Here is a 230686-nt window from a genome sequence, read left to right as displayed (position 1 = left end):
TTAAGCGATAGTAAAGTTCATTCTTTTCAAATGCTTCACCATTTTTAACTCTAAATTCCGATTGACTAATTGTTCTTCCTAAAAATGATATACACGTATCAATCGCTAGTCGCTTCATGTGGACTCTGTTCGCTGTATCGATGAACATATCTACATCAAACATAAACGCAATTTCTTTGTTTTTGTTTAATACATCACTAATCCATCCAATGATTATCACCCCCTTTATTAGAACTTAATATCACCTATCATAAACTCAACTTCTTCTTCCAGAATGTTATCCGCTTGCCATAATGCATGGATAAAAGCTTGAAATCCATCTGTTTTTCGTCTGAATTCATCTTTTTTCAAATATTCTTTATTGCCATCTTTTTTAATATGAACATAGACGTTATTTGTGTACCAACGCATTAACGGATTATCGCCAAAGATAATACGGTTGTTCGCAAATAATGTTTCGACCCTTGGCGCTAATAATGAATGAATAGCTTTTGGATTACGAATATACAACAATGTAAACCCTTCTGCTTCAAGTGCTGTTTTAACAAGATCTAAACGGAATGTATCTGCAACAATCGTATTCACACCATACAATTCACGCATTCTTACGAACCAATCCACAATGTGAGAGATATTAATTACAGGTTCATCCACAATTGTTAATAATCCATTTTCAGCCCACTCAAAAATAGGTGCTTTTAATTTCACCTTGTCCAAGAAACCTTTACGTACAAATGAATGACCTTTCCAAATATAATCTTCACCATGTTTAAATAGTAAACCAACAGCCGCGAAGTCCTTAATACTGGCGAAATCGAGTCCTCCCACAGCTACTTTATGTTTTAAATCAGGAATCTTTCTGAGAGTTTCTCCATCTTCTTCAAAACCAGTACGCATTATTTCTTCCCAAGTAGCAACAGACTTTGTTAAATCTACTTCTGGTAAATTCATTCTTTTAGTCATGAAGTTTTCTCTGTTAGATGGATCATTTTCAAGGTTTTTATATTGTCGCATAACCTTTTTGAACAATCCTCTAGCATATTGACTCATAGGCTTACTAAACATTGGATTTGCTTTTTCCCACATCTCTGGATCGTCTACTTCTTCAGCGTTATCAAGCTTACAAATAAAAGGGAACAACCTATCTTCTTTTTCTTTACCTTTCAAGATGTTCATTGCTCGTTCTTTCATCTTGTCAAGGTAACCTTCACGAACAAAACCATCTGTGGTAATAAAAAATTCCCTAGAGTTAGGAACTTTACCTAAACCACTAGAGAATACTTCTACAACATCGCTATTTTCATATCTGTGTATCTCATCATAAATGACACATCCATCTCTTAATGAGTCTTTACTTCCTGCATTTGATGTATGAAATTCAAACGTCGAACGAGTCGCTTTATTCGTTATCAATTGTTTAGTTGATACAAATAGCTCGTCTAATATTTCATGCTTTTTATTCTTTTCATAAACATCTATAAAAGAAGTTTTAGCCTGCCTTTCTGTATTAGCAACTACTGATACATTATAATGCTCAATGCCATGTAATTCGCTAATAAAGAAGTGTGTCAATGCACTAATCAAACCGTTTTTACCAGCACCCCTTGCCATCATCCAAAAATGCTGATCAAAATAAACATCCTCATATTCATCAAACAAAAACACAAATGCTATTAAAAATTTTTGAAAGGAATTTAATTTAAAATGCCACTTTTCTATGAAAGTTACACATTTATGAATTAAATCCACATCAAAATGCAAATCATTACGGGTTAATATATCTTGCTTTAAGTAATTAATAAGCATGATGCGTTCCTTATTTAATATTACTGTTCCCGTTTCATATAATTCTATATATTCACTTACATACTTATGTGAAATCATATTAAATCACTTGCCGAATACTTCTTAATTTCTTTTTTATTACTTCCTTCTGGCAATAAATCTGTTAGTTGTTTAATGACTCTTTGATATGATTGATCGCGGGTATTATATAATCGGGCAACAGGTCGCTCTCTTTCATACGGCTCTGTTTTATCAGATTGTGAGAACATTTCATAGTCACCATTCTCAGATATATCTATCCACATCTCATTTAATAAAACTCGTAGTCTTGCTGCCTGAATAATTAACCCCTCAACCACTTTCAACTTACTAGGTGGGATGTCTTTAAATAATCTTTTTAAACGATTTTTTTCTTTGTTAACTAGCACCTCACGTTCATCTATGTCCCCCATAATATCACCTCGATTCAATCATATTTTTATGTTGGGTAGGGGTCCTATGCGATACTGCTCAAAAATCTGGAAAAACGACCCCCTCCTCCGGTGCCCCTTAGAGCAATTTTTGATGAATTTTTTAAGGGGGGGGTATTATTTTTGATTCCTTTTTACCACTTTTCATCGTTTTCCCATTTATTCGGTTTCTTTTCAAAGAATCTACCATGTTCTTTATTATGGCAATCCACACAGACTGTTTCTAGATTTTCCATTTCTAATGCAAGTTCCGGATGATGTTCTAGTTCTTTTTTATGATGGACAACGAGTTGAATCTTCTTGCGCTTTGCACTCTCACTGTATTCATTTGTGTCCACACGAACACTACCATTACGTTTACACTCCTGGCATTCATAGTTGTCTCGCTTCTTTACTTGCTCGCGTATACTCTTCCACTCACCACTGTCATAGAACTTACGCTTCTGTTGTTTGGTTTTATATTCTTTCATTGTTACTTCCTAAATTAATTGTTGTTTCTTTATATTTAAAATCAAGACACTTCTCACAATAGAAAGTAGTTGATACTTTCCGAACGCATTGTTTATCATCCGAATAAAAAGAAGTAGTCTCACTATCTAACACTTGATACTTATGCTCACACATCTATCTTCACTCCTCTTCCACAATAGGATTATTATGTTGAATGATTTCAGTATTACAACGCTTATTATCAAATGGTACATGTTCAATATGAATGTATGTGCGATTAATCTTATCAATCGATTGTGACTCCCAATCAAATGCAACTCGTAACTTTCTATCAATCTGTTTACCTTTGTAATGAACTATTGGTTTAGCATCTATATCTGTTAATGTAATTACTAATAACGGTTGTTTCTCATCCACCTATCCTCACCCCATTTGAAAGAATATTCCAATTATACTTTTACAAATAAATACAAATTGATATAATGAAATTAACATTGCCGTCAGTGTGGTATAAAGAAAAAGCACTCCATAAGGAATGCTTCCAATTAATATACTACTTTTTATGATATTGGTAACACTTTCTGTTCTTCAACACTTAGAATATAAACCCCTTCGAAACTCCTTAAATAACTTCTAACCCGCGCCAAGTCACGATTACTGCGTGTAGTGATTACATTTACAAACCCCACATCACTACCATCAAATTCAAAATTCACTTGACATGAATCTTCAGTCCCTGCATATGTTCCCGGAAACTCATTAATTATATTTGCAAACTTGTCCATATCCATTTTTCTTTCATCAATTTTAATTGGAATTTGATGACTTCTTGCTTTCTTCCTAATTTGTACATTACCTATATTACTGTAGGATTTGTTAATACTTAGAGTACCGATAAGATCTGATAAGTTTTTCTCTAATGAATCTATACGATTCAACATATATCTTGATGGATCAGTTTCATCAACATTTTTCATTATTGAATTACTTTCAACCACTCTATAAATAGGATTATCCGGTTCTTCATCACAGATAGCTTCCACTACCATATCTTTAAAATTATTATTTAATTCTATTACACCAGCCATATCATTAGTATAGAAGATAGTACGTTCTTCCGTGATATCAAATGGTAGTCTTGTGCCCTTTTGACAAATTTGAATTACTGGTTTTCTAGCAGCATGTCTAATGGCAAGTTCATACATTACATTTGGATTTAAATTTGTAAGATTTGCTACAGCCAAATCACATTCTAAAACACTTGAAATGACTTGTTTATTTATTGAACCAGGACTTGGCATCCTATGAGCTACTTTAATATTTTCTTCATCAAACCCCATCTCACATAATGCCGGGACAATTACAGCATCTATTACCCCATCGGCCGCTCTTCTTGTATCAGATTGATCATCACCTATTGGTGTAATAATAAAACAGGTTTTATCTTTATTTGGATTATCCATCATTTATCCTCCATATTGTTTTAATACAATTTTATCATCTACTTTCAAATTAAAACAATACAAAACATTAATAATCATACAAAAGAGCAACCATGCATCAGTTGCCCTTTCGTCAATTTCTTATATTATTAATCAAAATTCGGTACATGAAGTTTTACTAGTTAAAATTAAAGACGTTACCGAAGCGGATAACACCTTTGCAAAATAAGCGAATCATGTTGTGTATTTCATATTTACTTTAGTTTGGTTTAGAGGTTTTATTCTTCTCTCAGCTAACAACCGCGACTGACACTATCGGCAAACTTATCAGGTTCCCCTCATTCCATCTACCTAGGATGTTGTTAGCTCACAGAAGAGCAAAAGCTCTCCTCATTTACGGTATCATCTAATCAGTTCCATCTGCTGGTTTCGGATTTTATGTGCCGTCATTATGAACCGTTTAGAAATTTAGAAACAACATAGTGAGTTATGTTTTCCGCCACTTCTCACAATACAAATATATCACGTTGATTCCAAAACAACCGGCACATTTACTGCCAAAAAACGGTCACGACTCTGCCACTTTTTTTAATATAAAACAGGATGTAAAGTCACAATTCCACCAATATTTTTTAAAATATCTTCTGGAGTTTTATTTACAAATTCATCATACGAACTTTGTTTTGTTAGAAGAATTGTAGCTTTTTTTAAATCGAATTCAAAATCACCTTTTACTCTCCATTCTCTTTCGTGAGTCCAATCAATAATATTGTCATCGTCCTCCAAATTAAAATTGACTATTCGCCACCACTCTTCTGGAGGCAACATCCCCCTAGCAACATCTTTCTTTTCATATATTACTGGTCTACCACCTTTTTTATACACATACTGCTTTGGAAAAGCTATGCCTATAGGTGAATATCTTTTATGCGCCTCATCTCTATTACGTAATTGTTCAAATAGAACGTTCTGACACACACCACTTAATGGCATATCTTGAAAACATACTGCTGTATTTGCACCATTAATAAATCCTTTAGAACCACTCCCTTTTAACACTTGTGATTCTAGAATCTCCATCAAAACACTATAACCGCTTTTAATTGCATTCCCATTTTCATCAAATTTCATCTTGGTTAAATGAACTAGATAGCTGCTCAGATCGGTTCTATGACGATACCGATTTTCCCATTCCTTTATTGTATATCCCAATCCCCACACCTCTTTATATATTAGTTTATTACTAATTTAATATACCACACTAGTTACCCATATCTTATATTGTGTGTAACTAATCTAAACGCTACAGCCCTTGATATCAATAGCTTCATAGCACTTTCTCTTTTGAGTTACACAACACAATAAAAATGAGTAACTGTATAGAATAGGGTAGCACCACACATCCATCAACTTAAGGAGAATAAACGCTACCAAAACAAAAAAAGCCCCAAATTTTTCTTGAAAATAAGTTGGGGCTTTTGAAACAGAAAAGTATATTTTTAACTATGAAAAATACGATAAATTTTTCCTTTTTTCCTACTTGCTAAATTCAGCAAGTAAAATTTTTTTAAAAGGATTAGGACTGTCAGTTCTACCCAAACTATTCCAATTGACAACCAACGTATGCTTGCCTCCAAGTTTACCTCCAACAAGAGTTGTAAACCCTAGAATGCCACCTGTGTGTCCCCATATCGAGACACCGCTTGGAAGCTTAGTTTCATAGATTCCAAGACCATATCCATCGATTCCTTCTTTTCCTGTAGGAACTGTAGTAAGCATTTGTTTTAGTTGCTGTTCTTTCAGTAATTTGCCACCGAGCAAGTAAGAGAAAAATTTGTTTAAGTCGTCAGCAGTAGAAATCATATCTCCAGCAGAACTACCTGCACTTGGGTTATAATAAGTAACGTCTTTTAGCTCACTTGCTCCGTCTGGTTGGACATATCCACGTGCATGGTTAGTGCCTGGAATAACGCTTGAATTGCCTGGTAGGAATGTATTCGACAATTCAAGTGGTTCAATAATTCGATTTTCAACTTCTTCCGCATAGCTGTTTCCAGTTACTTTTTCAATAAGGATACCCAGTAATACGTATCCTGTGTTTGAATAAGACCAGCCCTTTCCTGGAGCAAAGTCTGGGGGAAAAGAAATCCCCATCTTCACTAACTCTTCAGCCGTATACGATTTTTTTGTATCCGTAAAATCAACGTCTTTTGACCTTGAGTATTCAGCGATACCACTTGTATGGTTCAATATCTCCCGGATAGTAATCTTGTTACCATCATATCCATTTCCTTGAATGACACCAGGCAACCAGTCTTCGATGTGGTCGTCTAGCTTCAGGCGATTCTCTCCAACTAATTGAAGTACAACTGTTGCGGTGAACGTCTTCGTCACACTCCCAATGCGAAAGCGAAAATCTGTTTTCATTGGTTTCTTGGTTCTCAGATCCGCTATTCCAGCGGCATACCCCCACGTTTTTCCACCCTCAGAAGTTTTAGCAAGTATCCCCGGGTATCCAAATTGCAATGTATCTCGCATTGCTTGCTTGACGGAAGTACGATCTCGTTGAGTATTTGTTTGTAACGAACTAGATACATTTTGAGTGGGCTCTGCTTTTACAATTGAGGTTGGTGTTGTATATAACAGGGAACTTCCAGCTATTAAAAGGGCCAGACTTGCACATGTAATTTGACTACGTATTTTCATATGGCATTCCTCTCCTCTATTCATATTGTATAAGTGTTTGCTTACTGTTCCTTACTTCCTGACAAGACTTAGGGAAAGGCCCTCACGCATATAGATTAAAGCCCCAGTACAAAGGTATCTATTAATACCAACAATTTGAGCCAGTTAAATCTCCATCCCTTCTATAACAAAATTATTCAAAGGTATGAAAGCATATTATGTACCCTTAGTTATTGTTAGGATTAACACAACATGAGACATAGCCCCAACCCATATTTTACTTTATTTATCCATGATATGTATTGAGAAAGAATGTAAATTCGAATCCTTTCCGTATCCCAACTATTAATCGTTTTTTTCATCTATTATAATTAGTTATTTTGAATTTCATAATAAAAAACTGTAAAAAAATAACGAGTCCCTTAACGTACAGGAAGCGGTTGAAAAATATGTCTAAACGCACAATTTTCTTTTTTGATATGGTGACCCCATCGCAATCAAGCTAAGGTTTTGAAGTACCCACTAAATGAAATTTCTCTTTCTCTATAGTTAGTTATTTTGAGAAGTCAGCTCATTTTTTGTTTTTTGGGTGTTTACTTTTCTTAAGTTGATGGATGTGGGGGAGCACCACATCCATCAACTTAAAGTTTTAATATACCAGAAATCAGGAATATTTTATTCTGTTAGCTTGATAGCGATAGGGTACAGCCAACATTTCGGAAGCTATGTATGTTAGACGAATTTTAACCTAAAAAAGTCGAATTCTTGTACGTGAAGTGCAGTGATATTTCATTCATATAATCCGTATTATCTGAAGTTAATAAAGTCTTTTACACTCTCTTCTTTAAGAACGTTTCCATAATATCCTTCCTGAATCTTTCATAATCAAACTGAAAAGCTACATTATGCGTTTTATAACCTGGATTAGTAACAAAACGAAAGTCTGCAATGCTTTGACCAAACCCTTCCCCTTGATCAGGAATTACTTTAATGGGTACTCTCGAAAGGCTAACAGCCTCTCTATTTAGCAAATACCACACTGTTACAAAATCATGCATAGGACTTCCACTTATACCTGGATTAGACTTGGAGTAAAAATTATAATAATAATCTAACATAGGTTTAATGATGAGTCCTGCAAGATCCTGTGTATTCCGATGAAATGCATCGATTTGCTCGACCATTTCGGTTGTAACAATCGCATGTTGGGTCACATTTAAAGGGATAATTGTCAAGTTCTTTGCATGTTGCAGAATTAAGTTTGCTGCATAAGGGTCTGCGTGAAAATTAGCTTCAGCCACAGCAGTTACGTTACCTGGATAGAAAAAAGCTCCCCCCATGCAAATGCATTCTCTTACATTTCGCATTGTTTCTAAATTTAATACAAAAGTCGTAGCTAGCGAAGAAAGTCTTCCTAAATTAATAATGGTAAGATCTTCTAAATTCGATTCTATAATTTGATAAATATCATTTAAAGGATAAACTGGATATGAAATTTCAGGTGGAATAATAGGTCCTAATCCAACTTTTCCATGTACCTCAGGGAAATACTGAATTAATATACCTGTCAACGGTACAGAAGCACCAAGGAATACAGGTATTTCTTCTCTTCCCGCAATGTACTTTAAATAGTTAATATTTCTTATTACATTTTCTCTTGATACATTTCCATAATCGGCCACAATTCCTACAAGTTGAATGTCTTTACGAAAAAAGGTGTACAGTATAGCAAACGCATCATCAATCCCCAAATCTGTAAACAGGAGAACCTTTTTTTGCATATCTCTTCCTCCAAAATTTATAGAATTCTACTTTCGCCAATGATGTAGTGATTAGACTACGCTTGTATATATATTTTTTATGTATTCTTAAAGAGTGGATTCTATTCACTTGAAATAGCTTTGCTCATCTAAATTTGATTTTATGTTCAAACGTAAGTTTCAGTTCTTAAGTCGATAAGCATGTGTTGCTATCCTTGAACAAAAAAGCAATGATTAGATTTTAAACCTAGTCATTGCTTTATCCATTGCATCTTGGTTTACTCCTATATATCTTAACGTTACTCGCTCACTTGAATGATTGAATATCTCCATCAGCAAAGCTATGTTCTTTGTTTGCATGTACATATGATATCCAAATGTCTTACGTAATGTATGTGTCCCAATCTCCTCTAAACCAAACTTTGCTGCTGTGGTACTAAGTATTTTATATGCCATGCTTCTTCCGATTGGTCGATTCTTTCCTTGTCTGCTCTTAATTATATACTCATAGTCTTCCATATCTTCAATGTACCACTTTAACTCTCTTCTTAATGCTGCAGTAATGTGAATACGTTTCTGCTTACCTGTCTTCATTTCACGCATTGATATATGGCTGCCATTTAAATCTCCAACCTTCAGTTTTAAAATATCACTAATACGTAGCCCTGTATTAATTCCTATTACAAACAAAATATAATTGCGTTCATTCTTTTCTTTTAGATATTCTTTAATTTGTTGTATTTGCTCTGAATCACGTATCGGTTGAACAAAATTCATTATTTATTACCTCCAGTTTCTTCTGTCTCATAAACTTCTAATCCTAGTGCAAAAGCAAGTTTATAAAACGCTTTAGACTTCCAACGTCGATAAGTGCGCTCTGACATCCCTATCTCGTTATAAACCATGTAGTCACACACATCCTCTTCTTCTAAATAACGTTTATAAATAATATCTCTTTGAATACTTCCTGCACGTCCGTTTCCTAATCGATTTAGAAACTGATCAATACTTAATGACATTTTTTCAAGCCACTCTTCTCGTTTACTTTGTTGAATATTTGCTATAGCAACATCTTCCAATGGTTTTCCAACTGTATGTGTAGGACCATGCTCACGTATTTCATAAGAAGGAGTGACTTTCATTTCTTTACGCATCATCCCAAATTGTCTATGTATACGTACACTTTCCAACACACGTTCTAATTCCTCTTGTGTTGCTGTTCTATCGATTTTTGGTAAGAAAGATAATTGTTTAGTCATGTAAGACCACTCCTTTTTATTTTTAAATTACTTTTGTCTTATTGCTCCACGTCTTCGTTCATAGCAAGGTCTATGCATCCCCATTAAATCTTCAATATCACGAGTGCTTAATTTCTCTTTTTGTTTTTTCTTGTTTTTCTTCTTTCCTTGCTTGGATTTCTTTTTCCATTCAAGTAATTGATCCTTTAACACCTTCATTTCCCCATCTCCCTTTTCAAAATAAAAAGGACACCTATTCGTAAAACAGCCTTAATTGCTGCTTTAATGAATTGGTGTCCTCTAGTTTTCTAGCCGGACTATATTTGTTTGCTTTTAGCTTTTTTGCTTCCCTTATAAAATCCATATCTATGATCAACTTCCGCAATCAAGATTACAAGTACCATAATAATTCCAGCTTCTATGAAACTTTTCGCATTACTAAAGGTCACAAACATGGTGATTAAGTAAAGAGCCAAATACATTCCAAAAAACTGTTTACTATTCATTTTCTATCCCTCCAGTACTGTTATTTTATTATTCCGGCTTTCACAAAAATATTTCTCCAAGCGTTATCAACTTGATATTTCTCTACTGCCTTTGTGCGACGCGCGATAGCTTTACTAATTTTTCTTTAAATTAGTCATTCTCCTAACCTCTCTTTCTATTAAAAGGATTATTTTGTTGAGTTTTCTTTCCAACTTTCGCCTTTACGAAAATGAATATTCCAGGCTTGTCTTTCTGTAAAACCTACTTCTTTTAACTCTTTTATATTTTGTGGTTCTTCAAAAGTGCACAGCACACTTATTTCTCTACTAAAATCAAAACCAGATTCATTCGTTTCACCAGAAGGAACATCAGCCCAATCAACACTGCCCCTTATTTCCACACTTTCTCCATCAGGTGTTTCTATAAAAAATTTTGCATCGTGTAAGTTCAAATTCATTTCCCTCTACCTCCTGAATAAAAATCAACATTCGGTCAATACTGTAGACAACCCATTAAGTTACTTTCTCCTAGTTCCCCCTTGGAGAACCAGCCGAGCAGTTAGCTTTTGCTAGCTGCTCTTTTAATTGCACGTTTTTGTCTTAATACTCATATATTATCGAGAATCAAAATATGATTTTGTATTAAAGGAAAAGTATTCTTTTTCATTACTCTACACCCATTGCCTTGGGCCGAGCAGTTAGCTTTTGCTAGCTGCTCTTTATTTGTAAAAAGCACTCAATTAACTAGACTTACATATAATATTTTGAGTTCCTTTCTTTATAAAATAGTCGTTATAAAATGAGGCTCGTCACAAGAGCACTTTACTAAGTGATCTTTTTGTGTTCCGAATTAATATAAAATGAAATTTTTATTTAATTTATAAAATAAAACTGCTTGTCCACTTCGATACATTCTTTAATCCCCCTTAACAACCTTTGCACTTCCATATAATTACATTCCAACTTCATGATTTGCTTTTTGCAACCATTACCTCCTATGGCGAGCAATCATAGAAGGTAATGGTATGAATGAAGAAAATATTGTTTTACATGGAGTTGCTGTTGAATCAAGTTTAATCGATTCAACTCTCCTATCTATTCTTCGTCATTCACTTTACCAACAGAGCAACAGGAGCAACAGGTTCAACGATATTGATTTAGGAAGCGGACTCTCTTATATATATTAAAAGCTTTTTGAAGTGAACCCATGTTCCTTATATATTATGGAATGGGTTTATATTTGTGACATAAGGGCTTATTTTTTTATTTATTTTAATTTTCAAGGGCCTTTTTCTTATACTTGTTTGTTAACCAATTCATAAGTTGTAGTGTGTAAGTGGGTGAATGATAAGGATGGTGTAAAAATGAGTGAATTTAAAAAGAAATTTCATATTCCATGTGAGTGTTTCCTCCCCCCTGTACCCCCACCTCAAGTTGGACCAACCGGGCCGACTGGACCAACTGGGCCGACTGGGCCGACTGGACCGACTGGGCCGACTGGGCCGACTGGGCCGACTGGGCCGACTGGGCCGACTGGACCAACCGGGGCTACAGGAGTTACAGGACCTACGGGACCAGCTGCTACGGCATGTTGCCCATGTACGAATGTTCTTGATAACCCTGGATTTGATGAACCTGCAACACCAGGTACTCCAGTTCCAGGATGGATTGTAACGGGAAATGTTTCAGAAGTAGGATTTCCAAATGCTCACAGCGGTCGTTTTCTTCCAAATGGATCCTTGAGTGCTTTAGCTGTTTCTATTGGACCTGGTGGAATTATGACCCAATCTGTTGATGTGGGCGAAGGTTGTTGCTTTACCCTTTCTTTTGCTGGGGATATAAGAGATGGAGCACTTCTTGTTGCTTCTGTATCGTTTCCAGAACTTGGTCAAGGATGTCCTCCTAACCCTACAACACTTGGACCATTAAACATTCCGCACATTGTACCTGTTGCAAATCAACAACAAGCTGGCTTCCAACATTATACCCTTGTTGTGTGTATACCTGCTGATGTAACTACAGCATGTATTAGTTTCCAAAACTTAGCTACAGGTGGAGAAGGCGCAACAGCTTTTGTTGATAATGTTGTATTCCAACCTACTGGTGGACCTTGCACTTCATGTTCACAAAATTTTTAATATATTAAGGTATTTAAAGATTTTCGTTTACTGGCAAATTCAATAACTATTAAAGAGAGCATTCTAGCTCTCTTTTCATATTAGAAATCACCATAATCTGTCCCCCTCAACCTTGACTCCACTCACTATATATTCATTAATAAATTATTGGTTACTCTTCATTTCATTCCAATTACTATTTTATTTTAAATCTGCACTCCCCTTAGAAGCATACATAAGATATCAAGTGGTATTCTTTTTCAATATTATTTTTTATCCGAGAGCGCCTTGAATGGCGCTCTTTAATTTTTAAATAATTACGAGAGCGGATTTTATTATGTTGTACAAGCACTACTTCGCTTTATTAAATAGTCTATATAGACATTTAAAAGAAGGGAGCTTTAAATTCATATGGCTGATTACTTTTATAAAGATGGTAAAAAGTATTATAAAAACCAAGCGCATTCGGACCATCAAAAAAATAACTGTTTTGTTGAGACTCATACAATTGGTGGTTCGGGAGAAAATTTAAATGGAAATATACCTACATCTATCGACCTCCTAGATACCACTCCACAAACAGTATTTGAAGATTTCACTAACAATCACAATAAAACATTAATTCAGTTATTTGTTGTCGGTATGAGTGCCCCCGTTCAAGTAACTATTCTAACAAGAAAATCTAGCGTACCAATTACTACTACATTACAACCCGTTCAAACAAAAATATTTCAAGTTGAAGATTTTCAAAGTCTTACTTTTACAAAGCAGGAAGGTCCTGCTAGTGTAGTTAGTTTATTTATTCAAAAAACATTTTGTATATGCTGTAACGATAATAACGATTCATGTGATGAATATTACTACGAATGTAATTGATAGATTAAATCACCAGAAGAACCCTTTATATAAAGGGTTCTTCTCCTTTCTCTCCCCTCATTTCCCCGTTTTTTATTAAAATAACTATTTTGTTTAAAGTGTATTCACTCTTTATTTTCAACTTTCATATACTTATACAGACTTTAAAAAAATACACAATATAGTTCTTGGTCAAAGAGCTCCATACGCCCTAATGGTGCTCTTTTCTATTCAAATAAGGATTTTATTTAAATTTCATTAACCTAGTTACCTTGAATTTCTTGCAAACCTTGTAAGAAGAATCCGTTTATAACAAACGGGTTCTTTTATTACATTTTTCAATTCAAATATCCTTCTCATCAAGGTATGAAGAAGATCACTTTTTCTTTAAGTATCCTTATGAACAAAATTTATAACCTTTACTCCACTTGGATCTATATTAAAAGTAATAGTTTCTATGCCATTCGGAGGATTATGAGCTCCTATATAAGTTTTATATTGAACTGTAACAATAAAATTAAAGTTTTCTTCTGGAAAACGTTCAATCTTTATAATTTTTGTGTCCGTTAAACTATACTGATGATCTGGTCCAAGCTTACTTCTGATAACTTGACTTGCATATGGTGCTAATAAAGTATTATAAGAATCATAAAACTCTTGATCATTACTATTAACCGCTTTGATATCTAAGGGATATAAAAATGAAACTGCCATTACAATTCCAAAAAACAAACTAATCACTTTACCTTTTAACACATAATCACCCTTATTTAATTTGGATATCCGTTAACCTCCCCAGCATAAGAGATGACTATTCTTCATTCTTATCTAACTTCTTTTATTCAAATAGCGTTTTGGTTATAAACTCATCTTTTTAATTGCCTTACATTGAAACTCTTGTATATGGTAAAATATAGTAGATTCATATTTTAAGGAGGTTTTATAATATGCCACACGAAGTTTGGCTGCCTATTCTCCTAGCAATATTCGTTGTATTTTTCCTTGATAAAGAGGAAAAACACAAACAATAACTTTATTTCTTTTTTCCAGCTTAAATATATGTACGCAGTATTTAAGCTGGTATTTTTTCAAATAACGATTTTGTCTTACTCCTCAACCAAATAAAACCGTGTTAAAATTAACCCATAATTTGTAAGGAGGTATATAAAATGCTCTCACCGTATACATGTGTATCTTGTGATCAACCTCTCATACAACACGACGAACATTCATTTATCCATTACTGCATTAATCCAAATTGTGAAGAAGCAAAACTACACTTATCTCTGTTGGAAGAGATGGGGTTGTGAACCCTATCTCTTTTTCTTTCCAATAAGGATTTTGTTTAAATTTCATTAACCTTATTGATTCCTTTGCATACAGTATTATCACAAGGGATTCCATAGGTGGCTCTGGTCAAGTTACCTTGAATTCCTTGCACACCTTGTGGGAAGAATCCGTTTATAACAAACGGGTTCTTTTATTTTTGCTCGTATAATACGAATTTTGTTTAGTTATCATTTGATTAATCATATTTAGATTTTATTAACATACCTTAATATTAATCAGGAATTACACTACCCTCCAGTAGATTTGTAGTTCCTATAATTGAGCCTATGGCTCTGATCAGAACCTGTTTGTTATAAACAACAGGTTCTTTTTAATCCCTCTTTACGAATATTCTTTTCCACATTACACATACTATCTACGAGTCAGCTACACTCTTTCAAAACGGAGCTTTACCCCTCCGGACTGTTTAGGCACTTGGCAGGTGATTTGGTCAATCATCTGCCATTCCGATTAAAATAACGCTTTGGTTAAAATTTTTGATTCTGCCATTCAATAATACAAGCTGGTTCAATTTCTTCAAATTCTTGTGTTTCTACATCAAGATCAATGACAGAATAGCTAGGTACTACTAAAAATTCTTTTCCGCAAACGTTACAAGTAGGATCATCAAGTGCATAAACTCCTTTAATTGTGTCAGGATTTTGCAAATCAAAATCAGCATTTTCGAAAACTACAAGACCATTACACCCTTTAACGTTACATCTATGTGCTTCAATAGCCATTTCTCATTCTCCATTTCTTAATAAAGCTCAAATTTTATACCAATTAATTGACTGAAATTGAATTTTTTGGGATTATATGATAATATTTATATATAAAATCATTACCCTTATAAAAAAGAGCTATGAGCCTTTCCACTCACGGCTCTTTTTTATTACAATTTTCATTTCATATCTACACGATTTTGACTAGCTTCTCGGCTAAATCCGTCTGGGTATCTCGTTGCTAATTTAGATATATTCATTTGAGCACTATCTTCTAGGGTATATCCCATTTCATGAGACATGATTGAAATGTAGTACAGGATGTCCCCTAGCTCTAAAGCGATTTTATGTGTATTTCCTTCTTCTTCTCCTGGACAATGAGCTGGATCAAATCCATAACCATGAAAAATTGCTTTTTTTTACAACATCAGCAACCTCACCAGCTTCTCCCGTAAGACCTAATGCTGCATTTAAAACACGTCCACCAAAATCGTTATTTGTATTCCATGTACGTAATGCCGCTTCTTGATATTGATCTAATTCACAAATATGATTGATATTCATTACAGCTTGTCCTTCCTTTGATTCACTAACTAATTTAGTTGTTTCATATACACCGTTTTCCATAACGTTCATTTTATTTTCCCCTTCCTATTTAGCAAATTCCTAATCCTAACGGACGATTTTCAATTAAATACTTATCAGCCTGATCTATTACAAGGAGTGCAACTTCCACTTGATGCCTTCTTAACGTTTTTGCCATCTTTGGCAAGCTCATGCCCTGATTCCACATTTCACGAAAACGAATTACATCTCTTTCATCCCAAATGAAGTTAGCTTCTTCTAAAGCGATGTATACCTTCAACCGTGATTCTTTCATCACTTCATGGTTTCTCGCTACACTCATAAGCGAACCTACTTTCTAGTAAAAAATTATTTTATCTTTTCAGTAAACTTAGTATCTACACGATCAACTTTACCGTTTACCCAAACCGCAACTTGCTCACCGAATCCACTCATTGGCGGATTTACTGCTGTTACATTTCCGTCCTTCACTATTAAAAGTTTGTTGCTACTAACATCAATTTCTATTTTTTTCATATGTCCATCTCCTTTTTACTACCGCATGTACTCGACAACATCAGGTTTAAAACCACTTCCTAAATAAACCCGTACCGGAATTATTTCTTTTTTATCCCTTGCTGCCTTACACAATTCTTCAGCTGTATCCCAATTAAAAAACTTATCTACAGCTCTTTGAAATCTCCATATTGCCATTACATACTGTTCAAAAATATCATAGCGATCATCTTGTTTAGTTGTGCGTGGTAATTCATCCGTACACTTTGCATTCGTTGGAACTTGGACGCGTACGTCAGCGTATGTAGTGCGTCCAGTTCCTCTCTTCACATTTGCCTTCATTGCATCGAACTCACAAATTGCTGGCTCTACATCAAAAATATTTAGTTGCTTAGGCATGTGCCAGCCCACTCTTCTGAATAAGATCCAGTAATTCAATTGCCCCTTCCTTGCTTAAAAACATTCGGCCACCTAGCAACTTTGTGTTGGTTTCGGAAACTTCACCCGTTACAAAGCAGGACTTTTCATATTTTCTTAGAACAATGTTTTCACCCTCGACATAAAAATCTAGTACTGTTCCTTCGGCAATACCTAAAGTTCTGCGTAACTCTATTGGAATTACTACACGACCTAGCTCGTCCACTTTTCTTGTAACGCCTGTATTTTTCATTACTTGCTCCCCCTTGTTAGCTTACTTTTTGTTGTTGGTTCCGATGTAACTCTTTTTTCATTGATTCAAATTTTATTAACCATGCTTGCCAACGCTTATCGTTTTCTTCTTGCTGCTGGATTGCTACTTCGCAATTACAACCGCTCGTTTCAATTACACCTGGGTAAGTTTCTTTACGAATAATCCCTGTATTACGGCATAATGCACACATGCTTATTCCTCCTTATTAGAAACCTAAATTTGTAAGCCTTTGATCAGCTGTTGTAAATTTCAAAACCCTTGAATCCCCTAATAAACGACTAACTGTTTTAGCATCGTATTTATTAAAAAGTTGTTTTCCAGTAAAGTTTGTTGTGGTAAATGTACTCATTCCTTGTCTAGCGTTTGATACCGCATATAAAAGGCGTTGAATGAAATCCGATGCCTGTCTATTCGAATTAGTTGACCCGCTTTCTGCGCCAAGATCATCTAACACAACAAAATCAGCTTGTCCAATTAATTGAACGAAATATTGAAGTGTATATTTACTGCTCTTATCATCAAAAGAATCCATAATCATTCTTGTTATTGCTTCTAATTCAACGTACAAGCAACTTTTCATAAGATGATAATTTTCTTCTTCTTGACTGATATCCCAAAAATATTGATTTAATTCATGAAGCATACTGTATGATAGGAAACTTTTTGCCGTCCCTTGATTTCCTGTAAATACAACTTTTCTAATTTCTCCTTTCTTTAAATCCTCCAAGGTTTCTTCAACAGCTTTCTTGTGACTAATCGTTTCATTACACACGGTTCTGTAATCAGATAATCTTGAAAGAGGAATTTTCTTATTTGTAATAACACTAGCCTTTTCCAGCATGTTGAATTTCTGTAAACGGCTAATCTTCTTATAATGAGCGTTAGCTTGTTCTTCCAAAACCTTATTGTTTTGCTCAACAACACATCTTGGACAAACAGGCTTACCTTGATAAATAATCATTTGAACTGGCTTAATGATTGTTTGTCCACCTATTACATAGGAGTGATTCATACATTGATCAGAATGGTAATTCACCTTCGATTCCAGGGATTCCGCCAGTTTTTTCATTGGTGTTGCCATTTCTATTCGCTCCTTTTTCACCTTTGTTCTTAAACTCTATTTCTGCTGCATTTACATCAGCTAAAGTACGAATGTTTTTGTTAACCCACTGTTTTAAAATCCCTTCAGCATAATTCCATTTCTTCTGCTGTTTCAAAGCACGCTCCATAGCTGCTTGTACAAGCTCTTCGCTTGTATCGTTTACCCATTGCGAAATACTTTCGGCTATGAATGAATTTAAAATACCAAAATTATTTTCATAGAAAGAGAAGATGCTACTACTACTTTGTATATTAGTATTTTGTTTATTAGTACTTAGTTCTTTAGTACTTAGTAGCTTGGGATTTTCCATAAATGGAACTTCCATTTGTGATTTTTCCACAAGTGGATTTTCCATATCTGGATTTTCCACTTGTGGGACTTCATAAATAATTGTCTCCCAGTTAGTAATCTTTCCCTTTTCGTTTTTTACAGGAAACCTTCTAACATAACCGAATCTTTTTAGTTCTTTCATTCCTACTCTTAAACTATCAATTCCATCTTTCGCATGAGTAGATATTTCCTCCATGTAAAACACCCAATCATCTGGTAACGATAAAATGTAAGCCAATATTCCTTTTGCTTTCCAACTTAAACGTTCATCTCGAAGACCTGTATTATTAATGGTTGTGTAATTTTTACTTTTACTAACTCGAAATGTTGCCATTTATTTACCTCCTTGTACAAACCGCCACATATACTTGTCCACTTTTGATAATTCGTTGAATTTCATAATGCGGATAACCAGCCTTGAAATACTGTTCAATCATTTGCTTTAATTCATCCCTGCTCTTTGCTAAGATCCAAAACTTATTAGGTAATAGTACTTGATATTCAGTTAGACGCATCTACTATTTCCTTGCTTTTCGTGATATACTTATAACAACTGTTTTTTCTTAAAGGACCCACTGCCATGGGTCTTTTTATTTTGTTTTACGTCACTCCAAGCCCACTGTTTTATTGGTTCATAAGTAATGTAAAGTAACAATGCGCTGCACGCGATAAACATTGCGAATATAACTAACGATGTTGTATCTTCCACTAAATCACCTCCTTTTGTGTTTCAAGCCAAGCTTCTAAATCCTTTTGTAGGAAAAGTAATTTGCGCCCTTCCCTAATCACTGGAAACTGTGGATGACTTGCTAATTCATACATTCTACAAACAGCGATATTGAGATATTCTGCTGCTTCTTTCACCCTCATTACTTTGTTTGGTTGTGATTGTTGTTGAAACTGCGCTAAAGCAGCTTGTATCTCCTCTCGAACAACTTCGCGGATTGATTCTTTAATGATTTGATCTAATCCCATTTCTTTTTTCTCCTTCCAAAATTATATTAACGATGGATAATCATACTAACCTTGGCCGTCATGCTTTTATGTATGATATCTCTTCATTGAAATCTTTCTGTAAAATGTTGCAATAACTATTTACTGCAAGCGCTGATTTTACGTCTCTCCAATTTGCTGCGAAAAGTTTTTTTCCACCATCATGAACAACTTAATTCCCTTCCATAAAAACAAACTCATTTACTGGATGTTGCAAAACTTGTAATTGGCTCATTTTTTTCACCTCCTTTAGTTTCATTCAATGAAACTTCATATTCAAAATTTTTTTCCTGCTCATTAAATAGAATGTCCGTTTCTTTACCTAAAACATTTGATATTTTTACAGCTACATCATAATAAACTCTTAGATTATAATTTATAATTTTATAGCAGTAAGACTTTGATATACCAACCATATTAGCTAATTCATGATATTTAAGACCAGAATCTTCAAAAGCTTTTTGAAGTGCCGTTAGTTGTTTTTGATTTTGCATCTGATCACTCCCTTCTGATGCTTACAAACTCATTATAAGTTTCATAACGTGAAACTTCAAGTATTTTTAACAAAAAAATTTCAGAGAAGGAAACTTTTTTACTCTTTACGTTTCTTGCTAGGAAACTTTATAATGTAATTAACGTAATTTACGATATATCGTAAAAAGGGGAGTATTTAAATATGGAAATGAAGGATAGAATTAAACAAATTCGAATAGATAACAAAATGAATCAAGAACAATTCGGAAAAGAAGTGGATTTAACTAAAGGGACTGTTTCAAAGTTTGAAAATGGAAAAGCATTCCCAAGTCGTGAAACCATAGAAAAGATAGCGAAGAGATTTAATGTACCTGTAAATTATTTGTACGGAGAAAATAAAGATGACGACTCTAGTGATGATAAATATAAAAAATTCAAAGAAATCATGGAATGGCTAGAACCGCTGCCAAAGGATAAAGAAGATATGGCGTTAGAACAAATGTTAGCTATCGCTCAAGCTCTTAGCAAACACCATAATAAAACAGAAAAATAGCCCCTTAATTAGGAATGGCTATTTTTTTAATTTCTGCTATATATTCTTCTAATTGATCTGGTGCATATTCTTTCACAGTATCTAAAAATAGGATTACAATTTCCTCTTTCGTCATCCTTAATTCTCCCCTTACATCCTGTTTTATATATTAACCGTCTTAAAGTGGAAAGTTTTTGTCGTTTCAGTCAAAATGTTTCCATTCCCTATAAAGCAGAAATGACACTATCAATTTGATAGTGTCATTTCTAATATTATATTAATTACCCGCCTCCTGGGCCTGGATCAATCATATATAAAGTTGTTTTTTGTTCTTTAGCACTTTGCACCTTATCTTTTTCTGTCACCTGAAAAGCTGTGATAGAAAGACAAGCTACAGTAGCAATAGTGAAAACTATTTTCAAAAGCTTATTTTTCAAGCGTTTCACCACCCTTTTTGTATAATTCAATTATAACATTTCAATGCTGTCTTTGGTAGGAATATATAGAAATAATCACCTGATTTAGAAAAACTTTCTATAGACATTTCTAGGTATTTCTTCCCTTCTTCTCCTCCCACCGCAAGCCCCATATAGTACAATTGAAAACTACTAAGATATCCATTTGTATTTTGTAAAGCTTGTAAAATTTTAATCGCTTTTTGATTTTCACCTAGCTTTACATATAAGAATGCTTTTTCAGCATCATCTAGATTTTCTGGGTTAATGGTATGTAAATCTTTTTCATGATATATTCTTAAAAATAATAGTGTATTAAGTACTTTTTCTCTTCTTACTTCTAATTTTTTATTCACTGGAACACCAATTATATTTAATGATTTCTCCATGTACTCTTTAGCATTTTGATAATTAGAGAAAACATAACTTTCTCCAATTTTGCAATATGCTACTGCCTTTGTGCTGACATAGCAATTACTTTGATCATTTATTATTTCAAAACATAATTCACGTGATTCGTCTAAATTATTTTCGTGAAGTGCAACGAAAACTTCCATTTCTTTTATTCTTAATAAAAGAGAATCTCTTAATGTATGACATTTAATTCCCAAGATGTCCGGTAATAATTGCTGAATATGTTCATTGACCATCTTATAATTACCTAAATCAAAAAAAGAGTAAATTGTATTTAAAACAGATATTATTACCAGCTCTTTATCTGAGTATTTTTGATTTTTTCTCATTTTATCAACTTTCTCAAAGAACCTCTTAGGAGTAGTTGTATTTTCACTTCTTTCTCTTAATGTTTTGTATAATGGAACCAAATTTAAATTTATCCTTACAGTTTTTGAATTGCCTTTTTTCTTTTCTTCTTCGCTTTTATTTTTATTAGTTTTAAAACTCATTATTCGTTGAATTACTAGGTCTTGAAGATCATATTCTCCAAACATATCTAACACTTCTAATGCTAATTTCAAATTTTTATGTGATAGTGTAGGTATACACTCTTTGATGCATTCCCTTCTAAAATCAACATTTTTAGGCTTATATAGCTTTAGCGCATCAACCAAGTGCATAAAATCAAATTTACCTTGCTTCTTAAAATAACTATTTACTGTTGTATGCGTTACTTTAAAACGTGTTGCCAATTTACGATTTGTATAACCATTTGATTTTAGACACTCCTGCATGTCATTTAAATCCAATAAAACTTGCACAATCCTTGTCCTCCTTATGGACAAAAAAGACAACGTTACCCTAGATGTCTTATATTTACAGGAAAACGTGCCATTATATCTAGGCTATGTGTTATAATTATGTTTGAGACTTATGACAAGTGTTTTCCCTAGCGCGTTTAGGGAGGACGGTGTAAGGGTGTTGCGAGCACCACTTGCACAGTCGTAGGTCTTTTTCACGTCCGTTTATTTTATTATTTTCATAATATCACATTTTTCCCAAAATTCAGTCGTGTAGTTATCTGATTCTTATTGAGAAAGTTTTAAAATCGTTATATATCAACGTTTCTCAAGGGAGCCTAACGGCTCTTTTTTCTACAATAAAAAAAGAGCCGTTAAGCTCCACCTATGTACTATATGCCTGTTCCAAGGTCTAAACTTATATCCCATCCACCGCCGCCTGGATCAGAAATCATTTTCCAGCCTGTACCAGGTTCTTGATTGTGTTTCCAACCACCACCCGGTTCATTATGCCACCCTACACCAGGATTAGTTACTTTATGTCCGCCTGGATCATTTGTGAATTTTCTCATAGTCTTACATCCTCCTTTATCTAATTCTATTAATATTTTACTATTATTTAACATTGGATGACAATCATATCCTATAACTGAATTTGTTTATATATGGTAGAATATATCCATCGCTGATATGTCCAAACATGTAATTTTCATAGCAGCAAAATTACAACTAGACTTATACAACATGATTCAAAACAAATGAAGGAGTGTTTTAAGTGAAAGGACATATTCGAAAAAGAGGAAATAAGTATTGTATTGTTATTGATATCGGACCTGATCCAGAGACAGGAAAAAGAAGACAAAAGTGGTTTTCTGGGTATAAGACAAAAAAAGAAGCACAGGCTGATGTGGCAAAGAAAATTACAGAGTTAAATGAAGGAACTTTTATAGAGCCATCTAAAGTTACGCTAAAAGATTACCTAAATCATTGGCTAGAAATTAAAAGTATGAGCATAGAAAAGAGTACCTTTGCTGGCTATAAGGCATTTATCAACCAACATGTTATACCTAGTATAGGAATGGTCGCGCTCCATAAATTAAATGTTATGCACATTCAAAAATGCTATAAGACTGCGATAGATAAAGGGATTGCAAACAATTCTATTCTGCTTATGCATAGAATTTTAAAGAGCGCTTTAAACCTAGCCGTAAAACAAAATATTATCTCTCGAAATCCAGCAGATTTTGCTGAGATACCTAAAAAAGAAAAAACCCCTATCCAGACTTGGACAGAGGAAGAAGTAAAAAAGTTTTTAGCTCATTCACAAGAATCACGATATCACATTGGGTATCTACTTGCAATAACTACAGGTATGCGTCTGGGAGAAGTTCTAGGTTTACGATGGCAGGACATTGATTTTGAAAAACATACTGTTACAATAAATCAAACATCTGGTCATGACAATAAAATCAAAACAACTGCAAAAACAAATTCATCAAAACGCACAATTCCTGTACCTAATGAAACAATAGCAGCCTTAAAAAGGCATAAAATTTTAATCAATAAAGAGAAATTAAGGTTTGGTTCTGCTTATCTAGATCAAGATTTAATAAATTGTAATGAGTTTGGAAGAATCATAAAAAGAGCACATTTCAGAAAAAGCTTCATTAGGATGACACACAAAGTAGGTATAAAAGAAATTAAATTCCATGATTTAAGACATACACACGCAACTCTACTATTGAAACAAGGAGTTAACCCTAAAATCATCAGTGAGCGATTAGGTCATACAGATATTTCAATGACATTAAGTGTCTATTCTCATGTTTTACCGAATATGCAGGAAGAAGCAGTTAAAAACTTCAGTAAAAGTATCTTTGGATAACCTATGTTTGCAAAATGTTTGCATTTCATCAAAATAAGTCAAACAGACGTTGTCATATCAGGGTTTGTTTGACCTATCATCTTATATTCTTGATAAAATCTCCGAATTCCTATTGAAATATTTAATAATGGAGCGTTCTCACCACCGCGGGTTATGCATTCGAATCGATATACATAGGAGAAAAAATCTTGTGTTTTTTCATCTTTTATCGGCCCAGACATCGCCTCACAAATATTTTGTGATCTAAGAGGGGAAAAATAGATTTCTTCTTCATTTGTATTTTCTAAATATATAGGACGCTCACAAAAAATATGTGAGATTAAAGCGGGCACCCACTTAGAATACGTTTCATTATCATGTAGTACTGGCAAATTAGAAATCAAATCGGATTGCCATTCATATTTTGGTGGTTCTACTAATCTATTTGGTTTCCAATCATGAATAATCTCATACCAACTTTGAAAAATATAATCGAGCTGCTCTTGTCTAATAGGTTCTTTCGATACAATCCATGGTGTATTTTCATTTAATACGTACGGGTTATGCTGAATAAACAATATATCCGAAAACATATCATACAATCTTTCATTCAAACGTTTCAACTTACTCGTTAATAAAAATGTCTTATAATGTATCTCTACGATGTCCAGCCATTCAATAGGAAAGTATATAAATGATACCTTTTCATTTAAAAGGGGTTCTACTATATTTTCAAATGTTAGCAGCCTTAATTTTTTCATAAAATGATTCCTTCCTTTCTTCAGTTGTCTTGATTATCAAAAAGCTAGAACAATAGTTACTTAATCTAATCCATTTAAACCAAGTATTTAAAAGAAACGTAAAAACTGTTTATCTACATAAACTATTATCAAACCGACTCTTTTAAAAATTCAAAGTAATTATCATGTATAACACCTCTATAATATTTGTATTTCAATACATTCGAATTATACATTACACCTAATGCATTGTACTTATCATTTACAATAACTTTACAAAAAAACCAAAAAAGAACACCTTAATTCGGTGCCCTTTTTACAAATATCAACCTTTATGTAATTGAACATATAGATAACAGTAATCCCCCAAATGAAATTGCTCCTAGTAAACCTACTACAACTCCTGTTAAACAAATACAATCAGCAAGACAAATAGAAGACTGCGATAATGGAACGAATGACCTACTTGTACCCGAACCATATTGTTTTATCTTCTCATAATTCATATCTAACATTAAATGTAGACATGTTACACCCTCCTCAATAGTATGTAGAGATTCTTTTTCTAATCGCTCCAATAATTTACTATCAAAAGCAACTGCTAGAGGGTACTGCTTATCCGATTTCATATTTTGATAAATTAGTTGCAAACGAGATAATATATTATTTTTCTTCTTTTCAGATGTTACTGTACATTTCATATTATTAAATTCATTTAATAACAGTGATAATTCATCTCTTTTTCCGTATAAATCTTTAGCTATTTTTCTCTTTAGTTTATACGAATGGAAAATAGATTTTAGTTCAACCATATTCATACACTTCCTAATTACATAGTATTTACCCTATTATTTTGTAGATAAACAGTACTTTTTAATCTTATTTAAAATACACTTAAGCAACTTATTTTACTATCGATTAACATTACATTAACCTTACACGGTTGTAATAAAATCATTAGCTAGAAGGAAGCAATGCCCAAACTAGACAGATATTTAATGATAAAACCATAAGAAAAAAACAATGATTAGATTTTAAATCTAGTCATTGCTTTATCCATCACATCTTGATTACATCTATATATCTTATTGTTACTTTTTCACTTGAATGATTGAATATATCCATTAATAATGGCTATATTCTTTGTCGGCACGTACATATAACTAATGTTTTTTAATTGCTAAAGTGAAACTTTAATCAGCTCTCACCAATCGGGCTTTTATGGGCAGTCCGCCACCTAACTTCTCTTTGCTCTCGCTGAATTTTTTTGGGGATGTTACTGCCCGCAACTAGCAAGATAGATGTTATCAATATTCATACGTTACAATAGTACCGGTAGTATCAGTAAAACCATCAAAACAGTTAGAGCAACCACCACAGCCGCCACAACCGCCACAGCCTCCGCAACCAAAACAACCGAAGCAACCAATACAACGGAAGCCACCACAACGGAAGCCGCCACAACGACCTCCACCACAACCGCCACAACGACCACAACCGCCACAGCGACGAGCAGCATCTTCAATACAGTAATATGGATATTGGTTTTGCTGGTCCCAATAGACAATATTTCCAGACCGGTAATCATTAAGGCTTAACGCTTGTAGTTCTTGTTGAAACTGATTCATTTTCATAACCTCCGTTTATAAAATACAACCTCATCGATACTTCCCTATATTCCTGTTCGTTACATCTAAGTAGAAATAGCGCTATAAACTAAGTTCAATACGTACACCAACAAAGTATGACTTATCACTAGATGATGCACCTTGTTCATATACCTATTTTTACTATGGGCTCATTTTTATAAAGTGAAACTTTAATCAGTGGGGTTTTGTTCATCCCCTACCTAACTTCTTTGCTTCCGCTGAATTTTGAGGGGGGGGGGCTTACTGCCCGGCAAATAGCGGGATAAATAAAAATTAAAAAATATGAATTCTAGCGTCATATCTTCATACTTACTAAGTTCAATTAATTTCTCAATAATTATAATGCCATATCCTATATATTTCCGTCTGCTGCTTAGATTTTTCTGTACTGTAAATGGCTTTCGCTATAACACCTCCAAGTGACCGGTTTCTATGACGGATAAGAAATTCCAACAAAAAAAGCCCTAATTAGGGCTTTTCATTCTATTTCTCCAGTAAAACTCTCTATGAAATTCCTAATAGAAAAAAGACACACTTAGATTGATGCGTCTTTTTGTGATGCCTCTTTTGTGAAATCATATAAAGCAATTGCGCCTAAAAGAACAAGTATCCCTTGAGGAACATCTAGCAAAATGGTTTTCCAAATTTCTGGAATTATCCATTTAATATCTGCTGCTGTTTCAAGATATGTTTGGAAATAGCTGATTGTAAAATTAATTATCCCTAAAAATACAAATAACGATAAACCAAATCGAATTAATTTCTTATTTGTAAACATATAACACCTCTCAAAATTCATTGGATATTCCTGCTTTTGCTTCTTTATATTTCCATATCTCTATATCTGATTTTAACACATAAAGAGCTCAAAAAAAATACGATATGCATATTTGCATATCGTATTAACAACACTCCATGATAATTTAGAAATTCCTGCAAAGAAAAAACAACTCCGTTACAGCTAACAGCTCGGGTTTCTTTTCTTATTTAACTTCATACCACCAACATTTACGTTCTTTGATTGTAAAATAAATGTGACAGAAGTTTATCCAGTTAATGCGTAGACAAGTAAATGAGCTAAATTATCGATATTCTATTTCGCCATATCCGTAGCACTAATGACTTTACGCAAATTTGACAAGAAAAAATATATAGATAGGTATGATCCATACCTATCTATAACATTACTTCTATTCTTTATCCAATTACGTCTTTTACGTCTGTATCCACTGGCCACTTTTCTAATGTATAAGCCATTTCCCAAAATGAATATTCATATTGACTGCTAATAATAAAATGCTGTTTCATACGTTTGCGGTCTGCCTCTGTTACTTTTTCAGCGATAGTATCTAAACGTGTAATTTGCTCTTCAACTAGCGTACGGAACCAATCAGATCCATAAGCAGAAATCCATTCGTTATAAATTTGCTCTTCCGGCTGGCACTCTTTTAAGCGTTCGCCAATTTCATAATACAACCAATAGCAAGGTAAAATTGCTGCAATGATATCGCCTAAATGTCCTTCGTACGCAGCACGATACATATGTGAAGTATATGCGTATGCAGTTGGAGCAGGGATAAAATTATCTTTTTCTTCTTTTGTTATCCCTAATTTCTTCGCAAAATTCTCATGTAATGATAATTCCGCCTCATATGTATTTTGGGCATGGTGTGCCATACGAGCTGTCGTTTCTAATTCAAGAGCTTTTGCAGCTCCTAATGTTTGTACTCTAGCAAAATGACTCAAATAATATGAATCTTGAAGCACATAATAGCGAAAACTAGCTAAATCTAACGTTCCTTCACCAAGTTTTTTTACAAAAGGATGGTTAAAACTCGCTTCCCAAATTGAATCTACTTCTTTACGTAATGATTGTGAAAAAGTCATTTAAATCCCTCCAATAATGTATAAAATATAAGTATTTATCCACAATTATTAAAGCTGTAAAATAAAAAAACTTTCTTTACAGGCGTAAAGAAAGTGAAATCGACAGTATTTATTTACTCATTAAATAGCAACGTCTTTCCCACTTCCCTACGCTGGCATTAACCAGATCAGGTACTAAGAGTCTCAAAATCACATTTGATCTCAGCCTATAAGAGGCCCCCCTAGTGGATAAATATTTTGTTTTTATAATGTATTCATCATAGCATACTTCGTGAAACTGTCAAAAAAATTCGTTATATAATTCCCTTAAAACCCTTCTTCTTTTCTAACTTTTAATGATGTTTCAATAATCATATCTAATAGTTTGCTATAACTAATCCCCGCTGCTTCTGCACTTTTTGGCAATAAACTTGATTGTGTCATCCCTGGTAATGTATTAATTTCCATTACATATGGAATTCCGTCCTTCACCATCATATCAACTCTTGCATAAACACTACATTTTAATGCTTTATAACAAGCAAGTGACGCTTTATTTACACGTTCCTTAATTTCTGCTGGAAGTTCGATAACTTCCTCAACTGTACTAGTATCATCATATTTTGCATTGTAGTCAAAGAACTCGGCTGCATGTCGAATTGAAACTATAGGTAACTGTTTTCCATTCAGAATTGAACATGTAATTTCATCACCTTTTATATACTTCTCAATTACTACTTCAGAATCCCATTCGAATACAGTTTCTAGCATTGAGATCAATTCATTTTTATTATAAACGATTTTCACTCCGACACTCGATCCGCCAGAGTTTGGTTTTACTACTAATGGAAATCCTAACTTATCTAACTCATCAAGATTTAGATCCTCCATTTTTGTAAGTTCAATCCAATCTGGTGTTTCTACACCTTCATAACGTAAAATCTTTTTCGAAATATTTTTATCCATACATATACTGCTAGATAACATATTACTTCCGCTATAAGGAATCCCTAAACTCTCCAGTGTTCCTTGAACTGTCCCATCTTCTCCGTATTTTCCGTGTAATGCGAGCAACGCAAAGTCAATGTCTTTCGCTTTTTCAATTAAATCCACTTTTTCATTTAATGTAATTGGAACTATTTCATACTTATTTTTATCTAAATGAGCAATCATTTCATTCCCCGTCATAATTGAAACTTGTTTTTCAGACGATACCCCGCCCATAATAACACCGATTTTCATTTTCTCAACTCCAAATTTCATTTTTTAATGTATCACCAATTATTTTAATTCCCCGAACTATTTCTTCTTCTTTCAAGCGCGAAAACCCTAATCGGAAAGTGTTCGCTCCTTCTCCATCAGAGTAAAAAACATCTCCAGGTGAAAACGTAACGCCTTTCTCATAACACTTTTGTAAAAGTGTGCGGGCATTCATATGCTCTTCTAGCTCTATAAATAAATGCAGTCCACCATCTCCAGTCATTCTTTTAAAAGGAATGTACTGGTTACATGCCCCGACAGCTAACTCATATTTTTTCTTATAAACAGATCTTGCCTTTTTTAAATATTTCTCAAAATATCCCTCATGTAAATATTGAAACAGAACAGCTTGATCTAACGTAGATGTGTGGATCGTTCTTGCTCTTTTTACGCTTTCTAAATAATGAATCAGCTCTTTATCTGCAATAATCCAGCCTACACGTAAACCAGGGAAAAGTACCTTTGAAAAGCTACTAATATAAATCACATTATTGCCAGCTCCAGCAAAAGTTAATAATGGAGCTAAATGTGAACCTGAATAACGTAATTCTTCATTAAATCCGTCCTCTATAATAGGAACCTTGTATTTTGAGAATAACCTCATCAATTCCGTTCTTTTCTCTGAACTCGTAACAATACCGGTTGGATTATGATAAGAAGGAATTAAATAAGCAAAATCAAAATCTTTTTCACGCAAACTTTTTTCAACTTCATTCGTATCAATACCATCCTCATGCATATCAATCCCATGAACTTCAAGTCCATGTAAACGGAAAAGCTTAAGTGCAGCGTGGTGAGTTGGATTCTCACAAATGACACGCCCGGATTTTTTTGATAAAGAAGAGAGTACAATATCCAATCCTTCTGTAAATCCATTTGTAATTAGAATATCTTTATTCGAAATGTCTACACCTTTCATTTCCATGTAATGAAGTAAATAATTCATTAACGGTCTATATCCCTTTGCATATCCGTAGTTCAATACGATGTCTCCTTCAATGGACATACGAGTAAGAAAAGCTCTTTTGAAATTTTCAACATCAAATAGCTTCTCATCCGGGGCTATACTATTAAAAACAATCATTCCCTTTTCCCAACGAACACCATGTTTCATTAAATCTAATTCATCCGCTAATGCGGTCACTGTATTAAGTTTCTTTTTCCAATCTATTTCAACAGACGAAGTGTTAGATATATCCACCTTCGCAACAAAGTTCCCTTTTCCTTTAACTGCATAAATGAGTCCTTCTTGCTCTAAATCTGCATAAGCAGCGAGTACAGTGTTTCTACTCACACTTAATAATTCACTTAGTTCCCTTGTTGATGGGATTTTTTGATCCCCGAGCAAATGCCCTTTCATAATCATCTTCTTCAAATAATCTTTCAACTGAATATAAACGGGACGATCTTTAACAACTTTAAAATCCTTAAACACTTCCTTACCCCCTGCAATCATTTTTGCATATTTATTTCATTCTCAAAAGGTCCACGACATATGTATTTTTTATAAAGGGCGGTACGGTCTTACAAATCTTTTCGATATAAGTTAATTACATCTTTTAAAGCTGCAGCTGCAGCGCCTCGTGGATTAGAAGCCCCACCAATTGTAGTAACTTGTCCCATCGTATCTGTAAAGAACGTAATTCCTTTTTCGGTTCCATTTACTTTTGCTAACGGATGATTTTTTTCTATTTGGCACGGTTCAACATTTAAATTCACATTGCCTCCCTCATCCTTATATGTTGATGCTATTAATTTAATAATTTTATGTTGTTCCTTAGCATTTCGAATTTGCTGTTTTGTAACGTGCTCGATTCCTTTTATATGTATATCAGTAAGTGTTTTCTCTGTTTCCATTAAGCTGTTTGTCAAAAGTAACAATTTACACGCACTATCTGAACCACTTATATCTAATATAGGGTTCGTCTCAGCAATTCCTTTATTTTGTGCTTCTTTCAGTGCTTCTTCAAATGTCATATCTTCCTCATACATTTTCGTAAGAATATAATTAGTTGTTCCATTTAATATTCCTTCTATTTTTTCAATACTGCAACCGGCTAAACTAAATTGTCCGATATCTAGTGTCGGTAGTGCAGCGGCTGTTGCACCGCTATATCGAATTCGTATATTTGCGCCTTTTGCTGCTTCATTTATTTCTCTCCAGTTTGTAACGAGCGCACCTTTAGAAATTGCTACTATATCCATCTGTTTCTCAATCGCTTGTTTCATATATTGTTTCCCTGGATTTCCATCTTTAAGATTTGTAACTGTTGATTCTACCAATACAGTACCACTTATGCTAGTTGTTGCACGTTCCTTCGGATGATACTCTAAATATTTTTCAATTGCAGCGGTACCGCCACCATACATCAATAAATGATGAAGTGATAAGCCGTCTTCATTATGTATTGCAATATTTCTCCCTAATACGCCACTTACAACTAATTGAATCCCATATGTTTCATATATATATGAATATTTTTCATTTAATAATTTTATAAACTCTCTGCCTACTGTTCCGTATCCTGATAATACAACTTGAATTTTCATAATATCCCCCCATATTTTTCTACCAAATCCCTCTTTCAATATAATATAAAGCGCTCTCGAATTCCATCGAGAGCGCTTTATTATTACCTATTTCGGTAAAAGTGATAGCTTTTCAGCAATTGTTCTATAAAACTCTTGAATGCTAGAAAAACCTAATGAGTCTGAAACACTTAATCCTACCATATCGAGATGATCCCAATTCGCTTTCGTTTCGATATGATTCCATTTTCCAATCTGTAATGACCCATTATTATTTACAGCAACATTAGAAGATGGTGCAATCATAGAATTCGTATTTACTACACCATCATTTTGCCACCAAGAAGTATCAACTAACGGACGGTTTTCTTCATATCTCGCATAAGAACCTAAGAAAAATGCATTCCCCATCAACACTTTATTCATCGTTATATGAGGCAAATGTAAACCTGTTATAGGTGCTGCTTGTGATGCATGTCCACTATAGGATAAATAATACACATCTGGTTGCGTCTTTACCCAATTATTTAACTCCTTTGCACCATCTGTACTTAAGTCCCATTGACTTATATCTTTTGTATTTGTCCAAAGTGAACTATTTAGAATACGATTACTATATTGGAAAAAGGACTCTCCAGCATTCTTCTTTATACCCCATTGATCCAATTTAAAATCATATAATGATAAATTATTGTTTCCTCCAAAGCTTGCAGCTGTAATGAGTAAATCTTTAACGAACGGCAGTAGAAGACTACCATCCGCAAGTGTTGTACCGTTGTGAGGGGTTGCTAATGTTGTAACACTATGAACGTATGATTTTCCGCCTTCAAATAGTGGTGATATTTTGGTGTCTGGGTGATTTTTCACATAATTCTTTTCTTCAAAACTACCTTCTTTTAATAGCTGTACTAATGTTCTAATCGTTTGTCCACCCATGCTATGTCCAACTAAATGAACTTTATTTGTTTCACTCCAATTCGGCGCAAAACCACTATAAGTTCTGCCAAAACGATTATGTCCATGTTTCTCAGCATGGACTGCACCATAGTCTACTGTCCCACCGCTAATTTGTGCATACAATTCACATGCACGATCCCAGTTACTAGAAACAGGTCCAACAGCTGCGGTATGTACCGTATAACCATTTCGTTTCAAATCTTCCTGTATATCATGAACACCACCCCAATATTTTACGCCAAGCATTTCTTCTCTACCCCATCCAGCAAATCCATTCACCAATATGATAGGATAATTATTTTGTTGCCTCTCTTCAGCGTATGATATTTTCGCTGCGAATGAACATACGGTCACTAATGCAAAAAAACATATTTTTAAAAATAACTTCCCCATACTTTCTCCCCCTAATAAAACGTTTACATTTTTCTTTTCAAAAAAATAACAGAATAATTTAATAACTTAAACATAATGTAAAGTATTTTATATACGTTGTATATATAGAAAACATATACAAATGTTGATAAATATTAATTCAAGTAAATATTTACTTTTTACAATACAACTTGTAAATCTATTTATTTAGATTTATAATTAGATATAGTTTCCTCATGTTAAAAAGATTTAAAAACCATAAGAAAACTAATCTCATTGCTTGAAAAGGAGGAAAAATCATGCAAATCGGATCAAATATTCATACATTGTCTCAACCTACTAAAATAACTCCATCTAATCTTGAGCATAATACTATCTCTTCTACTAAACTTGAAAGTAAGAAAATAAATGATCCTATCAAGTTTAATATTCGTTTATCTGAAAAAGAAATGAAACAGCCTGAGCATAAATTTAATGAATTAGATTTATGGAAGATGTTAAAGGATAAAGGTGTTCCCTTATGGATCATCCTTGAAATGCTACAAAAGGCTCGTAAAGAAAAAGAAGCCCAAAATAATTCAGTTCAAAATTCAAATGGGATTGAGGAAACAAACGAGACTCGATTAAATGAAGTAATGTAAAGCATAATAATTGATTTGTCTATAAACTAAAAAGAGTTCGAAGCTGATGAAATTTTTATCAACTCCGAACTCTTTTTTAAGGTTTTTCGCCAATCGTTACAAATTGAAAAGATACTTCTCCTTCCAAACCTTTAATTAGCTTTTTTACTTTGACATTTTCATTAACCATTGTATTATCTGTCGACATTTTAGGTCTTTCATCACCTAGAGATTTCTTTAATTGAAGAAGGTGCATTTTCGTTTCATTTGCTTTTATTTCCTTATATACGCTATTTTTTGCTACAATCACATACGATTGCGTTGGATATTTACGAGTTTTTCCTATCCAAGTGTCACTATCGTATGTAACAGGAATCTCATTTCCTTCTATTTTAATACTTTTCATAGTCTTTTCGTCTTCATTTGTAAACAATAGTGATCCTTCTTTTGGGAATTTTGGTAACGTATCTAAAATATAATTTGAGCCATTACCTCGTTTATGAAAAATTTTTTCTTTAATCAGTGCTAGTGCTGTAGATTCATTTAAAATTAATACATGTCCATTTCCAACTTCACCTTTTTTCACAGAAAACACTTCATTTTCTTTCGTAATTTCCTGATAACGATTAATAATTGGTGAAATATTATTTTCATCTCCAATAATTAATACACCGTTTGCAGGAAATGATTTATCCTTTTTAGAGCATGAACTAAAGCTTATTAAAAGTATTATAGTTAACATAAAAATAGTTAAAGTTCTTTTCATCACGGTTCCTTTCATAATTCATATCATTTTTTACATGCTTTTCTGTAATTTTATTAGTTGATATCCTTTATTGCTCCATAGTCTTATAAAGCTTTTGTAGGTAACGCCAACGAGTAATAAAGAAATATAAAACTTGTATACATATAAATGAAATTAAAATAAAAATCGAGCTATTTAAAATAGAAAAACTAACTAATTGTTGCAGTGCCGTATACGCTACTACAGTATGAATCACCGCAACAGCAATCGGTAAGAAGAACATTAGTAATAACTGTCTCGTTACAACTTTCTTTAGCTCCCGTTTACTTAACCCCATTTTCGAAATCATTTTATACTGCTGTTGATCACGATTCAAATCAGTATATAATCGAAAATAAATAAAACTAGCAGCAAATGTAAAGAAAACGATTCCGACTAAAACACTTGCCATAAGTAATAAACCATTCTTTTGCTTTGCCTCCAACAAGTTTAATGTTAAAGCTTCAAAGTAGAAATCTCTGTCCCTAAGATCTTTATTGAATATACTCTTTAATTGATTGGAAATCTCTTTCGTTTTTATCCAATCATCTACAACAAATCCGTAAGTACGATGTTGAATATCTTCATCCTCTGGATTACTCGTCAGAGGAATTTCATCATACACATGATCTTGAACAGCAATATAAATACTACTAGAATCATGTGGTAAAACTAAATTCTCTACAGTTTTCTTCACACGAAATGTCTTTGTCCAATCTCCTTGAATGACTTCAATATTTTTTTTATAGTCACCATTTTTAAATTCTTGCTTTTGTGACACCCTCCCAGGGATTAGTAAAATTTCATCTTCTTTTTCAATCGTTTCATGTTGGTACCCGAGTGCTCTCGTAAGTTCGTTATATTCACTTAATTTCAATACATTTACGTTACTTTCTGTAAATTTACTTGAAGATGAAGCCATTCGATACGGAATATTTGCATCCAAGAGATGTTTTTTTATAATAGAGAGATGTTTATCTACCAATTTGTTGTTTTCAGAGCTTTCATACAGAAATGTATATGGGTTTGTCATCCACACTAAATTTCTATTACCAATAGCAGCTGTTGTACCAATAGCTGTAAATGCAACTGCTGAAATAATAGATACAATAAAAAACATCGTTGCATTATCTTTCATACGGTAAATTAATTCAGAAAACGTTAATATATTTGTTCTTTTTAAAAAGAAAGATTCTCTCCTTTTAGCAAGATGTAATATATAAACGCTACACTGTGTATATAAAAAGTACGTTCCTATAATTACTAGTAAGACACCCATTCCAAGTGTAGTAAAACTGGAACTTGAAATAAAGCGAAATACTGAGAAATATCCATATCCTATACTAATTAAAGAAAGCAGTGATAATAAAATTGAAGATTTCGGTTCAGGTTTTGGTTTTTCCTCTGCTCGAATAAGTTCGACAAGTTCCGTTATTTTTACCATTTTAAATGTAAATAGTGAAACAATGAAAAATAAGAAAAGAAAAGTGATAACTGTTAATAATACAGCCTTCACTGGTGTATAAAAAGGCAAACCATTATTAATCATTAATACACTTGCGCTTATCAATAAAACTAGTTTAGAAAATATGAGTCCAATGAAAATCCCTATACAAATTGAACCAAGTCCAATCAACATATTTTCAATTAATAATAATTTCTTAAACTGTCTCATTGACATACCTTGCATCATTAATATGCCAAATTCTTTCTTACGAGTTTTTAAAAATGAACTAACTGAATATAAAATAAAGAAAAATGAAAATACAAAAATCAAACCTTGCGAAATTGTAAATCCCATCGTACCATATGCACTCATTGTTGCACTTGTTGATTTTAATTCCCCTTGTAAATCAGGATGAAATAATAAAAGAGCATACGTAAAGAAAACCATAATAGAAAATGTACTACTTAAAAAATGGGCAGCATATGTACGCTTATTACGAAAAATATTATTAAATGCGAACTGACGAAAAGTCATGCCTTTTCCCTCCTAACAAAGAAAGAACATCCATAATCTTTTGATAAAAGGCTTGTCTGCTTTCACCACAATAAATTTCGTTATATAGTTGACCATCTTTAATAAAGATTACTCGGCTGCAAAAGCTCGCTGCATACGGATCATGTGTAACTAACATCATCGTTGCTTTTTCTTCTTTATTAAGAGTATCAAGCATCTCCATTACATCATTTGAAGATTTAGAGTCCAAGTTCCCTGTTGGTTCATCTGCAAGTAATAATTGCGGCTTATGAACGATCGCACGAGCGATTGCTGTTCTTTGAGCTTGTCCCCCTGATATTTCAAATGTTCTTTTATTCAAGATATCTGTAATATTTAACTTCTCTGCAATCTCTTCCAATCGCTTGTTCATTTCTTGCACGGAAACACCATCTAAAGTCATCGGCAATACGATGTTTTCTTTTACAGTAAGTGTGCTAAGAAGATTAAATGATTGAAAAACAAATCCTAATTGTTTTCTGCGGAATAACGCTAAATCTTCTGATGATAATTGGAAAGGATTTGTGCCATTTATTAAAATTTCTCCCGATGATGGAGAATCAATAGTAGATACCATATTTAATAACGTTGTTTTTCCACTACCAGATGGCCCCATAATCCCTACAAATTCACCTTCTTGAATTGATAAATCAATATCAACTAATGCTTTATAAGGTACTTTCCCTTTATATACTTTACTAATACTTTTTGCATGTAAAATTTCCATGTATATTCTCCCTTCATTTGCACGTCTCATAACAGAGTGTAAATGAATTGTCTTACAGCTCATATTGATTCGCCTTTCATTTATCTTACACGCTTGTAAGATTTCTAAAAAAACTGATAATAAAACTTTTTTTAAACTGAAATTAACGCATAACTATCTTATAATAATTGTATAGTAGCAGGAAATACAAAGTATATGAAACCTTTATTATATAAATGAGAAAAGACCGATTGCTTTATCGGTCTTTTACTACCCAACGTTATATTTTTATCCACTCAGATCTTCTCAATATATAATGATTATATATTTGATTTTCTATCCTCTGTTGGCTCTTATAAATAAACCCACATTTTTCAATAACTTTATTTGATGCTACATTGTTAATTAAAGCAATTGCGTTAAGGACATTTAAATTTGTTTCTTTAAACAAAAAGTCAATTAAACCTTTAGTCGCTTTTGTAGCATAGCCATGATTTTGATGTTCATTTGAGATAGCATACATTATCTCTCTGTTTGGTGAAGGGAGTTCTTCTTTCATACCTGTGCAGCACCATCCAATAAATTCATTTGTGGTTTTCTTAAATATTCCTAGTCTTAATATGTGATCATCTATGTTAGTCGTAGTTCTCACTGCATGAAGAAACGCTTTATTTTCTGGTATTTCATAATTTACAACCCAATTAACCCTTTGTTCTTTCGTCGATTTCCAGTCCGGTAAAAACTTTTCTATTTCCGGTTGATTGGATATGTTATAAATACTCTCTGCATCTTTAGTGGAAAACTCTTGTAAGTAAATTTCACCACAATCTAGCCTAAATAACTTAGCGGAATTTTCTATTTCCATGACCATCCCCCATTGCCATCAACCTAAGCTTTTGAGATACCCCCATACCGAAATTTTCACCTTTTTACAGTTATTTATGAGAATTCAGCTCATTTTTTCGTTTTCGGGAACAATCAATTTCTTAAGTTGATGGGTATGTGATAATGCATCCATTTGAACAAATTTTCCTTTTCCATACCGATCACACACCTTTTGTAGAGTAATAGTATCAGCATATCCCAGTTTAAGAAGCTGATTACGAAATATTTAGAATTTTTTCGCGAGAATCCTCCGAAATGTAATACGGACTTTAAATATTTTCATTTATAATTCTCTATTTGTCTATACTTTTCATACCGCTGTTGTATAAGCTCTTCCGAGGATAATAGTATCAATTTTTTCAGAGATGATTCGATTACAGATTCAATCACTTTTGCCTGTGATTTTATATCATTTTGTGCTCCACCTTTAATTTCAGGAATGATTTCATCAATAATTCCTAAATGTTTTAAATCTTTTGCTGAAATTTTCATATGTTCAGCAGCTTCTGGAGCATACTTAGCGTCCTTCCATAGGATAGATGCTGCTCCTTCTGGCGAAATTACCGAGTACCATGAATACTCTAACATATGGATATGGTTACCGACACTAATGCCAAGAGCTCCACCACTTGATGCCTCTCCAATTACAATACAAACAATTGGCACTTTAAGTGTAGCCATTTCAAATAGATTTCGAGCTATCGCTTCAGAAATTCCACGTTCTTCAGACCCTTTCCCTGGATAGGCGCCTATTGTATCAATAAATGTAATAATAGGGCGATTAAATTTATCAGCTTGTTTCATAAGTCTTAGCGCTTTTCTATAACCTTCTGGATGTGCCATTCCAAAATTTCTTTCTATATTTTCCTTTGTATTTCTACCTCTTTGATGACCAATAACCGTAACGGGCATCCCTTTAAATTTTGCAATACCACCTATCATTGCTTTATCATCACCATATAATCGATCACCATGAAGTTCGAGAAAGTTTGTAAACAATAAAGGTATATAGTCCAATGTCGTGGGCCGGTTACGTAGCCTTGCAATTTGAACTCGTTGAAAAGGTGTAATATTAGAATGAATTTTATCTTGCATTTTATTTAAACGTTTTTCTAATACATGAATTTCTGGCGATAAATCTACATTATTTTCTTTCATAATTTTCTTTAATTCATCAAATTTCTCTTTTAATTCAATAATAGGACGTTCAAAATCCAAACTCATTTTACCCTCCAAATGTTATGATTTACCTCACTCTAATCAAAAGACTTAGAAATAGAATCAATAAATAATTCAAAACCATCCACAACTATTTTTTGTTCTGATTCTGATAAATTATTGAGAATATTTTGATAAAATGTAATGGATTGCTCTCTTAAGCAATTAACAGTTATGTGACCTTTTTCTGTGAGGTGCAGAAAAAGTTCTCTTCTATTTTTTTCATTTACTTCACGATAAATAAGCCCCTTTTTTACTAACTTATCTACCAATCTACTTACAGTTGAAGTCTCTAATCTAAGTTTATTGGATAGTTGCCAAACAGTTAATTTTTCCACCTCTAGTTCCTCTAACGCCATCATTTGAGAAGTTGGTAAAGGTTTTTCAAATGACCCATTGGGCAAATTTTGAGATTCAAAAACCCCAGTTATTATAATCATTTTCTTAATATCTGTTCTTAGTTTTAAGGCATCTTCTCTTTTCAAATAGGTCACCCTCCTACAACTAATGTATCATACATCAATTGTATTATACATGAATATATTTTTTTCACAAGCTTAACGTAAGCCAATATTACAATAATGGTACGTTAAAAAAGCAAACGGAATACATCCAGCTTGATATGACACAAATGCTGTCTGGTCTAATCCCTGGTGAAACGATGGAAATCCCCGAGGCATACATTGGTCAAAATCAGAAACTTCCAGCACGTGTTATTATCCATCGTTTAACCGATGATCAAACGCAAATACGTCTGAAAAACCAAGAAATACGTTAAAAGAAGAAAGGCATTGTCATGAAGGATAAAAGTAAACGTTTAATGAGCATGCATGAATGTATATATCACGAACACGTCGCTAGAAGAAGTACCGACGAACTACGTGCATTCATTATATTCACTTCGTTGGCAGATTGAAATTTTGTTTAAAACGCGGAAGTCATTCTTTGAAATTGATGAATGTAAAAATATAAAAAGAGAACACCTAGAGTGTCATTTATATGGGCAACTCATAGGCATTCTCCTTTGTTCTTCTACAATGTTTCAAATGCGACAGTTTCTGCTTGAAAAGAAAAAGCAGGAACTGAGTGAATACAAAGCGATTTATATGATTAAAGATTACTTTCCTTTACTGTTTCAAGCGATAGCGGTTGGCACAGAAGAACTTTTAAAAATTCTGCATCGCCTTTATCAACTGCTCAAAAAGAACGGTCGTAAATGTCATAGACATAAGAATATGACCGTCTTTGATATTCTAGGGATTGTGTATAACACGACGGTGAAGCATAGACAAGCTGCCTAGCGAAAAATCACTTTTTAATAGGCTTCTTTAGCATGCCTACTTTTTTATCACTTACTAGTTTTGAAACAAGAAGCATTTCGTATCTAGTAATTTACTTGATTAGCTTGATGGGAATGTAACCATCCCCCTTAATCACGCTTACAAATACATTATAGTGCCTTAATCTGCTTCGTAAGTTCCATAAACCGTTCATCCAGTGCTTTATATTCTTTGTCGTTAGAAGTTAAAAAGCTTAATTTCCCTAATACTTCTTGTCTCTCTGTTTCTAACGTTAAACGTAGCTCTTCAATATCATCTCTTGTTTTCGTAGGTTCTTCTAGCTGCTTTTGTATCGTATTGTTTGAAAACACGAGTTTTGTGTTAGTTGTTTTCTCCAAAAAATATCGATCGTGAGATACAATTACTAATGTTCCGTTATACTCAGCTAATGTATTTTCAAGTTGTTCACGTGAAGGTAGATCCAAGTGATTCGTCGGTTCGTCTAAAATGAGTACATCTTTTTCATCTAAAATATAAGCCATTAGCTTACATTTTACTCTTTCTCCCATACTCATATGCTCAATCGGCTCTTTCCATTGAGAAGCTTGGAACCCTAAATGTTTCATTAAATTTTGGACTTTTCCTCTTTCTTCAAACGTCTCTTTAAAAAATAAATTTTCTGGTGTTTTATCAAGCGGTAAATCAAAAACTTCTTGTGTTAAATAGCCGATGTTCGCAGATGGTGAAATCCATATTTCTCCTTCAGCAGTTTCCGTTCCCATAATCATCTTCAGTAATGTTGTTTTCCCACTACCGTTTGGTCCAACAATCGCAACTTTCTCACCGTGCTGAATTGTAAAATTAACGTTTTCAAATAATACTTTCCCATGAAAGTCTTTTTTTAATTGCTTCACTTCTAAAAAACGTTTTCCTACTTTTTTGTTCGCTTGAATAGAAAACTCAACTGAATACTCTTCTTTCACACGTTCTACTTTCGCTTTCTCCAGCTCTTTTTCAAGTCGTTTTCGTTTTGACTTCACTTGTGCATCCATTCGCTTCGCTTTTACACGATAGAATTCTTTCACACCTTCTTGTTTTGTAGACTGCGCGTGTGCCTTTTGTGACCATGAACTCAATTCTTTTATATGTGTTTCTACTTGTTCTATCTTTTTTTGCTGCTTTTCATATTCACGCTGCTGCGACTTTCTTTTTTTCTCACGTGCTTTCATGTAGCTCGTATAATTACCACTATGCTCAATTAATTTTTTGTCCTCAATTGACCATATTTTTGTTGCGACAACATCTAAAAAATATCGATCATGCGATACAACGATAACTGTACCTTTCATGTTTTTTATTTGTTTAATGAGAAATCCCGTACTGATCTCATCTAAATGATTTGTCGGTTCGTCTAATATTAAGACATTAGGATTTTCAGCAAATCCTTTTGCTAATCGAATTTTCAGCTTTTCACCACCACTTAAAGTATGAAAATCGTTCGTTGGCACACCCCATTTCGCAAGAAGTTCTGCTTCTTTTGCAATTACATCATTACTAATAAAAGATTCTATTTCTTGCTCAACATATGCTGTTGTCATATTCATTTGCATCCATTCAACAGTACCTTTTGAAGGTTCAATCTTCCCATTTATTAATTGAAGTAACGTTGATTTACCAGCACCATTTTTACCGATTAATCCGATAACATCCCCTTGTTTTACTGTCACATTCATTTTCTCTAACAACATATTTTCTTTTATTTCAACATAAACATCATTTAATTTTAATAGTTCTTTCATAAATACCGATCCCTTTCATTAAGGGAGAATAAAAAATCCTCCCAAATAAATTTGGCAGGATTAGTCATTACATTATTTATACCCAAATAAGCTATTGCGCAATATAAATAGCAATACCGTTGTATGGAAATTGGGCAGACTAATCCTATTTTTTAGAAATTGAAATTTATTGAATTTCAACATTTAAAAATAAGATTAGTTAATCATCGTCCACCCATCATTCCTTTCCGTCGTTAATAACCATATTGTACCATACTAGTACTGTATGAGTAAATGCAATTATATGTGCTGTTAAAAAGATTGCTTTCTTTTAGGTTTATTTATCATTCCTTAACTTCATGTTGAATAAGCACAAGTAACATTGATTGTAATACGTCCTTTAGATTTCCCCAGTAGTAAACTTCTAAGCACTCTCTATTATATAAAGTGAAACTTTAATCAGTGGGGGTTTTCTTCATCCCCACTGATTATTAGTTGAACCAATCGGACTTTAATGGGCAGCCCGACCCCCACCTAATTTCTTTGCTTTCGCTGAATTTTGAGGTGGGGGTCTTACTGCCCATTAAAGCGGGATAAATTTTGTATAAAAACAAAATGTTATTCATTATCCAATAACAACTTATTGTTTTTCGATAAATTTTTATTGATTACTCCCTTGTAATAAGCTATTATATCTTTACAGAAAATATTAATGTAAGGATTGAATTTATGGACAGGACATTAAAAATCACAAAGTTAAATATGTTTTTAAGGATTTTTCTCGTCCCGATTATAGTAGGGATAATTGTTGGTATACTAACTAAATTGGGGCAAGGTATACTTCCTGGACATTGGAATTCATTAGCTAATCTAGGAAGCGTTTGGTTAGTTCCATCCTTTTTTGTGGCTAGCTTTAGTTATTCTAAGCGTACAGCTATACTTTCTGGTATCCTTGCACTACTCGGTATGGTATTAGGCTACTATGGTTATGCAATAGTTATTAAAAATGTAGCTCACTCTATTTATTTTATATCCGTATGGATTGTATGTGCATGTATAGGAGGAACTATCTTTGGAGTTGCAGGTTTTCTATGGAAAGATACTACGGATCCACTTCATAAATTCGGAAGCGCGCTTATTAGTGGCGTTTTTGTAACGGATGGACTTCACATTCTTTTAAATTTTGAAGACTATAGTCACATGTTACCTGTTGGATATACCGAAGTCATAGTCGGGATTATCTTGATTCTTGTATTAGAACGCTCTAATGCTAATCGAATTTCTTCTTTCTTAATGATGGTTCCTATCACTATTTTAGGATTAATTGGATATAAATTATTAAGTTTGTTTACTTAATTAAAATTCATGAAGCTAGCTCTTTCAAAGGGCGAGCTTTTTTCTTACAAAAAACTATTTAAATATTAATAAATTATTAAAAACCTCTCATTTAACAGCCTTATTTATTATTATGTCATTACACATACTTACACGACCTTTTATTAGGATCATACCAGTCTTTTATATCATTTTATTTAATCCATATAAAGTAAGGCTAAAAAACTTATTTCAAAAGTTCTTTAGCCTGAGTCATTTTTACACATTTAAAATTTAATACGTACAACGGTACCTTTACCAACTTCTGAATGGATTTCTACACTATGTCCTAATTGCTTCGTAATTTCATGTACGAGATATAGCCCCATTCCAGTTGATTCTTTAAAATCTCTACCATTTTCTCCTGTAAAGAAAGGTTTAAACACTCTTGGTAAATCTTGCTTCGGTATTCCTACACCATTATCAGCAATTTCAAGTATAACATTATTACCTTCCTTACAAGCTTTCACTTTAATCTTCTCTCTACTACCAGATGAATATTTAATCGCATTCGATAGTATTTGTCCAATTAAAAATTGTAACCATTTCGCATCACTTTCTACTGTAATGTCCTTATCAATTTCAAGCTCTGGATATACAAAATTCCGGATAAAGAACCGTTTATGCTCATGTACCGAATCATTCACTATTTTATATAGTTGTACTCTTTCTACATAAAAATCTTGTGTAAATGCTTCTAAACGTGCGACATACAGAGCCATTTCTAATCCCTTTTTTAATCGATCAGTTTCCTCATTTATACTTTCAAAACGTGAATCTACTTCATCCTGTGTAATTAATTCTATTACAGATAAAGGTGTTTTCATTTGATGAATCCACTGATTCATAAAGGTTAAATGGTCATTATTTTTTCTCTCTTGCATTTGCAGCTGATTTTGATAATGTCGATATTGCACCTCAAGTAGTTCTTGAAGAGCAGCCGATACAGCTGCAAAATCAGATTTTTGAACAGATTCATCCAAAGATTGCATCGGGTTTGCTAAGCGCTCATAAAAAGAACGATGTGTAAAATAACGAAACACTAAATAACTTCCCATAAAGAAAACACCTAGAAACATTGCATATAACGCCGTTGTAATATGATTATGCCCATCAAACCAATATACGAGAAATATAGCTAGTAGTTGAATTATAGTAAAGCAAATAAGTGGTATATGATCACGTATAAACAACCTTATCATTTTTCTATGCCAGTATCCCAAGTAATATGCAATCTATATCCAACACTACGAATCGTTTCAATCGCACCTTCTATATGTAACGTTTGTAACTTTTTACGCACACGTGTTGTATTTACACTTAATGTATTATCATCAACATAAGATTCGCTATCCCATAATTTATTTAACAACACTTCCCTACTCACAACACGCGGATAATTTTTCATTAATGTCTCTAATAAAATAGCTTCGTTTCTCGTTATATCAATCTCTTCGTTTCTAAGTTTCAATACAAGTCTTTCAGGATATAAACAAAGGCCTTGTTGCTCAATCATTCGCTCTTCTAGTTTCGGTGCATAATCTCCATATGCACGTCTTAAATGACTACGAATTTTCGCCACTACAACTTCATAATGAAAAGGCTTCGGAATAAAATCATCGCCACCGTTTTCTAACGCCATAACTTGATCCATCGTACCTTCACGAGCCGAAATGAATAGTATCGGACATGTAGAAACACCACGAATTTGACGACACCAAAAGTAACCATCAAAACTCGGTAAATTAATATCTAATAAAACTAACTCTGGTTGTTCATCTAAAAAAATGTCTAATACATTTTGAAAGTCCGATACAATAACTCCTTGATAACCATATTTCGCAACATATGTTGATAATAGTTCTGCAATTTTCATATCGTCTTCTACAATCATAATTTTGACCATTATTGAACTCCTTTTTAATCCACAATCTCAAATATACTTATATAAAATAAATACTACCTCTTTTCACAAAATCCGTAAATTAAAAAAAGGATGCTTTTATACAAAAGTATCCTTTTTCGTCCCTTATCTATTTAATATGAAATTTACTAAAAGTAAATCCTAGTTTCTCCACATAATCCATCCCTAATTCCATACGCGCCGTTTTCAACGGATCCACAACTTGGCAAACTTTTAAATTACCTGCTGCCGATAATAAAAGAGTTGCATCAGCTTTAGACACTGCTAATTCTTCATGTAAAAATGTTACCATATTATGTACAGCACGACTTGCTGCATCATCTAACAATTTCTCTGAAGCAATCGTCATCATTTTTCCTTTTTGAATAGCCATTGGTAACGGCCATTTCTTTTCTTTTATAATTTGAACTGTCACCGTTACCTCACCAGCAACCTCTACACCACTAACACCAATTTCACCATCACCCATCGCTGCGTGTAAATCACCTAACGCTAATAGTGCTCCTGGGACATTAACTGGTAGTAGTAATGTTGTTCCTTCTTTAATCTCTTTACAGTCCATATTCCCGCCGTGATCATGCGGTGTGCCACATGAAATGCTCTCTTCTTTCGGTGCAGTACCAATTACCCCAATCATTGGATTAATCGGGATTTGTAGTTCACTTGAAAACAAAACATGTTCATTATGTATTGGGACAATTTTCACTGTATTTTCATTTAACTCATCACCTATTACACCAAGGTTTGCACCTGTAGTCAAAACGCCCTGCTCTGCAATTTTAATCTTTTCAATCGTTACGGCTAATATATCGCCAGGTTCTGCTCCTTTAACATATACAGGTCCAGTGGCTGGATTAATTCGGTTCCAATCTAATTCTTGAAACACAACATCTTCAGAATCGATTTGATTTTCAAAGCAATCATATGTTTCAAATACAAGACTGCTCCCAATTTCCACTTCCATACAAGGCTTATTTTCTGGTGACATTGAGTAAATAATATGGTCTTTATGAATTCGATACATAATACCTCTCCCTTTTATATTTATCTACTATTACTAATTAGCTCTTTTTATACAAGCTCCTCTTAAAATTAAATGTTATTTTTATGTAAAAAAGCACGCAGATTGTTTTATAACATACACTCTTTACTATAACAGAAAGGTGGTATCACTATGCCCCTTATTCCATACAACGAAAGTGATGTTGATTTACTAGCTCGTTTAATTCGTGCTGAAGCTGAAGGCGAAGGTCGCCAAGGTGAGGAGTTAGTTGGATGCGTTGTAGTAAACCGTGTATTTTGTGATTGCTTAGATTTTAAACAACTCCGTACCGTACGCGACGCTGTATATCAAAGCCCCGGCGGATTTGAAGCAGTACAATATGGATATTTTTACCAACGAGCTCGTGAATCAGAAAAAGAAATCGCACGAAAAGTTTTACAAGGTGAATGGCGCTGGCCTGCACGATGGGCTCTTTGGTATTTCCGTCCAGTCGGAGCTTGTCCACCTGAATGGTATAATCAGCCATTTGTAGGACAGTTTAAAAGCCATTGTTTTTATGAGCCAAGTGGTGATGAATGTCCAAAAATGTATTCACGATAGTAAAAAAGAAAACACCGAAAGTACCTGCTTTTATATATACTTTCGGTGTTTTCTTTTTATTCAAGTAATCTAATAGTAAGATAAAATATTTAACTCCTATAACATTTTATTAATCGAATATTCAACATGTACTGAAGTTTCTTAGACTAATAGAAACCAAATGCTATATAAGAGATTATCACTAAATAACAACTTTTAGTTTTAATGTATATATTTGTTTATAAAAAAATGATAAACTAATTTACGCATTGGAAAAATTTTATAATGATAAAAAGGGGATCACTATGAAATTACTACGTTTATTTCTCATTCTAACTCTTGTTGTATTATTAAGCGCATGTGGTAATACAGCAGTAAAAGTCACCAAGGTTCAAAAAAACGGCGAAACAACTTTAAACATTGGCTCCCTGAAAGGGTATTACGATGTACAAACGATCAAAACTGAACAAGGAAATGTACAATTTCCTTTTGATGCAACCGTTGAAGAGGGTACAATTTTATTACAAATCACTAAAGACGATAAGGTCATTTACGAAGAAGAAGTCACTTCTCAAAAAGAAGGTTTACTTTCTTTTGAAGCACCAAAATCTGGATCTTATAATTTAATTGTACGCGTAAAGAACGAAAAAGAAAAAGCAAAAGGTATACAAATACATACAAAACTATAAAAAAAACGGCAAGCGAATTCTAGCTTGCCGTTTTTATTTCTAACTCAATTTTCATAATATATACTTATCGATTAAACGAATTGTTTTGTGTATACTTCATCTTTATTTACATTCTATATTTAGACATTATTCTTAAAAAATCTTCTAAAATAAAAATTAAGTTATGATTTCCGGAATTTTAGTTTAATTATCTAAAAAAATTCTTTATCGCTTCTAATTGAATTTTATGACTACACTCATCACAACAATATACCCCGTTTGGTTTCTCTTTAAATCGCTTATATTTTTCACTGCCTTCGTAAACACGAAATATATTCTTACAAGAAAAGCAAACAATCTCATAAAACATCATATGCATTTTCCTCTCCTTGTTTATACACTTTTTTAATCACTTGTGAGAAGGTCATTTTTCTACAGTATAAATTTTAATATCCTTTGACTAAAAGGTTTACCTCTATTCTTATCGAATTATATTAATATCTTATAACGCGAGGTGAACATCTTGTTCAGTAATATAGAATTAGTTTTAGATGCTAAAGCAAGTTTAGCTGAAGGACCATGTTGGGATGGAAAAAAGCAACTTTTATATTGGGTTGATATTATAGAGAGAAAATTATGCATATACAATCCTACCGCTAATACGAACCGAGTAATTGCTCTCAATCAACAAATTGGCTGTGTTGTTCCATATTTAGAGGATGTACTACTCTTAGCTATGGAAAAAGGCTTTTATTCTATTAATGTAAATACCGAGAAACTGACACATATTTTTGACCCTGAACCACATTTAATAGAAAATCGTTTCAATGATGGAAAATGTGATCCAGCTGGTCGTTTCTGGGCAGGTTCTACAGATACATACGGTATGAATGCTGCAGGTTCCTTGTATTGTTTACATCATAATTTAAGTGTAGAGAAAAAAGTTTCACATGTAAATACATCAAATGGAATTGCTTGGTCACCTGATCATACATACTTTTACTTTATAGATACACCTACTAAAAAAGTGGTTCGCTATCAATATAATATACGTACTGGAGAAATTCATAATCCAAGTGATGTAATCATTTTCTCTGAAAATGATGGTCTACCTGATGGTATGACAATTGACGAAGAAGGTTGTTTATGGATTGCACATTGGGGAGGTTCAAAAATAACTAGATGGAATCCATCTACTGGAGAACAAATATTAAATATTCCAATTCCAGCTTTATATGTAACATCATGTACATTTGGAGGACCTAATTTAACAGATTTATATGTTACAACAGCCAGAACAAGAATGACGGATGACGAATTAAAAGAGTATCCATATGCTGGTGGTATTTTTCGAATTCAAACAAATATAAAAGGTTGTCCTACATATGAATTTTGCAATAAAAATATTGGAGTTGAAACAATGTGAACCGTATCGATTACATAAGACAAGAAGAAAAGAAATATCACGACCTTTGCTATGAACAATATAAACTATTTGAAATTGGCTCTTGGCTGTACAAACCGGTTAAAACAGTTATGGACTTGATGGATCACTTTGAAGGACAAAACAACTTGCAAGTACTTGATCTTGGCTCTGGCGTCGGTAGAAATAGCATTCCAATTGCACAAAAGTTAAGAAATACTAGCGGCACTGTTACATGTGTTGATTTACTTAATTCCGCTTTAACAAAGCTACAAACTTATAGCAAAGAACATGATGTATTCGAGGTTATAAAAACAGAACAAGCAGCAATTGAAAACTATCATATTGACTCTAACGCTTATGATTATATCGTTGCAGTATCAAGTTTAGAACATGTCAAATCAGAAGAAAATTTTAAAAACGTGCTTCATTCTATGAAAAAAGGGACAAAAAACGGCGGTATTAATTGTTTGATTATTAACTCTAACATACAAGAAATTGATTTAAAAACGAATGAAGAATTAGAAGCTTTAATTGAAATTAATCTCCCAACCGAAGAAATAATACGTCTATTAAAAAGCATTTATAAAGGATGGAAAGAAGTAAAAGTTGAAATAAAAGAATTAGCTTATAATATAGTTCGTGATGAAAGACACATTCAATTAAAAACAAATGCTATAACGTTTGTAGTTCAAAAATAATCGTATAATAAAGATATGATTATTTCTCTCAGATTTATTTTTATTGCACGAAATTTGCAACTATAAATATTTATGAAACAAAAAATAAAAGAGCACTTGTTTCCGCAAGTGCTCTTTTTGGGGATTTTGAGATATCCTATTAAAGAAAGTTAAGGTTACTTAAAGTTAATAGGTACTTCTATTATATGCTTGTCCTTTTTATTTGTGCATAATCAATATATAAACATCTTTAATCATTCTTAATAACTTTTAATTATAGTTCTCTCTTACATTTTATCGTAAAAAAATTGATTGAAGGTTTATTTACCACGTTCTTATTTGGTTCATCAATTTCCGAAACTTGTACTAATCCATATTGATTAAAATCTCGTTTTATAGATTCAGAATCATAGAAGAACATTTTTACGCCTTCCATTATTTCATAATAGTCTTGCTCCAGCTGTTTTCCTTTTCCGTACATTGGGGCTTTTTGAGAAACAGTTGTAAAAACCATATATCCGCCTGGTTTTAACTGATTATAACAATCTTCAATAAATTCCTCTCTTTCCTGTTCATTCAACAAATGAAGAAGTGCATGACTAAATATCCCATCATACAGTTTGTTATTAAAAGGCATCTCATTTACCGAACCGTGATAGATACTAATATCTTCTAGTCCATTTTGCTTTGCTAAATCAATGGCTGTTTTTGAAATTTCAATACCTGTTACATTTATACCATTATCGATAAAAACCTTTGCATTTCTTCCATATCCAATACCCGGAATTAATATGTCTTTAACGTTCTTTTCAAGAAAAAAATCTTTTGTCAAAATTGCAGATTCTGTAGATTCAAATCCCCACATCGTTTGTTTTTCGATAAAACTTGATTCCCAAAATTCCATTATGTATCTATCTCCTTATTTTCAATCCATTTTTAGTATCACATTAAAAACTTATAAATTTTAACGCTGCGTCTACCTATGCCAAATTAATTTTTTACCACATTCACTATAAGTCCATTGAATATAGCACAATTATAAGCCTATATCTATTATAATGATTGGTTTAAAATCCACCCTATTTTATTAATCCTTACATTTGTAGAAAAATAAAAAAGCCAATACTTCCGTTATAGTATTGGCTTTTTCTCACGAGAAATTATCTTTTTATATTGTACCGATCTAATACTTTTTCTAACATTTCTAAAGTTATTGGTTGTGCTTCTTTTATTAATTGATAACCAATACGACCATTCGGTTCCGCTGTAACTTGCTGTAAACTCTTTACATCATGGATTCCTTTTTCTCTTAATTGCATATATAGTTGTTGCTCCGACATTTTTGCCTGCATCAAATTCTCTTTTACAATCTCTCCGTTTTCAACAATTATAATGCTACTTCCATTTAGAAATTGTTCCACCTTCCTTGATTTCAATTCAAAGAAATGAATGATAAGTAGTATGCTTGCAAATATGATAGCCGCAAATATAGATGGGACTACTTTTCTACTTAATACAGGTTCCACAATAATACGGCCGATTGATACAACTATAATGATTTCAGCTCTTGTCATTTGGCTGACAGATGCACTACCTGTCATTTTCAAAACAATTATTCCAGTAAAAGTTAATATAATACTTTCCAAAATTATATTCATAATAACCCAATCCTTTAATGGTGTATTTTACTATCATTCCCATTAAAGTTGTGTTTTACTTACCTATTAAGTTGTTAAACCCTTCAGACCATGATGGAAATAAAGGTATCCAACCATACTCTTTACGCGCCTTATTATTGGAAGCTCCTCTTTCCCAACTATCTTTCCCATCTTGAACTTTAGGCTTAGGTGCCCCTATCGCTGCTGCATATATTGGTAACCATTCTTTACTAGTTGCTGGATAATTATCTACAATATTTACGATTCCTGAAGGCCAATTAAGGGCTAGCATAGTAGCTCTTGCAGCATCTTCGACATGTATAAACGAGATTATCCCATCTGATGCAATAATCTCATTATTACGAACTTGATTTGCTATTAATCCGTTTTCCGCATACCATGTTCCTGGTCCGTATAATGTGCCATAACGAAGTATTACCGATTCAGGTAACTCAGTAACAGCTTCTTCTAATTTCAATATGCCATTAACAGTGACTTGTCGAGGCATGGAAGCAGTAATATGTAGTGAATCTTTTTCAGTCGCAAATGTATCCCCTGGTTCATACGCCCATGAAATACTTTGAGCGATTATTTTCTGTACCCCTACATTTTTAGCTGCATCGACAAGGTTACGAGTGCCTTTTGTTCTAATTTTTGCATTATCCTCAAAATCCCATGAAGATAATGACGTTAATTGATGAATAACTACATCGGGATTTGTTTCTTCTAATACAGAAAATACAGCCTTTCTATTAAATACATCAGCTATTACTGGTATGGCACCAACCTTTTTCATTGCTTCTACTTGCGAAGTATTACGGATCATCGCAAAAACTGTATGCCCATTTTTTATTAACATTGGCAATAAAGAACGTCCTATTACACCCGTTGCACCTGCTACAAATATTTTCATATATGTTCCTCCTCATTTAGTAATCATAAATGTGACGAAACATTTGTAAGGTATGTGACAAATATTTGCTCATTTTTTTCGTTATTCATATGAAACATATACTTTTAATGGTTTAATTATCCCTAAACTCAATTCATCAAAGCATTGTATGAGTGAAGTATAATGTATTTCATGTTGAAAGATCTCTTCTATAAATGGTGTTTTTCCTATTTCTTCAAAAAACCAATCTGCATGCTTTTGATAATCGTATCCATCACTTGATCCAATGATTTGCAATTCTTTCTGATAAAAGTTAGCAGTTAATGTTAGTTCTTCTATATTACCATACAGATAGTATACATATTTTACCATTAGTTTTAAGAGCTTTTTGCAAAGTATGGAACCCACTATTTGTAGCAGAACATTCGAAACCATAATTATATGTTTCTATTATTTTCTCTTCTGAATCATATATGTTTTTCGGACCAAACTTCTTTGCAAAATCTCTTCTATTTTTATTAGGCTCAACAACATCCACGTGCTCAATGCCTACATAGTATTTTAAGAAATAACAAGCGAACAAACCAATAACTCCCATTCCAGTTATAAGTACTTTTTCATCATGTCGCGGGTTTAGTTTCAATACTCCTTTAGCAGCATCACATGAAAGAATGGATAATAAAGCAACTTTAGGTTGTATAGAACTAGGCACTCGAATTACTTTATGTACCTTAACTATCCCTATCGTTTCATGTCCATAAAAAGAAACTACTTTATCACCTACGTTTACATGTGTTACTTGATTACCAATTTGAATTACTTCACCATAACTTTCATATCCAGTTTTTCTTGGATAAGAAGGATTCGTTTCCGTAATATCGGATCCATTATACTGTGGTAACTCGGCCCCAATGCTTATCGCTCCTGCGATTGTTTTAACGATAATTTCATCGTCCTGTATGTCCTTAATTTCATTTGTTTCCCACTCAAGTTGTTTAGGCCCTTTTACAATTAACTTATATTGTTCCATTTATATCCTCTCTTTTTATAAAGATGTTATAAGTAATATTGTTATCCATCTAGATTTCGACTAAATTTATTTACCTAATAGATGATAAATTACCCTTGCCCACGTTTATACCTTTAATGCTCCTGTACCTTTCTGTTCAGCGTCTAATACTTTAAGATTACTATTCTGATAACATTTTAAGAAAAGTCGTTGCCGCCCAAATGAAATACGCAAGTTGCGTCACGATATACATCGTAATTTCAAAACCTGTAAGCTTTCTTTCCCTTTTTATTTTCTTTAAATATCTATAAAAACAAAATGAACATAAGATCAGTAAAACAATAGACATTTGATATAGATTATCCACTAAAAGAACTGCCATTTATTTCATCACCTTTCCAATAGAAAGCGGGCTATAGTTCAAGCATACCATAAAAAAAGGAATTAATTACCATGTAGTCTAGAGCAAATATTACCCAATTAAAACCAGTCACCTTTTTGAATTTATTCAATACAATGTTATGTAATCGACTACACACGATATAATAGGAGATTACTTTCTTTCACTGCAAATGCTTAGGAGGAAGTTGTACATGCAATTGATTCATAACATAAGAAAGGCATTTAATAACCTATGTAACTACGATACGTTCAATTTAATACACACTATTCAATCATTAAATATTTCACTTCATAAAATAGCTCCTTTTATTACTTCACCAGTTAATCTTGAATACGGAAGGAACATTATCTATCAATCTGAATTTGTAGAGATTTTAGTATTAAATTTCCCCAGCAAAGCAAAGACCTTTGTGCACGATCATGGAATATCTGTAGGATGTATACTAATAGTCAATGGTACGTTACAAAATATAACGTACGAAAATAATAGCGAGCGGATTGAAGAGTTTACAGAGGGAAATATTTTCACAGTAAAAAAAGATACTGTGCATAAAATGTATAATGCTACAGATTCAGCAGTAATAACTTTCCACGTATATTCCCCACCATTAAAAGATGTCCAAATATATGAATAGTCTTTAGAAGGAGGAAATATGCAAAATTTGAAAGATTACTATATAAAGAGCTTACAAGATGGTCGTAACGTTTGGCTCTATGGTCAAAAAGTAGATGTAACTACAGACAAACATTTTGCAGGAACATTAAGTACCATTTCTAATTTATTTACATTGTTTGATGATCCAATACGAAGAGATTCTGTTGGATATGTTAGTCCAAAAACGAAAGAATTTGTTCATACAGCCTTTTTAGTTCCGAATTCCTATAACGAATTATTAATGAGGAGAACCGCTTTTGAAACGTGGAGTTATGCTACAGACGGTGTAATGAGTAGACTATCTGATTACGCAAGATCGAGACTTACTGGCTGGTACGTATCAAAATATTTTTATAAAAAATTCGATGCACAGTTTCCAAATAAAATTACATCTTATTATGAAGAAGCGAGAGATAATCACTTATTCTTAAGCGTAGTTCAACGTGATCCACAAATAAATCGATCTACAGAATCAATGTTGAATACAAACGACTTAGGATTACTAAGAGTTACGAAAAAAACTTCTGATGGAATTTATTTAAGTGGTGCTAAAATGATTGGTACTGCTTCTCCTTATTCAAATGATTTATTAATCTATCCATTAGCAAAACTGACTGATACGCAAAAAGATTTAGCTCACTTTCTCATTGTGGCAGCCAATTCCCCTGGATTACATATGGTTTGTAGAGAACCATTTGCGAATACACATTCAATTACAGTTGATTCCCCTCTTAGCTCACAGTACGATGAAATGGATGCACTATTAATCTTTGATAATGTATTTGTACCATGGGAACGAGTCTTACTATATAACAACCCTGAAGCGTTATGGGCAATAAAGTCAGATGTAGCTTCTAGTAGTTTAGCTTATCACCAAGCAATTGTACGATTAGTAGTAAAGCTAGAATTTATAACTGCAATTGCTTGTGAAATTGCTGAAGCGATCGGTGCTACTACTTATTTGTATGTTCAAGAGAAGCTTGGGGAATTAATTATGCAAATCGAAACAATTCGCGCACTTTTAATTGCTGCAGAAGTTGAAGGTACTACAAATGAAACGAAAACTTATTTGCCGAATTTTAAATATATCGAAACTGCAAGGAATCTTGGTTCCAAATATTATCCCCGTGCAATAGAAATTTTACAATTAATTGGAGCAGGTGGGTTCATTCAACTTCCTTCGAGCTCGAATGACTTCCAAAGTCCGATAGCTGATTTATTGAAAAAGTACTTTAAAGGAACGAATATAGATGCCGAACAACGCACAAAATTATTTAAGTTGGCCTGGGATATCATTGGAAGTCCATTAGGATCTAGACACGAATTGTATGAAAGATTTTATGCCGGAGATCCAATACGAAATACAGCTACGCAATATGTAAATTATGATAAAAATCATTTTAAAAAGATGCTAAGTAAATATTTACATTAATGAAAAAGAGCACTCTTTTCTAAGAGCGCTCTTAAAAAACATATAGTTATTCAGTTACATATATAGTTGCTCCGTCCACAACTGCTACTTTTCTCTGTAATGGTTTCATTTTATTCACCTTTAGTTTTCTTCTTATACATGATCCTTATCATATTTTCTCGTATAGGCTTCCCCATTCTGAGTAACTAATTTTAATGCAATTTCACCACAAACTCCATGTGGTATTTCAAATTCACCTTGTGCATTTGAAATACTACGCATCTTACTTTCAATTGAATCTTCATAAATTTTCACATTAGTTATAGGTTCGTTATTTTGATCTACGATAATACCTCTTGAATACTTTGCAACTGCTATGCATTGATCTCTTTTTTTATATTTAGCCACAGCCATTACACCAACTACTATAGCGCTACATACAAACAAGAGAATGATTTTTCGCCTCAAAACCAAACAAACCCCTAATTCAAATTATTCTTTTCTAAACTGAAAATTAAACTGTCTTAATTGCTTGATTTCCCCAATTACTTTACGAATACCTTCTTCAATCTTATCTTCTTTTACATTCGAAACATTTAATTTTAATAGTTTTTCTTTAGGGAAATTCCTCATATAATTCTTATCAATAGTATCGACACTTATTTGCATGTCACCTAATTTTTGTATAAGTGTTTCTGTAACTATGTTTTTCTGCATTTCTAAACAGGTGTGTATTCCAAATGTGTTTTGTCTATTATATGTAAATAATGATGGATCTTCATTTTGCACTTTTTCTAATGTTTCTGCTAGTTTTATTGATCTATTATAGTAGGAAGAATTAATTTTACTTTTATGACGTTCAAACATACCGCTCTTTATATAAATTTCTAAAGCCGCTTGAGAAATCATCGGACTATCAATATCTAGTATCTTTTTGTATGTATAGAACGCATTTGCAATGGATGGTGGAATGACCGCAACTCCAACCCGTAAACCTGGAAAAATAATCTTCGAATAACTTTTCAAATATATGACATGACTACAATTATCCAAGCTATATAATGGATCTGCTTTTGAATCAGTTTCTAAATCTGCTAAATAATCATCTTCCACTATAAATACATTGTATTTCTTAGCCAATAGTGTGATTTTTTCTTTATCATCTTTAGAATAAGACGTTCCAAGCGGATGATGATATCTCGGTATCGTATAGAAGAATTTTATTTTTCCGGTTTGAAATATTTGCTCCAATTCATTCAAATCGATACCTTCATTCGTACGTTTAATACCGATTACAGGAACTTTATTTATTTCTAGATAATCAATATATAGATGATATGTTGGTTGTTCAATTAATACAGTTTCATTTCCATTCGGAAATGGTATAGAAGTTAATATAGCAAGTGCCTGCTGAACACCTGATGTTATAAAAATATTTTCTTCTTTTGTAAAGACTTGATAATTTGCTAGTTGTTTTTGAATAACTGGTATTAAAGATGGTAAGCCTTTCGGCGTTCCATATACAAACAAATCATTTTTATACGTATCAATAGCCTTATTAATACAATGTTGAAAATCTAAATACGGAAAAACATCTGGATCTGGTGCTGAGGAGGCAAAATCAATTATCTCGTTATTTTCTATAGTACTCTCTGATTTTTTAACAACGTAGTATCCACTTTGAGGGACAGAATATATAATGTGACGCTTTTCTAATTCATGAAGAGCACGTATAACTGTTGCCTTATTACATTCATATTGCGTAACGAGTGACCGTATAGATGGTAATTTCTTTCCTTCTCTTATTTCTCCATTTTGAATCATATTTTCTATGTCGTTTAAAATATGTAAATACTTATACATCTTACACCTCCTTCAGTAATTCTACATTTAATTATATCGATTTTTCATTCATATAGCATTCATTCCTCAATTAGTTAATTTTCCGATCATCTATATCGTAAATCCCAATAGCATATGAATCATTTTCAATCCATTTCTTTACTTCTTCTGTTTTAAGTACCCCTTCAACTTCTTTTTCTATTTTCTGTCCAAGTTCTCTCGCCCCTACTTCATCATCACTAATCTTAGTTTTTATATCAATGGTAACAGGTTGATTCTTTTTATAATTTATTTGCTGAATACCAAATCCTTCATATCCATTCTTTCTCAATACGTCATCAAATATCTGTCCAAAAACTAACTGCCATCTTTGTTCTGCATTTACAATCTCCTTGTTTCTTTGAGATATATTTACTTTATAGGACATAATGCCTTGAATTTGCAATCTTTTATTAATTTCTTTTTTTATTTCGTTAGCATTTTCGCTATCAGCAATCTCTAAATCTACTATTCTTGCTTTTTCATCCCATATAGCAGCACTAAAAAAAGATTCCTGCTTGACTGTCGCTGTAGCAATACCCATAACTATAGAATCTTCACTTTTAGATTCTTCCATTTCAGGCTCACAAGCACACAATAAAGCAAGTGGAAATAAAAACACAAGTAACTTCTTTCTCTTTCTCATGTAGCACCCCTCCATATATTTTCATTTACGATAAACTTTTTACTTTGACATATAAATACCTTCTTTAATTATTAAATTTAACATTATTTCACATTTCCCCCACTTAACAAGGAAATTACAATTAATAAATAGAATATCTCTATGAATAAATAAAAAGTGAGGGATATATAATGCAACGTGTAAATACGATTGATATTAGTAATGTACTACAATTGGAAAAAACTCTTTCGACTTTATTAAATAAAATGATTTCTTCAAAACTAGACCTTGAAAATTGGTTAAAAGAGCAGTCAAAAGTAATTTGGGACATCGAAGAACAATTAAGATCACATTACATCGCCTTTCAATGTAATACGGATGATGAAGAAATAAAGGATACTTTTGAACATGATCAACAATTTGTAAAGCCACTTTTAAAGCGGTACCAAAATTTATTGGATAATAAATATTTAGAGTCACCTTTTCGAATGGAATTAGATTCTAACGTATATGGTTTATTAGATACAAAAATAAAAAATGCTCAAAAGTTATTTTGTGAGGAAAATATCGAATTAGAAATACAGGAAGACAAATTAGTCACAGAGTACTTTGAAATCACTGGAGGATTAAGTGGAATTTGGGACGGAGAAGAAAAAACGATAACAGAATTACAATCCTATTTACAAGATTCGAATCGTGACACCCGTAAAAAGGCAAAAACCATTATTTCTGAACAATTTTTATCTGTTGAAAAAGAACTCCAAAACATATTAAATCAATTAATTGAAATTCGCCATCAAAAAGCAAAAAATATTCAACTAGAGAATTATCGCGATTATATGTTCAAAAAATACGAGCGTTTTGATTATTCAGCGATAGATTGCTATGAACTAGCTGAATCGATACGTAAGTATGTTGTGCCGCTTAAAGATAAAATATTGCTAGAGCAAAAAGATAAACTGCAAGTTGATACACTTCGCCCGTGGGATGTATCAGCTGTAACTCCAGATCAAAAAGTACTTAAACCTATTACAAATGAAAATGATTTAATTGAAAAGAGCACTCATATCTTTAATAAACTAGATGTTGAATTTTCAGCACTTTTAAACCGAATGTATAAACACAATTGTCTTGATTTAACAAGCCGCAAAGGAAAAGCAGCTGGTGGCTTTTGTGAGTACTTACCAGCTTCACAATTATCTTATATTTTTATGAACTTAAATTATACACAAGATGATATTGTCACTTTTATACATGAAATGGGTCATAGCATTCATAACGAACTCATAAAACCATTAAAATTACGACAGTATATAGAAATTCCAGCTGAAACAGCTGAGCTAGCCAGTATGACAATGGAGTTATTCTCGCTTAATTATTGGGATACCTTCTATACAGACAAAAAAGATTTAAAACAAGCAAAAATTAACTTCTTTAAAGATGTTATTTCATATTTACCTATTATGCTTATTGTCGATCAATTTCAACACTGGCTGTATGAAAATCCAAGTCATACTTCTGAAGAAAGAAATGAAAAATACTTACAACTTCAAAAACATTATCAGTCTAGCGTCATACATATTGATGGCTACGAAAACTGGATAGCAACGAGTTGGTTACCTGTACTCCATATTTTTGAAGTACCATTTTATTATATTGAATATGCGATCGCCCAACTTGGTGCATTACAAATGTATAAACAATATAAAGAGGATCCTAAGCAAGCGCTAGAAAATTATAAAAAGGCATTATCACTAGGAAGCTCGCAATCTATAAAAGAAGTGTATGATGCAGCCGGTATTCGTTTTGATTTTTCTGGTGAAACAATTAAAGAACTAATGCTATTTGTAGAAAAAGAATTAGAATTACTTGAGCAATTATAAGAAGAAAGCTGCACCTATATTTTGGGTGTAGCTTTCTTCTTTATTTTATTAATCAGCTCTATGTACTGAGTATCTCCATATCCGATTGTTGGAAAAAGATAAAACAACTTTATTAATAATTCACGAGTTGATAAATCTTTATTTTTAGAGATGAATTTCATTACTGCATTATCTTCTGTTAACATTTCTAAAAATAAGTCTATAGCCTGATACATTACAGGTGGTACTTTATGAGAGGTCTTTTTATGGTTTACTAATACTTCATTGTATATAGAAGAATAATTCCCCAATTCAAGTTCAATTTGATTTACTTTAAATTCATCCTCTCTAAAGCTATTTAAGTATACCTTCCCTTCATAAGCAGACTGTTCAAGGTGAGAAAGTATGGTAAGTAGGTTCACTTGGCAAAACATATCTTCACCAAACCATAGAACAATACATTTATACTTTTTCGTAAAAAGGTTTTCTAACGGATCTATAACCTTTTTTATATAACTTTCTACTGAACTGTTATGTCCTTTCGCTCTTGTTTTAATAAACTCTTCATTAAAAACTTGAGTAGTAGCCGAGTTCACACACATTGCCTCATTAAATGGGGCATAATCAGAATCACCCATTAGCTTTTCGTTTTTAAATTCTTCATACATAACTTGACCATTTAATATGTTAAGTACCTCTTTATCAAATAGCTCACTCTTCCTATCTCGTAACTGTTCAACCTCTATTTTTCTAGAAATATTCATTTTAAACGCCCCTTCTTTATTTAAATTTAGTTTAACAAATGATTGACTAGGCATTTTGTTAAGTTGATATTCTCTTGGATTCATTCCAAAAACATTTTTACATATTCGATTTAGCCGTTCCTATTTATAGTGCGATAGAATATTCATTTGCTGGAAATGGGAATATCGTTGACTATGAGTATTCTATTACAAAAGCACTATTTGAAGGCTACCAAGAGGAAAATGAACTACCAAAAGAGATGATAGACAAGTTTCCATTATTTATTAAATTAAAAGAGATTTTTGAATATAGCTTAATGCATATGTATTGGGATAAAGAAGAATTAACGGAGGAACAAGTACGGATTATGAACCTTTATAGGATGAAGATCGAAAATAATAATACCTATATCAATATTTAAGAATGCTGTTGTTTAACTGCAAGGAAACTTTGGTTAAACAACAGCATTTATTAATTAGCTGACAACCTTTTTTATGACTTATAAGTACTGATTCAATAATCTTTTCAAATACACTTCATTTTGCGGTGATACTTTTTCAGAAAATCTAGCTGTAATAATAATAGGAGCCCATTGAAAAACTTCATCTCTTGATATGCCGGTACGACTGCAATATATATGTAAATACATCTCAGCTAATTCTACCGAAGATTGTGAGTACAACAAGTATGTTCGAAATACATCTGCGCGAATATCACCTGAACTAGCATCTACCCAATCTATAACTTTCACTTTCTCTTCCTTATTCAAAATCAAATTAAATGGATGAAAATCTCCATGACATAGCCTAAAATCAAATGTAATAAAATCTAATTTTTGTAATATATCCTTCTTTTTGCGTTCATCCAATTTATGCACAGATTTAATTTGACGCTCTAACCTTTCCCTCATTAACTCCATTTCATCTGTATTCACATGTATAGCATGGATTTTTTTTTGCTCATTAACACAAAGTCCGATATAACGCTCTGCCTCATTTAAATTATTAAGTAGGAGATAACCAACACTGTCCCCTTTTACGTATTCCATAATAATTGCCTGTCTATCGTGTATCTTTGTCACTTCAAATACGTTTGGAACTGGCAGTCCGCATGAATACGCATATTTTTGTTTTTTTGCTTCCTTTATAGACTCTGTATCTGGGAGGTAATCTTTAAATAATTTTACAACCTTATCATCAGTTAAATAAATTTCTGCAGTATTCCCTTTTGCAATTGGATTACCTAAAACCACTTCATTTCTCCCCTTAACATAAATTAAAATAACACCTTGTACTTCTCTTTAAATTCACTGTAACCCTAGCTAAAACCTTCTTCACGAATATACAAAAAACTTACCGCTTTTCATCCTTAAATAGAAAGCGGTAAGTTTAATTGTTTAGGAATATCAGAATGAAACTCTGATGTATGCACAATTGAAAATGTATATCCTTGCTCAATAAATGATACTTCATTACGTTTACATTCAAATGATACACTATTTTTCTTAAAGTTATTTTGGATTCGCTGTAAAAATGCGACGTCTGGTGTTCCGAAAGAAACGTGTACTTTCGGTGATAGGGCTTTCATCGCGATTGGAATCCAAGGTCGCTGCCACCAAGTCGCGACGATATATGCAGTGCCACCTATAACAAAGTTAAAAATATCCCCATCTTCCATCGTTTTCATATTTAGATTTGATTTTAACCATTCCGTAAAAACAGGTACACTTTTAACAGGAAGACCAATTTCCCTTACGTATAAAATGTTTAAAGGTGAGTGTGGTACTAATACATCCTCTTTAACATAACTATGTGCGATAATTTCGAGTAGATTTCCATCTCCGTCTTTAAAGTATAAATTGAATAGACCATTCTCTTCACCAATTACATTTCCATTTTGCCATTTTACAATGAGTAATCCAGAGTCCTTTAACCATTTTGCTGTTTCATGGAATTTTGAATATGGGATTTCAAAAGCAAAATGTGCAGGTGCGATTGGTTCATACACTTCTTGAAAACTAATTGTTGTATAAGGTGTTACTTCAAATTGAATGAAGGATGCTGTTTCTTTTTTTATTGGAAAAGATAATATGTCCTTATAAACTTGTTTTACCCCTTCTATAGAAACCGTTTGTAGTTTTATATCTGATATATGTGTAATCACTTTACATTCCCCCTCATTTCTTATTATCTATTCGTATTGTATTACACTTATAAATAGATAAAATCAAACGGAAGGATGGATTTTTCATATAGAAACTACAACTTTAGTATGAATATGTTAGCTCCAATTATTTTTTATTTCCACTATAACAATTTCTGGTTTATCCCAGTGCAACATGTGTGTAGTATCAGGAATTACTTTTACTATACTGTCCGTTTTCTCTTTAAAAACATGTACTGTCTTATCTCTATAATCCGCCCAAACTTGTGGGACTGTAGCTCGAAGTAATACAATATTAGCCGGTAGCTTCTCATATATATCTATCGTTTCATCTTTATGCATACCTCTTATTATATTACTAGCTGTATTCCCCCTGGCATGCCACCATACTTTATTATCCATTTCGATCCCTAGATCCTTTACAGCAACTTCTAACAATGAAGACCACCTAGTATAAGCTTCTTTTTCACTTTTGAAAAATTCGTCCCAATTATTAAAAACGTATTCATCAAAGTCCTTTTCATAATAAGCAATTTCTTCTTCCAACGCTTCTTCTTGAAGCCTTTTTGTTTGATATCCACCATCAATAAGAATACTTCCTTGTACTTTTTCTGGATGATTTAACAAATAAAATAACGCTACAAAACTTCCCCATGAATGTGATAGAAAATAGAAGTGTTCGATTCTCAATTCATTTATTATTTCATTTAACTACTTTGCTAAATTGTGCATCTCATAATCTTCTGTTCTTTCAAATGGCGGGGTTTTACCGTGTCCAGGTGCATCAACGGAGATAAATCTATACTCTTCTTTTAATTCTTCAGCAATTTCTATAAAACTTAAACTCGTACTACCTAATCCATGTAAACAAAAGATAACGGGCTTGTCATTATTCCCCCATTCAGTAATATGTACATTTATTTTTTCATTGCTAATATAGTAACGTTTCAAAACATTTATCCTCCATATTTTGATTTTTTAATTTATACTTTATTTATTTCTATTATTTTCAAGTATTTCCTGTATTCTTTTCCACACAAAAGGCTGCTTTTCATTTAAAGAAAAGCAGCTTTTACACTAAAATATATTATAATTTAACAGCGATAATCATAAATCTTTTTGAATTCGTACGAATCCCTTTTTCAGAACTATTCGTTTCAATGAACTTTTGTAAAATAATAAAATCTTCTTCCTCTTCTCCAAATCTAGGAATAATAGGCGTATGTTTTAATAAGAAAATGAGATCTTCAGACGTACTGTAATAATCAGTAACATCATATTCACGTACTTGCACGAGATCAAATCCTGCACTAATAAGTTCATCCATATACTTTTCTTTTAAAGTGCCATCTCGTTCATCTAAGCATTGTCCTCTGCCAAATGCTTCTTTCAGGTTTAATTTATCATTCTCACTTACTTGTTGCGTTAAGAAAAAAGCACCTCGTTTCATTACTTTCGCTAACTCAGATGCTATAAACGGTGCGTGACAACTTGAAGCGATATCAAAATGGGCATTCTGAAACGTTAACGCTTCAGAACCCATTTGAAGAAACTCAACATTTTGTACACCTGATTTTTTCAAGTTGGAATGTGCCGTTTCAATCATGCCGTTAGAATTATCAATTCCAATCAACAATTTAGCTGATGATGCTATGTTAAGTACATTTTCTCCTCCGCCTGTACCAACATCAAGTAAAATATGTGATGGTTTACACCTTTCTTTTACCTCACTATAAAAGTCCCATGTATCTCCTACAGTTTCACATTTTATTTTACTAAAATCCCATCCATTTAATCTTCCTACTTTATCATAGAAGCTTTTATACTCTAATTCGTTCATCTTATTACTTCCCCTTTGTAAAAATAAATTAAATATGTATAATAACCTACGACACTCCTTAATTATATATTATAAAATACAAATTATTAAAACAACATTTCCCTTCAAACTACAATAAGTTTACATAATATTTTTATGGTTTATCTTTATCTATATATTCTAAATGCCCTCTTCCCCAACTACACATACTATCCAAAACAGTACTGACTGTTTTTCCATGTTCAGTTAAGCTATATTCTACTTTAGGTGGTATTTCTTGATAAATTTCGCGTTTTATTAGTTGATCTTGCTCTAATTCACGTAATTGCTTTGCTAACGTCCCTTGAGATATATCTGGTATTAATCTCTTTAATTCACCAAAACGTTTCGTTCCATCTGTTAGCAAAATAAACAAAATGAGTGGCTTCCATTTCCCACCGATTATTTGTAATGTTGCTATTACCCCTTTTAACTTCGGTTCTTGTAAATCCATTTTTCTCACCTCTCCTCAGATATCATAAAGTGAAACTTTAATCAGTGGGGGTTTTGTTCATCCCACACTGATTATTAGTTGAACCAATCGGGCTTTTACGGGCAGTTGATCTCTTACCTAACTTCCTTGCATTTTCCTAACTTTGAGGTGAGAGTTTTACTGCCCGTTAATGCGGGATAAACAATATGTAGAAATTTTTCGTATTACTTATCCGCATAAATAGCAATTAGTACGAAATTTGCGACTATGTACATATAAAGTGCGTACTTTTCACTTGCTCCCTTTTAGCGAATAATAAAAGCATAGCACAGTTATATTCTAAAGTTTTTTATTAAAGGAGTGGCTAAAATATGTCTATTACTACATTAGAAAATAGCCGTATTGTTATCATTGGCGGGAGTTCTGGTATTGGATTAGCAACAGCAACTCAAGCAATTAAACAAGGCGCACATGTTATTATTGCCGGACGCTCGGAAGAAAAATTAAAAGTTGCTCGAGAAGTAATAAATAACAATCATCTTCAAACTTATATATTGGATAATCAAAATAAAGAGCAATTACAAAATTTTTTCAAGACAGTTGGGAACTTTGATCATTTATTCACACCGGGAGCCTCTTATACACTTGGACCAATTACCTCTACAGAGGAAATTGCTGAAAGTAGCTTCATCGGAAAGTTTTGGCCTCAATATTATACCGTAAAATATGCAATTCCTTTTCTTTCAAACTCTGGATCGATCGTGTTAATGTCCGGTGCCTTTAGTCAAAGACCACTTAAAGGTGCGCCTGCTTATGGAGCTTGCAATGGTGCTATTGAAAGTTTAGGGAAGGCCTTAGCTGTGGAATTAGCTCCTATTAGAGTTAATGTGGTTTCTCCTGGAACAATACAAAGAGAAAATGAACAAAATGAAAATAGACTAGTTGCTTACGAAGCTTATAAATCTCTTTCACTTGTACAACGAGCTGGATATAATGATGAAATTGCACATACTGTCCTATATTTAATGCAAAATAGTTTTACTACGGGTAATGTATTATTTCCTGATGGAGGGTACACATATCATTAATTATTAAAAATTTAATGCCTCCTTGTATTAACTAGTATTAAGGAGGCTATTATTAACTAAAAAAGGGATATATTAATGTAGGATCTTCTTTCAAAAGTTCTGCTAACAACAATAATTGCGGAAAAGGTCATAAGATTAACTCTTTATCCAGCAACCCCTTTTGTTCTCGAATCATACCGCCTCATCCAATAAAAGCCGCCCTAATTTCTATTCCCTACACTTTTATATAAAATTAACCTTATAAAGGTAGGATTCAACAACTTCTTACAGAATTCTATATTTAATACGTATTGGACGGATTATTTTCAAATTCCTCTTTACTAAAGGTGGTTCATACAATTGTGAAATTTGTACAAGAACGAAGATTAACTGTCAAGACAATTTTTTCAAAAGAATACAAGATTTTTATTTTTGGTTTACTCATTTCACGAATCGGGGATTCATTATATACTTTTGCACTGCCTTGGATTGCCTATCAATTAACTGGTTCAGCTGTAATTATGAGTTCTTTATTTGCTGTAAACGTATTGCCAATCGTTTTATTTGGCCCTTTAGTTGGTGTACTAGTTGATCGATATGATCGAAAAAAGTTACTTTGGATGGCGGATATTACCAATATTATTTTAGTAAGTCTCGTACCAATTTTACATGCATTACATATATTAGAAGTCTGGCATTTATACGTAATTACTTTTATCTTAGCAGTTATGTCCATGCTTTTTGATGTAACAACAGTTACAGTCATTCCACACATCGCAGGTGCATCATTAACGAAGGCTAATTCTTTATATCAAATGGTTAATCAATTGGCTAGTTTGTTTGGTCCAATCATAGCTGGGCTTTTCATATCTTTTATTGGCGGCTTTCAAGTACTTTGGATTAATGCTCTTTCATTTATTGCTACATTAATTGCTGTGATTATATTACCTTCTATAAAAAACTTAAATAAAAAGAATACTGATAAAAAAATATTGCAAAATGTACTAAATGATTTGTTTGATGGATTTAAATGGCTCAAAAATGATCGGTTAAATATAGCTTTGTCACTTCAAGCTATGGTAGGTAACTTTGGAGCAAGTGCTGTTTTAGGTGTACTTATGTATTATTTATTATCGACATTAAATCTTACCTCCGCACAAAGTGGTTATAATTATACTTTAATAGGAATAGGTGGGCTTTTAGGAAGCTTAATTGCCGTTCCTTTAGAAAAGAAATTTCGACGTGGTATACTTATTCCTTTACTCCTATTTTGTGGAGCGCTTGGATTAACATTTGCTTTATGGAGTACATATTGGCTTGCTCCCGGAATTGCTTTCGGTATCGCGATGACATGTAATATCACATGGAATACGATTGTTACATCAATTCGGCAGGAAACTGTTCCATCCAATTTGCAAGGACGTGTTTTAGGTTTTTCTCGTGTACTTACACGATTATCTATGCCATTGGGGGCATTAGTAGGTGGAATTATTTCAGCCTACAATCCTGTATTTATATTTGCTTTAGCTGCTTTTACTAAAATAATTGAAGTCTTTATTGCCTTATGTAGTCCGATACGAAAACTGTAAAGAGGAAAAAATTATATATTTTGAGATATTAATAAAATAAAAAAAGGCATAAAACATGCCTTTTTTTATTACTTATTTGTTTATTGGATAACAAACTTCTGTAACCCACTTATTAGGATCGGATTCCATCGCTGGGCTCACATGATAAATATTAAACATCGGGCCTGCTAATTTGTAACCCTCTGTCTCAATCCATTTTGCCGCAGCCTCATTTACAGCTGTCATCTGTCCATAACTTCCATTAACTGTTATAGAAGCTACATTAGTCGATTCCATATTTTTAAATGTAACGTCTTTTGTATTTTCGTGCTTACCTAGAATACTTAGCTGTATTTCTATATCTACATCATTTTCTTTGTATTCACGATCATGGAAAACCGCAATACTATAACTCGGTTGGGCAATACTAATATTTTTCATTTGAATTTCTTGCATTAATACACTCCATAAATCACCTTCGCAATTATACGATGGAATAATCTTTCTAACACTAGCTACAGTTCTTTCTGGAATTTCTTTTATTGAAACATGATAATTCATCTCAACAACATCCTCTCTCATCGTTTTCATTGAGTCTTCAAGGAGACGTAATTGTTTTTGGAGGTTATTCATGTCTTCTTTAATTTGAGCACTACGATTTAAAAATTGCTCTTTTATGGTATCTATATTATCGCATTCTATTATTTCTTTGATGGTAGCAATATTAAACCCCATAGCTTTTAACGTTTGAATTTGATTTACTTTTTTTAATTGGTCTGCTGAATAAAATCGATATCCACTCTGCTCATCGACTTTTACTGGTTGTAGTAATTCCACTTTATCGTAGTGTCTCAACATTCGTATACTAATGGAAGATAGTTTTGAAAAATCCCCTATTTTAAACATGATTTCCTCCTATAAGTTACATCTACTTTGAAGCTCAACTTTATCTTAAACAATGACATTGTGTGAGGGTCAATCGTTTTTTTGACGATTTAAACGATAATTTAACATGTTATATTTACATAATTAAAAATCTATATTCCTATTTTATGACTACTACAATTGACAAATCCATCATTAGTTATTTTTCTCTAAACATTCATAAACCGCCATCATATCTCGTTTATCCAACTCACGTATGCGATTAAAAATTGGTATTTTTCCAACAGCTTCTGTTAATAAGCTTTCATTCACAACATCACTTGCTTTTCCAGTTAACCACGTTTGTACATCCACGCCCTCGACAACTTCTTTTAACCCTTCGTCATTAATACCACTTGCATTACAAGTTACACATGGAATTGTTAGTTTAAAGACACCATCATGTAGATTATCTTCGGTTATCACTTTCTTACCTTTACAAAATGGACATGGATTACTTTTTTTAATTTTATTAATTTGGGTAACTAATTTTTTGTATCCAAATGCTTCGTATACATACGTAAGTTTTTTATATTTACCATTTGTGAAATACTTATCTATAATGGTTTCTCTCGTTTCATAAACATTAGGGAAATCACAAACAGTTACTTGATTATTAACACTAATGGATTCGATATTTCCTTTTATTTCGCCCCAGAATGGTAAGACATTTTGTAACACCATTTCATAGTTTGAAAAGCTTGCTTGTTCTAATTCAAACATTTTCAATGCAACTTGTGCTTTTCTTGGCAATAAAGAAACATCTTCCGTCAATACCATATCGCCACCAACAATAGACTTCAATTTAACAAGTGCCGGTAAATCACCAACTGTTTTCAATACTTTATTAATAGGCTGATTGATTATTTCACGAATATCTACGTTACCAAATTTAAGTGGTTTATGATGATTTAAAACCGTCCCCTCACAAATTGGACATTTCATCATTTTTTTTGAACTCTTAATTTCTTCTTTAATAGGTGCTTTTGAAATAACAATATATCCACCAATAATTGTATTAAACCCTACCCATGTTCTACGTGTCTTTCCTTTTTTATCATAAAATGATTTTTCAAAATATCCGTACCAAAACGTATGCTTTTCTTCTTCTGACATATCATTATAGCTCTTTGACAAATCGTGACCAAGCTCATTTTTTATTTCTTCGAATAGAAATTCTATTTTTTCATGCTGATAAAACTTTAATACCTTCATGATTTCTGGATCGAATAGCCCATCCCAAAATGGAACACTTTTATCTTGAATGGCAATATCTTTATCAAAAACTTCAATTTGAAGACGTCCAGAACAAGATGGACAATGATTGTCCTGTGAATAGAAATCAAAACTTCTCGTATCTTTATTAATTGGATAAGAAGCTACAATATGATTAATTAATCCACCAATCTCATATAAGAAACTATATTGACTATATAAATGTCTTTCAAGATCAATAGCAATAACAGGTGCGATTGTATCAGATTCATATTCACCATAAATTAACCTAGCCATTGATGATAAACTTTTTAAAATACCGCCCTTATAAACATTTTCGGCATTTTTAAAATAGTTAATATGATTTTCTTCTAAATAGTGAACTCCTTTTTTCTGCTTAAGCATTGAAGAGATATTTATTTTCTCTGTGCTATTCACATTACTTTTTTGACGATAGTAATCCTCATGATTAACAACATCCAAATGCTCTACAGATTCATTCTGCCTTTTTCCAAAATCAACTATATAATCAGAGCTTTCTAACATGTAACGATTATGCTCAATCATAATGATAGAAACTGATTCATCTTGCAGAATACCTCTAATACTATCGATAAATTGATTTAAAATATTTTGTGATAAACCTTTTGAAGGCTCATCAAAAATGAATAATGTATGTGGATTTCTAGTGTTTGCAAATAATTCCGAAACTAAATGAACACATTGAAACTCACCTGTCGATAATGTTTGTGTTTTTCTCTCTAATGTTAAATAGCCAAGTCCTAATTTAATTAGTAGGCTCAAACGTTTATAAGCGATATCTTCATTTGGAAGTTCATCAATAATATCCTCAATCGAGCGCTCAAAAATATCATCAATGTCTTCACTATACTTTGTTAGTTTCTTTTTAATATCTAGGAAAGTTGCTACAGTTGATCGACTTGTAATTGATTGATTTCGGTCTTGTCCCACCATAACTAATTTATCTTTTGGATATCTTTTCAAGAAATCTGTAGCTAGACATTCATTGACAAGTGTAGATTTCCCACATCCTGATTCTCCTGTAACCGTTACAAGCCTGTTTTTAGGAATTTGAAACTCCTCCATTTGGATATTACGGCAATATAAATCATAGAATGTATAATATTCTGTTGGTATTTCTTTATTTCGATCCCACAGTATTGACTTTGGTCTTGGTGATTCTTTCACAATTTTCCCGCCATATTTTCCGCTACCAGGTCCAAAGAACAATTGCTCATCAGTTGTATCTAGTACCGTATCTGAATGATCAATAAGCCAAATTTGATTTTTACACCCTAATCGTTTTATCTCTTCTAAAATTTGTAATAATGTTTCATGATCAAGTCCAACTGAAATCTCATCAATAATAATTACAGCATTTTCACTTACTGCCATGAATTCAGCCAAATAAAGTCGTGTTAACTCTCCACCTGACAACGTACCCATAATTCGATTTAATGTTAAATAACCAATGTTCATATTAATAATATTTTGCAGTATATGCTGTTTTTCTTCACTAATATTTAATTCTTTTGCTAGTGAAAGAATAGATTCAACACTTAAATCATTAATATTTGAAATTGAATGTGGCTTGGCCAACAAATCAATTTCATGTTGTTCAATTTCTTCACTATAACGTTTTCCCTTACATTTTTTACACTCAACATTTTTTGTAGTACCACGGCCTTTACAACCAGTACACCAGCCTAATTGATTATTAAATGAAAAGACCTCTGGAGAAAGATTAAATACTTCAGCAAGTTTTTCCCGAACCTCTGTAAAAACACCAGTATGAGTACCAATCGTTGAACGCGGATTAGACGAAATCGATGATTTTCCTAGAAAAAGTACTAAAGGCATTTCTTCCATCTTAATGGCACTAAAATTTGTTTCCATAATGTTAGGAAATAAATATTGATATTCAGCCTTTGGTAATAAAGAAACTAATCGTTTTTTTGATTCTTCACCAATTGTTTGGCAAAACGTTGTTTTACCCGATCCAGATAAACCAGCAATTCCAAACGATTTATTAAACGGTATAGTTGCATCTAATTTATTTATGTTATTAGCAATTAATTGATTTACTTTCATATTAACCTCTATTCTTATTTATTCACAAAAGCATTTTTACAATATAATAATTACATAATGAATATTACCTATTATGCAATTATCTTCTTACTTCATGAATCTTATCCTTGTATATTTCAAACCATTGTTGCCATTCATCTTTAGAAAATTCTTTCTCTTCTCCTTCTAAAACGCAAGAAAAAAGATTTAAACAAATATGCCAACCAGCTATATCTCTCGGTGTATGATCTGTTAATTCATGAATGTACTCTTTAAGAAGTAACAAAGTACCATTCTCCTCTTTATGTATTTCAAATCGGACACGGTCTTTATCCCAAGTAAATTCAAGTACTGAGTTTAGTTTACACTCTAAAATATCAATGTTTATGAATGAACCGTCCATCATGTCGAACTTTATTATTCCACCAGTTTTAAGGCTTTCAATCTGTAAATTGGACATCCATTTTTTCAGCTTACTGTTTTCTGTTAATACAGACCAAACTTCCTCTACCGTATATGGAAATTCGCGTTCAAATTTTACAATATATCCATCAGTTAGTTTCCCAATTTCAGCTATCATTTTGATTGCCTCCTTATATAGAATGTATGTTCTCACTTCATTTTACACGAATATAAATATAAAATAAATATTTATAACAACGAAGTGTTAATTTAAAGTGAATGGTGCTGAGAAAAACTTAAATATTTTCTAAATCGAGTTATATAATATTGAAAATTAAATATAGATTTACGTACAAATAAAAAAAGCCGCATTTGCGACTTATGAAATCATAGGATTAACTCCTGTTTTTGTGGAATGATTAATGATTAACGCTTAATTGCATCGACAATTAGCGATGGAAAACCAAGTTTATCGCCTTTATTTCTAGAATCATACCTTTTCGAACGGAAAATAACACCGTCGTTTGCATCCCATTCGTTGTAATAAAACCGACCATTTTCATCACAATATTCAAGTAAAACTACCTCGAATCCAGCAGTTTCAAACATTTTCGTTAATGTTATATAATTATGAACGATTTTATGACTTGCTGCTGGATGATCTTTCGGACCGGGGCCCCCTATTTGAACTATATTTTGATATGCCTCATCCTGAAAGAATGCATCAGGGACTCCGCACCGAATATGACCAGATGGTTTTAAAAATTCATAACAAATTTCAGCTGCTCTTACACCTTCTTCAAAAGTAAGATGTTCCCATACATGCTCAGCTAAAATAGCTGAAATAGAGTTGTATTCAAATCTTTCTTCCCACGTAGCTTTATCTAGTAAGTTAAGTTCATCTTCTTGCGTTTGAATCCAACCTGGATTATTATTAAACACTCCAGCTCCGACAACTACCTTAATTTCGTCTTGTTTTATTGCCACCATGTTCACCTCTTAAATATTTTAATTCATTAATATATTCTATGTTTACTATTATCCTTCCTCCTTTAACAAATTTAGTACCATGAGTCCAGTACAATACCGAACTCATGTCCTAAAAACTCTCTAACGTAACGATCTGTCTAACTCTATAAAATTAGTTCATAATATACGATTTTTCTTACAGAAATATAGCACAGCAAACATTAGCATAATACCAATTACGTAAAAAATTGTTGTTCCGCTCCCACCAGTATTAGGAATTACCCAGTTATTCTTCGCATTTTTCACTGTTATTTTTTGTGTCTTTACTGCTTCTGTAATTTCTATTTCTATTGAATCTCTAAGTAACATGTATCCGTTCGGTGCTTTTATTTCTTTAATCGTATACTTTCCAATTGCTAATTGGTTGGAAATCACCTTTCCTTTTTCATCCGTTATTAATCTACTAACTTCTTTCCCTTCTTTATCTAACACTTGAAATACAGCGCCTTTTAGCTTTAATTCACTATCCATATCATCAACTTTTTCAATTTCAAATTGCCCAGTCGGATCTGGCAATTTCTTATTTCCTATTTTAATTTCTACTACTGTATCTTTTTCTATTTTTACAGCTATTTTATCTTTTAATAATTCATAACCTTTAGGCGCCTCTATTTCCACTACGGTATAGTTTCCTATTGGTAAGTCTTTTGATATCACTTCTCCTTCTTCATTTGTTACTAGTTCTCCAACTACTTTTTTATTTGAATCTTCTATATGAAACTTTGCCCTTGCTAGTTTTTTATTTTTATCACTTATGTCTACTTTCACAAGCTTCATTTTCCCCATTGGATCTGGCAATTTCTTATTTCCTATTTTAATTTCTACTACTGCATCTTTTTCTATTTTTACAGTTATGTTATCTTTTAATAATTCGTAACCTTTAGGTGCTTCTTTTTCCACTAAAGTATAATTTCCTATTGGTAAGTCTTTTGATATCGCTTCTCCTTCTTCATTTGTTACTAGTTCTCCAACTATTTTTCCTTTTGAATCTTCAATTTTAAACTTTGCTCCCTCCAATTTTTTATTATCATTATTACTATCAACCTTTTTTATTTTTACTTTTCCTGTACTAGGCTTGTTCCAATGTTTCCAGTTAAATTTGAAATTGTGAAACTCAAATCCACCAGTTTGTTGTACCGCACCGACAAATGCTTGTCCATTAATCGAACCGCCTTTTGTTTCTAATACAGCATTGGGAGCAAACACACTCCCAACAACACCATATCCTTCTGTTGTGATCTTCTTCGCATTAGGAAAAACCCAAATCATTTTACTGTATAGCTCAGTAAATGGTGAATTAGGAGAATAGGGTTGTGATGTGGGAATTATATCCGTAGCCCTTCCAATATTGTTCTTGTCATATAGAATAGCCCCATTTTTAAATGTAACCTCTATCGCATCCGAATACATTACAATAAAATCTTTGTCCTTAGCATTTGGTAAAAATACATCTCTTATATCTAAATTAATTTTCCCTGTCAATTCTGATGAAACATAAATATTAGGATTGTTTATATCTTTTCCGATTCCATGACTCATATTTGGAATTGGGGTATTCGTTTTATATTGACCTGCATTTTTACTGACTTGGTTCACTATATTGCGAAATTCATTAAATTTCGCGTCAATTTCTAGTTTTTCTTTATAAACGATACGATCATAAGAGGAGTGTATGATGCGATCTGGATCACTCTCTTTTGTCATTACGACTATTCCGTTTTGAATGATAAAAGATTCTTCTCTTGATTTCTTAAATTTTCCAGACAATAACAAGGACGGATATCCCTCATCACCCCATTTTTCACCTACTATATTAGATGTTCCCGCTGCAGCACCTACAATCGTATACCCCGATGCATCCATATCACCTTGAACTGCAATTGCTCCTTCAATGTCGCCACCTATTGCTTTATGGTTACCAAAGACAACAGCATTATAACGCGATATATCTCCTAGACCTTCTAAGTTAGTCGTGGATCCATATGCTTCTTTTGGTACATATACGACAAAACTTACACTTAACATTAACAAAACAATAAAATGAATACTTACCAGCTTTAATCGTAGCCTCAATTCCTTTGTTCCCACCTTTACCGTATTTTTTCTATAGTCGAATAAAATGAAATTTTTATTAATGATGATTTACTTCATCTCCTATATACCTTCTTTACTTATCTTTGAATTTCCGGTCCCACTTCCCATTAATGCAGGATAAATAAATACATTCTATCAAGTAAACCTTTTCTTATAAATTTCGACTAGAAACACACATAACAATAGGATTGTAACTATTACAGTCCACTTATTAAATATAACTATCTCTGTACTCACTTTTTGTTTTTCTTTCTCGTTTAACTCCACACGCTCACCTCGAACTAGCAATCTATTGGTGTTTACTCCATAAGGCGTACACGTAATTAAAGTTGTATAATCTTTATTTTGTACAATTTGTAGATCGTCCGTTTCGTGTGGTAACACTACTTTAATTTGATCTACTTTATAAGCAAGAACTTTGTCTAAAGAATGAATATAAAAAAGATCTCCTTTTCTCAACTTATCTAAATCTGTAAATAATTTTGCTGATGGTAAACCACGATGCCCTGTTAAAATAGTGTGCGTATTTTCTCCACCTACCGGGAGCGAAGAAAAATCTAAATGACCTATCCCGCGACTCAATACTTCCTCAGAGGTCCCTTGATAGATTGGCAGTTTTATATTAATTTTCGATATTTCAATATACCCCATTACATCTCCTAAATTTAACGCATCAGCATACGCTTGATGATTACTTTTTTTTTCAGAAAATGGATCTGTAAATGTTTTCGCAGAAGTTTGAACTTGTTTATTATATTCGGCTGCTTCTTTTTCCCTACGTTCGACTTCTTTCTTTTGTAATGCTTTAATCTTCTTATCGTAAGAGCTAATCTCAGAATAATGTGCACGGGTCGCCAACCAATTACTAATAGTAGGATATAAAAAAATACCTAATCCAAATAAAAAAATACCTCCCAAAACAAGATTTCGTTTCATATTTCCACCTCTGTATATGCTTAAATATCGAAAAGAGGGAAGCATTTTGCTTCTCCCCTTTTCCCATAGTTACATGTTCCTAAAATCTTAATTTCTAGCAAACTTTTTTCTAAAGAAAACAAATGCCGCTGTAAGCATTAAAGTAAGGCCTATTACAGTAAAAAGAGTCGTTCCTATACCACCCGTTACCGGAAGAATCCATCCACTTTTATTATTTTCTATCGTTAATTTAACCGTTTGATTATTTTCGCTAATCTTTACATCAATGGGGTCTTTTAATAATTGATAAGAAGCTTTTGTACCATCTTCTTTTGTATATGTCGGTGCTTTCGTTTCAAAAATTTGATAATCTCCATATGGAATGTTAGACCATTTAATAACACCATTTTCATCTGATACACCTGTTACTTCTTTTCCTGCTACGACAACTATTTTTCCATTATTATCTTTAAGTACAAACTCTGCACCTTTTAATTTATTCTTATTAGCACTATCAATTTTTGTTAACTCAATTATTCCAGTTGTCGGAATAACAACTACAGGTTTAGATTCCTTTTCTCCAATTACATCATTTTTATTTGTAAAATGTATTTTTGCTGTATTTAAAATTTCCGAACCAGATGGTACTCCTTCTTTTACTTGGGATTTAATTTGCAAATGAAATTCTTTTTTACCATCTAATTTTGTGAAATCTTTTACTGTAGCTGTTACTTTTTGACCTTCTATAGCTACCTCAACAACGTTTGCATTTACTTCTGCTCCATCAATTTTCACGATTGGCTTTCCTTGAATCACTAAACGATTATCCAAAGTATCTGTTACCACATATTTTTTGTATTCCTTAATGTCTTCTGGAATTAATGTTTTAATATCATAATTATAATTAGTTAACGGATTTATTGGTAACGCTTCCAATTTTCCGTTAATTTTTTTATCAATTGTTGGTTCTTCATAGTTTTTCACTTCTATTTTAACTACTGTACCAGAAGTAATAGTTCCATCTTCATTAATTGTTCCGGAGTTCTTAACAAAAAACTCACGTTTAGTTGGATCTATTACATAGCCTTTCGGAGCTTTTGTTTCTTGGAAATAGTATTCTCCATACTCCAATCCTTGCACTCGGATATGGCCATTAGCATCTGTTGCTAACTCTTTTTTCACTTCTGTACCGTCTTTTTTAAATAAAGAGAATACTGCACCTGCTAATGCTTTTTCATTTACACCAGTTTTTATTAAATCCACTGCACCACGTTTAATCTCATTTTTGGGATACATGTGAACATCATAGTTTAGCACCTTACCCTCTTTATTCGTTAATGGGATATCCACTGTATACGTATTGGGATTTAGATTCACATGTGGAGGTCCTGCCACTTCTTTCACCTCATAACGTCCTAGCGGAAGATCTTTTAATACAGCTTGTCCGTTATCATCTGTTACTACTTGATTTGGAGTGGCTCCCATTACAGGTTTCACGTCTTCTTTTACGATTTTCCCATCGTTTGAAATTTTTTCAAAAGAAGCAACCCTTTTCACTTCAAACGTTACACCTTTTAATGGTTTCACATCTTTTGGCACCTCTTGATTTGCAGAACCGTCACCTTCTAGTCCCTGCGCTCCATCTTTTTCTTGTTCATACTTATGAATCGTTAAAGTACCTTTAGATGGTGAATCTGCCTTTACTAATACACTAAACCATGTAGAAAATGTTAAGAATAACACTAAAAGCACACTAAATATTTTTTTCATTTCTCTTATCCCCTTTACTACTTCTATCATTTTAAAAATTTCTTTATTACTATTACCTTCTTAAAAGCAATAGTGTGCCAAGTATCAGATTTAAACGAATAACATAAAACATAGTCGTCCAACAATCCATTGTTTACAATCACTTATTCACTTTTCTTATCTTCTATTATTACGTTGTCTCTCCACATGATATATGTAATTTTCTCCCCTAAATTACACGTATATCCCTATTTCAAGAATCATTACATTTGTTACATAATAGCTTTCACTGCTAATTTCGACTAGTCACTTACTGTCAATCTATTCATTTCTCACTTCCTATCCCTATTTAAAATCCAATCTTAATCATTTTTTAATACATATAAGTAATAACCAACAAATAAGTGTGACGATTCATATTTTACGTTACTGTCCAAAACTATTACCTGTATATTCAAATAATATGTGCTATTCATGTTAAATTATGGTATTATTCTTAGAAGTTTATAACTTTTATTTATATTTTTTATTGATAAAGGTTTTCCGTATCTACTTATGAAAAAGGAATATATGTTTATTTAACTATTACGCATAACTGTAAGGAGGAAGAATATGACTAAAAAACTCAGTCTAGTTGAGATAGAGTACATTTGCAATATGTTTTTTCAATCTTTCGAAATTCCAGTTTGTTTTTTAGATTGTAACAAAAATATTCTTTTAGAATTTAAATCAAAAAATGATTCACATTCGTTATATACATCAAAAATAGAACAGTTACATATGCTTTTTCAGAGAAATGATACATATAATTCCCCCATCTTCAGAACTCACGAATATCTAGGGCACTTTATTTTAATTCACATAAAGAGCGATTATATGGTGAACGGTACTGTTATTATTGGGCCCTTGACACATGTAAATTTTTCTACAAGTAAAGCGGATAGTAACCTTAATTTTATTCCAAATTATAAAAGAACAAGAGACCATTATTTTTCATTGTCAGTCAAAGATCAAAATTTTTTTGTAAATATAGCGATATTGTTCTATAACATTCTCTATAAAAAAAATTCAGATGTAAGCACCTTTTCAAATAACAGTGACTCACTTCATATAAGTCATAGCAGCATCTTAAACGAAGATGTATATATTTCAATGCAAAAAGACGAATCTATTTATCATAATTTATATATAGAGCAGCAACTACTTAGTTCTATAGAAGAAGGGGATAAAGAAACCGTACTCAAATATTATTACGAATTCCAACAAGAGACTCTTTCATCTTTATCTTCATTCCATCAATTAAGACGTCATAAAAACATTTGTATTTCATCCATCACGCTCGCTACTAGATATGCGATAAAAGGGGGACTTCCATCTGGGATTGCTTACAAAATTTATGATTTACATATTCAAAGAACAGAAGATTCAAAAGACAAAGAATCTGTTTGGGATTTATTAAAAAATGCTTTTTGTACCTTTGCAGACCGTGTAAAGGCACAAAAAACACAGCAATATTCACAGACTATTGCTATTTGTAAAAACTACATTTTTAAAAATATTTACAATCCAATATCTGTTAAACAACTTGCTAAATTTGCAAATGTGAATTCAGATTATTTATCTATATTATTTAAAAAAGAAGTCGGTATTTCATTAATTGAGTACATTCAACGTGAACGAATCGAAGAAGCAAAGAAATTATTAACTTTCACCACCTATCCTTTATCAGACATATGCGCTTCGCTTAATTTTAGCGATCAAAGTTATTTCACTAAAATTTTTAAAAAATTCACCAATGAAACACCTGGTAAATATCGAAAATCTCATGTTGTCATTTAGAGTGAAACTTCCATTAAAACAAAATGTTTTCAGTAACTCATCAATGGCAGATTAGAAGCACTCCCAGATTCATGAACTATAGGATTTATGCTTTTTCCAAACCAAAAAACACGTTACTATTCTTTTATTTTAATGAGAATAGTAACGTGTTTTTTATGTAATGTAGTTTTGTAGACAGAACATGATCCAACTACAAATTTTTATAGAAGCCAAATGCACCGCTTAACTACTAAAATCTTATTAAGTAAAAAATCCATATTTTGTTTTACTTACTTTCTATTTTATTTCTTTTGAATAATGAACTCTTTTCTTCAAACGAATGATCCCTACTATTATTTTTGTATCTTTCTAAATTTGCGAACAAAAGTGAGTACTGTGCCTGTAATAATCATCAATATGCCGATTGCTGCACTGTTAGTTGTACTTACACCCGTCTTTGGAAGCTCCTTATATGTATATTCTTTTTTATCGCTATTACTGTTGTTTGAGATATTACTCTTATTTTCCTTATTAGCAAGGCCATTAGCTTTGCTAGTTTCTTTATCTTTCACTAATACTTTTTGTATTGCATTTACCTCATTACCCACGGAATCTCTAACACTATATATTATTTCATAAGTACCAGCTTTAGTTGTATCTATAGTTCCTTCATACGCTACTTTAGAAATAAGGTCACCGTCCTCTTTATCAGTAGCTGATACCCCTACCAATGGATCAAATTGATCACCCTCAGTAATTGAAGTTGTAGCAGGTACTTTTAGTATTGGTTTATCATTTTTAACTTCTTCTCTAACTTTGACCGTTACAGTTTGCTTCGCCGTTACTTCATGACCTTTAGAATCTGTAACCGTGTACGTTAATACGTAAGTACCGGCTTTAGTTGTATCTACTTCACCATCAACTTTGATTTTAGAAGTGAGATCACCGTCTTCTTTATCGATAGCTAATACTTCTGCCATTGGAACAAATGAATCTCCTACATGAATTGTCGCTCCAACAGGCACTGTTAATTTAGGTTCTAAATCTGATGTTTCTCCATTTCCCTCTACAATTACAGTCTGTCTAGCCGTTGTATTTCTCCCTTGGGAATCAACGACCAAGTATTCCACAATGTATGTACCTGGTTTTGAAGTATCTACATCGCCTTTATGCTTTACTTTATTTGTTAAATCACCCTCTTCTTTATCAACAGCTTTTACATTTCTCATTGGATCAAACGTATCACCTACACGTAGTGTAATCGTAAACGGTACAGTTAACTCTGGAGCTTGGTTTTCTGCTGTTTTTTCGTTTTCTTTCACCGTTCCTGTAATTTTTGCCGCATCAAAAGCATTTTGGACTGCTTGAACTTCAATTGAGTTCGCTCCATATTTATTAGTTGCCACTTTAAGGCATGCCAATTTCAATTCAGAGAAATTAGAAGTCATATTTAATTCATCAGTATTTGCATAATAGAAAATATCAAACATTCTATCTTCACCAATACCATTTACATTTACACCGTTATGAGTACCACCTTGTGCAATTAAATACGCAACTTTATTAATAATACTTGAGTTAAAATGAACGCCTCCATAATCCTCTCCATTTAAATCATTATATTTACTATAATCATCAGGATACGGTAGTCCTTCTGAAAAATTAATTGCAGTTGGATTTTTCATATTACGAAAAGTCGATCCAGTTTGTTCTCCTATTGTCCAGTTAAATTCCCCATTATTTATGTATTTCTCTATAGCCGTTCCCATAATATCCGATAATGCCTCGTTAATTGCCCCAGATTCTCCTGAAAATTCAAGGTTAGATTCACTTGATGTAACTGCATGTGTAAATTCATGACCCGCTATATCGAATGCTTTTACCATAGGATCTCCATATAAAAGCATACTAATGTTATTAATATTAGTACTAAATGCATTCTCCCAATTTTCAGGATCATTTGTTCCTCCAGAATCCCATGCATGTACAACTGAAACTACTTTTTTTCCTTTATTATCAAAACTATTACGCTTATATTTTTCTTTATAAAAATCGTATACCTTTGTTGCTAAGAAATGAGCGCTTACCGCCTTTGGATCATTAAATGTTGTTGAAACACTAGTTGCTAGTATACCAGGATAATAACTTTCTTCATTTGTAATATCTCTATAATTTACATCATATGTCTCAATTCCTTGTCCTCTTGTGTAATCAGCAAGTGCATAATTCCCACTGGTCTGTTTAGAAATACCAAATGTACGAGTTACGCCTAAATCATCTTTTCCTGTTCCAGTTAATGATGTGAAATTGCTAGTTTTATTTTCCTTAACGGATTCAACATACTCTTCACTTATTTTCAAACTTGATTCTTGTACCATATCTTTTAACATTTCACCATTATGAGCATTCACTAAATAAGTTCCAGATACATAATTTGGTGTTGTAGCAGCAAATGTAACTTGATATGCATTGCTAGCCTCCCCATGATTTTCATCAACAAAAATAACTGCCTTAACTTCTGGCTCAGAAATAAATTTAGTATCGTTTCCGTACTTTTTATAAATATATTGTTTTGCTTCTTCTTTTGATAAATTAATAGGTTTCTTTAAATCTTCTTGTGTTAAATTTTGTGCGCTAGCTCCTGAAATGCTTTTAATAATACCTTTTTTATCTACGTGAGCAGTCAACTGGTGGCCATATACTTCTTTTCCTTCATATATTTGTTGCATGCGCACAAGTGTAGTTCCATCATAAGAACCACGTTTTTGAAGAACTTTGTAATCTACTCCTGTTTCTGCACTAACTTGTTTTGGAGACAAAGCATGCTCCGTATTTTCCTTAAGTGCATCTTTCACTACATTCTCTGGTGCCTTTTTTGATGGTTGTGTCAGATTACCTGTACGGAACGAATCCTCTTGAATTTCAACTTGCATTTGACCAGGTTCCTCTGCATGACCTACTCCATATAGTGTTACACTTGTTAAAACGAATCCTGTAGTTAATGCAACTATAGCTATTTCTTTTTTATTTCCCATGATATTTACCTCGTATAAATTTCTATTATTTATATAAAACTGCTAAAATGTATACAATCTATTCCTAACATAAAAAGATGACTTTTGTAATCAACAAAAGCCACCTCTTTAATATGTAATATCCCTAAAATGTTTTTAATACATAATTTCTATACAAAAAAGAAAAAAGCATTCATTAACGAGCATTTTGCAATACTTTTATTAGGTCATTTATATTTTCAACTTTCTGTTGAAACTGATCAAGTCTGCTATGTAGCAATGAAGGATTTTTATCTTCAGTTGAAATAACTTGTTTTAATTCGTTTTCTAATTTATCATACATATCAAAGAAATTATCAAATTCTACACTTACAAGCTCTTCATTTTCGCGATAGAATCTTTTTGCTTCTATATAAGTCATATATGATTTATTTAAAAATCCTAATGAAATTAAATATTTAGAAGTGTTTTCTTGATAAATAGCAATATTACACGCTATTTTAATATCAGAATAAGTCTTTTGAACGAGACAATGCAATTCAAAAATCTTAAACTTTAATCCATTATTCATTTCATCCCCTCCCATCGTATCTATTCTACATAAAATTAGAATATTATACAAAGAAAATTATTAGCATGAAATTGACAATTTAAAAAATAACTTAAGGATAAACAAAATCCCTCTCATTATAAATTATAGTTGCGGAGCATTTACCAACATAACAGCAAAATAAAAAGCGAAAAGAATAAATCTTTCCGCTCTTAGAGTAATAAATACATTTCATATTGCGCTAAAGAATTCTTTTCAAATCCACATTTCTTAAGAAAACCTTCCAGTAAATTATTGTTAGGAAACCCAATTGATAAACTTGATAAATTTAATTCTTCTCTTGCTACTTGTAATAATTTCATCCCAACACCAATATTTCTATAATCTTTGTCTACGAAAATAAAACTAATTTTACCTTGTTTATTTACACATAGAGAGCCTTTTAAGTCATTATCGACATATGCACCATAAAATACATTATTTGTTTTTTTGATATAATCAATATCATTTTGCCAATTTATATGGAAGTTTAACCATTTCTGAATTTCATCTTTAAAAATTGGAAATTCTAATTGTTTTACTTCACTATCCTTACAATCTTTATTCATTATTTTAGTCAAATCATTTAAATTATAATAAGAAAGTTCGTACACTTTTTCATAGCCCAACTTATTATAAAAATGAATCGCTCGGTCATTTCCTACAATGACTTCGAGAAAAAGTTGCTTACATCCATGTTGAATCGCCTCTTCTTTATGCAGTTCAAATAATTTTTGACTTACACCAATACCGCGGTAATTAGGATGAACCGCTAATGTTCCACAGCGCATAGTCTTTATACTTTCATAATCCTTTATACCACCTAGTATTACGCCAACAGGTTTGCCTTCTTCTAAAGCAAGAAAAGAATGTTCTAGCAAATTACCTTCTGGTCCCAAAAAACGTTGTATAAAATCCTCTTTTGAAACCTCCATCTTAATAATGTAATCTGAAAATCCATCTTTAAAAGCTTCATATACTAAATCAATATTTACTTCACTACACCTTTTATATTGAATCATATAAAATTGCCCTCCAACTGCTTATATTAAACTCAACGTGTACCCATATAATATATTCCATCTATTATAAATTTCAGCTCTTAATTTGAAATAAGCGGACATTTCCCTACATATAACTCACTATTGATTTGTTTTATAACAAACTATCTATTATTTACTACATTAACCTCATAAACACGTAAAAAAGCAATTAAATGCTCACATGCTCTTTCACATGCTAGCATTTTAAAGATTTTTTGTTCTTCTTTCGTTTTATCATTTGCTTGATCTGAAGCAGCTTTTAAACAGAGAAATGGTTTTTTATTTATTTGGCATACATAGGCGAAAGCTGCTACTTCTTGATCAACTGCCAATGCTCCATATACAGTATGGAGTAAATATCTCATTTCCGAACTACGAATACGTTGATCTCCTGATAAAAATGTACCGAAATGTATCGGATCATACGATCGTATTTTTTTTATTCTTCTTACAAGTGATTTTGTTGTTTCAATAGGTGCTGTTCTACCGTTATATAAATTAAAAACATCTTCCCCTGAACCAGCAGCAGTAACATCATGTTGTATTGCGTTTAGTGCGACTACAATATGACCGTTTTTCACCTTGTTTGATAAACTTCCGCATATTCCTGTCATAAACAACTCATCTGGCTGAAACTCACTAATTAACAATTGTACACAACTAGCGCAGCTTACTTTACCGACACCAGTAACAACTGATATAATTTCCAGCTCATTAATAGTATGAAAATGAAATTCCCAAGCTGCTCTTTTTTCAACACGTTCACTCGGATAATGTTGATGCAAATACGTCAGTTCTGGTTCCCATGCAGATACTATTGCAATACGTTTCATTACACGCTTCACTTCCCCTATTGTCATTTAAATATGTTATCTATACTTTCTCGTTCATAATCTGGAATCCATTCTTTGTATTTCTTATATAAATCTCGTATTATTTCTTTATTCTTCGCAATTACTTCACATCCTCTATCATCATACATAAACATGACAATATCTTTCGTTGCATTAATGAGAAATACATCTGGATAAAAAATTTCTTTTTTTCGTCCAAATCGAGGATACAAATCAGAAAAATCCTCATGATTAGCAGCTTGTATAAGCGATTCATACTTAATATCTTCTACGAGACATTTTAAAGAAAATTGATATGTACAATATAAATCTGCTTCTTCATCTTCAAATAGAAACGGTAATGTTTCTTGTCTTATATGAAATCTTAAATCTCTTTTCTTAATATATTTATTGTATACATTTATTTTCTGTGGAGTTTTTATGTTTTCCTTTTTAAATCTATAAACATTTGTCACTACAAACACTACATCTTCTTTTGAAAATATGTCTTCAAATAAGAATTTATTATATGTATATAGTTGAGAAAAGTATTCCATATTTAAATCGTTGGTTCCTTCTACAATTTGATATTTATCTTTTCCGAAATCAAAATGCAAATGATTTTCCCACTGAGATAATAAGTAGGGTCCTAATGTAACTTCTGGAAATGTTTGATTCATATATTCTTTTAATTGCATTTCCTTGTCCTTTCTACTGTACAATTCTTTTTAAATCCCAATATGCTTCTTCTAGCCACGGGTGTATAACTTTCAATGTATCTTTCCTTTCCCACAAATATGAAATATATACAAAAGCTGCTTTTTCCAAAGATTTTCCCAATCCTTTTTTTATTTCTATTAAATATGGTGGTGTCCCTTTTTGATCCCATTCTATTTTATCTGCAACAAATAATACTAAATCCATCTTCGTTGCATGTTTACGCAACGTTGTATGGCAACAAATTGCATTTAAAATCTCTTCATCTTCGACTTTAAATATTTCTTTTGCGATTACCCTCGATAATTTTTGATGAATAATCATAGGAAACTTTCTTTCCGCTTCCACTATTTCTACACCAAATTCTTCAGCAACTGCAATCCGCTCCTCGTTTGGAAAAATGCCACTAATATCATGTAAATATCCTGCAATTGCTGCTTTTTCTTTATCTACGTGAAACTTTTCTGCAATCTTTTTTGCCTCATTTGCCACACGAATTGAATGTTTATATGTAAACTCTTTATTATATTTTAGTAGAAAAGCTTTAATATCATTTTCTATTTTTCCAGTTGGAGTAAATGAATATTTATCATTACATAACATAGAAAATCCCCCTTATAACTACCTTTCATTATAATGTAGAATCTAAATATCTTTGTTATTTTATATTCGATATTAATCTTTTTACTCCTTTTTAATACGTTACATGAAATTTTATACAGAATCATCGCTACAAGTACATAAATGTTTGATATTATAGTAATGTTGATGATTTGTAAGGAAAGGAACTACACAATGAATAAAAACATATTAATTATTGATGATGATAAAGAAATTGTTGAATTACTTGCTGTTTATTTGCGAAATGAAGGCTATAACATTTATAAAGCTTATGATGGCGATGAAGCATTGCAAAAGGTTTCTACATATGAAGTTGACCTTATGATTTTGGATATTATGATGCCAAAACGAAACGGATTAGAAGTTTGTCAGGAAGTGCGTGAAAATAATACTGTACCAATTCTAATGCTTAGTGCAAAAGCAGAAGATATGGATAAAATATTAGGCCTTATGACAGGTGCCGATGATTATATGATCAAACCATTCAATCCATTAGAATTAGTAGCTAGAGTGAAAGCTTTATTACGAAGATCCTCTTTCCAAAATGCTACTTCGCAAAAGAATGAAGATGGTATTATTCGTATTCGCTCTGTTGAAATACACAAACATAATCATACAGTTAAAGTAAATGGAGAGTACATTAAACTAACCTCTATTGAATTCGATATTTTATATTTACTTGCGAGTAATACAGGAAGAGTATTTAGTTCAGAAGAAATTTTCGAACGCGTTTGGAATGAAGATGGTTATGGTTCAAATAAGACGGTAATGGTCCATATTAGCAACTTACGAGATAAACTTGAAACAGTAATAAATGGAGAAAAATTTATTCATACTGTTTGGGGAGTTGGCTATAAAATTGAGAAATGAAGCATTTGATATATTAAAAGATATTCCTAAATGGAAACTTATTTTTTGGCTTTTATTAGCTATCACACTCACTCCTATTACTGAATTAATTATTTATCGCCTCGTTACGAGTGTAATTGAAAGTTCACTTACTCTAACCGAACTCGGTAAAGAATTCATTCGAATTTTTGGTTATGAAAAGTATAAAGGGATTAAAGAGTCTTTATGGATGATGATTGTATCTTATTTGTTTTTATTTTCTATTTTTTCATCCTATCTTTACATTTTTTATCGTCACGAGAAAAAACTTTATTATGAAACTTGTATAAAAAAAATGATAGAAGAAATTCGTTATATTGCAAATGGAAACTTCAATCATAAAGTTTCTATTGTAAATCATAATTATCTAGAAGAATTAGCAATCGGGGTCAATGAAATTGTTGAACAATTAAAAGTCTCCATTGATGAAGAAAGACAAGCTGAACAAGCAAAAAGTGAACTTATTACAAATGTATCACATGACTTACGCACTCCCCTTACCTCTATAGTTGGATACGTAAATTTAATCCATCATGATAATTATAGAGATGAAGTGGAATTGCGATACTATATTCAAGTCATTTACGATAAGGTAACTCGTCTTAATGCATTAATGAATGACTTGTTCGAATATACACGTGTTCAAAATAAAGAATTAAGCTTGTATTCTGTTCCTATTGATATTGTAGAGTTACTTGGACAATTAACTGTTCAATTCCGTATACAATTTCAAGAAGCTAATATAGAATGTCGGCCTTCTTTCCCGTCTCAAAAGCTCATGGTATTAGCTGATGGTGACAAATTAGTGCGTGTGTTTGAAAATCTTATTATAAACGCTATCGCTTATGGAAGCGAAGGTCGCTATATTGACCTTACTGCTTATGAAAGCAATAATATGATTACAATTGATATAACAAATTACGGACAACCTATTCCTAGTACGGATTTACCTCATATTTTTGAACGTTTTTATCGCGTTGAGAAATCTCGCTCTACAAACACTGGTGGATCTGGACTTGGATTAGCAATTGCAAAAAGTATAGTCGAATTGCATAAAGGAACAATTGAAGTATATAGTGATGACGAAAAAACAACATTCACTGTAAAACTACTCCCATACAAATGTTAATATTACAAATAAAAAGTTCAATTTCTTACCATATAAGAAATTGAACTTTTTCCATAATTACCCTAAATTTAATAATCCTTTATAATTCTTTAGAAATTCTTTACCTTTTCTTTCTTCCTAATTAAGCATTCCTTTTTACAATACTATTATTGATGTCATAATAGGAGGATCGCTTATGCAATTCTTAAAGAAATTCGCTATTTTATTATTATCTTTTTTTATTACTGCACTTATCGTTTTATATTTTTATCTTTATGTAAATGGTCCGATTATTCAAGCTAAATCAGCTATTTTAATAAATGCTAATTCAGGTGAAATTGTTTATAAAAAAAATGAAGAAACTCCAGTACAATCAGCTGCTTTATCTAAATTAATGACAGAATATATCGTATTGGAGCAACTAAATGATAGAAAAATACAGTTAGATGACTTCGTACAAATAAGTAACGAAGTTTTCCGAGTAGAAACAAGCCCTATACAAGTAACATCGAATGATAAAACAACGGTTCGTGATTTACTTCATGCATTGCTACTGGCAGGGAATAATCGTTCTGCACTCGCCCTAGCAGAACACATTGCTGGAAATGAAGATAACTTTACAGTATTAATGAATAAAAAAGCAAAAGAACTAAAGTTATTACAACCATCTCCATTTCTAAACTCTACTGGAATTAATAATAATACAAATAAACAATCAACTACAACAGCGATAGACGCAGCTAAACTAGCAGCACGATTAGTAAAAGATTTTCCAGATGTATTGAATATTACGAAACTAACCTCTTACCAATTTACCTTCAAAGATTCCCAGGTTTTCAATACGAATAAAATGATATATTCCCTTAATGAAAACATTAAACTTCAAGGTGTTGATGGCTTACAAACTAGTTTTTCAACTAACGGTAATTATAGTTTTGTCAGTACAGCAAAACTTGGAGATACTAGACTAATTTCAGTAATATTAGATGCAGATGAAGAAAACATTTCATTTATTGAAACAAAAAAGTTGCTCCAGTATGGTTTTGATCCTTCCTCGTACTCTGCACTCCAAGCTTTTAAAGACGCCCTTACATCTTGGACAATATTGCTTCAGTTTAAAAATTTAATTATACAAACTATAATGATTTTTTTAATCATTACCACCTTAATGTTTTTACATATACGTCAGAAAAAATCCGAGGATTTCAATTAAGAAATCTTCTTATATATATAAAACCGACTTGCGCTTGAGATGCAAGTCGGTTTTTAATTCTATCATCCTCTTCCAAGCAAATTTGCTGAAACTGGTTGCAAGCTTAACTCTCTCGCCCATATAGATAGCTGACCAATATGATAAATTTAATATCCCATTACATGTCTTAAAACCTATGTTTTTTGAGGCATACATCCATCTCTGTTTCCTTTCGTTGTGTTCGTTTGTTTAGTTTAAATGGGTTAATCTATTAATTCTATTAAATCCAACAATTGAACTATTACACTTTAAAGTTCTACTCATATACTATAGTAGATTACTAGAAAGGAGGCTTAACTATGGATAGTTGCGTTGTATTTGTAAACGGACAACCTTTTTTAGTTCTTTCAGTAGCTGGTATTGAAATTGCTAGATTAGAGATTTCCCTTCAAGTAGCATTAGCTCTAAGAGTGCTTGGGATACCAATCTGTGATTAATTACCAAATTAAAAGAAAAAGAGGGCATTAGCCCTCTTTTTTTATTTTCCTCATATATTTTCTTAACAACAAATAAAATTTTAATTTTTATATTGTAAGGAAATTCCGAAAAATAAACTCATTTTATTCAATAAAAAGAGCACCACCCATACCTCATTATCCGTTTCTAAAAAATTAGAATTCGATTAATTACAAAAAAATTTAAATATACGAACGTTACATAAAATACTTGTTAGAATAGCTGTCCTTCACACTATTTATTTCGCAGACGTTATATAATCAAAGCACCAATGATTAACTTTTTATACGGCTTATTTTAAGTGTGCTAGCATTCTAGGCTAGATGATCATGACTGCAAAAAAAACTTCAAGTTCTCGTTTATATAAATCAGATAACGCTTTCACTTTTTGAATCGATTGATAATCTTTAAATTGCGGTTCGCTATCTTCTTCTCCTTGAAGAGCACTAATCCAACTATACTTGAAATCATGTTTCTAACATACCCCCAGTTTGCAAAGTAAATCTTCCTCTCAAAGTTGTTCACACCACTTAAACCAATCATCTCTTACTTGCCAATTATATTGAAATAAAGTGTACACATTTCTCTCTCCCTTACTTCAATTATCCACCTAACAGCATCTGTTATACATTTAACCATTGACAATCACTTCTCTTCGGCCAAGTTCCTCTACAGCGTGATTAATTATTTCACTTACAGATAAAGAACCATCCAATATGATATCTGAATTCGGCTTAACAGTATGAATTGCCTCTAAATAAGCTTTTCTCGCATATGTCATGTAATGTTCCAAATCATTATGTATTTCATCTATTGTACCTTCCTTAAAATCTCGCAAAATCCTTCTAGCCATCGCAATATCTAAAGGCGTATCAATAAATATAGTTACATCAATAAATTTTCGCATCTCACTATTTAAGTATGCAAAAGGATAATCTACAATAATATAGTCTAAGGTATTATTTTGTATAAGTTGCTCAATATCATGAATTAATGGTGTTAATACCCACTCGTCGTAATTCGCCCCATCATCAATCCATTTACAAATATCAGCAGGAGAGTTATCAAATGTGTAACTATCAAAATATAGAGCTTTTGAGTTTTTAAACTTATGCTTTAATCTTTCTGTAATTGTAGTTTTACCTCCCCCCGAAACAGCTGCAATTGAAATTATTTTTGTTTTATTATCCACTATACCCACCAAACCCCTTTTGTTAACATAATATAATTATAAATTACTATCGTTGCTACTTCTTCCATTCATATTCTAACATACTCATTTCCCATAAATTCCAATACGTTTCTCCTACTCTTTTTGACTCTCTTAATAAGCCTTCTTTTACAAACCCTATTTTTTCGTAACATGAAATGGCCGATGTATTAAAATCATACACACCAAGAGTTACTCTATGTAGTTTTAATTCGTCAAAAGCAATATGAAGTACTGCTTTCATCATATGTTTTCCTATAGAACGTCCTCTCATCTTCGTATTACCAACTAATACTTTTCCAATTCTAGCGGACTTATTAATATTATCTATTTGCCCAAGCGAAATATGTCCAATAACGTCTGAAGTCTCTTCATCTACCACTTTGAAAGCGAGTGTATTTGCACTTTCTATATACTTCTCTAATTGCTGTTCGTCTAAAGGAAATGTGAACGCATTTCCTGACCACTGTATTAGAAATTCTTCTGAATTAATCCAATTTATTAATTGTTTAAAATCAGATTTCTTAAAGCTTTCTAGTTTAATCACTTCCTTGCTCCTTTCGTACATCATGCTTTATAACCTCAAACTTATTTCTATATAAAGAATATATTCTCCTTTTATATAAAATTAAAATAAAGCCATTCATGTGAATGGCTTTACAAAAAAGCAGCATAATTATGCTTTGTTTGCTACATCAATACCATTAAAATCAAAGTCAGCAGTAACCGTTGTAACCGGTGGGAAAATTGCTTCAATTTTGCAAATGGAAATAATTACTCCAACCGATCCAGGAATAGCCGCAAGCCTAACTACATCACAACTTACAGACGAAACAGTACCTACATAAGTACGTCCCTCTGTATTAATTTGAACTGTTCGATTAATTAATTTCTTAAGTTCATCTCTAATTCCTTGTACACAAGAATTATCACATTTCTCATGCTGTTCTTTTTTACACTCTTCGAATACTTCCCAACAATCATCTTGTTTACATGTACACTTCTTTTTACAATTATTAAATCGAGAACCCAATACCTCACCCCCTAATCCTTTCTATTAGTAAAGTATGTCCACTAGCTTAAAAGGGTACGAGGCAAACACATAAAAAGAAAAAAACAAACAATTGTACCAAACTTTCTTTTCATTATTCATTATAAAAACAGACTTCTCCTAATTAAAAGCTTTTTAATGAGCAGCCGTGAATTTAGTCCTACTCCATTTAATGTTTAGACACCACTTTCTAAAACAAACCTTTTTTCTTTTAAATAAGACGCCCCTTAAAAACACACTAGATTTTCCCATTAACTCACATATACATAGACTTTATTTGTGGATTTCCCATTTTTCATTGTGAAATATACATTTAAAAAGCGTACTTGAAAATAAGATATTATTTGTAATCAGAACATTTTCTTCAACAAGTGTTTATTGAAAAATACCATAACTAGTAGTAGTTCTCTCCACTTTCTCTTAAAAATTAGCATAGTTTGTATGAATTCTATATCGAGTAGAAGACACTCTATCATATAAAGATAAAATAGTAGGTTAATAAACAAGCCATTTTTTTATTAAAACATAGAATAATATGAACACTATTGAAAGGAGGTAGAAATAAATGTCCTGGAAAAATGATTGCTGGAGTTCTCAGAAAAAGCATTGTTGTGATGATTGGTGGAAATCTAAAGAAAAGCATCATTGTGATGATAATTGGAGTTCTCAGAAAAAGCATTGTAATGATGATTGGTGGAAATCTAAAGAAAAGTGTCATTGTGATGACGATTGGAGTTCTCAGGAAAAACATTGTAATGATGATTGGTGGAAATCTAAAGAAAAGTGTCATCGTGATGATGATTGGAGTTCTAAACGAAATAAGTGTCGTTGTAAATGTTTCTTTATTTGTTGCCATTGTAAAAGAAAAAATTGGTAATATTTTTAATGTCAACGTAAAGGAAAGAATATGCCTTTTGGAACCAATCGGGCTTTTCCGGAAAGTTGATCCCTCATCTACTTCCTTGCTTTCGCTGAATTTTTAGGTGGGGGCACTACTGCCCGGCAAATAGCGAGATAAATACTAGAATGTAATATATAAAAAGCTGACTGCTTATAGTCAGCTTTTTATATATTAACACGTAAAGGTTTAAACAGACATATAAGCAGTCACGCTTTGTCATCACCTTGTTGTTGTAAATTAGTATTTCTCCATTGAATAGACATTCCATAATATCGTATTTTGATAAAAACTAAAAAACATACTTAACACTAATAGTAGAATTTTTCTTCTTCATCAACTTCACTTCTTCTCTTTTTATAAACATAAAAAAAGAGCTCTATTTATATAGAGCTCCTTTCTAATTTTATAATTTACTAGACTGTAACCCCTGAATAAACGGAACTACTTCAGGATTTACAAGCGATGATAAATCACCTAATTCTTTTCCTAAGTAAGCTGCTTTAATAACACGGCGCATTACTTTAGAATTACGTGTTTTCGGTAAATCTTCTACAACGTGGATGTCTTTAGGACACAACGCTTTTCCAATATGAGAGTTTACTAAACTCATTAATTCTTTCTTTAATTCTCCTGTGAATGTTACATGGTCTCTTAACACTACAAAACAATGACAAACTTCACCTTTTACTTCGTCAGGTACACCAATTGCAGCAGCTTCGATTACATCGTTATGTTTCACAAGAATAGATTCATATTCAGCAGGTCCAATACGTTTACCTGCAATATTTAACGTATCGTCTGAACGCCCTGTGATGATATATTGTTCACCATCGTAAATGACCCAGTCACCGTGGACCCATTTATTTTCAAAACGCGACCAATATGTGTTTACGTAACGTTCATCATCTTCCCAGAAGCTTTTCGTCATACCTACCCAAGGTTTCTCTAAGCATAATTCTCCGACTTCATCTCGAATTGGTTTACCTTGATCATCCAGTACGACAGCTGCCATTCCTGGTAAAGATGCGTTAAAACTAATCGGTGCTATTGGCTTAATAAGAACATTACCGAAAATCCCACCAGAGATTTCAGTTCCACCTGAGTAGTTACAGATTGGGACATTTCCTTTTCCAACTGTTTCAAACAGCCACATCCATGGATCAGGATTCCAAGGTTCTCCTGTTGATGCGAATACTTCCAAACTCTTTAAAGAATGTTTATTGACATACTCATCACCTTTTGCCATCAATGCTCGGATTAACGTTGGCGAAATACCTAGATGAGTAATCTCATATTTATCAACTGTCTCCCATAACCGGTCTGCTTCTGGGAAGTCTGGAACACCTTCGTACATAACCATCGTTGCTCCATTAATGAGTGAACCGAATAATAGAAACGGCCCCATCATCCAGCCCATATCAGTTACCCATAATACACGATCACCTTGTTTAATATTCATTCCAAATCCTGCATCAAAAGCTGCTTTCAAAGGAAATCCTGCATGCGTGTGTACTGTTCCTTTCGGCTTACCAGTCGTTCCTGATGTATAAATGAGCATTAATGGATCATCACTTTGCATTTCCTCGGCATGTATGAATGGTTTTTCTTTTTCTAGCGTACTCCACGAAAAGTCATAGTTATGTGGTGTAAAATCATTTCCTGCATGACGAACGATAACAACTTTTTCAACAGTTGGGCAATGTTCACAAGCTTTATCTACTTCATCTTTTAAAGAAACAATTTTACCTCGGCGTGAAAATCCATCTGCGGTAATAATCATTTTTGAACCTGCCGCTTGCACACGTGTCATGACTGCATCAGACGCAAAGCCTGAGAATATTGGTGAAATAATTGCTCCGATTTTCATTACAGCTAGCATCGCAACAACTGTTTCTGGAATCATCGGCATATAAATTGTTACACGATCACCTTTTTCAATACCCGCGTGTTTCAAACCATTCGCAACACGGCTTACCCAGTTGTCAAGCTCTTCATATGTAAATGATTTTGAAGTTCCATTTTCCCCTTCGTACTGAAGTGCTGGCTGTATTCTCGTCTCTTCATCCGCAAGCCAGCGGGATAAAGCTGATTCTACAACGTTACATGTTCCGCCATTATACCACTGTGCAAACGGTGTACCATTTTCTAAGTCTAACACTTCTGTATAAGGTTTCATCCATTGATAGCCTACTGCTTTTTCTGCCTCTCCCCAAAACCAAGCTGTTTCCTCAATAGATTTATTATAAAAAGTTTCATAGTCTTCATATCCCAATGATTTCATCCAACCATATAAACGTGTTTTTTCCTTGTACTCTTCTGTTGGAAACCAAACTGCTTGTTTCAATGTTTTCCCCTCCTTAACTTTTTGAGCAAGAAAGCCCTAAATAGGGCTTTTAAACTGGATATACAGGATGTTTACGATCTGTGAATACTTGATATTTACTCATATACATTTCGAAACGTCCTTTTAACTCTTCACGTAAATTGTTTGGATGAACAATACCATCAATCACCATCTCTGATGCTAAATGATAAATATCAATATCTTTCTTATACTCTTCACGTTTTTCAGCAATGAAGCTAGCACGCTCTTCTTCTGGTAAAGCTGCAATTTTATTTGCATATACAGCATTAACCGCAGCTTCTGGACCCATTACCGCAATAGAGGCTGTCGGTAATGCCAGACAGCAATCTGGTTCAAATGCTGGACCTGCCATCGCATATAAACCAGCGCCATATGCTTTACGAACAACGATAGAAATCTTCGGTACAGTTGCTTCACTCATTGCAGAAATCATTTTTGCACCGTGGCGAATAATACCGGCACGCTCTACTTTTGTACCAATCATAAATCCTGGTACATCCGCAAGGAATAATAATGGAATATGATATGCATCGCATAAATTAATAAACTTAGCAGCTTTATCAGCTGAATCGTGGAATAATACGCCGCCCTTCATACGCGGCTGATTTGCAATAATACCAACTGGCTTACCATCAATACGTGCTAAGCCTGTAATTAGCTCTTGAGCAAATAATTTTTTCACTTCATAGAATGAACCTTCATCAATAACTCTATTAATGAGATCTTTCATATTGAAAGGAGCATTTTGATTTTCTGGAATGATTTGTTCTAACGTTTTATCGAATTGTTTCGGTTCTTGAGGTGTAACCAATGGAGTCTTTTCTAAGTAGTTGTTTGGAAAATATGAAATGTATTGTCTTGCTTGTGTAATCGCATCTTCTTCTGTCTTACATAAAACATCTCCGCATCCTGATACAGAGCAATGCATACGAGCTCCGCCCATCTCTTCTAAAGTTACCTTCTCACCGATAACCATCTCAGCCATACGAGGAGATCCTAAATACATAGATGCATTTCCTTCTACCATCATTACAACGTCGCAAAAGGCTGGAATATAGGCACCACCAGCTGCAGAAGGTCCAAATAATAAGCATACTTGAGGAACTTTACCTGATAATTTCACTTGATTATAGAAGATTCTTCCTGCACCACGGCGTCCTGGGAACATTTCTACTTGATCTGTAATACGCGCTCCAGCAGAGTCAACTAAATAAAATAACGGAACACGTAGTTTTTCAGCTGTTTCTTGAATACGTAAAATCTTTTCAACTGTGCGTGATCCCCATGATCCAGCTTTTACAGTAGAATCATTGGCCATTACACACGCAGTACGACCATGTATTTTACCCGTTGCCGTTACAACGCCGTCCGCAGGTAAGCCTGTTTGTTCACAGTTAGCAAATAATGCATCTTCTACATATTCGCCATTATCAAATAGAAGCGCTAAACGATCTCGAACAAATAATTTTCCTTTTGCTTTATTTTGTTCATGATACTTTGGTGCGCCGCCTTGTTTAATCGTTTCAACTCGTTCTTCAAATGAATTAGATTGTTGTTTTTGATCTAACATATTTACTCCCCCTTATACGTTGGTGTGCGTTTTTCCTTGAATGCTTGTAATCCTTCCAATCTATCTTTCGTATGGATTACACCTTCATACGCTTGTTTTTCCATTTGTAATCCGGTATGTAAATCAACTTGAATACCATTTGAAATTGCCTCTTTTGCTAATCGAACAGCAATAGGTCCATTACTAGCAATTTTCTCTGCTATTTCAATCGCTTTCTCTTCAAGTAAATTAGCTGGTACAACAAATTCTACTAAACCATATTCTTTTGCTTCTTGCGCTGAAATACGTCTACCTGTATAAATTAATTCTTTCGCTCTACCAACACCAATTAATCTCGGTAAGCGCTGTGTACCACCCGCTCCTGGTATAATTGCAAGTGTCGTTTCAGTAAGACCAAGACTTGCAGATTCAGCAGCAATTCTAAAATCACAAGCTAAACTTAATTCCGTACCACCACCAAGTGCGATTCCATTTATAGCAGCAATAACTGGCTGTGGTAATTGTTCAACCATCTCCATAGTCGTGCGAATCATACTAACAGCATGGCGAACTTGTTCCTCATTCATACCAGCACGTTCTTTTAAATCAGCACCAGCACAAAATGCTTTTTCACCAGCACCTGTTAGAATAACTACACGCGTATTGGACTCTTCACTTATTTGAGTTAATATGTTTTGTAACTCTTCTAATAACGCTAAAGATAATGAGTTTGCTTGTCTTTCACGATATAACGAAATCTTTACAACGTGAGGTGTTACATAATCAACTGAAATGTTTTGTAATTGTAGCATCTTCTCACCTACTTATCGTTTTATGTTGAAGCGCTCTATACACATGACTCGGTAATTGGATATTTAGCTTACTTTGAATAAATTGACTAGCTCGCAATAACTTTTCTTCGTCTATATTCGTTTGAACTCCTAATTTATGGAGCATATGTACTAGGTCATCAGTAGCAACATTACCTGATGCTCCTGGTGCATAAGGGCAGCCCCCGAGTCCACCACAAGAACTATCAAATGTTGTAATACCGTATTCTAATGATTTAACTACATTTGCTAGAGCCATTCCATACGTATTATGAAAATGCATGGCAAACTGCGAAGCATCATACTTCTTTAATAGATGTTCTAATACTTGTTCTACTTGTAATGGATTCGCTACACCGATTGTATCCCCAAGAGAAACTTCATAAATGCCGTATGAAAATAGTTGATTACATAATTCGTCAACTGCTGTGACACTTATATCCCCTTCATAAGGACATCCAAATACAGTAGAAACATAGCCTCTTACCTTTTTCCCTTCGAATAATGCCTGTTTTGTTATATCTGCGATTACAACTAACGCTTCTTTAATCGATTTATTAATATTACTTTTATTATGAGATTCACTTGCTGATAAAAAAACATTCACCTCATCTACATTTTGCAAAAAAGCTCGTTCCAAACCATTTTGATTCGGAACAAGCGCAGCATATGTAACATTTGGATCCCTTTTCAGCTCAGAAAATACATCATTTGCATCTGCTAATGCAGGGACCCATTTTGGGTGAACGAATGAGGAAACTTCAACATACGACAATCCTGCTTCTGTAAGTAGTTGAATCCATTTTACTTTATCTTTTGTGCCAACAATCTTTTTTTCATTTTGTAAGCCATCACGTGGCCCGACTTCTTTAATGACAGCAAAATTAGGTAGTTTCAATTCGCTTCCCCCTATATCTCCCTATTCAATTTCTAATAATACATCTCCTTCATTTACAAAATCGCCTTCTTGCACATTAATTTTCATAACTGTGCCAGCTTCTTCTGAAATGATTGGAATTTCCATTTTCATAGATTCTAAAATGACGACATCCTGCTCTTCCTCTACTGTATCTCCTACTCCTACAACAATCTTCCAAACGTTTCCTGCCATCGATGCGTATACTTTCGTCATCATTTTTCCCCCTTAATATTGTTAAATCTTATTTTTTAACGAGTTGTTTCGTTACAAAACCCGTTGTATAAATACCCTCTTTGAACACCTCGTCTTCCAAAACTTGCAGTAGCATTGGCGTGTTCGTTTTAATACCTTCTACTTTTAATTCTTCTAGAGCATCATGTAATTTCGAAATTGCTTCTTCACGAGTCTCGCCATGTGCAATGACTTTCGCAATCATTGGATCATAGAAAGGTGTAATCGTTACATGATTTTCTAAGAAGTGATCAATCCGTACATTTGACGGTAATGTTAAATCTGTAATTTTCCCAGGTGATGGGAAGAATGTTTTCGGATCCTCTGCATAAATACGAGCTTCAATGGCATGACCACTACGTTTTACATCATCCTGAGTAAATGATAGTTTCTCTCCACTTGCGATAAGGAGTTGCTGTTCTACAAGGTCTAATCCCGTAATTTCTTCTGTCACTGGATGCTCTACTTGTAATCTCGTATTCATTTCTAAGAAATAGAAATTTTTCTGATCATCTACAAGAAACTCAACTGTACCTGCATTTGTATAGCCAAGTGCTTTGGCAGCTTGTACAGCAACTTCTCCCATCGCCTTTCGTGTACCTTCATCTAAAAATGGTGAAGGTGCTTCTTCGATTACTTTTTGATTTCGGCGCTGTACCGAACATTCACGCTCCCATAAATACACTGTGTTACCATGTGTATCTGCTAAAAGCTGAATTTCAATATGATGCGCATCTGCTATATATCGCTCTAAATACATTTCTCCGTTACCGAAGAAGTTTTGCGCTCTTGTTTTATTACTTTCAAACGCTTTGGTGAGCGTTTGCTCAGTTTCCATCAACTGCATACCAATGCCTCCGCCGCCTGCGGATGCCTTAAGCATTAATGGATAACCAATTTGTTTTGCAATTTCAATTGCTTCTTCAGCAGTTTCAATATTTGTAGTAATACCTGGGACTACTGGGACATCTGCTGCTTGCATTGCGATACGTGATTCGATTTTACTTCCCATCTTCGTAATGATTTCTTCTGAAGGACCGATAAATACGATTCCTTCTTCTTTGCAGCGAACCGGAAAAGACGGATTCTCTGATAATAAACCATAACCCGGATGAATTGCTTCTGCATTTGTCTTCTTAGCTATTTCAATAATTTTTTCAAGGTTTAAATAGCTTTCTTGGACACGCGGTCCACCTACTAAGTAAGCTTCATTTGCCATTTTCACATGAAGGGCATTTTCATCTGCTTCAGAATAAATAGCAACAGTGCGAATACCAAGTTTTTGACAAGTTTTCATAATACGAACAGCGATTTCCCCGCGATTCGCAATTAATATTTTTTGAAACATAGTGATTCCTCCCTTTTATCTACATCCTAAATGTCTAGCAATTACGAGACGTTGAATTTCAGAAGTTCCTTCACCAATTTCTAATAGTTTCGCATCACGAATATGTCGTTCAACTTCATATTCACGCATATAGCCATATCCACCATGAATCTGTACTGCATGATTAGCAATACGGCTTGCCGCTTCCGATGCAAATAGTTTTGCCATTGCCGCTTCTTTGCCGAAAGGTTTATCGTTATCTTTTAACCAAGCTGCTTTATGTACTAAATTACGAGCTAACTCTACTTCAGTCGCCATATCAGCTAATTTAAATTGAATCGCTTGGAAATTAGAGATTGACTTTCCAAATTGTTGACGTTCTTTCGCATATTGCAATGCACGTTCAAAGGCTGATTGCGCAATACCAACTGCCAATGCTGCGATTGAAATACGCCCTCCATCAAGTGTATATAAAAATTGTTTAAAACCTTTATTTACATCACCAAGAATATTTTCTTTCGGTACACGAACACCATCAAGTACGATTTCACAAGTATTAGAAGCACGAACACCCATCTTATCGTAAGGACTTGAAATCGTTAATCCTTCACTCGTAGTAGGCACGATAAATGCAGAAATACGTTTTCTACCATTCTCTTCAACACCGTTGACAGCGGTTACAATAATTGTATTTGCATACTCTGCGTTTGTAATCCAACACTTCTCACCACTGATTACATACTCATCACCATCTAATACCGCTTTCGTTTGAGTACCACCTGCATCTGATCCAGCATTCGGCTCCGTTAATCCGAAGGCACCTAATGTTTTACCTGATGCCATTGGAACTAAATACTTTTGTTTTTGTTCTTCTGTACCGAAATAATAAATTGGAGAAGCACCTAATGAAATTGTTGCAGCATAGCTTAAACCGGTGCCACCACAAGCGCGACCAATTTCTTCAACTGCTAACGCATACGATACCGTATCGCCACCTGAACCTCCATACTCTTCTGGGAATGGGATGCCTAATAATCCTAGTTCGCCCATTTTTTGAAATGTTTCATATGGAAACTCTGCAGTTTTGTCATAATATACAGCTTTCGGTGCGATTTCCTTTTCAGCAAAGTCACGTACCATTTCTTTAATCATTTGTTTTTCGCGAGTTAGAGTAAATTCCATTCCGCTACACACCCCTTATCGAATATTGAGTTTCGACAGCGTGCGAGTTTCTACTACAAACATAACAACTTAAAAGACAGGAATATTAGTTAGACAATTGCTACAATTCTGTCATAACTTAATTTTAAAACAGATTCTGTACTAATGCACAAAAAAATTCCTACATTGTTCTACAACAACATAGGAGGTTTTGTGTCGAATTATGTAATTTATTGTTTAATAATCTCTACCTTTTCCGGAATCAGAAATTTCTACTAATGCTTCAGGGTATGGTTCGAAATATGTTTGTCTTAATAAATACTTTTCATCAAATCGAATAGCCCATGATTTTAAAATTGTAAGTAAACTACTAAGTGGTATTTTCTTTTCTGCATACTTTTGTAACAGTTCTATAAAATGATCTTTTTCTTGTTTTTTTAACTTTGTTTTAAAATATCCAAAAATGTGCTCGCATACATTTACATTCGATGTATAACGGGGCGCACGCATAAATAATTCATATAAAGTCTTCTCATAGTTTTCAAATACCACTTCAATTTTTTCATTTTTTTGATTTGCAATTATACGCCCTAATTCCTTTTGTTTCACCTGATTATATGCCATAAATAAATATTTATTGTCCGACTGAAACGATACAAGGTCTTTTATATTTTTACTATGTTTAATCATTTTGTAATATGCGATTGTAAATAGCCTTGTAAAGAAATGCTCTCTAATAATAAAATTCGACAATCTGCCTTCCTCTTCAATAGGAAGATGCGAAAAATTTTTTACTACTGCTCCCCCAAATAAGCCAGCTCCTTTTCCCTTTGCTGGCGCTTTTTCAAAACCAGAATAAATTTTCACATCACGCGTACCACAACTTGGTGAACGATTCTTTAAAATAAAACCATCCACATCCGATATCGTTTGTAAAAAGTCATTTGAAAACTGCTCCATTTTTTCAGTAACGTCTTCTCGTGTCGACGGTTGCACAAGTCTATTCATACCATTTTCTTCTACAATTCGTATCGTTTCACGAGGAGTTCCCAATCCAATCTCCACTTCTGGACAAACAGGTATAAATGTAACAAATGGCTGCAAATTTCGTATTGTTACATCTGGAATCATCTCTCCATTATAACGACAAGCATCAAATTCTAAACATTTACTTACGACGATTGTTGGTTTTGCAAATTGTCGCATCTTATTACCTCCTTAGTGCTAGCCCGTATAATATAAATTGTACTAAGATTAACATTTTAAGCAAAGTTTGATTCATTTATTTTTATGAGAAATATATATCCAATGATATATTAACAATCATTCAACTCTATTTTCTATAAATGTGCGCCCAATTAATGAAGGTTTAGATATTGTGAAATGAATAATACACACATGCTTCGGAGAAATTAATGATTAAGAAAGGGGGGATTGTTATGAAAAAGAAATTATCATCTATTTTAAGTGTTTTAGCACTAGCTATTATGTTTTTAGGTACATCTGCGCAAGCTGAATACGATGGAAATAATATGAATAGAGTTAATAACACTGATATTTCAACTCGAGTAAATGACAATAACTTAGACAGAGTTAATAATGATGTAAGAACTCGAAATGTTAATACAACAAATGATTTAAATGATAATCGTGATAGAAATAATAATTGGGCTTGGCTTGGTTTATTAGGACTAGCAGGATTATTAGGTCTTAGAAAAAGAGACAAAGAAACACGCTGATTTAGAATGTTTTTAGTAAACAAGTACTTATTTATCAAAAATATATAATGAAAATAAATCGCCTTTTTAAAGGCGATTTATTTTTACTTAAAAGTAATGTATGTAATTCACATTTCAACGCTTAAATTCGTGGAGTTAATCCATACAATATAAATTGAATCGTATTTTCGATTTCCATTTCATCATCCCATTTTTCTTCAGGCAATAATAAAAATCGTGTTAATAATAAACCTAATACAGCTGATAAAGTAAGACGTAATACGGAAGATGACGGTATTTCAATAATCTCTCCTTCTTCTTGAAATTTCACAATCAATTTTTTGAAATGTGAAAAAAGTTCTGTTTCTATTAATTGCTGTATTTCATTTTTTAGTTCTGGTTGAAATGGTACTTCTTGAATTAATATTTTTATCATAGGAAAGTGTTTTTGAGCAAATTTAAATCTATTATGAATTACAACCCTTAAAAGTCCTTCATACGATTCATACTCTGATTTAAATATTTCTTTTGCAAAGGTTTGAACGAAAAATGGTGCAGCGAACTTAGTTAAAGTTGGCATTACGACCGCTAGTAATAAATCTTTTTTCGTCTTATAGTAGCGGAAGATGGTTCCTTCCGCTACACCAGCACGCTTTGCAATTTCACTTGTTGAAGTTGAAGCGTATCCTTTTTCTCCAAACATATCAACAGCCGCCTCTAATATTCGCATTTGACGTTCATTTCGTTTATCCGTATTAGTTGCAGCTATTAATTCCTCCAGCCAATCCTTCTGCATTTATAAAGCTCCTTTTTGTCATTATTATATTTTGCGATGTTTCTTTAAAGCAAATACATTTCCTACTGCAAATAATAGTGAAAAAAGTAATAATACAGTAAGATCTAATACAATCTCTGTAAACCCTTGATTCCGAATCATCACTTGTCTCATTGCGTCAGCGCCGTATGTGAGTGGAAATACTTTCCCTAACATTTGTAGCCACTTATTCATAGATTCCATTGGAAACAATCCAGAAAAGAAGATTTGTGGCACAATAACAAGCGGTATAAATTGAATCATTTGAAACTCATTATTTGCGTATGCCGATAAAAACGTACCTAATGTTAGTGCAGTTAAAGAGAGCATACATGTAATAAGTAACGTTAGCCATATGGAGCCAGCTACGTATAAATCTAAAATATAAACGGAAAAACTTACGATAATAATGGATTGTATAAAGGCAAAGATTCCAAAACCAATAATATAACCTGCAACTATTTCCCATCTTCTTACTGGGGTGGATAATAACCTTTCTAGCGTACCACTTAAACGTTCTCTTACGAAAGATACACCTGATAATATAAATACAAAGAAAAATGTAAAGAAACCAATTAATACAGGACCAAGCCCATCAAACATCGTAAAGTCTTTAGAGCCATGTAAATAATTTACTTCAGGTTTCATAATCGATACATCATTCTTCTCTGTGCTTTTTTGCAATACTTGAAGTACAGCACGATTTTTTGACGAATCACTACCTTCCAACAGAAGTTTCATTTTTCCATTCTCTATTCGAAATACTGCATCTACCTTTTGTTTTTCCAACTCAGAAATCGCCTTTTCCTTACTGTATTCATAAATTGACGCTTCTTGATTTTTCATCACTTTTACTATTTGAGCGGGCATATCAACAACAGCAATTTGCGGTATATAGTCTTTCTGTGTAAACACTAGTGACAAAAGCCAAAGTAATAACATCGGTGCTCCAAACATCATTGCTAACGAACGCTTATCTCGAAAAAATTGACGAATAATACGTATGATTACACCAGTAACTCTCATGATGGCACCACCTCTTCTAGCAAAAAGACATCTTCAATCCGTCCAGATGACACGCGTTTTTTCAATTCTTCAGTTGTTCCAACCGCAACTAGTTTCCCTTCTCTAATTAACCCTAGACGCTCACAAAATTCAGCTTCATCCATAATGTGCGTCGTTACAATAATCGTTGTGCCTTTCTTTTTAAGATCATAAAATTTTTCCCAAATCGTTTTTCTAAGAAGCGGATCTATCCCCACTGTAGGCTCATCTAAAATTAATATTTCTGGTTCGTGAAGGAGCGCTATTGCTAATGATAAGCGTTTTTTCATTCCACCTGAAAATTGTTGTACTTGCTTTTTCATATACTGTGACAATTGTACAAGTTCAAAAACCTCTGCAATTCTTGTCTTTTTACGTTTTCCCTTTAGTCCATACATCGTTGCTATAAAATCTGCATTTTCATACGCTGACAATTCTTCGTATAATGCATCCGCCTGGGCCATATAACCAATTCTTTTCATTTCATTTAAATTAGGCATATTAATATTATTAACAAGCACTTCACCTTTCGTCGCCTCATTAATACCTGCAATCATTTTAATGAGCGTTGTTTTCCCCGATCCAGAAGGTCCAACAAAACCAAAAATTTCTGCTTTTTCAACTTGCAATGAAAGATTGTGTAACACTTCTTTTTTTCCAAAACTTTTTGATACAGTCCGTAAAATAATTGAAGGTTGTTGCACGTTTCATCCTCCTTTTCCAATAAAAATGAGTGAGTACTCACTTTTATTTTACTCTTGCTTAATTATATGTCAAACTTCGTTGATTAGTATGTATGTTCAATCACCGATATTAAACAATGAAACAGAGTCGACATTAGAATTTCATTTCCTAAAGTCGACTCTGTTTCATTTAAACTATAAATTTCACTTTACGTTTTTAAATTCATATACTTCCGAATTCTAGCAACGTCTAAAGAATATTCGATAACTAATTGCTGTAACGGTAAAATAACTGTGTCAGGATATAAATGTGCATATTGTAATGTTTCTGCATATTTTTCTAACCTTTTTTCTAAATACTTTATTATTTGATCAGGATGACTTACTAATAAACATTTACAATAATAATGGATTTGTTCCTCAATCGCCGTGTATTCTTCAATTTCATATTCTTTATGCATGTGTACACCCCTTTAAGTTTTTTATATGAATTACTTATCACAATTTTCACTCGACAAATTTTAAGTTTTTTGATTATTTACACTATAACAAACACTGAGGGTCAAATTTTGTTACTTTATGTAACGTAGAAAATTTTTAACAAAATTGTAATGTTTACTCCTGCAAAATACAGAAAGCCCCTTTACTCATTTTTGTATAAAAAAAATCGTACAGCTTAATTTAGCTGCACGACTACAATTTCTGGCCTATTCAAAATCCTTTGCGGAATGATACTATTTCCTAATCCTCTACTCACTACCATTGATGTATTTTGTTCTACATATAAACCTGCTGTATATTTAGGTAAAACACCTTGATTTGGCGCAACTAATCCTCCGATAAATGGCAATCTAACTTGCCCTCCATGAGCATGTCCCGATAAAACCAAATCCAACCTCTCATTCGTATATTCCTTTATAAATTCAGGCCTGTGGGATAATAATACATTATATCTATCTGACTGCATTTCAATTTTCGCTTTTTTAATTTCATCTATTATAATATTTCCTTCATCACGGTTTCCAGTACCAAACTCTGGATCATCAATACCTAGCAAGTTTATCTCTTGCTCACCCTTTCGAATGCCTACATGTTCATTCCTTAAAACATTGACACCATATTTCTTCAACTCTTTTTCTAAACTGTTATACTTTCCAGACCATTGTTCATGGTTTCCTGTCACAAAATATACAGGATACTTCTTTACCATTTCTCGTATTAATTGCATACTAACTTCTGCATCGTATGATTTACTGTCAATTAAATCACCCGTAATTGCAATAATATCTGGGTCTATACTTTTCATTTTTTGAATTAACACATCTTGATTATCACCAAATTTTTTATTGTGTAAGTCTGAAATTTGTAGAATTTTATACCCTTTAAAAGAGGATGGTATTTTACTAGAGGTTATTTTAATCTCAGTTATACTTATTAAATTATTCTGTAAATATAAAAAGATTGTAAAACCTACTAATATACAAATAATCATTACAATTCTATTAATCTTCTTTTTCATATTTTCTCCTTTACATTCTCATCAAACACTTCTATATGCTAACTGAATTATATTATACTTTCTTGAAATTTATTTAAATTAATAAAATAATACAGTACATGAAATTTCATATGAGATATGTCATATATATTCGTTATATTTTTACTTTTACCTTTTTAATAATAAGAATACAAAAACGACTCTTATCACACGAAAAGAGTCGTTTTCTAACTTTATACTTTTAATACTTTCATGTTAAAAATGCGAAAACTAAAATACTATTACCTAAGAGCCTTAACTATAACTTTAGTTGCCTCTGCAATGAGTTGATTATCATAAGTTGCCTCTTTCTCATCTTTACTAGATAAAATTGCGATGATAATTGGTGCTCTATTTGGAGGCCAAACGATAGCAATATCATTTCTTGTCCCGTAACTGCCAGCACCTGATTTATCTCCAACTACCCAGTCAGTTGGTACGCCTGCACGAATAAGTTTGTCTCCTGTAGCATTTCCTTTCATCCACTCTGTAAGAATTTTACGTTTTTCAGCTGGAAGTGCATTTCCGACCGTAAAAGCTTTAAGATTCGTAGCAATTGCTTTCGCTGTACTAGTGTCACGAATGTCTCCTGGAATAGCTTCGTTTAATTCTGTTTCAAAGCGATCAGACATAGTAACCCGATCCCCCATCTTTCTAAGCGCTTTTTCATATCCTTTAGGTCCGCCTATTTTATTAAATAAAATGTTCCCTGCAGTATTATCACTTGAACGAACAGCAGCCTCAGCAATTTCTCCTAGTTTCATTCCAGTATCTACATGTTTCTCTGTAACAGGTGAATAATCCACTAAGTCTTCTTTCGTATAGGTGATTACTTCATTTAATGTATCAATTGAGTTTTGCTGTAGTAATACTCCTGCGGCTAAAGCCTTGTAGGTTGATGCGAAGGCAAATCTTTCGTTAGATCGATAAGAGATTGTTTGATTTGTACCAGTATCAATCGCATATACACCTAATCGAGCATCAAATTTTTTCTCAAGTTGAGAGAACTCTTTATGCGTCGCCTGATTTTTATGTTTCACTTGTCCAGTCTTTTCTTTCGCTTCAACTTGCAGTGCCCCTCCTGTAAAAGCTTCTAGGCTTGTAATACTTAAACCTAATATACCAACGCATATTCCTATTTTTAGCATCTTCTTATTTTTCAAAATCATCATTCCTTCCAAATTTTTAGCACCTTTTTATACGTACACATAATAGACAATCACCGAACCAAATTTGTTCCACAAACTGAAAAAAATTTATAGCTAGTATGAGAATTATTAACAAAATAAGAGATAGTAGCTATGATCGCCGCTATCTCTTATTTCATATTTCATTTTTTCTTATAAATGGTTTTATATAAACAGGTTCTCTTCCCTGAGAAAAGTACTCTAATTTTGCTTAGAACTACCTGTACTAGTAGATTCACCATGTATACGTTGCTGTTTCAAATCAAAGTATACATCTAAAACTTCCTTTCCAATTATAGAATTAATTCCATTTTTATCATCATGAAGCCATGGAACTACTACAGAAAATGCTACTTCTGGATTATCATATGGAGCATATCCAACTAACGTTAAGTTGTAACATTCCATACGTTCTCCTTTTGCATTTCTGCCAATCGGATCATCTCCACCATATACAGTTTGGGCTGTTCCTGTCTTTCCTGCTGGTTTATATGGCGCGTTTTTGAAATACTTCACGCCAGTTCCATCACCTTCTTGGAATACCCATCTAAACCCTTCTTTTATCCGATCAATATGTTCTTTCTTCATATCAATTCGATTTAATACGACAGGCTCTATGGAACGTATAACTTTACCAACCTCTTCTTTTATTGATTGTTCTCGTATTTCTTGTACAATTTGAGGTTGCATTCTATAACCACCATTCGCAATCGTTGAAATATATTGCGCTAATTGCAACGGCGTATACGTATCATACTGACCGATAGAAAAATCTAGTAAAAAACCAGGTTGACTATCTACTTTTCTCGTTTGTCCAATTATTTCATTCGGTAAATCAATACCTGTTGGGACACCTAAACCAAATTGCTTGAAATAATAGCGCATCGTATCAAATGCTCCTTGTTTAATATCCAATGAGCCATTTGGTACGTAATTAACTCCCGCAATTTTTAAAGCTGTCTGGAACATGTATACATTCGAAGATACTTGTAAAGCTCGTAAATCATTAATATTACCAAATCCGGATACATTCCACGATTTTTTAGCTTGTGTACCTTTAAATTTCATCGGCGCGTCATAAAATTGATCTCCTGGATGTATTGCCCCTGTCTCATATCCAGTTAATAAAGTAGCACCTTTTACAGCTGACCCTAGCTCATACGAAGTTGTCATGTTACCTAACGCCAAATCCTCAACCTCTATTTTCCCTTCTTTTTCTACAATCTTTTTGCCTGCCATAGATAAAATTTGTCCGTTATTTGGATTTGTCATGACAACAAAAGCTCGATCGAGCAGTGGCTCTGAACTCTTAAAAGCTCTCAAGTTTTTCTCTATACTTTCTTCCACTTTCTTTTGTAATTCCATATCAATCGTTAATGTTAAACTATTACCACTTTTTCCTTTAGAGATTATTTCTGTGCTAACAATGTTTCCTGATTTATCAGTAATATTTTTCACTTCTTCTTTTGTGCCGTGTAATACATCTTCATATCGTTGTTCAATATAACTTTTTCCAACACGATCATTACGGTTATATCCACGTACTAAATAAGAATCTAAATTTTCTTTCGGTAATCCTTCTTCACTACTCGTAATATTTCCTAATATAGAACGAAATAAATTACCATTTACATAATTACGTTCCCAATCAGCAGTGGCATCTACTCCTGGAAAATCTCCAAGATTTTCGCTTATCCGCGCATACTCTTCATCTGTTACATCTTTTTTTATAATTTGTGGTGTTAGTTGATAACCTGAACTCATTTTACTTTTAATAGCTAACACCTTTAAATCTTCTGCTGTTAATTCTGCTAATTCTACCTCTGTAACGCGACCTCGTCTTAAGTCTTCTATTTTTTTATCTAACTCTTTCCCCTCTATACCCTTTTCTTTAAACTTTTCTATATCTTTCTTAGTAATCTTTGTCTCCGCACGTTTCGAATTCAACTGCATCCAAAAATCTTTTTTATCGATATCTGTTAATTTATTTATATCTTGTTCAGGCATTTCAAGTACTTTCGCCAAGTCTTTTGCTGTTTTTAAAATATCTTCATTCGTAATCCCCTTTACCCTTGTATACGTAATTGTGCGAAGAGATTTATTATTAACGACTGTTTTCCCTTCTCGATCTAAAATTTGTCCACGCGGAACTGGAATACTAGTTATTGCATTTTGACTACTTTCTACTTGGTTCTTATAAGCCTCTCCCTCAACGATTTGTACTTTTCCTAGCTGCATAATAATAGCTGAGAATAGTACAAATATACAAAGGAACATTATATTTAATCGAATAGATATATATGTCTTCTGCTTCTTGCCTTTTTGTTCTTTCATAAATCCTCCATTTAATCCTTTCAGGAATTGCTATAAATACTAAAAGCATTCCTTCTATATTAGATACCGATAATCGGTTATAAATATCGCCTCAATTTTTAGCTTAATCCTTGTAAGCATCCATTCCTTTTCGTTTAGCTACGGAATTAATAACTCTCCCTTCCTGTTTTCTCTCTATTTTTTTGCTGCTTGCATTAGAAGCGCTAAACTGTATAATGACTCTTATTAAACTTACATATAGACGTGCTAGTAATTTTTCATGCTAATTATTCCTTTCTTCATGCTGTAATACTTAATAGACAACCTAAACAATACAGTTGTTCCACATTTACAAAAAAAATAATTAAATATAAGATGAAGTAGGCTACATAAGGGAGGGTTATATGTTACATACAAAAAGATGGAGATTATTTGCGGTTCTTTCTATTGTAGGTTTGATTTTACTAATTTTATTAAAAATCAACTTCATTTCAATTACTATCGCAACTTCTTCAGCTGAAAGAGGAAAGATTTTTGATCGAAATGGTGCAATACTAGCTACAAATAAGAAAGTTAAGTCTCTATATTGCACTTCTAATGATGAAAAGCTATCGAAACAAGATACATCAAGCACATTAGCTTTTTTTAATCAATTTTCAAGCGAGTTTCAACATGATATTTCTACAGAGAACATAAAATCTCAATTACAACAATCTTGTAAAAAGCAGACTATGAATGATATACCGTTATACTCTGATATAACTGAGAATGAACTTGCATTCATAAACAAAAACAAACCCAATAATGTAATAATTAAAGATGAATGGATTCGATATTATCCTAAACACGAAATTGGTTCACAAGTAATTGGGTATGTAGAAAATGACCTTAATCCAAAGCATATGGCTGTTGGAAAAAGCGGGATTGAGCTGCAATATGAAAATGATTTAAAAGGAAAACCAGGTAAAACTCTTATTTTTAAATTGAAAAATAAAAAGTTCTTATGGAACATTCAAAAAGTACAAAAAGGAAAAGATGTACGGCTAGCTTTAGACTCTGAGTTGCAGCAAAAGGCAGAAGAAGCATTAAGATTGCAAATTAAGAAAACACCTGATGCTAAAGCTGGTTATGCTGTAGTGAGCGATGCAAAAACTGGCGCGATTTTAACTATGGTCAACTCGGCAGTTTTTGATCCAAATATATTAAATACACATGTATCTTCTCGAAAAGAAAATATTAAATCTCTTTCGCAAAATAAAGCGATTCAAAAATTAAAGTATGGTGAATCTTATGTAAATATGGCTTCTACTATAAAACCACTTACTATTTTAATTGGATTAAACGAAAAACTTTTTCAACCCGAAGATACTTATTTAGATAAAGGTACTTTTCAGTATGATAATCAAAATAACATTACGAATGCACCTGGAACACCAACAGGTGAGATTACACCGAGGCAGGCTATCATTAATTCATCTAACACATTTATGACAGCAAAAGTAGCTCTGCCCTTATTCAACCAGAATAATGGAAATATAGAAAAAGTGGCACATATATGGACAGATTATTTAATGCAATTCGGCCTACGTTCTAAAACCAGGATTGATTTGCCCTTTGAAGAAGACGGACAATATGAATTCCATCCATCTAATAAATTTGAAAATGGGATTTCTGCTTTATTAAATGCCTCTTGGGGAGGAAATGAAGTGCATACTCCTCTTCAACTCGCTCAATATGCAGCAACATTGGCAAGTAAAGGTGATAAATATAAACCTCAAATCGTAAGTGCGATTATTGGTCAAGATGGTAAGGAAACAAAAAAGTTTAAACCCATTTTAGAAAGTTCAAATCGTTACCCGATGAACTTTTGGAGTGTCGTGCAAGGTGGAATGAGTCAAAATATAGAGGAAATTAAAAAGTTGCCCTTTGACGTCGCAGGTAAAACAGGTATTACAGGTTTTCCAAATGAGCAAGAAAGAATGATAAATCATTCTCTTTTCATTGCATATGCTCCTACTGAAGATCCACAAATTGCTATTTCTGTCGTTATTCCTGGTAGTAATTCCGAAAAAAACATTGCCGCTCTCGTTACATCAGAAATTTTAGAGTACTGGAATACTCTTCAAAAAGAGAATAAAAACAAAGAGGAAGGTTCATTAAAGTGAACCTTCCTCTTTTACCATATAGAATCTATATTTATTATTTTCCATATACCTTCATTATTCTTTTCGAACATAAATGAATATTTAATATCAGTTAAAACGTACTCTTTCTGTACATATCCAGTATTACCGTTAATTGTCGATATTTTTATATATCCATCATTCTGCACTTTTTCTGGAATCCAAGCTTTTACCATTTCATTAGATACTTCATATAAAACTTGTGATTCTCGCTTTGGTTCTGCTAAAATTTTTGTTTTATTTCCAGTAACAGTTGCATATATAAAATGTGCTTGCTTTCGTTGGTTACTTTCCGTCAATCCACTTGGTACTTTATATATTTGCTTTGTATCATTTGCAAACTCTCCCCCCATTGTAAGGGCGACTTGCAACTCATGAAAAATATCTTCATCAAACTTCAGTTCAGCCTTCTTATAACTCTTCCCTTTAAATAGAACTTCATCATTTAACGCTTTGTACAGGTTATTTTCATTTTTTGAGTTCGTACTTTGATATAGTTCATTCATAAATTGTTTTAATGATGGATCTTGAGCAGACTCATCTTTTGTTTTAGGCTTAATTTGTGTACTACTTTGTACTGGTGATTTATTATCATCAAGCCAAGGTTGTTGAACAATGAAAAATAACATTGTACAAACTAAAACAACTACAATAGGTAATGCTTTTTTACGAAATGGTCTTTTATGTTTTACAAAATCCACTTCATTATTTTCGTATATAGACTGCTTTATTTTAGAAATAAATTCTTCTTCATCTTTACGATTCTCCATTGGGCCTTTTTTTATTTTTCTATACCAGTCAGGATTTTGTTTATTGTTCATCACTACTACCCTCCCCTATTAATTTTGAAACCTTACTTCTCGCTCTACTTAATCTCGATTTTACAGTTCCAATGGATACTCCTAACGTTTCAGCCATTTCTTCATAAGATAATTCATATTTTGCATCCAATATGATTATTTCACGGTGCTTTTTAGGTAGCTTTAATACAACTTTCCACACATCATTCATTTCTTCTTGCTTAAAAAATTCTTGTTCTGCCGACTGGGATTGCTTATCGTCACTAAAAAAACCTATTAAAGATATTCTTTTAAAATAAGATGATTTCAAATAGTTTATTGCCGTATTTCTTGTGATTTTTAATATCCACGTTTTAATAGATGACTCCTTTCGAAATGAATTCCAATTTTTAAATACCTTTATAAATACATCTTGCGTAATATCATCTGATAAGTGTGGATCTTTCGTAATAATAAATGAATAATTCCATACATCTTGCCAATAGTCTTTTATAACATCGTCCAGCTCATCATGATTATACTTTTCAATAAACGTCTGTTCCATTTCCACACCTCAAACTTATTTGAATAAACATAAAACTGCCCTCACTTTTATTATGGTTTCAATATATAGACAAGATACAAGTTTCATTTGTTCCATTGTTTATCTTTTTCAGGCAGAATAATACTACTAAAAAACAAGTAAAGCATAAAATGATAAAAATCCACTTACAGTAATCTATTTTTTAAATTTAACGTAACACTCCACTTGTCCATTTCAATTTGCTATTCCCTTCTATTTACCATTAACAATGTCAACTTTTCTAGAATGACAGCAAAAAAGCATTCTAGATTAGAAAGAATGCTTTTTTGAAATTTAATTGTTCTATATTTCCCCCAATTTATATCTTTGAGTTAAGCAAACATGTAATAAATGTAGTCAAAAAATTTACCTTATAATTCAGTATTATTTCTGAAATACATGTTTTATTTTTTCACCTGGAACGTTACTTCCTCCTCTTCCTTTTACATCTTCAATCATCATAGTAACAATCATGTCTGGCGCATTTGCATCGAAAGCTGCGAACCATCCCAGTTCTTTTCCGTCTGCTTCTTTCGACTCTTTCAGTTCTGCTGTACCAGTTTTACCAGCAAGCGTCATACCATCAACCTTTGCAATTCTCCCTGCGCCATCAGGGTCATTAATGACTTTGATTAATGCACTCTTTAATATGTCTTGATTCTTTTTAGAAACCACATTTTCTTTCCAATTCCCTGCTACTTTTGCTTCTTTTAAGAGATGTGGCGACGGAATATTCCCTTCATTTACAATCGGTGCATATGTTAATGCTAAATGAAGTGGTGTCATTAATACTTGTCCTTGCCCATAGCCCGTGTCTGCTAGTTGAATATCGTTTTTTATCCCATCTTTTGCAATGATTGAAATAGGAAGTTCGTATTCGATTGGTAATTTTTCATGAAATCCGTACTTTTTAAATTCATTTACATACTGATCTTTTCCCATTTTTAAAGCTTGTTGAGCAAAATAAATATTATCAGAGTACTTCATTGCCTTATCAAAATCAATTGGACTTGCATCCTTCACACGCGTTACATAGTAATTTCCCCAAGTTGAATCTTTTGTCCACTTCAATCCTTGAATTTTAAATTCTTCCTTCGGATTTATTGTGTTTGTTTCCAAACCAATTGCACCTGTGATCGTTTTAAATACGGAACCTGGTACAATTGCTTGTGTAAAGCGATTCGTCATTGGTAGTTTCGAGTCGTTACTCCATGCTTCTCGTTGGGCTTTCGATGCTCCTCTAACTATTATATTTGGATTATAAGCAGGGCTACTTACAAGTGCGATTGTTTCACCTGTTTTAGGATTAATCGCTGCACTAGACCCTGCTTCAGTTTTCATCTCATTAAAGATTTTTTCTTGAATTGCAGCATCAATTGTTAACGTAACATTTTCTCCTTCTTTTGCTTCTTTTTTTGCTACGTTTTTAATCTCTTTCCCATTCTCATCTTCTATAAATACGCGTCCACCCTTTTCACCACGCAATTTATTTTCTAACACTTTCTCTAAACCGGTCTTACCTACTAAATCATCTGCTTGATAACCTTGTTTTTGAAGTGATTTTAACTCCTCCGCATTCACCTTTCCTATATATCCAGTTAAGTGTGCCGCTGCTTCACCTAATGGATACGTACGAATATTTACTGGGCGAGATGAAACTCCTTCTAATTCAATATAATCATTCTGTCTGGTTCCCTCTTTTAAAATACCAATTGGTACAAAGGAGTCTCGTTTTATCCATTTTGCTGTGAGTTTTTGTTCGACCTCTTCTGTAGACATATCAAGTAATTGTGCTACTATTTCTTTCGTTTGCGCTGCTGTTTCGCCTAGTTTCTCTGGAATAATTCCAACCTCAGTTGCTTTACCATTCGTTGCAAGCCCTTTTCCATTTCGATCATATATTTCTCCGCGTTTTCCTTGCTCTATTTGCATACGTACTTTGTAATCTTTTTTCATACCTGGGAAGATGAAGTCTGGTGTCCAATCTATTTTCCAAGACTCTTTATCTTTCACAAGTTTTGCTTCATGGATGAATGAAACTGGTCCTACATCCGTATCCATCTTAACTTCAAAAAGAAAAACCTCTTTATCTTTCGTATTCTCTCCTTTCATTTTAACTTTTAAATTATTAGCTCCAATCCCCTCATAGATTTTTTGATATTTTTCTGTGAATTCTTTTTTAGAAATCGATTTTTTGGCATGATCTGATAAATGATCATACATATTTGCAAACTTTTTATCATTCCATAAATTAATATATTCTTCAAATGCTTGTTTTGGCGGTTCGTTTTTATTACATCCTACCAACATAACTGCGAAACAAATGAAAAACAGCATCCATAATTTTTTCAATTCAATCTTCTCCCTTAATTAAAAATCATTATTCCTTTCTTAATTTATTAAATAAAAAATGTTTCAACGCTTAATAGACATTGTAAGTAATGACATTGTTCCATATTTACAAAAAAATTAATATCTATGTTCATTTTAATACAAAAAAGCAGGCATAAATATATGCCTGCCTTCCGTTCCCAAAATCAATTACACCTAAAACAACGTGTGGTTAACCAAATCCAGATACTCTTCTACACCCTATTTTTTACTTTTCTAAAATAATTCCTGCTATTTCATTAGCATATTTTTTAGAGTCAAATCCATCATAGTTACTTAGTACTACAACAGTCAAATATTCTTTTGGAAACCGCATGAAGTATGAACGATAACCTGCCCAGCTACCTGAATGTTCCAAGTATCGACAGTTAAAACCTTCTGCAAGCCTTAGCCCAAAAGCATAATCTTCATTGTCAATAATTGTTTCCCCAGTTGGAGAAATTTCCGGACCTATTTCGCTCATTCTTTTAACAAGTTCTTTTCGGCCAACGGTACCTGTAGTTAAATTTTCTCCCCACTTTACCAGGTCTTCGACTGTTGCATGAACTGCCCCATCACCTGTATGTTCCCAAGGGCTTTCATAGACCATATATGCTCCTTGTTCATTCTTTGAATACCCCCTAGCAATTGATATAGTAGTTGGGTAGCAATCTACAATTGTTGTGTCTTTCATATTTAAAGAATCAAAAATACGTTCTTTTGCAAACTGACGTAAAGACTTCCCGCTTACCTTCTCTACCACCAATGACAATAAAAAATATCCTGTATTGCTATACTCAAATTTTGTGCCAACAGGGAACCTTGCAATTTGATGACCATTAAGGTGTTTTAGCGATTGTTCCACAGTTAATATATCAGTAAATTTAATATTTTCTGCTTGAGCCAATTCCATATAATCAACTAGTCCGCCAGTATGATGAATTAGATGCCTCAATGTTACTGGTTCAGCATATGTTCCTATAGAAGGGACAAACTTTACAATTGAATCATCTAAACTCAATCTTCCCTCTTGTTCTAAGAGTAATATAGAAAACGCTGTAAATTGTTTAGAAACTGAAGCGATATTAAAAACGCTCTTTGTGGTTATCGGTAGATTTTCCTCTATAGAAGCTAAGCCAACTGCACCTTTATACGTTACTCCGCTATCAAAACTGGCCATATATGCAAAGCCAGGAACTTTTGGTGAAAACTTTTTTAATAATTGTTTAATCAATGTATGCGTCTTTTCATTATATGTATTATTCACCTTAATCACATCCCCTTCTCTTTGAATGGTTAGGAATACAATAAAAAATACTATATATATAAAATGTCAAATTCTCCTTTCAAAATTTAAACTTTTTAATGCATTATGCCAAGTACTAAAGGAAAGCAAAAATTATTAAAGAAATTAATAGTCTACCTTAGGATTGCTCTTAACAGGTTAAAAGCTTTTACAAACAAATTTTAGCAAATAATGTCTTCCCCCCTCTTTTTTTATGACAGTTTTTTGATTGGAATGAAAGCCAATAGAATTAATTATTGAAATATACAAAAAATCTTAATATAAACAATATTTTACAGCACTTCTTCTATAACGTAAATATTCATTTTACTTTATTTTCCACATAACAAAATATTCTACTTGAGAAATTATTGTTCCGTGGAAATTTTTTCTTTTTCACCAAATGGAAGAAGAATCCTGACTGTTAGCGCTTTTCGTATTACTCAAACCTGATAACAAGCATGCGTTCTCCGTCAAGTGTACTTCAGCAAAAGTACTAAATCCTGGAGTGTCACCTGTATGCCTCCCAATCGGAACACAGGTTGGAAGCTTAGTTTCATCCTTATAAATAAAAAAATAGGGGGAGCCTATCGTGACAGACTCCTCCTAAAATACAACTCTCGTATACATATCGGAAATGAATTTATTTTACTAATAGTGAATATTCACCATTTTTATCATCAAATTTATACACATTCAGATAATATTTCCCTGGTTTCGCTACGAATTTTCCCTTTATAGTATTTCCTTCATCTTCACCACAAGCTACGTAATTTTGCATGTCTGATTCATGATAAAGTACCCATGTCATCCCAATATTTTGTTCATTTACCACAGAAATCTCTACTTCTTTTGGATCTGTAACATTAAACGTATAAACATCTGTTTGATCAGGAGTAATCAGATTTCCTTTTACAAGCGTATTAAACGGGAGTACCTTCTCCTCTTCATAAGATTCACCTGTTTGCGGATCTTGTTTTACAGTAACTTTTGTTTGTTCTTTGCTTTCTTTTCCTCTACTATCTTTTACTGTTAGTTCCACAGTGTATGTTCCTTTTTCTCCATATACATGGGTAGGATTTGCTTCTGTACTTGTAGTACCATCTCCAAAGTTCCATAGATAAGAAATAACTTTTCCATTTTCACTTTTTGTACCATCGCTATGAAATTGAATCTCTTCATTTACTATCCCGCTGTATGGTCCATTCATATTTACTATAGTAGTCGTTTTTTCCTTTTCCTCTGTTGCAACACCATGAAAAACAATATCATATTCAAACTGGTTAGCTGCATTCACACGATAGTTTACGAAATAGGCTGTAACTGTTTTATAACCACTCCAACCTTTTTGGGATAACTGCTCTAAAGTTTGGTTTACTTGTTTACTCATCGCTTTCCAATCTTCAGACTCACCTTTTGATGTACCACCTGTGTACTTGCCTTCCACGGTAAATGTATTAAAGAATTGCGACTCATATTTTGTAATTTTGGCACCTTTTATATTTGCTACATCCACAATTTCGTTTTTCACTTCAGCTAGCGGCTTTGGTGCGTGTTGAATTAAATAATCATTTGTTACTTGCGGTACATTATATTTATCTTGATTATCAATCAACTGCTGCATATACGCTTGATATTCTGCATTCAATTGTGTATTGTTGCTCAATGATTCACGATATGAGTCATAATTTTTCACATCGTTTGCACGGATTAAATCTTGAAGCTTATCAAACGTTTCAAATTGATGATTATACAAATATGACTGTAGTGCAAAGGAATACTTATAAAAGTCCCATGATCCATATTTTGAGAATAAAGTTTGCTTTGCTGTATAACGGCTTGCTGGATCAGATGATAAGCCACTTATCATACTTTTACGCGGAACAACATTATTTGTACGTGTAGATCCTGCAAAAAATTCTGCATTCCCTTCTTGGAACCAAGTTAATCGTTCATTTTGATACATTTCTCCGCTTCCAAATAAACCAGGAACCTCATATCTCCCTTGTAAATAGTGAGTGAATTCATGACGGAACAACTCTTCTAAACTATAAATACTCTGCTTTGGCGTACGCTCATATGTAAAGAAAGTCCCCTTCTCTTCAATATAAATTCCACCGTTGTTTGTTTCATATCCATATAATTGTCTATTTAATTGATATTCATCTGGATTATTATAAATTACTATTGTTAGTACATCATCAGCATTACCCTGTTCTAGTGCTTTATCATTACCAATTACACGGTGATATTGTGCTTTTACTTCCTTGGCTGCCCAATATAATCTCTTAATTTTTTCTTCTGTTACTTTATCTCCCGTCTTAAAGACAATAGATCCGTCATCAAATGTATATGTTTTAGGTAAGTATTGTTGTTTCCCTTCTTCACGTATTTTCTGTAAATCTACTGCATTTCCACTATAATCTTTTCCACCATAGTTTGTTTTCATTTGTTCTACTGCTACAAAATAAGCTCCACTTAAACGAGGATACAAGTTCATCGCTTGTGTAATAACTTCCAATCCTTTGTTTGGATTACTATGAAATTTCCCTAAACGTCCTGCATAATAAATGCCATTATTAATTAACCAACTATTTTCATTTGTTATATTCCCCACGAGAGCAATTCTACTAACCTCATTTATAAAGTTATCGATCTTTCCATACCACATTGTTTCATTAGGTTTCTTATTCGTATCCTGTAAATAAGACTGTATATCATAATCAATTCCTTTTACAATTTCATATACAGCTTGTCCTTTTGCATAATTACTTACATACGTAGAAAGGTTATCATTATAGTGTTTTAAAATATTTACCGCATACTGCACTGTTTCAGTATCACTAGAAGCATTACCAATTAATTTTCCATACGCAGCTATTACCCTATCTTGCTCGGCTGTACCTAATGCAAAGTTGGGATTTCTTGCAATTGCTTTTAATGCTGGTAAACATTTGTCATGGAAGCTTCTCTCTTTTAAGTAACTTAATTCATTATTATAATATCCCACATAAAAAGCAGAACGTAGTACTTCAACAAATGTTTCAATGCCCTTTGAGTCCTCTTTAGTAAACGATTTTCCTCGTTGTCCTAATTCATTAATGATAACGTTCATGCGTTCTTTATTCTGATAAAATGCTTTCGTATCTTGATTAAATTGAAATAAATCAGTAATTTGATTCCAAGAAATTTTTGAGAGTGTGTCAATGAGTTCGTTATCAGGCATTTTATTCAGTTCTGCCAGAGAGTAGCTTTGCTTTAATTGAATTTCATCACGTTTCATAACCAGAGTAGGACGTTGTGAAAAATCGCCTACTTTTAAACGCTCTTCAAAAGTCAATGTTTCGTCAGTTTTTGTAGCATGTACGATTTCATCTTTTGAAGTTTCTGTCCCAATTGGTTTTATCTGTAAGATATTATAGGGTACTTTTTCTTCTGCTGATACCTGTGTTTGAATACTTCCAAATGATAATGCCACCGTACTAATCCCAATCATCATTTGAGTAAATTTTAAATTCTTATTCATAATGTTTCCTCCAATTATATATTCCATCAAAGAATATAACATTTTACATACAGTAATTATTTAAATATGTAATATTTCATATTACATTACATGTATTTATAGATAATATAATTCAAGGAGTAACATTATTAAATTACTTTCTTCTTCCCATCCTTTCATATGAATTATTTAATTTTTTTATTTTTTATTTACATATTCGTTATACGAATCCAATATCTCTAGTAAGGTCTCGTTAGATATTTGGAGATAATAGTTATAATTCATCAAATAAAATATACCTAATCGCATATCTATATAGTGAGATACTACCTCATGTTTGTATACAAACAATTCACGATTTGCATACTATATTAAGAGCCCTCCTATGACATAGAAATCTTAGTCACTTACTCTAAAAAATTAAAAAATCCACACCCACCAATACCTCTGTAGATGTGGATTTTTAACTTTATTTAGAAATGTAAAATGTTTAAAAATTCTATCTATGTAATTTATAAACTTACAAATTATAACGTAACTAATCCTATTCAACACATACATATGGCACTAGCAGTTTTTAATTTTTTATCATCTAAAAAAAGAATTATGTACTTTTATACCGATACATTCTAAATAATGGCACTTACAATTATTTAAGGATGTGAAATACCAGTGGGTATAACTCCAAATACTTTTTAGTAATTTCATGAATCGGGAAATTGAATCAGTTGTCGATTCATTTTTAAATAAGGGATATTTTATAATGTAGGATTATGTATTAATGAAGAAATAATTCTGTTTACAAGATCATCTGTTATCCACTCTGTTTGCATATCGTCGGAGTCACTTTGATTCATCGAATCAATAAACTTTTTAAATTTCGGAAATAAGACTATGGAGGTAATCCAATAAATAGCATGGCTTGTCGAAAAGAAATGAAAAACTCCTTGTTCTTTCCCTTCCAATAAGATTTCTTTTAATTGTCCAAAATTCCCAATAATATATGGTTTTATTTTTTCTAATTGTGAACTTTCTTTGATAATTGCCTCATATGCAAGCGTTCCAATTTCAGGATGTTGTTTTATATGTGCAATAAAGAAAGTTAAATATTGTCTTAGAGCAGTTTTAGGATTATGCTGCGTTTCTTCAAGAAAATTTGGTAGTTTTTTTGCAAAACCATATTTTTTAAATACCTCTAAGTAAAGGTTCTCTTTTCCGTTAAAATAATACGAAGCCATAGCAACATTCACCTTTGCTTCTTTTGCAATTTCTTGGATACTTGTACCATCATATCCACTCTCTCCAAATTTTTTCTTAGCCGCTTCTAAAATATTTTCAATTGTTTGTTCGCGAGATTTTCCCATTCTCTACACCTCATATTAAAATTAATGAATTTCAAAAAAATATTATGTGCTTTATATCACAACTTTTCCATAAGATTTAATTATATATTTCGAATAATAATTTAACAAATAATTGAATATTAAGCACTCCTTATAAAACCCTTTTCTCCCCACTAATAAAAAAAGGCTGGAGACTATCTATTTCAATAGTTAATCTCTAGCCTTTTACTGGAATAATTAAAAGTTCAAGGATATTGGATTTTTTAATCTCAATTATTTATTTTACCACTTGTACAGATGCTGGTTTCCACCCCTGATTCTCTACCCAATCAATATTAACCTTATATTTTTTATTATTTTGTTTATCTCGTACATTACCGTAGGCTTTATTATTACCATTATTTCCAATAAAATCGAAAATCAATTGGCTCTCTGGAACATCAACAGCATAAGAGATTGCTTTTTTCATCTCACTCCAATCTACTGTTCCTTCTTTAAATTTCATTTCAGGTTTTGCTCCTTGCTCTGTACCAATTGGCTTCCATGAAGGATTAGTTTGAAGATCCTTTTCTTGAGATACCGTTTTTTCTTCCTCTTTATTTTCATTTCCGTTCGTTTTTACCAATTTTTCTACTTTTTGTTTCCCTTCTAACTGTGCTGCTTCTTTATCTTCGCTTTTCTTTTCTTCTATCTTTGCTATTTCTTTATCTTCAGTTTTCTTCTCTTCTATCTTTGCTGTTTCTTTATCTTCGGTTTTCTTCTCTTCTATCTTTGCTGTCTCTTTATCTTCAGTTTTCTTCTCTTCTATCTTTGCTGTTTCTTTATCTTCAGTTTTCTTCTCTTCTATCTTTGTTACTTTCTTTTCTTGAGCAATTGCTTTCGTTGATGTATTAGAAGGGGTAAACAATTGGTATGTCACTATACCAACTGTCACTAATACCAAAGTAAATGCAATATTAAAAATTGCCTTTTGACGACGATTCTGTTGTTTTTCCTGAAATCTGCTTACTTGTCCCATTCTTCAAACCTCCGTGTTTACTTTCTCCTCTACTCTTTATGTATTATCCCTAAAATTCTTAATATTTTTATTAAACAATAGAAATAAACTACACTTTCCATACAGGATTTCATATCATAATAAAATTTGTGTTTTTTCAAGCATCTGACATATGTTATTCAAAATAGTTTAATACATTAAAAATTGATAAGCTTCTGCACTTAAGAAACCTTCAATTTTATTCAAAGGTGATTCCAATTACGTCCACATTAGATCTCCTGTAGAAAGCTTTTTAACAATTAAGCCTCTTCTTCCCTTATTTATAATTTTTAAATTAAATTTCCCTCTATAGTATAATAAAGATGTTTCGTTTTCTAATGGGGTATGTCGTAAAATCAAAAGAGATTTTATCTCTTTCACCTTCTTTTCAGAGTAAATTTCACCACTAGGAAATTCTATTATTCCTAATGTAATCTTTAATTCGCTCTCCTCAAAAGTCCACTCTTTATTAAGTTCTCTTATCCTTTGTATAAAGCTTCTTTTGGTTTGTCCTATATAGAGCAATGTTACATTCTTAGCATATACTCTAGAGATTGCAAATAGCCCCTTCTTAGAAGCTTCTTCCCTATTATAAAAGTCATTTATACTATACATGCCATACCACTTAATATGTACTGTTTCTATGAATCTCACCTCATTTTTAGACAATATTATAATTTCTGAATGTTCGAATTATTATGGGTACATATGCTTGATTACTTGAATTATAAATTGTGCTTTTCAATAATACATTTTATTATTACTAATTTCAATAATGAAGAAAAAATACAATATTATAGTTTAATTACAAAGCTGTATAAAAAACAAAGTGATATCGTGCCACATATTTTCTTTTTTTACAATATCAAACTATCGCGAACAAAATTTAGAAAGTTATGGAATAAAAATAGAGATGTTTTTGCAACTCATTGATTTTTTACCAAACACGTATAAAAACCAATAATATGAAAATAAACGACTGGCTAAAAGTTTACTTTCAATAAAATAAAAAAAGAACCTGCAAATTTGCAGATTCTCCTGATAATGATTTATATAAGTAAGACTCGAAAATATAATACAATGATTCAAAAATAAGTTCAAGTAAATCCAAAGAACCCGCTGGAGTTCGGGTTCTTTCAGAAGTGATGATGTTTTCTCGGATTTGCAAAGTGAGAAAATACAAGAATATAATACATCGAGATTTAGAGAATTTCAATACTTAAATTAGAGGTTATTTTAATATGATGTAACATTAGCATTTTGAAGGAATAGCAATGAATACCTTATACATTTCCAGTCTACATAACGCTTTATTATCAGTAGAAAGAAAAAGTAAATCCCTACTTTCACAAGAAATCCGCCTTTTTACTCTATTCATTTTTTGATACATTCCCATCCACGGTTTTAGGGTTCTCTTTTGTACTGTGTTAGCTGAAAAATTTTATAAATCATAATTCGTTTTTCCTCCACCTGTTTCACCCTTTCTACACCCTAGTTTTACAAAATAAGAGGTCATCAAAACTTATATTTATTACTTTCTGTTATCTCCTCTCTCTTGTTCTATGCATAGTCTATTTGAATTTTTATTAGCTACTAAAAAAATTTACAGGACGATTAAATAAAGCCAAGTGCATTGCACTCGGCTTTATGTTATGGTCGATTAAACATTTTTACTTCAGACGTATTAAACTGATGTAGATAGTCTTTAGTAGAAGTATAGCCTGAATTCATGAGTGTTTTCTTTTCTTCTTCTGTGATATCGAAATTAAATGACGGCGTAAAGAATGTATTGATAAATACAGTGCGGGCAGCATCTTCTTTGGTTGTTTTTCCACTCTCATGACCTTTGATCATGGTTTGAGACAAATTCCATGCAAAATGAATAAGAGAATGGCCAATATGATGTTCTGTTGAAGTTGCGATATGTTTTAACATGGCAACCTCGGCCTGGGATTCTAAACGGAAACCTAGTGTTTCTTTGTTGTAGACAATTTCATCTGTAGGATCAAAGAAAGATGCATTGTATTTCGTGTGTAAGCTACTTAGTGTAGAATGATCCTCCATATTGCTTATCAATTTATTAACCTCGTCAATCGTATCTGTGGTCGTGAAGTGTTCTTCCTTATTCACAAAACTTTTCCGATCAAATAAACGAATTGGGTAGTTATCGAGTACACCTCCGTCTACATAATAATCTTTATCCCATTCCACAGATTTAAAAAAGAATGGGATGGACATCGAAATCCGCACAGCAACTACTAACGGGACATCAGGTGTCGTTTCGCGAGAAAACGTACGAAGCTCGTGTGTAGAAACGTTCGTTCCTTGGAAAAACACGTCTTTTCCTGTTTTGTCATACAACTGCTGAAAAGTTGTGTCCTTACTCCCTGTCCACTTTTCAACAATCTTTCCTACCCACTCAGTGAAGAAATCCCCTTTATAGATACCAAAACCATCAAAAAATAAACGAATGTTATCTTGTACAATCGAAAAATCATCATCTTTAAACGCTTTGAAATTCATGTCTTTGTGGATTTTTACAAGATCTGCGAATGGAATAGAAAGACCTAAAAGTAATGCAGTAATCGCTCCTGCTGAAGTACCCCCAAATCGTTGTATTTCTGGTAAAATCCCTTCTTCATTTAGTGCACGGATGGCACCTATATAAGCGCTTCCCTTTACCCCGCCACCTTCAAATACTAAGTTACGAAATGGATATGCCATTATATACCTCCAATAGAGAAATTTTCGATCTGTTATAGTATCGGAATTATATTGAAATATATTCCAAATCTTATTGAAAAGGTTTCATGTCCTCCGATACGTATGGCCAAATTATCTTTATTCAATGGATGAATTGTTTGAAAGAGAAGGAATTTGCTTGGAATGGTAATTTAGTAAGATAGGAAACAGGAAGCGGAGCGCATCTTTGGATACACTGACTAATATCCCCTTTTGAAATTGTATATAACGTAACTTCTTTTCCAATGCATCCTCCTAGTAAAATCACGAGTAAGAAATCAAGGAACAACCTACATTTCATAAAGTCCTCACTCTCTTTAACATGCAATCCAGTAAAATAATTTTTTTCAAATACGTAGAAATATGGTTTAACCAGTAATCAATAAACAGGTCTTCTTACCTTAAGTAAACCTAAATCTATTTGTCTCCATACAGAAAGAGATAAATAGTTTTGTTCCTATTCATGAAATAGTACAATATATGCAAAATTACATATCTAATTAATTGCTTTTAATGTTATATTTTAATAGCGATGAATGCTATTATTTCATAAGTTGTCAACAAGCGTTATGTATGTATGAGAAAAAGGAAGGAGCCAAATAGGCCCCTTCCTTTTTCTACTAATTAACTAAATTACTCTCTGGTAAAAATTTAAATAGTAATGCTCATTTACAGGCGTCTCATTATGCATTAAACATGCTAACTTAGCTTGCTGTCGGAAAAAATAAAAACGATAGCATTAAGTTATTAAGAGACAAAAATTCATCAACACGAAGACAGATTTGTCTTGGCTAGATAAATTTGGTGATAAATACAGGAAGTAACTCTTACGATTCAATGATTCTTTTTCCTGCCTTCTACCCTTGCCACTTCTGTTTCATGACTTGTAAATAGAGATCTTCAAACTCGTTAAAATGGACGCGAAAAACACCTAATGTATCGATATAAGCAGAAATCACATCTTTTTCATTAAAATGGATACCTTCCTGTGCTAAGTCATAGCTATCATTAAGGCTGTATAAATCAAAATATTCTTCTTCCCAATACAGGCCTCTATTTACTAGTAATCGAGTAGAGCAAGTAATAGCTTGTTTAATATTCCATTTCTGAGCTACTAACTTTTCATTTAAGACTGAAAGAAGGATGTTTACCGAGGGGTTTTCATCAACTATGCGGCTATATGACAGTAAAGCCGATTCTATATATATCAGCTTTGCTTTAGACATTAAAGATATCTCCATAATTTCATATGGCGGGTGATCATTTGCTTCAATCAACCTATCGCACCATGAAATAACCTCCTCTCTATTCCAAAGTCCGCAGCCTAGTCCTAATGCATACAAGTGGGCTAAAGTTTGATAAGATTTCAATATGTTTCACCTTCAATTTAACTGTATAGTGGTATTGCATTCATTTTGGAAATAATCACGCTTAGTAATAAATATAATAAGCTGCCCAAACGGACAGCTTATTTGCATTAAAAACGCTACACATGAACTTTTGCTTTTTTTCGACGCACAAGCCACCAAACTAAAGATAGCAGTACTAGGGGAAACGGAAATATCTGAATAAACAAAAATACTTCCCAAAAATCGTGCATCGTACTACCAGGGGAATCTGTTGCCATCCCGCCAATAAAAAAAGACAATGGAATGACAAGTATATTTATACCTAAGCTAATCATTAGGAATGATAGATTCTTCTTCCAGATTACTGGTAATGCAGCCGCGATTAATAAAACCAATGCAGTACCCAGTATAAGAAACAGTGCTCCAAATAAAAATACAAAGTATAAAATAGCATTGATTAAAGGTTCCACAATAGCCCTCCTAAGGATTCATTCTATAGAAACACTCATGTTATTTAGAAAGTCAGGATGCTATACCTCTTAGTTGTCTTTCAATTTCTTCATCGCTATAGTCTTCATTTATCTGCTTAGAATACTTAATCTACTTGCTTATATTCTGGACTGCGTTAGGACATATGTTTCTATTGTACAACCAGCTGGCAAGAAACCCACACTTATCCCTGCTAATACGGTACCTTTAAAGGCTCTGTTCATATTCATTTGCCCCTTTTATCTTTTCGTATTTTTTCTCCATCCATAGACAGTCCATTATGAACGTTTTCATTATAAGTATTGTCTGCTGTTACTGTTTTACTTTCCTTACTATCTGTTTCGGCCCTGATTCTTCTCATTTACCGTTTCAGTATTACGCTTCAATCCGCATTATCATCACATAAAAAGGACATACCTATTCATATATACTCCTTTATTATTTTATATTGAAATAAATAATGGTTCAAAGTTATTTTGTGAAAATTATACAAAAATTAATAATTCATCGATTACCCAACAATAGATAATATGGATAAAGAAAAAATACTAGAGAATATCACATTGTAGTAGTCTCTAGTATCTTTTCATAGTATTTTAGCGGCTATGCAATACGGAGGGATAAAAAAGGACCTCTTACGGAAAGATAAGAGGTCATCAATAAGATAAAAATGTTGTATTTGAAACACGCGAGTTTCTAATTCACATCATAACACAATATATTCATATATTCAATATATACATTTAAGATAAGGAATATTACATCATTGAAGATTACGGTAAACCAGGAGATAGTGCTGAAAATGAACCTACTTTGCGCAACATTTTCCAAAAAAAGTATGCGGATGTCGCACCTGCTAAGACATTTTGAATAATCTTTGCAGCTGCTACATCAACGGGTAATTTATTGTATTTCCAATCTAGAGAATCAATTGTACAATCCCATACTTTTAAAACTAGTGAAATAGATCTTTTTAATTACATACTTAATTTATTTTTTAATGTCCAATATTTTTCTCCATTAGCTTCAAAAGAGAATTCTACCCATCCATTCGGATCTTCACGATAAATAAAGATGGTTGTTCCAGGAGTTACTGTACCAACTTTATTCTCCTCGACAGCTACATCTGGTCTACTTTTAATTTTTAAATTAAATGGATAAGGTACCTGATAGTAAGTAGCTGATGATACAACATTTGAGCTTGAACCGTCTGCATACATTTTATATGGAATTTCATTAGATAACGCGTCGACATCTAATGTTTCAGGATTCTTTGGTAATTTTTTTGCATATGTATAGTCTTCTACACGAAACGGTTTAATACGTTCCATAATACCCGCAATTTTCTTAGCCCAGCCTTTATCTGATGCATATTTCACGTTCATGCCAGTTAATGTTGACCCGTTATAATACATACCACTTTCTTCTAAATATCTTTCTCGTACATAATTAGCATTATAAGCAATACTATCGCCGTAGCTTGGTAAATATTTCGCATATTTAAACGGATCTCCATCATATGCACGTAGACCGAATAAATTATGTTTTTGATATGCGATTTCTGATTTTCCGTATCCAGATTCTAAAATCGCATGCGCTGCTAAATAATGAGCACTCACGCCATATTGATTTTGCGCATTGATAAAATCTTGTCCATGTCCAACTAAGGGACTATCTGAATGATATTTTGCAATAAAACTATCAATCTCTTGAGCTGTAATTTTCGAAGCCACTGTTAAATTTAAATCTTCATATGAAGTAGCAGTAATAACCTCTTTTTCATCGTTTAAATTTTGTTGTAACATATCTGTTTTTGCAGTAAGTTGAGCAGCTTCAGCACGTGTTATAAATCTATTTGGTTGCCAACCGTTCTCGGTACCATTAGAAATTTTTAAATCTATTAAAATATTGGCATGTTTTTCTCCCCAATGCCCTTTTAAATCTTCAAATCTAACCTGCTCGTTATGATTTGCTGTGCTTTGTAGTTTATATGCATTTACTAGCATGGTAGCCATAGCAGCACGAGTTACTTTTCCGGATGGATTAAAGATTCCATTCCCTTCACCTTTAACAATACCAGCTTTTTCAGCAGCAGCAATATAAGGAGTAGCCCAGTGGTTTTGTGAATCTGTAAAAGATGGTTTTGCATTAGGATCAATTTTTATACCTAAAACTTTTGTCATAATTTTTGTAGCCGAAGCTCTGTCTAAAGAGTCATTTGAACCAAAAGTTCCATCTGGATAACCATTTAATACCTGTTTATCAACTAAATAGTTAACTGATTTATCAGCCCATGTAGGAACATCAGGGAATTTATGAGTATCTGCTAAAATATTAGAAGAATAGGATAATATAGCTCCTGCAAGGATACCTGTTGCAATTAATTTGTGCTTCATTAAAATAAACACCTCTACCATTGTATTTATCAAATTGAGATTTTCTATTTTTATATTTACATGTTTGTAATAATAATAAAATCGTATTATCACGCATTCAATTTGATGTAACGAGTATAGTTACTTATATACACAAGTGTCAATGAATTTCTTTTACAAAAATACATAATATTTACATGATTTTATAATTGACTTATGTATAAATTTTGTAAAGGACCTTTTGATAGATTTTACCTGAAGAAATCTCTTTAGTTGTTAATTTGCCAATCTTTCTCGTTTACTATTAATCAATTAAAAAAAGAATTTTTTGTTTGAAAATCTTAAGTTGATGGATGTGTGAACGTACCGCTACTAAAATTCTTGCTTTTAATTTATTATTACTGTATTATATTTACGTATCAATATAAGGATTATGGTATATAAAAAGGAATCAAATCTATAAGTAAGATTTAAATCCTTTTCCAATTCAAAAAGATTTTGCCAAAATCTAATATAATTTATGCTTATCTTTTTAGTATGTATCTAGTAAAAACATATTTTTTATCCATAGAATTCTGCTTTCAATGATATGAATTAGTGTTCTAAACAAGGAATCCTACAAAGTGATCTGAAAAACCTGAGAGATATTGTATGTAGTTTGCTCATCTCCAGGTACTACAATAAAGAGCCTTACCTCTCTAGGCAAGACTCTACTAGTTTAGTTGTATACTATTTACATGATAACTAAGAAACAGAAAACATATAACACCAAATAACAGCACCCTATTACTCCTCCTACAGCTAATACCTGTTTAACCCAACTCTTAAATTTTTGATTACTGTAAATCGCTTGCACTCTTTCCATATTTCCTCCTATTAAAAAGAACCCTTAAAGACTCTCACCTCGCTATAGTACCATTAAAAAATGAATAATAGAGATCTAATGTATAAATATGCAATATTGCATACGGAAATGTATTGTTATAATTGTAAGCGCTTACTATAATAAGGTTATAAAGATTTATCACATCTTAATACGAAAAAGAGGAGAGAATAATATGGAAATCGCGATGGCAGTTTTAAAATTTATAGGTGGAGCAATCCCATTAATTCAAGAACTTCTAAAAGCATTTATGTAAATTCACTATTTAGCAATTATTTATAAAAATTATCATACAAATGATCTGTATATCAAAAATGAATTGGCTTACAGATCATTTGCGTGATCAAGGTCCCTTTAACATGACTAAGGGGCCTTTTTAAAATTTAAAAATAATTAAGGTTACGTCACATCACCATCAAGTTAGCAAAATAAAATGAAACTTTAACTTGATGGTGATGGGGTAACAGTTGTGATTTAGAGATAAGATGAGATTATACAAAGTTTTGCACGTCAGCGATACCGGAAATAAACTTCGCCTTTAGTAGCAAGAATCCCCAATAAAGATAGTCAACTTGCCTATTTAGGAATAGGAGTGTCAATTTAAATGATGCGTTCCAAGGCACTACTCTTCTTCTAAAATAGCATAATAATATTCATCCCACCATTCATTCCCATGTGGTATACACTTCCTGAAATAGCCTTCCCTTCTCATTCCAATCTTCTCCATTACTCGATATGATGGGGTATTTTGTGGCTGACATGTAGCTATAATCCTATGTAATTTCATTTCCTTAAAGCCATATTTCAATGTAGCTTGTGCTGCTTCAGAAGCATATCCTTTATTGAAATATTTAGGATTGAACACCCAACCAATCTCATATGTATGCTCACCAAAATATTTATGAAAAACTATATGACCAATCAGAATATCTTTATCAATTAATACTACAGGAAAGTTCTTAGCGTTTTCACCAATGTTTTCATTCACAAAGTTTCTTGTATTTTCTTCAGTAAAAACCCCTTCAGGTATGTATTTCATAACATTGATATCTGATGTATACTCATGAACAGCTTGCCAATCTTTGAACTCAAATTTTCGTATTAATAATCTTTCTGTTTTTATAAACATTTACTTTCCCCCCCCCCTCAAAAAATTGCAACTATATTTAAACTCCACTTTTAAGGTGAAAATACGGGCCAAACAAACTATCTTACAGCTTGACTTTAGAAACTTTAGGGATAATGCTTTGACAAATATATTATATAACAAATATTAACATCTACGGGATTTATTTTTGAAAATTATGTTAATTAATAAAGAAAGTAGTTTTTTCTTAGATATTATTGTTAATAACTGATGGTATCATTATATTTCATTCTGCAACTTATTTAGAAAAGCTATGTACATTTCGAAGAAGTTCTTCAATAAGTTTTGTTTTTTCATTTACCTTTGTGGCATATGTGAAATCACCATAACAATATGGATACCTAAAATTATTTTTATTTCCACCACAAGTATACATCGCTGGATTTTGATCAACTTTCATCTTAGAAAATTTTTTGGCCGAATCCTCCGAATGTTGTTTAACTTCTTGACTAGCAATAAAATCAATATACCCTGGCCCCATATTATAACTTTGAATAATTGTATCCATGCTAACATCCTTGTCCGTTCCATATTTGTACATTTTAGCAAAGTGCTTTACCCCCTGTTCAATGCTCAAGCTTGTCTCTTGAATTTCATTTGGCTTTAATCCAAGTGATTCAGATGACTGCATAGGATCGTTTCCCTCCCCTCTACTCTCTTGATACATAATTCCTAATAAAATTGGTGTTTTCTCTCCTAAATTATATTTTTCTAATTCTTTTTTTAAGGTAGACTCATATTGCAATACACGTTTTTCGGTGGCTTGCGCTTTATTTTGTTGAATATTGGTTTTATGATTAAAATATAGCATTCCAAGTATTGTTCCTAAGCCTAAAATACTAATAAGGAACACTTTTATAATTTGTTTTTTACTTGTATCCTTCATATATTCCTCCTCGTATAAGAAATTCAATTTTTCAAAGGTAATTGGTTATATACAAACTATGTAATGAACATCTATCTCCCGCCCTTTTTAGACTCATATATCAATACTTTAAGGTTTCAAGTTTAATATAAAAATTTAAAGATAAGGTAAAGATAAGATAAAGATAAAATAAAGGGTATTTTTAGCGTACTTTAAAAGATATTGCTACAAAGGGATATATGGGACAACTTGTTGATATGAATGGATTTAGTGATAATTGAAAGGTTATTGTACAAGTTATTAATTATGGAGACATCATTCCAGAAGATTTAACCTATCTTTTCAATATGCTTTATATAAAAACTACAACATAACATATAATAAAAAACGGCGAACCCTCCACCTAGGAGAATCCACCATCACAAATAACTAATTATTTCACACCTATTTTTTTTGCTTTCCTAGGGAGCCCGTCTTCCAGCACTTCCTCCCAAGCTGTTACACCTGGAATATGATATGATTGCATTTGAAACAGGGCTTTGGGAAGCAGCAGCTGTTCAGCAAAATTTTGATAACTCAACCGCTACAGAAGCGATGAAACAATCCTTATACTCTGTATGGAAAGCTGAGGAACTTGAACAATTATTTACCTATATGAAAGAACAAAAAGAAAAAGAAAAGCCACTCACATTAGCTGGTTTTGATATGAATTTGTTTTATAAATCTTCATTCCGCTCTTATGCAAAAGAATGGTTGCAAAAAGTAAATCCTGAAGTAAAGAGTGAATTTGATACAGCAGTGTCAGAGTTGATTGAACTGGATAGGTATTACAATAAAAATAAAACATATTTCAAAAATGATATTAGACTTTACGAAGATGCAGCAATACAATTATGTTGGCCCAAATATGATGGATTATCTTCCACAGCGTATCAAAGACCAAATGGACACAATTGGTGTATTTGCGTATAGCGGAAGCAGTTGGGATGATGTTAATGAAGATGTTATTCCTGTACATAATGAACATGAAGAACCAAGCGTTGAAAAAATCATCAGCCCGGTAGGAAGTCCCCATGTTTTCGTTAACTTAAAAGGAGAAAGTAACCGACCAGAAACTTCATGGATGTTTACTCCTACTGCAGCAAGTTATTGGGGAAATAAATTAAAAGAAGAAATCATGATTCCGACAGAACAATATGATGGCATTCTCTGGTTAGAAAAAATATCACCTTCTGTACTGAAGTGAAAAATAAGAGCCTCCAATAAAGTAATGGAGGCTCTTTTCAATTAAGTTAGAATTTGAGGCAAAGGCGCTAAGAAAGTCTTTATACTGCTTAATGTTTATTTGTACTCTATAACCATTATTTTGAACAATTTACCATTCCCCTTCAACTTGTACATATGGTCCTATAATCAATTTCCGCCTTTACAAAGAGTTCTGCGGTGTTCATCATGATAAACAGTTAACAAGAATAGCGAAGCAACGGCCTTGGAAATATGAAAATCCGCAAGGACTCGGAAACAATATATTTGGAATGTCTAATAATTCAATTTCATGAAAAGAATGACGGAATCTCGCAGCAATTGCAAATGCCATCACATCCACTCCCAGCTATACGTAAAGCACAATTAGTATATCAATAAGATCTATGTTTCGTGCAGAAATCCCCTTTTTCTCCCCAGACTTATCTACAAGAATAAAAAAGGAAACACAAGATATGTTCCCTTTTCACTATTTGTTTTCTACAATTTTAATTCCAATGTTTCTAGATGCAGAATAGATCCGATCCCTGGCAGGTAGACACCTTCCTCCTTCAGCAGGGATAAGGAAATTTCCGTTTCTACTAGTGACGGAAGATTGCGCACGCCAAATAATAATACTTTTCCCCCTATTGCCCAAATGACGCGGGGTATGCATGGAAATCGTAAGGTTGTTTATGTATGTAATTGTTCCTGTTCTTAAACATTTTAGGGTATCTATTTTTATTATATTTTGCTTTTTTAGTATCTCTTATTTTTATTGTTTGATTGTTATGACTGGCACTTGCTCGGTTTCGGAAATTTCACTGTAACCATAATAAAGTAGAAAAAACAATAAAATAATTGTCCAAATAAATATAAACACTTTGTAACTATACTTCATATGAAAAACCTCATTTTCCCTATATAAGTGAATGTACATACATCCTATAAATCCGATTACATAAATTATCAGATGTTTTAGTAGTAGAGAATCATTAAGTATTAGCAATTGTTATTCCATAAACATATCCAAGAAATCTTCAAAAAATATCATCTAGACATTTCATAAAAATGCACAGATAATATTTTTACGTTTAGCTAAGTAATGCTTATTATGTAATAAATCTTTATCTCTATTTCACCTTAATGTTTATATGTACAAGAGTCTGTGTAGCAACTAGGCTGTACTTTAAATATGTACTAAATTGTGTGTGGGAAAGGAAGCACATTTTATTTAAAGTTGTTACTTTAAACCCTTTAATTAGTTGGTAGTCTTCTTCATTCAGACAGAAAGGAAATTTAAAGTGTGCACGTATTTTCAACTCAGACTCTTTACTACACACACTCCTATACACATAAAACATCTATACCTTTCGTAACATTAAGGAAACAAAAGGGAAATGACATAGAAATGATTATAATATTTCGTAACAATCTTGTAACACAAATGTAACACAATGCATTTAATCGTACAATACTTTTTTAGCTAATTATCAACAAAGCATTGTTAATGCCATTAAAAGTACTTAAGTCTGCACTAATCGCAAACGCGGAACCGCCATCTTGTTTAATTTGATCCACTACACTTTCTGCTTCTTCTTTTCTTTTACTATAGTGAACAACGACTAACGCACCAGCCTGTGCCAAATGTAAGGCAATACTTCGGCCTATCCCTCTACTAGCCCCTGTTACTAATGCAATTTTCCCCTTCAATTTATTCATCTCATCATCCCCTTGTTTAAAAAATTCTACTTAGTTATATCACAAGATACCCTTTGAAATGTTGCTCACTAATTTGATATCCATAAAACCAAAAGGCCCACTCATAATTATAAGAGTCGGCCTTTTTACTTCACATATTGCATCCCTAACTGTTATGTACTTTGTATTAAGTATAATAAAGAATCTAGATGGTATTATAGGTAAGCTTAAACTAAAGTCAATTCATATACATTTTGCTTAGAGTTTCTGCATTTAAACCGTTCGTTTAGGCTTCTATGCATATATTCAATAAAATTTCAGCAATGCCTGTATTTTTCATCATTAATATTTTTGTTTCTTAGGCATGAGCATACTTTGAAAAATCCTAAAAACTAGTCGATAATCTTTTAGAATCTAACTTTCCTATAATACTCTTTGCTATTTCTTCAATATTTTCATTTAGAAAGAAATGATTACCTTCAAAAGAATGAAAAGTACACGTTTTACTTGTGTATCGTTCCCATTTTATTACTTGATCATATGTAGTAAATTCATCATTTTCCCCATTAAATATAAGAAAATCAATATCACATGGTTGTGTATTTTTGTCATGAATATACGTCTCAACGATTTTAAAATCTGCTCTTAGAATAGGGAGAAAGATCTCCATTAATTCTTCTGATTGCAGTACCCCAGATGGTGTACCTCCCATTGCAATAACTTCTCTTTTAAATTGCTCATTAGAAAGATTATGTCGGATATTTCTTATTTTACTATTTGGATGATTTCTACCGGACAAAACAAGAAATTCAGGCGATACGTTTTTAGAATCTTTTATTTTTCTGGCTACTTCATAGGCGATCAAACTTCCCATGCTATGCCCGAATAGAATGTAGGGCGAATCATCTATCTGCATAACTATTTTATTGTAGACATCATTTACTGCCTCTTCCATACTTTGGTACAAGTTTTCTTCAATTCTATATCCTCTACCAGCTAACTCTACCGGGACTACCTCAATATATGGATTAAAGTGATTTTTCCATTTTGCGTAACTAAACGCAGATCCCCCAGCATGCGGAAAGCAAAAAAGTTTAGTCTTCTGCATTGATTTTCTCCTTACTTTCAAATTTGTATATAGTTTGGCAAATTGTATAAATGTCTTTAATTATTATCTCTTGAGGAAATTCATCTCTTGTTGCACAAGCAGATAACTTATAATTTGGATCAATGTTATATTGTTTAAAGTAAAAGTTTTTAGGTATATGCTTGTATGAAATTGAAGTTCGTGATTCTTTTTTTATAGAGAATGAATTTAATGGGGTATAAAGCCCTTTTCCAATCGTTTTTATATAGCTTTCTTTTAATGTCCATAAATCATAAAAATAATTAATTTGTTCATCAGAATTCATATTAGATATATCATAAAATTCTTCCGCTGAAAAAAATTCTTTTGCTAATTTAAAAGCCTCTATTTCTGAAACTTTTTCTATATCAATACCCACATTAAAATTAGCAGTAGTACAAACCACCCATTCTCCTGAATGAGACACATTAAAATGAAAGTCAGAAAAGTTTTCAACAAAAGGTTTTCCATACTCATTATATATAAATCTAATTTCTTCATTATTAATTTTATACTTTTGGCAGATTAGAGATCGGATTAGTAAATCCCCTATCAGGGTCCTATTAATGTCGCATGAATTTAATAATCGCTTCATTCGCTCTTTCTTCCCATTTGAAACCAAGTTACTAAGTTTCTTAAACAAATGACTTTCAATATTCTTTGGTATTTTCACAGCGTGAATTTGTATGATAAATCACGTCCTTTTTTAAAGAATGGCTTCATATATGAACGTTACAGAAACTCAAATTAACTTTATTAAATTGCATATACAATAGAAAAGGTGCATATTTACATATCAATGAAAATATGCACCTTCCCTCAGTAATATCATCAGGCATTCGCTTCTATTACAAAGATTTCTATGTCTCTACCAATTACTTTTTACATTATCCCCTTAAAAAGTAATGCTCTTAATATATTCATTATTCCCTACACTTGATATGCAGGTATTGGTCTCCCCTTTTCGTTCATTGCTTTGCATCTTTTATACTCTCTACTTTTCCGTTAATAAAATGGACTTCTCTTTTATTCCTTCAAATTCATTTAGTAGATACATAGCTATTTTTTCAACTGCAGGTGAATCTACTATTTCCTCATGTGATCCAGGGACTGAATACCTATTTACTCTACCTTTTAATAAAGGTCCCCAATCTGTAAACAACTCTTTTCCTTCCTCAGCACTAAAGTAGAGAACTTCTCCAGAGTATGGTATTAAATCATGCTCTGCCATTAAGTTCAGGCATTTCCTATGAGCATTGATAACTTGCTTCAAATTCATAAGATCTGCATCAGGCGGGAGTACTCCCTCCATAATTAATCGCTCCACAAGCATATCTTGTTTATGGATGAGGCCTTCTTCCTGCTCAGTAAAATCTCTAGGAATGAAATGCTCATATATATACGAGAGCATTTCTTCTCTTGTTTTATAGTCCTGCTCTGAAGGTACTTTAGTATCCATTAGTATCAACAACTCAACTTCCTCACCTTGATTCTTTAGTACAGTTGCGATTTTATAAGCAATTGCACCGCCTAAAGACCATCCTCCAAGACGATATGGACCTTCTGGCTGAACACGTTTTATTTCTTCGATGTAAAGTTGAATTACTTCCGGCAAAGTTAACTCGTCAATTTCTTTCTTTTCTATAAGAGGATTCTGTAAACCATAAAATGAACAATGGTTCTTAAGCAATCTTGCTAGTTGAATGTAACAGAATACATTCCCCATAAACGGATGAACGCAGAAGAAAGGTCTTTTCTCTGATTCTTGTAGTGGAACTAGCGCTACTACTGATTTCGTCATATCATGCTTATCACGAATAAGGCATGCGATTCCTTCCACTGTTGGATTCTTAATCAATGTAGACACCTTAATCTCTTTTCCAAACTTCTCCTTAATTTTTGAAATCAATTTAATTACAAGGAGAGAATGTCCCCCTCTATTAAAGAAATCATCATTTACATAGACATCTTCTATCTGTAACACATCCTGCCAGATTTTAATCAACTGATATTCAATTTCATCCCTTGGAATGATTGGTGTAGACAAATTATTTTCTCTTTGAATTGTTAAACTGTTCAATGCCTTTCGATCAACTTTTCCATTCGGTGTAAGAGGAATCTTGTCTACCTTTATAAAGTGTGCGGGAACCATATAATTCGGTACTTGTGTCTTGAGATATTCACGCCAGTCATGCATACTTCCATCTCCAACTACATAAGCAACCAATCTCTGCTCTCCTAATTTATCCTCTGTTACCAAAACTACTGCTTCTTTTACCAATGGATGCCTCTCTATACTCGCTTCAATCTCTTCAAGTTCAATACGAAAGCCCCTAATTTTCACTTGATTATCAATTCTTCTCAAGTAATCTAAATTACCATCAGGTAAATAACGAACCAAATCTCCCGTACGATATAAACGCTCTTCTTCATTAAATGGATGACGGATGAATCGCTCTGTTGTTAATTCTGGACGATTCAAGTATCCTCGCGCTATACCTGCACCACCAATATATAGCTCACCTGTTACACCAACTGGAACAGGTAACAAATTTTTATCTAATACATAAGTTTGAACGTTTGGCAACGGACGTCCAATTGTAACCCTCTTACTATCTGTTTCGATATGATAACACGTTGCATCAACCGTACATTCTGTAGGACCGTATACGTTATAAAAATCAATTTTTTCAGTCTCTACTAGCTGTTTCCATAATGACGGCATAATTGCTTCACCACCGACTAATATCTTACTTGGTACATGAACATCAGCACTTGTTTCTAGTAATCCTCCATCTATAAGTAATTGAAGTAATGAAGGTGTCATATCAAACATTTCCAATTTATTCTCCCTAATATAAGACACAAATCGTTCCGGATTAGTGCGAACTTCACTTGGGATAATATATAAACTTGAACCATACAGCAGCATTTGTAATTGCTGAATAGATACATCAAAGGCAATTGACGCATTCAAACCGACGCGCATATTACTAGGTATGTCATGTGAGAAAACTTCTTTTTGTAAACCATAGGATAGGTTTATTACAGAATGGTGCTGTACTAAAGCCCCCTTTGGATTCCCTGTCGAACCAGAAGTATAGATAACATACGCTAAGTTTTCCCCTGTTACCTCACATATTGGTGAAAGTTTGCTTTCTTGAGAAAGCATTGCTTGGTCCCTATCTAGGCAAACTGTCTTGATGTCTTTAGGTATCCATCCTAGTAATACCTCATTTGTAACTAACACTCTAATTCCCGTGTCTTCTAAAATATATTGCAGGCGGCTTTCCGGATTCGATGGATCTAATGGAACATAGGCTGCTCCAGCCTTCCAAATTCCCATGAGACCAACAACCATCTCAACTGAACGCTCAAAGCAAAGGCCAACTAATGACTCTGTCCCAATTCCACATTTCTGTAAATGATGGGCTAATTGATTAGCTCTTTCATTCAGCTCTCGATATGTTAGTTGCTGTTTTTCATCTACCACTGCCAACGCGTCAGGCGTACGATTTACTTGCTCTTCGAATAGTTGATGGATTGCATTCTCACGTGGATAGGATATAGTATTATTATTCCATTCTTCCAATAGCTTTCTTTGTTCAGCTTCCGTAATATATACTAGCTCCGATAGATTTTGATCAATGTTTTTGAGCATTTGCATTAACACTTGGTGTAAATGACCCAGCATTCGTTCAATGGTTACTCTATTAAACTTACTACGGTCATACATTAACTTTAACGATAACTGGATTCCTGGAACTACAGCTAACCCTAATGGGTAGTGGGTTTGTTCTACCCCTTCCAATTCACCAATTTCCAGATTTTCTGAAGACTCCTCTTTCACTGGATAATTTTCAAACACATATAAACTATTGAACAGCGGTATTCCTCTAGGAACTTCACTCCACCCCTGAATCTCTGTCAAAGAAGCATACTCATATTGTCTTCTTTCTATCTCTTCCTCTTGTATCTTCTGCAACCAATCTATTAATTTTATATCATCCATCAATTGAATTCGCGTCGGTGACGTTGTAATGAAAGGACCTACGATGTTTTCAACATCAATAATCTCCGTAGAACGCCCTGAGCTTGTTACACCAAAAACAATGTCATTTTCTCCACTATATCGGCTCATGAGATATGCCCATGCACCTTGAATTACTGTACTCAAAGTAAGTTTATTGCGTTTCGCCCATCCTTGTAACGCTTGAGTCTGCTCTTCTGATAAATACGTAACCTTCTCTGTGTAACCTTTTTCTTCCTCTTTACTTTCTAAGCCCAGCAAAGTTGGCGCAGTAAAACCTTTTAGCTTCCCTCTCCAAAATTGTTCCGCCTGCTCCTTATCTTGCTCTCTTAACCATTGGATATATTTCTTATATGGTGAGGACTTAGGTAACTTCACAGCTTCTCCATTCATTCTCTTCTGATAGACTGTAAGTAATTCATTAAATACTAATGGTAAACTCCATCCATCCAGTAAAATATGGTGATGGGTCCAAACAATCCGATATTCTTCCTCACCTTCTTGAATGACTGTTACCCGCATCAATGGTGCTTCATCAAATTGGAAGGCTTGTTTTCGATCTAATGCCAAAAAGACTTTTCTTTTTTCCTCTATCTCTTCACTTGTCATTGTACGCCAGTCTTCTTTGTTCACTTTAAATGGGATATTTTCATACACCACTTGTACAGGTTCTTCAATTTCGTCCCATACAAATGCTGTACGAAAAATTTCATGCCGCTGAATTACAGATTTCCACGCCTGCTCAAAAGTAGGAATATCCATTTCCCCTTGAATCATAAAACTCAATTGCACTATATACGGTGCAACATGTTCATCCCCTTGGTCATGCAATGTGTGGAAAATCATACCTTCTTGCAAAGGTGATAGTGGATATAAATCAGTAATCTGATTGTTCTTTCCGCGATGCATTTTGTTTAGTACATTTGTCAAACCTTCTTGGCTAAGATTAGCCATTGCAAAATCCGAAATGGTCAGTGCAGATTCTCTATCTGAAAATTGAATCAATGTACTCAGTTGATATAGCATATTCTGTGCAATACTTTGAATCGTTGATTTGGCAAATTGTCCAACATTGTATACCCAAGTGAACTGAAGTTTTCCATCCGTTACAACCCCAATTACATCAATTACATGCGATCGCTTGGAACCGGCAGCATGATCTAAACGCTTAAATTCGTTCTCCGGAATAAACATTGCATCGCTAGAAAACATTTGGTCAAATTGTCCAAGATAGTTAAAACTAATAGACGGTGTATATTGGGAGCTTAATGGCTCACACATTGTTGTGTTCATGTAACGCAACACCCCATAATCAACACCCTTATTAGGAATTTTGCGAACTTGTTCTTTAACTGCTTTTAATGCTGCAATTGGGGTATTAGCACTAGTAATATTTAAATGAACTGGGTAAATACTTGTAAACCATCCCACAGTTCTCGATAAATCAACATCTTCAATAATCTCTTCTCGACCATGTCCCTCTAAATCTACGCTCAATATCGGCTGCCCCGTACATGCTGCCGTAGCTTGTACTAATGCTGCTAATAATACTTCATTGATTTGGACACGGTGAATGCTTAAAGTCTCTTGCAATAACATACGGGTCTCATTCTCATTTAACACCACAGTAATTTCCTCAGTTACTGCGCTTACTGGATTACTTATAGTACCATCTACCGGCAATTTAACTACGTCTTGTTCAGCCTGCTCCTCCCAGTAATGTAGCACTTCTTTTGATAGTCCAGTTTCAGCGTAATGATGTAATTTCTCCGACCATTCTTTAAAAGATGTACTCTTCATAGGTAATTGAATTTTCTGACCCTGGACTACTTGCGTATATGCTGTTTGCAAATCTTCCAATAAAATTCGCCAAGAAACACCATCCACGGCTAAATGATGAATTGTCCAAAATAATCGGCCAGCGTGCTCACCTTCATCAAAATACACCATTCTCATTAGCGGACCCTCATGTAAATTCAAACTTTCTTGTGCAACATTAATCTCTTTTTGAATAACCTGATGCCAATCCGCTTCCGGCACTTCGTCTAATGAAATGACAGTAAGCATCAATTGTTCTTCTATTCCTTCATTCCACTGTTTCCAAACCCCATTAGGTAAACGTTCATATCTTAAACGCAGAGCATCATGATGAAGTAGAAGGTTACCTGCCGCCTTTTCCAGTGATCCTATGTCCAATTTCTCTTTCGTTCTGAAGAACATGGATTGATTCCAATGATGTGGGTTAGGATGATTTTGTGCAAAAAACCTTTGCTGAATAGGTGTAAGTATCGTCTCTCCAGTTATAATTCCTTGTTCAGCTTGTACACCTTGTTCTTCTTTGACTACTTGCGCCAACTCAGCAATCGTTTGGTGTTCAAATATTTGTTTTGGTGTCAATTGTAAACCAGCTTGCTTCGCGCGCGCGACAATCTGAATGCTAAGAATTGAATCTCCACCAATTTCAAAGAAGTTATCATTCATACCAATACGTTTTGAACCTAGCACACGTTCCCAAATGATAGAAAGCTTATGTTCACGTTCATTTCTTGGGGCCACGTATCCTTCTTGTGTTCCTTGATAATCTGGTATAGGTAACGATTTCCGATCAATCTTTCCATTTATGGTTAGCGGTAATTCTTTCATTTCGACAAAGTAGGAAGGTATCATATGGATTGGCAGCTTTGTTTTAAGATACTCTCGCCATTCTTCTAAATTGCCTTCGCCCACTACATAAGCTACCAGCCTCTTATCTCCCGACTGATTTTCCCTAACCATTACAACTGCCTCTTTTACCAAGTCATGCTCTTGTAAAGTCGACTCAATCTCTCCAAGTTCAATTCGAAATCCTCTAATCTTCACTTGATTATCCATTCTTCCCAAGTAGTCTATATTACCATCAGGAAGATATCTCACAAGATCACCTGTTCTATATAACCTCTCGCCTTCTTTGAATGGATGAGAAATAAATCGTTCGGATGTTAACTCTGGACGATTCAAGTACCCCCTTGCTAGACCTGCTCCTCCGATATAAAGTTCCCCCATCACACCAACTGGAACTGGCAACCTATTTCTATCTAATACATAAGTTTGGATGTTAGGCAATGGACGCCCAATTGTTACTCTCTTACTATCTTTTTTGATATGATAGCATGTTGCATCAACCGTACATTCTGTAGGACCATATACATTATAAAACTGGATTTTATCAGTCTCTACTAGCTGTTCCCATAATGACGGCATAATTGCTTCACCACCAACCAGTACCTTACTTGGAACATGAACGCAATCGCACGTTTCTAACAATCCGACATCTATAAGTAATTGAAGCAATGAAGGTGTTATATCAAAGATTTCTAACTTGTTCTCCCTAATATAAGCTACAAACTGCTCCGGATCACTTCGTACTTCGCTTGGAATAATATACAAACTTGAACCATAAAGCAGCATTTGTAATTGCTGAATAGATGCATCAAAGGCAATTGACGCATTTAAACCGACATGCATGTTAGATGGTATCTCATGTTCGAAAACCTCTTTTTGTAAACCATGCGACAAGTTTATTACAGAATGATGCTGTATCAAGACACCCTTTGGGTTCCCCGTCGATCCCGAAGTATAGATAACATACGCTAGGTTTTCTCCTGTTACTTCACATTTTGGTGAAAGAATGCTTTCTTTTGAAATCATTGCCTGATCCCTATCTAGACAAACTGCCTTGACTTCTTTGGGGATCCAACCTTCTAATGACTCATTCGTAACTAATACTTGAATTTCAGTGTCCTCCAAAATATATTGTATGCGACTTTCTGGATATGATGGGTCCAATGGAACATATGCTGCTCCAGCCTTCCAGATCCCCATAATACTAACAATCATCTCAACTGAACGCTCAAAGCAAATTCCAACTAATGATTCAGTCCCAATCCCACATTGCTGAAGATAGTGGGCCAATTGATTAGCTTTTTCATTCAGCTCTCGATATGTTAACTGCTGTTTTTCATCTACCACTGCTACCGCATCAGGTGTACGATTTACTTGCTCTTCAAACAACTGATGAATCGTACTTTCCCGTAGATATGCTACAGCATTATTATTCCAATCTTTCAACTGTTTTTGCTGTAATCCTGATAATATAGGCAACTTAGCCAATGATTTATCAGGATTCTCCACGATTACATTCAACCAGTTTCCAAAATGTTCAGCCATGGATTCAATAGTTAAGCTGTCAAATAAATCAGTTCTATAAACAAAAGTAAGTAATAAACCCTCTTCCACTTCTGCAGCTGTTAAACTTAAATCAAACTTAGCGATTGGAGCATTACTTTCCATTACTTCTATATTTCTTCCATGTAGTTCTGGTAGCTTCTGTCCCGCATTTTGCAAAGTAAACATGGTTTGGAAAATCGGAGAATGGCTTGTATTTCGTTCAGGTTGGATAACCTCTACAATTTTCTCAAACGGAACATCTTGATACTCATACGCCTTCAATGCTTTTATCCGCACTTGAGACAACAACTCTTGAAATGCCGGTGCATTACTTAAATCAGCTCGATAAACCAAGGTGTTGACAAAGAAACCAATCAGCCCCTCAATTTCTCGATAATTTCGATTTGCAATTGGGCTACCAACAATAATATCCGTTTGTCCCGTATAACGAGCAAGGAAACTTTGATACGATGCCAATAAGGTCATGAAAAGTGTGGCCCCTTCTTGACGACTTAGTTCGTTTAATTTATCCAGTAATGGGCGCGATAACAAAACATTATGAGTTAATCCATGGTGGGTTTGCACTGGCGGACGCGGACGATCCATTGGTAACATTAAGACTGGTAACTCACCAGATAATTCTTCCTTCCAATATGCAAGTTGTTGATATAGTACTTCATCTTTCAACCATTCTCTTTGCCACTGAGCAAAATCGGCATATTGAACTGGTAGTGGTTCCAGTTCTGCTTGTTTTTCACCAATCGTATTCTCATAAAATGCCATCCATTCTTGAAGTAAGATTTCCATCGACCATCCATCTGAGATAATATGATGCATATTACACAGAAGAACCCATTCTTCTTCTGAAATTCTTATAATTTGTCCACGGAACAATGGCCCTTGTTCTAAATCAAATGGAGATTCGACTTCAGTTTGAATCCATTGCTCCAACTTTCTTTCTCTCTCCTCTAATGAAAGCTTAGTTAAGTCCATTTGTGGCAGAGAACGGAAAATATACGGTTGAATCTGCTGCACAGGATGGCCATCCTCTTCATAAAATACCGTCCGCAAAGATTCATGACGCTCTATCAACTGATTCCATCCCAACTCCAATGCTTCAGGTAACCAATTCCCTGTAAGGCGGCATACCATTGGCATATTATAAAGGGCACTATTAGGTGCAAATTGATCAATAAACCATAAGCGCTGTTGGGCATAAGATAGTGGAATATTATTTCCGCGTTCCATCGGCACCAATGGTGGAATTTCTCGTTTTTCATTCCCCTTACGTAACTGATCCATTCGTTTCGCTAATGCCTCGATCGTTGAATATTCGAACAGTTCACGTACTGGCAATTTGATTTGAAAGACTTCCTGTAAGCGTGAGACCACTTGTGTAGCAAGTAGAGAGTGACCACCAAGCTCAAAGAAAGAATCCTGAACACCAATGTCTCCTATTCCTAGCACTTGACTCCACACTGAAGCGATAAGTTCTTCCAGCGGAGTTCGTGGGTATACAGTATTTTCAGCGGATTGTTCACTAAGTATAGGTAATGCCTTCAAATCAAGTTTTCCATTCGGTGTAAGTGGTAAAAATTCCATCTCAATAAAGTTTGTTGGAACCATGTAATTTGGTAAATGTGTTTGTAGATGTTCTCGCCATTCATGGACACTTCCTTCACCAACTACATAAGCTACTAATCTCTTATCACCTTGATTATCCTCTCGTACCAATACAACTGCTTCTTTTACAGAGGAATGTGACTGCAAAACAGCTTCTATTTCTCCCAATTCAATCCGGAAACCACGAATTTTCACTTGGTCATCTATACGACCATGGAACTGGAGATTACCATCAGAAAGATAACTTGCTTTGTCTCCTGTGTAATAGAGACGTTCTCCTGACTTGAAAGGATGTGGAATAAATTTTTCCTTTGTAAGATCCGGACGATTAACATATCCACGTGCAAGACTCTTCCCTCCAATATAGAGATCTCCAATTATCCCAATTGGTACTAGCTGAAGATGAGAATCTAATACATAAACTTCTGTATTCGCAATCGGTCGACCAATCGATGGCGTACCTGTTGTCACCCCTATAGGTACATAACTATCTGTGGTAACGACTGTATTTTCCGATGGACCATACTGATTAATTACCGCAAAAGGAATATCGTTAGATGGATACTGTGTTAATTGATCCCCACCAGTAATGATAAAACGAAGATCCGTTTTATCTGGCCAAGATAATTTCAAGAGTCTTTCCAGAATAGGCGTAGGTGCAAAGCTAGCTGTTATTCGTGAATTAATGAGCCAGTCCCTTAGTGCTTCTGGATTAATTCTCAGTTCCTCTGTTGACAAGTAGAGTGCTGCACCAGCAGTTAGATACGGCCAAATCTCCTGAACAGCCGAATCAAAAGCAACCCCTGCAATCTGAGTCGCACGATCCTCTGCTGAAATATGATAAACTTCCTGATGCCAAGAAACCATATTCATTAATGAGCGATATTCAACCATGACACCCTTCGGTTTTCCTGTAGAACCAGAGGTATAGACAATATAGGCTAAGTTCTCTGGATTTATTTGACGTGTAGGTGCGATTACGCTTTCCACCGTTAATTCTTCTAACATCACCATTTCGACGTGTGCGAAATGTCCTTCTTGTCCTTCCGCCGTCACTACAAATTGAATTCCTGCATCTTCAATCATGTATTCTAACCTTGATTTTGGATACAACGGATCTAAAACGACATAAGCTCCACCAGCTTTTAAAATGCCTAGTAAACTTGCCATCAGCTCAGCTGACCTCGGAAGATAAACTCCTACCACTGACTCTGGGGCTACTCCCTTTCGCTGTAAAACATTTGCCAACTGATTTGCTTGTGCATCCAGTTCACCATAAGTCCACTGTTTTGTTTGATCAACTACCGCAATCGCATCCGGACGCCTTGCTACTTGCTCCTCAAATCTGTCGCAAATAAGACCCTGATGAGACATTTCCATTACAGTGTCATTCCATGTTTCTAATAACAAAGTACGCTCGGGTTCTGATAGCATGCTCAGGTCATGCAACGGATTTTGTGGGCGATGAGAAACTTCATGTAGCCATTTCTCAAAGTGTCCTGCCATCCGTTCAATAGTAGTAGCATTGAATAAATCCTTATTGTACTCAAAAGTAAAAAGTAATCCCTCTTCCGTCTCAGCTGCCATTACACTTAAATCAAACTTTGCAATTGGACTATGGCTTTCTATCATTTCAATACTTCTACTAGATAACATCGGAAACTCTTGTTTCATATTTTGCAAGATGAACATAGTCTGGAAGATTGGCGAATGACTTGTACTTCGTTCCGGTTGCACAACTTCTACAATTTTTTCAAATGGAATATCTTGATATTCATACGCCTTCAATGCCTTTTGACGAACCTGATATAGTACATCTTGAAATGTCGGCCTACCACTCAAATTAGCTCGATAAACCAGCGTGTTAACGAAGAAACCAATTAGTCCTTCAATTTCTCTATAATTCCGATTCGCAATTGGGCTTCCGACCAGAATATCTTCTTGTCCCGTATAACGAGATAGAAAACTTTGATATGCAGCTAAAAGCGTCATGAAGAGTGTAGCCCCTTCTTTTCGACTAAGTTCATTCAATTTATCATGTAGCCTGCTTGGCAGAACCAGAGTGTATGTCGACCCGTGATGAGTTTGTATTGCGGGACGCGGGCGATCCATAGGAAGTTGGAGTACAGGAAGCTCCCCAGACAATTCTTCCCTCCAATATTGGAGTTGTTGATTAAGCACCTCCTCCTTTAGCCATCCTTTTTGCCACTGAGCAAAGTCTGCATATTGAACCGGTAATGGTTCAAGTTCCGCTACCTTTCCATCCGTTGCTTTCTCATAAAATGCCATCCATTCTTCAAGTAGGATTCCCATTGACCATCCATCTGAAATGATATGATGTAGAGTACAAAGGAGTATCCATTCTTCCTCTCCCACGTGCAAAATACTTGTCCTGATTAATGGACCCTCTGTTAAATCAAATGGCACTTCTGTTTCTTGTTGAATTAAACGTTTAACTTCTTCTTCTTGATCTTCAGAAGAAAGCATAGTTAAATCCGTTTTCGGAATTGATTGAAAAGCATACGGTTCAATTTGCTGTACGGGTTGACCGTTCACTTCGTGAAAGACCGTCCGCAGTGATTCATGACGTTCTATTAGTTGATTCCATCCCGTTTCCAATGCTTCAAGTAGCCAATTCCCTGTGAGGCGACATACCATTGGCATATTGTAAAGGGCACTATTAGGTGTAAATTGATCAATGAACCATAAGCGTTGTTGGGCATAAGATAGTGGGATAGCTTCTCCTCGTTTCATTGGTATTAGCGGCGGAATCTCTCGTTTTTTATCTCCTTTACGTAACTGATCTAATCGCTTTGCCAGTGACTCCACCGTTGTATATTCAAATAGTTCACGTACTGGTAATTCGATTTGAAAAATTCCCTGTAAACGTGACACTACTTGAGTAGCTAGTAGTGAATGACCACCGATTTCAAAAAAGGAATCCTGAACACTAATATTTTTTATTCCTAACACTTGACTCCAAACGGAAACGATAAGCTCCTCCACTGGTGTTCGTGATGAAGTAATATCTTCACTTATGAACTGTTCTTCTAATTCCAGTAAGGCTTTCCGATTCACCTTACCATTTGGAGTGAGTGGCATACCTTCAATTTTGAAAAAGTATGCCGGAACCATATAATGTGGCAGTTGCTTCTTGAGATATTCACGCCACTCTCCAGTATCCCCTTCACCCACTACATAAGCTACTAATTGCTTATCTCCTGGTCGATCTTCCTTCACCAACACGACTGCCTCTTTTACAGATGAGTAATCATGTAAAGCTGCTTCAATTTCTCCCAATTCAATTCGGAATCCTCTAATTTTAACTTGGTTATCTATTCTTCCAATATATTCTAAGTTACGATCATTCATATATCTCACCAAGTCACCCGTTCGATATAATCGTTCCCCGTCCTTAAAAGGATGCGAAATAAAACGTTCAGTAGTTAAATCCGGTCGATTGAAGTAGCCACGTGCCAATCCTACTCCTCCAAGGTAAAGTTCCCCTGCCACACCAATCGGGACGACTTGTTGATATTGATCTAGCACATACAACTCTGTATTATCAATCGGACGACCAATCGGAATAAGCATTGCTTCTTTTTCTAAATCACAATCATAATAAGTCACATCCACAGTTGCTTCAGTAGGACCATACAAGTTAATTAACTTTGTTTGCTGAACATTGTAAAAGATCCCCTTAAACCGGCGAACCTGCTCAGTGTTTAACGCTTCTCCACTAGTAAAAACTTGAATTAAAGACGAGACATCCCTTTTCGAATTATATAGTTCCATATAATCTAAGAAAGTAGATAACATCGACGGAACAAAGTGCATGGTGGATACACGGTATCGTTCAATATACTCCTCAATCACCGCAGGATCTTTCTCTCCTGCTGGTGGAAGTAAACAAACACGTGCTCCTACAAATGACCACCAAAATAATTCCCAGACAGAAACATCGAACGAAAACGGTGTCTTTTGTAGGATTGTATCCTCCTCGGACAATGGATATTTTTTCTGCATCCACTGTAGGCGATTGATAACGGAATGATGTTCAATCATTACCCCCTTTGGATTTCCCGTCGAACCCGAAGTGTATATGATATAGGCTAAGTTATTTGCTGTTACTCCACTTACCGGAGCTAAATTACTCTCTTTAGAAATCATCACTTGATCCCGGTCTAAACAAATTGCTTGAATATCTTTAGGTAACCAGTCCTGTAGTGTTTCTTTTGTTAACAGCACTTGAATTTGTGAATTCTCCAAAATATATCTCAGGCGGTTTTCGGGATAACTTGGGTCCAGTGGGACATAAGCCCCACCTGCCTTCAAAATCCCAAAGAGACCGATAATCATATCAGGAGAACGTTCAATACATATACCGACCAATGATTCAGGTCCGATACCTCGTTTTTGTAGAAAATGTGCCAATTGATTCGATTTTTCATTAAGTTCTTGATACGTTAGCTTTCCACCCTCATAAACTACCGCCACTGCATCAGGTGTCCGTGCAACTTGCTGCTCAAATAGCTCATGAATCATACAATCATGACCATAAACTACGTCCGTATCATTCCATTCTTCTAGGAGTTGTTTTTGCTCATTATCCGATAACATTGACAGCTTTGTAAATGATTCATCTGGATGATACGTGATTTCATTTAGCCAGTTCTCAAAATGTCCTGCCATACGTGCAATGGTACTACTATCAAATAAATCCGTGTTGTATTCAAATGAGACGAATAGACCTTCTTCCACTTCATAGGCAGTTAAGCTCAAATCAAATTTAGCAATAGACATATTACTTTCTACCATTTCAATACTTCTATCAGGCAAATCTAGTCGTTCTTGTTTTATATTCTGTAGCGTAAACATGGTCTGAAATATAGGGGAATGACTCATGCTTCGTTCAGGTTGCACAGCTTCTACCACTTTTTCAAATGGTATATCTTGATATTCGTAAGCTTTTAACGCCTTTTTCTTTGTTTGGTTCAAAATCTCTCGAAAAGTAGGGGTGCCACTCAAATCTGATCGGTAAACCAACGTATTAACAAAGAAACCAATTAATCCTTCTACTCCCTTATGGTTTCGATTTGCAATCGGACTACCAACTAGAATATCTTTTTGCCCCGTATAACGAGCAAGAAAGCTCTGGTATGCGGCCATTAAAGTCATAAATAAAGTAGATCCTTCTTGTCGACTTATATCCTTCAATTGACTGAGCAATTTATAAGGAAAAATTACATGATGCGTAGCCCCAGAGTAAGTCTGTTTAACCGGTCGAGGTCGATCCACTGGCAGTTGTAAGATAGGAAGTTCACCAGACAATTCTTCCTGCCAATACGTAAGCTGACGATTTAGCACATCACCTTGCAACCACTCCTTTTGCCACTTCGCAAAGTCTGCATATTGAATGGATAGTGAACTTAATTTAGCATGATTTCCGCCCGTTTCTTCTTCATAGAAAGCAAGTAATTCATTCATGAATATACCAATGGACCAAGCATCAGAAATAATATGATGCATCGTACACAGTAATAACCATTCATCCTTCTCTAATTGAACAAGCTGATTACGAATTAAAGGACCATTCATTAAATCAAATGGTTCTTGCGCTTCTCTCGCAATTAAACTATCTACCTCTTTTTCTTTTACTTCTAGAGGAAGTTGAGAGTAATATCTTACAGGTAATGCTCTAGGAAGGAATTCGACAATTTGTTGCACAGGTTGTTCTCCTATTTCTTTAAAAACAGTTCGTAATGATTCATGGCGTTCAATGAGTCGATTGAATCCCTTTTCTAATGCTTCAGGTATCCAATTTCCTTTTAGATGCCATACTGTTGGAATATTATATAAAGAACTGTTTGGATTAAATCTGTCCATAAACCACAAGCGTTGTTGTGCATAAGACAACGGGAGTGCTTCTTTATTCTCCTTTTTTTGCATTTGCTTCTGAAGCCATGCTCTCTTCTCAGGAGAAAGTGAACTCAGCTTTGCAAGTAAATCACTTCTCATTTTTTTACCCCTTCCTCAATCAAATTACTCTCGAATATCCCTTGTGCTTCTTCCTCTGATAGCTCCTCTAATTGCTTAAGTAGTTCCAATAATTCTTCATCATTACTGACTTCTGCTTCTTTTTGAACATAGTCTTGAAGACTTACATTCTCCTTACTATCATTCTGCATTTCTTGATTTTTGTTATCGAGCAATTGATCAATCTGTTCTGCCAATTGCTGCACCGTATGAAACATAAATAAATCATGCAATGGTATCTCGATTCCAAAAGCCTCTTTAAGATTGGAAACAGCTTGCGTAGCGAGTAGTGAATGGCCACCAATTTCAAAAAATGAATCTTGAATTCCGATGTTTTCCATACCTAAAACTTCATGCCATATCGAAACGATTGTTTTTTCCGTAGACGTACGAGGAGCAATATAACCACTTGCTATCTCCTGTCTCTCTGGTGCTGGTAAGGCCTTCCTATCAATTTTCCCATTAGGAGTGAGTGGAAATGCATTTAATCCAACAAAATAGGCTGGAATCATATAATTTGGTAGTTGATCCTTGAGATAATCACGCCACTTTTGAGCATCCCCGTCTCCTACAACATAGGCGATCAAACGCGGATCGCCAGGATAATCTTCCTGCACCATCACAATAACTTCGTTAACCAGTGTATGCCTTTGTAATGTCGCTTCAATTTCTCCTAGTTCAATCCGGAACCCACGAATTTTCACTTGATGATCGATTCGTCCAACATACTCCAAATTTCCATCTGGTAAATACCTTACTAGATCTCCAGTCCGGTATACTCGCTCTCCTTCTTTAAACGGATGCGGTATAAAACGATCTTGCGTTAAGTCAGGGCGGTTTAAATATCCACGCGCTAACCCTGATCCACCAATGTATAGCTCACCAACTACACCAATTGGAACCATTTTTTGTTCGGCACTCAGTACATATACTTCTGTATTGAATATTGGTTTACCAATTGGTGGTACCCTATGCATGTCACACTTTTCTAATTCCATATACGTGGAATACGTAGTATCTTCGGACGGTCCATATAGGTTGTACACCTTTTCGATCGTACTTCTCTCGTATAAATCTTGAACAAGCGAATATGGCAATGGTTCTCCAGCCAAATTCATCACCTTTACCGAAGAAGGGATTGTTTTTGCTCGAACCAGTTCCTTCGCTGCCGATGGTACAGTATTAACCAAAGTTACACCTTTGGTAGACAACTTCTCTAGATGTAGAGCATTTTCAGTGACAATCACCTTACCACCCATCGTTAAGGGAACAAATACTTCAAAAACGGATAAATCAAAAGATAGCGAAGTTGAAGCTAACACTCCCGCTAATTCCTTTCGGGAATACGTATGATGCGCCCAATGAATCATTGTTACTGTATTCCTGTGCTCAATCATTACTCCCTTTGGATTTCCAGTGGAACCTGAAGTATAGATAATATAGGCTAAGTTATCGCCCGTCACTTCACTCGTACATACCGTAGTTACTTCTTGTTCTATTTCTGCTCGATTACTATCAATACAAATCACGTTGACGAGTTTAGGTATAACCATTTTTTGTTGTAACTTTTCCTGTGTCACCAGTACCTTTATTTGAGCATCTTCTAAAATGTACTGTAGTCGACTTTTCGGATACGCTGGATCAATTGGGACATATGCTCCTCCCGCCTTCATAATTCCTAAGAGACCGACAATCATCTCAGATGAACGTGTGACGCAAATCCCAACTAATGATTCGCATGTTACACCATTTTTTTGTAAATAATGTGCCAACTGATTCGAGCGTTCGTCCAACTCTCGATATGTTAGTTCTTCATCTTCGCACACTACTGCAATTGCTTCTGGTGTTTTTTTCACCTGTTCTTCAAACATTGTATGAATCGTACTTTCTTCCATATCTATAACACGCGATTTATTCCATTCCTCTAGTAGTTGCTTATATTCTACTTTCGATAACATATTCAGTTCTGATAATACACCTTTTGGATGAGAGACAATTTGATTTAACCAATGCTCAAAATGACTTGCCATACGTTCAATGGTTGTATCATCAAACAAATCAGTATTGTATTCAAAGGTTAGTGATAATCCTTCTTCCGTCTCAGTAACAAATAAACTCAAATCAAATTTCGCTACAGAAGCATGGCTTTCCATGAGTTCCATTTGTCTTTCAGATAGCTGAGGAAATTCTTGCTTCGCATTCTGTAAAGTAAACATAGTTTGGAATATTGGTGAATGACTTGTATTCCGTTCCGGCTTTACGGATTCTACCACTTTCTCAAATGGGATGTCCTGATACTCGTATGCTTTTAGTGCTTTTTTTCTTACCTGCGACAAAAGTTCTTGGAACGACGGATTTTCACTGAAATCAGCTCGATAAACCAACGTATTTGCAAAGAAACCTATTAATCCCTCAATCTCTTTCACATTTCGATTAGCGATTGGGCTTCCAACCAAGATGTCATCCTGTCCTGTATAACGAGAAAGGAAGCTTTGATACGCTGCCATCAATGTCATAAATAAAGTGCATCCTTCTTGCAGACTTAAATCTTTGAGCTTTTCCTGTAGGGAATTCGCCACTATTAAGGACTGACTTGCACCACGATGGGTTTGAACTGCAGGTCGAGGACGATCCATCGGTAATTGTAAAACCGGTAGTTCCCCAGATAATTCTTCCTTCCAATATTGAAGGTGCTGATTCAAATTTTCTTCTTTTTGCCATTCCTTCTGCCACATGACAAAATCTGCATATTGGATAGATAATTCCTTCAATTCCGCCGGTTTGCCGCTTAATGCTCCTTCATAAAAAGCCATCCATTCTTCAAGTAAGATTCCCATTGACCATCCATCTGAAATAATATGATGCATCGTACAAATGAGAATCCATTCTTCCCTGTCCACTTTCAATATTCTTGTTCGAATCAGAGGATCTTGTCCAAAATGAAATGGTTCCTCAGCTTCGTTTTGAATGAGCCGTTTCATTTCTCTTTCCCTATCTTCCAAAGAGAGATCTGTTAGATTCGTTTGAGGAATATGTCTGAATACATGAGATTGAACTTGTTGAAAAGGTTCACCCTCTTGTTCTAGAATTATCGTCCTTAATGATTCATGACGCTCCAACAATTGATTCCATCCGGCCTCCAATGCTTCAATTGACCATTCACCTGTTAAGCGACACGCTGCATGAATATTGTACATAGCACTATTTGGCATTAATTGATCAATAAACCATAGACGTTTCTGCGCATAGGAAAGTGGGATAATTTCTTCTCGTTTCATAGGTACAAGGGGAGCAACCTCTCGTTTTTTATCTTCTTTTCGTAACTGATCCACCCGTTTCGCCAATGCTTCCACTGTATCGTGCTTGAAAAGTTCACGTAATGGAATTTTAATTTGGAACAGTTCTTGCAATCTAGAGACGATTTGAGTAGCAAGTAGTGAGTGCCCACCACGTTCAAAGAAGGAATCCTGAATACTAATATTTTCTATCCCTAACACTTGACCCCAAACCGAGGCAATAAGCTCTTCCGATGGCGTCCGAGGTAGCACATTTAAATCTTCAATAGCTTGCTCATCAGGTGCTGGCAAGGCCTTTCGGTCAATTTTCCCATTTGGAGTAAGCGGGAAGTGTTCTAACTCTATAAAGTGCGCTGGAATCATATGAGTCGGTAATTGTTTTTGTAAATACTCTCTCCACTCTTGGGTATTTCCATCGCTTATTACATATGCAACCAATCGTTGATCACCTGGACGATCTTCTCTAACTAATACGACAGCCTCTTTAATAAACGAACATTTTTCTAAAGTCGCTTCAATTTCTCCTAATTCAATCCTAAAACCACGCATTTTGACTTGGTGGTCCATTCTACCTATAAATTCTAAATTTCCATCAGTTAGATATCTTACTGAATCTCCTGTTCGATATAGTCGTTCCCCAAATCGATATGGATGCGAAACGAATTTTTCAGCAGTAAGATTCGGACGATTTAAGTATCCACGCGCTAAACCAGCACCACCAATATATAACTCACCCTCAGTTCCTATTGATTGCAAGCGTTGATTTTGGTCTAATACATATAATTGCGTGTTCTGTATTGGCTGCCCAATAGAAACAAATTCTTGATTAGGCTGAATATCAAATGCATTCACATAAATAGTGGCTTCAGTTGGTCCATAAAAGTTGGTTAATTTCACTTGTCCACTATAATTCCATTTCTGTTGAAATCGTCTAACTAACCCTGAACTTAGTTCTTCTCCACCAGAAAATACATGGCGTACGGACGAACAATTCATGTTCATTTCAATATGATTGAAGTGATCTAAGAAAACAGATAACATCGAAGGTACAAATTGAACTATAGTAACCTGATGTTGTTTAATCACTTCAGCTATAATAGAAGGATCTTTTTCTCCACCTGGAGGTAGGAAAGATACACTTGCACCAACGTGAATGCCCCAAAACAATTCCCAAACAGAGACATCAAATGAGAATGGCGTTTTCTGCAAGACCACATCCTTTTCAGAGAGCGGATATTTATGTTGCATCCATTCTAGATAATTAATTACTGAATGATGCTCAATCATTACTCCCTTTGGATTCCCTGTAGATCCTGAAGTATACATAACATACGCTAAATTTTCTCCTGTTACACCACTTATACATGGGGTTGTTTCTTCTTTTTCAATTGCAGTATAATCTTTATTCATACAAATCGTTTCAATATTTTCAGATACAAACAAATTTTTAGAATTCTCTTCCGTCACTAGTACTTCGATTCCAGCATCCTCTAATATATATCGAAGTCGACTCTCTGGATAAGTAGGGTCAAGTGGAACATACGCTGCTCCTGATTTTAGAATACCTAATAACGCTATCATCATTTGTAATGAACGTTCCATATATACCCCAACTAGAGACTCTGGGCCTACACCATGCTTTTGTAAATAATGAGCTAGCTGATTTGCACGCTTCTCCAACTCTTTATAGGTAATTTGTTCATTTTCGTAACTAGCCGCGATTGCTTCCGGTGTTTTTTTAACTTGCTCCTCAAACATCGTATGAATCATGCCTTCAGCCGAATAATTAACTTGAGTATGATTCCATTCCTCTAGTAACTGTATCTGTTCTTCTTCTGTTAAATGAGTAATTTCAAATAGTTTTGAATCTAGGCTCTTCGTCATCTGAATTAATATTTGCAATAAGTGATTCTGAATCCGATTTATTGCTTCTTCATTAAAATAGCTTCGATCATACATCAACTTTAAAGTAATTTTCTTACCGGGCATTACAATGAGTGTTAAAGGATAATTTGTTTGTTCCGTGCTTGTAACATCTAGTAATCTTAAATCATCATTTCTCTCACCTTGAATTGGATAATTTTCAAACACATACAAGGTATGAAATAAGGAGCTATTTCGCGGAACCTCACTCCAGCCTTGAATATCTATCAACGAATTATACTCATACTGTCTTCGTTCCATTTCTTTCATTTGTATTTTACGAAGCCAATCTACTACTGATGTATTATCCGCTAATCGAATTCTGGTAGGCAATGTGTTAATAAATAGCCCCACCATATTCTCTGCTCCTATTAAATCAGTAGGACGTCCAGCGCTAGTTACGCCAAATACGACGTCACTGTCACCGCTATACCTACTCATCAAATAAGCCCATGCACCTTGTACTAACGTATTCAACGTTAATCGACTATTTCGTACCCACTCTTGTAAATTCTCAGTAAGTTCCTCAGATACTTGATAAGCAAACTCCCCATAACCCTTCTCTTGTCCTTGATCCTTTCTTTCCATTGCTAATGGAGTAGGTGCATAGAACCCTTTTAATTCTTCTTTCCAAAATTCCTCTGCTTGACTTTGATCTTGTTTATTTATCCATTGGATATATTTTTTATAAGGAAGAGATTTAGGAAGATTCAACAATTCTCCCTTTATCATCTTGAGATAAACTTCCATCACTTCACTAAAGACCAATGACACACTCCATCCATCTAGTAAAATATGATGATGTGTCCAAATAATTCTCGTTTCCCCTTCTGCTTCTTTAATCGCAGTGACTCTCATCAATGGTGCTTCATCCAATAAAAATCCTTTGCTACGATCTGCAGTCAAAAACTGGTGTAATTTCTTCTCCTTCTCCTCATACGAATGGGTACTCCAATCCTCTTGATGAATAGTAAAAGGAAGACGTTCGTAAACTGCTTGTAGAGGTTTTTCTACTTCCTCCCAAACAAATACTGAGCGCAGAACCTCATGTCGTTGAATAACATATTCCCAAGCTTTTTCAAAAGTAGCAACATCCAATTGCCCCCCGAGCAAGAAACCTACTTGTACAATATAGGAAAAAGAATATTCATCATCTTGATCGTATAAAGTATGAAACAGTATTCCTTTTTGCAAAGGTGATAAACCATATATATCAATAACGTCTCCCATTTTTACACCCTCTTCTTTGTTAATTTAAGTAATACTTTGCTCAAGCTTTCTTCCGTAAGATCCTCTGCATCAGCAAAATCTGATACCGTAAAAGCAGACTCTGTTGTTGGTTTATTTATAAGTTGACGAAGATGCCTCAACATACCATCTGCTATCACTTGAATTTTTAATTTAGAAAACTGTTCCCTACTATACAGCCAAATAAAATGTAACTTTTCATCCTTCAACATTCCGATAACATCAATTAGATGAGATGGTTTGGAATCTGGAGCATGATCTAAAAATGTAAATCCTGTCTCTTGCATAAACAAAGAGTCCCTTGAAAACACCTGATCAAATTGGCCCAAATAGTTAAAGCTTATTGAAGGCTTTTGCTGATAAAACGGAAGTAATCCTTTATTCAAGTAACGTAAAATACCATAGTCTACTCCGCGATTTGGGATTCGACGCAATTGTTCTTTGACTGCCTTTAACCCTTCAATAGGTGTCTGAGTTCCTTGAAAATTGAGATGAACGGGATAAATACTCGTGAACCAGCCCACTGTCCTTGATAAATCAATACCTTCAATCATCTCTTCTCTTCCGTGTCCTTCTAGATGAATAGAAACGGTTTGCTGATTTGTACAATCGACGATAGCTTGTCCTAATGCCGTTAATAGTACCTCATCAATCCTTGTCTTATGAGTGACTAGAACTTCGTATAACAATGCTTGTGTTTCTTCTATTCCTAAAGTCCTCGTCACTTGATCAATCGATTCTTCTGTCGTTTCTTGTATTGGATAGTCCATTGGAATTTTCATCGTTTCTTTTTCTACTTGTTCATTCCAATAATCCTTTACTTCTTTTGAAATACCCGAATCACTGTATGTCTGAAGTCGTTCAGACCATTCTTTAAAAGATGTACTTTTCGCAGGTAAGCGAATTTCTTGACCTTGTTTCATTTGGTTATATACCACCTGTAAATCTTCCAATAGAATCCTCCATGACACTCCATCTACTACTAAATGATGTATCACCCAGAATATTCGATCATTTTCAGTCAAGTTATCTTCAAAGTACACTACTTTCATTAACGGACCAGTAATTAAATTGAAACTAGCTTGATGAATATTCATCTCTTCTTGTATTATTTTATTCCACTCTTTTTCATTAACTTGATTCCGTTTTACAACATGGAGTACTGACAGCTCATCAGTCCCTTCATTTCTCTGCCTCCACGTTCCGTTTGGTAACTGTTCGTACCGGAAACGTAAAGCATCATGATGTTTCAGTAAATTTAATATCGCTCCCTCTAGTAATTTCACATCCAATCTTTCTTTTACTCTTAAAAGCATTGATTGATTCCAATGCTCTGTATGTGGATGTTCTTGCTCGAAGAACCAGCACTGAATTGGAGTAAGAGGCACATCACCTATCACAATTCCCTGCTCCGCTTGTACTCCCTGCGTTTCTATAGCCACTTGTGCCAGCTCAGCGATAGTTGGGCATTCAAACATTTGCTTTGGAGTAAGTTTTAACCCCACTTGACTTGCTTGAGATATAATTTGAATACTGAGAATTGAGTCGCCACCAATTTCAAAGAAATTATCATAGATTCCCACCTTTTTAACACCTAATACTCTCTTCCAAATGGTAGTTAGTATCTGTTCGTTACTATTCCGAGGGCCAACACATTCACTATTAATCTGCTTTTCCTCCGGCATAGGTAAGGCCTCACGATCAACTTTACCGTTAGCTGTAAGTGGAATAGCTTCCATCGCCACAAATCCCGAAGGAACCATATAACTTGGTAGTTTCGCTTTAAGATACTCTCTCCACGCATCTACATTTCCATCTCCTACAACATATGCTACTAATCGTTTATCGCCCGGCTGATCTTCTCTTACAATTACAACTGCCTCTTTTACATATGCATATGTATTTAAAGTAGACTCAATTTCCCCAATCTCAATTCGGAAACCACGTATTTTAACCTGATGATCAATTCTTCCACGATAATCTAGATTCCCATCTGGCAAATACCTCGCTAAGTCTCCTGTCCGGTATAATCTTGCTTTCAGATCACTACTAAATGGATGAGATATAAAACGCTCTGCTGTTAATTCAGGCCTATTTAAATACCCACGTGCAAGCCCTGCCCCACCAATATAAAGTTCACCATCAACACCTATAGGAACAGGTTGTTGATAAGCGTCTAGTATATACACTTCTAAATCGGGAATCCGCTTTCCAATATTACTTCTTGAAGCCTGCTGCACATCATCTAAAGTAATTGGATAATATGTAACATGAACTGTAGTTTCTGTAATTCCATACATATTAATTAACTGTGGGTTTTTCTCCCCATACCTTTGAAACCACGGTAACAAGCTAGTAGGTTCTAACGCTTCTCCGCCAAATATGACATAACGCAGCTGCAAATTTTTATTCTTATCTTCTTGTTCACACACTTGTATTAATTGTCGAAATGCGGAAGGTGTCTGATTTAGAACTGTGACTTCTTCCTCCACCAATAATTGATAAAAATCCTTAGGTGATCGACTAATCCAGTACGGAACAACAACTAATTTTCCACCATATAATAACGCTCCCCAAATTTCCCATACTGAGAAATCAAATGCATACGAATGAAAAAGCGTCCAAGTATCTTTTTCATTAAACTGATACCAACAATCCGTCGATTTAAATAACCGAATGACATTGTGATGTTCTATCATAACGCCCTTTGGATTTCCCGTTGATCCCGAAGTATAGATTACATATGCCAGATTTTTGGGACCGACACTAGAAACCGGCAAAGTCTTACTTTCTTTCCCAATCTCATCTTGATCACGATCCAGGCAAATCGACTCAACATTTTCTGGTAACCAGTTCAATTCTTTTAAACTTTCTTGCGTTACGAATAACTGAATGCTAGCATCTTCTAAAATATATTGAAGTCGTTGCTCTGGATATGTTGGATCAAGTGGGACATAAGCCCCACCAGCCTTCAAAATCCCTAAAATACCTACAATCATCTCGTGGGAACGTTCAACGCACAGTCCAACTAAAGTATCAGGTCCTACTCCTTTTTTCTGCAGATAATGAGCTAACTGGTTTGCACGTCCATTAAGCTCCTTATAAGTAATTTTTTCTTTTTCATACGTAACTGCAATAGCATTTGGATAAATCATCGCTTGCCGTTCGAACATTTCATGAATAGTTACTTGAGGTGGGACATCCAGTTTAGGATTGTTGAACTCAACTAAACTTTTTCTTTTATCTTCCTCAGAAATGATTTCTATTTCAGCCACCTTCTGCTTTGGGTTTTCAAAAATATTTTCCAGTATCACTAGCATAACGTTAAAGAATCGTTCTATCTCTTCCTTAGAAAATAGCTCCTCACGATAATCAATATGTACATGTAAAGAGTCTATATCAATTAGATTTTCAATATGAACTGCAAAATCTTGTACTTCTTCACGGTTTGGAATCCATAGTGAGTCACCACTTTCATCACGATCCCTATAATCAATCGTAGTTCCGAAAAGTCTCACATTACTGTTATTCTCTTTATTAATCTGCTTTAATAACAAATCAAATGGATATTTCTGGTGTCTTAATGATTTACTTTGTTTTCTGGACACTCTACTAATAAATGAAAGTACTTCTTCTTCTGAATCAATATCCATTCTTAAAGGAACTGTACTCACCATCATTCCAATCAATTTTCGTTCCATTTTAGTCATACGGTTGCCGTAAGCCATTCCTAAACCAATATCAAGCGATGAGGTCCACCGATACATGGACAACGAGAAAGCAGCGACAAAAAGAGTATACAAACTAATTTTGTAATCTTCAGAAAAATTTTCCGTCTTTCTCTTCAAATGCTCCGTTAATATAAACGTCTCACGTGATGCTTTTGTACTAACTTGGTACGTATTATAAGGCTTCAATCCAGTCACAGATGGCAGTGTTTTAAATTCCTCTAACCAAAATTTTTGATCTTTTTGAAAGCGACTACTATTCAAGTATGTTTGTTCATTGGTCAGAAATTGAACATATGAATTTTTAATTTCGCCTTCCTCATTCTCGTTATGCATGTCATAATAATATTTTGCAATCTGCTCAGTAAATATTTGAATTGATAAACCATCCATAATAATATGATGAACATTTCCAAAGACTGCACATTCATTATCGTTTAATTTTATTAAAGCAAAATAGTATAAATTCGAATTAAATAATGTAAACGTTTCTTTTGTTTTCTGCTCAATCCATTCCTCAAGCAAATTTGTATTCTCCACATTACTGAAATCAAAAAACTCAAATTCTTGTTCTTCATGTTTAATAAAATATTGTTTCGGTTCCTGATGCCCATTTTCTTTTAACCTAATGCACAGACCGTCATTTTCACTGATAACGCGATTCACAACTTGGTTTAATTTTGAATAATTCATTTTCCGATGAAGTTTAAATAAAAATCTTAAATTACATATTCCTTTATCAGAATGAATAACTTCTGTATACCATATTCTTCGCTGCGGATGGCTTAATGGATAACATTCCTCATTGGTCATAAAAATCTTCCCTTCAAAAATTATTTGCTCTTATAGGTTCGTGTTTATGTTTAGCCCATAAATATTTCTGCAGTGAAACTCCAATTACTCCAATAATAACAAGCCCAATCCCTCCATAAACATAGAGTTGAGTTACTCCAAACAAATGCACTAATGGACCACTCATAGCAGGAGAAATAATTAGAATTGCGTTTGTTAAACTGCTTTGTATACCAAATACTCTTCCTACTTGATCTTGATCGGATTCTATTTGTAAAATGACTTGATTAGATACAAGCATCAGCCCACTTCCGATACCAGCGATAAAACTAATTAAATAAGCTAAAACGAAGACCGTACCGGGCGTTATCAAACCAATCCCCCCAAAACCAATTCCCATTAAAACCATACCTCCACATACTACCCAGCCATATTGAAATTGTTTTAATTTCTGAGTTAGTAATGCACCAAGTATTCCGCCAAGACCAATAATAGAAATGATATATCCCATTTTACTTTTATCATGTGGGAATAAGCTCTTAAATAAAGTTGGGAATTGTGAGTCTACTAATTGTAATACTGCCATGGCTATTGTAACGAAAATCATGGTTGATAATATTATCCGATTAGATAACACATAACCCCACCCTTGTACCCAAGCGGTCCAAGTACTTTGTTTTTGCTTTTCAACAAATTCTTTCGATATAGTTTCTTTAAATTTTATTGTGGGTATCAGAACTAAGGTAGCTAATAAACAACTTATAGCTCTTATAATGAGGCAGAACTCTGGTTGAAACCAGCTCAGCAACATGCCCCCTATAAGGGGGCCTACTATCTTTGTACCCTGCTCTACTATTCCGTTGATACTTACTGCTTTAGTAAGCAAGTCCGGGGATACAATCTGTCTTGTTAGTGTTTGCTGTGCAGGATAATAGAAAACAATAAAAATAGAACGAATCATTAATGCCACTAAGAGCCAGTGGATATCTTGTACAAATAAAAGAGCAATTGTTATTAGACCAACCATTAGATTACAGAACATCATAATTGGAATTTTTCTAAAACGATCTGCAATAACACCTGCCCATGAGCCAAAAATAATTCCAGGAAGTGCATATGCAACAGGAATCAATCCAATCATAGTAGGATCTACTTCCCATTCAAACCCAACTATAGTCATAATCGCTAACATATCAATAAAAACACCAAGCATAAGCAATGAATAGGCAGAGAAAACTTGTAAATAAACCCTATTTCCTAATAGGCCTTTTGAATCAGTAGTTTTCATAAAAGCAAGCTCCTTAGGTTACTAATATAAACGCTTTTGCGTATAAGGTACCTCTTTATTAAACTTAATTAATCATTATTGACATCTCACCTAGAATTTAACTTCGTCAAAACTCAAACCACTCTTGTTTTTCATATATTTAAAATAGTCAGACAAACGAAAGCGTACCTATTTCTTCATTTTTATATCAACTGTTACAAAATATATCTTTACCTTACACTAATAACAGCTAAACGTTTCCTTAATATAACCCTTTACAGTCGTTTGCACATTCAATTCACATCCTTTTTAAAGTTGGCTTTTTTCTATCTCAAATACTATCACACAAATATTTCACCTACTATATTCATAAAGTTGAAATATTTGAATCAGAAAATTCGGATAAAAAACTAAATCCACAAATCATACCAAACAATTATTTAGTTATATTGTCATTTTATATATAGCTTTAGCCATAAGGATATCAAGAATTAAGTTTTTTAATTTTATTAACATAATAGTTTATAGAGACTATAAATCCTACTAAACAAAAAAATAAATATACAATAAAGTATATTTATTTTTTCTTATCCTACATATTTTCTATGCAAATTAATTCCAATAACTAAAGTTGATAATAAAAATATAATATTACCAATCACTAATGTACTCATAACAAGAATTGAATAATATATTATTAATACTTCTGCACCTACTACCTATTTTATTTATTGGATATTTATACTTCAAAAAATTACACATCATTCACAATTAGGATACATACCCAAAATATGATTTGAACATGTTATTATATTTTAAGATAATATAAAATCAGTTTTTCTATAAGAGAACTTAATTTTTATGTAGTACGAAACTGTTAGTAATACAGTATATACTAATTTAGTTATAAAAACATTTAAAGACCACCTATTTCCATAAGTGATTTTTCTTTGTGATTCTGCATTTGTGCACTACTGTAGAAATATATCGTAGATACGCTTTGTTTGCTAAATTTTTAGTTCTCTCCATTTACTAAAAAATATAGCTTAATACAATTAATATCATATTCGCTACATTGCAAACTATTATTTTGTCTTCTGTACAGGCAAACTACTAAAAATTAATTCAGCAACTTTTACATATCCTTTTGAGTTTGGATGAATTAAATCCTTAGACCAAAGCGTATTGTCATTAACTAAATGATGATTCCAAAAATCAACATGATGAAGCTTATACTCTCTGCTCAGTGAATGTATAACTTCATTTGCCTCTAATAATTGTTCTTTTATTACTTGTTTTTTTTCAGAAGCAAAAGGGAGCCTAACTGTAAAATCTGGAAGGTTTGCTATAATAATATCAGCCCCTGCTTTACTTAATGTATCTATCATAAATTCCATATCGTTCTTATATGCATCATGATTCCAACGTCCTTTTAAAACATCGTTTGCCCCTGCAATGAGACTAACCAAATCTGGATTAAAAGTTAACGCCTTTTCCAATTGCTGCAAGCGAATTTCTTCAGTTACTAACCCACGCTTTGCAAAATTGGCATATTCTATATCGTTTTCACACAGTTGAACAAAATGATCTACCCAGCTTTTTAATGCAATTCCCTCAACTTCATCCCCTATCCCCTCTGTAAAACTATCGCCAATTGCTACAAATCGCTTCCACATATGTATTCCCCCTTTATTATTAACCATATCTATACTATACAATAGCTCACACCGTAATTGTTATTTCTAAGTGGTTTTCGATTTCAATTATATTCCACTTTACTATATTTACATTCTGAATCGGTCATATTCATATATTTACTAAAGAAATAAAATCTATCTAGGAATTATACTTTTTTCAAAAAATTTGTTGTTCTTTGTTTCGCCCAGTTGATACATTTCTTTTCGATTAAATGATATGAAACTATAGAAAAAAGTAGTGTCATTGCAATGCACAAAGTAAGAAGAAAAAATTACACCCTGACATTCCAAGCTATCCACATAAGAATCTATAGTACTTTGAAATCTTTTGTTTCAAACTAATATTTAGTTGTATCCTATAAAATTAGCTTTTTACTATATCAATCGCACGATCCCACATACCACTAAAAAAAGATCCTGTTTTACGTATAAAACGTGTAAGCCAATTTGCTTGTTCCACATCAGATTTTGTTACAAGGTCTATTTGTAATGAATTACCTGATAAGAACCCAGGATCTGTATTATCTTTAGACGAGATAATCATTTTACTAATTGTTACACCTTTTTTAATAGGCGCTTCTTGTTCCGTATTCGATACTTTAAATTCTTTTTTATAAATGTCTTTGTTGCCCTTCGGCATTGGAAGCGAAACAGCTTGTTTCATTTGAACTACTACATCTTTTTCTTTTGCATTTGCTACTCGAACTGTTTCATGCCCTTTTACTACTGAATCTTTTCCATAGACATTCTTCACTTCAAAATTCGCAAATCCATAATCGTATAATTTCTTTGTTTCATCAAAACGTGCCGTATGAGATTTTGCTTTTATCACTACAGAAATTAGGCGCATACCATTTCTTTCTACTGTACCAGTGAAACAATCTCCCGCTTCTGGAGTCGTTCCTGTTTTCAAACCATCTACACCTTCATATTGCTTAATTAAACCTTTTAACATCCAGTTAAAGTTCGCCATATCAATTGGATATTTACCACCCTCTTGGAATGTTTTTTTAGGAATTTTTGCTGTATTTAATATTTGGGGAAAATCTTGAATAAGACGTTGTGCTAAAATTGCACAATCCCTTGCAGACATTTTATTTTTCTCGTCTAGAGTTGTCCCTTCTAGGTGATATCCTTTTAAATCTTGATTTGTTAAGCCGGTAGAGTTTACAAACTTATAGTCTTTCATACCAAACTCTTTTGACTTATCGTTCATCATTTTTACAAAATTGACCTCTTTACCAGCAATCTGTTCAACTAAAGCAATTGTTGCACCATTTGCAGAGTAAATTGCCATTGCCTCATATAACTCTTTTACCGTATAAGAGCCACCATTTTCTAATGGAACATTTGATAGTGAACGATCTTGCGAAATCTTATGTGCATATTCAGAGATTTTAACTTTTTGATCCCATTTAAGTTTTCCTTTATCCACCGCTTCATGAACTAAGTATTCGCTCATCATTTTTGTCATACTAGCAATTGCCAATGATTCATCTGCATTTTTTTCATATAAAATTTTCCCGGAATTTGCTTCTATTAAAATTGCTGATCCTGCTTCAACGTCTATAGCAGGATCTGTTTCCGCTGCTGCTTTTCCAATTGTAACGACCATGCTACAAAATATTGTAAGCACTGTTACTATTGCAATAACTCTCTTGCAAAACATACCTTTCACTTCTGTTACCTCCAATTTCTTTGTACTCAAAAAAAGCGTTATTCTAACATAATCCCGCAAAAAATAGACAGTGTTCTCAAATTGTATATACATATAAAACGTTAGAATCGCTTTCATATAGACCACCTCATCCGACACTTTTAGGTGCGCTAATACTTTGTATTCCCACACATATCCTTATTTTTAATCCCCTTATATTTTTCAAAATGATTCACACTTTCATATTTTTTAGGATTACAGTTAATAGACAATCTAAATAATACATTTGTTCCACATTTACAAAAAATAAAAAACTACACCCTATACTGGATGTAGTTTTCCTAACTGATTTATTTATTTTTCACTTCATTTTTATAAAAAGCAAATAATGGTTCGATGGATGGACTAGACAACAGCGGAATTGCCTTCTCAATCAATTTCCTATCCCAATCAAACCAACGCATTTCCATTAACATGTTTATTTCTGTATCAGTGAATCGTTTCTTTATTTCCTTAGCAGGATTTCCACCAACTATTGTATACGGTGGAACATCTTTACTTACGACAGATCCTGCAGCAACAATTGCACCTTCACCAATAGTAACGCTAGGCATTATTATAGCATTCATTCCAATCCAAGCATCACTTTTAATGACTGTATCTCCCTTAGGTTCATATGATTGTTTAATTTGCTCAGCGAATGGATATACTGTAATCCATTCTGAGTGATGATTATGATTACCCCCCATTAAAATGACTACCCCACTTGCAATGCAAACATAATTCCCAATAATGAGTTTATCAAGATGCCATCCCATCTGTTCAATTGGATTGAAAAGTGCTTGAGACTTAGCATCTCCCCACAAATACCTTATACATCCATCTTCAAAATTTTGATGACTATAATAGCCTGAATAATAGGAGTACTCTCCTACTTCAATGAGTGGATTTGTTACTATATCTTTTATATACTTTGTTTCTGACCAATGATTAAATAATGGATACTTCATAACTTTATTCCTCGCTTCTAAGTATTATATATATTGCTATTTACTTAGAAGCTTACTACGACTGCTACATTTTTTAGCTTTCTCAAACGACGAATCATTATCTTCAAGCCTTTCTTTTATACTAGAAAAAGCATAACGCAATACATTACACTAGTCAAATTGTGTAATTTTGAACACATCTTAAACAGCGTAATACTGCAATAGGAACATGAAAACACTCTAACTTTGATACAAATAATATATTGATTACATTTAGTTCATATTTTGTAAAAAAATCTTAATTGCCATGACAAAGCAAACAATAACCACTATTGGTCGTATTAATGCCGTCCCTTTTGTAAGCACCATCTTCGCCCCAATATATGATCCTATTATTTGACCAAGCATCATAATCAATCCAATTGTCCAATCGATTTGGCCAAAAATAATAAAATACAACAAAGCAGCGAAATTACTTGTAAAGTTCAAAATCTTAGCATTTGCAGTCGCCCGTGTAGCACTATATCCACATAAAAGAATGAATGCTAAAGCAATTAAACTACCTGTTCCTGGGCCGAAGAAACCATCATAAAATCCCAGTAACGGAGCCACTGTTAACGCAAACAACAACATACTTATTTTTCTCGGTCGATCTTCGTTTGCTATATTTGGAGATAATAGAAAATAAATGCCAATAAAAACAAGTAAAAAAGGTAATATCATAATTAGATATTCTGCTCGTATCTGTAAAACAAGCCATCCACCGAAAACTGATCCAAAAAAGGTCATTAAGATGGACAAACGCATTTCTTTAAGATTAATTTCTTTCTTCTTAATAAAAAACACTGTTGCCATGAGAGTTCCGCTACTCCCTTGCAGTTTATTAGTTGCTATCGCTACAGAAGGAGACATACCTACTAATAACATTATCGGGATAGTTATCATACCACCGCCTCCAGCAATCGTATCTATCCATCCTGCTAATACAGCTACTAAAAATAGTAGTATGAGTAATTCAATAGTAAAATCCATACAAAGAATATGGGAAGGCTTGAGCTATTATACCCCAAACCTCCCCATCGTCCCTCCTCTCTTTAAACTAGTTAATTAAATCTGTAAAGTAACTTTCTTTCTGATCACGTAATCGGCTGGAAACGTATTGCCTGCAAACAATTCTTCTTCCGTATTTATTATTTCCAATCGGGATTTTATATTCTTCCTCAGATAACCTTTCCCTACCATGAGTTACATTTGTTTGTTTACCATAGTATGAATTTGGTATAAGTAATAAATCTTCAGATGTAAGTGGAACCTTATAAGTAGGCGTTGTTCGTAAGAGTTCTAAAAACATGTCAAATTTCAATTTTTCTTCTTCACTTTCTCCCACATAAATCAATCTATTTTCTGCTCCATTCAAACAAGTTGCAATAATATCACCATTATCATCTAAAAATATAATTTGGTTTATTTCCCCTACAAATCCCGATATTTCACCATCAGCCATTCCTGCGATATGAGCAATAGGCATTTTACTTATCGCCAATATGTCATCTTTACTGAAGTGATTTTCTTCAAGATGCTTTTGAAGTAATTTTGGGGTTCCAATATGAGTTTGAGTTTTTAAATTTAACACTCCTTTTAATAAAAGAGCATCAACTCTAGTAAATTTGCCACAAGTAATTTCAGACACTATTCGTTCCACGGATTTATTAAGTCTATTTGATACAATTTTTAAATTTGTATTGAATGTATTCAATCTCGCTTCAATATCTGACTGGTCTTTCATACCTGTATACACTGTGGCATCGTTATGTTGATAAAAATTCCCGCCACCGGTGCTTGCACCGACATTTCGCAAAACTTCATCGTTATTTAAAGGGGAAATGAGATGAAATCTATTTTTCCCTGCATGTTCGGATGGGTGAATTAAAGCATCATAATTAAAAATTGTGGCAAAAAGCCAGGTGACCCATTCTGCATAAAAATATTTTTTCATTCTATCGTGTTCGTCTTCACCATAATTAAAACCTCTGCGATTTTCCCCAGGTAATAGTGTTTCTATAGGATCACATGGAGTATTTTTAATAAGGATAGGCGGTACGTTCCCGCCACAATTCGCTATTTTTATCATATGTAGTAGGTTTTTCATATCTGAATTCGGATTTTTCTTTGAATAGTCAATCAAACAATTAAGCCACTCTTTTGAAAAATATGCTGCTATTTCTTGATCACAAGTATAAGGATTATGAGTTTTTAATTCATTTTCTATCAGATTCTTCATTTTATCCTTCAATAGATTCGGAATAGTAATTTCTTCAATTTCTGTAATCTGCAGTATTCCTTTATTCATTATAAAACCTCCGTTGTTTTATTTTTTACACCCTATCTTCATTAAACAAACTATCCACTTCTTTTTTACTCCTTTACTTTTCGTCAGAGCTATTAGAATTACCGATTTACAAATAAAAAACATGGAGTATAAGAGATTTGTTCTTAGCTACATTTCCCCCACGAACCTCTATTGAATTGACAAATTTAATTTGAAAATCTGATTCATTTTCATACTTTACTTTCAAATTATGTTTATATGATTTTCAATTCAAGTAAGAGTATTTCATTTTCTAAAGTTTTCCTAATTTTAAAATCAGAATTTTCAATACAACTATGTTAACATTAAAAATATAACACGAAACCAAAAAATGTAAATGAATAGTTTTTTTATAAAAAATAGTCAGACTATTTACAAGGTAATCCGTATTCCATTGAACCAACTACGGCCCCTCAATTTTATTGATAACAGTAAAAAAGCCCCCTAAATGATAGAGGACTTTTTCCAAGTATATTCTATTTTAAAGTTCTTACTTACCTTTTACTTTAAAAGATATTGCTGTAACTTCTTTATTAACAGTTCCATCCCGTTTGGACTTACGATAATCTTCCCATTCGCTAACGAAATATTACTGTCTGAAATATCTCCTGTAAGTGCACAAGCTCTTGGAGATTGATATTTTCGTAAAATAATTTGGTCCTCTTCTATAAACATTTCAAGAGAATCTTTTTCTACAATTCCTAAGTTCCGTCTTATTTCCATTGGAATAACAATACGCCCCATACTATCTGCTTTACGAGTAATTCCTCTTGATTTCATAAAATGCCACCCTTTATATTTATCTAATATTACGGTATTTATTTTAGCAATAAACAACAATTAGGAATAGTTCGTATTACAGTACTTTTTTTAGAAATAAATAACAATTAGGAATAGTTTATGTTAGAATTCTTTCTTGTTTATTCTTGATTTTTAATATATTTTTCCTTGATTATTTTTATATATTGTTTTCTTTCAGTTAGTTCAAATATAAATAATGCTTTTTTTATGTCTCTTAAACCAACTTCATTAGAGTGCTGAACTTTCAATAAAATTGCACCTTTTTCAAAAAACAATTCACCTAATAAGTATAAAGTATTCATATTTATGGCTAATTTTATACCTATTTCACTATACTTTATTGCTTCTTCATATTGATTTGCAAGGTGTAAACATTTTGTTAACGTATGAATGAGTCTTAATTTGATTTCTTTTTCTCTAGGAAATTCTATCTTATTAAAATTAATTAAACTTTGTTTTAATATATTTATACTTTTCTCATACTCTTTATTTTCTGCATGTATTATAGCAATTGAATTCATTATGCTTATTTCTTTTTCTGATAAAAAGTTAGTACTACTTAAGGTTTGTTTTAGTGCTCTATTTAAAATGTCAAAAGCATTACTTGTTGCTCCATTTACATAATATATAGCAATCGCTTCATGCCATAATAGAAATTGTTTATCTTCTTTTGATTGGAAATTATTTTCGTTTTTCTCTTTTTTCACTATTTCGTAAAGCTCATTATATTCTTTTTGTTTCACACAATCTCTCATTACACATTTTACATTTTCAATATATTTTATTTTTTTATTTTTGGTTAGTGCGAATATATAATTTGGATCAATACCAAGTCTTTCAGATAATTGATACAACAATATGCTAGATGGATAAATAATACCTTTTTCTATCTTACTAATTTGACTTTGTGAACATATTCCATGACATAATTCAGATTGTGACATGTTTTTTTTCTTTCTAAGTTCTTTAATAATAATACCAAGATTGTAGAATTCCATCTTTCCTCCCTCAAATGTAACACTTTATGAGTATAAGAATATTTTCCAACTTTTAATGTAATGTAAAATTGATATAGTTACAATTACTAATTATATGGATTTATAGTTTCTTTTACAAACTTGTACCACAATACGAGAAATTATTAAAATATGGTTCACTAATAATCAATGTGCGTTTTATTCACCCCCACTGATTATTAGTCCATCCCAGGCAGGCGTTTACAGGGAGTCCGACTTCTTTGCCACATCTAGATTTTGAGGTGGGAGTCTTACTACCCGCAAATAGCCGGATTAAAATAAATATGATTTTTCACCTTTATTTCTTTTAATAGTTTCTTTTGATATTTATATAAATAATTTCGAAGGAGCGTATTTTATGAAAAGAATGTTGACCGAAAGAGAGTTAGAAGTGGCTATTTATGTAGCAAAAGGATATACAGATGTAGAAATTTCCCAAAAAATATATGTTACCCCTCGAAGAATTTCAACGATAATTAATCATATTAAAAAAAAATGGCATATTGATTCTAGAGTGGAATTAGGTATTTTAGTTTATCACTATGGTTTTATAGATGCACCCTTATTTTCAAATAAAAAAATTCAGCTATGTAAAAAGGTTGTACAATAGATAGCGGAATATAACGAGTTTAAATTGCAAATAAAAATAGAAGAGCAGACAAACTTTTATTATTTGGTTTACTCCATCACTTTTTAAATTTCAGACATTAATATAAAAAGGTTAGAGAATTAACTTCTCTAACCTTTTTATATACACTATTAGGTTTCAAACAGTAAAGATGCCCTAATGCTACCATTGATCCTGTTCCCTATTCAACCTTGTATAAACAAAAAAATCAGATATTACCACTATTCAAAACCAGTTACAATTCTCTCTTTCATTTTCTGTAATACTTCACTGCTCAATACTTTTTGACCAGCAGGAAGTTTTAATATGGCAGCGGCACCTTTACTAAGGTATATTTCTTGATCATTATTTTGATTTACTACCAATATTCCTTGCCCTTCAAATTCGAAATAACTAATATCTTTTGTTTCATTTGTATTATTCTTTATTGCTGTATATAATCCATATAAATCTTTACTTCTATTTTCTCCGCCCGTTCGAATCGGTTCAGTATCATTCGCAACAATTAGTCCTTCTGGCTGCTCACCCTTCATAATAAACCACAGCTTTTCATTTGTTGGTAATAGTAAATTCTTAAATTCAGAGCCATTTAAAATTTGCTGTGCTGGAATTGTTGCATAGATTGGTAACGAAAATGGAGATGTTGTTATTTTTTCAAAACTTAAATTTTCAGAAGAACTTCCCTTACTATATTGATAATCTTTTAATGCGATCGATTGTATTGATTCACTTTTATTTTTTGATGCATAACTAATTTTACTAGCGAAAATAATAACGGTCATTAAACACATGCACAATATCACAAGCTTAAGTAGTTTTCCCATTTATGAACCCCCGCTTTTAATATTATTAGTTTGCATGGATATTATAAACAGTTTCACTCCACCAAAAATTATTATTGTTATGAAACGTACTGAAATTATGATTATAATGATCACCATACCAAGGATCCATGTACGTTATATAATCTGTTCCATTTGTCCCTTTATAAAATCCATCAAGTACTAGAAAGTGTCCGATGTTAGCCCCATTTTGCCACATAATGAGTGCAATCATCGGCTGATTACTATTAATTTGACTTTTGAACCAATCATATGATTTTGCTCCAGAACTTATAGCTGAGCTAACACCATATCCTGATAATCCATATTGTATTTCACGTGAAGTTGCAGGATTATTATATGATCCACCCTTAACATACCTAACGTACTGATCTTGTGAAGGAGTTTTCCCAAAATAATTTAAAACTGAAACCGAAGTGCCTGCCCAACACCAATTTGATCTTTCTTGTAATATGTTAGGTACAAATAATTTACGATCTATTGATGTATTTGGAGGATTTCCATTAATATACGCTGACGTTACATATACTTTTTTTCCATCTTTAAAATAATAAAACCAACGATTATCTAAATTTCCTGTCCAATAATCTTTAACCGTTTCACCATACTCCCATCCTTTAAAAGATACTTTTGTATTTCCGGGAATCACATCTACAATATTTGCATTTAAACTTTTTGCCTCTCTAACATTTACATTCAATGGAGCTGTTGTTCCTGAAAATTCAACTTCTTCTGCTATTATTTTCTGAACACCAATAAAACTAAATGTGAAAAACAATAAAAACATACAAACAATAAAATGCTTTCTTTCCTTCATTTCTCCACCCCTTCATCAGTACTAAAAAACATCAACAATTCATCCTTATTAATTGTTCAAGCTTAATATTACATACTAACGAAAAATGACTTCTCATAAAGTGAAACTTTAATCAGTAGTGGTTTTATTCATCCCCCACTGATTATTAGTTAAACCAATCGGACTGCCCGGCAAATTGCGGGATAAATTCCAATACAAAAAAGGAGCCTATAAATTTTTATAGACTCCTTTTTATTTCGTCGTTATTACTTAGCTAATTCTTTTGTACCCTTCATTACATCAATGAAGAATCCCCAGTTATTCACTACAGAAGAGATACTGATATGTTCATCTGGAGTGTGGACGTTGAAAATGTCTGGTCCGAATGAAATTGCATCTAATTCAGGCATTTTTTGAACGAATGCGCTACACTCAATCCCCGCATGCACAGCGAAGATTTCAATTTCTTTATTGTATTTTTCTTGATGCACTTTTTCAAATAAATTACGAATTTGTGAGTTTGGATTGTATGGCCATTCTGGATACTCTGACTCTATTTCAAATGTAGCACCAACTAATTCAGCAATATATTTGATTTCTTCTGCAACATGTTGTTTTAAACTACTTACAGAACTTCGCACTTCGTTACGTAATTTAATTTCATCTTGCAACGTTTCAATAACGCCTAAATTTGTTGAGCTTTCTACAAGACCTTTAATATCCATGCTCATACTTTGAATGCCATTTGGAATTAAGAATAATGATGAAATAAGCTGCTTTTGTGTCTCTTTAGCAAATACTTTTTCAACTTTTTCATCCAATTTTGTCAGTGTAACATGAACATCTGGATCAACAGCACGCATTTCTTCTTGTAATACACGTGTCCATGATTCTAGTTTTTCTTCTACTTGTCCTACATCTTCTGTACGAATTAAAATTGTAGCTACACTTTCACGCGGAATTGCATTCGTTTTTAATCCGCCGTGAACTTCACTTATGTTAAACTCCGTATGTGCTGATAAATCACGTAATACTCGTCCTAATACTTTGTTCGCATTACCGCGTTGTTTATCAATTTCCATACCAGAATGTCCGCCTTTTAGACCACCAACATATAGACGGTATGCATCCATATTCGCTGGCGTTTCATCCCAAATTACGGGAATTGTTTCAACAGCTTTCGCACCACCTGCACTACTTACAAGTAATTTATGATCTTCTTCAGAATCAATATTTATAAATATCTTTCCTTCAAAATGATTTGGATCAATAGCAAAAGCCCCACCCATTGTCGTTTCTTCTTCAGTAGTGATAACGACTTCAAGTGCTGGATGCGGAATTTCTTTTGAATCTAATAAAGCTAATGCATACGCAACTGCAATACCATTATCAGCACCTAGAGTTGTTTGATTTGCATATAACATGTCCCCAATGATTCGTAATTCAATTGGATCTTTTTCAAAATCATGTACTGTTGCTTGATTTTTTTCGCAAACCATATCCATATGACCTTGAATAATAATAGCTGGTACATTTTCATAACCAGCTGTTGCTTCTTTTTTAATAATGACATTTAATGCTTCATCTTGAATGACTTCTAAGTTACGCTCTTTTGCAAAGCCCACTAAATAATCACTAATTTCCTTTTCATTACCTGATCCTCTAGGAATCTTTGAAATTTCTGCAAAATGATAAAATACAGGGTGCTTTGTTAATTGTTCTAAAGTAGAATACATGTTCAAGCTCCTCTCAAAATGAAAAAATAGTATGTAAGTCTTTTATCATTATACCATGATTCATTATTTTACCTTTCTTTTAACTTTTATTGTTTATTTTATATACAACAATTTCACAATGTTGCAAGAGCGTTGTAATCTATATCGATTTTTCTCATTTAATAATAGTCGTATACTTTTTAAAGAAACACATTAAAGGAGATAAAGAAAATGAAAAAGTTTTTAGCAATTATTACACTATGTTTATTATTTTTTAGTTTTACTATTGGCTGTGAGAGAGCGTCACTAAATAGAATTGGTAAAGATGTATATTACATGCAAATAAAAGGCGAAGGAACTATTGAAAAGGTAGATGGTAGAAACTTACGAAACTATACGCTGCCCGCATATGATGAAGATGGTGTTAAAAAACAAATTACATTTAGGAGTACAAAAAAAGAAAACGCCCATAAATTAAATGAAGACGCGTTTTTACGCCTTTATGTAGATCAAGATGATAATAGCAAAAATGAAATATCATCAATTGAAGTAAAGTCCTATGAAGAGATTCAGAAAGCAGATTTACCTGAAAAAGTAAAAGATAAGTTTACTATTAAATAAAAAACAAAAGAAAATGCTCTATGCATTTTCTTTTGTTCTTTTCACCTGTATATATTTTGAACTACTATTATTCATCAGTTTCTCTAACCGATTTATATTCTCCGTTAATGCACCTTTCACAAGAGAGAAATCTGTATTTGATTCTTCTTTTTTTTCTTTAAAAAACGAAGACTTTTGTGCATTGACTTCAGCCATCTCTTCTCCCCCTTTTCAAAAAGATACAACCTTTTATTTATATTATATAGCAAATGTAGAAAGAGTGTACACTTATGATTTTCTTTTTAATTCTTCTTCTAATTCTTCTACTTGCTGCAACGTATCCCCTTTTATTAAAGAGAAATCTGTTGTATCTTCATTATCTTCTTTAAAAAAATCATTGTCATAATCTTTTACCACTACAATCACCTCTACCTGCTAGTGTAGGAATGATTGTCCAATTTTATTCAACTTTGTCGGATTTTGTTTTTAATTTATGTATAGAAGAAAAGGACAGAAAAAGATTCTGTCCTTATTTACTAAAATAACTATGATGTATTGTTAAATTATATACATTTTCAAAATCCCGATCTTGCAGGTTATTTTTCTTTCCATCAATAACAATGAAAACATCACTTACTATTTTTGCTGGTATAATCCCGACATTTTCTACTTGCACCGCTTTCTGCTCATTCAATTGCTCGATATGTTCTAACGGAACGATAATACTAAATTGCGAGCGAATACCACGAAAGTTTGTATTTAATTCCTTCGCGGCTTCAAAAACAACAATTTTCGCGCCAATCTTTTCCCCATATGAATCTAAAAATGCATTTAAGCTCTTTGTATATTCCTCTTCCATATGCCATTCCATCGTACCGAATACTGCTGGATTAACATTTTGAATAATTGTCGTGTATATTTCCCCTCTCGCTTTAGATGCAATTAATGATCGTTTTATTGATTGAACTGTCTTGCCAATATCGGTAAATTTCGCACCCCATATTTCTGAAATATTAGGCGTTAAAATGAACGCAATATCAACAAAAATAACCATTGCAGTAAACATTAAAAGATTTTTCCAGAGGGTTAAATCAATTCCTTTTATCATGAAATACACGGTGACAGATATGATAAACAAACCATACCAAGTCTTTCTAATACGTTGCTTTTTCTCCTCGTACAACTCCTCATTTTTCCAATAAAAGAAAACAAGGACTACAAAGACAATCGCTAAAACAAATAAGCCAATTCGAATGTTAGAGATCATTAATCACATCACCCTCCATTCAAAAACTACTCACGATATCATTACATGCGCAAGCTGCTCTCTTTATGACAAAAGACGTGGACAAGCTTCTAAAATTAGCTACATCGCATATATATTAGAAGGTACCACGTCTTTTATCCTGCTATTTGTGGGCAGTAAGACCCCACTGATTAAAATTTCACTTTACCATGAGTCTATATTGTATATGTAGACAAGCATTCATTTCAAATTTTCGTATTAAAAAGAAATATGTTTCGGAATTTCCCCTTCAGGTACTTCTCCATCCATACTTAAATAATAATGACGAATCGGACGTAAGTTTTCGTCTAATTCATAAACAAGCGGAATGCTAGTTGGAATATTTAATGAAACTACACCATCACTTGAAAGGTTGTCTAAATATTTTACTAGCGAGCGAATTGTGTTACCGTGTGATGAAATAATTACTTTATTACCACTTTTTAATGTCGGCGCAATTTCTGAATGCCAATAAGCAAGTACTCTCTTCTCCGTATCCTCTAAACATTCAGTTAATGGAAATTCACCTTTTTTGAGTGTTTTATATCTTGGATCGGTCGCTTCATATCGAGGATCGTCTTCAGTAAGAGCCGGTGGTCTTACATCAACACTTCTTCTCCAAATATGAACTTGCTCCTCACCATACTTTTGAGCAGTTTCATCTTTATTCAGCCCTTGCAATGCACCATAATGTCTTTCATTTAGCTTCCAAGATTTATGTATTGGAACCCAAGTAAGATCCATCTCATGAAGTACAATCCATAACGTCCGAATTGCGCGTTTTAATACAGATGTATAAGCCACATCAAAAGTATATCCGTTTTTCTTTAATATTGCTCCTGCTTCTCTCGCTTCACTTAATCCATTCTCTGATAGATCAACATCTGTCCATCCAGTAAAGCGATTTTCAAGATTCCATAAGCTTTGTCCGTGACGAATAAGTACAAGTTTTATCATTATAATTCCCCTTTCGGAAATGTGAATTTTATTGTTCCATTGCGTACACGTATAAAGTATCTAGTAATGTATCTTTTTATCCATTCACTCTATGACCAATCGATAGTTGCCAAATGTATGGATAAAATTTGTTCTTTTTCAAACGATAAAAACAGAAGTTTTTTCATTATTTTTGATCGACTGGTATTTCACGTTTCGATATCCAAGCATCAAAACCTGATCGGCTATTTGCCATTTCATTCATAACTTGGTGCCAATTGTCCTCACATGATTCACCAAATTTTGAAAAAATAGCACCCATTTGTTGTCTTTGTACATCACTCAGTTTTTTCTCTAAATCTGTACCTTTTTCTGTTAAAGACAACTGTTTCACACGTCGATCATGCATAGCTTCATTACTCTCAATTAAGCCCTTTTCCACAAGTTGACGTAGCGGTCCGTGGAGCGCTTGCTTACTTATTTCTAATAGTGATAGTAACTCATTTACACTTATCCCTGGAAAACGTGCGATAAAAAATAAAATTCGATGATGTACTCGTTGAATGCCATATTCTTTTATAATTTCATCTGGCTTTTCAGTAAATGTTTTATATGCAAAATAAAATAATGCTAATGCCTCATTCATCTGTTCTTCTTTATGTTGTGTCATCTACTTTCCCCCTGTATGTAAATTATACCACAATTTAGTAATGAATATTTTAATCAACGCATTAGAACTTGTTCAGTCTATTGAAACATTCATTGCATAATTAGGAGATGATTCATTTGAAAAAACAATATACTGTAAGTACATATTTATTGGATAGACTACACGAATTAGGAATTGAACATATATTTGGGGTTCCTGGTGATTATAATCTTGCCTTTTTAGATGATGTGGTAGCACATAAAAATTTAAAGTGGATTGGCAATTGTAATGAATTAAATGCTGCATATGCAGCAGATGGGTACGCTCGCATAAAAGGAATCGCCGCTCTTATTACTACTTTCGGTGTTGGAGAATTAAGCGCTATTAACGGTATTGCTGGCTCATATGCGGAAAACGTGCCAGTTATAAAAATTACAGGTACGCCACCAACAAAAGTAATGGAAAATGGAGCAATCGTCCATCATACGTTAGGAGATGGAAAGTTCGATCACTTTTCCAATATGTATCGAGAAATCACTATAGCACAAACAAATGTAACACCTGAGCATGCTGCTGAGGAAATTGACCGTGTTTTACGTGCATGTTGGAATGAAAAACGCCCTGTTCATATTAATTTGCCGATTGATGTGTATAATAAACCAATTAATAAACCGACAGAACCTATTATAAATAAACCTATTTTAAGTAATAAAGAAGCATTAAATAAAATGCTTCTACATGCCATTTCAAAAATAAATAGTGCCAAAAAACCTGTTATTTTAGCTGATTTTGAAGTAGATCGATTTCACGCTAAAGAAAATTTACATCAATTCGTAGAAAAAACTGGGTTTCCCATCGCGACGTTCAGTATGGGAAAAGGAATATTCCCAGAAAAACACCCTCAATTTATAGGGGTTTATACTGGTGATGTAAGTTCTCCGTACTTGCGAAAAAGAATTGATGAATCTGATTGTATTATTAGTATTGGTGTGAAGTTAACTGATACTATTACAGGCGGCTTCACACAAGGTTTTACAAAAGAACAAGTTATAGAAATCCATCCCTACACTGTGAAAATTATAGATAAAAAATACGGTCCAGTTGTAATGCAGGATGTTTTACAACATTTAAGTGATTCAATTGAGCTTCGTAATAAAGATACCCTTGACGTTAAGCCATTTATTTTAGAATCATCACCTTTTACTGAAGAGTTCATTCCAAAAGCACAAATGGTCACACAAAAACGTTTTTGGCAGCAAATGTACCATTTCTTACAAGAAAACGACGTCTTAATTGTAGAGCAAGGAACACCTTTCTTTGGTAGTGCTGCTATCCCTCTACCTAATAACACTGCATATGTAGGACAACCGTTATGGGGATCTATCGGCTACACACTGCCTGCTCTACTTGGTACACAGCTCGCCAATTTATCACGGCGCAACATTTTAATTATTGGTGACGGTTCTTTCCAAGTAACTGCCCAAGAGTTATCAACTGTACTACGTCATAATTTAAAACCGATTATATTTTTAATCAATAACAACGGATACACTGTTGAACGTGCCATTCACGGCCAAAGCCAACCTTATAATGATATACAAATGTGGGATTACAATAAACTATCAATGGTATTTGGGTCAGAAGAAAAAAGTCTAACATTTAAAGTAGAAAATGAAGCAGAATTAGCAGAAGTCTTAACAAATATAACTTTTAATAAGAATCAACTTATCTTTATTGAAGTTATAATGAGCCAAAGCGATCAACCTGAATTGTTAGCTAAACTCGGGAAAAGATTTGGTCAGCAAAATTCTTAATATAAAAGCATAACCTAATTATACAATTGGTAGTGTAAAACTTGTTTTGAGAATAGTTTCGACACTCAAAATACATAAGGAAAAGGATGGAAAGCACCATCCTTTTCTATTTTAAGAGCATTCTTCGACTAACGCCCCGTATGACAAGCAAAAATTCTTAATCCATCTTTAACTTTATAGCTTTTGTCGCAATAAATGTTTTAATATGCTTATCTAATATCCTTGTTCCACCAAAATCATCCTCATAAAAACCTGTTATAGCAAAACCAGCTTCAATTTGGCCTTGGATTTGGTCTTCTAAAGTATGCGCATATTCTATTGTTTGATTTGAATCGATGTAATCTTGAACTTCATCCTCTGGTAAATAATCCAATGTTGATGAAGGAATTGAATGTTTAACATCAAGAATACCTTTTTGCTCTTGGTTATCATCAAAAATCCATAGTAACGGATTTGTAAATCCAGCAATAAGAATACCTTTATTCTTTAAAACCCTAGAAACTTCATTCCATACAAGATGAACATCTTTTACAAACAAATAAGCTACGCTTTTTCTTTTTTATTCAGCAAGAGTTAACTGCCAAGATACACCATACTTATCATTTAACCAGCCAAACTTTTTACTAAACGGATAAGAACCTAAAGGCATAAGAATTGCTCCATCCTGCGCTAGTTTATGAAAGACCGTATCAATTTCTTCTTCTGTCTCACAAGTTACATAAAGAGACATAGCTGGAGTGAATGTAAAATTATGATTTACATAACTATCAATACACATAAACTCTTGGCCATTTAACGTAAAAGTTGCATGAATTACAGTTCCCTCTTTACCAGGTCCATTTTCATCGTAGCGAGAAATACTTACAATTTCCGATTGATCAAATAGCGACGTATAAAAATTCATTGCTTCCTCAGCTTTGCCTTCAAACATTAAAAACGTAGTAATTTTTTGATTTGTGTTACTCATATGGAGACAGCCCCTTGTTATATATTTATGTAAAACATAAGTCGGCCAAAAACCGAACGTATATTCCTATAAGTGTATTGTCTATAAAAACGATGAGTTTGTCAATTATCTACTTTATTATTTCTTCTTAAATAATGCTGTCCAAAGAAATGATTCTCCAAACATTTCATTCGGTTGTTTTATTTGTTTCATCCTTCTAATCTCAATTACCTCAAATTCTTTAAATATCTCTCTTAACTTTTCTTCCGAGTATGCAAGACCACCTTGTAGACTCCATTCTCTATATACATCCCAATCTGTTATTTCTGATCCATTTCGCTCATCTAAATCGCCTGCTGCAAAACATGTTAATCCGAAATAACCACCCGATTTTAATGAGTTTTTAATTAAATCCACATAATTTATTCTTCTATGCGGTGGAATGTGATGCAAACAGCCCGAATCATATACAAAATCAAATTCGTTTTGAACCTCTAAATTAAAAATTGAATCACAAATAAAATGAATTTCTACCCCTTTTGCCAATGCCCTCTCTTTTGCCCAGTTAATGCCTTCTACAGATAAATCCACTGCTGTTACATCAAATCCTTGAGTCGCTAAATAAATGGCATTTCTACCTGGACCACATCCAAGTTCTAATACCTTCCCTTTTGAGACTCTCTCTTTTTGTATATACGAAACTAGATTCTCATCTGGAACATTTTCAAAAAACGGAACATCCTTTTCTCTATTCTCATAAAACTCATTCCAAAATGGTTCTGCAGGTCTTAATAATGAATCAAGCATTTTTAAAATGTCTTCTTGTGTGTGTAACGTTTCAGTTTTCATTAATACCCCTCCATAAATTAATAGTCAGAAAATTATTATATATCTTTTCGAACTTTCAAACAAAGAAAAAACTCCTATATTCAATAGGAGTTTTTGTCTTTAAAATCCGAGTACAGCTAACCATTTTAACAATTTCTCTTCTCGCGCTTTTAAATCATCATTCCTAAACTTGCCTAGTTGTATTTCACTAACAACTTCTCCGTCCTCCATAAAAAGAACTCTTTCTGTTTTCTCTACTACCTATACAACATGAGTCACTTAAGAAGGTTACTTTGCTGAAAAATAAATCCGATTTCGTTAAGGGATATTTTTGCTAACGCCTCTTCTTTCATACATGTTATTTCATACAATCATACTTTTCTAATAAAATAACGCTTTTGTTAAAATTCCACTTCAAACTTATTCATTTATGGTATAATCTGTATTATTTATTTTTTCAAGAAAGGCTAAAGTAATGAGAAAATACTTTGGTTTCATTTCAATTTTGTTAACTATTATCGTATTTTTCAATTTTTATAGTGATAGTAATTTAATTTATTTAATATTTGTATCACTAGTTTTAATTATTTTTGCTCCAAAAGGTATAGGAAGGAATTTTGCTATTATAGTTTTTATACTTGTAAGTATTTTCTACCCCTTCTTTTCCATTATTATTGCTACTATCATCGGGGCTATGTTTGGGGCTAGCTGAAATACATTTATAACAATTCCATTTACCCCAAATAAAAATTTTATTACATAATCATTTTGATTCATTTTCTCGATGGGATAATCTGCATAATTCACTTTTTAAGAAGGGATAACACAATGAGAGAATACTTTGGTTTCATTTCAATGTTTTTAACTGGATTCTTATTTTTCAATCTATATTTTGCCGGTCCTTTTTTAATTTTGATACCTATCTCAATCGTTTTAGCTATTTTTGCTCCGAAAGGTATAGCTAAAACGTTCGCTTTTGTTGGTTTAATAATTTTTAACATTTTCTTCGCCTGCATATATATCTTCATTTATTTTATTTAATACTTATTTTAGACAATCCCTTTCTCTAAAATAAGTATTTTGTTAAAAACTTATATGGATATATTTTTCGTTATATAATTAAATGATTAATATATTAGGAGTATTAGTAATGTTAAAAACAATAATGATTTTGTTATACATCTGTTTCGGAATAAATGCAGTTTTTAGATTAATAAAGGAATTTCGAAAGCCACAGAAAAAACAGTTCTTGATTTTAGTTGATTCTCTAATTTTGATAGGGGCTATATTTTTAATGGATAGTTTCTTTATCTAAATTACATAAAAAGAACCCCCAGCAAGCGAAAGTTAACTGCTTTTTAATTACAATAACTATTTTGTTTAAATTTACCTTAATTCATATCAAGGTTTCTTAACATTCGCATTAATAACTGTATAATATAATTAAACTGTTTGTATGAGGGAGAATTATTATGAACTGGCAACAAAAATATAATCCAAATTCAGAATTAGTTTTATATATACTCTGTTTTAATGCATTCTGAGCATTCTGAGCAATTTGTTGCATTAATTCAGAATTAGTTTTATATGTACTCTGAATGGTTTTGTTCAGTTTATCTACAGATTGATTAAATGCAAGTATATCTTGCAAAGGATTCGTTATATTTTGTTGTAGTTCCTTAAACTCAAACTTATTATTTTTCAACTCTTCTAGCACCCTTTTCTTTTTAATTTCAAGTTCTCTTTTTCTATATTCCTCTTCCATTTATGACACTCCCTTCCATATTTAATATTCTATCATTAAAATAAAACAAGGTAGACACCCTCTCTGTGCAAGTTACCCATATCTTATATTGTGTGTAACTGAACCCTTTGTTTAATCCCTTGGTATCATTGATTTCATTTCACTTTCTCTTTTGAGTTACACAGTACGAAAATTAGGAGTAACCGTATTGAGATACCACTAATATTTTGAAAAACAAGCTAAGACAAAAATAAAATAAGCTGCCCATGTGGACAGCTTATTTACATAATTCTCGTTATTGGAAGTTGATTAATATCAGTTCATTTGTTTTTCGAAAGGAGTTATTTTGTTCGTTCAAAGATAATATCAAAGTAATTCGCGTACCCCATAGTTGGTGGCGCAAATAGTTGATTTTATAGGGGGAAAACCTGTAACTAAAGCCTAATATAAGTGTTTTTGTTTAAATTTTGCTTAATTCTCACCGATAATTAACTTAAAATTTAGAAATCGTTATATAATGAATTTAATTTAAAATTAGGAGTGATTAAATTGCCAGATATGATAAACCTCGTTCTTTTCATCATTATAGCGAGGTGTTAAAACTTCTAATAGAAAGCATATTCGATTAAGAAAGAAGGGGTAGTTATGAAAACTAGTGAAGAAACGCATTGGCAAAGGTTTAAACGTAAGAGTAAATCCCCGAAAGAGTGGTTAAAGAAAGTATACGAATTTTTTATTAATGAACACGTATGGGATGCTATCTTTAAAGTGTTCCTTAAACTAGTATGGGCAGTAAAAGGTATGGGGAAAAGCTTGAAACGGGTAATAGAAAACATATTCAATTAAATTCTATTCTTTCATACTTTCCTCTTATAGGAAGGAAATATCAATCACTGAGCATTAATATTTTTTAACTGAGTAACAGTTCCAAAAATGATTTTTAATAGAAAAAAAGGGTTACAGATTCGATTGTAACCCTTTTTCCAAATCTTTTTTGTTTTATACGGCTCCTATAATGATTATAGGACTGAAGTATGATTCGAAATAGCGTTGATTATATGATTCCAATCGTCACAGTGAATCTCGTGACCCGACCCTTCTAGGGTTAGTAACAAAGCATGGGGAATTTCATCAACAAGAGCAAGACCATGCTCGTATGGAAGCACTATATCCTCTGTACCATGGATAACCAAAGTAGGTATATTGATTCTTTTTAACTTCCCTTCATAAGAATCATCACCTTTAAGAAGGGAGTGATTAAACATACTGAGTAGATTATTTGCTCGTTTTATTTCTTTTTCTACCTGCTTATAAACCCTCTTCTCATCGAATTTATGATTTGAACCACAGAGTAAAGCTGATCCTGCAACCAAGTAATTTGCAACAGATTCTTCATCTGACCAATTTAGTTTGGCCGCATTAGCATGGTAAGCGAGTATCTTCTCATCGATCGGAGGTAAATTCCTGTTGTTGTCTTCAGAACCAAAAATACCTGATGCAATCAAAGTTATACTTAGAACTCTCTGAGGGTTCCTTAAGGCTACAATTTGAGCAATCATTCCACCCAATGACATTCCAACAATATGTGCTTCGTCAATATGATATGCATCGAGTACTCCAATCGCATCATCAGCCATATCTACCACAGTATAGTGGGAACTCCCCGGTTTATAAGTAGTTGACCGTCCGACATCTCTATTATCATAACGAATAACATATCGGCCGGTATCAGCTAATTGTTGACAAAATTCCTCATCCCAATAAACCATTGAACACATGGCTCCCATAATCAGTAAGACTGCTGGATCTGCTGAATCGCCAAAGCTCTCTGTACATATATCAATTTCATTAATTTTAATAATCTTTTCAGTCATGATTAACTCCTCATTTCATTCGTATTTAGTTAATAAAAAAGACACAATCAAATAAACCCACATATTTTTTTAAAAAAATAGTTAGGCATAACGAATTGTGTTTAAAATTAACGTAAACGAATGAACTTGATAATCATGTTAAACACTCTCCTATAAAAAGGGAATAAGGGTAAAACCCTTATTTTGATTATAACATAGCTCTATCAGAATTAATATAGGTTCACTTTTTCTTATTTTATAATTTTAAAAATAATTCCTATTGTATGAATCTGCACTCTTAGTTGAAGAAAAGACGATGTATACAATATCCAAACCTAATTAACATAACGTCTCATTATCGACAGAAAGGAACCTTCTATTTTGTTCTATGGATCTATGCATTTTTTATACATTCCTATCCTAGCGCGATTTTAGGGTTATTGTTTGTTACTGGATTAGCCAAAAAACTGTATAAAACCTTGCATACTTTTAACGTGTTTTTTCAAAAATACTACGATACCCCTAGATTTAAAAGAAATAAGCAATGCTTAGATTTTAAACCTAGTCATTGCTTTTATCCATTGCATCTTGATTTACACCTATATAACGTAACGTGACCTTCTCTGACGAGTGATTAAATATCTCCATGAGTAATGCTATGTTTTTTGTTTGCATGTACATGTGATACCCGTATGTTTTTCTTAACGTATGTGTTCCTATTTCATCCAACCCGAACTCTGACGCTGCTCCGCTTAATATCTTATATGCCATGCTACGACCAATAGGACGATTCTTACCTTGTCTGCTTTGCAATAAATACTCATTGTCTTCCCTTTCTTCAATAAACCATTTCAGTTCTCTTTTCAGTGCTGCAGTAATTTGTATTCGTTTCTGTTTCCCTGTTTTCTTTTCTCTCATAGATATATGACTGCCCTTGACATCTCCTACCTTCAGTTTCAAAATATCCGAGATTCTAAGACCTGTATTAATGCCCATAATGAAGAGAATGTAATTACGTAAGCTCTTTTCCTTAAAATACTCTTTAAGCTGCTGTATTTGCTCTGGATCACGTATTGGTTGAACGAAATTCATTATTCATTACCTCCCGTTTCTTCTGTCTCGTAAACTTCTAATCCGAGCGCAAAAGCAAGTTTATAAAAAGCTTTAGATTTCCAACGTCGATAAGTACGCTCTGACATCCCTATTTCGTTATAAACCATATAATCACACACGTCCTCATCTTCTAAATAACGTTTATAAATAATATCTCTCTGAATACTTCCTGCACGTTCGTTTCCTAATCGATTTAAAAACTGATCAATACGTACCGACATTATTTCAAGCCACTCTTCTCGTTTGCTTTGTTGAATATTTACTATAGCAACATCTTCTAACGGTTTACCAACAGCATGTGTAGGACCGTGCTCACGTATTTCATAAGAAGGAGTGCCTTTCATTTCTTTACGCATCATCCCAAATTGTCTATGTATACGTACACTTTCCAAAACACCTTCTAATTCTTCGTGTGTCGCTTTTCTGTCAATTTTTGGTAAAAAAGATAATTGTTTAGTCATGTAAGACCACTCCTTTTATTTTTAGATTACTTTTGTCTTATTGCTCCACGTCTTCGTTCATAACAAGGTCTATGCATCCCCATTAAATCCTCAATTTCACGAGTACTTAATTTCTCTTTTGGTTTTGTCTTATTTTTCTTCTTTCCTTGCTTGGATTGACTTTTCCATTCATGTAACTAATCCTTTAACACCCTCATTTCCCCATCTCCCTTTTCAAAATAAAAAGGACACCAATTCCTAAAACAGCTTTCATTGCTGCTTTAATGAATTGGCGTCCTCTAGTTTTCTAGCCGGACTATATTCGAATGTTATTTTATATATCCCAATAGTCATTATTAACATCATTAGTATATTTGCTGATTTCCTTCTCTTTCCCACACTTTTCACATTTATAATAACTAATAACTAATAACTAATAACTAATAACTAATAACTAATAACTATCCCCATCTTACCAGTTTTAAAATTTTCATTGTCATGACTTTTAATAAGTTTATATCTATGTATACATTTAGGTTCTTTTAATTTATCAAACCAATTTCCTAACATAAATTAATCCCTTTCCTCTCGAAGATATTCTTTTTATTCCCATCCTCTTAAGAATACCTTAGAAAAGATTCCCAATCAATGAAACGTGGTAGCTTGTTTTTCTATAAACAAAAGGATTATTTTGTTAAGAATTGATGATTTCTTTAATTCTATTAGGCTTGTCTAAGTTGTTATCGTTTGGTATATCCAATTTGACCACATTATCACTTAATGCATCAGCTAATTCATGAGCACTATTCATATCATGTGTATGAAATCTAAATTCTTTACCATTAGAAAGTTACATAAACACTCCTTGCGATGAGTTAGTTCCAAATGTCCCAATCCGAACTCTGCACCAAAAGCATTTATCTTTATCTATATGGCATGTACATGCATTACCCATTTCGCTCTATCCCCTGAATAAAATTCAATATTCCGTCCATACTATAAATGCACTTGAGTTCTGAACTTCCTTCTTAACGTTTTTCTGGAGAGCAGTTAGCTTTTGCTAGCTGCTCTTATTTTCTGTAATTGGTTTCATTTACCTGATGTTTTCAACGTAATATTACGTTACGATATAAAAGGATAAAATATATTTGGCTGTTATATCATTACCCTAGGGAACTAGGGTTTTTTTACACAAAATGAAATTTTTATTTAACTTTCTTGCATAGCATTTTCGCTTCTGCGAATACTATGGTTGTAATTTGCAATTACACAATTAACATTTAATAAGCACCGTTTTCTTTTTTTACCAGAACAGCTAGCTAATCACGCTAGCTGTTTTATTGTATAAAATGAAGTTTTTATACGATTTTAAACACATTTAAAAATAAATTCATATGATATTACGTATTCCTCTCTTTTACAAAATGGATTTGGGTCAGAAGAGCACTTTTACGAAGTGCTCTTTTCCCATGGAATTAAAGCTCTACTGAATAGCGTTTTTGTTTAGTTTCACTCTAAAAGTAAAATTTTCATTTTTTCATTCAACCAAGTTCATAACATATTCTTTTCCCCCGATAAAATAATGATTAAGTGTCCCATGCGCATTTTATCCACTGGAAATAATACCTTTCACGTACTTACGTATTAGAAACTTCATTTCTGCTTCTTCTGCAATAGCAATTTTGTTCACTTTTTTGATACATTTATGAAACATTCACATGTTATCTTCAATATGTTCTATTCTTTTTGAAAAACCATGTGAGAATACCAAAACAAGAAGCCCTAGAGCCCTAACTCTAGGGCTTCTTGTTTTCAAATAAGGATTTTGTTAAAAAACTGCACATTTATTAAGAACATGCATAAAATATAATGTGGTATTCTTTTTCAATATTATTGTTTATCCGAGAGCGCCTTGAATGGCGCTCTTTAATTTTCAAATAATTACGAGAGCGGATTTTATTATGTTGTACAAGCACTACTTCGCTTTATTAAATAGACTATATAGACATCTAAAAGAAGGGAGCTTTAAATTCATATGGCTGATTACTTTTATAAAGATGGTAAAAAGTATTATAAAAACCAAGCGCATTCGGACCCTCAAAAAAATAACTGTTTTGTTGAGACTCATACAATTGGTGGTTCAGGAGTAAATTTAAATGGAAATATACCTATATCTATCGACCTCCTAGATACCACTCCACAAACAGTATTTGAAGATTTCACCAACAATCACAATAAAACATTAATTCAGTTATTTGTTGTCGGCATGAGTGCCCCCGTTCAAGTAACTATTCTAACAAGAAGATCTAGCCTACCAATTACTACTACATTACAACCCGTTCAAACAAAAATATTTCAAGTTGAAGATTTTCAAAGTCTTACTTTTACAAAGCAGGAAGGTCCTGCTAGTGTAGTTAGTTTATTTATTCAAAAAACATTTTGTATCTGCTGTAACGATAATAACGATTCATGTAATGAATATTACCACGAGTGCAATTAATAGATTAAATTGCCAGAAGAACTCTTTATATAAAGGGTTCTTTTCTTTTCACTCCCCTCATTTCCCCGTTTTTTATTAAAATAACTATTTTGTTATATTCCTTGCACTTTTAAATGAGACAAGCATATGTTGTAGTATAATGTTTCATCACTTATTTACACTTCCTTTTTTCAAGAGTACATATTCGATATGTACTCTTTTTATATCACTATAAAATAACGCTTTTATTTATTTTTTAATACGCTTTTCCCAAAAAACATGCACTACCCCATCACCATCAAATTAAAATCTAATAGATTCCCAGAACGAAAATTTTAACTTTCTTGTAACAACGAAGCTCTGTTATCGTTTTTGGAATACTTCATAACCTTAGCTTGATAGGCATAGGGCAAGACCCCTAATTTAGTAATTTACGTAGTACATGCCGTAACCAAATCTATTAATCTAACATATTGTATAAAAGTGACTTTAAACCTATAAAAAAGTTGCTAAGGAGGTTAATATAAAATGGCATCATTTGAAATTGGAGCAAGATCTCTTTTCAATTTTCGAAACGAACGCTTTTTCTTATTAGTTGAAGATGAAATTACAATTCCAGATAAAGGTGTAGAAATTGATCCAGTTAATATCTACGAAATTGATCAGCAAACTTTCAATTTTATCAGAGATGAAGGAGATACACCTGTAATTGAACCAGTTGATACACTTCCAACTGTACCACCTGGATTTAAATTAGAACGAAAATGTATTTTCACAGTCGACAATTCATACTTTGTAATATACGATTTAGAAGATGGAACTGATAACAACGTCCTATTAAGAATCAGTGCAGCATTATTTAATTCATTAAGAAATTCTGGTGTTCGTGAATGTTTTCCTCAAAATTTCATTTAAGAACTTAAATTAATTAGACCTCAAATGGAATACTCTTTGAACAATTTAACCCCTCGTAGTTTTCTACAAAGGATTAAATTGTTATGTAAAAAGTTTTTTTAATTAAATGGAGCAGTTAATGCAAATGACTGCTCTATTTTAATTTTCATTACATAAACTTGATATTTTTGTCCATACTATACAAAACTCACGAAATATTTATACTCCTTAAATTCGTGAATGTAATGTTCTTATAGCAGTTAGCCTATGCTAGCTATGCTAGCTGCTCTCTTTTGCATTTAGTTAAAAATAAGTTTTAGGTCTTATTCCTTTTCTATAACATATACTTTTAACCTAACCGTTCAGCTCAAAGTGTTACCTCCTATCTTAAAGAGCACTTATGCATGGTGCTCTTTTTTATTTTATTTTTTTCATCTCTGCATAACATTTTCAACCCTGTTCATACTATTTTTGTAACTTAAAGTTACAAACTATTTCTGTAAGCGGAGCGTTTCTTTTGTACAACAAACAGTTAGTTTTATTAACTAGCTGCTTTGTTGTGCAAAAGAAAGATCTGCACATGTATTAAGAACATACATAAAATATCATGTGGTATTCTTTTTCAATTTTAGTTTTGGTCATGGAGCGCCTTAAAAAGCGCTCTTTATATTTGCAAATAACCATTTCGTTCAAACATACACACGATTTATATAAACTAAGCATATATTTACATAGACAAGACATAGCTTTTACTATACATGCACAATTTTTGTGCATGTTTTTTTGTTCAACACAATAACTATTTTGTACATTCCTTGCACCTTTAAATGAGGCAATCATATGTTGTAGTATTATGTTTCATCGCTTATAGGAGCCTCCTTTTTTCAAGAGTACATATTTGATATGTGCTCTTTTTTCATTCTCCTATACGAATAATCTTTTTTACATTACACAAACTATCCTCAAGTCAACTTCCCATGACTACACTCTTTAAAAATGGAGCTTTACCCCTCCGGACTTTTTAGGCACACGGCAGGTAACTTAGTCAATTACCTGCCATTTTCTATTCAAATAACGCATTTGTTTAATGAAAATCAATTAACTATAATTTGAAAAATCGGAAACATTTACTCAATGATTTTTCTGAATACTCATACTATTATTTATGTGCTGATGTTCACCATCCCAAGAACTCAGTAATATCATCCACAGGCTCCACTCTCACCCTTTTGAGAGTGGAGCCTTTATTTATAAGGATTATCCTCAATATTTATTTTTATAAAATTCAAATTTGGTCTTAATATCCGTTATCTTGGCGCTGGTGGTTCACTTCATTCTTTTTGTAATAACCTTGCTCAATCTCTTCAAATGTGATTCCTAATTTCTTACCTAAACCTAAGAACGAGTACAATAATTCCTCATAAAGCTCAATGTCTTGAGTTGCACGAAATTCCGATACAAGCTTCATATACATTGTTAAATTGATTTACTAGCGTACTTGCGGTATAGACGTTTGCATTATGTTCTAATAACTTCAGGCTATATTCATTAGGATTAAATCCGATGCCATTCCCTAATGAAGATATAAAATGAAATCCATCTACATACTCCATTAAAATAACTTCTTTTTCACTAGGTCCTTTATTGTTCCAATGCTTAAAGCATCTTGTTTCATTTGCAAGTTCTCCAATTTCAACCTGTAATGCAAGAATCATATTGTAAAATAAATTTTGCCCTTCTAATCCATGCTCCTCAATGATTCTTGTATCTAACACCTTTTGCATTCTGAATATTTTAGTTAAATTCATTTTGCTTTCCCCTTCCTATTTAGCAAATCCCTAATCCTATCGGACGATTTTTAATTAAATACTTATCAGCCTGATCTATTACAAGGATAGCAACCTCAGCTTGATGTCTCCTTAACGCTTTTGCCATCTTTGGTAAACTCATGCCTTGACTCCACATTTCACGAAAACGAATTACATCTCTTTCATCCCAAATGAAGTTAGCTTCTTCTAAAGCGATGTATACCTTCAACCGTGATTCCTTCATCGCTTCATGATTTCTCGCTACACTCATAAGCGAACCTACTTTCTTAAAATGATTATTTTATCTTTTCAGTAAACTTAGTATCTACACGATCAACTTTACCGTTTATCCAAACAGCAACTTGCTCACCAAAACCACTCTCCGGTGGATTGAATGCTGTAACATTTCCATCCTTTACTATTAAAAGCTTGTTATTACTAACATCAATTTCTACTTTTTTCATATGTCCATCTCCCTTTTACTACCTCATGTACTCAACAACATCAGGTTTAAAGCCACTTCCTAAATAAACCCTTATCGGAATTATTTCTTTTTTATCCCTTGCTTCCTTACACAATTCTTCAGCTGTATCCCAATTAAAAAACTTATCTACAGCCCGTTGAAATCTCCAAATTGCCATTACATATTGTTCAAAGATGTCATAACGATCATCTTGCTTAGTTGTGCGTGGTAACTCATCCGTACTCTTTGCATTCTTTGGGACTTGGACTCGTACATCAGCGTATGTATTGCGCCCAGTTCCTTTCTTAATATTGGCTTTCATTACATCGAATTCACAAATTGCTGGCTCTACATCGAAAATATTTAGTTGCTTAGGCATGTGCCATCCCACTCTTCTGAATAAGATCCAGTAATTCAATTGCCCCTTCCTTGCTTAAAAACATTCGGCCACCTAGCAACTCTATGTTGGTTTCAGAAACTTCACCCGTCACAAAGCATGAGTTTTCATATTTTCTTAGAACAATGTTTTCACCCTCGACATGAAAATCTATTGTCGTTCCTTCGACAATCCCTAAAGTTCTGCGTAACTCTACTGGAATTACTACACACCTAGCTCGTCCACTTTTCTTGCAACGCCTGTGTTTTTCATACCTTACTCTCCTTTAGTATTTTTATATTTATTTAGAATCTCATCCAAACGTTTCTTATTATCTTCAAGATCATCGCTTTGAGTTTGCTGTGGCTGCTGTATTGGCTCTTGTTCTTCTTGTTTGCGTAACCAATCCGGTACAACTTCCGTTCGTTTGGAATAACCTTTACCAGTACGTTTGTTATTTTTCTTACTCATTTCAAATCGAGTATCTAAAGCAGCGACATCATTTAATGTTTTTACTTTTTCCTTTTCCCAACTACTTAAAATACTGCGAATATATCTCCACTTTGGTACATTTTCATCAATTGCTTTATTAACAGCGTGAATAACTAATTCATTACCGAATCTATCGCAAAACTCACCTAATTCTTGAATTGCAATTTCACTTAAAAGAACGATGCCCTCCGCTTGATCCTATTTTTCTCGATTCTTCATCCAGACGCACAATACTTTGTAGTTTTTCAGCTCCTTCACCACAAGTCAGCGCATCTCCTTTACATCGATGACTTCAAAAAATGACATTTGATTCATACGATACGGTTCCCCCTCCGTTCAATCTATGTATTTATCAATGGAGTATTTTGTTGAGTTCCAATATGTAATATTGCATATTTCGCACTTTTAATTTTCGCACATGCGATAATTTATTTATAAAAATATAAATTATTAATAAGGGTGATTTATATGAGCAAGTTCCGAAAGAAGATGATTAAATATTTGCAAACATTTTGGGGATGCTTAGCATTTGGTGTATTAATGTTTGCTATCTTCTTAATTACGGATTTAACAGATGCATCTTTAAATACATTAGGCTGGAGAGACTGGCTAGGTTCTGTAGCAGGCGCAACCATTTTATCTGTTGGGATGTTTACTTTAAATAAATTGAATTTAAAATAAATATTCGGTCAATACTGTATGTAGGCTGTATGCCAACATTCATTTAAAGTAGTCTTCTCTGTATCTCCTTGTATTGAGCAGTTAGCTTTTGCTAGCCGCTCTTTTATTTTGTTCCGGTTCTTGCCCTATCTACTTTCCCCCAATAAGTACACATATCTATTCCCCATTGCTACAAAATGAAATCTTTATTTTGTTTTACGGATCGCTTCTTCAATTAGCCAAGATACAATATTAAAATCATTAGCTTCACCCTTTAAAGATGTTCCCTTCCAAAAGTATTCTTTCATCACTTCAAATAATTCTTCAACAGCTTCAATTCATCTCATATTCATTTTCCCTTTCTCCCAAATAACTATTTTGTTTTACTAATTAGCTGATTAATTTCACAAACACCTTTTAAACATTCCATGTTTCTTCACCTCTTGAATATTTTTCAAACAAAAATACATACTATTTTCAAGCCGCCGTTTCCACGGCTAATACCTCTTTCTTTTGTTACAGCAAAAGCAGGTAGGTTCTTCACTTATCTGCTTTCTCTGTATATTTTTTAAGAAATCGAAAATAATACCAACAAGCTGTTTGAACTAGCAGCTTCACTCTTCTCGCAATGGGGATGCAAATTATCACAATTAGCTAACTCATTGAACTCACTGGCAGACAACCAAAATCGTTGTCTGCTTTTTGTATGAGATTTTTCGTTTTACATATACTACTTTTGAACCTGCAGACCAATACGAGCCATTTTGGTGCTTGGGATTTCCCTTCCGGGGATAAGTATTTTTTACTTATCCCTTTTTTGTATAGACACGTATATTTAGGGTAAAACTAATTACAAGCAGATTTTCTGTTTATGCGTAGTTCTAAACAAGATTACTTTTTCTCCTATTAAAGGACGGCAGGTACGACTGCTAGTCCTTTTTTCTTATTTCGCATGCTGTCCCTTCTGGTAACTTCATTCTTCATTACCTTCATCATCATAGTAAGCAATTTACTAATAAGGATGGCAGTTGTGCCTCTTGAGTTCCCCATCGAACAAAAAGAACAAATTATTTTTCCAGTTTCCAACGATCGTACCCCAATACGAGTTAAATTCTTCATAAACTTCTCTTGTCCCCTTTCGATAATTGCGGAACGTGTAATGAAAATACTCGCTCACTTTAATACCTTTTCTTTCAACCAAAGTGTTCTGCCGAAATAATAGACATAATAAGTTCCGTTCTCTTTTGCTACTGCATAACATTCCCGTACCGTTTGAATATGTTACAAATTGCTTTCTCTCGATTTTTCCGCTTAAATATTTTTCATGCATAAGTTGCACTTGTTCTTGAATTGCGACATGGTAGTAATACCCTTGCTCTACTGGTTTTGGACTATAAAATTCCCTTTATAAATTTCAAATACGGTGAATGAAATTTTTGTTTTTTCTTGCCATCATCCTTGTTGTATACAAACAAAAAAAGAGCCACAATATTTTGCGACTCTTTTACAATTATAACTATTTAACGGCCACGTCTTTGCTGACCTTGCTTTGTACAACCTTTTTTATTACTTGGCTTATTAAATGATCGGTTATTTTCATTTCTAGAACTATTTCTAGAACTATTTCTTGAATCACTTCTCGAGCTATTTCTCGAATCACGTCTTGATTCACTTCTTGAACCTTCGCGGCTATCTCTTTGACGATTTTGACCTGATTTCTTTGGAGCCGGCTTTGGTACCGGTTTTCCATTTTCATCTACACGTTTTATCTTCGGTTGTTCGATTATTTCTCTTTGTATTGGTGCACCAAGCGTTTTTTCAATTTCTTCTAAATGTTTTTCATCTTTCGCTGCAACGAACGTAATTGCAAGACCTGATCCACCTGCACGTCCTGTTCGACCAATGCGGTGAATGTAACTTTCTACATCTTCAGGGATATCAAAATTAAATACGTGCGTTACACCATCTACATCAAGTCCACGAGCTGCTACATCCGTTGCAATTAAGTACTGAATTTTAGCTTCGCGGAAACTCTTCATAACTCTTTCACGTTTCGCTTGAGGTATATCACCATGAAGTTCAGCACAATTATAACCTAGTCCTTTTAAATTATCATAAAGCTTACTTGCTCTAACCTTTGTACGACAGAAAATAACTGCTAAAAACGGCTGATCACGATCCATAACAAAACGAAGTGCATCTGGCTTTGCACGATCTGTCGTCTCAATGACACGCTGTTCAATTGTATCTACCGTTACTTCTTCACTTTGTACTTGAATCATTTGCGGCTCATCCATATAACGCTTCGCTAATTTTTTAATATCTTTTGGCATCGTTGCTGAGAATAACATCGTTTGTTTACTACCAGGTGTCTCATCTAAAATATCTTCAATATCATATAAGAAACCAAAATAAAGCATTTGATCCGCTTCATCTAATACAATCGTTGAAAGATTACTTAAATCAATTGTTTCACGGCGTATATGATCTAATAATCGTCCCGGTGTCGCTACAACAATATGTGTATTACCTTTTAATTTTCTCAACTGTTGTGCGACATCTTGCCCGCCATATATCGCTAGTACATTAATATCTTCTCTTTGAACAAGCATTTTTTTAATTTCAGTTGTAATTTGCAGGGCTAGTTCCCTTGTTGGCGCAACGATTAAAGCCTGAACATCACTACACTCTGGATCGATTTTTTCTAAAATCGGTAACACGAATGCTAACGTTTTACCCGTTCCTGTTTTCGCCTGCCCAATAATATCTTTACCTGACATAATAACTGGAATTGCCTTCTCTTGAATTGGTGTTGCTTCTGTAATTCCATTTTCACGTAATGTATGATTAAAAGTTTCACTAATTCCTAATTCTAAAAAGTTTTTCAAATAGACCACTTCTTTTCCTTATTTTTCACATTAGCTTTCATTGTACCATTTGTTTCGCTAAATATGAAAAATAAAAAAATTCTTATCTTCTTTTTTTATATTCATCCTGTACTAGATGGACAAATTCTTTTTGTTTTTTCTCAGATTTTATTAATGCTTGCATATTAGTAGAAGATAGAATGAACTTTTTAATTTTTCTATTACTCCAAATTAATCTTGTATACTTTGTATCTTCGTGTAGCCTTCGAAACCACTCAAATTCACTTAATTTTGCGATATGGTGTTTCAATTTCATGTCATTTCGAGGATAAAATAAAATAACATTTGCTATTACATCAAATCACGAACCCATCTTTTCCCCCTATACCCTTGCTCAAATTATATATATTCTTCTTTGCATATATATTTCAATTTTACCGAAATATAATGTTACTGATTTGGTTGAAATCGCAAAATATATGAACTAAAAAACCGATCTTTTCGATTTAGGAAAGACCGGTTTTCATTAGTTTATACAGTAAGCTTTCCTCCATGATAGCAATAATACTGCGCTGCTTTAAGACTTTTAATCTTATTTAATGACTCTTTTGCTTTTTCTATATTCAAACAAAAATTCGGATTAGCTATAACTAACTCTCGATTCTCTTGAACCGCTGCGTCTCCTGTAATTACACAGTCTAAATTCGGAAAATATAATGAAATATGCCCCGAAGTATGTCCTGACGTCGCTACTATTTGACATTCATTATTCAAAATCATTTGACCATCATGTACTTTTTCATCGACGGAAATATGTTTTATATTTTTTAACTGTTGTATAAACCATTTACCAAATTCTTTTTCTTCATTTGGCATACGTTCTAGCATTTTTTCAGCTTGAGCCAACCTCTCTGATTTTATATCACCACTAATATAGTTAGATTCAATTTCACTAGCAATAATATTAATTTGAGGATATTTCAATTTGAAATCATATAAAGCCCCTAGATGATCATCATCATAATGGGTAATAATTATATTCTTTAAGTTTTTCATCTCATATCCATGTTTTAACATTGCATTTTCAATTAAAGGTAAAAAGCTTGGATATCCTGTATCGACTAACGTTAATTCATTATGTACTATAATTAAACTTGGATAAATACATTGTTTTTGCCCATTAAATTCGAATTCAATTGGTAGTTCTATTATTTTCATTTTCCTTCCCCCATACCGCTTATAAAATGCATAATAATAACTAAATCACCCACATACATCTTACAATATATATACTATGTAACGGAACACTGTGAATCGTTGCATAGTATATATATTATTTTGAACAGGTATTCCCCTATTTTTATGGAAATATATAATTAAGAAAAACAATAAAATTGATTAATCTCTCACTTCTTTGTCCATCCTTTTAAAAAATCTATGTTTTTGTAAAAGGAGTGTTTATATGGAGAAACAGACACTTTGGAAAAAGTTCAAAAAAAGCTCTGTAAACCTCGGTAAATCCAGCGTATATGAAAGTATTATTTTATTCTACACAATGAAAAAGAAAGAATTACCTACTAAAGCGAAATTCATAATATTAGCCGCTTTATCTTATTACGTATTAGCAATTGATTTCATTCCAGATATAGCTGCTATTATTGGGATTGGCTTATTAGATGATGTTTTAGCAATCGCTGTAGCGCATAAATACGTTATGAGACACGCAGATGCTGAAATTCGAGAGAAGAGCAAATTGAAAATGGAGTCATTATTTACTTCAGCACAAGCATAATTAAACTATCTAGTCATTTACCATGAGAGCATTGCAGAATAAATTCCTAAACAGTAAAAGAATTTCTCTTAGTCCTCAAACTGTAAACAAATAGGGTGTCAGCACTTATTCCTAAGTTCTGTCACCCTATTATTTGTTCTTATATCTATCTGTTATACAGTTGCACGTGTCCCCCTATACAAAACTGCTATTGCCGCGACTATAAGGATCACACCCATAAAAGCAGGTGCAGCATGACCAAGCGATACATAGATTTGCCCTCCAATAATAGGACCAATCATTCTTGCTAAAGCTTGAATAGATTGGCTTCCACCTTGAATCCTTCCTTGTTCACTAGAACTAACAGACTTTGAAAGCATCCCGTTGAATGAAGGCCCGAAAATTGAATCACCAAAGCCGAACATTAACATTCCGACGATAAGTAGTGGATACACCGAAAACAAAGCTGATGCTGCAATAAAACTGTAGCCTATAATCTCCGAAACCATCCCAAGAATTGCTATTTGTTTATCACTAAGCTTGATTAAAAGCTTTGGCATGATAAAACTTTGTGAAACAATGTCTTGAAAGCCCAAAATTGAAAACATAAGTCCGATTAATGCAGGTTTCCAACTGAAAGTATCCATTGTAAATTGTGTAAAAATTGCTTGTAAAGATCCGTTAGGTATCCAAAGTAAAAACGCCGAGACAAGTAACCATTTTAAATTTTTCATGGAAAGTATGTTTGCTAGCTGTGCAAAAGGATTCAACCTTACAAAAGTAATCTCTTTCAATCTATTATTTTTGTCAAGGCTCTCTGGCATATATTTCATCCCATATACAACATTTAATAAAGTTATGATTGCTCCAAAATACAAAGGTACAGTAGCACCAAACTTAGCAAGTAATCCTCCAAGGGTTGGGCCAATGATAGTTCCCGCACCTACAACTGCACTCACCCATCCAAAGTATTTCGTTCTCTGCTCTTTTGGAATAATGTCTGCAAAATATGCGAAGATAGTACTTATGCTCCCGCCTGTTATTCCTTCTATTATGCGTCCAGCAAATAGTACCCATAAAGCTCCTCCTATACCAAAAACTAAGTACCCAATTGCAGAACCAAATAAGCATATTAAAAGTAATGGACGACGCCCATATTTATCGCTTAAAGCTCCGAGTACTGGGGCAGCAAAAAACACGCAAGCCGCATATACGGAAGTTAGTAGTGTAACAACTAATGCTTGTTCTTCTGAATTACTTATATATGGCTGTACTAAGAATGGAACTACAGGCATGATGATACTGAAACCTATACCACAAAGAAATACAGAAATAAGTCCGAATAGTAAAGCATGTTTATCTATGTTTTTTTCAGTTTCCCTTTCATTTTGTGATCTAAATATAGACATTTAACTTCTCTCCTCAAAACATTTTGTTGCCGTGTCAACAAAATGATAACTCTGTTTTGTTGATTAGTCAACAAAAATAACATGATAAAAAAGCAGCCTATTCTCATTAGAGTAAGGCTGCCCGTAAAAGCCCGATTGGTGAGGGCTGATAATCAGTGGAGATGAAGAAAACCCCCACTGATTAATGTTTCACTTTATTATTAAAATGTATTACGATTTAATATGTACACCTTGTTTCTTTATTTCTGCATCCAAATGTCTACTATACTTTTCCACGAAACGAATTATACTGTCGAATTCTTCTTCAGTTACTTGCTCAAATACAGCTTTATCCCGCTCTTGAAACTCTTTGTGCAGATCTTCATGGATTTTATAAATTTCTTTCCCTTCTTCCGTAAGCCTAAAATAAATTTCTTTCTTATTTTCTGACTTTTGGTAGCTTTCAATAAGGCCTTTTTGTATGAGCTTCTTAGTCATTCTACTTATAGCGCCGCGAGTCACATAAAAAGCCTCTGCGAGTTGTGTCACGTTAGAATCTGCATTGTTTTCAATATATTCAATGCAGTGAACTTCAGAAGACTTAAAACCTTTAAGACCTTCTTCCATCTTATCTTTATTAAGCCAAACCAGCTTATTATATAATTCCCTGAAACCGTTCATGACCTGTTCTTCTTTATTCATGACCTGCCCTCCTCACCGCTCATTAGCACATTAAAACTATTATATTAAATTTCTGCTTATGTTTCGACAATATTGAAATAATTATTGTAACATTAAAGATATGTGTAAAAATAGACGCTTAAATAAAACAATTCATTAAACAGCAAATTCTGCAAACTTATTGCTACTTACAGTAAACGGTAGACAAAAAGTAAGAGCTAAGATCATTTCTCTTAGCTCTTCTTTTATAAAACTATTTCACTTCATTAGCGACAAAAAAGTGCTCACATACACTTGATATGCGCTGTAAGTCCACGTTCCCACCAGATATAACCGCTACTACTTTTTTTCCTTTTATATAGCTATCAACTTTCCCTGCAAGCAGTGCAGCAGTCGCTAATGCACCTGCACCTTCTACAACAGCTTTCCCACGTTGTAATAAATCTTTCATCGCTACTTCCAGCTCTTTTTCTGATACAGTTACAATATCATCTACTAATTCTTTTACAATTTCAAATGTTAATTCCCCTGGTATTTTAACTGCGCAACCATCTGCAATAGTAGGCGCCTCATAATGTTCTACGATTGCTCCTTTATCGTAAGATGCCTTCATTCCATGAACATTATCTGCTTGGACACCAATTATATTAATGGATGGATTAAAAGATTTTAATGCTACAGAAATACCAGAAATAATTCCGCCTCCACCGATTGGTACAATGACAGTATCAACATCCCACATATCATCCAGAATGTCTAATCCAATTGTACCTTGCCCAGCCATTACCTCTACATCATCATATGGATGTAAGTATGTCTCACCTGTTTCCCTTATAATTTCTTCACATTTTGCCTTTGCATCATCAAAGGTTTCACCATGTAAAATCACTTCAGATCCATATCCTTTAGTTGCTTCCACTTTCGCCTGAGGTGCAGAAATTGGCATAACAATTTTACTCTTAATACCAAGTAAATGCGCTGATAATGCAACTCCTTGCGCATGATTACCTGCTGAACATGCAATTACACCTTTTTCTTTTTCTTGATCCGTGAGCCGCGACATTTTATTAAATGCGCCACGGAATTTAAAAGAACCCGTTAACTGCATATTTTCTAATTTCAAATGAATTTCTCCGCCCGTTTTACTAGTCAAGTAAAAAGATTTTACTAATGGCGTTTTACGAGCATTTCTATCTAGAATCTTGTGAGCTTTTTTAATATCGTCTATATGTAATGGGAGTTTTCTAGTTATCATACTTACACCTCTTCCAATGTTCTATTCCTAAGTTTTCGTAAGTCGTAGCTCCTTTATACGAAAAGAAAAAGTCTTTATATATGTACCCCACTCTGAAATAAACACATTTGCAAACAATTTAACATCCTCTTCATATCACGTTCTTTATAATGATTCAGGCATGCAATTTGGATCCAGTTATTCTTTTGTAAATACGCTGATTCATAATGGACAATATATCCTTGTAAAGCTAACGCATCACCTACCGTTTTAGAAGACTGACCTTCGCTTAATTGAATTGTAAATATAATTTTCGCGGCATGTTCTTTAGGTGAAACAAGCTTTAACCCCATATCAGTAATAACTTCTTCAATATACTCGTATGTCTCTTTAATTTTTACAAATACCTTTTCATCTTCAAATCTCTTCAACGCTTCTTGCAATGCATAAATTAAATTCCATGATTGTGAGTATGGAATGCTTTCATTTTCTTCATACATACCAATGTCCATATAGGCCGGCACAGCCTCGTTTATTTTTACAATGTGGTTATGAAAAACGAAAGAAATTCCTGTATATGATTTAATCGCTTTACCGCTAACACCACTTGCAAAATACACATCCTTTAAGTCTAATGGTATTGCTCCAATTGAGCTTATGCAATCTACACATAGTTTTATTTGATTCTCGTTACAAAGAGTGTTTAGCTCGTTTAAATCGTTTAACATTCCAGTAGATGTTTCATGATGAACAAACCAAAGCCATTCATAATTTCCAGTTGTCATGATTTCTTCTAATTCGGTATAAATAAATGGATCTCCCATTTCCTTTTTATAAGTATCAAAATGTAACTGTGCTCGTTTTGCATGTCCAACTAATCTATTACCAAATTCCCCATTTGTTAATACTAGTCCTTTCCCTTTTAAAGAACGTAACTGTAAAGCAATCGCATCATTTGCTAACGTCCCTGTTCCTAACATAAGCTGTACATGTTTTGCTTTTGTCATGTAAAGTAACCGTTTTTTCACATTGTCCATCATCACTTGAAATGACTTAGAGCGATGCGAAATAGGCCGCGTAGAAAATGCCTTTCGAATGTTCTCTTCAATATCTACTGGACCAGGTAAAAACGTATATTCTTTCGTCATAATCCCCCCAACGCTCGATTCTTCAAACATAGCAGGGGTAACATACATTGGCTGGAAGGCCGCTTCTTCTGTACCAACTAACGTATGGAAAACTTTGAATCCCATTTGCTCATATAAAGCTAGTTCACGTGTTGTTGCAGAAATGAGTGCTAATTCATATCCATTTAGAAGCAAATAACGATGTAGAAAACGGATTAATCCTAACAACGCTCTTCCATTCCTATATTCACGTTCTACTGAAAGTAAACGAATTTCATACACTTTTTCTCCATGCTCTTGCAAATAAACATCTAAATTTGAAATTTTATAATCTAACGAGAATGGTCGTTTTCCCCGCACCGCGACCATACCTACTAATCTATCCTCATCTAAACAAATTAAATATGTATTTTCTTCATGAAACCGATCTATACGAAACCGGTCTTTCGTTTCTTCATGTTGCGGAATCTCTTCTACAAAAGTTTTATAATTTAATTTATGTATACTTTCAAATTCCCAATCTTGATTAGCAACTTTATAAATTAACCCCATGCCTTATCTCCTTTATCTATTTAATAAAAAATGATAAGTGGAGATTATCCCCACTTATTAAACATTTATTTTATTCTCGATTTACATATAGAATAAGTACAATAATCATTCCACTTAAAATAGTCGTAACAACAGAATAAGAATAAAGAATCATATAAATTGGTAAACAAGCAATCGTAATTAGTCCTGGCTTCGTAAATCCTTTGAATATTAAATAAAATACAATAAAAATGCCTATGAGGGTAAGCGCTATCAAATAATCAAATGCGATTAATCCTCCAATAAATGTTGAAATACCTTTACCGCCCTTACCTTTAAATAAAACTGGGTAAATATGTCCAATAATAACGGCCAATAATGTTAACATTATGAATGTAGGATCTTCAAAAAGATATTTTGCAACAGTAACAACGATTGCCCCTTTAATCGCATCCCCTAAAAATGTAGCGATGAAATACCCTTTTCCATATACGCGCCCCATATTTCTTGCGCCAGGATTTCCGCTTCCTTCATCCCTAATATCAACGTTATATCTCAATTTTGTTACTATATAAGCGGTCAATATGTTTCCAATTAAATAAGAAGCCACCAAATATAAAAACTGCATACTATTAATCATGTAATCATTCACTTTCTAAATGGGAATACATATACAATATTCAATTACTACGTATATTGTACGTTTTTAACATACATCCCTTTATACATTTTAACATCATATTTTTACAAATCATACAAAAATTCTCATGCGCTAATTTTAAAAATATATATCCCTCATTAAATGGTATGTTCCTTTCACTGCCATTTCTGCTTGTGATACGAATGTAATTTCTTTCATACTTTCTTCACAGCATTTCTTAAATACAGCAAATATTTCAGGAACTAAACGCAATATACTGCCACTTACTGCAATTGGAGTTGAGCGCTTAAATTGCATCTTGTTATAAACATCTACCGTAATTCTTGCTAATTCCTTTCCAGCTTGCATTATAATTTCATGCGCATCATCATTGCCACTTCTCGCTTCCTGAATAACTAATGGTGCGATTGCTGCAATTTTATCTTTAGAAGAAGTATATACTAAGCTTTTTATATGAGACGGTGTCAAAAGTTGAAACTGCCTTTGAATATTCAAACTCAATGGACAAAGGCTGATTCCTTGATCGAATTGAATTGTCATTTTCTTTAAAGCTTGTAATGCAATCCAATATCCGCTCCCTTCATCTCCTAAAATATGTCCCCATCCACCGCTATACTGATATACTTCTCCTTTCTTTCCTATACAAATTGCACCTGTACCACCTATAGTTAATATTCCATCCTTACCTTTTAAAGCAGCTGCATGCGCGATCATTGCATCATTAAAAATTTCAATTTTTGTTCCGTATTTCTTTTTTAAACGTAATGTTAATTCATTTGTATTCGCTCCGCTTATACCAGCTAATCCTAAACAAATACAAACGCAATGCTCATTTATTAAATTCTTCTGGCATTGATTAATTGCTTCCATAATATGCAAAAGCGCCTGATCAAAATCTATTAATACATTTCCAAATCTGCTCGTACCTCTTACAACTTCATTTCCATTTTGATCAAATGCAATTGCCTCTGTCTTCGTTCCCCCGCCATCTACTCCAATCATATACTTCATATGTTCGCCTCATTTTCATTTACATATTGGAGGGAATGTTACATTCCCTAAAACCACGGAATTCTTAGCACCTGTTGCGCTCGGCACATTACTCGGATTACGATGATACGTTTCGTTTGCTAAAATAGCAAATGCAATCGCTTCTTTCGCTGCTGAAGAATGACCAATATCCTCTTGTATACATATACTACATTTCTCTTCTCTTAATCCATTCCGTATCATTTCAACAAGTGTATTATTATAACTTCCACCACCAGCTAAAATCACCTCATCAATGTCATAATACGGTAAAATACACTCCTTATAATGATGAACAATTGAACATGCTGTAAACATCGTGACAGTTGCCAATATATTTCCTTTACTATGCTTTTCAAATCGATTTAATAATTCAGTCACAAACGCTTCTCCAAAATGTTCTCTACCTGTTGATTTTGGTGGTTTCACGTTCAAAAATGGATGGTTCATACAGTATGTTAAAATTTCATCTACAACCACCCCTTGACTTGCGATCCAACCATTTTGATCATATGGTACATGAAATAATCTTTGACATACTTCATCGATTACCATGTTGCCTGGTCCAGTATCAAAAGCAATAACACTCTCATTACTTCGTTTACTTGGAACCACTGTAACATTACCAATCCCGCCAATATTTTGCAGTAGTCTATTTTTAGTTTGATGCCGATATAAAATAATCTCTGAATATGGTACAAGTGGTGCACCTTGTCCCCCTGCCGCCATGTCCATCGTTCGGAAATTCGAGATAACCGTCGTGTTCGTTTCATATGCTATTACTGCTGGTTCCCCAATTTGCAATGTTGAAGAAATAATATTCCCTTCTTGCTTTGGCTGATGATAAATCGTTTGTCCGTGAGAGCCTATTAAATCTAATTGTCTCAAAGGAAAATTGGCCTCTTTACAAACTTCCTTTACAGCATTGGCAAAGCATAAACCAAGTTTAAAATTTAAACTACATATAAGTTGGACATTCGAAGTTTCAATTGATAACGCTTGTTGGATCTCATTTTTCATATCATTACAAAATGGAACAGTAGTAAAATGGATGAGTTCGATTTTAGAATCTACACCACTTCCTTCTATATGAACGAGCGCTACATCTATTCCATCTAATGAAGTACCAGACATTACCCCTGCAATATACATAACGTGCATGACCTCCTATTTACTAAAAAACAATCATGTAAGTAACGAACGTACAACCAATCGAAAACAATATAAATCTAAAAAACAACTGAGCTTTTGATGCAAACGATCCATCAATGAAAGAAACAACTACCGTAAGCAAAACGCTTGCCGCAATACTTGTAACGAGCCATATACTATGCATTTGTGATAGATTTAGCATGCCTAATAAAGGGACAAAAAGTAAATTTGCACAAATCACTCCAAATAATAATAAAAATACGCCTTTATAACTAAATTTTATATTCATTCTATTTCCCCCTTTCTAGTTTTAATGTGAAAGAAGTGATAGACAAAAAGTCTATCACTCAAAATAACAGCGTGCAGATTAAGGATTAACAGATTCCCCGTCACCATTCTTTTCAATTTCAAGCATATTTTTGTCGTACATTTTAAAGAATGGTAAATAAATAAGGAACGATATTGCTATATTTATAAAAACTAATACAATCGCACGCCAATCTCCACCTGTTGCTAAATATGCACCAATTGGAGCAGGTAGTGTCCATGGCGGCATAATATGCGTTGGTGTTACAAATCCCATCGCAGTTGCTGAATATGCAACAGTTGCTGTTACAAGTGGTGTAATGATAAATGGGATAATTAAAATTGGATTTAGTACAATCGGTAATCCGAATATGACTGGTTCATTAATATTAAAAATACCCGGAACAATACAAGTTCTTGATAATGCTTTCGAATATTTCGATCGACCAAATACAATCATAGCTAATACAAGCCCTAACGTCGCACCAGAACCGCCAATCCATATAAACCATTGATATAACGGCTCTGGTGAAATAAATGGCAACTGATCTGCTCCACTAGCAACTGCTTCACCATTTTTCCCTAGGTATACTTCCCATAATGGCCGAGCAACAGTTCCAACAACCGACACACCATGGATTCCGAATGACCAAAAAAACGTAATTAAAAACACTGGAATCATTACACCGAAGTAACTATCCCCAGCTTTTACTAATGGTGCTGCTAATTTATCAACAACATGGTGTAAATCAATGCTAAAAACGACAGTTACTAGACTCATTATAATAATAACGAATGCTGCAGGTATAAGTGCTTCAAATGAACGCGATACAGATGGCGGTACTTGTTCTGGCATTTTAATCATTACATTTTTCTTCTTACAAAACCTTAAAATCTCTACGGATAAAATAGAAACAATCATCGTCACAAATAATCCATGACCTCCGAGATTTGTCATCGGAAGCATGAATCCTTTTTTATCAATTAACTCAGGCGTTAATGTTAAAAGTAGTGAACATACCGCGAGCTGTGCTCCTGATAAAGCATCTAATTTATAACTTTTCGCTAAATTATATCCTATTCCAAATGCGATATATAAGGACATAATAAACATGGTTAAACGATATGGTATCAATATACTTGTTTGATTCTTTAATGCCCAAACTGATATAAAACTATCTTTCGGCAGTGGTGGAAATGCTACTATTAAAAAGAAGCTTCCTACTATAATAAATGGTAACGCCGAAATAACTCCATCACGGATTGCTTGTAAATGTCTCTGCTCAGAAAGCCTTGCCATCGGTCCAGATAAGTTTTTATCAAGAAACGTGACAAACTTATTCATAACGTTTCCCCCTAACTGATTAATTCATTTACAGTTTTTAATAAAGTCGGGCCGCCAAGCGGTGTGTATGCTTGCGGCGGTATGATGCCACACGGAATAGATCCCTCCTCTGCAAATTTTTTTACAGAGTCAAATCGGTGTCTTATTTGAGGTGCCACCATTACGACATCCCAGCCATTCTTTACTTCTTCCTCTACCTCATTCGTTCCAATTGCATGCACTTCCATGTTCACACCATTTTTCTCCGCTTCTTTTTTTAAAGCGTTTACAACAATTGCACTGGACATTCCTCCAGAACAGACGAACAAGACTTTCATTTATTAATCCTCCTATACTTATAATTTATTACCCTTCAAATGAAAGGAAGTTTCACTTTACTAACAAGCATATGAAGTAGTAAATGAATTTAGTTATAATGAAAGTAAATTTCATTAAAAATATTTTTCCTATTAAATTAATGTTTCAATATGCAATTTTCTCTATTGCAAAATCAACCTCGCCTCATATATTATTTTAAATAATCATATGATAGGGAGGCGTATAAATGATCGTTAAACGTTTATTAATGATATGTTGTATCGTCATCTTGTTCATCCCTTTCTCTTTCATTCCCCCTCACTTTACTTATGCTGAAGTAAATACTGCATACAAAAAACATGAATTACGTGCTGTATGGATTGCATCTGTTGTGAATATTGATTGGCCCTCAAAAACTGGCTTACCCATTGAAAAACAGAAACAAGAATTTATAAGATTATTAGACGATGTAAAAAGCACTGGTATGAATGCAGTTGTTGTACAAATTAAACCAACCGCTGATGCTTTCTATCCTTCAAATTACGGTCCTTGGTCTGAATACATTACAGGAACACAAGGAAAAGATCCTGGTTATGACCCGCTCGCATTTATGATTGAAGAAACTCATAAAAGAAATATAGAATTCCACGCTTGGATTAACCCATACCGAATAACGATGAATCACACCGATATAAATCGATTATCAAATAATCACCCTGCAAGGCAACATCCCGATTGGGTTGTCACTTATGGCGGAAAGTTATATTACAATCCCGGTATTCCGGAAGTAAAAAAATTTATAACAGAAGGCGCTTTAGAAATCGTACAAAATTACGATATTGATGCGCTGCATATGGATGATTATTTTTACCCATATAAAGTAGCCGGTGAAGAATTTCCAGATCAGAAAACATACGAAACATATAATAATGGTAGATTTACAAATATAGAAGATTGGCGACGTAATAATGTAAATGAACTTGTAAAAGATTTAAATACTGCTATAAAACAAGAAAAATCATATGTAAAGTTTGGCATTAGTCCGTTCGGCGTATGGCGAAATATAGCTGACGATCCCACTGGCTCTAACACAACCGCAGGCCAAAGAAACTATGATGACCTTTATGCTGACACACGTGAGTGGATACAAAAAGGATATATTGACTACATTACACCGCAAATATATTGGAATATAGGTTTCACCCCAGCTGCATATGACATATTAGTAGATTGGTGGGTTAAAGAAACAAATAACAAACCGATTCACCTATACATCGGTCAAGCGGCCTATAAAATTAATAATAACTCCGTCCCTGCTTGGTCTGATCCAGAAGAATATCCAAAACAAATTGCATTAAACCGGCTATATCCTGATATAAAAGGTAGTATGCATTTTAGCTTAAAAGATATTAATAACAATCCACTCGGAGTTAAAGATAGACTTTCAAAAAACATATATAAACATCCTGCATTAATCCCGCCTATGCCTTGGCTTGATCATGATCCACCAAAACAACCGACTTTAAAAGGCGCCATTCCAAGAGATGAAGGTATTGCAATCGGTATCATTGACAATAGAGATAATGATTCTGCTTATTACGCTATTTACCGCGTGAATGGGAAAAATGAAGTGGATATACAAAATCCGAAAAATTTACTTACTACTGTAAGAAAAACAAAACTTGGAGAAATTTATGTAGATAAAACAGCAACTTCTGGAGAAACGTATACGTATGTCGTAACTGCAGTTGATCGATTGCATAATGAAAGTGTGGCTTCTAATCATACTACCGTTAGAGCAAAATAAAATCTCATAAAAAAAGCGCCTTAAAGCTGTGATACTTAGCTTTTAAGGCGCTTTTTGTTATTTATTCTTAAACTTCTCAGTCGCTGCCCTCATCTTCACATTTAAATCGTGATCAATCGAGTCGCGAATATCTCGCTCTACTACTTCCATTTCTTTTTTGAAATTTTCCAAGTAGATCTTCAGTTCTTCTTCCTTCTCTGGTCTTTGTGAAGGTGGTAATTGTACTACCAACGATAACATGGCCGTTAAATCTTTCATTAAGAATGTTTCAAGTTTATGTTGTTGTTCAAACATGCGTTGCTCTTGATAGTACGGAAGTGCATTTAATACCGAAATTGTAATATCATCAACCGTTCTTTGTAATGAAGGATTTATTGAGCGTTTATACGCTTGAATTGTATTTAATGCGTCTGGATAACGGTCATAAAAATACAATTTGTAAAATGATAAGTCTGTCGGTTTTACAGTTTGCTGCGTTTCTTGTCTTAAGAAATCTTTCACTTTCATCGCAGCCACATCAATATCTTCATTCGTAAGCTTTTTCGTAGTTTTTGCCATTACATGCACTTTTTTCTGCTTTTCTTTCGGTAACATCGAGAAGACTTGCTCTCTCGTACGTTGACCTGATGCACAAAATAGAGTATTTAATGTATTTTGTTCTTTCTTTCCTTCGGTGCGAATCCAGCGATAAAACAGTGGATGTTGTGTAAATTCTTGTAGAAACGGTATTGATTTGTTTGATATCTTATCTAGAGAATCTTGCGCTCTTTTATATGGCTTCGTCCATGAAAAATACAGTTTCCGCCCGAAGTATACGACTAAAACAACGACAGTAAATGCTATTAAAAGCAATGTACCGAGTAGTAATAGTACTGTTTGAATGAAACTCATTTGTTCACCTCCTCTAATAATCCGTTATTTCCTTGGACGCTGAATGAGTTTCTGCTTCATCTCATCATTAAATGTGTCTAGTTCAATAACGAACTTCTTGCTTGACTCAATAATACGTTCTGACGATTTTTCAGATGCTTCAATTGCAGCGAACACATTTTGGAATGATTCACGTAATTTATCCATGCTAATAGCAGGGTTTTCAAGCAATTTCGTCGTTTCTTCTGTATTTTGTTTTAACGCTTGAGAATTACTTAATACCATCGATTCAATTGCTTCATTCGTCGCATTTACGGCATCAATTGTTTTCCGTTGATTCGTTAATGCAAGCTGAATAGCAGCTGAAACTGTTACAACGTTTTGTGTCATCGTAATCGCATTACGTATCGCCTCTGTTAATTTTTCATTATTTTTCTTAATGATGTCTACAGAAGCTATAGATTGTAATAATACACTTTTCGCTTGCTGCATATTACGTGTACGTACAAGTATCTTTTCTAATGCATCGTTAATTAACGGAATATCCCTTTGACGCTCTGGGTTTTGTTTCTCAGCTTCAAGCATGCCAGCAAGCTTTTTCCCTAAGTATACTTGTTTATCAAGAGCATGAATTTTATCGTGCGATTGTTCTTTTAACATTTCAAGACCAACTGTATCCTCTTGTAAGTTATCACGACCAATTAGAAGGGATCTAATAATTTCCTCAATTTGCTTATCTATAGATTGATATTTATGCACGTATGTTTCAAGTGGATTTTTCTTAAATACTTTAAACATAATTTTCTTCATACCACTTGCTTTTAATGAATTCGGATCAAGCTCTGATACTACTTTGCGTAATTCTAACAATGTATTTGGAATTTCTTCATTCTTTCCATTCATCATCGCTGTGACAGGACGTTTTAATGCTGATAACGTTTGTCCTGCTGCTTGTTGTTCTTTATCCCCCAAATCTCCTAGCTGCGACAATACTTTCGATAAATCTGTATTTTGCTCGCTATTTAACTTTTGTACATAAAGATCGGCTTCTTTATTTAATTCATCAAGTTCTTCATCTTTTATAACTGTATCAACTACTACTTCTACATTATTATCTTTCACAATTGATACGGGTTCTTTTTTCTCGAGTTCAGTCAACAAAATCGCTCCTTTATTTATATGTGCGAATTTATGTGCACTATATTTCATCTAATATATTGTATTTCATTTGCAAACAGCCTATATGAAATCAATTTTCAAGAAATACCTGCTTATGCAGTCATTCCCTGTTTCTTACTATAAGTATACCTGTAAATAACATAATTTTCCTCAGACTTAAGACCTAGAGACCGACATGCTGAAGGCGGATTCTTCGTATGTTACGTATATAAATTACGTCCTTCCCATACTACTGCACGCAATCTTTTGATATACACCCTTTTTCAATGTGATAATTATATTACACTCAATCCTATTTCTTCTTACGCGCTACAAATGCACCCTTTTGAAATGCCAATAATACTGTTTCAAACATTTCATCTTCTTCAATCATTTTTATAAACTCAACTAATTCACTCGCATGAGAAGTAGCATTATCGACAACAAGAAGACCTTGTGGTTGTAAAATGCGTTTTATATGTTCAAGCCACCACATGTATTGCGTACGCTCTGAATCTAGGAAAATAAAATCAAATGTATCATCTAGTTGTGAATCTAAAAATGCCCCTGCTTCTTGATTGTGAACATCAATCCTTTGTAAAAGGTTTGCCTTTTCAAAATTGACAAGTGCCTCTCCAACTCGTTCTGAAGAAAGCTCTACAGTTGTTACATTTCCATTTGTTTCTTCTACCGCATTAGCTAACCACAATGTAGAATAACCATTAGAAGTTCCGATTTCTAAAATGTTTTTTGCATTACACCCTTTTACTAAAATTGATAAAAATTGCCCCATCTCACGAGAAATATTCCGTAATTTTTCTTCCCGTATTTTTTTATTCCGATCATGCTCTTCTCCATATTGTTCAAGTTGAAGTAATAATGAATCTAACGTATCCATTCTTTTCATCGCCTTTCCAAGCAATATGATGAAAAAGCTCTTGCTGCCCGTCTACTTTTATTATATGCGAAACGAAATCCTTTTTCCCGTTATATGACAAAGATTTATAATTTTTTATAGCATATTGTTTCGTTTTTTGGTAAAGTTAATTTCTACGTGCAATTATTCCATTCATATTATTTCATATTAAAATTGCAGTTATTAAATTATATAAACCCCATTTAAATGAATCGGTATTTCAAATTCAATTAAGCGCCCTTTTCGGACGCATTTTCTTTGTTTATATATTTCCAGAAGAAAGGATGCTTACAAATGAACGTGATTAGCTTAGATGCTGCTCGAAAACGAAAGCAGCATAAAAAATTAATGATTACTATACCGATTATTACACGTATTTATGAAGAAGACGGGGAAATTAAATTTGAGGTAGCTGGCGAAAAAGATGTACCTCTTGAAATGTTAGAAAAATAATAAAAAAACGCATTTCTAAAGAAATGCGCTTTTTTATATTTTTACATTTAAATGCATAAGTTTTTCAGGATTAACCATCATATAAATATTTGAAATCTTCTCATCCTCAAATGCAAACGAAAGAACATACGTTACTTTATTATTTATTGTAACTATAACTCCTGGTATACCATTTACCATTTTAAAATCAACAGTGTACTCTTCTGTCAATCGTTGTGCAATCCCAAAGAACAAGCGAATAATTCGATCTGCAGAATAAATTGGATTGATCGCAGTCGTAACTTTACCGCCACCATCAGCTTTGAGTATAGCATCTGTTTTTAATACTTCCAACATACCTTCCGTATCCCCACACTGTAATGATGCTACAAACTTTTCAACATAAGAAGCCATTTTCTCCGTGCTTAATTTTGATTGCTTCGGTTTCTCCAACATGCTTTTTCGTGCACGTTGAAAGATCTTCCTGCAGTTCACACTACTCTTATCAACAATTGAAGCTATTTCTTCGTATTCATAACTGAAAACCTCTCTTAATATGAAAACAATCCTTTCTACCTCAGATAGTTGTTGTAAAAGTAATAAATATGCGGTGGAAAGGGATTCTTTCATTATAAATGACTTTGATGGCTCATCACTCTCTTCCACAAGTGGCTCTGGTAACCACATCCCTACATACACGTTACGTTTATGCGCTGCCGATCGTAATTTATCAATTGAACGATTTGTCGCCATCTTACATAAATATGCTTTCATATTTTCTATAGATTGTGGATCTTCTATATTATTTAGCGAGATAAATACATCCTGAACGATATCCTCAGCATCCATAACACTCCCAAGGATTCTGTATGATAACGAAAATAATAATGGTTGATACGCTTCATATAACTGCTCCGTTTCCATGATGAACTGCCTCACTTTCATATTGCTTTAAAATGTGTAACGCTGCACGTTTCCCGCTTGCTACCGCAGCATCAGCTAATATTTCATCATGCCCTGCCCAATCTCCTGCAACATAAACACCTGGCATTTCAGGTATATTAGGACCCGGCTTTTCAACACGGTCAATATGAGGAAAACCATGTACTACTGTTATTTTCGGTAAATATTGCTGTGCAACAACTTCTCTTTTCCAATTTGGATGTAACAACTCCATCGTACTTTCCAACTGTTCTTTATCTTCATGAATATGATTCATCTCTAGCACAGGATTATGGTACTTAATTAGACTCACTGCAATTGATCCGTCTTCACTTAATTTAGCTGCTCTCGATTGATTTGTGAAAAATATAGGTTGATCTAATCCTAATACAAATTGATGTGTAGGATTGGGTAATTGTCTCAAGCCAATATCTAATGCACCAACAGTAACCGGTACCGATTGTTCACTCCATTTATGCAAACTTGTTCCTTCTGCACCTTTTATTATTTTACAAGCCTCTTTCGGCGGAGTCGTCACGATGACTGTACCTACTTCAAAAACCTCATCATCAACACAATGTATTCTTTGTTTACCTTCGGAATGCTCAATTTCCACAACATGCTTTTTAGCCAAAAACTGCACCCCGATATCATTCGCTATAGCTCTTAATTTTGTTATTATCGTCTCCCACCCACCATCTACATACAGCACTCCTTCTTTTATAGAAAGCTGTATTTGCTTTAGTACAGATGATGCTAATTGTATTGTAGGAGCAAACGTATATGTTGTTGTCCGGCATAGCGCATAAAATATATTGCGAACCATTGGATCTTTTATTTCATTTTCTGCCCATGTAGTTAGACTCATTTTCGGAACTTCTCCTACATCTAAATTTCCTAAACGAATCATAAGACGTGAGAATTGTACTTTTGCAGACCACGAAAGTAGTGGTGTTGATAAAATTGAGCGAAAATCTGTTGGGATGGTGAATATATCCCCTTTCCATATTCCATGTGCTTTTGTAGATGGTATTCCACCTGGAAGATTCAAACCGAGCTCATTAAAAGTTATAAACGCTGCCCCGCCTCTATATAAAGCATGTGCACCAAGATTCATGCAGATTCCATTTTTATTTATAGTCATCCCTCGGCCACCGAATTGACTGGATTTTTCTAATACAATCACTTTCTTTCCAGCTTTCGCTAAATATATAGATGCTGTTAATCCAGCAAGCCCACCGCCAACAATTGCTACATCAAATGTATTCATAATAAAATCCCTCCTTATCGTTCTACATACAAGACGAACGATTAAGGAGGGATGTGACATGAAAATAAATTTTTATTACCCTACTTTATTTCATTACTTTTTAATTCGTTCATATTGCATACGAAATAACTCAATTGCAAATGGAATATCCTCTTCACTCTTTATATAATAACTGATCCATCCTGATTCAGGTAATACGTGATGTGGTTTTACCAATCCTTGCTTCACTAATTCATCTCGCTTTAACTTCGGAAATGGTAAATCAGCTAATTTATCACCATGAAGATGGCCAAGTTCTTTCTTACCATAATTTATTTCAATACCACCAAATCGATGCGGTTTTTCAGAAACACCCGCCCAGCTGAGTACTTCATTTCTAATCATTTCACTAAATGACATGAACATTCACTCCTTATAAATGATTGATGTACTTTTAAATTAACATTTTCATTACTTTTTTCCATCAATCCAAAGTATGAATGGGAATACGAATATAGTTTAGTATTAACACCTTATTCTTTATGAAATAAGTGAATTTATTAAGCTGCCGACAACAGCACAAAACAAAGACTAGACTCATATCCTAATTTTGTAACCTAACTTCCCTATAGAAAGGCGGGTAATACAATTGACTACCAACATCGACTATACCTCTCCCTCAACCAATTTTACTTATGATGTAAATAAAAGTAATTTTTTTCGGAAAGATGCCCAAAATTATATAAATGTACTCGGTATTAAACAATTAAATACTTTAGAAAATACTTCTTTATTAGATATTTATTTAAGTACAGGAAATGTTGTAGAACCACATATTCATCAAAATGCAGCTGAACTTGTTTATTGTATTTCAGGGTCTGCTGTTGTTTCTTTACTTAATCCATTTACGAATCAAATTTTAAACTTACCGATAAAACCGGGGCAAGTTGCCAACATTCCACAAGCGTGGTGGCATTATGAAATTGCTACAGCTGATAATACTCATTTATTAGCTATTTTCAATGCCCCAGCGCCAGAAGTTATTTTCGGTTCTGATATTTTAAGATTAACTCCGGCTCATATGATGGCCCATACTTACTGCCTCAATGAACAACAATGGAAACAAGCGGTTTCTCCTATTCAATCAACTACTGTTATTGGCCCTCCGGCAAACTGCAATCAAAACCGTGGAATGAAAAATTACCCAACCCCGCCCCTCCCTCAACAACATAATCCGTATCCCCAAGATTCTTATTACTTTCCTCTTTACTGGGGCTATTAATTTGTAAATTTTTAAAAGAATCATCATTTATCTCCTAGGAAAATACCGAGGAGATTTTTTTATTGTATGTTCTCTTCCTATTAATAATAGTAACAATTGATAGTGTACATACATATAATATTTATATATTAAATTGGAGGTGATAGTACTATGAGTAATTATAACTATCGAAAAAACTACTCTTATAATAAAAATAGTAGCTCTTCAGCATCCTCTCAATCTTCCAATTCTCAATCTTCCAATTCCCAATCGCAAAGAGACTTAGCCGAGCAAGGCTATGTAAAGAAAAAAGGATGTAACTGTAATAAAAATAAATAGTTTATTTTATGGATGAATTCTTTTAAAAGAATTCATCTTTTTTTGCTGATCGGAAATTTTTAAAGTTACATAACTTATGCCTTAAATGAGAAAGGGTAAATTATACTTTTTTATATGAACTTAATAAAGAGTAATTGTTCAATTGATTTATTACTTATTTCCTCAAAAAATATAGTCCTTCCTAAATTTATTAGGAAGGACTATATACAAACCCCTGTTTAATTTCTTACTAAACATTGTAACAAATTAAACGATATTAATACCTGCACTTACAAATCCAGCAACTGCAGCTATTGGACTTGCTGCTGTTAATGAAACATACAGTAGTATTTTATCTCCAGCCGCTACTGGAATAGCTTCAGCAATGATTCCTGATGCTGTAGAACCAATCGCTATTGCGGCAAATGCTGGTGTTAATAAAAGAGGCGCGCCTTGTACTGTAAACGTATTGCTTGCTGCAGGTGCAGTTAATATTTGTATTTGCACTTGAACAGGTGATATTGGAGCTAATGCAGCTGTTGCACTAAAGAAACCTGCTAATGACGTGATAGTTCCTGCACGTGGTGCTACAAATGCATAATCACCTACACCTAATGCTAATGTGATACTAGTTCCACCTGTTAATGCTACACCAGGCTGACTAAATCCAAATCCAAGAAGAGTTCCTGTATTAGCTACTAACGCGTTAACTAACGCAGATGGTGTTGTACCTGAAGCAAATGGAATAATAGCTCCGCCACCAGCTGCACCAGTTGCTCCTGTTAAGCCCGTTGCACCAGTTGGACCTGTTGCTCCCGTTGGACCTGTTGCTCCTGTTGGACCTGTTGCTCCCGTTGCTCCTGTTAAGCCTGTTGCACCAGTTAAACCTGTTGCTCCCGTTGGGCCTGTTGCTCCCGTTGGGCCTGTTGCTCCCGTTGGGCCTGTTGCTCCCGTTGGGCCTGTTGCTCCCGTTGGGCCTGTTGCTCCTGTTAAACCTGTTGCGCCACCAGTACCTGCTGGACCTGTCGCTCCTGTTGGGCCTGTTGGACCTGTTGCTCCTGTTGCTCCCGTTGGACCTGCTCCGGTTCCTGCTGGGCCCGTTGGACCTGTTGGACCTGTCGCCCCTGGAGTAGCATTGATTAATTGAATTAATAAATTAAAAAGAAGTTGTAAAGTTGCAGAATCAACATTTGAGTTGCAAGATATAGGGATAAGATCTAAAGCGAAGAAGAATTGTGCAAGAGCGCTATAAAATTGTTGCAATAATGTTGACAATTGTCCTAAATTAGGTGCTGGAGATTGTAATAAAACTATAATACTTTGAGTTAATTGTTTCAAAAAATTAACTTCTGGAGAAGGTAATAAGGAATTTAAGAAAATTAAAAATTGATTAAATAAATCGAGTAACACTAATCTGTTTGCATTACTTGGATTTGCAAAAAATGCTGAAATAGCTGATACTAATGAGTTTAGTAAAGTAATTAATTGACTTAATTGTTCCCTAGTAATAGGAACTGACTGTGGATTTTTACAACAATCTGCTGAAAAAACAATCGGATTGCAGTTATTATGATCAAAACAATCATTATGTTTCATTTATTTCCTCCTTACTTTTCTTATAGTTGAGTGTTTTCCCATTCTAAGTACTATAAAAGATGCAATTGAAAAAAGTAGTTGAGTTATATGTTTCTCTTAAAATAGGAAACATGAATGATAATCAAACTTGAAAACGTCATTTAATTATGTTCATGACTCACATATTAATTATATGTTTTTAATAATTGACTGCTTAGATTAAATACCTAAACTTAAGGGTTTATTTTATTTTTCCACGTTTATCTCTTAGGTTCAAAGACACATTTTAATTTGAATACAAAAAACCGAATTTACGATTAACATATATTCCGCAAGTAACAACATCATTTTTTCATATAAATAAAGAACATTTCCTTACCAAAATTGGGCTCACCTTATAAAGGTGAAGCCGTTTCTATTATAAAAAACTCTCATACAATATAGTGGACAAGTTATTTTATACTTCGTTCTAATAAAATATTGTAAGGAGTGAAAATTAATTGCCTATCATTCAACCATTTATGGCATCTAGAAGATTTACATCCACACTAGGAGCCGGCACAGGTACAGGTGCAGCTTTTGCAATTGCTGCCACAGCTTGTTTAAACGATGCGGGTACTACTGCAACCGCTTTTCCGACTTTCACGTATTACAACTTATATGTGAACGGTATTCTTCAACCAAGCGTGAACTCCAGTGTTACTACTGGTCCTACTGGTGCTATTACAATTCCTGGTGGGGATGCATTAGACGGCGGAATTCCAATTACAATTGAATTTATCGTCACTTAATGTTAACGAATGTAATTCAGAACAAAAAAGACAGATTCCTTTTCATTAAGAATCTGTCTTTTTTAATTAATAATAATAAATTGTAAAATAATTGAAGAACCTTGCGATGGTGGTTGGTTATCCAATAAAGTTAGTTTACCAGTACTAACTTCATAGAATGGTTGTGGTTGCAAAATTCCATTGATAAACAAATTTATATACGAAACCTCACTAGGTGAAAGTATATTCGTTGTACCATATTGAGCTATGCCATCTGCATCTGTATATATAAGTTTCTCTCCATCTGAAAAAGTGTAAAATAACAAATTAGTTGTTGTTATAAGGCCAATCCCCCCAGTAGGACCTGTTGCTCCCGTTGCTCCTGTTATTCCTGTTGCTCCCGTTGCTCCTGTTATTCCTGTTGCCCCCGTTGCTCCTGTTGCTCCCGTTGCTCCTGTTGCTCCTGTTATTCCTGTTATTCCTGTTGCTCCCGTTGTTCCTGTTACTCCCGTTGCTCCCGTTGCTCCTGTTGCTCCTGTTACTCCTGTTACTCCTGTTGCTCCTGTTGCTCCTGTTGCTCCCGTTGTTCCTGTTGCTCCCGTTGTTCCTGTTGCTCCCGTTGTTCCTGTTGCTCCCGTTACTCCCGTTGTTCCTGTTACTCCTGTTATTCCTGTTGCCCCCGTTGCTCCTGTTGTTCCTGTTACTCCCGTTGTTCCTGTTACTCCTGTTACTCCCGTTGTTCCTGTTGCCCCCGTTGCTCCCGTTGCTCCTGTTATTCCTGTTGCCCCTGTTGCTCCTGTTGCCCCCGTTGCTCCTGTTGTTCCTGTTATTCCTGTTGCCCCCGTTGCTCCTGTTGCTCCTGTTATTCCTGTTGCCCCCGTTGCTCCTGTTGCTCCCGTTGCTCCTGTTGGAATATATATTGGTGGAAGAGCTGGAAATGTAGGTCCAATATTCTCAGGTTCTATCTTACCTTTATTTATTGATAATTTATCATTCCGCTTCAATTTAATTCCTCATTCCACATATTTTTAATTAACTTACATAAGTATGAGTCTATTATTAAGGAATACTTTCATAACTATTCTTTTTTCTTTCCAAATGATTCATACAGTTATTAAACATTTTACCGTTGCTTTAACTACTACTATTAATATAATAAAATGATAGTTCCATTCCAAAAACACGAAACTTATTGCATTCTAATTTAAAAATGAGGTGATTTAAATTCAAGATAAAAATGAAAAAAGAATAGAAGAACTAGTATCAATAGCTCTTGAAATTATTCTTCCATACAGACTTACTGGAAGTACTGGACCTACCGGAAGTACTGGGTCAATAGTTACAACAAACTCTATGTTCGCTAATAATACATTAGGTATTAGGTGGAACTAATATTCCTCTTTCTAATAACCAAAGCCTCGGTAATTTTACAGTTAACGCCTCAAACGATATATTTACAATTCCTGTAGCCAGAAGATATCATTTAACCTATCAAGTTAATACGACAACTGCTCTACTCACTGGAACAAAACTACTATTAAACGCTTCTACTCCACTTCCTGGTTCTATTTTTTCTCCCGCTATATCAACTTCAAATTATAACAATAATTTAATTGCCGATAATACAATTTCCCTTCAATTATTCGGCGTATTATACATCGTTAATTTGGTTGGAGGTGGTTCAACAGGTGCCTCTCTAACAATTATACGAATCGATTAAAAAATGATTCATTCTTTTTCTAATAAACATTATTAAATACTAAGTCTATCATGATAAAAACCTCCCAATTATTTCATAAAAGTGATGGCGCATTAAAGAACAAATTGCACTATATTCATAGTAGAAACTATCTATACTAAATTTTCCGTATATATATTATCAATTTACACTGACTTCCACCGATGTTACATTAAATATGAAGACAGTTTCTCTTTTACGAACCATCTCAATACGTATTTGAGAAACGTACTCCAATCCTATACGCGAGAGCAATACTATGTTGACACTCAGATGAGTGTCTTTTTTTGTGAATGATAAAAAATAAAAACCATCTCTTATAGATGGTTTTATCTTTTGTTACTATAAATGTAAACTTATGCAGTTGGATAATAAATTGTCATGCTTAATCGAGTCAAAGATTTCCCTAAATTATAATAAGAGTGTGATCTATCGGCCTTAAAACGAATTGAATCTCCACTATTTAATTTATATTGACAGTTATTCACTTTTACTGTCAATTCACCTTCAAATACCGTTATAAATTCTTCTGCGCCTTCTTTATGCCCTTCTGAACTTAATTTCCCTTCTGTTTCTATTTCCACTGTATACATTTCAAAATGTCTATCATCTTGAAAAGGGAAAGAAGGATACACTTTATATTTTCCATTGTCTTCAGACAATACTTGAATATCCTTTCTTAAAATCACTTTCGTATCAGGCTGAGGATTATTAATTAAAGAGGTAAATGATACTTTCAAACCATTAGCAATTTTCCATATTGTTGTTAGTGTCGGGCTTGAATCTCCTCTTTCTATCTGTCCAATCATTGTTTTACTTACACCTGTTAATTGAGAGACCTTTTCTAAACTTAATTTTTCTTTTTCACGTATTGATTTTAAATTTTTTGCCAGAATAAGTTGAATTTCTTCCATAAAAAACACTCCTACACTGTATACAATATAACGACCGTTATGTATAATAAAAAGCACACGTTATATTGTTCTTTTTGGTCATTATAACACACAAAAAATAGGGGGTTTTGAAATGCCTATATTTTCTTTTTTGTTATTTGTATTTATAAGTAGCTTCACACCTGGTCCCAACAATTTCTTAGCTATGACATACGCAAATCAACATGGATTAAAGAGAAGCATAAACTTTTGCTTTGGAGTAGCATTCGGTTTTTTTATCCTCACTTCTTTATGCAGTTTCTTTAATATTGTATTAATTAATATTATCCCTATAATTGAATTTCCTTTAAAAATTTTAGGTGTCGCGTATATGCTATATTTAGCCTTTAAAATAATTACTAGTAAAGGCGGTGCCGGTCACAATGAAAAAAATAATAAAAACTTATTTACAGTGGGTATTTTCCTTCAATTTATTAACCCTAAAGGAATATTATTCGGACTCACAGTAGTCTCTACTTTTATACTCCCTTACTACAATTCATATTCAAGTTTTCTACTTTTCTCATTATTTCTAGGTATAGTCGGTTTACTGAGTACATTTAGTTGGAGCCTTTTTGGTTCCATGTTCCAAAAATTTTTATTAAAACATAATCAATTATTTAACATCATTATGGCTGTTTTATTAGTTTTCAGTGCCGTTTCAATCGTTATACACTAATTCGATGCTCATTTTAGATTTTGTACTTTTTAATACCACTCTTTATCATTCAGACTACTTTACATACTAATCCATCCACATACCCTATGTGGTTTAAAACTTTTAAGAGGAGACCTTCTAACAATAGGTTTCCTTCCATATCATATTAAATAAGAAGCAGGTTAAATACGGAGGTGATTTTGATTAAGACTACTTTAATTTCTCATTTTTACAATGAAGAATATTTACTTCCGTGGTGGTTAATGCACCATACAAAGCTATTTGATCATGGCATTCTTATTAACCGTGGATCCACTGATCGTTCAGTTGAAATCTGTAAAACATTCGCTCCTAATTGGGAAATACGAAACTCAAAATCATTCGAATTTGATGCTTATTTAGTTGATCAAGAAGTTATGGAAATTGAAAGAGAACTTACAGGATGGAAAATGGTATTAAATACGACAGAATTCCTGTGCTGTTATAATAAAGAACAATTTTTCAAATCACTTAACACTATGGGCGGCAATATGTTTTCAATAAGAATGATTATGATGATTGATGATCCGACTTATGGCTACACTAATCCAAGATATAGTTCTCCGCTTGTTAAACAACGTTACCATGGCATAATAATTCAACCTAATCCAAATCAACTATATCTTAACGGTAGATTAATTCACAATAATTCGCACGGGAACTATAGAGTCGGGAGACATGGTTCGCATTATCCTTATAACATTTACAAAGAACCTGCTTTTATTTTTAAATTTTTTTATAGTCCATGGAACGATGCAATGAAAAAACGAAAATTACAAATTGGGCCGACTCTTTCTCAACATAGTGTACAGCGTGGACTAGGTTCTCATCACTTAACAACAATTGAAAAATTAGAAACAAAATACAAATTCTATGCAACTTTAACTACGGACCTCCGGTTATTCCCAGAATACCAAATTATATTTCCTGACCTTTATCCTTAATGTCTTGAATATTTAGTTTCCACATCCATCCTTTTTTTATTAACATACCAACTCCAACTAAATACTTTTCTCTAGTAGAAATCTGAGCTAGGACTCTTGCTGCACGCAGATTCCTCTTATTCAATCTCGTATCACTAGCCTATAATCTTTCATACCATTTCATTGAGCACCTGATGTTGGATCAGAAATAAAAAATGGTAATTCATTTGGAAAATTTTAAATTTCAAATTATATACCTTCTAAAACAAAGAATTCAAACAATAGAACCTAAACTAATGTTTTAAGTTATGGCTTTATTTTTTTCTTATTATTCACTTTAAAATCTTTTTATAATAATATTGAAAAATACGGTATAATATAAGTCACTGTTCTTTGGGAGGGTTATAATGTCTGATAAGTATAAAATTTTCATTCTTATTGTTACCGCATCTTTTTCTTTCTTTTCCTTAATAAAAGATTTCCGCAACACTTCAAAAAGTTTCTTTTGGGGTAGTTTTGTAATTCTTACAAGCTTCATAATACTTTTAACACTCGCTTTAGATTTAACTCCAATACTCCTATATTCAACGCAAATTGCGCTTGAGATTATTACAATACCACGTAAACTCTTTCTACCATCTGTCACTGAAGCCGCTAGTATTTGCTAACAAAGTATTTTATTTTTCTTATGCATGCCAAAATATATTTTGGTAAATTTGACACACATTTATATCAAACAAGCATATTTTATTGTATGGTGACTATCTAATAATACAAATTTTAAATTTTTATAAGATCTTTTTATTTTTAATTAAAAATTTACAACATTCTAAAACAGCATGCACATAATATCCTCAATTCCCTTTTTCAACATGAAACTTGTCTCAGAGCGCCTTTAAAAGCGCTCTTTATCTTTAATAAAGGTTTTATTAAAATTTAGGTTAAAAATTAATACCCTATAGTCATGATAGCTATTTACTGTTTCCAAAATAAGTTGCATTAATAATATAGAAATGAAATACCTATAAAAATTATTACTTTACTATTTCTTTAAACATGCTAGTGAGGTGATTTCGATAGATTATCAAAACAAAGATATGTTCATTAACTTTTCACTTTTAGATATTAACCGTATTATTCTCCCACATTCTCCTACTGGACCAACTGGCTCTACCGGTTCCACTGGACCTACTGGGCCTACCGGGCCTACTGGGGCTACTGGCTCCATTGGTTTCACTGGTTTCACTGGTTCCACTGGACCTACTGGGCCTACCGGTTCTACTGGTTCCACCGGGCCTACTGGGCCTACCGGTTCTACTGGACTTACTGGCTCCACTGGACCTACCGGTTCTACTGGACTTACTGGCTCCACTGGACCTACCGGGCCTACTGGCTTCACTGGTTCCACCGGGCCTACTGGCTTCACTGGTTCCACCGGGCCTACTGGCTTCACTGGTTCCACCGGGCCTACTGGCTTCACTGGTTCCACC

General features: G+C 33.5%; 201 protein-coding genes, 24 pseudogenes and 1 riboswitch (1 of these 226 cut by a window edge). Of the genes and pseudogenes, 46 read left to right on the top strand and 179 right to left on the bottom strand.

Annotated elements, in window-relative coordinates:
* From ACTFRU_RS01125 to ACTFRU_RS01050, 16 genes and pseudogenes are all read right to left on the bottom strand, one after another.
* A protein-coding gene (locus tag ACTFRU_RS01125; RefSeq protein ID WP_440037401.1) for a phage portal protein crosses the window boundary here: on the bottom strand, positions 1 to 220 show its 5' portion. The gene continues 944 nt to the left of window position 1, outside the view; 220 of the gene's 1164 nt are visible here — the first part of the coding sequence; the start codon lies at positions 218 to 220; its stop codon lies off the left edge, out of view.
* An 8-nt stretch (positions 221 to 228) separates the two neighbouring features.
* Entirely contained in the window at positions 229 to 1884 is a 1656-nt protein-coding gene (locus ACTFRU_RS01120) for a terminase TerL endonuclease subunit (RefSeq protein ID WP_440037400.1), read from the bottom strand.
* Positions 1881 to 2237 (bottom strand): hypothetical protein, encoded by a 357-nt coding sequence (locus ACTFRU_RS01115; RefSeq protein WP_440037399.1) that lies wholly within the window; start codon positions 2235 to 2237, stop codon positions 1881 to 1883. Before ACTFRU_RS01115 ends, ACTFRU_RS01120 begins: the two co-directional genes overlap by 4 nt.
* A 152-nt stretch (positions 2238 to 2389) precedes the next feature.
* Positions 2390 to 2725 (bottom strand): HNH endonuclease, encoded by a 336-nt coding sequence (locus ACTFRU_RS01110; protein ID WP_097981907.1) that lies wholly within the window; start codon positions 2723 to 2725, stop codon positions 2390 to 2392.
* Positions 2712 to 2879, bottom strand: coding sequence for a hypothetical protein (locus tag ACTFRU_RS01105; RefSeq protein ID WP_176520367.1), 168 nt, complete (start codon positions 2877 to 2879; stop codon positions 2712 to 2714). The genes ACTFRU_RS01110 and ACTFRU_RS01105 overlap by 14 nt, the downstream gene beginning before the upstream one ends.
* 6 nt (positions 2880 to 2885) lie before the next feature.
* Positions 2886 to 3110 (bottom strand): annotated as a pseudogene (locus ACTFRU_RS01100) (hypothetical protein); the annotation flags it as partial.
* 155 nt (positions 3111 to 3265) lie between these two features.
* Positions 3266 to 4168 carry a hypothetical protein gene (locus ACTFRU_RS01095; protein WP_255260096.1) on the bottom strand — a complete coding sequence of 301 codons (903 nt, stop codon included), beginning with the start codon at positions 4166 to 4168 and terminating at the stop codon, positions 3266 to 3268.
* Between the two features lie 567 nt (positions 4169 to 4735).
* A complete protein-coding gene (locus tag ACTFRU_RS01090; protein ID WP_255260095.1) occupies positions 4736 to 5368 on the bottom strand; it encodes a DUF2971 domain-containing protein in 633 nt (210 codons plus the stop codon).
* 315 nt (positions 5369 to 5683) lie between these two features.
* Positions 5684 to 6853, bottom strand: a complete 1170-nt coding sequence (locus tag ACTFRU_RS01085; RefSeq protein WP_016081850.1) for a serine hydrolase domain-containing protein — start codon at positions 6851 to 6853, stop codon at positions 5684 to 5686.
* 809 nt (positions 6854 to 7662) lie between these two features.
* Positions 7663 to 8613, bottom strand: a complete 951-nt coding sequence (locus ACTFRU_RS01080) for a nucleoside hydrolase (protein WP_053564380.1) — start codon at positions 8611 to 8613, stop codon at positions 7663 to 7665.
* Positions 8614 to 8826: 213 nt separating this feature from the next.
* Positions 8827 to 9369: a site-specific integrase gene (locus ACTFRU_RS01075; RefSeq protein ID WP_053564381.1), complete on the bottom strand. Its 543-nt coding sequence runs from the start codon at positions 9367 to 9369 to the stop codon at positions 8827 to 8829.
* Positions 9369 to 9851: an ArpU family phage packaging/lysis transcriptional regulator gene (locus tag ACTFRU_RS01070; RefSeq protein WP_063547394.1), complete on the bottom strand. Its 483-nt coding sequence runs from the start codon at positions 9849 to 9851 to the stop codon at positions 9369 to 9371. The genes ACTFRU_RS01075 and ACTFRU_RS01070 overlap by 1 nt, the downstream gene beginning before the upstream one ends.
* A 27-nt stretch (positions 9852 to 9878) precedes the next feature.
* Complete coding sequence (locus ACTFRU_RS01065) at positions 9879 to 10049, bottom strand: hypothetical protein (RefSeq protein ID WP_033695145.1); 171 nt, start codon at positions 10047 to 10049, stop codon at positions 9879 to 9881.
* A 98-nt stretch (positions 10050 to 10147) separates the two neighbouring features.
* Positions 10148 to 10336 (bottom strand): hypothetical protein, encoded by a 189-nt coding sequence (locus ACTFRU_RS01060; RefSeq protein ID WP_063547393.1) that lies wholly within the window; start codon positions 10334 to 10336, stop codon positions 10148 to 10150.
* Between the two features lie 20 nt (positions 10337 to 10356).
* Entirely contained in the window at positions 10357 to 10455 is a 99-nt protein-coding gene (locus ACTFRU_RS01055; RefSeq protein WP_080469932.1) for a DUF3983 domain-containing protein, read from the bottom strand.
* Positions 10456 to 10503: 48 nt separating this feature from the next.
* On the bottom strand, positions 10504 to 10773 hold the full coding sequence (locus ACTFRU_RS01050; protein ID WP_440037398.1) for a PadR family transcriptional regulator: 270 nt from the start codon (positions 10771 to 10773) through the stop codon (positions 10504 to 10506).
* 906 nt (positions 10774 to 11679) lie between these two features.
* On the opposite strand from ACTFRU_RS01050, the gene ACTFRU_RS01045 reads away from it, so the two are divergent.
* Complete coding sequence (locus tag ACTFRU_RS01045) at positions 11680 to 12453, top strand: collagen-like protein (RefSeq protein ID WP_440037397.1); 774 nt, start codon at positions 11680 to 11682, stop codon at positions 12451 to 12453.
* Between the two features lie 390 nt (positions 12454 to 12843).
* Positions 12844 to 13308 (top strand): exosporium protein D, encoded by a 465-nt coding sequence (locus ACTFRU_RS01040; protein ID WP_440037396.1) that lies wholly within the window; start codon positions 12844 to 12846, stop codon positions 13306 to 13308.
* Positions 13309 to 13674: 366 nt separating this feature from the next.
* Here ACTFRU_RS01040 and ACTFRU_RS01035 read toward each other — a convergent pair whose 3' ends face one another.
* From ACTFRU_RS01035 to ACTFRU_RS00965, 15 genes and pseudogenes are all read right to left on the bottom strand, one after another.
* Positions 13675 to 14043: a DUF3888 domain-containing protein gene (locus ACTFRU_RS01035; protein ID WP_440037395.1), complete on the bottom strand. Its 369-nt coding sequence runs from the start codon at positions 14041 to 14043 to the stop codon at positions 13675 to 13677.
* Between the two features lie 1061 nt (positions 14044 to 15104).
* Positions 15105 to 15359 carry a hypothetical protein gene (locus ACTFRU_RS01030; protein ID WP_440037394.1) on the bottom strand — a complete coding sequence of 85 codons (255 nt, stop codon included), beginning with the start codon at positions 15357 to 15359 and terminating at the stop codon, positions 15105 to 15107.
* Positions 15360 to 15520: 161 nt separating this feature from the next.
* Positions 15521 to 15977: pseudogene (locus ACTFRU_RS01025) on the bottom strand (nucleoside triphosphate pyrophosphohydrolase family protein).
* Positions 15978 to 15996: 19 nt separating this feature from the next.
* On the bottom strand, positions 15997 to 16248 hold the full coding sequence (locus tag ACTFRU_RS01020) for a hypothetical protein (RefSeq protein WP_000109498.1): 252 nt from the start codon (positions 16246 to 16248) through the stop codon (positions 15997 to 15999).
* A gap of 26 nt (positions 16249 to 16274) precedes the next feature.
* Entirely contained in the window at positions 16275 to 16442 is a 168-nt protein-coding gene (locus ACTFRU_RS01015) for a DUF3954 domain-containing protein (RefSeq protein ID WP_000717826.1), read from the bottom strand.
* Between the two features lie 18 nt (positions 16443 to 16460).
* Positions 16461 to 16820, bottom strand: a complete 360-nt coding sequence (locus ACTFRU_RS01010; protein ID WP_001125949.1) for a hypothetical protein — start codon at positions 16818 to 16820, stop codon at positions 16461 to 16463.
* Positions 16813 to 17091 carry an AbrB/MazE/SpoVT family DNA-binding domain-containing protein gene (locus ACTFRU_RS01005; RefSeq protein ID WP_440037393.1) on the bottom strand — a complete coding sequence of 93 codons (279 nt, stop codon included), beginning with the start codon at positions 17089 to 17091 and terminating at the stop codon, positions 16813 to 16815. Before ACTFRU_RS01005 ends, ACTFRU_RS01010 begins: the two co-directional genes overlap by 8 nt.
* 16 nt (positions 17092 to 17107) lie before the next feature.
* Positions 17108 to 17302, bottom strand: a complete 195-nt coding sequence (locus ACTFRU_RS01000) for a hypothetical protein (RefSeq protein WP_367087881.1) — start codon at positions 17300 to 17302, stop codon at positions 17108 to 17110.
* A 15-nt stretch (positions 17303 to 17317) separates the two neighbouring features.
* On the bottom strand, positions 17318 to 18193 hold the full coding sequence (locus ACTFRU_RS00995) for an ATP-binding protein (RefSeq protein ID WP_440037392.1): 876 nt from the start codon (positions 18191 to 18193) through the stop codon (positions 17318 to 17320).
* Positions 18132 to 18878 carry a DnaD domain protein gene (locus tag ACTFRU_RS00990; protein WP_088867755.1) on the bottom strand — a complete coding sequence of 249 codons (747 nt, stop codon included), beginning with the start codon at positions 18876 to 18878 and terminating at the stop codon, positions 18132 to 18134. Before ACTFRU_RS00990 ends, ACTFRU_RS00995 begins: the two co-directional genes overlap by 62 nt.
* Positions 18879 to 18882: 4 nt before the next feature.
* Entirely contained in the window at positions 18883 to 19059 is a 177-nt protein-coding gene (locus tag ACTFRU_RS00985; protein WP_088867754.1) for a hypothetical protein, read from the bottom strand.
* 29 nt (positions 19060 to 19088) lie between these two features.
* On the bottom strand, positions 19089 to 19253 hold the full coding sequence (locus ACTFRU_RS00980) for a hypothetical protein (protein ID WP_000390298.1): 165 nt from the start codon (positions 19251 to 19253) through the stop codon (positions 19089 to 19091).
* Positions 19253 to 19519, bottom strand: coding sequence for a helix-turn-helix domain-containing protein (locus ACTFRU_RS00975; RefSeq protein WP_000522024.1), 267 nt, complete (start codon positions 19517 to 19519; stop codon positions 19253 to 19255). Before ACTFRU_RS00975 ends, ACTFRU_RS00980 begins: the two co-directional genes overlap by 1 nt.
* 58 nt (positions 19520 to 19577) lie before the next feature.
* Positions 19578 to 19679, bottom strand: a pseudogene (locus ACTFRU_RS00970) (Rha family transcriptional regulator); the annotation flags it as partial.
* Between the two features lie 55 nt (positions 19680 to 19734).
* Positions 19735 to 20031, bottom strand: a complete 297-nt coding sequence (locus ACTFRU_RS00965; protein ID WP_130813784.1) for a helix-turn-helix domain-containing protein — start codon at positions 20029 to 20031, stop codon at positions 19735 to 19737.
* Between the two features lie 182 nt (positions 20032 to 20213).
* On the opposite strand from ACTFRU_RS00965, the gene ACTFRU_RS00960 reads away from it, so the two are divergent.
* The gene (locus ACTFRU_RS00960; RefSeq protein ID WP_000425256.1) at positions 20214 to 20564 is read left to right on the top strand and encodes a helix-turn-helix transcriptional regulator; all 351 of its coding nucleotides are present in this window, start codon (positions 20214 to 20216) and stop codon (positions 20562 to 20564) included.
* 260 nt (positions 20565 to 20824) lie between these two features.
* Here ACTFRU_RS00960 and ACTFRU_RS00955 read toward each other — a convergent pair whose 3' ends face one another.
* The 3 genes from ACTFRU_RS00955 to ACTFRU_RS00945 form a co-directional block, all read right to left on the bottom strand.
* Positions 20825 to 20980 (bottom strand): hypothetical protein, encoded by a 156-nt coding sequence (locus ACTFRU_RS00955; protein WP_000791664.1) that lies wholly within the window; start codon positions 20978 to 20980, stop codon positions 20825 to 20827.
* 26 nt (positions 20981 to 21006) lie between these two features.
* Positions 21007 to 22215 (bottom strand): AimR family lysis-lysogeny pheromone receptor, encoded by a 1209-nt coding sequence (locus tag ACTFRU_RS00950; RefSeq protein ID WP_440037391.1) that lies wholly within the window; start codon positions 22213 to 22215, stop codon positions 21007 to 21009.
* 371 nt (positions 22216 to 22586) lie between these two features.
* Positions 22587 to 22766: a hypothetical protein gene (locus ACTFRU_RS00945; RefSeq protein ID WP_088867751.1), complete on the bottom strand. Its 180-nt coding sequence runs from the start codon at positions 22764 to 22766 to the stop codon at positions 22587 to 22589.
* 203 nt (positions 22767 to 22969) lie between these two features.
* Between ACTFRU_RS00945 and ACTFRU_RS00940 the strand changes: the two genes are divergently transcribed.
* Complete coding sequence (locus ACTFRU_RS00940) at positions 22970 to 24079, top strand: tyrosine-type recombinase/integrase (RefSeq protein ID WP_088867750.1); 1110 nt, start codon at positions 22970 to 22972, stop codon at positions 24077 to 24079.
* 38 nt (positions 24080 to 24117) lie between these two features.
* On the opposite strand, the gene ACTFRU_RS00935 is transcribed toward ACTFRU_RS00940, so the two are convergent.
* The 10 genes and pseudogenes from ACTFRU_RS00935 to ACTFRU_RS00890 form a co-directional block, all read right to left on the bottom strand.
* On the bottom strand, positions 24118 to 24819 hold the full coding sequence (locus tag ACTFRU_RS00935; protein ID WP_088867749.1) for a pPIWI_RE module domain-containing protein: 702 nt from the start codon (positions 24817 to 24819) through the stop codon (positions 24118 to 24120).
* Between the two features lie 311 nt (positions 24820 to 25130).
* A complete protein-coding gene (locus ACTFRU_RS00930; protein ID WP_002024190.1) occupies positions 25131 to 25616 on the bottom strand; it encodes a hypothetical protein in 486 nt (161 codons plus the stop codon).
* Between the two features lie 209 nt (positions 25617 to 25825).
* A pseudogene (locus tag ACTFRU_RS00925) lies at positions 25826 to 25960 on the bottom strand (site-specific integrase); the annotation flags it as partial.
* A 145-nt stretch (positions 25961 to 26105) separates the two neighbouring features.
* Complete coding sequence (locus ACTFRU_RS00920; protein ID WP_440037390.1) at positions 26106 to 26426, bottom strand: heterocycloanthracin/sonorensin family bacteriocin; 321 nt, start codon at positions 26424 to 26426, stop codon at positions 26106 to 26108.
* Between the two features lie 556 nt (positions 26427 to 26982).
* On the bottom strand, positions 26983 to 27246 hold the full coding sequence (locus ACTFRU_RS00915; RefSeq protein ID WP_016122577.1) for a DUF3937 family protein: 264 nt from the start codon (positions 27244 to 27246) through the stop codon (positions 26983 to 26985).
* Between the two features lie 398 nt (positions 27247 to 27644).
* Entirely contained in the window at positions 27645 to 28334 is a 690-nt protein-coding gene (tenA, locus tag ACTFRU_RS00910) for a thiaminase II (RefSeq protein WP_000144513.1), read from the bottom strand.
* A gap of 127 nt (positions 28335 to 28461) precedes the next feature.
* A riboswitch (TPP riboswitch) is annotated at positions 28462 to 28567 on the bottom strand.
* 73 nt (positions 28568 to 28640) lie between these two features.
* Entirely contained in the window at positions 28641 to 29555 is a 915-nt protein-coding gene (locus tag ACTFRU_RS00905; protein ID WP_016122576.1) for a D-alanine--D-alanine ligase, read from the bottom strand.
* A 4-nt stretch (positions 29556 to 29559) separates the two neighbouring features.
* Positions 29560 to 31008, bottom strand: coding sequence for a MocR-like pyridoxine biosynthesis transcription factor PdxR (gene pdxR, locus ACTFRU_RS00900; protein WP_006921590.1), 1449 nt, complete (start codon positions 31006 to 31008; stop codon positions 29560 to 29562).
* Between the two features lie 89 nt (positions 31009 to 31097).
* Positions 31098 to 32123, bottom strand: a complete 1026-nt coding sequence (locus tag ACTFRU_RS00895; RefSeq protein ID WP_006921589.1) for a homoserine dehydrogenase — start codon at positions 32121 to 32123, stop codon at positions 31098 to 31100.
* 87 nt (positions 32124 to 32210) lie between these two features.
* Positions 32211 to 33452: an esterase/lipase family protein gene (locus ACTFRU_RS00890; protein ID WP_440037389.1), complete on the bottom strand. Its 1242-nt coding sequence runs from the start codon at positions 33450 to 33452 to the stop codon at positions 32211 to 32213.
* A gap of 278 nt (positions 33453 to 33730) precedes the next feature.
* On the opposite strand from ACTFRU_RS00890, the gene ACTFRU_RS00885 reads away from it, so the two are divergent.
* Complete coding sequence (locus ACTFRU_RS00885; protein WP_440037388.1) at positions 33731 to 34072, top strand: DUF3914 domain-containing protein; 342 nt, start codon at positions 33731 to 33733, stop codon at positions 34070 to 34072.
* Positions 34073 to 34148: 76 nt separating this feature from the next.
* On the opposite strand, the gene ACTFRU_RS00880 is transcribed toward ACTFRU_RS00885, so the two are convergent.
* The 6 genes from ACTFRU_RS00880 to ACTFRU_RS00855 form a co-directional block, all read right to left on the bottom strand.
* Positions 34149 to 34817 carry a lipoprotein BA_5634 family protein gene (locus ACTFRU_RS00880; protein ID WP_440037387.1) on the bottom strand — a complete coding sequence of 223 codons (669 nt, stop codon included), beginning with the start codon at positions 34815 to 34817 and terminating at the stop codon, positions 34149 to 34151.
* A gap of 67 nt (positions 34818 to 34884) precedes the next feature.
* A complete protein-coding gene (locus tag ACTFRU_RS00875) occupies positions 34885 to 36816 on the bottom strand; it encodes an ABC transporter permease (RefSeq protein ID WP_434714441.1) in 1932 nt (643 codons plus the stop codon).
* Positions 36791 to 37561 carry an ABC transporter ATP-binding protein gene (locus ACTFRU_RS00870; protein ID WP_000404282.1) on the bottom strand — a complete coding sequence of 257 codons (771 nt, stop codon included), beginning with the start codon at positions 37559 to 37561 and terminating at the stop codon, positions 36791 to 36793. The genes ACTFRU_RS00875 and ACTFRU_RS00870 overlap by 26 nt, the downstream gene beginning before the upstream one ends.
* A gap of 259 nt (positions 37562 to 37820) precedes the next feature.
* Positions 37821 to 38405, bottom strand: coding sequence for a GNAT family N-acetyltransferase (locus ACTFRU_RS00865; protein WP_000402112.1), 585 nt, complete (start codon positions 38403 to 38405; stop codon positions 37821 to 37823).
* A 299-nt stretch (positions 38406 to 38704) separates the two neighbouring features.
* Positions 38705 to 39649 (bottom strand): acetyl-CoA carboxylase carboxyltransferase subunit alpha, encoded by a 945-nt coding sequence (locus tag ACTFRU_RS00860; protein WP_000050722.1) that lies wholly within the window; start codon positions 39647 to 39649, stop codon positions 38705 to 38707.
* A 32-nt stretch (positions 39650 to 39681) separates the two neighbouring features.
* The gene (locus tag ACTFRU_RS00855) at positions 39682 to 40128 is read right to left on the bottom strand and encodes a MarR family winged helix-turn-helix transcriptional regulator (RefSeq protein WP_048657148.1); all 447 of its coding nucleotides are present in this window, start codon (positions 40126 to 40128) and stop codon (positions 39682 to 39684) included.
* Between the two features lie 83 nt (positions 40129 to 40211).
* Here ACTFRU_RS00855 and ACTFRU_RS00850 point away from each other — a divergent pair.
* Positions 40212 to 40944, top strand: a pseudogene (locus ACTFRU_RS00850) (transposase); the annotation flags it as partial.
* 149 nt (positions 40945 to 41093) lie between these two features.
* On the opposite strand, the gene abc-f reads toward ACTFRU_RS00850, so the two are convergent.
* A complete protein-coding gene (gene abc-f / locus ACTFRU_RS00845; protein WP_016122570.1) occupies positions 41094 to 42722 on the bottom strand; it encodes a ribosomal protection-like ABC-F family protein in 1629 nt (542 codons plus the stop codon).
* Positions 42723 to 43430: 708 nt separating this feature from the next.
* On the opposite strand from abc-f, the gene ACTFRU_RS00840 reads away from it, so the two are divergent.
* Entirely contained in the window at positions 43431 to 44057 is a 627-nt protein-coding gene (locus ACTFRU_RS00840; RefSeq protein ID WP_000376271.1) for a DUF6518 family protein, read from the top strand.
* 245 nt (positions 44058 to 44302) lie between these two features.
* Here the strand turns inward: ACTFRU_RS00840 and ACTFRU_RS00835 are convergent, their stop codons facing one another.
* The 3 genes from ACTFRU_RS00835 to ACTFRU_RS00825 all read right to left on the bottom strand — a co-directional run bounded on the left by ACTFRU_RS00835 (position 44303) and on the right by ACTFRU_RS00825 (position 47023).
* Entirely contained in the window at positions 44303 to 45277 is a 975-nt protein-coding gene (locus tag ACTFRU_RS00835; protein ID WP_002164532.1) for a sensor histidine kinase, read from the bottom strand.
* The gene (locus ACTFRU_RS00830) at positions 45274 to 45981 is read right to left on the bottom strand and encodes a response regulator transcription factor (protein ID WP_000239007.1); all 708 of its coding nucleotides are present in this window, start codon (positions 45979 to 45981) and stop codon (positions 45274 to 45276) included. Before ACTFRU_RS00830 ends, ACTFRU_RS00835 begins: the two co-directional genes overlap by 4 nt.
* A gap of 127 nt (positions 45982 to 46108) precedes the next feature.
* Entirely contained in the window at positions 46109 to 47023 is a 915-nt protein-coding gene (locus tag ACTFRU_RS00825; protein WP_000285661.1) for an acetamidase/formamidase family protein, read from the bottom strand.
* Positions 47024 to 47173: 150 nt separating this feature from the next.
* Here ACTFRU_RS00825 and ACTFRU_RS00820 point away from each other — a divergent pair, with 150 nt between their 5' ends.
* Entirely contained in the window at positions 47174 to 47602 is a 429-nt protein-coding gene (locus tag ACTFRU_RS00820; protein ID WP_001128398.1) for a cell wall hydrolase, read from the top strand.
* Positions 47603 to 47886: 284 nt separating this feature from the next.
* Complete coding sequence (locus ACTFRU_RS00815) at positions 47887 to 48270, top strand: BA_1872 family lipoprotein (RefSeq protein WP_000771814.1); 384 nt, start codon at positions 47887 to 47889, stop codon at positions 48268 to 48270.
* A gap of 187 nt (positions 48271 to 48457) precedes the next feature.
* Here the strand turns inward: ACTFRU_RS00815 and ACTFRU_RS00810 are convergent, their stop codons facing one another.
* Positions 48458 to 48628 carry a DUF2197 domain-containing protein gene (locus ACTFRU_RS00810; protein WP_000551048.1) on the bottom strand — a complete coding sequence of 57 codons (171 nt, stop codon included), beginning with the start codon at positions 48626 to 48628 and terminating at the stop codon, positions 48458 to 48460.
* A 144-nt stretch (positions 48629 to 48772) separates the two neighbouring features.
* Between ACTFRU_RS00810 and ACTFRU_RS00805 the strand changes: the two genes are divergently transcribed.
* Both ACTFRU_RS00805 and ACTFRU_RS00800 read left to right on the top strand, forming a co-directional pair.
* A complete protein-coding gene (locus tag ACTFRU_RS00805; protein WP_197324075.1) occupies positions 48773 to 49675 on the top strand; it encodes an SMP-30/gluconolactonase/LRE family protein in 903 nt (300 codons plus the stop codon).
* Complete coding sequence (locus tag ACTFRU_RS00800; protein WP_048558496.1) at positions 49672 to 50373, top strand: class I SAM-dependent methyltransferase; 702 nt, start codon at positions 49672 to 49674, stop codon at positions 50371 to 50373. The genes ACTFRU_RS00805 and ACTFRU_RS00800 overlap by 4 nt, the downstream gene beginning before the upstream one ends.
* Positions 50374 to 50626: 253 nt before the next feature.
* Here the strand turns inward: ACTFRU_RS00800 and ACTFRU_RS00795 are convergent, their stop codons facing one another.
* The 5 genes and pseudogenes from ACTFRU_RS00795 to ACTFRU_RS00775 form a co-directional block, all read right to left on the bottom strand.
* The gene (locus ACTFRU_RS00795) at positions 50627 to 51256 is read right to left on the bottom strand and encodes a class I SAM-dependent methyltransferase (RefSeq protein WP_197324077.1); all 630 of its coding nucleotides are present in this window, start codon (positions 51254 to 51256) and stop codon (positions 50627 to 50629) included.
* Positions 51257 to 51512: 256 nt separating this feature from the next.
* Positions 51513 to 52010, bottom strand: a complete 498-nt coding sequence (locus tag ACTFRU_RS00790; RefSeq protein WP_001021411.1) for a DUF421 domain-containing protein — start codon at positions 52008 to 52010, stop codon at positions 51513 to 51515.
* A 55-nt stretch (positions 52011 to 52065) separates the two neighbouring features.
* Positions 52066 to 52923, bottom strand: coding sequence for an NAD-dependent epimerase/dehydratase family protein (locus ACTFRU_RS00785; protein WP_006929510.1), 858 nt, complete (start codon positions 52921 to 52923; stop codon positions 52066 to 52068).
* A gap of 81 nt (positions 52924 to 53004) precedes the next feature.
* Positions 53005 to 53932: pseudogene (locus ACTFRU_RS00780) on the bottom strand (zinc-binding dehydrogenase).
* Positions 53933 to 54092: 160 nt separating this feature from the next.
* Positions 54093 to 54293: a hypothetical protein gene (locus tag ACTFRU_RS00775; RefSeq protein WP_000279689.1), complete on the bottom strand. Its 201-nt coding sequence runs from the start codon at positions 54291 to 54293 to the stop codon at positions 54093 to 54095.
* Positions 54294 to 54504: 211 nt separating this feature from the next.
* Here ACTFRU_RS00775 and ACTFRU_RS00770 point away from each other — a divergent pair, with 211 nt between their 5' ends.
* Both ACTFRU_RS00770 and ACTFRU_RS00765 read left to right on the top strand, forming a co-directional pair.
* Positions 54505 to 54948 (top strand): cysteine dioxygenase, encoded by a 444-nt coding sequence (locus tag ACTFRU_RS00770; protein ID WP_001176008.1) that lies wholly within the window; start codon positions 54505 to 54507, stop codon positions 54946 to 54948.
* A gap of 18 nt (positions 54949 to 54966) precedes the next feature.
* Entirely contained in the window at positions 54967 to 56400 is a 1434-nt protein-coding gene (locus ACTFRU_RS00765) for a 4-hydroxyphenylacetate 3-hydroxylase family protein (RefSeq protein ID WP_098376322.1), read from the top strand.
* Positions 56401 to 56532: 132 nt separating this feature from the next.
* On the opposite strand, the gene ACTFRU_RS00760 is transcribed toward ACTFRU_RS00765, so the two are convergent.
* The 3 genes from ACTFRU_RS00760 to ACTFRU_RS00750 form a co-directional block, all read right to left on the bottom strand.
* Positions 56533 to 56847, bottom strand: coding sequence for a hypothetical protein (locus tag ACTFRU_RS00760; protein WP_197324083.1), 315 nt, complete (start codon positions 56845 to 56847; stop codon positions 56533 to 56535).
* Between the two features lie 24 nt (positions 56848 to 56871).
* Positions 56872 to 58242: an aminotransferase-like domain-containing protein gene (locus ACTFRU_RS00755; RefSeq protein ID WP_069604586.1), complete on the bottom strand. Its 1371-nt coding sequence runs from the start codon at positions 58240 to 58242 to the stop codon at positions 56872 to 56874.
* A 70-nt stretch (positions 58243 to 58312) separates the two neighbouring features.
* Complete coding sequence (locus tag ACTFRU_RS00750) at positions 58313 to 58906, bottom strand: DUF4030 domain-containing protein (protein WP_049107901.1); 594 nt, start codon at positions 58904 to 58906, stop codon at positions 58313 to 58315.
* Between the two features lie 170 nt (positions 58907 to 59076).
* Between ACTFRU_RS00750 and ACTFRU_RS00745 the strand changes: the two genes are divergently transcribed.
* The gene (locus ACTFRU_RS00745) at positions 59077 to 60768 is read left to right on the top strand and encodes a M3 family oligoendopeptidase (protein WP_197324085.1); all 1692 of its coding nucleotides are present in this window, start codon (positions 59077 to 59079) and stop codon (positions 60766 to 60768) included.
* 14 nt (positions 60769 to 60782) lie between these two features.
* On the opposite strand, the gene ACTFRU_RS00740 is transcribed toward ACTFRU_RS00745, so the two are convergent.
* Positions 60783 to 61595 carry an AraC family transcriptional regulator gene (locus ACTFRU_RS00740; RefSeq protein ID WP_254915695.1) on the bottom strand — a complete coding sequence of 271 codons (813 nt, stop codon included), beginning with the start codon at positions 61593 to 61595 and terminating at the stop codon, positions 60783 to 60785.
* Here ACTFRU_RS00740 and ACTFRU_RS00735 point away from each other — a divergent pair.
* The gene (locus tag ACTFRU_RS00735; RefSeq protein WP_086388508.1) at positions 61586 to 61912 is read left to right on the top strand and encodes an aminoglycoside phosphotransferase; all 327 of its coding nucleotides are present in this window, start codon (positions 61586 to 61588) and stop codon (positions 61910 to 61912) included. The genes ACTFRU_RS00740 and ACTFRU_RS00735 overlap by 10 nt on opposite strands.
* Positions 61913 to 61990: 78 nt before the next feature.
* On the opposite strand, the gene ACTFRU_RS00730 is transcribed toward ACTFRU_RS00735, so the two are convergent.
* From ACTFRU_RS00730 to ACTFRU_RS00710, 5 genes and pseudogenes are all read right to left on the bottom strand, one after another.
* Complete coding sequence (locus tag ACTFRU_RS00730; protein WP_290102491.1) at positions 61991 to 62743, bottom strand: aminoglycoside phosphotransferase family protein; 753 nt, start codon at positions 62741 to 62743, stop codon at positions 61991 to 61993.
* Between the two features lie 116 nt (positions 62744 to 62859).
* Positions 62860 to 63654, bottom strand: a complete 795-nt coding sequence (locus ACTFRU_RS00725) for a VOC family protein (protein ID WP_071740591.1) — start codon at positions 63652 to 63654, stop codon at positions 62860 to 62862.
* Positions 63655 to 63771: 117 nt separating this feature from the next.
* A pseudogene (locus ACTFRU_RS00720) lies at positions 63772 to 64605 on the bottom strand (alpha/beta fold hydrolase).
* A gap of 136 nt (positions 64606 to 64741) precedes the next feature.
* Complete coding sequence (locus ACTFRU_RS00715; RefSeq protein WP_086388510.1) at positions 64742 to 65494, bottom strand: class I SAM-dependent methyltransferase; 753 nt, start codon at positions 65492 to 65494, stop codon at positions 64742 to 64744.
* Positions 65495 to 65627: 133 nt separating this feature from the next.
* Positions 65628 to 65966: a winged helix-turn-helix transcriptional regulator gene (locus tag ACTFRU_RS00710; RefSeq protein ID WP_000365529.1), complete on the bottom strand. Its 339-nt coding sequence runs from the start codon at positions 65964 to 65966 to the stop codon at positions 65628 to 65630.
* Positions 65967 to 66316: 350 nt separating this feature from the next.
* Here ACTFRU_RS00710 and ACTFRU_RS00705 point away from each other — a divergent pair, with 350 nt between their 5' ends.
* Together ACTFRU_RS00705 and ACTFRU_RS00700 are read left to right on the top strand one after the other, a co-directional pair.
* Positions 66317 to 67033, top strand: coding sequence for an SDR family oxidoreductase (locus ACTFRU_RS00705; RefSeq protein WP_086388511.1), 717 nt, complete (start codon positions 66317 to 66319; stop codon positions 67031 to 67033).
* 341 nt (positions 67034 to 67374) lie between these two features.
* A complete protein-coding gene (locus ACTFRU_RS00700) occupies positions 67375 to 68601 on the top strand; it encodes an MFS transporter (protein WP_290102490.1) in 1227 nt (408 codons plus the stop codon).
* A gap of 72 nt (positions 68602 to 68673) precedes the next feature.
* On the opposite strand, the gene ACTFRU_RS00695 is transcribed toward ACTFRU_RS00700, so the two are convergent.
* The 7 genes from ACTFRU_RS00695 to ACTFRU_RS00665 all read right to left on the bottom strand — a co-directional run bounded on the left by ACTFRU_RS00695 (position 68674) and on the right by ACTFRU_RS00665 (position 79020).
* Positions 68674 to 69486, bottom strand: coding sequence for a MerR family transcriptional regulator (locus tag ACTFRU_RS00695; protein ID WP_139849657.1), 813 nt, complete (start codon positions 69484 to 69486; stop codon positions 68674 to 68676).
* Between the two features lie 174 nt (positions 69487 to 69660).
* Positions 69661 to 72831 (bottom strand): ATP-binding cassette domain-containing protein, encoded by a 3171-nt coding sequence (locus ACTFRU_RS00690; protein ID WP_440037386.1) that lies wholly within the window; start codon positions 72829 to 72831, stop codon positions 69661 to 69663.
* 79 nt (positions 72832 to 72910) lie between these two features.
* Positions 72911 to 73390, bottom strand: a complete 480-nt coding sequence (locus ACTFRU_RS00685) for an SRPBCC family protein (RefSeq protein ID WP_440037385.1) — start codon at positions 73388 to 73390, stop codon at positions 72911 to 72913.
* Between the two features lie 248 nt (positions 73391 to 73638).
* Complete coding sequence (locus ACTFRU_RS00680; protein WP_000225721.1) at positions 73639 to 74202, bottom strand: class I SAM-dependent methyltransferase; 564 nt, start codon at positions 74200 to 74202, stop codon at positions 73639 to 73641.
* Between the two features lie 156 nt (positions 74203 to 74358).
* Positions 74359 to 76314, bottom strand: coding sequence for a SpaA isopeptide-forming pilin-related protein (locus tag ACTFRU_RS00675; protein ID WP_440037384.1), 1956 nt, complete (start codon positions 76312 to 76314; stop codon positions 74359 to 74361).
* Between the two features lie 156 nt (positions 76315 to 76470).
* Positions 76471 to 77271: a class C sortase gene (locus ACTFRU_RS00670; protein WP_006929241.1), complete on the bottom strand. Its 801-nt coding sequence runs from the start codon at positions 77269 to 77271 to the stop codon at positions 76471 to 76473.
* 87 nt (positions 77272 to 77358) lie between these two features.
* Positions 77359 to 79020: a SpaA isopeptide-forming pilin-related protein gene (locus ACTFRU_RS00665; RefSeq protein ID WP_440037383.1), complete on the bottom strand. Its 1662-nt coding sequence runs from the start codon at positions 79018 to 79020 to the stop codon at positions 77359 to 77361.
* Positions 79021 to 79611: 591 nt separating this feature from the next.
* On the opposite strand from ACTFRU_RS00665, the gene ACTFRU_RS00660 reads away from it, so the two are divergent.
* The gene (locus ACTFRU_RS00660) at positions 79612 to 80838 is read left to right on the top strand and encodes an AraC family transcriptional regulator (protein ID WP_000162835.1); all 1227 of its coding nucleotides are present in this window, start codon (positions 79612 to 79614) and stop codon (positions 80836 to 80838) included.
* 332 nt (positions 80839 to 81170) lie between these two features.
* Here ACTFRU_RS00660 and ACTFRU_RS00655 read toward each other — a convergent pair whose 3' ends face one another.
* The 6 genes from ACTFRU_RS00655 to yqeK all read right to left on the bottom strand — a co-directional run bounded on the left by ACTFRU_RS00655 (position 81171) and on the right by yqeK (position 87616).
* Positions 81171 to 83852: a M4 family metallopeptidase gene (locus tag ACTFRU_RS00655; protein ID WP_016122548.1), complete on the bottom strand. Its 2682-nt coding sequence runs from the start codon at positions 83850 to 83852 to the stop codon at positions 81171 to 81173.
* A gap of 175 nt (positions 83853 to 84027) precedes the next feature.
* Positions 84028 to 84402 (bottom strand): hypothetical protein, encoded by a 375-nt coding sequence (locus ACTFRU_RS00650; RefSeq protein WP_001059025.1) that lies wholly within the window; start codon positions 84400 to 84402, stop codon positions 84028 to 84030.
* A gap of 191 nt (positions 84403 to 84593) precedes the next feature.
* Positions 84594 to 85442: a GNAT family N-acetyltransferase gene (locus ACTFRU_RS00645; protein WP_086388515.1), complete on the bottom strand. Its 849-nt coding sequence runs from the start codon at positions 85440 to 85442 to the stop codon at positions 84594 to 84596.
* Positions 85443 to 85585: 143 nt separating this feature from the next.
* Positions 85586 to 86323, bottom strand: coding sequence for a 5'-methylthioadenosine/S-adenosylhomocysteine nucleosidase (gene mtnN, locus ACTFRU_RS00640; RefSeq protein ID WP_001987381.1), 738 nt, complete (start codon positions 86321 to 86323; stop codon positions 85586 to 85588).
* On the bottom strand, positions 86320 to 86994 hold the full coding sequence (locus ACTFRU_RS00635) for a DUF3885 domain-containing protein (RefSeq protein WP_001176116.1): 675 nt from the start codon (positions 86992 to 86994) through the stop codon (positions 86320 to 86322). The genes mtnN and ACTFRU_RS00635 overlap by 4 nt, the downstream gene beginning before the upstream one ends.
* Positions 86995 to 87007: 13 nt before the next feature.
* On the bottom strand, positions 87008 to 87616 hold the full coding sequence (gene yqeK / locus ACTFRU_RS00630) for a bis(5'-nucleosyl)-tetraphosphatase (symmetrical) YqeK (RefSeq protein ID WP_000882449.1): 609 nt from the start codon (positions 87614 to 87616) through the stop codon (positions 87008 to 87010).
* A 192-nt stretch (positions 87617 to 87808) separates the two neighbouring features.
* Here yqeK and ACTFRU_RS00625 point away from each other — a divergent pair, with 192 nt between their 5' ends.
* From ACTFRU_RS00625 to ACTFRU_RS00615, 3 genes are all read left to right on the top strand, one after another.
* On the top strand, positions 87809 to 88504 hold the full coding sequence (locus tag ACTFRU_RS00625) for a response regulator transcription factor (RefSeq protein ID WP_001038807.1): 696 nt from the start codon (positions 87809 to 87811) through the stop codon (positions 88502 to 88504).
* The gene (locus ACTFRU_RS00620; RefSeq protein WP_001243307.1) at positions 88494 to 89651 is read left to right on the top strand and encodes a sensor histidine kinase; all 1158 of its coding nucleotides are present in this window, start codon (positions 88494 to 88496) and stop codon (positions 89649 to 89651) included. The genes ACTFRU_RS00625 and ACTFRU_RS00620 overlap by 11 nt, the downstream gene beginning before the upstream one ends.
* Positions 89652 to 89826: 175 nt before the next feature.
* Positions 89827 to 90843, top strand: a complete 1017-nt coding sequence (locus ACTFRU_RS00615; RefSeq protein ID WP_006917594.1) for a D-alanyl-D-alanine carboxypeptidase family protein — start codon at positions 89827 to 89829, stop codon at positions 90841 to 90843.
* Between the two features lie 62 nt (positions 90844 to 90905).
* Here ACTFRU_RS00615 and ACTFRU_RS00610 read toward each other — a convergent pair.
* A pseudogene (locus tag ACTFRU_RS00610) lies at positions 90906 to 91016 on the bottom strand (DinB family protein); the annotation flags it as partial.
* Between the two features lie 165 nt (positions 91017 to 91181).
* On the opposite strand from ACTFRU_RS00610, the gene ACTFRU_RS00605 reads away from it, so the two are divergent.
* A complete protein-coding gene (locus ACTFRU_RS00605; protein WP_000376554.1) occupies positions 91182 to 91319 on the top strand; it encodes a DUF3956 domain-containing protein in 138 nt (45 codons plus the stop codon).
* A gap of 350 nt (positions 91320 to 91669) precedes the next feature.
* Here the strand turns inward: ACTFRU_RS00605 and ACTFRU_RS00600 are convergent.
* The 4 genes and pseudogenes from ACTFRU_RS00600 to ACTFRU_RS00585 all read right to left on the bottom strand — a co-directional run.
* Positions 91670 to 91918, bottom strand: a pseudogene (locus tag ACTFRU_RS00600) (DinB family protein); the annotation flags it as partial.
* Between the two features lie 51 nt (positions 91919 to 91969).
* Positions 91970 to 92539: an AAA family ATPase gene (locus tag ACTFRU_RS00595; RefSeq protein ID WP_000513268.1), complete on the bottom strand. Its 570-nt coding sequence runs from the start codon at positions 92537 to 92539 to the stop codon at positions 91970 to 91972.
* 46 nt (positions 92540 to 92585) lie between these two features.
* A complete protein-coding gene (locus ACTFRU_RS00590; RefSeq protein ID WP_000990082.1) occupies positions 92586 to 93119 on the bottom strand; it encodes a GNAT family N-acetyltransferase in 534 nt (177 codons plus the stop codon).
* Between the two features lie 105 nt (positions 93120 to 93224).
* Positions 93225 to 93581: a hypothetical protein gene (locus ACTFRU_RS00585; protein ID WP_000535577.1), complete on the bottom strand. Its 357-nt coding sequence runs from the start codon at positions 93579 to 93581 to the stop codon at positions 93225 to 93227.
* A gap of 563 nt (positions 93582 to 94144) precedes the next feature.
* Between ACTFRU_RS00585 and ACTFRU_RS00580 the strand changes: the two genes are divergently transcribed.
* Complete coding sequence (locus ACTFRU_RS00580) at positions 94145 to 94582, top strand: hypothetical protein (RefSeq protein WP_197324118.1); 438 nt, start codon at positions 94145 to 94147, stop codon at positions 94580 to 94582.
* Positions 94583 to 94903: 321 nt separating this feature from the next.
* On the opposite strand, the gene ACTFRU_RS00575 is transcribed toward ACTFRU_RS00580, so the two are convergent.
* From ACTFRU_RS00575 to ACTFRU_RS00540, 8 genes are all read right to left on the bottom strand, one after another.
* Entirely contained in the window at positions 94904 to 96844 is a 1941-nt protein-coding gene (locus ACTFRU_RS00575) for an AMP-binding protein (RefSeq protein ID WP_000806481.1), read from the bottom strand.
* A 49-nt stretch (positions 96845 to 96893) separates the two neighbouring features.
* On the bottom strand, positions 96894 to 98435 hold the full coding sequence (locus tag ACTFRU_RS00570) for an acyl-CoA carboxylase subunit beta (RefSeq protein WP_000886744.1): 1542 nt from the start codon (positions 98433 to 98435) through the stop codon (positions 96894 to 96896).
* A gap of 2 nt (positions 98436 to 98437) precedes the next feature.
* Positions 98438 to 99226 carry an enoyl-CoA hydratase gene (locus tag ACTFRU_RS00565; RefSeq protein WP_000939818.1) on the bottom strand — a complete coding sequence of 263 codons (789 nt, stop codon included), beginning with the start codon at positions 99224 to 99226 and terminating at the stop codon, positions 98438 to 98440.
* A 4-nt stretch (positions 99227 to 99230) separates the two neighbouring features.
* Positions 99231 to 100142: a hydroxymethylglutaryl-CoA lyase gene (gene mvaB, locus ACTFRU_RS00560; RefSeq protein WP_006928511.1), complete on the bottom strand. Its 912-nt coding sequence runs from the start codon at positions 100140 to 100142 to the stop codon at positions 99231 to 99233.
* A gap of 21 nt (positions 100143 to 100163) precedes the next feature.
* Positions 100164 to 100379, bottom strand: coding sequence for an acetyl-CoA carboxylase biotin carboxyl carrier protein subunit (locus tag ACTFRU_RS00555; RefSeq protein WP_001987345.1), 216 nt, complete (start codon positions 100377 to 100379; stop codon positions 100164 to 100166).
* Between the two features lie 25 nt (positions 100380 to 100404).
* A complete protein-coding gene (locus ACTFRU_RS00550) occupies positions 100405 to 101742 on the bottom strand; it encodes an acetyl-CoA carboxylase biotin carboxylase subunit (protein WP_000486742.1) in 1338 nt (445 codons plus the stop codon).
* Between the two features lie 15 nt (positions 101743 to 101757).
* A complete protein-coding gene (locus ACTFRU_RS00545) occupies positions 101758 to 102903 on the bottom strand; it encodes an acyl-CoA dehydrogenase (protein WP_006928512.1) in 1146 nt (381 codons plus the stop codon).
* 216 nt (positions 102904 to 103119) lie between these two features.
* Complete coding sequence (locus ACTFRU_RS00540) at positions 103120 to 104088, bottom strand: YbgA family protein (RefSeq protein WP_086385285.1); 969 nt, start codon at positions 104086 to 104088, stop codon at positions 103120 to 103122.
* A 233-nt stretch (positions 104089 to 104321) separates the two neighbouring features.
* Here ACTFRU_RS00540 and ACTFRU_RS00535 point away from each other — a divergent pair, with 233 nt between their 5' ends.
* Positions 104322 to 104621 carry a WGxxGxxG family protein gene (locus ACTFRU_RS00535; protein ID WP_086385284.1) on the top strand — a complete coding sequence of 100 codons (300 nt, stop codon included), beginning with the start codon at positions 104322 to 104324 and terminating at the stop codon, positions 104619 to 104621.
* Between the two features lie 121 nt (positions 104622 to 104742).
* Here ACTFRU_RS00535 and ACTFRU_RS00530 read toward each other — a convergent pair whose 3' ends face one another.
* The 7 genes from ACTFRU_RS00530 to ACTFRU_RS00500 all read right to left on the bottom strand — a co-directional run bounded on the left by ACTFRU_RS00530 (position 104743) and on the right by ACTFRU_RS00500 (position 112199).
* Positions 104743 to 105396 carry a TetR/AcrR family transcriptional regulator gene (locus ACTFRU_RS00530; RefSeq protein WP_016098539.1) on the bottom strand — a complete coding sequence of 218 codons (654 nt, stop codon included), beginning with the start codon at positions 105394 to 105396 and terminating at the stop codon, positions 104743 to 104745.
* Between the two features lie 24 nt (positions 105397 to 105420).
* The gene (locus tag ACTFRU_RS00525; RefSeq protein ID WP_025689303.1) at positions 105421 to 106440 is read right to left on the bottom strand and encodes an ABC transporter permease; all 1020 of its coding nucleotides are present in this window, start codon (positions 106438 to 106440) and stop codon (positions 105421 to 105423) included.
* The gene (locus ACTFRU_RS00520) at positions 106437 to 107162 is read right to left on the bottom strand and encodes an ABC transporter ATP-binding protein (protein ID WP_016098537.1); all 726 of its coding nucleotides are present in this window, start codon (positions 107160 to 107162) and stop codon (positions 106437 to 106439) included. Before ACTFRU_RS00520 ends, ACTFRU_RS00525 begins: the two co-directional genes overlap by 4 nt.
* Positions 107163 to 107350: 188 nt before the next feature.
* Positions 107351 to 107602, bottom strand: a complete 252-nt coding sequence (locus ACTFRU_RS00515; RefSeq protein ID WP_000548621.1) for a hypothetical protein — start codon at positions 107600 to 107602, stop codon at positions 107351 to 107353.
* Positions 107603 to 107817: 215 nt separating this feature from the next.
* Entirely contained in the window at positions 107818 to 108660 is an 843-nt protein-coding gene (locus ACTFRU_RS00510) for a metallophosphoesterase (protein ID WP_069604103.1), read from the bottom strand.
* A gap of 260 nt (positions 108661 to 108920) precedes the next feature.
* Positions 108921 to 109847 (bottom strand): class A beta-lactamase Bla1, encoded by a 927-nt coding sequence (bla, locus tag ACTFRU_RS00505; protein ID WP_140159188.1) that lies wholly within the window; start codon positions 109845 to 109847, stop codon positions 108921 to 108923.
* Between the two features lie 219 nt (positions 109848 to 110066).
* Positions 110067 to 112199: a peptidoglycan D,D-transpeptidase FtsI family protein gene (locus ACTFRU_RS00500; protein ID WP_324655800.1), complete on the bottom strand. Its 2133-nt coding sequence runs from the start codon at positions 112197 to 112199 to the stop codon at positions 110067 to 110069.
* Positions 112200 to 112582: 383 nt separating this feature from the next.
* Here ACTFRU_RS00500 and ACTFRU_RS00495 point away from each other — a divergent pair, with 383 nt between their 5' ends.
* Positions 112583 to 114343, top strand: coding sequence for a peptidoglycan D,D-transpeptidase FtsI family protein (locus ACTFRU_RS00495; RefSeq protein WP_440037382.1), 1761 nt, complete (start codon positions 112583 to 112585; stop codon positions 114341 to 114343).
* An 11-nt stretch (positions 114344 to 114354) separates the two neighbouring features.
* Here the strand turns inward: ACTFRU_RS00495 and ACTFRU_RS00490 are convergent, their stop codons facing one another.
* The 11 genes from ACTFRU_RS00490 to ACTFRU_RS00440 form a co-directional block, all read right to left on the bottom strand.
* On the bottom strand, positions 114355 to 115182 hold the full coding sequence (locus ACTFRU_RS00490; RefSeq protein WP_006920817.1) for an SH3 domain-containing protein: 828 nt from the start codon (positions 115180 to 115182) through the stop codon (positions 114355 to 114357).
* Complete coding sequence (locus ACTFRU_RS00485) at positions 115172 to 115705, bottom strand: RNA polymerase sigma factor (protein ID WP_000438340.1); 534 nt, start codon at positions 115703 to 115705, stop codon at positions 115172 to 115174. Before ACTFRU_RS00485 ends, ACTFRU_RS00490 begins: the two co-directional genes overlap by 11 nt.
* Before the next feature lie 402 nt (positions 115706 to 116107).
* A complete protein-coding gene (locus ACTFRU_RS00480) occupies positions 116108 to 118075 on the bottom strand; it encodes a penicillin-binding transpeptidase domain-containing protein (protein ID WP_006920819.1) in 1968 nt (655 codons plus the stop codon).
* Between the two features lie 247 nt (positions 118076 to 118322).
* Positions 118323 to 119360, bottom strand: coding sequence for a serine hydrolase domain-containing protein (locus tag ACTFRU_RS00475; protein WP_086412086.1), 1038 nt, complete (start codon positions 119358 to 119360; stop codon positions 118323 to 118325).
* Positions 119361 to 120021: 661 nt separating this feature from the next.
* Positions 120022 to 122904, bottom strand: coding sequence for a collagenase ColA (colA, locus tag ACTFRU_RS00470; protein ID WP_440037381.1), 2883 nt, complete (start codon positions 122902 to 122904; stop codon positions 120022 to 120024).
* A gap of 737 nt (positions 122905 to 123641) precedes the next feature.
* A complete protein-coding gene (locus tag ACTFRU_RS00465; protein ID WP_000520479.1) occupies positions 123642 to 124247 on the bottom strand; it encodes a TetR/AcrR family transcriptional regulator in 606 nt (201 codons plus the stop codon).
* A 256-nt stretch (positions 124248 to 124503) separates the two neighbouring features.
* On the bottom strand, positions 124504 to 125244 hold the full coding sequence (locus ACTFRU_RS00460) for a YrrS family protein (RefSeq protein ID WP_071732535.1): 741 nt from the start codon (positions 125242 to 125244) through the stop codon (positions 124504 to 124506).
* Between the two features lie 237 nt (positions 125245 to 125481).
* A complete protein-coding gene (locus ACTFRU_RS00455; protein ID WP_025709602.1) occupies positions 125482 to 125916 on the bottom strand; it encodes a hypothetical protein in 435 nt (144 codons plus the stop codon).
* A gap of 996 nt (positions 125917 to 126912) precedes the next feature.
* Positions 126913 to 127986, bottom strand: a complete 1074-nt coding sequence (locus ACTFRU_RS00450; protein ID WP_000331135.1) for a patatin-like phospholipase family protein — start codon at positions 127984 to 127986, stop codon at positions 126913 to 126915.
* Positions 127987 to 128861: 875 nt separating this feature from the next.
* Positions 128862 to 129374, bottom strand: a complete 513-nt coding sequence (locus ACTFRU_RS00445; RefSeq protein WP_000844534.1) for a hypothetical protein — start codon at positions 129372 to 129374, stop codon at positions 128862 to 128864.
* A gap of 116 nt (positions 129375 to 129490) precedes the next feature.
* A complete protein-coding gene (locus tag ACTFRU_RS00440; protein ID WP_000433518.1) occupies positions 129491 to 129823 on the bottom strand; it encodes a hypothetical protein in 333 nt (110 codons plus the stop codon).
* 778 nt (positions 129824 to 130601) lie between these two features.
* On the opposite strand from ACTFRU_RS00440, the pseudogene ACTFRU_RS00435 reads away from it, so the two are divergent.
* Positions 130602 to 130694, top strand: a pseudogene (locus ACTFRU_RS00435) (peptidase M56); the annotation flags it as partial.
* On the opposite strand, the pseudogene ACTFRU_RS00430 reads toward ACTFRU_RS00435, so the two are convergent.
* Both ACTFRU_RS00430 and ACTFRU_RS00425 read right to left on the bottom strand, forming a co-directional pair.
* Positions 130682 to 130795: pseudogene (locus tag ACTFRU_RS00430) on the bottom strand (polysaccharide deacetylase); the annotation flags it as partial. The pseudogenes ACTFRU_RS00435 and ACTFRU_RS00430 sit on opposite strands and share 13 nt — an antisense overlap.
* A gap of 24 nt (positions 130796 to 130819) precedes the next feature.
* Positions 130820 to 132238 carry an S-layer homology domain-containing protein gene (locus ACTFRU_RS00425; RefSeq protein ID WP_000680975.1) on the bottom strand — a complete coding sequence of 473 codons (1419 nt, stop codon included), beginning with the start codon at positions 132236 to 132238 and terminating at the stop codon, positions 130820 to 130822.
* A 932-nt stretch (positions 132239 to 133170) separates the two neighbouring features.
* On the opposite strand from ACTFRU_RS00425, the gene ACTFRU_RS00420 reads away from it, so the two are divergent.
* On the top strand, positions 133171 to 133356 hold the full coding sequence (locus ACTFRU_RS00420) for a hypothetical protein (RefSeq protein ID WP_063547319.1): 186 nt from the start codon (positions 133171 to 133173) through the stop codon (positions 133354 to 133356).
* A 366-nt stretch (positions 133357 to 133722) separates the two neighbouring features.
* On the opposite strand, the gene ACTFRU_RS00415 is transcribed toward ACTFRU_RS00420, so the two are convergent.
* Both ACTFRU_RS00415 and ACTFRU_RS00410 read right to left on the bottom strand, forming a co-directional pair.
* Positions 133723 to 134229 carry a GNAT family N-acetyltransferase gene (locus ACTFRU_RS00415; RefSeq protein ID WP_000470146.1) on the bottom strand — a complete coding sequence of 169 codons (507 nt, stop codon included), beginning with the start codon at positions 134227 to 134229 and terminating at the stop codon, positions 133723 to 133725.
* A 256-nt stretch (positions 134230 to 134485) separates the two neighbouring features.
* Positions 134486 to 135133 (bottom strand): lysozyme family protein, encoded by a 648-nt coding sequence (locus tag ACTFRU_RS00410; protein ID WP_000655733.1) that lies wholly within the window; start codon positions 135131 to 135133, stop codon positions 134486 to 134488.
* Between the two features lie 212 nt (positions 135134 to 135345).
* Here ACTFRU_RS00410 and ACTFRU_RS00405 point away from each other — a divergent pair.
* Positions 135346 to 135468 (top strand): annotated as a pseudogene (locus ACTFRU_RS00405) (vancomycin resistance histidine kinase VanS); the annotation flags it as partial.
* 136 nt (positions 135469 to 135604) lie between these two features.
* Positions 135605 to 136358 (top strand): annotated as a pseudogene (locus ACTFRU_RS00400) (erythromycin esterase family protein); the annotation flags it as partial.
* Between the two features lie 204 nt (positions 136359 to 136562).
* Here ACTFRU_RS00400 and ACTFRU_RS00395 read toward each other — a convergent pair.
* From ACTFRU_RS00395 to ACTFRU_RS00320, 16 genes and pseudogenes are all read right to left on the bottom strand, one after another.
* Positions 136563 to 136709 carry a hypothetical protein gene (locus ACTFRU_RS00395; protein WP_006929300.1) on the bottom strand — a complete coding sequence of 49 codons (147 nt, stop codon included), beginning with the start codon at positions 136707 to 136709 and terminating at the stop codon, positions 136563 to 136565.
* A gap of 1151 nt (positions 136710 to 137860) precedes the next feature.
* Positions 137861 to 138076 (bottom strand): annotated as a pseudogene (locus ACTFRU_RS00390) (SDR family NAD(P)-dependent oxidoreductase); the annotation flags it as partial.
* A gap of 364 nt (positions 138077 to 138440) precedes the next feature.
* A complete protein-coding gene (locus ACTFRU_RS00385; protein ID WP_088363502.1) occupies positions 138441 to 139163 on the bottom strand; it encodes a thioesterase II family protein in 723 nt (240 codons plus the stop codon).
* Positions 139150 to 139854: a 4'-phosphopantetheinyl transferase family protein gene (locus ACTFRU_RS00380; protein WP_002042141.1), complete on the bottom strand. Its 705-nt coding sequence runs from the start codon at positions 139852 to 139854 to the stop codon at positions 139150 to 139152. Before ACTFRU_RS00380 ends, ACTFRU_RS00385 begins: the two co-directional genes overlap by 14 nt.
* Before the next feature lie 321 nt (positions 139855 to 140175).
* Complete coding sequence (locus tag ACTFRU_RS00375; RefSeq protein ID WP_440037380.1) at positions 140176 to 155058, bottom strand: non-ribosomal peptide synthase/polyketide synthase; 14883 nt, start codon at positions 155056 to 155058, stop codon at positions 140176 to 140178.
* A complete protein-coding gene (locus ACTFRU_RS00370; RefSeq protein WP_440037379.1) occupies positions 155055 to 161525 on the bottom strand; it encodes an amino acid adenylation domain-containing protein in 6471 nt (2156 codons plus the stop codon). Before ACTFRU_RS00370 ends, ACTFRU_RS00375 begins: the two co-directional genes overlap by 4 nt.
* 2 nt (positions 161526 to 161527) lie before the next feature.
* Positions 161528 to 166084: a non-ribosomal peptide synthetase gene (locus ACTFRU_RS00365; RefSeq protein ID WP_071740209.1), complete on the bottom strand. Its 4557-nt coding sequence runs from the start codon at positions 166082 to 166084 to the stop codon at positions 161528 to 161530.
* Between the two features lie 13 nt (positions 166085 to 166097).
* Positions 166098 to 167351 carry an MFS transporter gene (locus ACTFRU_RS00360; RefSeq protein ID WP_440037378.1) on the bottom strand — a complete coding sequence of 418 codons (1254 nt, stop codon included), beginning with the start codon at positions 167349 to 167351 and terminating at the stop codon, positions 166098 to 166100.
* Positions 167352 to 168415: 1064 nt separating this feature from the next.
* The gene (locus tag ACTFRU_RS00355) at positions 168416 to 169006 is read right to left on the bottom strand and encodes an SGNH/GDSL hydrolase family protein (protein WP_000265875.1); all 591 of its coding nucleotides are present in this window, start codon (positions 169004 to 169006) and stop codon (positions 168416 to 168418) included.
* A gap of 167 nt (positions 169007 to 169173) precedes the next feature.
* A pseudogene (locus ACTFRU_RS00350) lies at positions 169174 to 169299 on the bottom strand (acyltransferase family protein); the annotation flags it as partial.
* Positions 169300 to 169391: 92 nt separating this feature from the next.
* Entirely contained in the window at positions 169392 to 170705 is a 1314-nt protein-coding gene (locus ACTFRU_RS00345) for a D-alanyl-D-alanine carboxypeptidase family protein (RefSeq protein WP_102956703.1), read from the bottom strand.
* Between the two features lie 329 nt (positions 170706 to 171034).
* Complete coding sequence (locus tag ACTFRU_RS00340; protein ID WP_033692636.1) at positions 171035 to 171694, bottom strand: CatB-related O-acetyltransferase; 660 nt, start codon at positions 171692 to 171694, stop codon at positions 171035 to 171037.
* A 252-nt stretch (positions 171695 to 171946) separates the two neighbouring features.
* Positions 171947 to 172705 (bottom strand): TSUP family transporter, encoded by a 759-nt coding sequence (locus tag ACTFRU_RS00335; RefSeq protein WP_000347986.1) that lies wholly within the window; start codon positions 172703 to 172705, stop codon positions 171947 to 171949.
* Positions 172706 to 172772: 67 nt separating this feature from the next.
* Positions 172773 to 174023: a hypothetical protein gene (locus tag ACTFRU_RS00330; RefSeq protein ID WP_440037377.1), complete on the bottom strand. Its 1251-nt coding sequence runs from the start codon at positions 174021 to 174023 to the stop codon at positions 172773 to 172775.
* A 519-nt stretch (positions 174024 to 174542) separates the two neighbouring features.
* The gene (locus tag ACTFRU_RS00325; RefSeq protein WP_440037376.1) at positions 174543 to 174821 is read right to left on the bottom strand and encodes an AbrB/MazE/SpoVT family DNA-binding domain-containing protein; all 279 of its coding nucleotides are present in this window, start codon (positions 174819 to 174821) and stop codon (positions 174543 to 174545) included.
* Between the two features lie 140 nt (positions 174822 to 174961).
* Positions 174962 to 175840 carry a helix-turn-helix domain-containing protein gene (locus ACTFRU_RS00320; protein ID WP_440037375.1) on the bottom strand — a complete coding sequence of 293 codons (879 nt, stop codon included), beginning with the start codon at positions 175838 to 175840 and terminating at the stop codon, positions 174962 to 174964.
* A gap of 376 nt (positions 175841 to 176216) precedes the next feature.
* On the opposite strand from ACTFRU_RS00320, the gene ACTFRU_RS00315 reads away from it, so the two are divergent.
* Complete coding sequence (locus tag ACTFRU_RS00315; protein WP_098391767.1) at positions 176217 to 176468, top strand: response regulator transcription factor; 252 nt, start codon at positions 176217 to 176219, stop codon at positions 176466 to 176468.
* Between the two features lie 239 nt (positions 176469 to 176707).
* Here the strand turns inward: ACTFRU_RS00315 and ACTFRU_RS00310 are convergent, their stop codons facing one another.
* The 3 genes from ACTFRU_RS00310 to pepD form a co-directional block, all read right to left on the bottom strand.
* Positions 176708 to 177310 carry a hypothetical protein gene (locus tag ACTFRU_RS00310; RefSeq protein WP_290102473.1) on the bottom strand — a complete coding sequence of 201 codons (603 nt, stop codon included), beginning with the start codon at positions 177308 to 177310 and terminating at the stop codon, positions 176708 to 176710.
* Positions 177311 to 177335: 25 nt separating this feature from the next.
* The gene (locus tag ACTFRU_RS00305) at positions 177336 to 178145 is read right to left on the bottom strand and encodes a papain-like cysteine protease family protein (protein WP_000664544.1); all 810 of its coding nucleotides are present in this window, start codon (positions 178143 to 178145) and stop codon (positions 177336 to 177338) included.
* Between the two features lie 245 nt (positions 178146 to 178390).
* On the bottom strand, positions 178391 to 179860 hold the full coding sequence (gene pepD / locus ACTFRU_RS00300; RefSeq protein WP_368970376.1) for a beta-Ala-His dipeptidase: 1470 nt from the start codon (positions 179858 to 179860) through the stop codon (positions 178391 to 178393).
* A 210-nt stretch (positions 179861 to 180070) separates the two neighbouring features.
* Here pepD and ACTFRU_RS00295 point away from each other — a divergent pair, with 210 nt between their 5' ends.
* Positions 180071 to 180460, top strand: coding sequence for a YxeA family protein (locus ACTFRU_RS00295; RefSeq protein WP_000713862.1), 390 nt, complete (start codon positions 180071 to 180073; stop codon positions 180458 to 180460).
* Between the two features lie 18 nt (positions 180461 to 180478).
* Here the strand turns inward: ACTFRU_RS00295 and spoIISB are convergent, their stop codons facing one another.
* The 5 genes from spoIISB to ACTFRU_RS00270 all read right to left on the bottom strand — a co-directional run bounded on the left by spoIISB (position 180479) and on the right by ACTFRU_RS00270 (position 183330).
* Positions 180479 to 180655: a stage II sporulation protein SB gene (gene spoIISB, locus ACTFRU_RS00290; RefSeq protein ID WP_065382523.1), complete on the bottom strand. Its 177-nt coding sequence runs from the start codon at positions 180653 to 180655 to the stop codon at positions 180479 to 180481.
* Positions 180656 to 180727: 72 nt separating this feature from the next.
* On the bottom strand, positions 180728 to 180856 hold the full coding sequence (locus ACTFRU_RS00285) for a hypothetical protein (protein ID WP_000237818.1): 129 nt from the start codon (positions 180854 to 180856) through the stop codon (positions 180728 to 180730).
* Positions 180857 to 180968: 112 nt separating this feature from the next.
* Positions 180969 to 181706 carry a type II toxin-antitoxin system SpoIISA family toxin gene (locus ACTFRU_RS00280; RefSeq protein ID WP_290102472.1) on the bottom strand — a complete coding sequence of 246 codons (738 nt, stop codon included), beginning with the start codon at positions 181704 to 181706 and terminating at the stop codon, positions 180969 to 180971.
* A gap of 237 nt (positions 181707 to 181943) precedes the next feature.
* On the bottom strand, positions 181944 to 182681 hold the full coding sequence (gpmA, locus tag ACTFRU_RS00275; protein ID WP_000594152.1) for a 2,3-diphosphoglycerate-dependent phosphoglycerate mutase: 738 nt from the start codon (positions 182679 to 182681) through the stop codon (positions 181944 to 181946).
* 166 nt (positions 182682 to 182847) lie between these two features.
* Positions 182848 to 183330 carry a MarR family winged helix-turn-helix transcriptional regulator gene (locus ACTFRU_RS00270; protein ID WP_000191888.1) on the bottom strand — a complete coding sequence of 161 codons (483 nt, stop codon included), beginning with the start codon at positions 183328 to 183330 and terminating at the stop codon, positions 182848 to 182850.
* 107 nt (positions 183331 to 183437) lie between these two features.
* On the opposite strand from ACTFRU_RS00270, the gene ACTFRU_RS00265 reads away from it, so the two are divergent.
* Entirely contained in the window at positions 183438 to 185123 is a 1686-nt protein-coding gene (locus ACTFRU_RS00265) for an alpha-keto acid decarboxylase family protein (protein WP_440037374.1), read from the top strand.
* Between the two features lie 157 nt (positions 185124 to 185280).
* On the opposite strand, the pseudogene ACTFRU_RS00260 reads toward ACTFRU_RS00265, so the two are convergent.
* From ACTFRU_RS00260 to ACTFRU_RS00235, 6 genes and pseudogenes are all read right to left on the bottom strand, one after another.
* Positions 185281 to 185670, bottom strand: a pseudogene (locus ACTFRU_RS00260) (SAM-dependent methyltransferase); the annotation flags it as partial.
* A 12-nt stretch (positions 185671 to 185682) separates the two neighbouring features.
* Positions 185683 to 186090 carry a VOC family protein gene (locus ACTFRU_RS00255; protein ID WP_000072493.1) on the bottom strand — a complete coding sequence of 136 codons (408 nt, stop codon included), beginning with the start codon at positions 186088 to 186090 and terminating at the stop codon, positions 185683 to 185685.
* Between the two features lie 117 nt (positions 186091 to 186207).
* On the bottom strand, positions 186208 to 186918 hold the full coding sequence (locus ACTFRU_RS00250) for a class I SAM-dependent methyltransferase (RefSeq protein ID WP_049107766.1): 711 nt from the start codon (positions 186916 to 186918) through the stop codon (positions 186208 to 186210).
* Positions 186919 to 187017: 99 nt separating this feature from the next.
* A pseudogene (locus ACTFRU_RS00245) lies at positions 187018 to 187158 on the bottom strand (ABC transporter ATP-binding protein); the annotation flags it as partial.
* Positions 187159 to 187700: 542 nt separating this feature from the next.
* Positions 187701 to 187913 (bottom strand): hypothetical protein, encoded by a 213-nt coding sequence (locus tag ACTFRU_RS00240; RefSeq protein WP_006924012.1) that lies wholly within the window; start codon positions 187911 to 187913, stop codon positions 187701 to 187703.
* Positions 187914 to 188320: 407 nt separating this feature from the next.
* Positions 188321 to 188662: a hypothetical protein gene (locus ACTFRU_RS00235; RefSeq protein ID WP_049107764.1), complete on the bottom strand. Its 342-nt coding sequence runs from the start codon at positions 188660 to 188662 to the stop codon at positions 188321 to 188323.
* A 624-nt stretch (positions 188663 to 189286) separates the two neighbouring features.
* Between ACTFRU_RS00235 and ACTFRU_RS00230 the strand changes: the two genes are divergently transcribed.
* Positions 189287 to 189487 (top strand): hypothetical protein, encoded by a 201-nt coding sequence (locus ACTFRU_RS00230; protein WP_000858032.1) that lies wholly within the window; start codon positions 189287 to 189289, stop codon positions 189485 to 189487.
* A 173-nt stretch (positions 189488 to 189660) separates the two neighbouring features.
* On the opposite strand, the gene ACTFRU_RS00225 is transcribed toward ACTFRU_RS00230, so the two are convergent.
* The 4 genes and pseudogenes from ACTFRU_RS00225 to ACTFRU_RS00210 all read right to left on the bottom strand — a co-directional run bounded on the left by ACTFRU_RS00225 (position 189661) and on the right by ACTFRU_RS00210 (position 192617).
* Positions 189661 to 190515 (bottom strand): alpha/beta fold hydrolase, encoded by an 855-nt coding sequence (locus ACTFRU_RS00225; RefSeq protein ID WP_440037373.1) that lies wholly within the window; start codon positions 190513 to 190515, stop codon positions 189661 to 189663.
* A gap of 527 nt (positions 190516 to 191042) precedes the next feature.
* Positions 191043 to 191586: pseudogene (locus ACTFRU_RS00220) on the bottom strand (site-specific integrase).
* Positions 191586 to 192068 (bottom strand): ArpU family phage packaging/lysis transcriptional regulator, encoded by a 483-nt coding sequence (locus ACTFRU_RS00215; RefSeq protein WP_049107806.1) that lies wholly within the window; start codon positions 192066 to 192068, stop codon positions 191586 to 191588. The pseudogene ACTFRU_RS00220 and the gene ACTFRU_RS00215 overlap by 1 nt, the downstream one beginning before the upstream one ends.
* A gap of 313 nt (positions 192069 to 192381) precedes the next feature.
* Positions 192382 to 192617 (bottom strand): annotated as a pseudogene (locus tag ACTFRU_RS00210) (hypothetical protein).
* 1465 nt (positions 192618 to 194082) lie between these two features.
* Here ACTFRU_RS00210 and ACTFRU_RS00205 point away from each other — a divergent pair.
* Together ACTFRU_RS00205 and ACTFRU_RS00200 are read left to right on the top strand one after the other, a co-directional pair.
* Entirely contained in the window at positions 194083 to 194547 is a 465-nt protein-coding gene (locus ACTFRU_RS00205) for a hypothetical protein (protein WP_016122509.1), read from the top strand.
* Between the two features lie 507 nt (positions 194548 to 195054).
* On the top strand, positions 195055 to 195441 hold the full coding sequence (locus tag ACTFRU_RS00200; RefSeq protein WP_006923995.1) for a hypothetical protein: 387 nt from the start codon (positions 195055 to 195057) through the stop codon (positions 195439 to 195441).
* 1276 nt (positions 195442 to 196717) lie between these two features.
* Here ACTFRU_RS00200 and ACTFRU_RS00195 read toward each other — a convergent pair.
* The 6 genes and pseudogenes from ACTFRU_RS00195 to ACTFRU_RS00170 form a co-directional block, all read right to left on the bottom strand.
* Positions 196718 to 197228, bottom strand: a pseudogene (locus tag ACTFRU_RS00195) (dUTP diphosphatase).
* A gap of 19 nt (positions 197229 to 197247) precedes the next feature.
* The gene (locus tag ACTFRU_RS00190) at positions 197248 to 197499 is read right to left on the bottom strand and encodes a hypothetical protein (protein WP_006923989.1); all 252 of its coding nucleotides are present in this window, start codon (positions 197497 to 197499) and stop codon (positions 197248 to 197250) included.
* A gap of 25 nt (positions 197500 to 197524) precedes the next feature.
* Positions 197525 to 197692 (bottom strand): DUF3954 domain-containing protein, encoded by a 168-nt coding sequence (locus ACTFRU_RS00185; protein ID WP_006923988.1) that lies wholly within the window; start codon positions 197690 to 197692, stop codon positions 197525 to 197527.
* An 18-nt stretch (positions 197693 to 197710) separates the two neighbouring features.
* Positions 197711 to 198070 (bottom strand): hypothetical protein, encoded by a 360-nt coding sequence (locus ACTFRU_RS00180; RefSeq protein ID WP_016122507.1) that lies wholly within the window; start codon positions 198068 to 198070, stop codon positions 197711 to 197713.
* Positions 198063 to 198340: pseudogene (locus tag ACTFRU_RS00175) on the bottom strand (AbrB/MazE/SpoVT family DNA-binding domain-containing protein). Before ACTFRU_RS00175 ends, ACTFRU_RS00180 begins: the two are co-directional and overlap by 8 nt.
* Before the next feature lie 3 nt (positions 198341 to 198343).
* Positions 198344 to 198733: pseudogene (locus tag ACTFRU_RS00170) on the bottom strand (DnaD domain protein); the annotation flags it as partial.
* Between the two features lie 294 nt (positions 198734 to 199027).
* Between ACTFRU_RS00170 and ACTFRU_RS00165 the strand changes: the two are divergent.
* Positions 199028 to 199240, top strand: coding sequence for a hypothetical protein (locus ACTFRU_RS00165; protein WP_000033159.1), 213 nt, complete (start codon positions 199028 to 199030; stop codon positions 199238 to 199240).
* Between the two features lie 1499 nt (positions 199241 to 200739).
* Here ACTFRU_RS00165 and ACTFRU_RS00160 read toward each other — a convergent pair.
* The 3 genes from ACTFRU_RS00160 to ACTFRU_RS00150 all read right to left on the bottom strand — a co-directional run bounded on the left by ACTFRU_RS00160 (position 200740) and on the right by ACTFRU_RS00150 (position 203304).
* Positions 200740 to 202116, bottom strand: coding sequence for a DEAD/DEAH box helicase (locus ACTFRU_RS00160; RefSeq protein WP_440037372.1), 1377 nt, complete (start codon positions 202114 to 202116; stop codon positions 200740 to 200742).
* Between the two features lie 73 nt (positions 202117 to 202189).
* The gene (locus ACTFRU_RS00155) at positions 202190 to 202402 is read right to left on the bottom strand and encodes a hypothetical protein (protein WP_003270560.1); all 213 of its coding nucleotides are present in this window, start codon (positions 202400 to 202402) and stop codon (positions 202190 to 202192) included.
* 215 nt (positions 202403 to 202617) lie between these two features.
* Positions 202618 to 203304 (bottom strand): MBL fold metallo-hydrolase, encoded by a 687-nt coding sequence (locus tag ACTFRU_RS00150; RefSeq protein ID WP_440037371.1) that lies wholly within the window; start codon positions 203302 to 203304, stop codon positions 202618 to 202620.
* Between the two features lie 244 nt (positions 203305 to 203548).
* On the opposite strand from ACTFRU_RS00150, the gene ACTFRU_RS00145 reads away from it, so the two are divergent.
* Positions 203549 to 203878, top strand: coding sequence for a YkvA family protein (locus ACTFRU_RS00145; RefSeq protein WP_000415083.1), 330 nt, complete (start codon positions 203549 to 203551; stop codon positions 203876 to 203878).
* 152 nt (positions 203879 to 204030) lie between these two features.
* Here the strand turns inward: ACTFRU_RS00145 and ACTFRU_RS00140 are convergent, their stop codons facing one another.
* The 10 genes from ACTFRU_RS00140 to ACTFRU_RS00095 all read right to left on the bottom strand — a co-directional run bounded on the left by ACTFRU_RS00140 (position 204031) and on the right by ACTFRU_RS00095 (position 213628).
* Entirely contained in the window at positions 204031 to 205266 is a 1236-nt protein-coding gene (locus ACTFRU_RS00140; protein ID WP_078993318.1) for an MFS transporter, read from the bottom strand.
* Between the two features lie 210 nt (positions 205267 to 205476).
* The gene (locus ACTFRU_RS00135) at positions 205477 to 205947 is read right to left on the bottom strand and encodes a MarR family transcriptional regulator (protein WP_001030896.1); all 471 of its coding nucleotides are present in this window, start codon (positions 205945 to 205947) and stop codon (positions 205477 to 205479) included.
* A 232-nt stretch (positions 205948 to 206179) separates the two neighbouring features.
* A complete protein-coding gene (tdcB, locus tag ACTFRU_RS00130; RefSeq protein WP_000632953.1) occupies positions 206180 to 207181 on the bottom strand; it encodes a bifunctional threonine ammonia-lyase/L-serine ammonia-lyase TdcB in 1002 nt (333 codons plus the stop codon).
* 74 nt (positions 207182 to 207255) lie between these two features.
* The gene (locus ACTFRU_RS00125) at positions 207256 to 208839 is read right to left on the bottom strand and encodes an aminotransferase class V-fold PLP-dependent enzyme (protein WP_440037370.1); all 1584 of its coding nucleotides are present in this window, start codon (positions 208837 to 208839) and stop codon (positions 207256 to 207258) included.
* A gap of 70 nt (positions 208840 to 208909) precedes the next feature.
* The gene (gene plsY, locus ACTFRU_RS00120) at positions 208910 to 209458 is read right to left on the bottom strand and encodes a glycerol-3-phosphate 1-O-acyltransferase PlsY (protein WP_102956698.1); all 549 of its coding nucleotides are present in this window, start codon (positions 209456 to 209458) and stop codon (positions 208910 to 208912) included.
* 138 nt (positions 209459 to 209596) lie between these two features.
* Positions 209597 to 210490 (bottom strand): BadF/BadG/BcrA/BcrD ATPase family protein, encoded by an 894-nt coding sequence (locus ACTFRU_RS00115; protein ID WP_049107811.1) that lies wholly within the window; start codon positions 210488 to 210490, stop codon positions 209597 to 209599.
* 15 nt (positions 210491 to 210505) lie between these two features.
* A complete protein-coding gene (gene anmK, locus ACTFRU_RS00110; protein WP_078993321.1) occupies positions 210506 to 211660 on the bottom strand; it encodes an anhydro-N-acetylmuramic acid kinase AnmK in 1155 nt (384 codons plus the stop codon).
* A gap of 22 nt (positions 211661 to 211682) precedes the next feature.
* Positions 211683 to 211949 (bottom strand): hypothetical protein, encoded by a 267-nt coding sequence (locus tag ACTFRU_RS00105; RefSeq protein ID WP_001021963.1) that lies wholly within the window; start codon positions 211947 to 211949, stop codon positions 211683 to 211685.
* A 78-nt stretch (positions 211950 to 212027) separates the two neighbouring features.
* The gene (locus tag ACTFRU_RS00100) at positions 212028 to 213311 is read right to left on the bottom strand and encodes a PTS sugar transporter subunit IIC (RefSeq protein WP_001032280.1); all 1284 of its coding nucleotides are present in this window, start codon (positions 213309 to 213311) and stop codon (positions 212028 to 212030) included.
* Between the two features lie 11 nt (positions 213312 to 213322).
* A complete protein-coding gene (locus ACTFRU_RS00095) occupies positions 213323 to 213628 on the bottom strand; it encodes a PTS sugar transporter subunit IIB (RefSeq protein WP_006921708.1) in 306 nt (101 codons plus the stop codon).
* A 227-nt stretch (positions 213629 to 213855) separates the two neighbouring features.
* Between ACTFRU_RS00095 and ACTFRU_RS00090 the strand changes: the two genes are divergently transcribed.
* Positions 213856 to 215415, top strand: a complete 1560-nt coding sequence (locus tag ACTFRU_RS00090; RefSeq protein WP_440037369.1) for a glycoside hydrolase family 10 protein — start codon at positions 213856 to 213858, stop codon at positions 215413 to 215415.
* Between the two features lie 57 nt (positions 215416 to 215472).
* Here the strand turns inward: ACTFRU_RS00090 and ACTFRU_RS00085 are convergent, their stop codons facing one another.
* The 3 genes from ACTFRU_RS00085 to ACTFRU_RS00075 form a co-directional block, all read right to left on the bottom strand.
* Positions 215473 to 216306 (bottom strand): DUF3974 domain-containing protein, encoded by an 834-nt coding sequence (locus tag ACTFRU_RS00085; protein ID WP_000008372.1) that lies wholly within the window; start codon positions 216304 to 216306, stop codon positions 215473 to 215475.
* A gap of 24 nt (positions 216307 to 216330) precedes the next feature.
* Complete coding sequence (locus ACTFRU_RS00080; RefSeq protein WP_000137402.1) at positions 216331 to 217443, bottom strand: toxic anion resistance protein; 1113 nt, start codon at positions 217441 to 217443, stop codon at positions 216331 to 216333.
* A gap of 313 nt (positions 217444 to 217756) precedes the next feature.
* Complete coding sequence (locus ACTFRU_RS00075; RefSeq protein ID WP_049107825.1) at positions 217757 to 218350, bottom strand: O-methyltransferase; 594 nt, start codon at positions 218348 to 218350, stop codon at positions 217757 to 217759.
* 303 nt (positions 218351 to 218653) lie between these two features.
* Between ACTFRU_RS00075 and ACTFRU_RS00070 the strand changes: the two genes are divergently transcribed.
* Positions 218654 to 218812 carry a hypothetical protein gene (locus ACTFRU_RS00070; protein ID WP_001100984.1) on the top strand — a complete coding sequence of 53 codons (159 nt, stop codon included), beginning with the start codon at positions 218654 to 218656 and terminating at the stop codon, positions 218810 to 218812.
* 33 nt (positions 218813 to 218845) lie between these two features.
* On the opposite strand, the gene ACTFRU_RS00065 is transcribed toward ACTFRU_RS00070, so the two are convergent.
* The 3 genes from ACTFRU_RS00065 to ACTFRU_RS00055 form a co-directional block, all read right to left on the bottom strand.
* On the bottom strand, positions 218846 to 219715 hold the full coding sequence (locus ACTFRU_RS00065) for a sigma-70 family RNA polymerase sigma factor (protein WP_000447162.1): 870 nt from the start codon (positions 219713 to 219715) through the stop codon (positions 218846 to 218848).
* Entirely contained in the window at positions 219693 to 221003 is a 1311-nt protein-coding gene (locus tag ACTFRU_RS00060) for a phytoene desaturase family protein (protein ID WP_102956700.1), read from the bottom strand. The genes ACTFRU_RS00065 and ACTFRU_RS00060 overlap by 23 nt, the downstream gene beginning before the upstream one ends.
* A 93-nt stretch (positions 221004 to 221096) precedes the next feature.
* Positions 221097 to 221402, bottom strand: coding sequence for a luciferase domain-containing protein (locus ACTFRU_RS00055; protein WP_000010318.1), 306 nt, complete (start codon positions 221400 to 221402; stop codon positions 221097 to 221099).
* Positions 221403 to 221631: 229 nt separating this feature from the next.
* On the opposite strand from ACTFRU_RS00055, the gene ACTFRU_RS00050 reads away from it, so the two are divergent.
* Positions 221632 to 222264, top strand: a complete 633-nt coding sequence (locus ACTFRU_RS00050; protein ID WP_102956701.1) for a cupin domain-containing protein — start codon at positions 221632 to 221634, stop codon at positions 222262 to 222264.
* Between the two features lie 564 nt (positions 222265 to 222828).
* On the opposite strand, the gene ACTFRU_RS00045 is transcribed toward ACTFRU_RS00050, so the two are convergent.
* Positions 222829 to 224157: an exosporium glycoprotein BclB-related protein gene (locus ACTFRU_RS00045; protein ID WP_440037368.1), complete on the bottom strand. Its 1329-nt coding sequence runs from the start codon at positions 224155 to 224157 to the stop codon at positions 222829 to 222831.
* Positions 224158 to 224636: 479 nt separating this feature from the next.
* Between ACTFRU_RS00045 and ACTFRU_RS00040 the strand changes: the two genes are divergently transcribed.
* Positions 224637 to 224927, top strand: a complete 291-nt coding sequence (locus ACTFRU_RS00040) for a DUF4183 domain-containing protein (protein ID WP_001121647.1) — start codon at positions 224637 to 224639, stop codon at positions 224925 to 224927.
* A 62-nt stretch (positions 224928 to 224989) separates the two neighbouring features.
* On the opposite strand, the gene ACTFRU_RS00035 is transcribed toward ACTFRU_RS00040, so the two are convergent.
* On the bottom strand, positions 224990 to 225910 hold the full coding sequence (locus ACTFRU_RS00035) for a DUF4183 domain-containing protein (RefSeq protein WP_440037367.1): 921 nt from the start codon (positions 225908 to 225910) through the stop codon (positions 224990 to 224992).
* A 220-nt stretch (positions 225911 to 226130) separates the two neighbouring features.
* Between ACTFRU_RS00035 and ACTFRU_RS00030 the strand changes: the two are divergent.
* Positions 226131 to 226626, top strand: a pseudogene (locus tag ACTFRU_RS00030) (BclA C-terminal domain-containing protein).
* A 374-nt stretch (positions 226627 to 227000) separates the two neighbouring features.
* On the opposite strand, the gene ACTFRU_RS00025 reads toward ACTFRU_RS00030, so the two are convergent.
* Positions 227001 to 227615, bottom strand: a complete 615-nt coding sequence (locus ACTFRU_RS00025) for a helix-turn-helix domain-containing protein (RefSeq protein ID WP_139850025.1) — start codon at positions 227613 to 227615, stop codon at positions 227001 to 227003.
* 55 nt (positions 227616 to 227670) lie between these two features.
* Here ACTFRU_RS00025 and ACTFRU_RS00020 point away from each other — a divergent pair, with 55 nt between their 5' ends.
* The 4 genes and pseudogenes from ACTFRU_RS00020 to ACTFRU_RS00005 all read left to right on the top strand — a co-directional run.
* Positions 227671 to 228255, top strand: a complete 585-nt coding sequence (locus ACTFRU_RS00020) for a LysE family transporter (RefSeq protein ID WP_139850027.1) — start codon at positions 227671 to 227673, stop codon at positions 228253 to 228255.
* A gap of 179 nt (positions 228256 to 228434) precedes the next feature.
* A complete protein-coding gene (locus ACTFRU_RS00015; RefSeq protein WP_139850029.1) occupies positions 228435 to 229217 on the top strand; it encodes a glycosyltransferase family 2 protein in 783 nt (260 codons plus the stop codon).
* 386 nt (positions 229218 to 229603) lie between these two features.
* The gene (locus ACTFRU_RS00010; protein ID WP_078993328.1) at positions 229604 to 229864 is read left to right on the top strand and encodes a hypothetical protein; all 261 of its coding nucleotides are present in this window, start codon (positions 229604 to 229606) and stop codon (positions 229862 to 229864) included.
* 429 nt (positions 229865 to 230293) lie between these two features.
* Positions 230294 to 230686, top strand: a pseudogene (locus ACTFRU_RS00005) (collagen-like protein); the annotation flags it as partial.

The sequence above is a fragment of the Bacillus cereus group sp. MYBK220-1 genome, assembly GCF_051916445.1.
Lineage (GTDB): Bacteria > Bacillota > Bacilli > Bacillales > Bacillaceae_G > Bacillus_A > Bacillus_A cereus.
Note: the sequence above shows the minus strand (reverse complement) of the source record. Positions and strands in the feature narration are given on the sequence as shown.

Coding starts and splice junctions, on each gene's coding strand:
- ACTFRU_RS01120 (WP_440037400.1), bottom strand. CDS start 1,884: ATGATTTCACATAAGTATGTAAGTGAATATATAGAATTATATGAAACG.
- ACTFRU_RS01115 (WP_440037399.1), bottom strand. CDS start 2,237: ATGGGGGACATAGATGAACGTGAGGTGCTAGTTAACAAAGAAAAAAAT.
- ACTFRU_RS01110 (WP_097981907.1), bottom strand. CDS start 2,725: ATGAAAGAATATAAAACCAAACAACAGAAGCGTAAGTTCTATGACAGT.
- ACTFRU_RS01105 (WP_176520367.1), bottom strand. CDS start 2,879: ATGTGTGAGCATAAGTATCAAGTGTTAGATAGTGAGACTACTTCTTTT.
- ACTFRU_RS01095 (WP_255260096.1), bottom strand. CDS start 4,168: ATGGATAATCCAAATAAAGATAAAACCTGTTTTATTATTACACCAATA.
- ACTFRU_RS01085 (WP_016081850.1), bottom strand. CDS start 6,853: ATGAAAATACGTAGTCAAATTACATGTGCAAGTCTGGCCCTTTTAATA.
- ACTFRU_RS01080 (WP_053564380.1), bottom strand. CDS start 8,613: ATGCAAAAAAAGGTTCTCCTGTTTACAGATTTGGGGATTGATGATGCG.
- ACTFRU_RS01075 (WP_053564381.1), bottom strand. CDS start 9,369: ATGAATTTTGTTCAACCGATACGTGATTCAGAGCAAATACAACAAATT.
- ACTFRU_RS01070 (WP_063547394.1), bottom strand. CDS start 9,851: ATGACTAAACAATTATCTTTCTTACCAAAAATCGATAGAACAGCAACA.
- ACTFRU_RS01065 (WP_033695145.1), bottom strand. CDS start 10,049: ATGAAGGTGTTAAAGGATCAATTACTTGAATGGAAAAAGAAATCCAAG.
- ACTFRU_RS01060 (WP_063547393.1), bottom strand. CDS start 10,336: ATGAATAGTAAACAGTTTTTTGGAATGTATTTGGCTCTTTACTTAATC.
- ACTFRU_RS01050 (WP_440037398.1), bottom strand. CDS start 10,773: ATGAATTTGAACTTACACGATGCAAAATTTTTTATAGAAACACCTGAT.
- ACTFRU_RS01045 (WP_440037397.1), top strand. CDS start 11,680: ATGAGTGAATTTAAAAAGAAATTTCATATTCCATGTGAGTGTTTCCTC.
- ACTFRU_RS01040 (WP_440037396.1), top strand. CDS start 12,844: ATGGCTGATTACTTTTATAAAGATGGTAAAAAGTATTATAAAAACCAA.
- ACTFRU_RS01030 (WP_440037394.1), bottom strand. CDS start 15,359: ATGGCTATTGAAGCACATAGATGTAACGTTAAAGGGTGTAATGGTCTT.
- ACTFRU_RS01020 (WP_000109498.1), bottom strand. CDS start 16,248: ATGAGTGTAGCGAGAAACCATGAAGTGATGAAAGAATCACGGTTGAAG.
- ACTFRU_RS01015 (WP_000717826.1), bottom strand. CDS start 16,442: ATGAAAAAAATAGAAATTGATGTTAGTAGCAACAAACTTTTAATAGTG.
- ACTFRU_RS01010 (WP_001125949.1), bottom strand. CDS start 16,820: ATGCCTAAGCAACTAAATATTTTTGATGTAGAGCCAGCAATTTGTGAG.
- ACTFRU_RS01005 (WP_440037393.1), bottom strand. CDS start 17,091: ATGAAAAATACAGGCGTTACAAGAAAAGTGGACGAGCTAGGTCGTGTA.
- ACTFRU_RS01000 (WP_367087881.1), bottom strand. CDS start 17,302: ATGTGTGCATTATGCCGTAATACAGGGATTATTCGTAAAGAAACTTAC.
- ACTFRU_RS00995 (WP_440037392.1), bottom strand. CDS start 18,193: ATGGCAACACCAATGAAAAAACTGGCGGAATCCCTGGAATCGAAGGTG.
- ACTFRU_RS00990 (WP_088867755.1), bottom strand. CDS start 18,878: ATGGCAACATTTCGAGTTAGTAAAAGTAAAAATTACACAACCATTAAT.
- ACTFRU_RS00985 (WP_088867754.1), bottom strand. CDS start 19,059: ATGCGTCTAACTGAATATCAAGTACTATTACCTAATAAGTTTTGGATC.
- ACTFRU_RS00975 (WP_000522024.1), bottom strand. CDS start 19,519: ATGGGATTAGATCAAATCATTAAAGAATCAATCCGCGAAGTTGTTCGA.
- ACTFRU_RS00965 (WP_130813784.1), bottom strand. CDS start 20,031: ATGCAAAATCAAAAACAACTAACGGCACTTCAAAAAGCTTTTGAAGAT.
- ACTFRU_RS00960 (WP_000425256.1), top strand. CDS start 20,214: ATGGAAATGAAGGATAGAATTAAACAAATTCGAATAGATAACAAAATG.
- ACTFRU_RS00945 (WP_088867751.1), bottom strand. CDS start 22,766: ATGAGAAAATTCACAAATGATCCAGGCGGACATAAAGTAACTAATCCT.
- ACTFRU_RS00935 (WP_088867749.1), bottom strand. CDS start 24,819: ATGAAAAAATTAAGGCTGCTAACATTTGAAAATATAGTAGAACCCCTT.
- ACTFRU_RS00930 (WP_002024190.1), bottom strand. CDS start 25,616: ATGAATATGGTTGAACTAAAATCTATTTTCCATTCGTATAAACTAAAG.
- ACTFRU_RS00920 (WP_440037390.1), bottom strand. CDS start 26,426: ATGAATCAGTTTCAACAAGAACTACAAGCGTTAAGCCTTAATGATTAC.
- ACTFRU_RS00915 (WP_016122577.1), bottom strand. CDS start 27,246: ATGAATTTTGAGAGGTGTTATATGTTTACAAATAAGAAATTAATTCGA.
- tenA (WP_000144513.1), bottom strand. CDS start 28,334: ATGACTTTTTCACAATCATTACGTAAAGAAGTAGATTCAATTTGGGAA.
- ACTFRU_RS00905 (WP_016122576.1), bottom strand. CDS start 29,555: ATGAAAATCGGTGTTATTATGGGCGGGGTATCGTCTGAAAAACAAGTT.
- ACTFRU_RS00895 (WP_006921589.1), bottom strand. CDS start 32,123: ATGAAAATTCAAGTTGTATTATCAGGATACGGAACAGTAGGCAGAGAG.
- ACTFRU_RS00890 (WP_440037389.1), bottom strand. CDS start 33,452: ATGGGGAAGTTATTTTTAAAAATATGTTTTTTTGCATTAGTGACCGTA.
- ACTFRU_RS00885 (WP_440037388.1), top strand. CDS start 33,731: ATGCAAATCGGATCAAATATTCATACATTGTCTCAACCTACTAAAATA.
- ACTFRU_RS00880 (WP_440037387.1), bottom strand. CDS start 34,817: ATGAAAAGAACTTTAACTATTTTTATGTTAACTATAATACTTTTAATA.
- ACTFRU_RS00875 (WP_434714441.1), bottom strand. CDS start 36,816: ATGACTTTTCGTCAGTTCGCATTTAATAATATTTTTCGTAATAAGCGT.
- ACTFRU_RS00870 (WP_000404282.1), bottom strand. CDS start 37,561: ATGGAAATTTTACATGCAAAAAGTATTAGTAAAGTATATAAAGGGAAA.
- ACTFRU_RS00865 (WP_000402112.1), bottom strand. CDS start 38,405: ATGGAAATAGAAAATTCCGCTAAGTTATTTAGGCTAGATTGTGGTGAA.
- ACTFRU_RS00860 (WP_000050722.1), bottom strand. CDS start 39,649: ATGAGTTTGGATTTTGAACGTCCTATTATTGAATTAAAAGAGAAATTT.
- abc-f (WP_016122570.1), bottom strand. CDS start 42,722: ATGAAAGAACTATTAAAATTAAATGATGTTTATGTTGAAATAAAAGAA.
- ACTFRU_RS00840 (WP_000376271.1), top strand. CDS start 43,431: ATGGACAGGACATTAAAAATCACAAAGTTAAATATGTTTTTAAGGATT.
- ACTFRU_RS00835 (WP_002164532.1), bottom strand. CDS start 45,277: ATGATAAGGTTGTTTATACGTGATCATATACCACTTATTTGCTTTACT.
- ACTFRU_RS00830 (WP_000239007.1), bottom strand. CDS start 45,981: ATGGTCAAAATTATGATTGTAGAAGACGATATGAAAATTGCAGAACTA.
- ACTFRU_RS00825 (WP_000285661.1), bottom strand. CDS start 47,023: ATGTATCGAATTCATAAAGACCATATTATTTACTCAATGTCACCAGAA.
- ACTFRU_RS00820 (WP_001128398.1), top strand. CDS start 47,174: ATGCCCCTTATTCCATACAACGAAAGTGATGTTGATTTACTAGCTCGT.
- ACTFRU_RS00815 (WP_000771814.1), top strand. CDS start 47,887: ATGAAATTACTACGTTTATTTCTCATTCTAACTCTTGTTGTATTATTA.
- ACTFRU_RS00810 (WP_000551048.1), bottom strand. CDS start 48,628: ATGCATATGATGTTTTATGAGATTGTTTGCTTTTCTTGTAAGAATATA.
- ACTFRU_RS00795 (WP_197324077.1), bottom strand. CDS start 51,256: ATGGAATTTTGGGAATCAAGTTTTATCGAAAAACAAACGATGTGGGGA.
- ACTFRU_RS00790 (WP_001021411.1), bottom strand. CDS start 52,010: ATGAATATAATTTTGGAAAGTATTATATTAACTTTTACTGGAATAATT.
- ACTFRU_RS00785 (WP_006929510.1), bottom strand. CDS start 52,923: ATGAAAATATTTGTAGCAGGTGCAACGGGTGTAATAGGACGTTCTTTA.
- ACTFRU_RS00775 (WP_000279689.1), bottom strand. CDS start 54,293: ATGGCAGTTCTTTTAGTGGATAATCTATATCAAATGTCTATTGTTTTA.
- ACTFRU_RS00770 (WP_001176008.1), top strand. CDS start 54,505: ATGCAATTGATTCATAACATAAGAAAGGCATTTAATAACCTATGTAAC.
- ACTFRU_RS00765 (WP_098376322.1), top strand. CDS start 54,967: ATGCAAAATTTGAAAGATTACTATATAAAGAGCTTACAAGATGGTCGT.
- ACTFRU_RS00755 (WP_069604586.1), bottom strand. CDS start 58,242: ATGTATAAGTATTTACATATTTTAAACGACATAGAAAATATGATTCAA.
- ACTFRU_RS00750 (WP_049107901.1), bottom strand. CDS start 58,906: ATGAGAAAGAGAAAGAAGTTACTTGTGTTTTTATTTCCACTTGCTTTA.
- ACTFRU_RS00745 (WP_197324085.1), top strand. CDS start 59,077: ATGCAACGTGTAAATACGATTGATATTAGTAATGTACTACAATTGGAA.
- ACTFRU_RS00740 (WP_254915695.1), bottom strand. CDS start 61,595: ATGAATCCAAGAGAATATCAACTTAACAAAATGCCTAGTCAATCATTT.
- ACTFRU_RS00715 (WP_086388510.1), bottom strand. CDS start 65,494: ATGAACGAATTAGAGTATAAAAGCTTCTATGATAAAGTAGGAAGATTA.
- ACTFRU_RS00710 (WP_000365529.1), bottom strand. CDS start 65,966: ATGGATTTACAAGAACCGAAGTTAAAAGGGGTAATAGCAACATTACAA.
- ACTFRU_RS00705 (WP_086388511.1), top strand. CDS start 66,317: ATGTCTATTACTACATTAGAAAATAGCCGTATTGTTATCATTGGCGGG.
- ACTFRU_RS00695 (WP_139849657.1), bottom strand. CDS start 69,486: ATGTTTAAAATAGGGGATTTTTCAAAACTATCTTCCATTAGTATACGA.
- ACTFRU_RS00690 (WP_440037386.1), bottom strand. CDS start 72,831: ATGAAAGTAAATCAATTAATTGCTAATAACATAAATAAATTAGATGCA.
- ACTFRU_RS00685 (WP_440037385.1), bottom strand. CDS start 73,390: ATGATAGCTGAAATTGGGAAACTAACTGATGGATATATTGTAAAATTT.
- ACTFRU_RS00680 (WP_000225721.1), bottom strand. CDS start 74,202: ATGGTGGCAATAAAACAAGACGAAATTAAGGTAGTTGTCGGAGCTGGA.
- ACTFRU_RS00670 (WP_006929241.1), bottom strand. CDS start 77,271: ATGAAACGAAATCTTGTTTTGGGAGGTATTTTTTTATTTGGATTAGGT.
- ACTFRU_RS00665 (WP_440037383.1), bottom strand. CDS start 79,020: ATGAAAAAAATATTTAGTGTGCTTTTAGTGTTATTCTTAACATTTTCT.
- ACTFRU_RS00660 (WP_000162835.1), top strand. CDS start 79,612: ATGACTAAAAAACTCAGTCTAGTTGAGATAGAGTACATTTGCAATATG.
- ACTFRU_RS00655 (WP_016122548.1), bottom strand. CDS start 83,852: ATGGGAAATAAAAAAGAAATAGCTATAGTTGCATTAACTACAGGATTC.
- ACTFRU_RS00650 (WP_001059025.1), bottom strand. CDS start 84,402: ATGAATAATGGATTAAAGTTTAAGATTTTTGAATTGCATTGTCTCGTT.
- ACTFRU_RS00645 (WP_086388515.1), bottom strand. CDS start 85,442: ATGATTCAATATAAAAGGTGTAGTGAAGTAAATATTGATTTAGTATAT.
- mtnN (WP_001987381.1), bottom strand. CDS start 86,323: ATGACAATAGGGGAAGTGAAGCGTGTAATGAAACGTATTGCAATAGTA.
- ACTFRU_RS00635 (WP_001176116.1), bottom strand. CDS start 86,994: ATGCAATTAAAAGAATATATGAATCAAACATTTCCAGAAGTTACATTA.
- yqeK (WP_000882449.1), bottom strand. CDS start 87,616: ATGTTATGTAATGATAAATATTCATTTACTCCAACTGGAAAAATAGAA.
- ACTFRU_RS00625 (WP_001038807.1), top strand. CDS start 87,809: ATGAATAAAAACATATTAATTATTGATGATGATAAAGAAATTGTTGAA.
- ACTFRU_RS00615 (WP_006917594.1), top strand. CDS start 89,827: ATGCAATTCTTAAAGAAATTCGCTATTTTATTATTATCTTTTTTTATT.
- ACTFRU_RS00605 (WP_000376554.1), top strand. CDS start 91,182: ATGGATAGTTGCGTTGTATTTGTAAACGGACAACCTTTTTTAGTTCTT.
- ACTFRU_RS00590 (WP_000990082.1), bottom strand. CDS start 93,119: ATGATGTACGAAAGGAGCAAGGAAGTGATTAAACTAGAAAGCTTTAAG.
- ACTFRU_RS00570 (WP_000886744.1), bottom strand. CDS start 98,435: ATGTTAGATCAAAAACAACAATCTAATTCATTTGAAGAACGAGTTGAA.
- ACTFRU_RS00565 (WP_000939818.1), bottom strand. CDS start 99,226: ATGCTACAATTACAAAACATTTCAGTTGATTATGTAACACCTCACGTT.
- ACTFRU_RS00555 (WP_001987345.1), bottom strand. CDS start 100,379: ATGATGACGAAAGTATACGCATCGATGGCAGGAAACGTTTGGAAGATT.
- ACTFRU_RS00550 (WP_000486742.1), bottom strand. CDS start 101,742: ATGTTTCAAAAAATATTAATTGCGAATCGCGGGGAAATCGCTGTTCGT.
- ACTFRU_RS00545 (WP_006928512.1), bottom strand. CDS start 102,903: ATGGAATTTACTCTAACTCGCGAAAAACAAATGATTAAAGAAATGGTA.
- ACTFRU_RS00540 (WP_086385285.1), bottom strand. CDS start 104,088: ATGCGACAATTTGCAAAACCAACAATCGTCGTAAGTAAATGTTTAGAA.
- ACTFRU_RS00535 (WP_086385284.1), top strand. CDS start 104,322: ATGAAAAAGAAATTATCATCTATTTTAAGTGTTTTAGCACTAGCTATT.
- ACTFRU_RS00530 (WP_016098539.1), bottom strand. CDS start 105,396: ATGCAGAAGGATTGGCTGGAGGAATTAATAGCTGCAACTAATACGGAT.
- ACTFRU_RS00525 (WP_025689303.1), bottom strand. CDS start 106,440: ATGAGAGTTACTGGTGTAATCATACGTATTATTCGTCAATTTTTTCGA.
- ACTFRU_RS00515 (WP_000548621.1), bottom strand. CDS start 107,602: ATGCATAAAGAATATGAAATTGAAGAATACACGGCGATTGAGGAACAA.
- ACTFRU_RS00510 (WP_069604103.1), bottom strand. CDS start 108,660: ATGAAAAAGAAGATTAATAGAATTGTAATGATTATTTGTATATTAGTA.
- bla (WP_140159188.1), bottom strand. CDS start 109,847: ATGATTTTGAAAAATAAGAAGATGCTAAAAATAGGAATATGCGTTGGT.
- ACTFRU_RS00500 (WP_324655800.1), bottom strand. CDS start 112,199: ATGAAAGAACAAAAAGGCAAGAAGCAGAAGACATATATATCTATTCGA.
- ACTFRU_RS00495 (WP_440037382.1), top strand. CDS start 112,583: ATGTTACATACAAAAAGATGGAGATTATTTGCGGTTCTTTCTATTGTA.
- ACTFRU_RS00490 (WP_006920817.1), bottom strand. CDS start 115,182: ATGAACAATAAACAAAATCCTGACTGGTATAGAAAAATAAAAAAAGGC.
- ACTFRU_RS00485 (WP_000438340.1), bottom strand. CDS start 115,705: ATGGAACAGACGTTTATTGAAAAGTATAATCATGATGAGCTGGACGAT.
- colA (WP_440037381.1), bottom strand. CDS start 122,904: ATGAATAAGAATTTAAAATTTACTCAAATGATGATTGGGATTAGTACG.
- ACTFRU_RS00465 (WP_000520479.1), bottom strand. CDS start 124,247: ATGGGAAAATCTCGCGAACAAACAATTGAAAATATTTTAGAAGCGGCT.
- ACTFRU_RS00460 (WP_071732535.1), bottom strand. CDS start 125,244: ATGGGACAAGTAAGCAGATTTCAGGAAAAACAACAGAATCGTCGTCAA.
- ACTFRU_RS00450 (WP_000331135.1), bottom strand. CDS start 127,986: ATGGCATATCCATTTCGTAACTTAGTATTTGAAGGTGGCGGGGTAAAG.
- ACTFRU_RS00425 (WP_000680975.1), bottom strand. CDS start 132,238: ATGAAGCACAAATTAATTGCAACAGGTATCCTTGCAGGAGCTATATTA.
- ACTFRU_RS00420 (WP_063547319.1), top strand. CDS start 133,171: ATGCAATATTGCATACGGAAATGTATTGTTATAATTGTAAGCGCTTAC.
- ACTFRU_RS00415 (WP_000470146.1), bottom strand. CDS start 134,229: ATGTTTATAAAAACAGAAAGATTATTAATACGAAAATTTGAGTTCAAA.
- ACTFRU_RS00410 (WP_000655733.1), bottom strand. CDS start 135,133: ATGAAGGATACAAGTAAAAAACAAATTATAAAAGTGTTCCTTATTAGT.
- ACTFRU_RS00395 (WP_006929300.1), bottom strand. CDS start 136,709: ATGGCATTTGCAATTGCTGCGAGATTCCGTCATTCTTTTCATGAAATT.
- ACTFRU_RS00385 (WP_088363502.1), bottom strand. CDS start 139,163: ATGCAGAAGACTAAACTTTTTTGCTTTCCGCATGCTGGGGGATCTGCG.
- ACTFRU_RS00375 (WP_440037380.1), bottom strand. CDS start 155,058: ATGAGAAGTGATTTACTTGCAAAGCTGAGTTCACTTTCTCCTGAGAAG.
- ACTFRU_RS00370 (WP_440037379.1), bottom strand. CDS start 161,525: ATGGGAGACGTTATTGATATATATGGTTTATCACCTTTGCAAAAAGGA.
- ACTFRU_RS00365 (WP_071740209.1), bottom strand. CDS start 166,084: ATGACCAATGAGGAATGTTATCCATTAAGCCATCCGCAGCGAAGAATA.
- ACTFRU_RS00360 (WP_440037378.1), bottom strand. CDS start 167,351: ATGAAAACTACTGATTCAAAAGGCCTATTAGGAAATAGGGTTTATTTA.
- ACTFRU_RS00355 (WP_000265875.1), bottom strand. CDS start 169,006: ATGTGGAAGCGATTTGTAGCAATTGGCGATAGTTTTACAGAGGGGATA.
- ACTFRU_RS00340 (WP_033692636.1), bottom strand. CDS start 171,694: ATGAAGTATCCATTATTTAATCATTGGTCAGAAACAAAGTATATAAAA.
- ACTFRU_RS00335 (WP_000347986.1), bottom strand. CDS start 172,705: ATGGATTTTACTATTGAATTACTCATACTACTATTTTTAGTAGCTGTA.
- ACTFRU_RS00330 (WP_440037377.1), bottom strand. CDS start 174,023: ATGAATAAAGGAATACTGCAGATTACAGAAATTGAAGAAATTACTATT.
- ACTFRU_RS00325 (WP_440037376.1), bottom strand. CDS start 174,821: ATGAAATCAAGAGGAATTACTCGTAAAGCAGATAGTATGGGGCGTATT.
- ACTFRU_RS00320 (WP_440037375.1), bottom strand. CDS start 175,840: ATGGAATTCTACAATCTTGGTATTATTATTAAAGAACTTAGAAAGAAA.
- ACTFRU_RS00315 (WP_098391767.1), top strand. CDS start 176,217: ATGAAAAGAATGTTGACCGAAAGAGAGTTAGAAGTGGCTATTTATGTA.
- ACTFRU_RS00310 (WP_290102473.1), bottom strand. CDS start 177,310: ATGGGAAAACTACTTAAGCTTGTGATATTGTGCATGTGTTTAATGACC.
- ACTFRU_RS00305 (WP_000664544.1), bottom strand. CDS start 178,145: ATGAAGGAAAGAAAGCATTTTATTGTTTGTATGTTTTTATTGTTTTTC.
- pepD (WP_368970376.1), bottom strand. CDS start 179,860: ATGTATTCTACTTTAGAACAATTAACAAAGCACCCTGTATTTTATCAT.
- ACTFRU_RS00295 (WP_000713862.1), top strand. CDS start 180,071: ATGAAAAAGTTTTTAGCAATTATTACACTATGTTTATTATTTTTTAGT.
- spoIISB (WP_065382523.1), bottom strand. CDS start 180,655: ATGGCTGAAGTCAATGCACAAAAGTCTTCGTTTTTTAAAGAAAAAAAA.
- ACTFRU_RS00280 (WP_290102472.1), bottom strand. CDS start 181,706: ATGATCTCTAACATTCGAATTGGCTTATTTGTTTTAGCGATTGTCTTT.
- gpmA (WP_000594152.1), bottom strand. CDS start 182,681: ATGATAAAACTTGTACTTATTCGTCACGGACAAAGCTTATGGAATCTT.
- ACTFRU_RS00270 (WP_000191888.1), bottom strand. CDS start 183,330: ATGACACAACATAAAGAAGAACAGATGAATGAGGCATTAGCATTATTT.
- ACTFRU_RS00265 (WP_440037374.1), top strand. CDS start 183,438: ATGATTCATTTGAAAAAACAATATACTGTAAGTACATATTTATTGGAT.
- ACTFRU_RS00255 (WP_000072493.1), bottom strand. CDS start 186,090: ATGAGTAACACAAATCAAAAAATTACTACGTTTTTAATGTTTGAAGGC.
- ACTFRU_RS00250 (WP_049107766.1), bottom strand. CDS start 186,918: ATGAAAACTGAAACGTTACACACACAAGAAGACATTTTAAAAATGCTT.
- ACTFRU_RS00240 (WP_006924012.1), bottom strand. CDS start 187,913: ATGCAGGCGAAGAAAATGTTAAAAATTATTAAACCAACAAAAGCGAAC.
- ACTFRU_RS00235 (WP_049107764.1), bottom strand. CDS start 188,662: ATGGAAGAGGAATATAGAAAAAGAGAACTTGAAATTAAAAAGAAAAGG.
- ACTFRU_RS00230 (WP_000858032.1), top strand. CDS start 189,287: ATGAAAACTAGTGAAGAAACGCATTGGCAAAGGTTTAAACGTAAGAGT.
- ACTFRU_RS00225 (WP_440037373.1), bottom strand. CDS start 190,515: ATGACTGAAAAGATTATTAAAATTAATGAAATTGATATATGTACAGAG.
- ACTFRU_RS00215 (WP_049107806.1), bottom strand. CDS start 192,068: ATGACTAAACAATTATCTTTTTTACCAAAAATTGACAGAAAAGCGACA.
- ACTFRU_RS00205 (WP_016122509.1), top strand. CDS start 194,083: ATGGCTGATTACTTTTATAAAGATGGTAAAAAGTATTATAAAAACCAA.
- ACTFRU_RS00200 (WP_006923995.1), top strand. CDS start 195,055: ATGGCATCATTTGAAATTGGAGCAAGATCTCTTTTCAATTTTCGAAAC.
- ACTFRU_RS00190 (WP_006923989.1), bottom strand. CDS start 197,499: ATGAGTGTAGCGAGAAATCATGAAGCGATGAAGGAATCACGGTTGAAG.
- ACTFRU_RS00185 (WP_006923988.1), bottom strand. CDS start 197,692: ATGAAAAAAGTAGAAATTGATGTTAGTAATAACAAGCTTTTAATAGTA.
- ACTFRU_RS00180 (WP_016122507.1), bottom strand. CDS start 198,070: ATGCCTAAGCAACTAAATATTTTCGATGTAGAGCCAGCAATTTGTGAA.
- ACTFRU_RS00165 (WP_000033159.1), top strand. CDS start 199,028: ATGAGCAAGTTCCGAAAGAAGATGATTAAATATTTGCAAACATTTTGG.
- ACTFRU_RS00155 (WP_003270560.1), bottom strand. CDS start 202,402: ATGAAATTGAAACACCATATCGCAAAATTAAGTGAATTTGAGTGGTTT.
- ACTFRU_RS00150 (WP_440037371.1), bottom strand. CDS start 203,304: ATGAAAATAATAGAACTACCAATTGAATTCGAATTTAATGGGCAAAAA.
- ACTFRU_RS00145 (WP_000415083.1), top strand. CDS start 203,549: ATGGAGAAACAGACACTTTGGAAAAAGTTCAAAAAAAGCTCTGTAAAC.
- ACTFRU_RS00140 (WP_078993318.1), bottom strand. CDS start 205,266: ATGTCTATATTTAGATCACAAAATGAAAGGGAAACTGAAAAAAACATA.
- ACTFRU_RS00135 (WP_001030896.1), bottom strand. CDS start 205,947: ATGAATAAAGAAGAACAGGTCATGAACGGTTTCAGGGAATTATATAAT.
- tdcB (WP_000632953.1), bottom strand. CDS start 207,181: ATGATAACTAGAAAACTCCCATTACATATAGACGATATTAAAAAAGCT.
- ACTFRU_RS00125 (WP_440037370.1), bottom strand. CDS start 208,839: ATGGGGTTAATTTATAAAGTTGCTAATCAAGATTGGGAATTTGAAAGT.
- plsY (WP_102956698.1), bottom strand. CDS start 209,458: ATGATTAATAGTATGCAGTTTTTATATTTGGTGGCTTCTTATTTAATT.
- ACTFRU_RS00115 (WP_049107811.1), bottom strand. CDS start 210,490: ATGAAGTATATGATTGGAGTAGATGGCGGGGGAACGAAGACAGAGGCA.
- anmK (WP_078993321.1), bottom strand. CDS start 211,660: ATGTATATTGCAGGGGTAATGTCTGGTACTTCATTAGATGGAATAGAT.
- ACTFRU_RS00105 (WP_001021963.1), bottom strand. CDS start 211,949: ATGAATATAAAATTTAGTTATAAAGGCGTATTTTTATTATTATTTGGA.
- ACTFRU_RS00100 (WP_001032280.1), bottom strand. CDS start 213,311: ATGAATAAGTTTGTCACGTTTCTTGATAAAAACTTATCTGGACCGATG.
- ACTFRU_RS00095 (WP_006921708.1), bottom strand. CDS start 213,628: ATGAAAGTCTTGTTCGTCTGTTCTGGAGGAATGTCCAGTGCAATTGTT.
- ACTFRU_RS00090 (WP_440037369.1), top strand. CDS start 213,856: ATGATCGTTAAACGTTTATTAATGATATGTTGTATCGTCATCTTGTTC.
- ACTFRU_RS00085 (WP_000008372.1), bottom strand. CDS start 216,306: ATGAGTTTCATTCAAACAGTACTATTACTACTCGGTACATTGCTTTTA.
- ACTFRU_RS00075 (WP_049107825.1), bottom strand. CDS start 218,350: ATGAAAAGAATGGATACGTTAGATTCATTATTACTTCAACTTGAACAA.
- ACTFRU_RS00070 (WP_001100984.1), top strand. CDS start 218,654: ATGAACGTGATTAGCTTAGATGCTGCTCGAAAACGAAAGCAGCATAAA.
- ACTFRU_RS00065 (WP_000447162.1), bottom strand. CDS start 219,715: ATGGAAACGGAGCAGTTATATGAAGCGTATCAACCATTATTATTTTCG.
- ACTFRU_RS00060 (WP_102956700.1), bottom strand. CDS start 221,003: ATGAATACATTTGATGTAGCAATTGTTGGCGGTGGGCTTGCTGGATTA.
- ACTFRU_RS00055 (WP_000010318.1), bottom strand. CDS start 221,402: ATGTCATTTAGTGAAATGATTAGAAATGAAGTACTCAGCTGGGCGGGT.
- ACTFRU_RS00045 (WP_440037368.1), bottom strand. CDS start 224,157: ATGAAACATAATGATTGTTTTGATCATAATAACTGCAATCCGATTGTT.
- ACTFRU_RS00020 (WP_139850027.1), top strand. CDS start 227,671: ATGCCTATATTTTCTTTTTTGTTATTTGTATTTATAAGTAGCTTCACA.
- ACTFRU_RS00010 (WP_078993328.1), top strand. CDS start 229,604: ATGTCTGATAAGTATAAAATTTTCATTCTTATTGTTACCGCATCTTTT.